This window comes from Photobacterium sp. 2_MG-2023, assembly GCF_030547675.1.
Taxonomy (GTDB): Bacteria; Pseudomonadota; Gammaproteobacteria; order Enterobacterales; family Vibrionaceae; genus Photobacterium; species Photobacterium arenosum.
The window spans coordinates 1-204243 of sequence record NZ_JAUOQQ010000006.1 but is presented as its reverse complement, the minus strand read 5'-3'; the positions used below and the strand labels follow the sequence as shown (position 1 = coordinate 204243).

At 49.6% G+C, this 204243-nt stretch carries 188 protein-coding genes, 3 tRNA genes, 1 other RNA gene and 1 pseudogene; 63 read left to right on the top strand and 130 right to left on the bottom strand.

The genetic code is table 11. The features are described from left to right. Positions 1–87: 87 nt before the first annotated feature. The 5 genes from Q4491_RS07505 to Q4491_RS07485 all read right to left on the bottom strand — a co-directional run bounded on the left by Q4491_RS07505 (position 88) and on the right by Q4491_RS07485 (position 2420). The gene (locus Q4491_RS07505) at positions 88–900 is read right to left on the bottom strand and encodes a nucleotidyl transferase AbiEii/AbiGii toxin family protein (RefSeq protein WP_303456097.1); all 813 of its coding nucleotides are present in this window, start codon (positions 898–900) and stop codon (positions 88–90) included. Further along, entirely contained in the window at positions 863–1825 is a 963-nt protein-coding gene (locus Q4491_RS07500; RefSeq protein WP_303456095.1) for a type IV toxin-antitoxin system AbiEi family antitoxin, read from the bottom strand. The genes Q4491_RS07505 and Q4491_RS07500 overlap by 38 nt, the downstream gene beginning before the upstream one ends. A gap of 286 nt (positions 1826–2111) precedes the next feature. Further along, positions 2112–2198 (bottom strand) — tRNA-Leu (locus tag Q4491_RS07495). 69 nt (positions 2199–2267) lie between these two features. Beyond that, positions 2268–2343 (bottom strand) — tRNA-Gly (locus tag Q4491_RS07490). A gap of 3 nt (positions 2344–2346) precedes the next feature. Further along, positions 2347–2420, bottom strand: a tRNA-Cys gene (locus Q4491_RS07485). A 375-nt stretch (positions 2421–2795) separates the two neighbouring features. On the opposite strand from Q4491_RS07485, the gene Q4491_RS07480 reads away from it, so the two are divergent. After that, positions 2796–3548: a hypothetical protein gene (locus Q4491_RS07480; RefSeq protein WP_303456093.1), complete on the top strand. Its 753-nt coding sequence runs from the start codon at positions 2796–2798 to the stop codon at positions 3546–3548. 72 nt (positions 3549–3620) lie between these two features. On the opposite strand, the gene Q4491_RS07475 is transcribed toward Q4491_RS07480, so the two are convergent. The 6 genes from Q4491_RS07475 to Q4491_RS07450 all read right to left on the bottom strand — a co-directional run bounded on the left by Q4491_RS07475 (position 3621) and on the right by Q4491_RS07450 (position 9867). Continuing rightward, entirely contained in the window at positions 3621–4253 is a 633-nt protein-coding gene (locus tag Q4491_RS07475) for a bifunctional 4-hydroxy-2-oxoglutarate aldolase/2-dehydro-3-deoxy-phosphogluconate aldolase (RefSeq protein WP_303456092.1), read from the bottom strand. 14 nt (positions 4254–4267) lie between these two features. Beyond that, entirely contained in the window at positions 4268–5188 is a 921-nt protein-coding gene (locus tag Q4491_RS07470; RefSeq protein WP_192014895.1) for a sugar kinase, read from the bottom strand. Between the two features lie 166 nt (positions 5189–5354). Continuing rightward, positions 5355–6845 carry a sodium:solute symporter family protein gene (locus tag Q4491_RS07465; protein WP_192014894.1) on the bottom strand — a complete coding sequence of 497 codons (1491 nt, stop codon included), beginning with the start codon at positions 6843–6845 and terminating at the stop codon, positions 5355–5357. A gap of 221 nt (positions 6846–7066) precedes the next feature. After that, complete coding sequence (locus Q4491_RS07460; protein WP_192014893.1) at positions 7067–7459, bottom strand: RidA family protein; 393 nt, start codon at positions 7457–7459, stop codon at positions 7067–7069. Between the two features lie 43 nt (positions 7460–7502). Next, on the bottom strand, positions 7503–8942 hold the full coding sequence (locus Q4491_RS07455) for an amidohydrolase family protein (RefSeq protein ID WP_303456088.1): 1440 nt from the start codon (positions 8940–8942) through the stop codon (positions 7503–7505). 61 nt (positions 8943–9003) lie between these two features. Beyond that, on the bottom strand, positions 9004–9867 hold the full coding sequence (locus Q4491_RS07450; protein WP_192014891.1) for a MurR/RpiR family transcriptional regulator: 864 nt from the start codon (positions 9865–9867) through the stop codon (positions 9004–9006). Between the two features lie 169 nt (positions 9868–10036). Between Q4491_RS07450 and Q4491_RS07445 the strand changes: the two genes are divergently transcribed. Continuing rightward, positions 10037–11311, top strand: coding sequence for an amino acid deaminase (locus tag Q4491_RS07445; protein ID WP_192014890.1), 1275 nt, complete (start codon positions 10037–10039; stop codon positions 11309–11311). A gap of 139 nt (positions 11312–11450) precedes the next feature. Here Q4491_RS07445 and Q4491_RS07440 read toward each other — a convergent pair whose 3' ends face one another. Continuing rightward, positions 11451–12362 carry a LysR family transcriptional regulator gene (locus Q4491_RS07440; RefSeq protein WP_303456085.1) on the bottom strand — a complete coding sequence of 304 codons (912 nt, stop codon included), beginning with the start codon at positions 12360–12362 and terminating at the stop codon, positions 11451–11453. A 113-nt stretch (positions 12363–12475) separates the two neighbouring features. On the opposite strand from Q4491_RS07440, the gene Q4491_RS07435 reads away from it, so the two are divergent. From Q4491_RS07435 to Q4491_RS07425, 3 genes are all read left to right on the top strand, one after another. Further along, positions 12476–13132 carry an alanine--tRNA ligase-related protein gene (locus Q4491_RS07435; RefSeq protein WP_192014888.1) on the top strand — a complete coding sequence of 219 codons (657 nt, stop codon included), beginning with the start codon at positions 12476–12478 and terminating at the stop codon, positions 13130–13132. 26 nt (positions 13133–13158) lie between these two features. Beyond that, positions 13159–13794, top strand: a complete 636-nt coding sequence (locus tag Q4491_RS07430) for a LysE family translocator (RefSeq protein WP_303456083.1) — start codon at positions 13159–13161, stop codon at positions 13792–13794. Between the two features lie 217 nt (positions 13795–14011). After that, positions 14012–14212, top strand: coding sequence for a hypothetical protein (locus tag Q4491_RS07425; protein WP_027252583.1), 201 nt, complete (start codon positions 14012–14014; stop codon positions 14210–14212). A gap of 72 nt (positions 14213–14284) precedes the next feature. Here Q4491_RS07425 and Q4491_RS07420 read toward each other — a convergent pair whose 3' ends face one another. From Q4491_RS07420 to amrS, 5 genes are all read right to left on the bottom strand, one after another. Beyond that, complete coding sequence (locus Q4491_RS07420; protein ID WP_218384073.1) at positions 14285–14671, bottom strand: VOC family protein; 387 nt, start codon at positions 14669–14671, stop codon at positions 14285–14287. Continuing rightward, positions 14671–15360: an MOSC domain-containing protein gene (locus tag Q4491_RS07415; protein ID WP_303456077.1), complete on the bottom strand. Its 690-nt coding sequence runs from the start codon at positions 15358–15360 to the stop codon at positions 14671–14673. Before Q4491_RS07415 ends, Q4491_RS07420 begins: the two co-directional genes overlap by 1 nt. Continuing rightward, complete coding sequence (locus Q4491_RS07410) at positions 15357–15809, bottom strand: OsmC family protein (RefSeq protein WP_303456075.1); 453 nt, start codon at positions 15807–15809, stop codon at positions 15357–15359. Before Q4491_RS07410 ends, Q4491_RS07415 begins: the two co-directional genes overlap by 4 nt. A gap of 61 nt (positions 15810–15870) precedes the next feature. After that, positions 15871–16170, bottom strand: a complete 300-nt coding sequence (locus Q4491_RS07405) for a glutaredoxin domain-containing protein (protein WP_192014885.1) — start codon at positions 16168–16170, stop codon at positions 15871–15873. A 98-nt stretch (positions 16171–16268) separates the two neighbouring features. After that, positions 16269–17474: an AmmeMemoRadiSam system radical SAM enzyme gene (gene amrS, locus Q4491_RS07400; protein WP_303456072.1), complete on the bottom strand. Its 1206-nt coding sequence runs from the start codon at positions 17472–17474 to the stop codon at positions 16269–16271. A 99-nt stretch (positions 17475–17573) separates the two neighbouring features. Here amrS and amrB point away from each other — a divergent pair, with 99 nt between their 5' ends. Then, a complete protein-coding gene (amrB, locus tag Q4491_RS07395) occupies positions 17574–18377 on the top strand; it encodes an AmmeMemoRadiSam system protein B (RefSeq protein WP_218384075.1) in 804 nt (267 codons plus the stop codon). Next, positions 18331–18945: an AmmeMemoRadiSam system protein A gene (gene amrA, locus Q4491_RS07390; RefSeq protein WP_120510459.1), complete on the top strand. Its 615-nt coding sequence runs from the start codon at positions 18331–18333 to the stop codon at positions 18943–18945. Before amrB ends, amrA begins: the two co-directional genes overlap by 47 nt. Positions 18946–19058: 113 nt before the next feature. Here amrA and Q4491_RS07385 read toward each other — a convergent pair whose 3' ends face one another. The 15 genes from Q4491_RS07385 to Q4491_RS07315 all read right to left on the bottom strand — a co-directional run bounded on the left by Q4491_RS07385 (position 19059) and on the right by Q4491_RS07315 (position 38368). After that, on the bottom strand, positions 19059–27257 hold the full coding sequence (locus Q4491_RS07385) for a tandem-95 repeat protein (RefSeq protein ID WP_303456069.1): 8199 nt from the start codon (positions 27255–27257) through the stop codon (positions 19059–19061). A 205-nt stretch (positions 27258–27462) separates the two neighbouring features. Then, complete coding sequence (locus Q4491_RS07380; protein WP_303456067.1) at positions 27463–28539, bottom strand: TIGR03032 family protein; 1077 nt, start codon at positions 28537–28539, stop codon at positions 27463–27465. A gap of 27 nt (positions 28540–28566) precedes the next feature. After that, the gene (locus Q4491_RS07375) at positions 28567–29100 is read right to left on the bottom strand and encodes an N-acetyltransferase (RefSeq protein WP_303456065.1); all 534 of its coding nucleotides are present in this window, start codon (positions 29098–29100) and stop codon (positions 28567–28569) included. Positions 29101–29130: 30 nt separating this feature from the next. After that, positions 29131–30393 carry a S8 family serine peptidase gene (locus tag Q4491_RS07370; protein ID WP_303456063.1) on the bottom strand — a complete coding sequence of 421 codons (1263 nt, stop codon included), beginning with the start codon at positions 30391–30393 and terminating at the stop codon, positions 29131–29133. Positions 30394–30454: 61 nt separating this feature from the next. Continuing rightward, complete coding sequence (locus Q4491_RS07365) at positions 30455–30985, bottom strand: phage tail protein (RefSeq protein ID WP_192014879.1); 531 nt, start codon at positions 30983–30985, stop codon at positions 30455–30457. Positions 30986–30995: 10 nt separating this feature from the next. Then, a complete protein-coding gene (locus Q4491_RS07360; RefSeq protein WP_192014878.1) occupies positions 30996–31517 on the bottom strand; it encodes a phage tail protein in 522 nt (173 codons plus the stop codon). 10 nt (positions 31518–31527) lie between these two features. Next, positions 31528–32067 carry a phage tail protein gene (locus Q4491_RS07355; protein ID WP_192014877.1) on the bottom strand — a complete coding sequence of 180 codons (540 nt, stop codon included), beginning with the start codon at positions 32065–32067 and terminating at the stop codon, positions 31528–31530. Positions 32068–32082: 15 nt separating this feature from the next. Further along, positions 32083–32379 (bottom strand): hypothetical protein, encoded by a 297-nt coding sequence (locus Q4491_RS07350; RefSeq protein ID WP_218384083.1) that lies wholly within the window; start codon positions 32377–32379, stop codon positions 32083–32085. Between the two features lie 311 nt (positions 32380–32690). After that, the gene (locus tag Q4491_RS07345) at positions 32691–33311 is read right to left on the bottom strand and encodes a DUF2238 domain-containing protein (protein ID WP_303456057.1); all 621 of its coding nucleotides are present in this window, start codon (positions 33309–33311) and stop codon (positions 32691–32693) included. Between the two features lie 55 nt (positions 33312–33366). Further along, a complete protein-coding gene (locus Q4491_RS07340; protein WP_303456055.1) occupies positions 33367–33984 on the bottom strand; it encodes an NUDIX hydrolase in 618 nt (205 codons plus the stop codon). 81 nt (positions 33985–34065) lie between these two features. Next, positions 34066–35118: a DUF3541 domain-containing protein gene (locus Q4491_RS07335; protein WP_225445082.1), complete on the bottom strand. Its 1053-nt coding sequence runs from the start codon at positions 35116–35118 to the stop codon at positions 34066–34068. A gap of 183 nt (positions 35119–35301) precedes the next feature. After that, positions 35302–35913 carry an alpha-ketoglutarate-dependent dioxygenase AlkB gene (locus Q4491_RS07330; RefSeq protein ID WP_192014872.1) on the bottom strand — a complete coding sequence of 204 codons (612 nt, stop codon included), beginning with the start codon at positions 35911–35913 and terminating at the stop codon, positions 35302–35304. Between the two features lie 8 nt (positions 35914–35921). Continuing rightward, positions 35922–37043, bottom strand: a complete 1122-nt coding sequence (locus tag Q4491_RS07325) for an endonuclease/exonuclease/phosphatase family protein (protein WP_303456052.1) — start codon at positions 37041–37043, stop codon at positions 35922–35924. 79 nt (positions 37044–37122) lie between these two features. Continuing rightward, a complete protein-coding gene (locus tag Q4491_RS07320; RefSeq protein WP_192014871.1) occupies positions 37123–37617 on the bottom strand; it encodes a hypothetical protein in 495 nt (164 codons plus the stop codon). Between the two features lie 241 nt (positions 37618–37858). Continuing rightward, a complete protein-coding gene (locus Q4491_RS07315; RefSeq protein WP_192014870.1) occupies positions 37859–38368 on the bottom strand; it encodes an O-acetyl-ADP-ribose deacetylase in 510 nt (169 codons plus the stop codon). Positions 38369–38488: 120 nt separating this feature from the next. On the opposite strand from Q4491_RS07315, the gene mobB reads away from it, so the two are divergent. Beyond that, a complete protein-coding gene (gene mobB / locus Q4491_RS07310) occupies positions 38489–39016 on the top strand; it encodes a molybdopterin-guanine dinucleotide biosynthesis protein B (protein WP_192014869.1) in 528 nt (175 codons plus the stop codon). A 55-nt stretch (positions 39017–39071) separates the two neighbouring features. Here the strand turns inward: mobB and Q4491_RS07305 are convergent, their stop codons facing one another. Then, positions 39072–39536 carry an RNA-binding S4 domain-containing protein gene (locus tag Q4491_RS07305; RefSeq protein ID WP_192014868.1) on the bottom strand — a complete coding sequence of 155 codons (465 nt, stop codon included), beginning with the start codon at positions 39534–39536 and terminating at the stop codon, positions 39072–39074. A gap of 213 nt (positions 39537–39749) precedes the next feature. On the opposite strand from Q4491_RS07305, the gene Q4491_RS07300 reads away from it, so the two are divergent. From Q4491_RS07300 to Q4491_RS07290, 3 genes are all read left to right on the top strand, one after another. Further along, positions 39750–40610 carry a hypothetical protein gene (locus Q4491_RS07300; RefSeq protein ID WP_192014867.1) on the top strand — a complete coding sequence of 287 codons (861 nt, stop codon included), beginning with the start codon at positions 39750–39752 and terminating at the stop codon, positions 40608–40610. Between the two features lie 106 nt (positions 40611–40716). Beyond that, positions 40717–41175, top strand: coding sequence for a methylglyoxal synthase (locus Q4491_RS07295; protein ID WP_192014866.1), 459 nt, complete (start codon positions 40717–40719; stop codon positions 41173–41175). A 215-nt stretch (positions 41176–41390) separates the two neighbouring features. Further along, complete coding sequence (locus Q4491_RS07290) at positions 41391–42371, top strand: zinc-binding dehydrogenase (protein WP_192014865.1); 981 nt, start codon at positions 41391–41393, stop codon at positions 42369–42371. Between the two features lie 20 nt (positions 42372–42391). Here Q4491_RS07290 and helD read toward each other — a convergent pair whose 3' ends face one another. After that, entirely contained in the window at positions 42392–44476 is a 2085-nt protein-coding gene (helD, locus tag Q4491_RS07285; protein ID WP_303456046.1) for a DNA helicase IV, read from the bottom strand. Positions 44477–44633: 157 nt separating this feature from the next. Here helD and yccS point away from each other — a divergent pair, with 157 nt between their 5' ends. Next, positions 44634–46829 (top strand): YccS family putative transporter, encoded by a 2196-nt coding sequence (gene yccS / locus Q4491_RS07280; RefSeq protein WP_303456044.1) that lies wholly within the window; start codon positions 44634–44636, stop codon positions 46827–46829. A 124-nt stretch (positions 46830–46953) separates the two neighbouring features. Beyond that, on the top strand, positions 46954–47592 hold the full coding sequence (locus Q4491_RS07275; protein WP_303456042.1) for a LysE family translocator: 639 nt from the start codon (positions 46954–46956) through the stop codon (positions 47590–47592). Between the two features lie 92 nt (positions 47593–47684). Here Q4491_RS07275 and treC read toward each other — a convergent pair whose 3' ends face one another. From treC to treR, 3 genes are all read right to left on the bottom strand, one after another. After that, positions 47685–49367, bottom strand: coding sequence for an alpha,alpha-phosphotrehalase (treC, locus tag Q4491_RS07270; protein WP_303456040.1), 1683 nt, complete (start codon positions 49365–49367; stop codon positions 47685–47687). 60 nt (positions 49368–49427) lie between these two features. After that, a complete protein-coding gene (treB, locus tag Q4491_RS07265) occupies positions 49428–50858 on the bottom strand; it encodes a PTS trehalose transporter subunit IIBC (RefSeq protein WP_237794323.1) in 1431 nt (476 codons plus the stop codon). 214 nt (positions 50859–51072) lie between these two features. Beyond that, positions 51073–52035, bottom strand: coding sequence for a trehalose operon repressor TreR (gene treR / locus Q4491_RS07260; protein WP_303456037.1), 963 nt, complete (start codon positions 52033–52035; stop codon positions 51073–51075). A gap of 304 nt (positions 52036–52339) precedes the next feature. Between treR and Q4491_RS07255 the strand changes: the two genes are divergently transcribed. Beyond that, positions 52340–53506, top strand: coding sequence for a DUF1887 family CARF protein (locus Q4491_RS07255; RefSeq protein ID WP_218384105.1), 1167 nt, complete (start codon positions 52340–52342; stop codon positions 53504–53506). A 65-nt stretch (positions 53507–53571) separates the two neighbouring features. Here Q4491_RS07255 and udp read toward each other — a convergent pair whose 3' ends face one another. From udp to Q4491_RS07235, 4 genes are all read right to left on the bottom strand, one after another. Beyond that, the gene (gene udp, locus Q4491_RS07250) at positions 53572–54339 is read right to left on the bottom strand and encodes a uridine phosphorylase (RefSeq protein ID WP_218384107.1); all 768 of its coding nucleotides are present in this window, start codon (positions 54337–54339) and stop codon (positions 53572–53574) included. 369 nt (positions 54340–54708) lie between these two features. Continuing rightward, positions 54709–57186 carry a zinc/cadmium/mercury/lead-transporting ATPase gene (locus tag Q4491_RS07245; protein ID WP_303456035.1) on the bottom strand — a complete coding sequence of 826 codons (2478 nt, stop codon included), beginning with the start codon at positions 57184–57186 and terminating at the stop codon, positions 54709–54711. A gap of 159 nt (positions 57187–57345) precedes the next feature. Further along, a complete protein-coding gene (locus tag Q4491_RS07240; protein WP_192014856.1) occupies positions 57346–57762 on the bottom strand; it encodes a CBS domain-containing protein in 417 nt (138 codons plus the stop codon). Positions 57763–57922: 160 nt separating this feature from the next. Continuing rightward, a complete protein-coding gene (locus tag Q4491_RS07235; protein ID WP_303456033.1) occupies positions 57923–59242 on the bottom strand; it encodes a DUF945 family protein in 1320 nt (439 codons plus the stop codon). Between the two features lie 169 nt (positions 59243–59411). On the opposite strand from Q4491_RS07235, the gene Q4491_RS07230 reads away from it, so the two are divergent. After that, complete coding sequence (locus Q4491_RS07230; protein ID WP_218384114.1) at positions 59412–60404, top strand: 2-hydroxyacid dehydrogenase; 993 nt, start codon at positions 59412–59414, stop codon at positions 60402–60404. 191 nt (positions 60405–60595) lie between these two features. Next, the gene (locus Q4491_RS07225; protein WP_192014853.1) at positions 60596–61144 is read left to right on the top strand and encodes a hypothetical protein; all 549 of its coding nucleotides are present in this window, start codon (positions 60596–60598) and stop codon (positions 61142–61144) included. A gap of 180 nt (positions 61145–61324) precedes the next feature. Here Q4491_RS07225 and sucD read toward each other — a convergent pair whose 3' ends face one another. The 8 genes from sucD to sdhC all read right to left on the bottom strand — a co-directional run bounded on the left by sucD (position 61325) and on the right by sdhC (position 70872). Then, on the bottom strand, positions 61325–62197 hold the full coding sequence (sucD, locus tag Q4491_RS07220; RefSeq protein ID WP_218384116.1) for a succinate--CoA ligase subunit alpha: 873 nt from the start codon (positions 62195–62197) through the stop codon (positions 61325–61327). Between the two features lie 2 nt (positions 62198–62199). Further along, positions 62200–63366, bottom strand: a complete 1167-nt coding sequence (gene sucC, locus Q4491_RS07215) for an ADP-forming succinate--CoA ligase subunit beta (protein ID WP_218384119.1) — start codon at positions 63364–63366, stop codon at positions 62200–62202. Between the two features lie 131 nt (positions 63367–63497). Next, positions 63498–64709 (bottom strand): 2-oxoglutarate dehydrogenase complex dihydrolipoyllysine-residue succinyltransferase, encoded by a 1212-nt coding sequence (gene odhB, locus Q4491_RS07210; protein WP_192014850.1) that lies wholly within the window; start codon positions 64707–64709, stop codon positions 63498–63500. Positions 64710–64741: 32 nt separating this feature from the next. Beyond that, complete coding sequence (gene sucA, locus Q4491_RS07205; RefSeq protein WP_303456027.1) at positions 64742–67555, bottom strand: 2-oxoglutarate dehydrogenase E1 component; 2814 nt, start codon at positions 67553–67555, stop codon at positions 64742–64744. Positions 67556–67656: 101 nt separating this feature from the next. Then, entirely contained in the window at positions 67657–68370 is a 714-nt protein-coding gene (locus tag Q4491_RS07200; protein ID WP_027252631.1) for a succinate dehydrogenase iron-sulfur subunit, read from the bottom strand. A gap of 13 nt (positions 68371–68383) precedes the next feature. Beyond that, positions 68384–70150 (bottom strand): succinate dehydrogenase flavoprotein subunit, encoded by a 1767-nt coding sequence (sdhA, locus tag Q4491_RS07195; protein WP_192014848.1) that lies wholly within the window; start codon positions 70148–70150, stop codon positions 68384–68386. After that, a complete protein-coding gene (gene sdhD / locus Q4491_RS07190) occupies positions 70151–70498 on the bottom strand; it encodes a succinate dehydrogenase, hydrophobic membrane anchor protein (RefSeq protein ID WP_046219395.1) in 348 nt (115 codons plus the stop codon). After that, on the bottom strand, positions 70492–70872 hold the full coding sequence (gene sdhC, locus Q4491_RS07185; protein ID WP_027252634.1) for a succinate dehydrogenase cytochrome b556 subunit: 381 nt from the start codon (positions 70870–70872) through the stop codon (positions 70492–70494). Before sdhC ends, sdhD begins: the two co-directional genes overlap by 7 nt. A gap of 417 nt (positions 70873–71289) precedes the next feature. Here sdhC and Q4491_RS07180 point away from each other — a divergent pair, with 417 nt between their 5' ends. Continuing rightward, on the top strand, positions 71290–72579 hold the full coding sequence (locus Q4491_RS07180; RefSeq protein ID WP_192014846.1) for a citrate synthase: 1290 nt from the start codon (positions 71290–71292) through the stop codon (positions 72577–72579). Positions 72580–72660: 81 nt separating this feature from the next. Here Q4491_RS07180 and Q4491_RS07175 read toward each other — a convergent pair whose 3' ends face one another. Both Q4491_RS07175 and Q4491_RS07170 read right to left on the bottom strand, forming a co-directional pair. Next, entirely contained in the window at positions 72661–73419 is a 759-nt protein-coding gene (locus Q4491_RS07175) for a Nif3-like dinuclear metal center hexameric protein (protein WP_303456023.1), read from the bottom strand. 165 nt (positions 73420–73584) lie between these two features. Beyond that, positions 73585–73791: a DUF2517 family protein gene (locus Q4491_RS07170; RefSeq protein WP_218384123.1), complete on the bottom strand. Its 207-nt coding sequence runs from the start codon at positions 73789–73791 to the stop codon at positions 73585–73587. Between the two features lie 124 nt (positions 73792–73915). Here Q4491_RS07170 and Q4491_RS07165 point away from each other — a divergent pair, with 124 nt between their 5' ends. After that, positions 73916–74749, top strand: coding sequence for a DUF1853 family protein (locus tag Q4491_RS07165; protein WP_303456021.1), 834 nt, complete (start codon positions 73916–73918; stop codon positions 74747–74749). 71 nt (positions 74750–74820) lie between these two features. Here the strand turns inward: Q4491_RS07165 and pgm are convergent, their stop codons facing one another. Together pgm and seqA are read right to left on the bottom strand one after the other, a co-directional pair. Next, a complete protein-coding gene (pgm, locus tag Q4491_RS07160; protein ID WP_303456019.1) occupies positions 74821–76467 on the bottom strand; it encodes a phosphoglucomutase (alpha-D-glucose-1,6-bisphosphate-dependent) in 1647 nt (548 codons plus the stop codon). A 41-nt stretch (positions 76468–76508) separates the two neighbouring features. Further along, positions 76509–77051, bottom strand: coding sequence for a replication initiation negative regulator SeqA (gene seqA / locus Q4491_RS07155; RefSeq protein ID WP_192014841.1), 543 nt, complete (start codon positions 77049–77051; stop codon positions 76509–76511). Positions 77052–77152: 101 nt separating this feature from the next. Here seqA and Q4491_RS07150 point away from each other — a divergent pair, with 101 nt between their 5' ends. From Q4491_RS07150 to fldA, 3 genes are all read left to right on the top strand, one after another. Continuing rightward, a complete protein-coding gene (locus Q4491_RS07150) occupies positions 77153–77932 on the top strand; it encodes an alpha/beta fold hydrolase (RefSeq protein ID WP_303456017.1) in 780 nt (259 codons plus the stop codon). A 65-nt stretch (positions 77933–77997) separates the two neighbouring features. Beyond that, complete coding sequence (locus Q4491_RS07145; RefSeq protein ID WP_027252641.1) at positions 77998–78219, top strand: DUF2788 domain-containing protein; 222 nt, start codon at positions 77998–78000, stop codon at positions 78217–78219. A 210-nt stretch (positions 78220–78429) separates the two neighbouring features. Next, a complete protein-coding gene (gene fldA / locus Q4491_RS07140) occupies positions 78430–78957 on the top strand; it encodes a flavodoxin FldA (RefSeq protein ID WP_192014839.1) in 528 nt (175 codons plus the stop codon). A gap of 41 nt (positions 78958–78998) precedes the next feature. Here fldA and Q4491_RS07135 read toward each other — a convergent pair whose 3' ends face one another. Beyond that, a complete protein-coding gene (locus tag Q4491_RS07135; RefSeq protein WP_237794333.1) occupies positions 78999–79517 on the bottom strand; it encodes a DUF4442 domain-containing protein in 519 nt (172 codons plus the stop codon). 202 nt (positions 79518–79719) lie between these two features. Between Q4491_RS07135 and fur the strand changes: the two genes are divergently transcribed. Continuing rightward, the gene (gene fur, locus Q4491_RS07130; RefSeq protein ID WP_192014837.1) at positions 79720–80169 is read left to right on the top strand and encodes a ferric iron uptake transcriptional regulator; all 450 of its coding nucleotides are present in this window, start codon (positions 79720–79722) and stop codon (positions 80167–80169) included. A gap of 81 nt (positions 80170–80250) precedes the next feature. On the opposite strand, the gene glnS is transcribed toward fur, so the two are convergent. Then, complete coding sequence (gene glnS / locus Q4491_RS07125) at positions 80251–81912, bottom strand: glutamine--tRNA ligase (protein WP_192014836.1); 1662 nt, start codon at positions 81910–81912, stop codon at positions 80251–80253. A gap of 168 nt (positions 81913–82080) precedes the next feature. Then, complete coding sequence (nagE, locus tag Q4491_RS07120; RefSeq protein WP_303456011.1) at positions 82081–83571, bottom strand: N-acetylglucosamine-specific PTS transporter subunit IIBC; 1491 nt, start codon at positions 83569–83571, stop codon at positions 82081–82083. A gap of 255 nt (positions 83572–83826) precedes the next feature. On the opposite strand from nagE, the gene nagB reads away from it, so the two are divergent. The 5 genes from nagB to asnB all read left to right on the top strand — a co-directional run bounded on the left by nagB (position 83827) and on the right by asnB (position 90700). Further along, positions 83827–84627 (top strand): glucosamine-6-phosphate deaminase, encoded by an 801-nt coding sequence (gene nagB, locus Q4491_RS07115; RefSeq protein ID WP_303456009.1) that lies wholly within the window; start codon positions 83827–83829, stop codon positions 84625–84627. A gap of 16 nt (positions 84628–84643) precedes the next feature. Further along, positions 84644–85780, top strand: a complete 1137-nt coding sequence (gene nagA, locus Q4491_RS07110; RefSeq protein ID WP_218384126.1) for an N-acetylglucosamine-6-phosphate deacetylase — start codon at positions 84644–84646, stop codon at positions 85778–85780. Positions 85781–85782: 2 nt separating this feature from the next. Next, on the top strand, positions 85783–86997 hold the full coding sequence (locus tag Q4491_RS07105; protein WP_218384128.1) for an ROK family protein: 1215 nt from the start codon (positions 85783–85785) through the stop codon (positions 86995–86997). Between the two features lie 155 nt (positions 86998–87152). Next, entirely contained in the window at positions 87153–88739 is a 1587-nt protein-coding gene (locus tag Q4491_RS07100; protein ID WP_192015054.1) for a cation:proton antiporter family protein, read from the top strand. Positions 88740–89014: 275 nt separating this feature from the next. Beyond that, positions 89015–90700: an asparagine synthase B gene (asnB, locus tag Q4491_RS07095; protein ID WP_192014831.1), complete on the top strand. Its 1686-nt coding sequence runs from the start codon at positions 89015–89017 to the stop codon at positions 90698–90700. Positions 90701–90993: 293 nt separating this feature from the next. Here asnB and gnd read toward each other — a convergent pair whose 3' ends face one another. From gnd to htpG, 7 genes are all read right to left on the bottom strand, one after another. Then, entirely contained in the window at positions 90994–92442 is a 1449-nt protein-coding gene (gene gnd, locus Q4491_RS07090; RefSeq protein ID WP_192014830.1) for a decarboxylating NADP(+)-dependent phosphogluconate dehydrogenase, read from the bottom strand. Between the two features lie 4 nt (positions 92443–92446). Beyond that, entirely contained in the window at positions 92447–93172 is a 726-nt protein-coding gene (pgl, locus tag Q4491_RS07085; protein WP_192014829.1) for a 6-phosphogluconolactonase, read from the bottom strand. A 2-nt stretch (positions 93173–93174) separates the two neighbouring features. Beyond that, positions 93175–94674 carry a glucose-6-phosphate dehydrogenase gene (zwf, locus tag Q4491_RS07080; RefSeq protein WP_192014828.1) on the bottom strand — a complete coding sequence of 500 codons (1500 nt, stop codon included), beginning with the start codon at positions 94672–94674 and terminating at the stop codon, positions 93175–93177. Positions 94675–95327: 653 nt separating this feature from the next. Continuing rightward, positions 95328–96629 carry an inosine/guanosine kinase gene (locus tag Q4491_RS07075; protein WP_192014827.1) on the bottom strand — a complete coding sequence of 434 codons (1302 nt, stop codon included), beginning with the start codon at positions 96627–96629 and terminating at the stop codon, positions 95328–95330. Positions 96630–96750: 121 nt separating this feature from the next. Further along, positions 96751–97719, bottom strand: a complete 969-nt coding sequence (gene hemH / locus Q4491_RS07070; RefSeq protein ID WP_192015053.1) for a ferrochelatase — start codon at positions 97717–97719, stop codon at positions 96751–96753. Positions 97720–97908: 189 nt separating this feature from the next. Further along, entirely contained in the window at positions 97909–98553 is a 645-nt protein-coding gene (gene adk / locus Q4491_RS07065; RefSeq protein ID WP_027252658.1) for an adenylate kinase, read from the bottom strand. A 168-nt stretch (positions 98554–98721) separates the two neighbouring features. After that, positions 98722–100620 carry a molecular chaperone HtpG gene (gene htpG, locus Q4491_RS07060; RefSeq protein ID WP_192014826.1) on the bottom strand — a complete coding sequence of 633 codons (1899 nt, stop codon included), beginning with the start codon at positions 100618–100620 and terminating at the stop codon, positions 98722–98724. A gap of 175 nt (positions 100621–100795) precedes the next feature. Between htpG and Q4491_RS07055 the strand changes: the two genes are divergently transcribed. Both Q4491_RS07055 and Q4491_RS07050 read left to right on the top strand, forming a co-directional pair. After that, positions 100796–101698: a transcriptional regulator gene (locus Q4491_RS07055; RefSeq protein ID WP_192014825.1), complete on the top strand. Its 903-nt coding sequence runs from the start codon at positions 100796–100798 to the stop codon at positions 101696–101698. Beyond that, complete coding sequence (locus tag Q4491_RS07050; RefSeq protein ID WP_218384139.1) at positions 101683–102234, top strand: regulatory protein ToxS; 552 nt, start codon at positions 101683–101685, stop codon at positions 102232–102234. Before Q4491_RS07055 ends, Q4491_RS07050 begins: the two co-directional genes overlap by 16 nt. Before the next feature lie 62 nt (positions 102235–102296). Here the strand turns inward: Q4491_RS07050 and recR are convergent, their stop codons facing one another. The 5 genes from recR to Q4491_RS07025 all read right to left on the bottom strand — a co-directional run bounded on the left by recR (position 102297) and on the right by Q4491_RS07025 (position 106727). Continuing rightward, positions 102297–102899, bottom strand: a complete 603-nt coding sequence (recR, locus tag Q4491_RS07045; RefSeq protein WP_027252661.1) for a recombination mediator RecR — start codon at positions 102897–102899, stop codon at positions 102297–102299. A 3-nt stretch (positions 102900–102902) separates the two neighbouring features. After that, positions 102903–103232, bottom strand: a complete 330-nt coding sequence (locus Q4491_RS07040; protein WP_192014823.1) for a YbaB/EbfC family nucleoid-associated protein — start codon at positions 103230–103232, stop codon at positions 102903–102905. A gap of 28 nt (positions 103233–103260) precedes the next feature. Beyond that, the gene (gene dnaX, locus Q4491_RS07035) at positions 103261–105438 is read right to left on the bottom strand and encodes a DNA polymerase III subunit gamma/tau (protein ID WP_303455997.1); all 2178 of its coding nucleotides are present in this window, start codon (positions 105436–105438) and stop codon (positions 103261–103263) included. Positions 105439–105626: 188 nt separating this feature from the next. Next, positions 105627–106187, bottom strand: coding sequence for an adenine phosphoribosyltransferase (gene apt, locus Q4491_RS07030; protein WP_218384143.1), 561 nt, complete (start codon positions 106185–106187; stop codon positions 105627–105629). A 138-nt stretch (positions 106188–106325) separates the two neighbouring features. After that, positions 106326–106727: a YbaN family protein gene (locus tag Q4491_RS07025; protein WP_303455993.1), complete on the bottom strand. Its 402-nt coding sequence runs from the start codon at positions 106725–106727 to the stop codon at positions 106326–106328. Positions 106728–107103: 376 nt separating this feature from the next. Between Q4491_RS07025 and Q4491_RS07020 the strand changes: the two genes are divergently transcribed. Then, positions 107104–107466 (top strand): conjugal transfer protein TraR, encoded by a 363-nt coding sequence (locus Q4491_RS07020; protein WP_237794345.1) that lies wholly within the window; start codon positions 107104–107106, stop codon positions 107464–107466. Positions 107467–107509: 43 nt separating this feature from the next. Here Q4491_RS07020 and Q4491_RS07015 read toward each other — a convergent pair whose 3' ends face one another. After that, positions 107510–108139, bottom strand: coding sequence for a DUF2057 domain-containing protein (locus Q4491_RS07015; protein WP_303455990.1), 630 nt, complete (start codon positions 108137–108139; stop codon positions 107510–107512). Positions 108140–108231: 92 nt separating this feature from the next. Then, on the bottom strand, positions 108232–109200 hold the full coding sequence (locus Q4491_RS07010) for a porin (RefSeq protein WP_303455988.1): 969 nt from the start codon (positions 109198–109200) through the stop codon (positions 108232–108234). A gap of 549 nt (positions 109201–109749) precedes the next feature. Between Q4491_RS07010 and dinG the strand changes: the two genes are divergently transcribed. From dinG to Q4491_RS06980, 6 genes are all read left to right on the top strand, one after another. Continuing rightward, positions 109750–111840, top strand: a complete 2091-nt coding sequence (gene dinG, locus Q4491_RS07005) for an ATP-dependent DNA helicase DinG (RefSeq protein ID WP_303455987.1) — start codon at positions 109750–109752, stop codon at positions 111838–111840. A 7-nt stretch (positions 111841–111847) separates the two neighbouring features. Continuing rightward, complete coding sequence (locus tag Q4491_RS07000) at positions 111848–112621, top strand: TSUP family transporter (RefSeq protein WP_192014816.1); 774 nt, start codon at positions 111848–111850, stop codon at positions 112619–112621. A 22-nt stretch (positions 112622–112643) separates the two neighbouring features. Then, the gene (locus Q4491_RS06995) at positions 112644–113198 is read left to right on the top strand and encodes a primosomal replication protein (RefSeq protein WP_192014815.1); all 555 of its coding nucleotides are present in this window, start codon (positions 112644–112646) and stop codon (positions 113196–113198) included. 2 nt (positions 113199–113200) lie between these two features. Continuing rightward, a complete protein-coding gene (locus Q4491_RS06990) occupies positions 113201–114166 on the top strand; it encodes a histone deacetylase (RefSeq protein WP_218384149.1) in 966 nt (321 codons plus the stop codon). Continuing rightward, positions 114166–114387 carry a pleiotropic regulatory protein RsmS gene (rsmS, locus tag Q4491_RS06985; protein WP_303455983.1) on the top strand — a complete coding sequence of 74 codons (222 nt, stop codon included), beginning with the start codon at positions 114166–114168 and terminating at the stop codon, positions 114385–114387. The genes Q4491_RS06990 and rsmS overlap by 1 nt, the downstream gene beginning before the upstream one ends. A 205-nt stretch (positions 114388–114592) precedes the next feature. Then, entirely contained in the window at positions 114593–115957 is a 1365-nt protein-coding gene (locus tag Q4491_RS06980) for a hypothetical protein (protein ID WP_303455981.1), read from the top strand. 63 nt (positions 115958–116020) lie between these two features. On the opposite strand, the gene Q4491_RS06975 is transcribed toward Q4491_RS06980, so the two are convergent. The 6 genes from Q4491_RS06975 to Q4491_RS06950 form a co-directional block, all read right to left on the bottom strand. Then, entirely contained in the window at positions 116021–116272 is a 252-nt protein-coding gene (locus Q4491_RS06975; RefSeq protein WP_046219430.1) for a GlsB/YeaQ/YmgE family stress response membrane protein, read from the bottom strand. A gap of 185 nt (positions 116273–116457) precedes the next feature. Then, positions 116458–118644: a carbohydrate-binding protein gene (locus Q4491_RS06970; protein WP_303455976.1), complete on the bottom strand. Its 2187-nt coding sequence runs from the start codon at positions 118642–118644 to the stop codon at positions 116458–116460. 134 nt (positions 118645–118778) lie between these two features. Next, on the bottom strand, positions 118779–120389 hold the full coding sequence (locus tag Q4491_RS06965; RefSeq protein ID WP_303455974.1) for a glycoside hydrolase family 3 N-terminal domain-containing protein: 1611 nt from the start codon (positions 120387–120389) through the stop codon (positions 118779–118781). Between the two features lie 37 nt (positions 120390–120426). Further along, complete coding sequence (locus tag Q4491_RS06960; protein WP_192014809.1) at positions 120427–121404, bottom strand: ABC transporter permease; 978 nt, start codon at positions 121402–121404, stop codon at positions 120427–120429. Between the two features lie 16 nt (positions 121405–121420). Beyond that, a complete protein-coding gene (locus Q4491_RS06955; protein ID WP_303455969.1) occupies positions 121421–122908 on the bottom strand; it encodes a sugar ABC transporter ATP-binding protein in 1488 nt (495 codons plus the stop codon). Positions 122909–122965: 57 nt separating this feature from the next. Further along, a complete protein-coding gene (locus Q4491_RS06950) occupies positions 122966–124048 on the bottom strand; it encodes a substrate-binding domain-containing protein (RefSeq protein WP_218384152.1) in 1083 nt (360 codons plus the stop codon). Positions 124049–124358: 310 nt separating this feature from the next. Between Q4491_RS06950 and Q4491_RS06945 the strand changes: the two genes are divergently transcribed. Next, positions 124359–125159, top strand: a complete 801-nt coding sequence (locus Q4491_RS06945; RefSeq protein WP_192014807.1) for a LuxR C-terminal-related transcriptional regulator — start codon at positions 124359–124361, stop codon at positions 125157–125159. A gap of 38 nt (positions 125160–125197) precedes the next feature. Here Q4491_RS06945 and Q4491_RS06940 read toward each other — a convergent pair whose 3' ends face one another. Further along, entirely contained in the window at positions 125198–125422 is a 225-nt protein-coding gene (locus Q4491_RS06940; protein WP_192014806.1) for a hypothetical protein, read from the bottom strand. A gap of 313 nt (positions 125423–125735) precedes the next feature. Between Q4491_RS06940 and Q4491_RS06935 the strand changes: the two genes are divergently transcribed. From Q4491_RS06935 to Q4491_RS06910, 6 genes are all read left to right on the top strand, one after another. Then, complete coding sequence (locus tag Q4491_RS06935; protein WP_303455963.1) at positions 125736–126002, top strand: hypothetical protein; 267 nt, start codon at positions 125736–125738, stop codon at positions 126000–126002. Between the two features lie 206 nt (positions 126003–126208). Then, the gene (gene proV, locus Q4491_RS06930; protein WP_303455962.1) at positions 126209–127399 is read left to right on the top strand and encodes a glycine betaine/L-proline ABC transporter ATP-binding protein ProV; all 1191 of its coding nucleotides are present in this window, start codon (positions 126209–126211) and stop codon (positions 127397–127399) included. 1 nt (position 127400) lies between these two features. Further along, entirely contained in the window at positions 127401–128543 is a 1143-nt protein-coding gene (proW, locus tag Q4491_RS06925) for a glycine betaine/L-proline ABC transporter permease ProW (RefSeq protein WP_218384162.1), read from the top strand. A 10-nt stretch (positions 128544–128553) separates the two neighbouring features. Continuing rightward, positions 128554–129570 (top strand): glycine betaine/L-proline ABC transporter substrate-binding protein ProX, encoded by a 1017-nt coding sequence (proX, locus tag Q4491_RS06920; RefSeq protein ID WP_192014802.1) that lies wholly within the window; start codon positions 128554–128556, stop codon positions 129568–129570. A 163-nt stretch (positions 129571–129733) separates the two neighbouring features. Beyond that, positions 129734–130114, top strand: a complete 381-nt coding sequence (locus Q4491_RS06915) for a DUF3302 domain-containing protein (protein WP_192014801.1) — start codon at positions 129734–129736, stop codon at positions 130112–130114. Continuing rightward, entirely contained in the window at positions 130114–131244 is a 1131-nt protein-coding gene (locus Q4491_RS06910; protein ID WP_218384164.1) for an HlyD family secretion protein, read from the top strand. Before Q4491_RS06915 ends, Q4491_RS06910 begins: the two co-directional genes overlap by 1 nt. Positions 131245–131280: 36 nt before the next feature. On the opposite strand, the gene rarD is transcribed toward Q4491_RS06910, so the two are convergent. From rarD to Q4491_RS06890, 4 genes are all read right to left on the bottom strand, one after another. After that, positions 131281–132210, bottom strand: a complete 930-nt coding sequence (rarD, locus tag Q4491_RS06905; RefSeq protein ID WP_218384166.1) for an EamA family transporter RarD — start codon at positions 132208–132210, stop codon at positions 131281–131283. Positions 132211–132313: 103 nt separating this feature from the next. Beyond that, positions 132314–133435, bottom strand: coding sequence for an ABC transporter permease (locus Q4491_RS06900; RefSeq protein ID WP_303455955.1), 1122 nt, complete (start codon positions 133433–133435; stop codon positions 132314–132316). After that, complete coding sequence (locus Q4491_RS06895; protein WP_218384170.1) at positions 133435–134355, bottom strand: ABC transporter ATP-binding protein; 921 nt, start codon at positions 134353–134355, stop codon at positions 133435–133437. The genes Q4491_RS06900 and Q4491_RS06895 overlap by 1 nt, the downstream gene beginning before the upstream one ends. Continuing rightward, complete coding sequence (locus Q4491_RS06890) at positions 134348–135277, bottom strand: HlyD family secretion protein (protein ID WP_192015049.1); 930 nt, start codon at positions 135275–135277, stop codon at positions 134348–134350. The genes Q4491_RS06895 and Q4491_RS06890 overlap by 8 nt, the downstream gene beginning before the upstream one ends. A 314-nt stretch (positions 135278–135591) precedes the next feature. Here Q4491_RS06890 and Q4491_RS06885 point away from each other — a divergent pair, with 314 nt between their 5' ends. Beyond that, entirely contained in the window at positions 135592–136557 is a 966-nt protein-coding gene (locus Q4491_RS06885; protein ID WP_192014797.1) for a Fe(3+) dicitrate ABC transporter substrate-binding protein, read from the top strand. Here Q4491_RS06885 and Q4491_RS06880 read toward each other — a convergent pair. From Q4491_RS06880 to ycaC, 6 genes are all read right to left on the bottom strand, one after another. Continuing rightward, entirely contained in the window at positions 136519–137301 is a 783-nt protein-coding gene (locus tag Q4491_RS06880; protein WP_303455951.1) for a hypothetical protein, read from the bottom strand. The two genes, Q4491_RS06885 and Q4491_RS06880, sit on opposite strands and share 39 nt — an antisense overlap. Positions 137302–137606: 305 nt before the next feature. Next, on the bottom strand, positions 137607–139016 hold the full coding sequence (locus tag Q4491_RS06875; protein ID WP_303455949.1) for a DUF1254 domain-containing protein: 1410 nt from the start codon (positions 139014–139016) through the stop codon (positions 137607–137609). A gap of 44 nt (positions 139017–139060) precedes the next feature. Next, the gene (locus Q4491_RS06870) at positions 139061–140524 is read right to left on the bottom strand and encodes a DUF1254 domain-containing protein (RefSeq protein WP_303455947.1); all 1464 of its coding nucleotides are present in this window, start codon (positions 140522–140524) and stop codon (positions 139061–139063) included. A gap of 55 nt (positions 140525–140579) precedes the next feature. After that, complete coding sequence (locus Q4491_RS06865; protein ID WP_218384180.1) at positions 140580–141365, bottom strand: hypothetical protein; 786 nt, start codon at positions 141363–141365, stop codon at positions 140580–140582. A gap of 27 nt (positions 141366–141392) precedes the next feature. Further along, the gene (locus Q4491_RS06860) at positions 141393–142355 is read right to left on the bottom strand and encodes a transporter (protein ID WP_303455938.1); all 963 of its coding nucleotides are present in this window, start codon (positions 142353–142355) and stop codon (positions 141393–141395) included. Between the two features lie 698 nt (positions 142356–143053). Further along, positions 143054–143683: an isochorismate family cysteine hydrolase YcaC gene (ycaC, locus tag Q4491_RS06855; RefSeq protein WP_303455936.1), complete on the bottom strand. Its 630-nt coding sequence runs from the start codon at positions 143681–143683 to the stop codon at positions 143054–143056. A 158-nt stretch (positions 143684–143841) separates the two neighbouring features. On the opposite strand from ycaC, the gene Q4491_RS06850 reads away from it, so the two are divergent. From Q4491_RS06850 to Q4491_RS06840, 3 genes are all read left to right on the top strand, one after another. After that, positions 143842–144747 (top strand): LysR family transcriptional regulator, encoded by a 906-nt coding sequence (locus Q4491_RS06850; RefSeq protein WP_303455935.1) that lies wholly within the window; start codon positions 143842–143844, stop codon positions 144745–144747. Positions 144748–145353: 606 nt separating this feature from the next. Next, positions 145354–146220 carry a hypothetical protein gene (locus tag Q4491_RS06845; RefSeq protein WP_303455933.1) on the top strand — a complete coding sequence of 289 codons (867 nt, stop codon included), beginning with the start codon at positions 145354–145356 and terminating at the stop codon, positions 146218–146220. 51 nt (positions 146221–146271) lie between these two features. Beyond that, positions 146272–148272, top strand: coding sequence for a HEAT repeat domain-containing protein (locus Q4491_RS06840; RefSeq protein WP_303455931.1), 2001 nt, complete (start codon positions 146272–146274; stop codon positions 148270–148272). 156 nt (positions 148273–148428) lie between these two features. Here the strand turns inward: Q4491_RS06840 and arsB are convergent, their stop codons facing one another. The 4 genes from arsB to Q4491_RS06820 all read right to left on the bottom strand — a co-directional run bounded on the left by arsB (position 148429) and on the right by Q4491_RS06820 (position 151674). Then, a complete protein-coding gene (arsB, locus tag Q4491_RS06835) occupies positions 148429–149496 on the bottom strand; it encodes an ACR3 family arsenite efflux transporter (protein ID WP_303455929.1) in 1068 nt (355 codons plus the stop codon). A gap of 19 nt (positions 149497–149515) precedes the next feature. Continuing rightward, positions 149516–150235 carry an arsenical resistance protein ArsH gene (gene arsH / locus Q4491_RS06830; RefSeq protein ID WP_303455927.1) on the bottom strand — a complete coding sequence of 240 codons (720 nt, stop codon included), beginning with the start codon at positions 150233–150235 and terminating at the stop codon, positions 149516–149518. Positions 150236–150244: 9 nt separating this feature from the next. Then, complete coding sequence (locus Q4491_RS06825) at positions 150245–150571, bottom strand: metalloregulator ArsR/SmtB family transcription factor (RefSeq protein ID WP_192014789.1); 327 nt, start codon at positions 150569–150571, stop codon at positions 150245–150247. A gap of 185 nt (positions 150572–150756) precedes the next feature. Continuing rightward, entirely contained in the window at positions 150757–151674 is a 918-nt protein-coding gene (locus tag Q4491_RS06820; RefSeq protein ID WP_192014788.1) for a LysR family transcriptional regulator, read from the bottom strand. 95 nt (positions 151675–151769) lie between these two features. Here Q4491_RS06820 and Q4491_RS06815 point away from each other — a divergent pair, with 95 nt between their 5' ends. Then, entirely contained in the window at positions 151770–152636 is an 867-nt protein-coding gene (locus Q4491_RS06815) for a pirin family protein (protein ID WP_218383628.1), read from the top strand. Between the two features lie 26 nt (positions 152637–152662). Beyond that, positions 152663–153340 (top strand): hydrolase, encoded by a 678-nt coding sequence (locus Q4491_RS06810; RefSeq protein WP_192014787.1) that lies wholly within the window; start codon positions 152663–152665, stop codon positions 153338–153340. Positions 153341–153483: 143 nt separating this feature from the next. Here the strand turns inward: Q4491_RS06810 and Q4491_RS06805 are convergent, their stop codons facing one another. Next, on the bottom strand, positions 153484–154167 hold the full coding sequence (locus Q4491_RS06805) for a glutathione S-transferase family protein (RefSeq protein ID WP_192014786.1): 684 nt from the start codon (positions 154165–154167) through the stop codon (positions 153484–153486). Between the two features lie 121 nt (positions 154168–154288). On the opposite strand from Q4491_RS06805, the gene Q4491_RS06800 reads away from it, so the two are divergent. Further along, positions 154289–155263 carry a YafY family protein gene (locus tag Q4491_RS06800; protein ID WP_237794369.1) on the top strand — a complete coding sequence of 325 codons (975 nt, stop codon included), beginning with the start codon at positions 154289–154291 and terminating at the stop codon, positions 155261–155263. Between the two features lie 46 nt (positions 155264–155309). On the opposite strand, the gene Q4491_RS06795 is transcribed toward Q4491_RS06800, so the two are convergent. The 5 genes from Q4491_RS06795 to Q4491_RS06775 all read right to left on the bottom strand — a co-directional run bounded on the left by Q4491_RS06795 (position 155310) and on the right by Q4491_RS06775 (position 159723). Then, entirely contained in the window at positions 155310–155969 is a 660-nt protein-coding gene (locus Q4491_RS06795; protein ID WP_303455919.1) for a potassium channel family protein, read from the bottom strand. Next, positions 155966–157144: a low temperature requirement protein A gene (locus Q4491_RS06790; protein WP_225445043.1), complete on the bottom strand. Its 1179-nt coding sequence runs from the start codon at positions 157142–157144 to the stop codon at positions 155966–155968. Before Q4491_RS06790 ends, Q4491_RS06795 begins: the two co-directional genes overlap by 4 nt. 68 nt (positions 157145–157212) lie before the next feature. Then, positions 157213–157467, bottom strand: a complete 255-nt coding sequence (locus tag Q4491_RS06785) for a hypothetical protein (protein WP_192014783.1) — start codon at positions 157465–157467, stop codon at positions 157213–157215. A 27-nt stretch (positions 157468–157494) separates the two neighbouring features. Then, a complete protein-coding gene (locus tag Q4491_RS06780; RefSeq protein WP_303455915.1) occupies positions 157495–158871 on the bottom strand; it encodes an aldehyde dehydrogenase family protein in 1377 nt (458 codons plus the stop codon). 78 nt (positions 158872–158949) lie between these two features. After that, a complete protein-coding gene (locus Q4491_RS06775) occupies positions 158950–159723 on the bottom strand; it encodes an SDR family oxidoreductase (RefSeq protein WP_192014781.1) in 774 nt (257 codons plus the stop codon). Between the two features lie 122 nt (positions 159724–159845). Between Q4491_RS06775 and Q4491_RS06770 the strand changes: the two genes are divergently transcribed. Continuing rightward, on the top strand, positions 159846–160784 hold the full coding sequence (locus Q4491_RS06770) for a LysR family transcriptional regulator (RefSeq protein ID WP_303455913.1): 939 nt from the start codon (positions 159846–159848) through the stop codon (positions 160782–160784). On the opposite strand, the gene Q4491_RS06765 is transcribed toward Q4491_RS06770, so the two are convergent. Beyond that, complete coding sequence (locus Q4491_RS06765) at positions 160776–161669, bottom strand: LysR family transcriptional regulator (protein WP_303455911.1); 894 nt, start codon at positions 161667–161669, stop codon at positions 160776–160778. The genes Q4491_RS06770 and Q4491_RS06765 overlap by 9 nt on opposite strands. Positions 161670–161820: 151 nt before the next feature. On the opposite strand from Q4491_RS06765, the gene ampC reads away from it, so the two are divergent. Further along, positions 161821–162993, top strand: a complete 1173-nt coding sequence (gene ampC, locus Q4491_RS06760; RefSeq protein WP_303455909.1) for a class C beta-lactamase — start codon at positions 161821–161823, stop codon at positions 162991–162993. Positions 162994–163141: 148 nt separating this feature from the next. Here the strand turns inward: ampC and Q4491_RS06755 are convergent, their stop codons facing one another. Beyond that, a complete protein-coding gene (locus tag Q4491_RS06755) occupies positions 163142–163381 on the bottom strand; it encodes a hypothetical protein (protein WP_192014777.1) in 240 nt (79 codons plus the stop codon). A gap of 78 nt (positions 163382–163459) precedes the next feature. On the opposite strand from Q4491_RS06755, the gene Q4491_RS06750 reads away from it, so the two are divergent. After that, the gene (locus Q4491_RS06750) at positions 163460–164338 is read left to right on the top strand and encodes a LysR family transcriptional regulator (RefSeq protein ID WP_303455907.1); all 879 of its coding nucleotides are present in this window, start codon (positions 163460–163462) and stop codon (positions 164336–164338) included. Between the two features lie 187 nt (positions 164339–164525). Here Q4491_RS06750 and Q4491_RS06745 read toward each other — a convergent pair whose 3' ends face one another. From Q4491_RS06745 to Q4491_RS06735, 3 genes and pseudogenes are all read right to left on the bottom strand, one after another. Continuing rightward, positions 164526–164945, bottom strand: a complete 420-nt coding sequence (locus tag Q4491_RS06745; protein WP_303455904.1) for a hypothetical protein — start codon at positions 164943–164945, stop codon at positions 164526–164528. Between the two features lie 184 nt (positions 164946–165129). Beyond that, positions 165130–165324, bottom strand: a pseudogene (locus Q4491_RS06740) (Ktr system potassium transporter B); the annotation flags it as partial. Next, entirely contained in the window at positions 165315–166262 is a 948-nt protein-coding gene (locus tag Q4491_RS06735; protein ID WP_303455900.1) for a LysR family transcriptional regulator, read from the bottom strand. The pseudogene Q4491_RS06740 and the gene Q4491_RS06735, both read right to left, overlap by 10 nt. A 61-nt stretch (positions 166263–166323) precedes the next feature. On the opposite strand from Q4491_RS06735, the gene Q4491_RS06730 reads away from it, so the two are divergent. Continuing rightward, positions 166324–166527, top strand: coding sequence for a hypothetical protein (locus Q4491_RS06730; protein ID WP_303455898.1), 204 nt, complete (start codon positions 166324–166326; stop codon positions 166525–166527). After that, positions 166524–167711, top strand: coding sequence for an MFS transporter (locus tag Q4491_RS06725; RefSeq protein ID WP_303455896.1), 1188 nt, complete (start codon positions 166524–166526; stop codon positions 167709–167711). Before Q4491_RS06730 ends, Q4491_RS06725 begins: the two co-directional genes overlap by 4 nt. Positions 167712–168024: 313 nt before the next feature. Here Q4491_RS06725 and Q4491_RS06720 read toward each other — a convergent pair whose 3' ends face one another. The 8 genes from Q4491_RS06720 to Q4491_RS06685 all read right to left on the bottom strand — a co-directional run bounded on the left by Q4491_RS06720 (position 168025) and on the right by Q4491_RS06685 (position 179324). Beyond that, on the bottom strand, positions 168025–169155 hold the full coding sequence (locus Q4491_RS06720; protein ID WP_303455894.1) for a hypothetical protein: 1131 nt from the start codon (positions 169153–169155) through the stop codon (positions 168025–168027). Between the two features lie 299 nt (positions 169156–169454). Continuing rightward, positions 169455–169631, bottom strand: coding sequence for a hypothetical protein (locus Q4491_RS06715; protein WP_192014770.1), 177 nt, complete (start codon positions 169629–169631; stop codon positions 169455–169457). Between the two features lie 138 nt (positions 169632–169769). Further along, positions 169770–172916, bottom strand: coding sequence for a lantibiotic dehydratase (locus tag Q4491_RS06710; protein ID WP_303455889.1), 3147 nt, complete (start codon positions 172914–172916; stop codon positions 169770–169772). Between the two features lie 122 nt (positions 172917–173038). Beyond that, complete coding sequence (locus Q4491_RS06705; RefSeq protein WP_303455887.1) at positions 173039–174244, bottom strand: lanthionine synthetase LanC family protein; 1206 nt, start codon at positions 174242–174244, stop codon at positions 173039–173041. 26 nt (positions 174245–174270) lie between these two features. Further along, positions 174271–176382, bottom strand: coding sequence for a peptidase domain-containing ABC transporter (locus tag Q4491_RS06700; RefSeq protein ID WP_303455885.1), 2112 nt, complete (start codon positions 176380–176382; stop codon positions 174271–174273). A 48-nt stretch (positions 176383–176430) separates the two neighbouring features. Beyond that, the gene (locus Q4491_RS06695; protein WP_303455883.1) at positions 176431–177672 is read right to left on the bottom strand and encodes an HlyD family secretion protein; all 1242 of its coding nucleotides are present in this window, start codon (positions 177670–177672) and stop codon (positions 176431–176433) included. Positions 177673–178344: 672 nt separating this feature from the next. Beyond that, an RNA gene (gene ffs / locus Q4491_RS06690) (signal recognition particle sRNA small type) lies at positions 178345–178441 on the bottom strand. 151 nt (positions 178442–178592) lie between these two features. Beyond that, positions 178593–179324, bottom strand: a complete 732-nt coding sequence (locus tag Q4491_RS06685) for a hypothetical protein (RefSeq protein WP_192014765.1) — start codon at positions 179322–179324, stop codon at positions 178593–178595. Positions 179325–179363: 39 nt separating this feature from the next. Between Q4491_RS06685 and Q4491_RS06680 the strand changes: the two genes are divergently transcribed. Next, entirely contained in the window at positions 179364–179690 is a 327-nt protein-coding gene (locus Q4491_RS06680) for an MGMT family protein (protein ID WP_192014764.1), read from the top strand. Positions 179691–179742: 52 nt separating this feature from the next. Here Q4491_RS06680 and Q4491_RS06675 read toward each other — a convergent pair whose 3' ends face one another. Continuing rightward, a complete protein-coding gene (locus Q4491_RS06675; protein ID WP_303455881.1) occupies positions 179743–180165 on the bottom strand; it encodes a YbaY family lipoprotein in 423 nt (140 codons plus the stop codon). Between the two features lie 129 nt (positions 180166–180294). Between Q4491_RS06675 and tesB the strand changes: the two genes are divergently transcribed. Further along, entirely contained in the window at positions 180295–181161 is an 867-nt protein-coding gene (tesB, locus tag Q4491_RS06670) for an acyl-CoA thioesterase II (protein ID WP_192014762.1), read from the top strand. A 162-nt stretch (positions 181162–181323) separates the two neighbouring features. Here the strand turns inward: tesB and Q4491_RS06665 are convergent, their stop codons facing one another. The 3 genes from Q4491_RS06665 to Q4491_RS06655 form a co-directional block, all read right to left on the bottom strand. Continuing rightward, complete coding sequence (locus Q4491_RS06665) at positions 181324–183108, bottom strand: ABC transporter transmembrane domain-containing protein (RefSeq protein WP_303455878.1); 1785 nt, start codon at positions 183106–183108, stop codon at positions 181324–181326. Then, entirely contained in the window at positions 183105–184850 is a 1746-nt protein-coding gene (locus tag Q4491_RS06660; protein ID WP_303455876.1) for an ABC transporter transmembrane domain-containing protein, read from the bottom strand. The genes Q4491_RS06665 and Q4491_RS06660 overlap by 4 nt, the downstream gene beginning before the upstream one ends. A gap of 259 nt (positions 184851–185109) precedes the next feature. After that, positions 185110–185586, bottom strand: a complete 477-nt coding sequence (locus Q4491_RS06655) for an Lrp/AsnC family transcriptional regulator (protein ID WP_303455874.1) — start codon at positions 185584–185586, stop codon at positions 185110–185112. Between the two features lie 135 nt (positions 185587–185721). Between Q4491_RS06655 and Q4491_RS06650 the strand changes: the two genes are divergently transcribed. Both Q4491_RS06650 and queC read left to right on the top strand, forming a co-directional pair. Then, positions 185722–186789, top strand: coding sequence for a PLP-dependent cysteine synthase family protein (locus Q4491_RS06650; protein WP_303455872.1), 1068 nt, complete (start codon positions 185722–185724; stop codon positions 186787–186789). Positions 186790–186894: 105 nt separating this feature from the next. Continuing rightward, positions 186895–187593: a 7-cyano-7-deazaguanine synthase QueC gene (queC, locus tag Q4491_RS06645; protein ID WP_303455868.1), complete on the top strand. Its 699-nt coding sequence runs from the start codon at positions 186895–186897 to the stop codon at positions 187591–187593. Positions 187594–187761: 168 nt separating this feature from the next. Here queC and Q4491_RS06640 read toward each other — a convergent pair whose 3' ends face one another. Then, the gene (locus Q4491_RS06640) at positions 187762–188523 is read right to left on the bottom strand and encodes an isocitrate lyase/phosphoenolpyruvate mutase family protein (protein WP_303455866.1); all 762 of its coding nucleotides are present in this window, start codon (positions 188521–188523) and stop codon (positions 187762–187764) included. Positions 188524–188682: 159 nt separating this feature from the next. Here Q4491_RS06640 and Q4491_RS06635 point away from each other — a divergent pair, with 159 nt between their 5' ends. Then, positions 188683–189579 carry a LysR substrate-binding domain-containing protein gene (locus Q4491_RS06635; RefSeq protein ID WP_303455864.1) on the top strand — a complete coding sequence of 299 codons (897 nt, stop codon included), beginning with the start codon at positions 188683–188685 and terminating at the stop codon, positions 189577–189579. A 66-nt stretch (positions 189580–189645) separates the two neighbouring features. Here the strand turns inward: Q4491_RS06635 and Q4491_RS06630 are convergent, their stop codons facing one another. The 6 genes from Q4491_RS06630 to Q4491_RS06605 form a co-directional block, all read right to left on the bottom strand. Further along, a complete protein-coding gene (locus Q4491_RS06630) occupies positions 189646–190203 on the bottom strand; it encodes a GNAT family N-acetyltransferase (RefSeq protein ID WP_368393435.1) in 558 nt (185 codons plus the stop codon). 249 nt (positions 190204–190452) lie between these two features. Continuing rightward, positions 190453–191598 carry a cysteine desulfurase family protein gene (locus Q4491_RS06625; protein WP_303455862.1) on the bottom strand — a complete coding sequence of 382 codons (1146 nt, stop codon included), beginning with the start codon at positions 191596–191598 and terminating at the stop codon, positions 190453–190455. A 21-nt stretch (positions 191599–191619) separates the two neighbouring features. After that, the gene (locus Q4491_RS06620; protein WP_303455860.1) at positions 191620–192390 is read right to left on the bottom strand and encodes a sulfite exporter TauE/SafE family protein; all 771 of its coding nucleotides are present in this window, start codon (positions 192388–192390) and stop codon (positions 191620–191622) included. Then, positions 192387–193436, bottom strand: a complete 1050-nt coding sequence (gene selD, locus Q4491_RS06615) for a selenide, water dikinase SelD (RefSeq protein ID WP_303455858.1) — start codon at positions 193434–193436, stop codon at positions 192387–192389. Before selD ends, Q4491_RS06620 begins: the two co-directional genes overlap by 4 nt. A 369-nt stretch (positions 193437–193805) precedes the next feature. Continuing rightward, positions 193806–194168 (bottom strand): GFA family protein, encoded by a 363-nt coding sequence (locus tag Q4491_RS06610; RefSeq protein WP_303455856.1) that lies wholly within the window; start codon positions 194166–194168, stop codon positions 193806–193808. A 40-nt stretch (positions 194169–194208) separates the two neighbouring features. Next, positions 194209–195102, bottom strand: a complete 894-nt coding sequence (locus tag Q4491_RS06605) for a LysR family transcriptional regulator (protein ID WP_303455854.1) — start codon at positions 195100–195102, stop codon at positions 194209–194211. A 128-nt stretch (positions 195103–195230) separates the two neighbouring features. On the opposite strand from Q4491_RS06605, the gene Q4491_RS06600 reads away from it, so the two are divergent. Both Q4491_RS06600 and Q4491_RS06595 read left to right on the top strand, forming a co-directional pair. Next, complete coding sequence (locus Q4491_RS06600; RefSeq protein WP_303455852.1) at positions 195231–195959, top strand: SDR family NAD(P)-dependent oxidoreductase; 729 nt, start codon at positions 195231–195233, stop codon at positions 195957–195959. 176 nt (positions 195960–196135) lie between these two features. Continuing rightward, complete coding sequence (locus Q4491_RS06595; protein ID WP_303455850.1) at positions 196136–196468, top strand: PBPRA1643 family SWIM/SEC-C metal-binding motif protein; 333 nt, start codon at positions 196136–196138, stop codon at positions 196466–196468. A 142-nt stretch (positions 196469–196610) separates the two neighbouring features. Here the strand turns inward: Q4491_RS06595 and Q4491_RS06590 are convergent, their stop codons facing one another. Both Q4491_RS06590 and Q4491_RS06585 read right to left on the bottom strand, forming a co-directional pair. Then, a complete protein-coding gene (locus Q4491_RS06590; RefSeq protein WP_303455848.1) occupies positions 196611–197852 on the bottom strand; it encodes a winged helix-turn-helix domain-containing protein in 1242 nt (413 codons plus the stop codon). Between the two features lie 199 nt (positions 197853–198051). After that, positions 198052–199092: an alkene reductase gene (locus Q4491_RS06585; protein ID WP_192014746.1), complete on the bottom strand. Its 1041-nt coding sequence runs from the start codon at positions 199090–199092 to the stop codon at positions 198052–198054. A 133-nt stretch (positions 199093–199225) separates the two neighbouring features. Between Q4491_RS06585 and Q4491_RS06580 the strand changes: the two genes are divergently transcribed. Then, positions 199226–199807, top strand: coding sequence for a TetR/AcrR family transcriptional regulator (locus Q4491_RS06580; protein WP_192015046.1), 582 nt, complete (start codon positions 199226–199228; stop codon positions 199805–199807). A 79-nt stretch (positions 199808–199886) separates the two neighbouring features. Here Q4491_RS06580 and Q4491_RS06575 read toward each other — a convergent pair whose 3' ends face one another. From Q4491_RS06575 to Q4491_RS06545, 7 genes are all read right to left on the bottom strand, one after another. Beyond that, complete coding sequence (locus tag Q4491_RS06575) at positions 199887–200237, bottom strand: putative quinol monooxygenase (protein WP_027253994.1); 351 nt, start codon at positions 200235–200237, stop codon at positions 199887–199889. A 202-nt stretch (positions 200238–200439) separates the two neighbouring features. Beyond that, the gene (locus Q4491_RS06570; RefSeq protein ID WP_303455840.1) at positions 200440–200904 is read right to left on the bottom strand and encodes a DUF1456 family protein; all 465 of its coding nucleotides are present in this window, start codon (positions 200902–200904) and stop codon (positions 200440–200442) included. Between the two features lie 111 nt (positions 200905–201015). After that, on the bottom strand, positions 201016–201642 hold the full coding sequence (locus tag Q4491_RS06565) for a LysE family translocator (RefSeq protein WP_303455838.1): 627 nt from the start codon (positions 201640–201642) through the stop codon (positions 201016–201018). 86 nt (positions 201643–201728) lie between these two features. Continuing rightward, positions 201729–202127 carry a DUF6678 family protein gene (locus Q4491_RS06560; RefSeq protein WP_303455836.1) on the bottom strand — a complete coding sequence of 133 codons (399 nt, stop codon included), beginning with the start codon at positions 202125–202127 and terminating at the stop codon, positions 201729–201731. Between the two features lie 59 nt (positions 202128–202186). After that, complete coding sequence (locus tag Q4491_RS06555; RefSeq protein WP_303455834.1) at positions 202187–202594, bottom strand: GFA family protein; 408 nt, start codon at positions 202592–202594, stop codon at positions 202187–202189. A 106-nt stretch (positions 202595–202700) separates the two neighbouring features. After that, the gene (locus tag Q4491_RS06550) at positions 202701–203213 is read right to left on the bottom strand and encodes a DinB family protein (protein ID WP_303455832.1); all 513 of its coding nucleotides are present in this window, start codon (positions 203211–203213) and stop codon (positions 202701–202703) included. A gap of 102 nt (positions 203214–203315) precedes the next feature. Continuing rightward, complete coding sequence (locus Q4491_RS06545; RefSeq protein ID WP_303455830.1) at positions 203316–203552, bottom strand: hypothetical protein; 237 nt, start codon at positions 203550–203552, stop codon at positions 203316–203318. Between the last annotated feature and the right edge of the window lie 691 nt (positions 203553–204243).

Below are 204243 nucleotides of genomic sequence, written 5' to 3'. Positions count from 1 at the left end.
GCTTTATGATTATGTTCGAGGATAGACTCACTGAATACATGTAACCAAGGCAGTTACACAGAATTATTTACAGGGTCAATAAATTATCTATAACAAACCACGCCAAAAAGCTTTCAGCTCAATTTCTAATCCGTCTATATCGATTCCGTGATTACCTTTACTCATCGCTGTGATCAAGCCATCTTGATGGTTATCACGGATGTCTATAAGAATTTCCTTAGATTTCTCTTTCAAGATATCACGCATATCAAAGCCAAGCAGAAATGCTGTTACGAATTCGACTTTATATCCCAAATCACTTGGGATGTAGTCTTCCCACATCCGATCAATGTGGATAAGCTGATATTTACTGAGTAACAGATAAAAATCACTGGCATCTTTTGGGTTCTCATTACCCCGCTCCCACCAGGCTATCAATTTCATTAGTGCAATTCCTGGTAACGAGGCTACATGAAAAAGAAGATCATCGTATTTTACTTGAATAGAGGATTCATATGCTTCACTGAATCCAACGACCGACATTGTTTCAACATGTTTTGGTGGCCACTGTATGCGCCTTTCAGAATCTTCCAACGTACCAAAAGGCAGAATGTCTACAGGCAATCCTGATTGCGGTTCGGTAAGCCGATGTGCAATATCCGTTGCAATCAGGCCAGATGCAATTAGCTTTCCTCTCATTTCCTCATACTGAGACCAACTATCAACAAATATCGCTGTATCAATATCTCGTGTTGCCCGACCAGGTGTGTGACCAAAAATGCCGTGCAATACAATATCTCTGGCTGTAGCACCAGCAATAAAGTAAGGGACACTCAAAGCATCCGCTGCTTTAACGACAGTGGACAAAGCTTTTAAAAAATCATTATTGAGGGAGTACTTTAATTCGTAAATATCGTTCATTGATTAACTCCGCAACTTCTCGGTTTCTACCATCATGTGAAGCTAGCAAGTCTCCGATGGTTAACAACGCATGACCTTTCTCGCTTATCTCAAGCTCATTTCCCCAAAAAGGTTTAGTCACATACAGCATTGGTGAATCCTTCGTACCTAATGGATACCTTTGCATCGCTTCTGAGCTATATAACAACAACTCTTGAGGATTTAGGTACTCAGTAAGTTGCAAAGCCGCAACTTCTCCTCCCCATAACTGGCTATCTTTCAATGTGATTTCATTCCAACTTGAAGGCGGTGGATATGGAATGGTGACTCTCTTAGGAATAATCGTTTTTCTGTAACTAATTAGCCATTCATACAATAACTGGTCAACATCGAGCAAACGGCGTGACTTTTTGGCCTGTGGCATGTACCGGTTGTTTATTAAATACTGTATTGCCTTGTTGACCATGCCTAAAGAAACCCCTGCCTTTAACGCAATTTCCTGATACGTTGCGTACAAGAGGTTTGGTTCAGAGTACAGCGCAAATACACACTTTACGATTCCAATACTCATGGTATTGCTATGCGTTGATACCTCAGCTTTGTTACCTAGTCTCTCGATCAATACGTATAGATTATCTTGAACGATCCTTACGCTCCCACTGCCATCGATATAGTTAATACCTAACTTATCGCATTCGCCTTTGAGAAATTGAGACAAAGTATTGGTAATCAACATCCCCGTTTGAGCAGACTGTTCGGAGTAGGTATACAGTGACTCTTTACGATGTACCTGCTTGATCTTCACAGGAAAATATCGCGTATTATCACCAAATTTGAGTGTTAACGTGCCGTCTATGTCATCGTAAGAATATGCCGTGTACTGTGGTTCCCAACTTTCAGGAAGTCGCTTTAAAATTTGATCAATGGTGATTTCAACACTTTTCATAAACCTGACCACTTTCACGATTATCAAATATTTCATGATTCATGAAAATAACTATAATCGTGAAAATAAACCATGTAAAGCACTCAACTGCATTGGTGTGAGAATCGCTACCTATCTCAAACGAATTAACTTATTGGATGTTCATCAGCTAGCTTACAGCAGAGGTAAGCATTGCTGATAAGGAGCCCAAGCAGAAAGACTGATTTATATTCGGAAAAGATATTCGGAAAACATTCGGAAAAGAAAAACGGCTTACAAGCGTTAGCCTGTAAGCCGTTGATTTTGATGGTGCCCCGGGCCGGACTTGAACCGGCACAACGCGAACGTCGAGGGATTTTAAATCCCTTGTGTCTACCAATTTCACCACCAGGGCACGCAATTCTGGATTGCGATGGGTTAGACACCATCTTTAGTATCGGCAGCTTGCCGTTACTATAAAATTTGGAGCGACACACGAGGTTCGAACTCGTGACCTCAACCTTGGCAAGGTTGCGCTCTACCAACTGAGCTAGTGTCGCAAATGGAGGCGCGTCCCGGAGTCGAACCGAGGTACACGGATTTGCAATCCGCTGCATAGCCACTCTGCCAACGCGCCTTAAACTGATGAACCGATTCGGTTATCGTTTATTACCATGACCGCTTCGTCGTTAGCCTCCGTTGCGGTACGGGATGCATTCTACGCAATGGAGAGATCGAGTCAACTGCAAAATTCATCATTTTGAACTGAGTGATTATTTTGCGTTCAAAACCTGTCTTTCTTCTCGTTTTTTGCCCGTTACGGTATGAGCGTTTGTTGGGTTTTCAGCGCTATAAGAGGGAGTTAGCCCCCTCTGCTGATGAAAACAGCCACCCGACTTTTTTCAATTTACCGATTTTACTGCCACCCGCTCTTACACCATGTCACCTGGCCTCTTGTCATTTCCTTGCAAAAAGCAGAAAATAGCGACCTAGATCACATTCCGATATTGTTATGCGCCGTTTCATCCTTTGCCTTTTTCTTCTGATGGGTTCCTTGCTGGCAGGCTGCACGCCCAGCCTGCAGGATAGCGCTCATCTGCAGGTTCGCTTTCTGACTCAGTTGCCGCCTTCGCCAAGTCAGGCTGATCTTGATCATGTCACCCTGCCCAGCCGTGATGGCATCACCTTTTATTCTGCGCAAAATCCGAATGTGGAACGTCAGCCGTTTTCCTATATCACAGCCATTACTTCTGAAGTACGGGAATACAAAGATTCGGTGAACCTGCTGCCACAGGCGAATTATCCGGTATTGGCGAGCAACATTGATTTTGGGCTGAAGCAGAGTGAGACAGGTGTTTATGCCTATAACCGCTATAAAGGCCGGGCGGACGCGCTGATTCGCTGGTATGGCAATACGCAGGTGGCGTATCTGGCGTTAATCAATCCGTATCATGATCAAACTGACAGCTTGCAGGAACAGGATCTTGAGTTACTGCGCAACAGTGTCGACCGTCTGCAAATCAAAGGCATACATAATATCGTACTATTGAGCCAGTATCCGGCCAGTGCTTCACCGGCCTTGCTGCAAGCCATTCAGGGCGTGGATGTGGTCATCAGTACTGGCGAAAAGAGTCAGACACAATTGGCCAAAAACACTTGTATGGCCCAGTTCTCCCAGAGCCAGACAGATAACTTAGCCCTGGTGTTTGATACCAAAGGGCATCTGACACAGTGCCGCTTCGATTCATCAGGATCGGCAACATAACAAAAAATGCCACCCCGTTCACGGAGTGGCACACAGCTCAAACAAGAGTGAAAGTCGCAACTTAGTCGCAACTTAGTCGCAAACCAGCTCGACGGCTTCGCGCACCAGACGACCGATCTCATCCCAGTCGCCATTGTCGATCAGTGCCGGTGACACCATCCAGGTCCCGCCGCAACAAAGCACACGATCAACAGCCAGATAATCACGAACGTTCGCTTTGCTGATGCCGCCGGTTGGCATCAGGCTGACATCAACATAAGGTGCCAGCAGGGATTTCACCATGTTGATACCACCAGACGCTTCTGCCGGGAAGAATTTCAGAAAGTTCAGACCCAGCTCCAGCGCCTGTTCAATCTGGCTTGGGTTATTCACGCCCGGCACCACAGCAATGCCTTTTTCCTGACAATAGCGAACCGTGTTCGGGTTCAGGCCCGGTGCAACAATAAACTCTGCACCGGCAGCTTGTGCGCGATCAACCTGCTCGGCATTCAACACAGTGCCGGCACCAATACACAGCGACGGATACGCTTCATGCATCAGACGGATCGCTTCCGCCGCAGCGTCGGTACGGAAAGTCACTTCGGCGACAGGCAGGCCATTTTCAACCAGGGTTTTCGCCAGAGGAACGGCCTGTTCAACACTGTTGATCTGAATAACAGGAATGACTTTAAATTGTTTCAGTTTTTCAATCAGGGATTGAGACATTAACTTCTAGCTCCTTACATAATGTCTGTCATAGCTTCAGACGGAATAATCGCGCCTGGGTGTTGAATAACGATTGCGGCCAGTTGATGGCCCAGCTCAGCGGCAACACTGGCGGTTTGCCCGCTTAAGCGTCCCGCCAGGTATCCGGCAGCGAATGAGTCGCCGGCAGCACAGGTATCCACCACATTGCCGACCGGATTGGCCGCTACTTCGCAGGCTTCGGATTGATGGTTTTGCAAACCGGTCACCACCACGCAGGGTGCAGCGCCGCGTTTGATAACCACCTCATGGCAGCCCAGATCGCGGCACCGTTCGATCACGTCACTCTGGCCCCACACTTTGTGATCGTCGTCTTCTGTGATCAGAGCAATATCAACAAATGGCAGCACCTGTTTGTACCAGTATTGTGCCTGTTTCGCCGTCCACAGTTGCGGACGGAAGTTATTATCGAAGACGACTTTGCCACCGTTGGCTTTGTGCTTTTCCAGTAAGGTGATCAGAATGGCTTTGGCTTCTTCAGCCAGAATGGCCAGACTGATACCACTGATATAAAACACATCAAACTCTTTGTTTACAATTGACTTTTCCAATGGCGTCACGTCTGAGGCGAAATAAAACTTCGCCGCACTGTCATTGCGCCAGTAATGAAAATGACGCTCGCCATTAGGTTCGGTTTCAACCAGATACAAACCGGGTAACTTGTCTTCCAGACGTCGCACCAGCCGCGTATCTATATATTCTTCCTGCCAGGCAGACAACATATCCTGACTGATATTGTCTTTTCCGAGCGCTGTCGCATAGCTGACATCCAGTCGGCGGGAACGCCCTAAACGCGACAGATACAGCGCCGTATTTAAGGTGTCTCCCCCAAACGTACGACGCAGTGGCTGGCCGCTTAACTCGACCATACATTCACCAAAAAATGCGATTTTCACACTGGTACCCTTCAATGAGATTGAACACTAGAGCCAGCAAACCTTCTGCGTTGAGGACTGCTTACCGACACCAACAGCACAGGTTAACCGCTTCTAATTAAAGCCTAATTCATGATGCAGGCCTTGGTTCATCACAAAGACCTGCATTTTTACAAGTTTCAGCTAATTATTTCGCACAAGCTGCTTGAGTACCGATGTCCTTCTGAACAGTGTTTTCCATCGCTTCACGTTCTGCATCCAGAATGGCTTTCGCCTGAGCTGGCGTTACCTTGTTGGCAGGTGTGACCAGGCTGACGACAACACCGGCAGCCAGCGCGGTGATCACAGAAGGGATACAGGGGTTGCCCCAGTAAGCGCCCCACTCGGCATTCAGTATGATGGCAAAGGAGGCTGCCGATGCACCAGCCAGCGTCGCCAGCGCGCCCTGCCAGGTGTAACGTTGCCAGAAGCGTCCCAGCATGCCGCAGACAAACATGCCTGACATCACGGTGGAAATCATTTTGGTGATATAGCCGATAATGTCATTGGAGGTCAGGGCAAACAGCAGCGCCATGCCAATCACGATCACCAGCGACAGGCGTGAGTACAGCACCATTTTGTCTTTGGAAGGCACTTTGCCGGTGAACAGGATGAAGACATCGCGCAGCAAGATAGACACCCCGGCGATGGCATCCGAGCTGGCGCTGGACATAGTGGCTGACAGACCGGCAATCAGCACGACCATGCCAATACCGACTGGCAATACCGTTGCTGCAATGTACGGGAAGGCATAATTGGCGTTATTCAGCTCGGGATTGATCGCATGGGCTGACATACCAATGATGGCCGGAATGATAGAGAAAAACAGATACAGCACACCGGACATCACGAAAGAGCGCCGGATGGTAGACACATTCTTGCCGGAATAAATACGCTGGCGGAAGGACGGCGTGGCTAAGATACCCACACCCACCACAGTGGCCAGAGACAGTGCAGGCAGACCGCCCAGTTTATCAATACCCAACAGGCTGACAGCGGCAGGGTCCATGGCTGCGTACAGATTTTCCAACCCACCAATTTGATTGACTGACAGCACCGCCATCAGGATAAAACCGGCAAACAGAATGACGGCCTGAATGGTATCTGTCCACACCACAGCGGTATACCCACCTATCACCACATAAATTGTAAAGGCGGCAGCGATAATGATTTTGGCGGTGTTCAGGTCGATATCGGCTATCCAGGCCAGATACAGACCACCACCCAGAATATGGGCGCCGAGCCAGCCGATACAAGCGATGAAGATCAGCAATCCGACCACGTTTTTGACCGCTTTGTTAGCGCCCACGTAGTAAGCCAGTTCTTCGCTCATGGTCATGAAGTTCAGCTTACGCACCGGCGCAAACCACCAGGCGAGCAGCAGGATACCCAACGCACCGCCAATACCGTAAAGCGCACCGGCCCAGCCATTGTTATAGCCGAAACCCACAGCCCCCATACTGGAACCGGTACCGACCATAGTCGCCACTGTTGTCCCTAACATCAGGAATAAAGGGAGACCGCGTCCGCCCAGCAGGAAATCTTCACCCGATTTCTGCGAGCGGGACACAAACCATCCCAACCAGATCATAAACACCACATATGCACCGAATCCGGTGAGAAAGAGTGTACTGTTCATTCCATACCTCTTATAATCCGTCATTGCTTTTATTTGCTTGGGGATGAACCTGCTTGGTTATCCCATGTATTACTGAATTGAGCTTTCATTTCAGTAATTTGCTTTTTATGGGCTGGTGCATTGCCAGCCCTTTTTCTTTGTCTCTGTCTGATATATTCCAGCTCAGAGTGATTGTTTTTGCGATATTTCAGGCTTCAGCGTTTCCGATAAAGCTCAGCCAATTAACGGCGATCTTCACGGTAGCAAGTCACATCCACTTCGACTTTCACATCGACAACCAGATCGCACACCATGCAGATACGCGCCGGCGGATGCTCACCAAAAAACTCTTTGAAGACTTTATTGAAAGACTGGAAATAGCGTGAATCGGTCAGCACCACTTTCACATGCACCACATCTTCCAGGCCGTAACCGGCTTCAGCCATGATATCGACACAGTTCTGAATCGCCAGACGCGACTGATCAACAATGCCGCCTTCAACCACTTCGCCGTCTGTCATCGGCGTCTGCCCGGACACATACAAAAATCCGCCCGCCTGAGTTGCACGTGCAAAAGGCAAATGCTGACCGCCGGTTCCTGTTCCGCCTTCTACGCCATAACGAATAATCGCCATATTTCTTCTCCGATAATGTTCACTGCTAAAAATTCGGTGTGAGTCAGGATTGTTGTCTGGTCAGAAAACGACCATGACGTTGCGGGCTGACCCGGCCCTGCCGGTAACTTATCTGTCCGTTCACCATCACCAGCTCAATGCCTTCTGCGGCGGCAATCGGGTTTTCGAAACTGGCTGCATCCTTAATGGTGTCCGGGTTAAACAGCACCAGATCAGCATGCGCGCCTTGCGCAATCACGCCACGGTCTTGCAGGCCGAAACGCTTTGCCGACATGCCCGTCATTTTGTGTACCGCCTGCTCAAGAGAGAACAGCTTGCGCTCTCTGCTGTAATAACCCAGCACGCGGGGGAATGCGCCCCACAACCGCGGATGCGGGTGCGGATCATTGGGCAGACCGTCTGAACCCACCATGGTCAGGCGATACTTCAGTACACGCTCAACATCGGCTTCATCCATGCAGTGATACACGGCACCGGCAGGTTGCAGAGCTTTGGCCGCCTCCATCAGCGGCAGGCCCATGTCATTGGCAATGTCTTTAAGCATGGTGCCAGCGTATTGCGGGTGCTTTTCAGTCCAGGTGATAAAGATGTCGATGTCGTCTGTGACCTGATTCAGATCCAGAGTTGATGAACTGGCGGAATACGGATAGCAATCGCAGGCAACATCCTGGCGCTGAGCGGCCGATTCCATTCGCTCCAGCACTTCGACCGTCCGTCCCCAGTTGCCGGCACCGGCACATTTAAGATGAGAAATCACCACAGGCACTTTGGCGTGCTGGCCGGTACGAAACGCTTCATCCATGGCATCAAGGATCTGTTCAAACTCAGTACGCATGTGGGTGGTATAAATACCACCGAATGCCGCCAGTTCTTCCGCCAGCGCCATCACTTCCTGCGTTGGCGCCTGTTTAGCCGAAGCATAAGCCAGACCGGAGCTTAACCCTAACGCACCGTCTGCCATCGCCTGCTTTAACTGCGCTTTCATTGCAGAGATTTCCTGCTCGCTGGCAGCACGGTACAAGTCATCCATCACGTTATTACGCAAAGTGGTATGGCCGACCAGCGCCGCGACATTGACCGCCGGCTGCGCCTGACGAACGGCGTCTGCGTAAGCGGCAAATGTCGGGTACTTGAAGTCCTGTTGTTTGCCCAACAGGTTCATGGGATCGGGCGGATCCCCGGCCAGAGTCGCAGGAGAAGCACTGATACCACAGTTACCGACAATCACAGTGGTAACACCCTGGCTGATCTTCGGCTGGCAGTCGGGAAAACGAATGACATTAGTGTCGTCATGGGTATGGACATCAATGAAACCCGGAGACAGGGCCAGATGCTGACCATCAATGATCTGAGTTGCCTCACACCCAGCCAGATCACCAATGGCGGCAATGCGGCCATCCTTGATGGCCAGATCAGCCTGATACGCCTCAGCACCTGTGCCATCAACAATGGTGACATGGCGGAATACGGTCTCAAAATGCATGCGTTTTCCTTCTCTTTGTATGCTTGGATACCACCATGCCGGGATACATCAGGCTGGCGGGTTAATCTCCCAACGGCTGGCGATCATCGCCGCCCCTGTGGCTGTCTAACGCCAGTTTCAGCCGGCGCAACCTGTCGCGGGAGCGACGCTTCTGGCTCAGTGCCAGTTCAGTCGACAGCACATCAATCAGTGCCATCATGGCGTACCGCGAGGCCGAGGGCTTATAAATGAAGTCGGTTTCATCCGTGACCAGCGGCAGCACCACATCACTGACCTTTGCCAGCGGCGAATCCGGTGCAGTTATGGCGATCACCTTCAGCCCGTACTGCTTGGCAATAGACGCCGGTTCAACCACTTCAGCCGTATAACCTGTGACTGACAGCGCAACCATCACATCTTTGCTGTCGGCCGTTGAGGCCACCATCCTGGCTAACAGACCATCGTTGTAAGCACTGACGGCAAAGCCAATGCGGAACAAGCGAAACTGCAGCTCCTGAGACAGGATGGTAGAGCCGCCCCCCATCCCGATTGACAACACCTGACGGGCATTAAGCAGCATTTCAACGGCTCGGGCGACATCCGCCTCGTTCACTATTTTGCGGTTGATGTTGATGACGTTCTTAATCGACTCATACACCCCCTGGATCCCCGATTCATCCGGGCTCTCATGGATGAATCTCTGTCCTACCGCCAGTGACTGGGCCAACTTCATTTTCAGGTCGCGCACATTTTTACAGCCCACCGCTTTGGCAAAGCGGGTGATAGTGGCTTCACTGACGCCGGCTTCTTCAGCCAGCTCTGTGATGCTGGCAGACGCTGCACCACTTAAATCGTCCATCACCAGGCGGGCGACTTTTTTTTCTGCTTCTCTTAATTGAGGGAAGCACTCTGTAATTCTGGACACTATGTCCACTTCAATGGTCACGGCTGCCTTTCCTCTATGGGGTGAATACTAGTAAGACGGGCGGTAACAAACAGTGAGAAACCGCACAATTCATCTCGCATTGTTTGATAGTTTCTAACATAAGGCATACTATCAACACGCCACAAGTCATACGTGGCAAGGCCTAAAGGCTATGTTAGGAGAATAACCAATGCCTCAAGCAAACAAAAAGCATGTTAGTAAATACCAAGAATTCGATCACAAAAACTTTCCTGCAGGCACCAAAGGTGTGTGGGTAGATGAAAAAAGTGACGGTCAATACAGCCTGATTAACGAGGAAATCTGCCTTCCTGCTGCCGTGATCCGGAAATCGGCTATCCACAATAACCTGAACTGGATGCAGCAGTTCGCCAATCATCATCAGGTGAAATTGTCGCCGCACGGTAAAACCACAATGACACCGGCGCTGTTTTCAGAGCAGCTGGAAGCCGGTGCCTGGGGAATTACTGTAGCCACTCCCGCTCAGGCCGAGACAGCGGCAATGGCGGGCGCCAGACATATTCTGATGGCCAATCAGTTAGTCGGCAAAGCCAACATGGCACTGATTGCCCGGCTGATGCGCCAGCACGGCGCACAATTCTATTGCTGTGTCGACTCCTGTGAAAACGCCGCTCAGCTGAGCCACTTCTTTTCAGATGCGTCTCTCACGCTGAATGTGCTGATTGAATACGGTGTTCCTGGCGGGCGGTGCGGGTGCCGTAATCACGAAGAAGTGGAGACACTGGCTGGCTTCATTCAAGCCGCCAAAGGTCTGACTTTGCACGGGCTGGAGGTTTACGAAGGTGTAATCCACGGCGCGGATGCTGAAGATAAGATCCGGTTATTTCTGCGCGATGCCGTGATGCTGGTCGAGCAACTGGCCGAGAAAAAACTGATCACAGTCGACAGCCCGATTGTCACAGGGGCAGGTTCTGCCTGGTACGACATTGTGGCAGATGAGTTTTCATGCCATCCGCACTTAAATGCCATCATACGTCCGGGTTGTTATCTGATCCACGACACAGGCATTTATCAGGATGCTCAGCAGCAGGTCATGTCCCGGGCGAAACACAATCAGGGCTACGCCTGTGAACTGGGCGGCGATCTGGAGTCTGCCCTTGAACTGTGGGCCTATGTATTGTCTGTGCCTGAAGCCTGCAAAGCCGTGATCGGCATGGGTAAACGGGATGTGGCTTTTGATGCCGGGCTGCCCCTTGTCGAGCGCGGATTCCGCGACGGCCAGCCGCTGAATGTGCAGGGACTGGAAGCCACCGCGATCATGGATCAGCATACCTTTGTTAATGTGCCGGCCGATTGCGATCTGAAAGTCGGAGATATTCTGGTGTTCTCGACCTCACACCCCTGCCTGACCTTCGACAAATGGCGTTATATCTGTGTGGCTGACGACACAGATTGCGTCACTCACTTAGTCGATACCCGCTTCTGATTTCTGTTTCTTATGCCTGCCTCAGGTTATAACGCCGCAGCCATCCTCAGGATGGCTGTTTTTACGTCACACCTGCGCCGATGCCATGCTGTGTCGATGCCATGTCTGTATCGAAAATAGAAGACGCGTCAGCAAGCACTCACCTGCCTAGCTTACCCACAATATAGTCGGCAAACAGGCTGACTTTGGCCGGAATATGGCGCGTTGCCGGGTACAGCATCCACAAATCGCCTGTGTAAGCGGTTTCAAATTCCCAGTCCGGCAAGACCTGTATGATGCTGCCATTGGCGATACCAGCTTCTGCCACAAACACCGGCAGACTGGCTATGCCTATACCCTGCTCCGCCGCTTCCAGCCGCACACGGGAATGGTTAGCCCGGTAGCGGCCGGTAACAGGCACGGTCAAGCGGCTTTCGCCCTGCCTGAAGCGCCATTTTGAGTCTGCATCGTTTTCGCCCAGCGAAATACAGCTGTGCTGCGCCAGCGTTTTGGGGTGGGTCGGCGTCCCTCTGCGACTGAGATATTCCGGAGACGCGCAAAGCACATGATCAATCGGCATCAGGCTGCGCCCTATCAGTCCCTGTGGCGGCTGGCGGGTTATTCTGAACAGGATATCAATCTCCTGCTCAATCAGATCCAGCGCCTGATCATCCAGCACCAGATGCACATCTATGTCCGGATACAGACTGAGAAATTCCGCGACATAAGGATGAATCAGCGAATGCGCAACGGCTTTGGGCGCGGCCACTTTCACCACACCGCGGGCAGAGCTGTCCTGGCTTTCGCAAAGTGCTAACACCTCTCTTGCGGTGTCATCCAGTTGCAAACAACGCTCGTACACTGTCCGGCCGGTTTCACTCAACCGCAGTTTGCGTGTGGTGCGCTGCAACAAGCACACCCCCAGTTGCTGCTCCAGCTGCTTGATGGAGCGACTGACCGCAGAAGGCGACACGCCCAGCAACCTGGCGGACTCGGAAAAGCTGCCGGTTTTCACCACAGACACAAAAATCGCCATATCCTGCATTAAGCCAATGTGTTTGTTACCGCTCATGCCGCCTCTGATTAATGCGCTCTGCGCAAAAGTTATTTGAATTGATGATGGATTATCATGTAGTACAGCCACTATTACAATGGATGACAGACAAGCGGACAGGGAAGCACAACATGACAACACAAGCCTTATACCTGGATTCACATGCCCTTCACTGTGAGGCCGAGTTACTCGCCTGCTATCAGGAAGGCGAACACTGGATTGCCGTACTGGACAAAACCGTCTTTCATCCGCAAGGCGGTGGCCAGCCCGGCGACACAGGCCGCATTACCACCCATTGCGGTGAACGGGCGCAGGTACTGCACACCAAAAAAGCAGATGACATTATCCAGCATGTGATCAGCCAGCCGCTGCCAACCGGCACAGTCACTATTGCTATGGATAAAGAACCCAGAAATACCCACAGCATACTGCACAGTCTGGGTCACCTGATTGGCAATATCGGGCAGCAAAATGGCTGGCAGCCCGAAAAAGCACACCACTGGCCTAACGAGTGCCGGGTCGAATTCTCGCCCCGTGATCATGTGGTCGAGCTGGACGAACACACCCTATTACAGCACCTGACCCGCCTGATTGCGGCCGATCTGCCCATGCGCTCGCACACAAAACCGGATGGTACACGTTGGGTTGCCTTCGGTGATCTGATGGCATGGCCCTGCGGCGGCACCCATGTCGCGACCACCAGCGAGATCCCGGCGAATATCCAGGTTTCAACCAAGCTGAAAAAAGGTAAGCTTCAGGTTCGCTATCAGATTGCTGATAGGGGCTGAGTCTAACAAGCATAAGGATATTGCTGATGTTAAGTGAATACTGGCCTGAATTTATTTCTCTGGCGCTGATCCATTTTATGGCCGTTGTCGCCCCCGGTCCCGATTTTGTCATGACAGTACGCCAGAGCCTCAGGTTTGGCCGCCGACACGGTATAGTGACCGCCTTCGGCATTGGCGCGGGGCTTTCCGTTCACGTGCTCTATACCTTGCTTGGCGTCAGCGCCATTATGCACACCTCAGAGTGGCTATTGATCGCCGCCAAACTGCTGGGCGCCGCGTACCTTGTGTATCTCGGTGTGCAATTATGCCGCAGCAAACCGGCCACCAGTGACGCCCCGGCAGTCGATGCAACACCAGAATCCGGCCATCAGACCCTGCGTCGCGCGTTTGGCATAGGTTTTCTGACCAATGCCACCAACCCGAAAGCCACGCTGTTTTTTCTGGCCATTATCACCAATGTGGTCAGCCTGGATACGCCACTGACTATTCAGATTTTCTATGGTGTCTGGATGTGTGCCATTACCGCCTTGTGGTTTGTTCTGGTCAGCCTGTTGTTTTCCGCCGAAAAAGCCCGGCTGTGGTTTCACCGCCAGATGCACATCATTGAGCGCACTTTAGGCGTGGTCCTGATTGCCTTCGCGGCAAGACTGGCCTTCGTGTGAAAAGCGGCAGACAAACAATCCCTTAGTATTTAACCCCTGATTACATCCTCCGGGATTACACTCGCGGTCAGAAGGTGTATCATTCGCCCCGAAATAACGACCAATCCGGCTAATATGCCGGTTGGTATTAGACGTGCAGTTCGTCCGTTACTGGCTGTCAGCCGGGAAGGCCAACAACAAGCATGCATACACCTTGGGCTCATAAAAGAGGATTGATATGGCGTTTATTGATTTCGTCCAGGCAGGTCTGTTCAGTCTGGGCGTGCTGGCCGTTGCTCTGGCGGGAGGCTGTTTATTCAGCATGCTGACCGTTCAAAAAGAAGAAGTAGATTGTATCGTTGAAAAGCGCGTCGAATACGGCGTTTTTGGCGGGGCTTGTATTATTTTTGCCAGCCTGATTGGCTACGCCCTGTCGTAATCATCTGCAAACTGCGTGACAAGACAACGGGCTACCTGCGTAGCCCGTGCTTAATGACTGAAAAACGCCCCTTCATTCGCCTTGATACAGCTCTAGCGGCAAACCATCCGGATCACTGAAAAACGTAAAGGCTTTTCCTGTCAGTTCGTCAATACGAACCGGTTCAGTCGCAATGCCCTGCTCATTGAGCCATAGTGCCACAGCCTCTACCGATTCAACGGCAAACGCAAGGTGCCTGAGCCCCTGAGCTTCAGGATAACTCGGCCTGGGCGGAGCGTCGGGAAAAGAGAACAGCTCAATCTGACTGCCGTCCGGCAGGGCTAAGTCGAGCTTCCAGGACTGACGGGCTTCACGGTAATGTTCAGAGACGATATCCAGCCCGAGCAGATCAACGTAAAACGCTTTCGATCTGGCATAGTCAGAACAGATGATCGCTGTATGATGGATCCCTTTCAACATCAGCCCGCTCCGTTGAGGCGGAAATGCCAGTTTTCAAGCTCACCGGTATTCAGGCGTTTCTCAACCGTGTTGCGCCAGCTGACCGACAACGCCTCACACTCTAGCAGCATGCGCAGTTTGTCCAGATTCATCGGGTCATTAAAATACCAATCCAGCACGCGTTTCACCGTGAACCTGTCTTCTCCTTGCTTGATCAGCACCAAAGGTTCATCGCTGCTGACATATCCCGGTGTGATCACCCGGTACAGCCAGCCGCAACGTCCTGTCTGCTGCATAACTTCAGAGAACTCCGGCAATTCCCAGCGACGGCTAAGCTTAAAGCAAGGAGAGCGGGGCTGGCTGATTTCTATCACCGCCTCGCCCCACTGATAGCGATCACCCAGCCGCACATTCTCTTCCGTCATTCCCTGGGTGCTGATGTTCTCTCCCACCCCGGGCGCCGGCCAGTCACGGTCCGGGAACTGCTGCTGCCAGAACGCATAATGTTCCAGCGGATACTGATGCAGCGCTCTTTCTGTGCCGCCATGAAATTTGGGCTCTGCGCATTCATCCCCGTCCAGTCCGGTTGCTGAGAGGTACAGTTTGCCGCTGACCGCCTGCTTGGCCATTGCGGTCCTGATGCCGTATCTCTGCGCCACTTTACCGCTGTACAGGCCTGCCAGTGATATGGCCGTATCGAGCTGAATCAATGACTGAACTCCTTTCCATTCAGCCGGATTGTGGTATTCAGGCTGTTAGCAATAAAACAGTTGTCGTGCGCTTTCTGGTGCATTTTTTTCAGCACCTCAGGTGATACCTCTGCGCCATCCACAAATGTGATGACAGGATTGAGATCGATAGCGGCCACTTTGGTTTTTCCGGCGTCGTTCTTACCCAGTTCAGCCGTGACATTATCCTGATAGCTGGCAACCGGCAATCGTTTGAGGTGAGCAATGGCCAGGAAAGTCAGCATGTGGCAGGAAGACAAAGCCGCCATCAGGCCTTCTTCCGGGTTAACTTTATCGGCACTGCCTTTGAAATCCGGCGCCGACGAAGCATTGAGAGATTGCCCGCTGCCAAACTGGATCTGATGATCCCGGCTGAATTCTTCACCCGGCTGACTGTTACCCTGCCAGGCGACTTTGACGTTAAAACTCATACCGACCTCCTACTGAATGGTTAATCAATAAAGAAAAGGCCCCCAACGGGAGCCTTACCTATCACAATTCGAAATCACCAAGCGCATCGGCTTCAACCTGCCGCTCTAAAAAAGCGACCAGATCATCGTGACCCCCGATATATTTACCGTCCAGGATGATTTGCGGCACAGTGCGTACTGTGGTATTCGCCACTTGCTCGATAAAAGCAATCATCTCGGTTTTTTCCAAATTCTGCCCCAGTACCAGGGTTGTGTAGTCAGTACCGCGATCATCCAGGATAGCTTTTGCTCTCACACAGTAAGGACAGTTTGGTTGGGTAATGACCAGATTCTGAAACTGGTGTAATTCTTCAATAGTCATGCGGACGTTCTCTGTTTGGTACCGGGAAAAACGGTAAGATAATGCAAAGCGGCACAGGAGTAAAATCTCACTGCCCGGCTTGCTGGTTTTATCCGCTTTCAGGCACGAATTTGGATTGGAATCCTTCTGCGACCAAAGCTGCCATGGTAAGCCGTAAACCGTCCTGCCAGATGAAAACCGCAATGCTGGCAGCAGCCGTTCTCGGTCAGGGAGTAATCGCCCAGAGCATACCAGTTGCGTGAAATCACCCGCTGTCCGCAACCCGGGCAATAGGTGCTGTCACCAGCCTGATCGAAAATATTACCGACATAGACATAATGAAGACCAGCCTCCAGCGCAATCCGTCTGGCCTGCAGGACAGTGGCAGGCGGTGTCGGCGGCGTATCCATCATTTTAAAATCAGGATGAAAGGCGCTGAAGTGTAAAGGCACATCCGGGCCAAGGTTGTCCATCAGCCAGCGGGACATCGCTGCAATTTCGGCCGGGCTGTCATTCTCGCCCGGAATCAGCAAAGTGGTGATTTCAAACCACACACGGGTTTCGTGGCGAAGGTATAACAGAGTATCGAGCACAGGGGCCAGATGGCCGCTACAGATTTTATGATAAAAGTGCTCAGTGAAGGCTTTCAGATCGATATTCGCGGCATCCATCTGGCGGTAGAACGCCTGCCGGGGGGCATCGCAAATATAGCCCGCACTCACCGCCACGCTGTGGATACCATGAGCATGGCAGGCTTGCGCGCAATCCATGGCGTACTCCATGAAAATAACAGGATCGTTGTAGGTGAAGGCTATAGAATCACAGCCGTACGCCTTGGCCGCCCGGGCAATCTGCTCCGGCATGGCCGTTGCGCCTAAAGTATCGATTTCACGCGATTTGCTGATGCTCCAGTTCTGACAAAATTTACAGCCCAGATTGCAGCCCGCCGTACCGAACGACAACACTGAGCTGCCGGGATAGAAATGATTCAGCGGCTTTTTCTCAATAGGATCGATACAAAAACCGCTCGAACGCCCATAACTGGTCAGCACTATCTGACCATGTTCCGCCATGCGTACAAAGCAGGCGCCGCGCTTACCCTCGCGCAACCGGCAGTGCCGCGGGCAAACGTCACACACCACACGGCCATCATCCAGCTGATGCCAGAATTCGGTTGGCCAGCTTTCAGCTGAGCCGTTTCCTTTTACAATCTGCACTGTCGGTACCGGGGTTCGTTGTGCCATGGCGGTGATTTCTGTCCGGTTGGGTTGCTGACAATGGTCCGGTAGCTGTTCTGGTAACAGTTCTGGTAACAGTCCGGTCATTATTCCTTCCTATACTTAACTATAGTTGGTGGCGCTCTGTTCTTGCCTGCAAGCAGTGCGTCGCCTTGTTGCAGTAATTACCAAGACAAAGGCCAGACAATGACCATTCGCGCTCCCGCCGTGGCTGGACGGTTTTATCAGGCTTCACCGCTCGGGCTAAGAAAACAGATTCAGCAATGGTTTGCTGAACCCTGTGACGCTGAGCTGATGCCAAGGGCGCTGATCGTACCGCACGCGGGCTATATGTTCTCCGGAAAAGTGGCGGCCAGTGCTTTTCGCTGGCTGAAAAAAACGCACAGCCCGTATCGCAAAGTCATTTTGATTGGCCCCAGTCATCATTATGCGTTTGACGGTTGTGCCCTGCCTGCTGACCAGTATTTCGCCACACCGTTAGGTGAAGTCAAAATCGACTTACAAGGTGTTGAAAAGCTGTCGCATTTGAATGATATTGAGTTATCAGATCACATACACGAACTGGAGCATTGCCTGGAAGTACAGCTACCCTTCCTGCAAAGCTGCCTTTCTGCGTTTACCCTGCTGCCTATTCTGACCAGCCGCATTGCACCATCCCGGCTGGCACAGATTATCGATCCCCTGTGGCAGGACGACACCCTGCTGGTGATCAGCAGTGATCTGAGCCATTACCACCCCTATGCAGATGCACAGGATATCGATCATCGCACACTGAAAGTGATCGAAACGTTCGATCCCAGTCTGACACCGCAACAAGCCTGCGGCTCGACCGGGATCAACACCTTGTTATTACTGGCGAAGCAAAGAGGCTATTTCTTAACACAAATAGAATACAAAAACTCCGGCGATACAGAAGCCGGAGATAAGGAGAGAGTCGTTGGATATGTCAGTTACCTCGTGTCCGCCACCACCAAAACCGGCCCTGAATAAAGGGGAAATGACCCAACTGCTGGATATTGCCAGAGAGGCCATTCGCAGCCATTTCTCTGAAGCACTGCCGCGACCACCACAACTGGATTTATACAACCGCAAATTGCTCGCCAATGGCGCATGTTTTGTCACCCTGGAAGTCGACGGCGAACTGCAGGGCTGCCTGGGGACAGTGACCGCCAATGAGCCTCTGGTACTTGAAGTGCATAATAAAGCCAGAGACAGCGCCTATCAGGACAGACGCTTCATGCCGCTGACCGAAGAGCAGCTCAGCAGCCTGACCATAGAGATTTCTGTGCTTTCCGATCCTAAACTGCTGCAGGTCGATTCCGAAGAAGCGCTCATCGCCTATCTTGAAGAGCACAAAGTGGGGGTGATCCTGACCGAGCACCATTCGCAGGCGGTCTTTTTACCCCAGGTATGGGATAAACTGGCCTCACCGGCTGCCTTTATCAAAGCACTGAAGCAAAAAGCAGGCTGGCCGATCAACCACTGGTCACCCAATGTCAGAGTGAAAACCTTCACCACGACACAAATCAAAGGGAAGTATTTTTCCCAGTTCGTATAAACGGCCCTTGCCAAACGGATACCACGCCCGATGCTGACACATACCAGCATCGGGTTTATCTGGAACTGATTTACCTGGCAATATTTTACCTGACTATAATTTCTGGCTACGGGCTACTGACCAAACTGGTAACTCAGTGTCAATGTGACCTGGCTGACATCGTTAATATCAATGAAATAACGATTGAATTTCCCTCCGACCCGCCATGCCGGAGTGATGCGATAATCCAACCCGGCGGTCAGATACGGATCGACCCCCCAGTCAGATGAGCTGATTGTCTGCCCCTGAAACGTACTGCTGTAATCTGCTTCCCAGCGGTAAACACCGCCACCGATTAAAAACCGAAAATCATTATCAGACACCACAGGATAACGTATGTCCAGCGCCACCCCCGAGGTCAGCACAGGCGTAGCCTTAACCACACTCTGATGATAGCCATCAGACACAGCACTAGCTGGTTTGAGTGTGGCCTTGCCGTTCCCCTGATCCAAATAACGGGCCGTCAGTAACCAGTGATGACGGGTTTCATAGCCCACACCCAGTGACACAGCCGTATCACTGTCATCTTGTGAAACAAGGGTATCCGCAGGCTGAGTATGTCGCTCGCTGGCTTCACTCACGCCCAACTCAGCATCGACAAACCAGGCTGCCTGGCTGTTAAAGCTGATCAGCGCCAATACCAGCGCAAGCAGCCGTCCGCCCCAGCGCCGCATGACTCCCAGACCGCCGAGTAATACCAGCATCAGGGCAGTGACAGTCCCTCCTGCCCGGTTTTTCACCACCATGCCTTCACTGAGTGTTGTGGTAACGCGTGCCTGAGCGCTGGCCTCCAGGCCGGTCGCATCCTGAATGTGATAGGTAATGATACTCTCTCCTTCATAACCTGCTTCGGGCGTAAATGTCAGGCTCTGATCTGTGTTTATCGTCACCGATCCTCGGTTTGCCACTGCAGCCACCACTGTCAGACTATCACCGTCTGCATCTGTGTCATTATCCAGCACAGCAATGACCACGGCCGTTTTATCATCAGTCTGAACAATATCGTTCACCGCAACCGGGTAATCGCTGTTCAGCACTGTCACTTTAGCTTGCGCAATAGCTGTACCGCCTGTCCCGTCTGAAATGCTGTAACTGATGGTCGCGACACCGTAAAAACCATCGGGGGCGGCATAGTGGATCTGATTAGACGTCAGATTCACAACGCCAAAATCCACCGACGCTGCCATCACAGACAAGGGATCATTGTTGGCATCTGTATCATTGGCCAGCACATCTATCATTGTGTTCCCGTTCCGATTAAGCAATACAGCGTCATCCACCGCCGATGGCGACAGATTAGCACTCAGCGGTACGCCAACACCGCCCGGATCCATGACACTGCCATTGGCCAGGCCGTCATCATCATTCGGGCCACCGTCTTGTATAGTTAGCTGCACGCACCAGTGCCCTTCCTGTAATCCTGCCAGCCACTGGCTATCACCCGGAGGCGGACAGTAACCCGCTTCCCCCTGAGCAGATGACACAAAGTTTTGCGCATCTGTGACAAAATTTTTCCAGCCCTGACTCTCTGTGAATTTACGATAAACCGCGTTTGCCGGTATGGGTAAGCGTTGCGGCAGTACCACCTGATAACTCTGACCAACTATCGGTAAACCATGAGCAATAAAGTCAAACACACCGCCAGTATTTTTGACCTCGGCATCTGGCGGGATTTCACTGTCCAACAGCTGTACGCCTCCCATCTGATTAGCTGCAACCGTCGCGCCTTTGCGCAAACACACACCTGGGTCGCCTTCCAGCAGATAGCGGCCAGATACCAAGGCCTGCTCTTGTATGACGTTACAGTCTGCCGCCATATCCAGATAATCCGGGATGCCGTCGTTATCAGAGTCAATGTAGCCTTCCAGGTCGTCAGGCAGCAGATCGCCATCGCTGTCCTCACCACCTAACTGCGGCAACTGAGCAACGGCCTCCAGATAAATATGTTTAATCACAGACTGAACAGGGGTACCGTTATCCGTAACAGTCAGTTTAAGGCTGTACACACCCTGCGACAGCACACCCGGCACAAAGATAAAGTGTTCATCATCTGTGCTGATATTGGCTATCGCACTGTCACTGGCTTCCCACAAATAGTTATGGTTGTCTGCACTGTTCACATCTGTGACTTGTGCACTCACTGTAACCTGACCGCCAGAGATAGACACAATGTGCCGGGAGTCACCATCCTGAGTAATCTCAGTGCTCACCCTCGGTGCTAAATTCTCTTCAGAGATAGTCAGTGTGTAATCTGACTTACTGCCAAGATTCAGCGTGGGTGATAAAGTGACTTCCAGTGTCTCCGGCCCTTCGGGCATACCATCGTTCAGCACATCGAACTCAATCGTAGCACTAGTGCCTTGCTCAATCTCAATCACACCGTCAAGCAAGGTGTGATCACCCGCATCACTGCTGCCTGACACGGTATAAGGAATAGTTACCGGGTAATCAGGCGCAGGGCCGTTGAGGTGAACGCTGATACTATGCGTCGTCCCTTCTGTGGTGTGGTCATCTTTAGAGAGTGTGATCAATGGATGCAGAACAACCTGCTGGCTGGCCTGGGTCTCATTGCCTTGCGCATCCACCGCCCGCCAGTAAACTGTATGTCTTCCCGGCTTAAAGACAGGTGCCTGATCAACCAGAGAGACAGCCAGTGGCCGGCCTTGGCTGTCTTTGGCTTTGGCTACACCCAAGTTCACTCTGGTAAACAGACCGGTTGCGTTCAGCTCAATATCAACTGGCGGTTGAATCGTCGGAGGCTGGCTGACCGCCGACTCAATAACCACTGTCACCTGACCAATGTGCTGGCCCCCTCCACCATCACTGGCTCCATATTTCAGAGAAAACGTGCCCTGCTGTGTGGTGGTCAGAACTGCCTGACCATTTTGTATGGTGGCTGTCCCTTTCACCGCCGTCACCCAGAGCAGGTTCAGCAGATCCTGATCGATATCCGTGTCGTTACTCAGCACATCCAGTACATAACGGCCCGACGCGCTGGCTTTAAAGTGATACGAATCAGAAACAATCACTGGCTGATCATTCACCGGTGTCACAGCAAGCGAAACAGTATAAATACCGGATAGCGCTTCGCCGTCTGTAACCTGATAACTGAAGCTGTCGACACCGTTAAAGTCGGCATGTGGTGTATACAACCAGCTGCTGCCCTGCGCACTCAGGTTACCGTGCTGCGGCGGATTACCCACCAGCAGACCCAGTGCTGTGCTGTCGACATCTGTCATGGCCGGGGCAATACTCAGGCTGGTATCTTCGGCCAGAGTAAGCGTCAGGTTTTCCCCTTGCGGCGCATCGTTGACATTAATCACGCTGATACTGAATGCTGCCAGAGAGGCCGATTCACTACCGTCGCTGACGCTGATAACAATGCCGCTGCTGCTGCCGACATGGCTGTTATCCGGTATGCCGGACAGCTCACCTGTCTGCGTATTAAAGCTGGCCCAAACCGGCTTGTTCTCAATGCTGAAGGTCAGCGTATCCGCATCCATATCGGAAGCTTGAGGAGTAAAGCTGTACTGAGTGTCTTCAGACACCTGATCCTGAGGCTGCCCGCTGATAACTGGCGCATCGTTAACGTTGTTGACTGTCAGGGTGAACGGCGGCAGCGCTGCGGTTTTATCGCCATCAGTAACGCTGATCACTATGTTGCTGACACTACCGACGGCGCCATTATCTGGTACGCCATACAAACGTCCGGTCTGGGTATCGAAACTCGCCCAGTCAGGCAGATTAGTAATACTGAAGATCAGACCATCGCTTTCTACGTCCGCAGCCACCGGCTGGAACTCGTAGTTCTGGTCCTGATCGACGTTAAGCACTGGCGTACCGCTGATGGTCGGCGCATCATTGACCGTCTCGATCGTCACCGACACAGTGGCTGTATTGGAAACGTCAGCCTCGTTATCAGAAATGGTGTAGCTGAAACTGTCAGTGCCGGATTGATCCGTATCCGGGGTATAGCGCAAGCTACCGTTCCCCAGATCCAGCACCTGACCCAGCTGAGGCGGCGTCAGCACCTGAATGGAGCTCAGATCCAGCGTCCCGTCCAGATCGCTGTCATTACCGCTGACCGCGATATCAACCGGGGTGTCCTCCTGCGTCGTCGCCTGATCGGCATTGGCCACCGGCGCATCATTCACGGCCTGTACCGTCATGGTCACAGTCGCAATATTGGATTCAGCACCCAGATCGTCGCTCACTTTATAAGTGAACTGATCCTCACCGCTGAAATTCGCTGCCGGGGTATAGACCACCGCACCATTGCTTTCAACGGTCACGCTGCCCTCGCCAGGTTGGGTGTCAATCGTCAGTGTTCCGGCCTGAATCGTGCCGTCAATATCCTGATCATTCCCCAGCACATTCACCGTATGAGGCGTATCTTCCAGCAGCGTCGCGGTATCATCCGCGACCACAGGCGCATCGTTGACGCTGGACACCGTGACAGACACCGTTGCTGGCTGGGAGGTCGCCCCCAGGTCGTCCTGCACCACATAGGTGAAGCTGTCGCTGCCGAAGTAATTCGCGTTAGGGGTATAGGTCACCCGTCCATTCGCATCAATGCTGGTCTGCCCGTGCTGGGGCTGAGTGATCACCTGGAGCGTACTGGCATTGAGTGAACCGTCGATATCACTGTCATTGGCCAGCACATCAATCACACCACTTTCATCCTCATTCGTTGCCAGACCATCCGCCACCGTGATCGGGGCATCATTCACCCCTGCCACGTTCACCGTCACCTGAGCGGTATTGGACACCAGCCCAGTGCTGTCCTGTACGGTGTAACTCAGGGTATCCGTACCCACATAATTCGCGCCCGGCTGATAGTGAATCTTACCGTTCTCAACCGTCGTGGCACCATGGGTTGGCTGAATCACCACAGTCAGAGAAGCTGCGTTCAGCGTATCCCCTGTATCCACATCGCTGTCGTTCGCCAGCACATCCAGCACCACCAATGTATCTTCATCTGTGCTGCCGACATCAGCCGTTGCCACCGGCGCATCAGCGACAGGTGTCACTGTCACGGTGACTGTCGCCGGAGAAGAGACAGCGCCGTAGATATCCTGAACCTGATAGGTCAAGGTGTCTGTCCCGGCGAAATTCGCATCCGGCGTATACGTTATGGTGCCTGTCCCGGTATTGATGCTGGTGGCACCATGCAAAGGTGCTGTCACGACGGTGACACTGGCTGCATTCAGGCTACTGTCTGCATCGCTGTCGTTCGATAGCACATCAATCGCAATCAGGTTATCTTCCGAAACAGAGACCACATCGTCTGCTGCAACCGGTGCGGCGTTGGCAATGGTGAAGTTATAGACCGAATCACCGCTGATACCGGCAAAGGCATTGCCCGCCATATCGGTTAACGCATCGTTCGTCATGGTGACGTAGTAAGCATGTGTCGGTGTGAAAGTGGTACTCGGATCCACCACCAGCTGATTGCCAGAAATGCTCACCTCGGAGTCAGACATCGCGTATGTCACCAGCGTTGTTGCATCCGTGGCATCAATAAGACTCAGTGTGCCTGAGGAATGTCCTATCTGTATGTCTTCGCTGAACGTCAGTGTCAGACTGGTATTTCGGCTGACATCTGTGGCATCATCAGCCGGGCTGAGTGCGCTGATATACGGCGCAGTGCCGTCATAACTCACCACCAACTGAGTCGCAGTCAGATTTTCGTTGCCATTCGGATCGGTAAATTGGCCACTGGCGATATCCAGCGTGATATTCCCGTCGGTGACCGGCGTCAGAGTCGCGCTAAAGCTGCTCCCACTTCCGTTAAAACCCGACAAGGTCCCGCCACTGACCGCAATATCCGTCGCTTCAAAATCTGTACTCTCTTCGGTCAATGTAAAGGTGATGTTCGCAGTTTCACCCTGCTTCAGCACGGATTTGTCCGAGTTGATGGTCACACTTGGCAGAACAGTATCCACACTGATTGCCAACTGAGAAGCGGCTGTGTTCGCGTTCCCTGCGGCGTCGGTAAAGACACCTGCGGCCACATTCACCGTCGCGCCAGCCGTACTGTTCGCGTCAGGTGTAAAGGTCGCACTGTAGCTGGTACCACTGCCGGTGAAATTCGTCAGCGCCCCCCCGGAAACAATCACATCTCCGGCAGCAAAATCGCTGCTGCTTTCGCTCAGCGTAAAGGTCAGAGTCGCGGTTTCGCCCTGCTTCAAAGCTGTTTTATCGCTGGAGATATTCACCGTCGGCTGAACCGTATCCACTGCAATACTGAGTTGCGTTGCCGCCGCATTACCGTTCCCTGCGGCGTCGGTAAACTGACTGGCTGACACGTTGACTGTTCCGCTGGTGGCATTCACGGCGGGTGTGTAAGTCGCGGTATAGACCATGCCGCTGCCGCTAAAGTTCGACAGGGTGCCTCCGGCAGTTGTGACATCAGCGGCAGCAAAATCAGTACTGCTTTCACTCAGTGTGAAAGTCAGCGTTGCGCTTTCTCCGGCTTTCAGGGCTGGCTTATCGCTGCTAATCGCCACGGTTGGCCGGGCAGTATCCACGGCGATCGACACTTGCGTGGCCGCTGTATTGGCGTTCCCTGCGGCATCGGTAAAGATACCGGCAGGTAAATTCAGGGTTGCTGTGGTTTCTGTGTCCGGATCGGGTGTAAAGATCGCAGAATAATTCAGTCCAACGCCTGTGAAATTAGATAAGGATCCACCGGAAACAACAACATCAGACACAATAAAATTAGAACTGATCTCACTGAGCGTGACTGATATCAGTGACGTTTCTCCGGATTTCAATGTGTTTTTGCTGCTGGTAAAACCTGAGATGCCGGGCTGAAGCGTATCCAGCGTTGCAGTATTCGTCACGGCTGAAGCCGTATTCCCTGCGCTATCCGTGAGCGTGGCAGATAACGTCAGCAAACCGTCGGACAAACCGCTCAGATTCAGTCCCGTGACAGACTGGGATGCATTGCTGATCGCCCCCGATCCGGTCACGTTCGATCCGCCACCACTGGAACTGATGGTATAAGCGAAATCGGTGCCTACCTCCGCAGAGGCAAAGGTAAAAGATGCCGCAGCCACATCGGCACTGGTGTAAAACAGCTGACCAAAGGCGACGCTTTGCCCGGTCGGCGCCACCTGATCAATGGTGACATTCAGGGCGGAAGATGCCGGGCTGTCATTGATCCCATCCGTCGCCGTGGCCGTGAATGCATGCGTGACATTCGATGCCAGAGCGCTGGTGGTGATGCTCCAAGTCCCCCCTATGGCAGTCGCGGAACCGATCTCTGTTCCCCCTGACTGGTTACTGAAAAGCTTGACTGTACTACCGGCTTCCGCGGTGCCGGTAAAGGTCAGCGTGGTGAGATTCGTGAGGTTATCACTGTCGGAGATACCGCTGTCAGATCCCGAGGACAAATCCGGTGTGGAAGGTGCCGGAGGTGCAACATCATCTGCCACGGTAACCGAGAAGGTTTTTTGAAAGGTCGTCGTGCCATCGTGAGTCTGTATACAAACGTTGTAGTTCCCTGCCGACAAAGCACTCCCGGTTTCCAGTGTCGCACTATTGATTTGAAACTGGCTGTTCGCTGCATCTGAGGTACAACTGCCGGACGCACTGGTGCCTTGCGAAACCAGCGAATAACTGTGTGTGTCCCCGCTGTCTGCATCTGTTGTCGACAAGGTGCCCACATCGGCGCCGGATGCGGTCGCAGACTGATTGATGCTGGTTGACGTCAGGCTGATATTGGTCGGGGCGCTGTTCGTGGGGACGGGATTACAATCCGCATCCGTTGAACAAGACTGGCCGTTTGAAATCGGACCATCGTAACAATACCCATAATAGCATTCCCAGGCGGCCGTCATGGCTTCACCGCTGCGGCCATCCGCTCGGCTTCCCGGCCCGGCAGGCAAGGGGGAGAGTTCTCCAACCACCCGTTTCGCAGTCTGAACGCCGCTCTTGAGGTGATGGGTTTGTGCCAGAAAGCTGTCCAGATCAAAATTCTGTTCGTCTGAATGCTCAGGCTCAGACTTTGCTTTATCGGGGATCGGATTTGAAATTTCGCTGGATGAAGTCTGAATCTGCCATGGTATTCCGGAAACATCGGTTTCGGCATAGGCAGGCATGAAAATCAATGGGGTGACTGCCAACCCGATCGCCAGAGAAGCCACCCAGCGGGTGGGATCGCTTTTTACCGAATCAATGGAATGACTGAATGGGAACACTTCATCCGTCCGTGTGAAGTGCTGATGCGTCGCACGGGCTAAACGCGACAAGCTCAGGTCGTTCGTCATACTCTGCCTGCAAGTTTGTGATGCAAAAAGTGCGGTTCACCCGGCGACTTCACAACACCGGACAAAACCCTCACACAACAAAAAATAAAAAAATCAATGCAACTCGTAGCAATTGAAACAGAGCTTTGACAATGTGCAAGCAGATGCTCTCAAAAACATGACATATGAGAATATTTTCTATGCAATAAACTGCTATTGCTTTCATTCAGAGTATAAAAAGATCCGATAATTCCACTGATTCTGCATCCACAATCCATGGTGTCATGCTGCCTTTCAGCACTTCGACATCATAAATCTGATTTAAATCACCGGAAAACGTCAGGTTTGCAATTACTTCACCATTTCGCAGATCCAGCGCCACCACCCCCGAAGACAAGGGTTCCCGTCGCTGATGTAAGGGCATGTCTGCATGCCGTGCTGAGCCATCTTTCGGGCGACGGACCACAGATAAGCCGACGAAGGCGACCTCCCCCATCAATGATAATCCCCGCGTGAATCCATTCAGTTCTGCCACCAGCTCCAGATCCGTCCGGGAAGCCGGAAGCCGATCTTCCCGGCATCGCCACAAGCGTCCGGTCCCGGATTCACAAAAGTACAGATAACCTTCATGAATACGAGGAGAATGCGGCAGACACAAGCCTGTCACCACAGGCTGATGTGTGGTTACAGACATAATTTCCCCGCTAAAACTGCTCACTTGGCGCCAGCGATAAGGGCTGTTTTCTTGCGAGAAATACGACACATATGCCGGGCGTCCATCTTTCATGGCCAGTCCATTCAAATGACACCGATCTTCTGGAACCAGTTCAGAAATAAAAGGAGGCATCCAGACCACCTCAAAACTTTTTCCGTGGGCCGGTCTGGCAATGCAATTAAAACGGGTATTCACCATGTACAGACCATCCGTGCCCCAGGCCATATCATGCGTGTTCAGATGCCCGGTCACGGTCGAGCCACAAGGCGAATAGACAGCATCTTTTCCGGCAGTGAGCTGTGTTGACTCACCTGCAAGAATCGCGGGATCAACCCGGCGGTAATCCCAGATTTGCTGATACGACGCCAGCGATAAACGCTGCTGATCGTCACTCAGTGCAATTCCCAGTAATCTGGGCTGGCGAACATGTTCAACAACCAGCGACTCTCCGTCCCCCCGGATGACAAACAGACAGTCAAGATTATGCGCACTCACCAGCAGGCTGCAGCGCATTGCATTGAGCAGCAGTGGAAAACGTGCACAGCTGCTCATCACATAATTCAAGGTATTCTCGTCATTCGCGTTCATGGATCACTTCCACAGAGACAAACAGGATCACATCGGCAGACCGGCATCCAGCGGCTGGACACTGGGCGGATACCAGATCATCCGCTCATACGGCGGTTCAATCTGGGTGACATGAAATCCCAGCCGGAGGTAAAGCTGCCGGGCCTGCGAATTGATTTGCTGAACCGATAGCGTCATCGGCGCTTTCAACTGGTTTGCGGAATACATAAAGGAACGGATCACCGCTTCTCCCAACCCATGCCCTCTGGCCTGTCGGGTGAACACAATATCGATCAGGTGAACCTGATCCTGAGAAAAATCCAGCACGGCACGGCCAACCGGTGACTGATGGTATTCAATGATAAAGTACATCGCGTTGGGGAATTGTTCCCCATAGCCCTGATTCATCGCCTGAAACTGCATGTCGATTAAAGATTCGATAAAATCTTGCTCGCCCTCGATCAGTCGCAAGTCATCCCGGCGCTCTCGATGAAGCTTTTCGAGAAAGATCCGATCCGCCGCCGATGAATTGGATGGGCGAACATGCAACCCGCCCGGTAATTTCAAATCCTGTTTGTCCATCTTGTTCACATCCTTGTTATCGAGACCGGATCAATGCTGTGCTGCTCGCTGAAAGTGCTGCATCAGGCCTTGCGCATCAAACACAGGCTGACTGTATTGACGCACCAGCCGGTGTAAGTCCGCTGCGGTCAGCGCAGGCTGCTCACCCAGTACCGCGGCCAGAACACCGGCGACGGCAGTGGCCGCCGCCGATGTGTTCGAAAATGTCAGACTGTACCGGCCTGTCTCCTGTGAAAAAGTCAGATAAGGCACGGGAACCTGAGTCGCGATCGGTTCGCCGATCACAGGCCAGACGGTGCCCTGACTTTCGGCATTGACTGTCAGAACCTGTGGCTGAGCTGCCAGTGAGAAGCTCTGATTCAGGTTCTCTCTGAAATTTCCTGCCGCAGCAATCAGAAGCGTTCCTTTCCCTTGTCGGCCATTTTCAGCCACAAACGTCAGTGCATCAGACAAGGCCTGCTGGGTCAGAGGTAAAGTCCACGCGGCCAATATCAAGTCAGCCTGGCTGAGATAGGCCAATTGCAAAGCAACCAGAATATCTGACGTCCAGTTAGTATCCCGGCGCAGCAGCACTGCATCAGCCGCAAAGGCCAGTCCTTGAGTGTCCGGGTGCCTTGACCAAAGGGTCGCCAGTGTTGCATCACCATGGAACGAATCATAGCCATTCACTGCAATTTCACTGGGTTCCAGCGGCAAAGGGCGACGTTGATCAATATCGTAATGCAGTTTTGGTAAAAAAGGCTGCAAAGCCGGATCAGCCAGGCCGAATGCACTGTCGATCACAGCGAGAGTCACCTCTGCACCCGGTGTTGCGGGCCATTGTTCAATGCTCAGCTGCTGACGGACAGGTTTCGGAGGGGGCATGGGTAACCGCCCTGTTTCACCGCCCTGCGTCCCCAGACGAATTTGCAGCAGATCCGGTTCAGCCATCACAATCCCTGGTAAGCTTTGTAATTGCTGCACCAGCGCAAGCGATGCCAGTGGACTTTGTGTCTCCATCACAGACCAATAATACGCCTCCAACTCGAACACAACCGCCGAACTGACAATCAGATGGTGACGTAAGTTGGCCAACTTCAGCGCTTTTTCATGCTTTACTAACACCCGCGTCCCGACTTGCAGGGCTTTGGTTCCCAACCATGGATGAATGTATACCGGAGCACCGGTCGCTTGTGGAAGGAAGCGGAATTGGACGTTTTTCTCCTGCACCCGAAGGGTTAAAGATTCCGGCCAAACCTGGGTCTGCGCCAACGCAGTAAAGGTCAGCGCAATGACATAGAACATCAGCTTCATGAACAACCTGAATCACTGAAATTGCTGTTCAGGCACCGACAACCCAACAGTGCCTGATACATTACGACCTTGACGGAAAAATACCGTCCATACAAATACAAAAGTTCACGCCCAGATAAGGCTGCATATTCTCATGGGATTGCGATCCGCCAGAAACTGCCATTGCCTGAGCACTTAGCAGATTATCCGGGTCGCCTGTGTAATACCGAGCCTCGGCAACACCGCTTGCATTCAGAATCCCCACCCCTGCGTTCTGACCACTTTCAGCATCCGCACTGTTATTCACCGCTTGCATCGCATGGTTGTGTAACGGAATTTCCGTGACGTCCAGTGTAATCATATCTTCGCCAGACCTTTCTGCCAGGACTCTGGGCGTCAGTCCTGGCCCATTGCCCGTCCCCATAGGTGCGCGGGCACGCAGGTCAGGTAATTGAAATGTACTCGGGCTGGAGCGACCAAAGCTATATTCAATCACAGCAAACAGCACTTGGTTTTGCTGAATGTTGAGTGTTTGTCCGTTACAAAATGCCCAAAATCGTGGTGCAAACGTATAAGGCATCATCATAATTTCGCCGTAAAAAGCTTCACTCATCTGATTTTCCTCAGCTTCTTTGCGGGTAAATACCTGCGGTGCAAATAATAAAGTTCAATGCCAGTGAAGGCGCGACATTCAAATGACGCTCTCCACCTCCGGTGGTATTCACTGCATCTTGCTGTAACGCAACCCAATCAGTTGCAACAGGGGAAGCAACGAACTGACTGGCCTTACCCACCACCAGGTTTGATGCAGGCTCAGAAGACGTCGCCGGGGTATCGGCAGCCATCAGTGAATGCCGGTGTTCAGGCAATTGATTCAGCGTCAGGGTAACGTATTCCTGCCCCATTCTTTGACCGAGATTGCGGGGTGTCAGTCCATTACCGCCCCCTCGCCCCACCGGTACACGGCCTCTCAGATCCGGTAAACTAAATGTTGTTCTGCCGTCACCGCCATACAGGGTCCCAAGCAGTGAATACAAAGCTTCATTGGATGAAACCGGTAATAAAGAGCCCGCACAGTAAGCCCAACGTTGCGGTGCATAACTCCCTGCGAAGAGGGTAATTTCAGATAAATAACGTTCAGACATTCCTGATCTCCTAATCTCTTTCCGGGAAGATACCGGTCAGGGCTATACAAAAATTGATAACAGCTGAAGGCTGCATATTTTCATGCCCGGCCCCATGACCTGCTGCGCCCACCGCTTCAGGATTCATCGCTTCAAGATTCTGCGGCACAGCGTAAACCGGTGTATCTCCGGCGGCGGCAGCAAGGACTGTCGCTTTTTGCTGCCTGAGCAAATAAGGACGGAATGAGTCGCCAGATTGGGATGAAACTGCGATGCCATGGGTGTGTGCTGGCATTTCGGCTTCCGTCAACGCGACTTGCTCCAAGCCACCCGTTTTCGCCTGCGTGATGGGCCGTTGAGAAGGGAAAGCAACACCTGGCTGAACCGGCATTCTGCCGCGAAAATCTGGCAACTTGAAATCCGTCTGACCATTACCGCCAAACTGATTTCCAACTAATGCAAACAAAGCCCCGTTCTGGCTGACCGGCAGCACCTGCCCGTCACAAAAGGCATAACCTCTCGGTGCAAAGTTTGCACCGAACATTTGAATATTACCGATATAAGGTTCCATGCTGACCTCTGATGGTTATGAGTGAGTAACCTTGCGGGAAAAAATCACTTCCAGCTCTTTGGCAGAATTAGGTGAAACAAACAAAGGAGCTTCACCTAAGCTTTCGTGACCGAAAAGATAAGTGCCTTGTTCAACTGCGCCATTCAGACCACTGCAATCGAGGTACAATGCAAAAGACTCCCATGTGTTACTGTGAGTGCCAGTTCGTTTTACCCCGGTAATTTCCACTTCGCAGGATGCCCCTTTATCAAGAGTCATCGACATTTTATCGCCAACTAATTTTTCCAACTTTTCAAATGTAAACTGCTCCATACCTGCTTCCTTAAATAGGGGTAATTCCCTTTATCCATCTATTTCCCACTCGTAAGGTTTATAGCATTGGGCTGACACGAACAAATAACAGACTGAAAACTTGATGATTGATCATAAAAATAATTTAAATTTATTTTCACGACATTGCGAAGGCAAAACAAACACACAACAATACTGACATATTTGTTATTAGTGTATTTTTAGCTACGCCCGAGACAGCTAGATCACTTTACAGGGATAGCCGTTGTTACGGGCATATTCTTCAAATTCGCTGACTTTATAAGGGTCAATAATGTAGCGTAAAAAACAAGTCACCATGATTCATTCCTTTGTTGTGGTTCATTCGTTTGATACAGAGAAACCAGCTGGCTGTTATGCCAGCGAGACAGCATGAGCGTCGCGCACAGCGCTCCGACTAATGCGAATGCCATATCTGACTGGGTATCCCAGACATAACCCTGTGTACCCAAAAAAGCCTCTGCGTTTTCACCTGTCGCCAGCGCCACCCACCATTCAATCAGTTCATAAAAGGCGCTGAAGGCTAAACACATAGACACAGCAACAGCACTTACCCAAAACCGGCCATTGACTATTTGCTTTCTGATGAGTATTTCCCGAGCCAAAATAGCCGGAACAAATCCCTGAAAAAAATGGCCGACTTTATCGTAGTTATTTCTTTGCGCCCCGAACAGATTGTCGAATAAAGGGACTTCTGCATAGGTGTAATGGCCCCCCACCATTAACACAATACAATGCAGTAAAATCAGTCCATACAGTAGCGGGGTGAGCCTGAAAGTATTGTAAGTAAGCGCAATCAGCACTAGGCCAATCAGCGCAGGCAACACTTCAAGAAACCAGGTAAAAGTATCTTTCGGCTCAATGCCAGACCAGAGAAGAACCGCCGTAAAAACAGATAGCCAGATATATTTCAAATGCTTGTCCTTTTATACATCTTATTCGTTACGTTGCCTTTCCCGCCCGAGCTCATTAATCAACTTGTACGGGCAAGTTCGGGTTTTCAAAATGCTCGAACATCATGACGATATCTTCGGAAAGTACCCGGCTTTGTGACAAAGGCGGAATAGTGTCTCGAGCAAAAAAATCAATCGCTGAAATTTCGATATTCTCTTTTGGCTCACCGGACACAAAGTGGCAGAGAAAGAAGAGTTTATAAATGTGGTAGGGATAGTCGGGCTGGTAGGGGTGAACCGCTCGGTCTTTTATCGCAATCAGTTTGGGCTGACTGACGACCAAACCGGACTCTTCCAACACTTCGCGGACAATACCCTCAGAAGGGGTTTCACAGACATCGGCCCACCCTCCGGGCAATGTCCAGCCGCCATCCTCACGTTCTTTGACCAGCAGAATTTTATTATCGCGAATCACTCCGGCTCGCAGATCAACTTTCGGTGTGGGATAACCCTCTTCGGGTATAAACAGATGCTGCACTTTACTGAGTGGCTGACCACTGAGCTGCGCAAACATTTGATACGAAATGTCGGTAATCTGATCAAAACGTTCAAGATCGTATGGATCGTGACTATAAGCTTTACCGGCTTGTGCAATAGCCTGAAGTTGCCTGGCCCATGTTAATCCGTCTTTCATCGTAGTGCAGTTCTCATTCAGGGAATCATATTCACTCACCCTATATAAACCAATACACATAATCAATCAGGTTTCATTGGCCTAATGCCGTGGCACCAAACCATAAGGCAAGCTCTCAAACATGGCCGGTTGGTTGATGACTGTCGGGGCGGCATGTACGCCACGCCAGTCCAGTAACATGATAGCCAGCGTGTTGCGATGCTCACCGTCATACAGCTCGCTTTCACCTTTTACCGACGGCACCATACCCGCTTGCCGGTCGATCGATGTCTGGATGAACTGGCGCGTTTTTTCTACCACAGGGTCATCCGATAAGCCGGCCAGCAGGAAGCTGATACCGACTTCGGCCACCACATCTTCCTTGGTATGCAGCAGAATGTCGTCGATATGGCGGCGAAAGTGATCATAAATCCACTGAAAATCGCTTTCCTTGAGCTGATACTGATAATACGAGGATGCCGCAAAGATAATATGGGTCATGCCGTATATCTTATTCATGTACTGCTGCTCGCTGAGCTGCTTATCCTGGCTGTCAGGATAAGTTGCCCGGAAAGCGGCAATAAAAGGCTCAACCACATCCTGCTCGCCGAGCTGACGCAGCCAGTAAACCTGATTGGCAAGCTGTGCTGCCCAGGCGCGAATCATTTCAGGGTCGGTGGCATAACGGGCAAAGTCATAGCGGCGGATGATGTCGCGCAATTTGTGATCTTCCCTGTGTTTAAGACCGTACTCATTGGCGCGCGCCATAGAGCCAAGCAAATCGACGCCCAAAAAGTAATACTCAGGGTAATCACGGGTGGCCAGATAACGTAAATCGCTGCGGGCATCATCTTTGCGCTGATATCTGGCTTCACGGGCAGCCGAATAGGCTTTTATCTGTGCCGGTGTGTAAATCTCTGTCGTCACGGCATTGAGCCGGCTGGCCACACGTGCCAAATCTGACCACACGGCCGCCCGGTATTTGGGATCCATCGTCTGGCGATACATCCTCAGGCCATAATGGCCCATTTTAAATGCCGGTAATGTAAACAGCTGGGTTTCAAAGGTTTGCCGAATCAACGCGGCATCATCCGCATAGGATGGCAATACCTGTTGCTGTACAGTCGGTTCCGCAGGTCTGGGCGAAATTTGCATCGCCGCCCAGCCAGGCAGTGAAAGAAGAGTAATCAGAAGATAAACAACAAAACGACGAATGTTCATAGCAACCCCGCAACCATTTAACAACACAATCATAGCAAAGGCGTCGCTGTACACGTCAGCCTGTTGTCATTTAAGCCAGTGGAATATCAGCATTTTTAATTCTGCGGTGCTAAGCAGTTACGTATTAATCCACCGATAAGTCAGATTAATACGTTCATTAAGAGGCTGAGATGTCTTTGGCACGCTGTGCACCCAGTGCGACTGGGTCTGCCCTGCCATGATGAGCAGAGAGCCGTGGCTGAGCTGAAAATCAATTTTCTGCCCCGTGCGGCGATGTTTCAGCAAAAAACGCCGGGTATCGCCCAATGTCACCGATGCAATCACCGGCTCCGGGCCGAGTTCGGGCTCGTTATCCTGATGCCAGCCCATACTGTCCTGCCCGTTACGGTACAGGTTGGCCAGCACCGAATTAAAACGCGTATTAGCCACTTGCTCGCAGGCGGCCTTGATCTGCTGTAAGGCTGACGTCCACGGGTCCGGCTGCATGGTCAGCCCTGAGTAGGTATAGGATGCCTCACCGCACCATGCCTGCAAACGCGGTTGCATAACCCGACGGCCATACAGTGTGATGGCTTCCTGCTGCCAGTCGAGCGTCTGACGCAGCTCACTGAAATAACGGTCTGAGTCGGAAACGGTAAAGAAAGCCGGCGCCCAGAACAGCAAACCGTCATCAATAGCGAGCCACTCGCCCGGCCCGCTCGCTTCACCGAATAAGTCGAAATTGTGCATAACTTTGACTAGTCCTTCACCGCTGGCAAACGTATATCGACCCATACTAGCCGGTGATCAGAGCTGATATCGGCCCGCTCTTTGCCGTCTTCGCCAGTAACCAGTCTGCGCAGTGGATCTTTTTTATCCGGCCAGAACACGCCGCTGTTGAGGACATCAAAATCAGCAGAGGGCAGCACGTAATCCAGTCGCAGTCCGCTCAGGTGTGTCCATTCCGAACTTCTGCCCCGGCGCAATTTCCAGGGCCGGAAAAAACGCCCGCCAAGGCTTTTCGGGGTCTGTTTGCCTTCACTGACAGCCCGGTGAACACGAGGGTGATACAGCAGGTGCCGCAGTGCCAGTACCATGCCTTCGCCGTCATGCAAATCGGCATTGAGATCCCCCAGCAACACAAAAGGCGCGTTTTTAGCCAGACCGCCCGAATTGCCCTGATCATCCATCAGATACGCTTCGTCATTGATGATATCCGTCAAAAGGCGCAGCTCATCATGGTTACGGCGGGCATTACGCCGTTCAGGTCCGTCAAACACAGGCGGCGTCGGGTGGGCGCAAAGCAGCTGAAATCGCTGATGACCGACCTGTACCGGCAGTAAAAGATGATTTTTCGAAGAGACCCTGAGCTGTGCCATCGCTTCCGGGCTGTAATAGCCTTCAGGCATATGGTTATCCGGCATCTGCTGCCACAACAGGGTCTGCCAGCTGCGGATATCCTCTTCAATCAGCGGATAACGCGACAGCACCACGAAGCTGAAATGACCATGATGAAACCCATAGCCCTGGCCATCCTGCGGCAGGGTTCGTTCGCCGTCCCCGTCCAGATCTGCCTCGCACAGCAAGCCGGTATTCGTGGGGGGACAATAACGGTAAGGATAATCAATCGCGACCTGGCCATGTTGCGGCTCGGCCAGATAATAGCGGCAAAAGTCAGTCAGGCCGCCGTCATCGCCTCCCTCGCCGGGGTGATCAAATTCGCACAGTAGCAGGACATCAGGCTGCACATGCTGAATCATGGCTGCCAGCCGGGCAATTCTGGCGTGGCCCGGCTCCGACAGCTTCTGCCGTATCCGGCCGGGAACAGGATCGGACAAGGCGATATTAAATACCGCAACTCTTAAGGTAGGTGTTGGCACAACGCACTCCCAACAGACTGAAATTCAATAGCCTGTATTGATTGTACGCTGTGTTGTTCAGTTGCTCCAGCGCCTGTCGTCAGCCTGGAATATTCACCAGACTGCTGATGGCCTGATAAATCTGCCTGGCGTCATGCATGGCTCTGTGCCTTGCCGGGCCGAGCTCTTCCAGCGCACGCTGAAACCGGGCTCTTTCTATGCCGTTCTCCTGCTGCAGCCAATGGCCGATTTCTGTCAGTGTAAAGGATGGCCGCATATGGGCAGCATGATAAAGCCGCCCCAGCCAGAACAAGTCCCACTGGCTGTCACAAAACACATAATCCAGCTGCCCCAGCACGCTGTTCAAATGCTGGCAGACTTCCAGCACCTGCATACCATGCTGTTCCAGTTCAGAGCGGGGGATCCGGTGAATACGTTGCTCGGCGTAGCTGTCCCAAAACTGCCAGACATCGCCGGCGGTCAGCGGATTGATCAGGATACTTTGCCCACTGCCGTCAGGAAGTACATAACCCACTTCTATGGGGTAGGATTGATCCGATAAACCTGACGCTTCAAAATCTAATGTTGCCCACATTGCACTCTCCCTGATGCTTATGTCGTCCACGGCTCAGCCATTCTGGTTCCTTCCTTACCGGCAAATCCAGACTGCCGGTAAGCTGAGCCGGACATCTCTCAGTGCGCACAGCATAGCTGCAGACAACTCTCATACCCTGAGAACACATCTGCTCTGTGTCACTGGTTACCTTCTCATTAACTGTAGACCCGGGATAATACTTTACCCGCTATTTCATCTGCTTGACGCAGGATTGATACACTTAATCAGACCGCAGCAGACTGTGATAAATGTCGGCATCTTCCTGACTGAAGCAGACAAAGTACACTTTGTCCGGCGAGCTTTGTCCTTCCAGAGACTGGCGGACTGTCTGCACGGCAATACCGGCCGCCTGCTGTGCCGGGAAACCAAATACCCCGGTGCTGATGCAGGGAAAAGCAATCGTTCTGGCGCCTACTTCATCCGCCAGCGCCAGACAGTGCCGGTAACAACCCGCGAGCAATTCGGCCTCATTACGCGCACCGTCCTGCCACACCGGCCCCACAGTGTGAATCACCCAGCGGGCCGGCAGTCGGTATCCGGGAGTGATTTTTGCTTCCCCTGTCGGGCAGCCCTGCAAGCGCCGGCACTCTTCCAGCAACTGCGGGCCCGCCGCTTTGTGAATGGCACCATCCACTCCGCCGCCGCCCAATAAGCTGTTGTTCGCGGCGTTGACTATCGCATCCACATTCAAGGTTGTTATGTCACCCTGCCATACTAATAAATCTGCCATCTCGCTCTCCGGTTTGATCTGACACAGCAAAACGCCAGGGTCCCGGCCAAGGTACTGTGTCGGCACTGACTATCATGTTATTTTAGTGCCAATCTTCCATTAACAGACCAAAGACTGACTATGGCACCCGTTATCGGTTTCGCTGGTTTCAGCGGCTCAGGAAAAACCACATTAATTGAGCAGGTTATCCCGTATTTAAAGCAACACGGGTTACGTGTTGGCCTGCTGAAACACAGTCATCATGATGTTGAGCCGGATACACCGGGAAAAGACAGCTATCGTCTGCGCCATGCCGGCAGCGATCAGCTCTTGCTGGCAACGCCGCATCGGCACATTCTGTTTTTTGAATACCCGGACGATGAAGATCGTGAACCGGCGCTGGAAGATTGCCTGAAGCAGTTGGATCACAGCCGTCTGGACATAGTGCTGGTAGAAGGGTTTCGCGACCAGCCAATCACCAAAATTGAGATTCACAGGCCGGATTACGGCAAACCTTTGCTGTATCGCAAAGATACCAGCATAGTGGCGATAGCCACCAGCGAACCGGGCGACACTCACCCGATTCCTGTGCTGGATTTAAACCAGGCTGCCAGTGTGGCGGCGTTTATTTTGACGTGGCTTGAAAGCGCCGAACCGGCGCGGAACTGACAGCAACTATCGGTTTTGACCACAAAGAGATAACAGTCACTGCAGTCGGCATTATTCAGAACATCAGGCGTTTGCGGCCGGTCTGTTGATCGGCATCTTTGCCAATCGTTGCAGACTTACCTGTATTGGCCTTCTTCTTAGCAGCTTTGCTCGCCGACTGATTTTTAGCTGACGGCTTTTTACCCGACTTAGCCGGGCTATGGCTCGCCTGCTGTTCTTTTTTCGGTTTCGCGACTGTAGGTTTGGCAACAGGCTCACTGACCGCTTCTGTCACTGGCTGATCACAGAGCACAACATAAAACTCACTGTTAAACTCTATGACGTCGCCGTCATAAATCTTACAGCGTTTACGCAGTTCAATTTCACCATTCACGGCGACATAGCCTTCAGAGATCGCCATTTTGGCCTCGCCACCACCTCCGACGGCATTGGCAATTTTCAGCACTTTATATAACTCGATGGGTTGAACAGAAACTTCTATCCCAAGTGCTTCAACTTCTATTTCCTGATCCTGACTCACGGTGCTCGACCTGTTATTACTGAGAATGCTGTGAGTATACCACTTTGCCTTCCCTCTCTGCGCATCATTCCTGCTTTCAATTGAGCCAGCTCTCTGAAGACACCTGCAAGTGTACCGACCACAAGGTTTTGGCCCGTTACATAGAGATAGTGAACTCAATCGGTTATGCTTGTTACAACTTTCACGTACATTCCCATTAACAAGGAAAACATTATGCTGAAACTGCTGTATGCCGCTGTCTTCTGCCTGCTCTTCGCCATACCCGCCGTGGCGCAGGGCACAGAAGAAGCGCCCCCCTACTCGGAGCAGCCAGTGTTAGATAAGCCTCTAATGGAAAGGTATATTCTTGATGAAATGAAATCGCTTCGCCAGGATCAGCAAGATCTGGAACGTCGCTTAACCCTCTCTTTTACCGATCGCGAACTGGCCGTGGCCGACAAGTCGCTCAATTATGCCAATGTGACAGTCACCTATTTTTTCTATCTGATCGCCGGTGCTGCCTCGCTCATCGCGCTGGTGGGCTGGCAATCGCTGAAAGAAATCAAGGTCAATACCAAGAAAATGGCCGAACAGCAGTTAAAAGAAATCACGGATCAGTACGAGAAGAAATTCCAGATGCTGGAGCGGGATTTAAAACGTAAAACCCGGATCATCGCGCAGAACAACAAAGAGATTGAGATTATCAATGAAGTGCATAATCTCTGGCTCAGAGCACAAAGCTCGCAAACCGCCGAGCAGCAAATGGAAGTGTACGATGAGATCCTCAAACTGCGACCGGGCGATCTGGAAGCGCTAACTCACAAAGCGGATGCGGCGATGGAAATCCGTGAGTTCCACTGGGCACTGAGTATCTGTAACCGGGTGCTGGAAGTGGATAATACCAATGCCAATGCTCTATACCAGCGAGCCTGTGCGTACGCTTGCCTGGGGGCAGAAGATCAGGCCGTGTCTGATCTTGAACGGGCCATTCAGGGCAGTGCTTTCTTACGTGAACTGGCGAAAGAAGAGAATGATTTTGAAACACTGCACGGTCACGAGCGATTTGAACAACTGATCACTCACCATAACGAGTAACTTTCTCTGCGTATTATTCTTACATGGGATATTCACTGGACAAGCGAATAACAGCAAGCTTAGTATCTGGTTATACGGAGATTATGCCGACTTAACGGAGTAACACATGCACGCCACTACCCGACAGATGCAAGCCCAGAAACACATTGCCCTGGTGGCTCACGATAACTGTAAAAGCCACTTACAGCGCTGGGTCAATGAGCATAAAAGTAAACTGGAAAATCATACCCTGTATGCCACAGGTACTACCGGGCATCTGCTTTCCAAACAAACCGGCCTGCCGATCAATTGTTTACTGAGCGGCCCTATGGGGGGCGATCAGCAGTTGGGTGCGTTGATTTGCGAAGGCAAAATCGACATGATGATTTTCTTCTGGGATCCGCTGAATGCCGTGCCCCATGACCCGGACGTAAAAGCCCTGCTCCGGATAGCCGCGGTCTGGAATATCCCGGTTGCCACCAACCGTGCCAGTGCCAATTTCATGATAGCGTCCACTATGATGGAAGAAGCGGTGTCGATAGAAATTCCGGACTATGAAGCTTACCTGGCCGAGCGCCTGTCTTAAGAAGCCCGGTATCAGCTCTCGAACTGTCGTAAAGACAACACTCAGGCAGCTCACACCCCGCTTCAACCTATCGTCCCCGCACAGACGGGGACCTCCTGCCGAACTGCGACTCAGATTTCCACATTCTTTCCCGCTTTTCCCGCCAGCAAAGCCATGCGTTTAGGTATATGCTTTAAATCAATACCAAAAACAACCTGTTACCCTCATGGTGGCTTATGAAAGCATGGACTCTGACTGAACCCAACGGACTGGACAGCCTGCAGCTGACACGTACCACCCGCCCCAAACCCGGAGCGGAAGAAATCTGTATCAAAGTGGCCGCGATGGGCCTTAACCCGATTGATTACAAGCTGGCCGACTGGGGATACGCCACCTGGCATTACCCGCAAATTGTAGGTATGGACATAGCAGGCACCGTTGAATCTGTCGGGGGGAAAGTGCGGCAGTTTAAGCCGGGGGACAGAGTATTTACCTTTCTCGACCCGCGTCATTGCGGAGGCTTTGCTGAGTATGTCTGCTGTAAAACGGGCGCCGTCAGCAGGCTGCCTGAAAGAGTCAGTGTTGAACAGGCGGCGGCTTTACCTTCTGCCGGTTACAGTGCCTGGCTGGCTGTGTACGATAAACTCAGGCTGAAGCCGGGGCAGCGAGTTGCGATTACAGGCGCTGGCGGGGGTGTAGGCGGTTTTGCAGCCCAGTTAGCCAAACTGGCCGGGGCCACTGTGTATGCCATTGCCGCTGAAAGGCATCACGCCAGATTACTCAGCTATGGCGTCGATGCCGTCATTGATTCGGATAATGACAATGTCGCCATGAAAATCATTGAATTCACCGAAGATAAGCTGCTGCATGCTGTCATTGACTGCGTTTCTGCCCGTTCAGGCAGCATCATGAGTGCGCTGATCCGCTTCAACGGCCAGATAGTGATGGTGGCTGATCAATTCAATCAGGTCCCCTTACTGGCGACGACAAAAGCACTCAGCATGCATGAAGTGGCGCTGCATGGCACCTATGCTCACGGTGCACCCGAGGATATCCACCATCTGTCTGATATGGGGAACAGTATGAGCAACCTGATTGCCGAAGGAAAACTGGATCCCATGATAGATAAGCTGTTCTCTTTTGAGCAATTGAAGGAAGGGCTGGTGCTGCTGCACAGGCAGCAGCACAGCGGTAAACTGGTGGTGGTACTGGATTAAAATACGAGTGAAGAGCCGTATCAGCTTTTCATTTTTTTTATCTTATTGTTGACCTGATACCTGTCTTCAATCAGTTCATTCACAAATGGTGAGAGGGTTTCCGGGTTGGCGCAGATCCAGACATGCTTTTTCGCCCTTGTCATCGCGACATAAAACAAACGGCGTTCTTCTGCATCGGCAATGCCTTCATTACCACCTGACTGCAGACAAGCCAGCAGCCCCCTGTCCCGATCCTGAGCCGGAAACACACCGCGGTTCACATTGAGCACAAAGACGAAATCAGCTTCGCGTCCTTTACTGGCATGGCAGGTCATGAACTGCAGGTTAAGCTGAGGCCACCGGCTCTGCCAGTCGGCCAGCTTTTCAGGTCGCTGATCATGATTGCGTCCCAGCAGTAACACGCTGGCTTCTTTTTTCACTTTAGAAGCCAGCTGTACCAGCTCCTGTTCCAGCAGATCCTGCGCCAGTAATGTCACCGCTTTTCGCTTCTGCTTTTTCACACTGGTCAGCGACTTTTTCAGTTGCTGCGGATTTTGCTGAATAAACATATTAGCCACTTCACCAATCATGTTGTTGAAACGATAGGTGGTGTCGAGTTCCATGACATGACTGGCGCCAAAACGCTGCTCAAACCCAGTGGTCAGATTGACATCGGCACCGGCAAAGCGGTATATCGCCTGCCAGTCATCCCCAACGGCATACAAACTTGGCGCTAAGTTATCTGTCACCGGTGTCTGGCAGATGGCATCGATCAGTGCCAGCCGGTGAGGCGAAATATCCTGATACTCATCCACCATGACAAAACGCCACTGCGGAATGAATTTGCCTTGTCTGACATACTCAGTGGCCGTCTGAATCATGGTGTTAAAATCAATCTGGCGATTGGCTTTCAGGTACTGGCTGTACACTTTGTAACACGGCCACAGCAAGGCCAGCTCGCTTTTCATCTGAGCTTTATCACCCGTGCCCATGGCACTGTCGACCAAGGCTGACAATACGGCTTTGTTACCGCCCTGCTGGCCCATCAGTTCAATATGACGCCACACCCAGTTCAGCAAAGGTTCACTGCGTGCCTGCTCTTCAATGGAATTGTCGCCACGAAAACCCGGTATACGCCACTGTGTCAGGTGCTTCTGCCAGCGCTTTGCCGCTGTGTCGTTCTGCCACTGATCTTTGAGCAGGGCAGACAGCCACTCATTGCGGGCATGCTCATCCTGCACTAACGGCGACACACCCGGTAATTCACCTTCAACTGCCTGAATAATCTGGCAGCCCAGGCTGTGGAAAGTCGCAACCCGGATCTCCCTGCCGACTTTGTCTTTCAGGCGCTCGCTCATTTCATCCGCTGCTTTGCGGCCAAAGGCTAACATCAGAATATCGTCCGGCTGGGCTTGCTGGCTCGCCAGCAGATAACCGGCCCGGGCTACCAGCACACTGGTTTTGCCTGATCCGGCCCCGGCCAGTATCAGGTTGTGGTCCTGATTCAGCAGCACGGCCTGCCGCTGAGAGTCATTAAGCGGTGACGATTCAATCCGGTCGAACCAAGACGACCACTTCTCGGTTTCTTCCTGCATCCAGGCGGCATTGGTGTCTGTCACCCATTGCGCATTATCGTCGAGCCAGGGGGATATCTGCTCAAAAGCCATGGGACGAAAAGAAGCGGCCAGCTCATCCGTCAAACCGGCCTCTGACAGCGCGTTATGCAGGGAAGATTGCAGATTCAGGTGAGCCGAGCGGCGTTTATAGCCAGGCTGGGTAATAAAGGCGTCGATGCGTGACAGCATCTGCGGCAGATGGGCATCGAGCTTTTCCACCCGCCCTTTCGCCCATTGGCGGTAAGTGTCCACCAGATGGCTGGCGAAAGCTTTACACTCCGCCCAGGGCAAGCCATGCACAGTCCAGCTTGCCGTCTGATCTGCCGAGGTCAGTTCCATCGCGCCCCACAACACCCCGCGGTGCAGCGTCACTGAACCGTCCCAGTCATCAAATGACAGGACTTCACTGTTTTGCAGGCTTTCCAGAACAACCTGTTCTTCATCCAGCTCAATACTGCAATAATCGCCCTGCACTAACCATTGTGCGAGCCAATTGGCCGTTAATCGCATTGTGTTACCTGACACCTTGATTCACTCAGCGAGAAGATTATCAAGAACTGCGCACAGACCATAGCGGTAAGCGCTTTATTTACGTAAAATTTGAGACAAAAATGCCCGCTGCTTCAATGAACAACCCTGTTTATGATCAGCTCCGACCGGATACCCGATGACAAAATTTTCTCTGCAGACCACTTTTCGACGTTACTGGGCAAAAGACCGCCTTCACCTCAGTGCCCGCGTCGCATTAGCTTTGATAGGCGCTGTCGTACCCTGCTGGTATCTGAATGCAACCACGGCTGTCACACCACTGGTGCTGGGGATCATTGCAGCCGCACTGGCGGAAACCGATGACAACCTGACAGGCAGGCTGAAAGCCCTGGCAATGACCTTGCTGTGTTTCCTGATAGCCTCGCTATCGGTTGAGCTACTGTTCGATTACCCGGCGCTTTTTGCCATCGGGCTGTTCTCATCCAGCTTTGGCTTCATAATGCTGGGCGCAATGGGCACCCGGTATGCCAGCATCGCCTTTGCTTCTCTGCTGCTGGCTATCTACACCATGCTGGGTGCCGAGAGCAGCCAGAATTTATGGTTTCAGCCCGCCTTGTTGCTGAGCGGTGCCATTGGCTATGGCTTGCTATCGCTATTGTGGCAGATGCTTTGGCCGAATCAGGCAGTACAACACAGCCTGGCCAGTGTCTTTACTGCCCTGGCCGATTATCTGGATGATAAAAGCCGCTGGTTCCGCCCGGTCGACAGCCTTGATCCGCAGCAACTGCGTATTCAGGCTGCAGCCAGCAATGCCAGAGTGGTGTCGGCACTCAATCAGGCCAAACAGACGCTGCTGAACCGGGTTAAACGGGTACAACACAACCAGCGAGGCCATCGCTTTCTCAGCCTGTATTTCCATGCGCAGGATATTCACGAACGTATCAGCTCCTCTCACCAGCGCTATCAGGATCTGGCAGCGACATTTCGCCGCAGTGACATATTGTTTCGTTTTCAGGATCTGATGCAGCAGCAGGCAACGGCATGCCGCAATATCAGCAGCAGCCTGGCAATGGGCAATTACTACCGGCACAGCCTGAATAACAGTCTGGCGCTGGACGAGCTGAAAGAGTCCCTCAGCTTTCTTAAATCACAGAATAATCCCGAATGGCGCGCCTTCCTGACACAACTGGACTATCTGTTCAACAACCTTGCGACTATTGAACGTCAGCTCGCCAACCTGAATAATCCTGACGTGGCTGAAGCGCAGGAAGATACTGAACTGGCTGATTCTGAAGCCCATACTGTCTCCGGTTTATGGCAACGGGTGAAAAGCCAGCTGCACACCGACAGCCAGCTGTTTCGCCATGCGGTACGTATCGCCACGGCTTTGACGATAGGCTACGGCGTGATTCATGTGCTGGACTTACAGCACGGATACTGGATTCTGCTCACCACACTGTTTGTCTGTCAGCCCAATTTCAGCGCCACACGCCAGAAACTGACGCAGAGGATCATCGGCACGCTTGGTGGCCTGCTCGTCGGTCTGCCGCTGCTGTACCTGTTTCCCGGTCAGGAAGGCCAGCTGGTCTTAATGGTACTGGCGGGGGTGGCCTTTTTCGTGCTCCGTAACCACAAATACACCCTGGCGACAGGGTTTATCACGCTGCTGGTGCTGTTTTGTTTTAATCAGCTAGGGGCCGGTTTTGCAGTGGTGCTGCCCCGTTTGGGGGATACCTTACTGGGCTGTCTGCTGGCCGTACTGGCTGTGGTCTTTATTCTGCCGGACTGGCAGTCGCGCCGTTTACATAAAATCATGGCGGCCGCGGTCACCACCAACCGCGATTATCTGGCACAGATCATCGGGCAATACAGGATCGGCAAAAAGGACAGCCTGAGCTACCGTGTTGCCCGCCGCGAAGCCCACAATACCGACGCTCAGCTCAGTACCGCCATCAGCAATATGCTGGCAGAGCCGGGCCGTTACCGGCTGGCTATTGAAGAGTGCTTTCGTTTTCTTACCTTAAATCATGCGATGCTGAACTACATCTCGACCTTAGGTGCCCACCGCACGCAGATCGATGAGCACAAAACGCACAAGTTAATTGCGCAGGCTCACAGTCAGATCCATATTCAGCTCGATACGCTGGCCCAGCAACTGGCCGACAAACAATGTGCGCCGCCGCCGGAATCAGACAGCAGCCTAGAGCAAGCACTGACAACCTGGCGGGAAGGGGATGATCAGTCAGTACGCCTGATCCTGCAGCAGTTGTTTCTTATTCAGCGCATGATGCCGGAGCTGTATTCACTGGCCAATAAACTGGCCGCCAGAACGCAGCAGGTCAGCGACATTGCGGTAGCACAGAAAACCAGATAATCAGCCCTTTTCACTGATAAAAAATCAGTCAATCACACCATCTCAGGCGTATATTTTCTTCATTTACGTCTGAGATGGTATAGAATCCCGTCCCTCTTACTTTCCTGATTCACATTCACAGACAATGATTGATTTCACTACACTGCCCTTATACCTCACCGCGGTGGTTGCCCTGTTGCTGGTACCCGGTCCGGATATGCTGCTTATCGCCAGCTCCAGCCTGAGTTATGGCAAACGCGTCGGCCTGTTTGCCAGCCTGGGCAATGCCACGTCCGGACTGGTACTGACCGTACTGGCTGCGATGGGGGTCTCTGCGCTCATCGCCATGAATCCCCTGGCACTGGAGGCACTGCGTTTTCTGGGCGGTGCGTACCTGTTAAAGATGGGCTGGGACTGTCTGCGCAGCACACCGGCTGACTCCCCCACCGTTGGCAGGCAAAATGGACTGGCCCGGGCGCTGTATCGCCGCGCTGTCGTCAGCAATCTGCTTAACCCGAAGGCCTTGATTTTCTTTGTGCTGTTTCTGCCTCAGTTTGTCTCCGGCCAGATTGAAGCCAGCTCAGGTGAGCAGATGCTGGTGCTGGGTTTACTGCTGAACATTATGGGGCTGACGTTTAATCTGCTGCTGGTCGTGCTGGCGGGCACCCTTGGACGGCCATTACTGAATAACCCGGCCTTCCGGGCTAACCAGAATAAGTTCATGGGTTGTATCTTCATCGTGCTGGCCATCTGGCTGCTGCTTTCTCAGTTGCCGCAGGTGTAACAAGCACCACCGCCTGAGGCGCTGGTTTAGCAATACAATGAAAAATGGCCTCCTGATCCCAGTGAGGCCATTCCTTTATGGTGACTGCGGATTCAGGTAAATAGCCAGATCCGGCTTTCAAAAGGCCGCAGCCTTCCGGTCAGGCTGATCTCACCGGCTTGCTCATCGTTATAGTTCGCCAGCAAGGTTTCCCCCCGGCTGACAGGCAGATCAGACAAACAGCTCAAATCAAACGCTACTCTGTCTGCACTGTAGTTATTCAGGCAGATCAGTACCTGACCATCGCACTGCCTGCGATACACATGCAGAGCCTGATCGTCCGGTAATAAATCCGTGTAATCGCCGTCTGCTATCACAGCGATTTTCTTACGCAATGCAATCAGCTGCCGGTAATAGTGGAACACGGAATCCGGATCGGCTACCGCCTGCTCCGCATTGATAGCCGGGAAGTTCGCAGCAACGTCAATCCAGGGGGGCCCTTGGGTAAAACCGGCATGAGGATGGCTGTCCCACTGCATCGGGGTGCGGGAATTGTCCCGCGAGCGCTCGGCCAGAATCGCCAGCGCATCCCGCTCGCTGATCCCCTGCTCCTGAGTCAGAATCCGGTACATATTGATGCTTTCCACATCACGATACTGAGCGATATCCGAGAACCCGGGATTGGTCATACCCAGCTCCTCGCCCTGATACACATAAGGGGTGCCCTGCATCATATGCAGTGACGTGGCGAGCATTTTGGCTGACAGTTCACGGTATACACCATCATCGCCGAACCGGCTCACCACCCTTGGCTGATCATGGTTACACCAGAACAAGGCGCCCCAGCCTTTGTCATGCAAACCCTGCTGCCAGTGGCTGAACAGCTGTTTCAGTGCCAGAAAATCCATCGGCGCCAGTTTCCATTTTTCGCCATTCGGATAGTCGACTTTCAGGTGATGAAAGTTAAACACCATCGACAGCTCTTTGCCGTCCTTGGCTGAATACTGTTGGCAATGTTCCAGTGTGGTCGAGGACATTTCCCCCACAGTGACCGAACCATACTGCTGAAACACATCCGCACTGATCTCCTGAAGGTATTGGTGCACTTTCGGCCCGTCGGTATAAAAACGCCGGCCGTCGCCTGAGTCGTCGTTCGGGAAGTCCTGCTGTTTGGAAATCAGATTGATGACATCCAGACGGAAACCGTCCACCCCTTTCCCGGCCCAGAAACGGATAACCTGTTTCACTTCCTCACGCACTTGCGGGTTTTCCCAGTTCAGGTCGGCCTGCTCTTTGGCAAACAGGTGCAGGTAATACTGCTGTGTCGGTTCGTGCCACTGCCAGGCATTGCCGCCAAATTTTGACTGCCAGTTATTCGGTTCGCCGCCATCCACGGCATCGTGCCAGATATAGTAATCACGATACGGGCTGTGCTTATCCGCCAGTGCCTGCTGAAACCAGATATGCTCAGTCGAGGTATGGTTCACCACTATGTCCATAATGATGCGGATTCCCCGCTGGCGGGCGGCATCCAGCAGACGGTCGAAATCTTCCATGGTGCCGAAATCCGGATTGATACTGTAGTAGTCGGAAATATCGTAACCATTATCAATCATGGGCGAGGCGTAGACAGGGGTCAGCCAGATTGCATCCACTCCCAGCGTCTGAAGGTAACCCAGACGTTGCGTAATACCTTTAATATCGCCCGTGCCTTTGTTGCCGCTGTCGGCAAAGCTCTTGGGGTAAATTTGATAAACCGTCGCTGTTCGCCACCAGGGCTGAGCTGTCTTAGTCATGTTGCTTAACCTGTACAGAAAAAACGGCAGCCGGAACACTGCCGTTGAAAGTGATTGCCGTTACGCGGCTTGTGGTTGCTGATCGAGCTTGCCTTTCGCAGCGGCACGCTTGTACATCACAATGGTCAGCACCAGCGGCACCACAATTGCCACCAGCATCGCCAGCAGATAGATCAGCCAGTACTGGGGCTGAATAGACAGAATACCCGGCAAACCACCGACCCCAATGCCGTTGGCCATCACACCGGCGGCACCGCAAATTGCTGCAGCCAGTGCTGAACCTGTCATGGCACTCAGCATAGGGAATTTATATTTGAGGTTAATCCCGTACATGGCCGGCTCTGTCACCCCCAGGTAAGCTGAAATCGCGGCGGGTACGGAAATCTCACGCTCATTTTCTTTCTTGCTGATGATGATAATGCCGACCACGGCAGATGCCTGAGCAATATTAGACAGCGCAATCAAAGGCCAGATAGGCGTTCCGCCCATGTCCTGCATCAGCTGCAAATCCACGGCGTTGGTAGTGTGGTGAATACCGGTAATTACCAGCGGGGCGTACAGGAAGCCAAATAACACGGCCCCGAGAATCGCAAAATCCCCTGTCATGGCCGCTTTCGCGACATACGCCACACCATCGCCCAGCATACGTCCGAACGGACCTATCAGGGCATGAGCCAGGACAACCGCCGTTACCAGCGAAATGAAAGGAACGATAACCAGGTACAAATAATCCGGGATAATGCGTCTGAGATTGGTTTCAATAAAGGCTAACGCAATACCGGCCAGCATGGCGGGGATCACCTGAGCCTGATAGCCCACTTTCTCAATCACAAACCAGCCGAAATCCCACACTTCCGGCACTTGCTTACCGATCAGATAAGCATTCATCAATTGTGGTGAGACCAGGGTTATCCCCAGTACTATGCCCAATATAGGTGTGCCGCCCAGTTTTTTCACGGTTGACCAGCACACACCTACAGGCAGGAAGAAGAAAATTGCTTCACCAATCAGCCATAAAAAGGCATGCACCTGCGCCCAGAACGGGCTGATCTGGGTGAGAGTTTGGCCATCAAACATCGCAATATCGCCGATGACATTTCTGAAACCGAGGATCAGACCGCCGGTGATAATGGCAGGTAACAGGGGAACAAAGATTTCGGCCAGGTGAGAGATACCGCGCTCAAGCAAGCTCATATTCTGGCGGGCGGCGACTTTTGCCTCATCTTTACTGACCGCTTTGTCACCTAACATTGCATTGAGCTGCTTATACACCTGGTCAACTTCGGTGCCAATCACCACCTGAAATTGCCCGGCGTTAGTAAAACAACCTTTCACCATAGCAATGGCTTCCAGATCAGGCACACTCGCCGCTTTCGGGTCTTTCAATACAAAACGCAACCGGGTCAGGCAGTGGCTGACACTGACGATGTTTGCCTCGCCGCCTATTCTGGCGACCAGCTGCTCTATCTGCTGCTTATCTATTTTACTCATGCCAATATCCGTCTAAGTCGTAAGGTACACAGGGTATTGTTATTGTTTTTACATTTTTGGGAATGTTCCCAACCAATAACCCCAATGATGAACCCGATAGAAAACATTGCAAATGGGAATGTTCCCATTTTGTGTTTCAGCTCACGAAGCGTGTCATTTTATTCAGAATAGACGGTAAACGGAGGAGTATGTGCCTGAACGCTCAGGCACACAATCAGAATGGCAGACAGGAACGCTGCACCAGATGGGTGACATCCGCACTCTGGCGAAGGTGCTGTAACAGCAGATCGGCGGCGCGCTGACCCGCGTCAAAATATCCGGGATCGACACTGAAGGTGTTGGGAAACATAAACTGCAGCAAATCTGTCGCCCCGACACCAGACACCAGAACGTCGGTCCGGTTTAACTCCTGCAGTCTTTTTGCCACCCCCATCGCCAGAGTATCACTGGCACAGACAATGGCCTGGGTCTGCGTGGAAAGCACAGCGTCTGTTAATGTGTAAGCACTGTCATAACTGAGCTCGCCGGTTTGATAACAAGGCTCAATGTGCTGTTGCGCACAGGCTTCCAGATAAGCGTCCAGACGCAATTGCCCTGTTGTCCGGTCAGCAGGATCAACCCCCATATAGCTGATATGTTTGAGGCCCTTGCCGGTGAACTGAGCCATCGCCAGGAAAATCATGCCCTTGTTGTCGTAACTGACAGATGAGACAGAATCGGTATCAACAGCAATCACAACGGCACGTTGTGTAAAGCTGTCTAAAATAGCGCAATCAAACCCGGAGAAACCAAATACGATGACCCCGTCGACATTACGCTTTTCCAGCACCGCGATGTGCTCGCGGGTTTTATCGGTACAGAACTGGCTTTCCATGATAACGGCGTCATAATCAGCCGCGTAGATGACTTCCAGAATACCGCGCACCGCTTTATTTTCTGACGGCGAATCCAGCCGCGAAACAAGAATACCAATGACCCTGCTGTTACCACCACGCATTGATTGGGCTGACTTAGACGGCACATAGCCGGATTCCCGGATCACCTGCTCCACTTTTTCTCGTGTCGCCGGTTTCACTCGCGGATCGTGTGTCAGCACTCTGGAGACGGTTGATTTACCCACCCCGGCCAGTTTAGCGATATCAAGAATAGTCAGTTTTTGTGCCTGTTTTGGTGTCATAGCGCCCTCAGTTCAATACGTCCCCGGGGAAGGGCTTCAGGTTCACAGCCTGCATAAATGCTGTATTGTCACAGTCTTAGAGACAAATGCAATGCCTTTATACCGCAACATCCCCTCACACAAAAAATGCACCAAATTGACAATCCCCCAACAAAAACGGCGGAGATATCCGATACTTTCTTTAAGTGCTTGAAATAAGTTTTCCATGCACCCATATAAAATAAATACTTACTCACTTTCTGGTGTCGGCCGTTTCTGGCTTTCTGTTCTTTGCCGGTATCAGCCGAAGTACAAAAGGATAATTATGATTACTCATGTTGGCATTATCGATCAGGACCCGGTCAGGCTGATCACTTCCCTTTTAGACCACGGTGTCCCAGCCGGAAAGATGATTTTTATCGGTACAGAAGCGCAGCAAGAAACTTATGGCCGCCTGAGTTCGATACTGATACCCCGCGATATTGAGACTGAATTTTTCACCATTCCCGACTCCATCAATATTACAACCCTTCGCCAGCGACTGAATGAACTGGCAACCCGTTTGAAAGAGTCAAACAGTGAAGTTTGGTTCAATGCCAGTTGCGGCCTTCGCCACCGCCTGCTGTCTGCCTATGAGGTGTTCAGGAGCTACCAATGGCCGATTTATGTCATTGAGCCCTACAGTGATGAGATGTGCTGGCTGTATCCCGCCGGCCGGGAGCAACAGCAGGTTGAAGACCGCATCCAGCTCACCGATTACCTGACTATCTTCGGCGCGCGTGCCGAGTTGCCCGAAACAAGTGTACCGGAAGCCCTCAATCAGCAGCTCTGGGATCTGGGGCAACGCTGGGCAAGCTCAGCGCTGGAACTTGGCCCCGGGCTGGCCACTCTGAATTATCTGGCGACAACGTGCCGCAAAGAACAGAAGCTGGATGTCGAGTTGAGTGACAAACAGCAGGGATACAAAGAACTGGCTCTACTGATCAACGATCTGCAGGAAACTGGCTTGGCACACTATGACAATGGCATTCTGACGTTCAAACACGAAGAAGCCCGACGCTTTGCCAACGGTGAATGGCTGGAGAACCTGGTTCACAGTACCGTAAGAGCTATTCAAAGCAAGCTGCCTACCATACAGGATCATTCACTGGGCGTTCAGGTGTATCGTCAGATTGGCGATCGGGAAGTACGCAATGAGCTTGATGTGGCGACTGTCGTTAATAACAAGCTGCATATCATTGAGTGTAAAACCAAAGGCATGCGGGATGATGGTGACGATACCCTGTACAAACTGGAATCCCTGCGAGATTTGTTAGGTGGCCTGCAGGCACGTGCCATGCTGGTGAGTTTCCGCCCTCTTCGTCACCATGATCTGATACGGGCTGAAGATTTAGGGCTGGCGATTATCGGCCCTGAACAGCTGGGTGAGCTGGAGCAACACCTGCATACCTGGTTCAAAGCTGCCGGCGGCCAGGCCAACCGACTGCTGTGACCACTTTGGTGCGGCGAAAAAAAACCGATGCATCTGGCATCGGTTTTTTTATGTCCGGTAACTGATTACTTGTTCAGCATACGACGAGCTGCGTCAACAACAACACGGATAGCACGTGCTTCTGTTTCTTTCAGCGTCGTGTGATCAGGCGTCTCTTTCTGAGTACGGTTGATAATCACACCCGCCACACAGCCGGCACGCAGACCCGAGCTAGCACACATGGTCAGTAAGGTGGCCGATTCCATTTCAAAATTCAGCACACCCATGTCCTGCCATTCTTTCATCGAACCCTGGAAACGACGGACAACGCGGCCAGAGAACGTGTCGTAGCGCTCCTGTCCCGGATAGAAAGTATCACTGGAAGCCGTCACACCTGTGTGCACTCCTGTGTCTTCCGCATCGCACGCTTCTTTCATCGCAGTCGCCACGTCGAAATCAGCCACTGCCGGGAATTCCATTGGCGCAAAGTGCAGGCTGGCACCGTCCAGGCGCACAGAGCCAGTGGTCACTATCATGTCACCCACGTTGATATGCGGCTGAATTGCACCTGTCGTACCAACACGCAGGAAAGTACGTACACCCAGTTGAGCCAGCTCTTCAACAGCAATTGAGGTGGATGGGCCACCGATACCGGTCGAACATACTACAACGGATTTACCATCCAGCTTTGCACGATACAGCGTGTACTCACGGGCACTGTTTAAAAACTCAGGCTCATCCATCAGGTTGGCAATTTTTTCAACGCGTGCCGGGTCACCGGGAATAATAGCAATTTCAGCGCCCTGAAGATCAGCTTTAGTAACACCCAGATGGAATACCGCGGTCTCAGACATAATTCTATCCTTCATTGTGTGGCCTGCTTTGTGGCGGCCTATTATGGGATCTTATTCAACAACTTGAACTCTCGAATACCCGCTAACCATAGCTCATCACTGCCAGCATATTGGTGATTAACATCACATTAAAAGCACATGTAAATGCAACGGATTCACTAAAATAGATCATATGTCACACTATTATGCAATCTGGTTTCTTTTCCTGAAGCCATGCACTTTCACCAGACAGAAGGCATCCGTTTTGGTTTTAGCTTGAGCAATCAATGTTATATGTTGCCTTATTAAGGCTCTGCATAAAGAAAAGGCTCGAGCCAGTGCTCAAGCCTTCTGATTGTAGCTCAGCCTGAGCGCTGAACCAGCATCACATTACTTGCCTGGCTTAAACCGCAGCAATCTCAGCGCATTCACAGTCACCAGCGCTGTGGCACCGCTGTCTGCCAGTACGGCAACCCAAAGCCCTGTCCAGCCCAGCAAAGTGGTGAACAGGAAGATCAACTTGAGGCCCAGGGCCAGACTGATGTTCTGACGGATATTGGCCAGCGTCATTCGCGATAAAGCAATCATGTCCGGTAATTCGTTAAGACGGTTATGGGTCAGTGCCGCATCGGCGGTTTCCAGTGCCACGTCCGTGCCGCTTCCCATTGCGATGCCGACACTGGCCATTTTCATCGCCGGCGCATCATTAATGCCGTCGCCCACCATAGCCACTTTATAGTCACGGCTCCACTGAGCGACTTCAGTGACTTTATCTTCGGGCAACAGGCTGGCCCGAAAATCGACACCGACCTCAGAAGCGATTGCCTTAGCAGCCCGCAAGTTATCACCGGTTAACATCACACTGCGAATGCCTAACGTTTTGAGCCTGTCGACCGCCACCAGGGCATCTTCACGCAGATTATCCCGCCAGGCGATCAGTCCGACCGGCACGTTATCGCGTAGCACCACTACCAGGGTTTTTCCTTCATCGCTCAGGTTGTCGATGTCAGCCTGCTGGGATTGGGTTATCCGGCCGGGATCATCAAGACGATCTGTGGCGAGAAGGTGGATGACAGTACCAGCAACCACACCCTGTATCCCGCGGCCAGGCAGCGCTTTGCGGTTTTCAGCATGCGGCACCGCCAACCCCTGCTGGCGGGCTTTTTCGATCACAGCCTGCGCCAGCGGATGCAGCGATCCAGTTTCTATTGCGGCGGCTTCGCTAAGCAGCTTTGTTTCATCGCCTTGCCAGACGAGCACATCCGTTACCCGCGGTTTACCCTGGGTTAAGGTGCCTGTCTTATCAAACGCGACCACCTGCGTCTGGCCCAATTGCTCCAGTGCCGCACCGCCTTTAATCAGGGCTCCGCGACGCGCCGCTGCCGCCAGTCCCGAGGTAATAGCCGCCGGGGTTGAGATCACCAGGGCACATGGGCAGGCAATCAGCAGTAATGTCAGTCCTTTATACAGCCATTCATCCCAGGACAGGCCAAACAACACAGTCGGAACCAACACAATCAGCGTCGCCAGAGCAATCATCGCAGGGGTGTACCAGCGGCTGAAACGATCAATAAAACGTTCTATCGGTGCTTTACTGGCTTCTGCGTTTTCAATCAGGTGCAGTATACGGTCGATGGCATTTTCACCCTGTTCAGACTCGACTTTGACCCGCACCAGATGATCGGCCGACAGTGAGCCGGCAAGAATTCGCTCTCCCGCAAAGCGCTCTACAGGCACTGATTCACCGGTTAAGGCACTTTCATCAAAGCTGGCTGCCTTATCAAGCAATATGGCATCAGCGGGCAGCCGGGCACCCGGTGCCACTTCAATAACATCGCCGGGACGGAGCTGATCAGCCGCCACTTCGCGTACCTGGCCGTTGGTGTCGACACGCATCGCTGTCTCCGGCACCAGCGCCATAAGAGCTTTTACCCCGCTGCGGGCACGGGCAGACGCATAGCCTTCCAGTTGTTCACCAATGAGAAACAGCAATAACACCATCGCCGCTTCAGCCGTTTCGCCCAGATAGAGCGCGCCAACAGCAGCCACACTCATCAGGGTTTCAATTGAAAACGGCGAACCGTTTTTAGCCAGTTTGATGGCTTTACCAATAATCGGGGTCAAGCCCACCAGCGTGGTGGCTGAAAAAGCAATCAACCCCAACGTGTCAGACTGAGTGGATATTAAATAAGACACTAAAACCAGGGCGGCTGTCAGCGCGAGCATGCCATAAGTCTGCATGAACCCCGGAGCAGGGGCATCCTTACTCTGCTGCGGCCGACGCAATGGGAAGCCCGTTGCTTTGGCGGTGGCCTCCACCTCAGACATCATGCGCGATGACGTTCCGGCGACCACCAACTTCTCTGTGGAAAAGATCACCGATGCCTGCTCGACACCGTCGATAGCCAGAATAGCTTTTTCCAGCTTTGCAGCACAGCTCGGACAATCCATGCCCTGCACTTGCCAGCTAAAACGCGCAACGCCAGTTGGTTCAGTACTTTGCTGAGGGGCTGCGCCCTTTGCCGGCGATGCCTGATGAAAGGTGTTTGGATTATCCGACTCATAGGAATGAGTGGCAGCGGAGCCTGACGGCGTCGTATGGGGGGTAATTTGCCGGATACCGGACAAGGCAGCAGCCTTATCGCCATGGGGCTGTGTTGACAATAAAACTCGCCGCCTGGCGGGGTCGCTCTCTTCACTGCCTCCTGAGTCGCACGATCCTTCACAGCAACCTGCCGTCACAGAAGCGGACACACCACCGGCAGCAGAGACAGCCATTGCGCCCTGTTCGACACATACACTGCTGCCGGTACTGGCAGGCTTGATGGTATGGATGTGCGGTTTTTTATTATGGCATTGATGACACATACTGTTATTCCTTATTCAGTCAAAGTAAGCTTCTGGATAAATATAAACCTTGGAGTTACCTCCAAGGTCAAGCGATAAATACAGATCTCAATCATTGAGTGAATGGATGAATACAGAGCTCAAAAATACAGGCGCTGAGCAGCGCCTGTACAAACAGCATTAAACCGGGTGCTTAAAGCAATCACCAATTTGATCACTGATAGCGGAAAGCACATTGCGGCGGGTAATAATACCAACCAGTCTCCCGCCTTCCACAACCGGATACAGCTTAGGTTTTTGCCCGGACATGGTTTCAGCAAGAGTAATAATGCTGGTCTCCGGGTTGACTGTCAGCACATCCGTACGCATGACATCACCCACTGTGTGGGTATCCTGGCAGTGATAACCGACTTTCAGTAACTTCTGAATAAAATCCTGTTCAGACACAAAGCCCACCACTCTGCGGTACTCATCAACAACAGGCCCGCCAATCTGCTTGGATGACAGCATCTTGTCCAACGCTTTAGACAACGACATACCTGCTTCAAAGGTTACCGGTCGGGTATTCATATAATCTCTGACTTTAATCGACTCCATGTATCCCCCTGAAATTTTTCTTATATAACCGCAGGCAGATTCAGAGTGTGTCAATCTGAGTGCTTATCCCTGCGCCGATACCTTAAGTGTCGTCGATTTCAGCAAAATGTCTAAATTGATAGGTTCTATTTTATTCATTGCCGTTACCTATGATGCGTGCTTAAGAAAGGAGCAACATCATAAACATAGCCAGGGGTAATTGATCGCCATTACCCAGAATTACCTTATCGCCCACCAGTTTCAGAGCAATAAATGCCCTGTCTTCTTTAATCGTCAGCACACCGCTTTTAACCAGCCTGTCGGTCTGAGGTTCCAGCCCTTCAGTCCATGTCAGCAACTCGGACGGGAACTCAAAATACATATCACCATCAAGTTTGCTGGTAATTTGTGCCAGATTCTGCGACGCGCGCGCCAAGCCAGGCTGCACAGTAAGACGAACATTGCCTTTTATTGGCCCTTCCGGTGCTGCCACACTGATATCTTTCAGGTTCACGGTCAGCCCTTTGGCAACCAGCAGATCCAGCGCTAACGCCATATCCTGAACCTGAGCCGGGGATAATTCGCCGTCCAGCTGATCACCCAGCGCACTGAGCCGGGTTACCGCGTCATAATTGAGATCAGACAACAGTAAATCGACATTGAATCTCTGGTATTGCTTACCGTCCAGACTGGTCAGAGACGCGATGCTGAGCTGGTTGCTGTTTGTTAACTGGGCACTGACTGCCGGGCTATCCTCTGTCGCCGCTTTACCTTCTGACAGACTATTGAGTGACGCTACCTTAATGGTATCCAGATCCACAGACTCTTGAGTCTGATGATTGGCAAAGCCCAGCTTGCTTATCTGCAGTTGCTGGTTGCCAATCCAGAAACGTCCGTCCCAGCGGCCATCCCCGCCACCTGTCACACCAGATACCTGCATGCTTTCATCTGCCACAGTCTGTAATAACGCGTCTTTCAGCGCATAACTGAAAGTGCCGTTTCCATCAGCAGAGACAGTGCCGGTAAACGTCAGCGGCTCAGACTTAAAGGCGTTGCCATCCTGATCGTTATACACAAAAGGATTCAGGGTTAAATCAAGATCGGTTTTTCTTGTCAGTGCAGTGCGCGTTGTTAAGGTTAATGGCACCGCATCGCTGCCCCACCAGGCTTCAACCTGAGAGGCGACCTTATCATCAACCACCAGCGTACTGTTGGAAGTAACCCCAAATACACCATGATGAATCTCATGTGCAATATGCCATTCAGTCGGCCAGTCCTGCTCTGCGAAAATCTCTTTCCAACTGGACTTCAGCGCAATTTTCGACACAGCATGAGAGGTCAGATATCCACGGTCATAGCGCTCAGTGGTGACAGAAACATAAGGGCTGTTGTATTCCCCCACAGTGTCCTGATAAATACGTTCGCCAATCTGACCGACTGCCAGAGGCCAGCACAACACCACTGCTACCGCACCTGCAACAGCTCCTATTTTTCCTAACATGTTTCTTTCCAATGATTATTTCGTAATGAATGCAATGAGTGTATTACAAACACCATCTTTGCTCTATGGATCAATGACTTTTATCACTGAGCACGGGTGATTAATCTGCTTGTCAGCCGGTGCGCACTGTGGGAAAGTGATCGCAATTTCAGATTCAAGGAGTGCAGTAATGAAAGTTGCCGTGTTCAGCGCCAAAAAATACGATCAAATTTCTTTCAATAAAAGCAATCAGCTTTTTGGCCACCAACTGAGTTTCTTCGATATTCAACTCAACCTGCAAACCGCGAAACTGGCCCACGGCTATGATGTTGTCTGCGCATTTGTGAACGACGACCTGAGCAAACCCGTGATTGAAGCTTTATCTATTCTGGGAGTGCGTGCCATTGCCATGCGCTGTGCCGGATTTGATAAAGTGGATGTAGATGCCGCCAAAATGTACGGTCTGCAAATTGTTCGGGTTCCCGCTTACTCTCCGCAAGCCATTGCAGAACATACTGTTGGGTTAATGCTGAGTCTTAACCGTAAAATTCACCGTGCATACCAACGCACACGGGATGCCAACTTTTCATTGGATGGCCTGACGGGTTTTAACTTTTATGGCAAAACCGTCGGGGTTATCGGCACCGGCCGGATAGGTATCGCCACCATGCACATCCTGAAAGGCCTGGGCATGACCATTCTGGCCCACGATCCTTATGAAAACCCGGAAGCGATAAATCTGGGGGCGACTTACACCTCGCTGGACGAGATTTACCGCCAATCGGATGTCATTACCCTGCACTGCCCGATGAGCAAAGAGAATTACCACATGTTGGACGCGCGTTCTTTTAGCAAGATGCGCGACGGTGTCATGATCATTAATACCAGCCGTGGTGAGTTGCTTAACTCGAAAGATGCGATTGAAGCACTCAAAAGCCAGAAAATCGGCTCACTCGGAGTGGATGTCTACGAAAATGAAAAAGATTTATTCTTTGAGGATAAGTCCAACGACATTATTCAGGATGACGTTTTTCGTCGTTTATCTTCCTGCCACAATGTGCTGTTCACCGGTCATCAGGCCTTCTTAACGGAAGAAGCGCTGGCCAACATCGCCGACACCACGCTCTCGAATCTCAATCATTTTGCGCAAGGGACAAAATCTGGCAACGAATTAATACAATAAAAATGTTCTATCCATTATTGTGATAAAATAGCTTATTAAAAATTTGTCAATGATCACAATTATGTGATTTTTGCTGCATTTTTACTCTATTGTCCCCGTAATACGGCACTTAATCTAAGGCCAACCTGTTATTGCAGGGACGAGTTGATTAAAATGCTCCAATTCATTTTTTGTTCTTTGGATGAAGATTCATGCGTAAATCGTTTATCGCTGGTGCCCTGCTACTATCATTGGCTTCAGCAGCTCAAGCTAATTCAGCTAATACTATGAGTAACTTCAGCTACGACTATACAGAAGTGCGAATTGGCCTGAGCCCATTAACCTATGGTGCAGGTTTCAGCAAATCTATCCACCCGAATGCACATTTAACCGGTAGCATCGATTCTGAATTCGAAAGCGACTGGGATCTTGCCTTAGGTGTTGGCTTCCATGCACCTATTAACAACTGGGCTGATCTGACGGGTGAGCTTAAAGCGCGCAACATCAAGAACAAAGACGAGTTTAACGACAGCACAGGCAAAACAGGTATGGAAATCAACCTGGGTGTTCGTCAATGGTTAGGCCCGCAACTTGAAGTAGGTGCCAAGCTCGGCCACATTAACGTCCATAAAATCGAAGAAACATTCGGTTCTGTTTATGGCCGTTTCCACGCCACTGAGCTGTTTTCAATCGGCGCTGAAGGTCGTTTTAACGATGTTTACGGCGATCAACTGTTACTAACTACCCGCTTCAAATACTAAGCGGATACGTGTAATGCATTAACAAAAGCCCGGCGCAATCACGCCGGGCTTTTTTGTTTGATGCGCCTCACTCAACAGCCAAGTAAGGCTTTACGCCAGGTAAAACTAATACACGAGCTGAGATCAAAAAAAGCCCGTCAATAACGGGCTTCTTGTTGCAGTCGTAGTCTGACTTGTCTATTACCAGCCAGTAACTTCTCTCAGTGCTTTACCGATCTCTGCCAGGCTTTTAACGGTTTTAACGCCCGCAGATTCCAGTGCTGCGAACTTATCTTCCGCAGTACCTTTACCACCAGAAATAATTGCACCGGCATGGCCCATACGCTTACCTGGAGGAGCAGTCACACCCGCAATATAAGAAACAACCGGTTTAGTGACATTCTCTTTGATAAATGCTGCTGCTTCTTCTTCCGCAGTACCACCGATTTCACCAATCATCACGATTGCTTCAGTCTCAGGGTCTTCCTGGAACAATTTCAGGATATCAATGAAGTTTGACCCTGGAATCGGGTCACCACCAATACCTACACAAGTAGACTGGCCGAAACCTTCATCTGTGGTTTGTTTTACTGCTTCATAAGTCAGGGTTCCTGAACGAGAAACAATACCCACTTTACCTTTCTTGTGAATATGACCAGGCATGATGCCGATCTTACATTCATCAGGTGTGATCACACCCGGGCAGTTAGGACCAATCATGCGAACACCGGTTTCTTCCAGCTTCACTTTCACGTCGATCATATCTGTTGTCGGGATACCCTCAGTGATGGTAACGATCAGTTTGATACCCGCATCAATCGCTTCCAGAATGGCATCTTTACAAAATGGTGCCGGAACGTAGATAACAGAAGCTGTTGCACCTGTTGCTTCTACGGCTTCGCGCACAGTGTTGAACACTGGCAAATCCAGGTGTGTTGTACCGCCTTTACCTGGTGACACACCGCCAACCATTTGCGTACCGTATGCAATTGCCTGCTCAGAGTGGAAAGTACCCTGACCGCCAGTGAAACCCTGGCAGATAACTTTAGTGTCTTTATTAATTAGTACAGACATTCTTATTTGCCCTCCGCAGCAGCAACAACTTTCTGAGCTGCGTCGGTTAGCGACTCAGCTGCAATGATATCCAGACCTGACTTGGCCAGTACTTCGCGACCCAGGTCAGCGTTAGTACCTTCCAGACGAACCACAACCGGTACAGTCACGCCAACTTCTTTAACCGCGCCGATGATACCTTCTGCAATCATGTCGCAACGAACGATACCACCGAAGATGTTAACCAGTACGGCTTTAACATTATCGTCAGACAGGATGATCTTGAATGCTTCTGCAACGCGCTCTTTGGTCGCACCGCCACCAACATCCAGGAAGTTTGCCGGCTTGCCGCCGTGCAGGTTTACAATGTCCATGGTACCCATGGCCAGACCCGCACCGTTCACCATACAGCCAACGTTACCGTCCAGAGCAACATAGTTCAGCTCCCATTGTGCTGCGTGTGCTTCACGTGCATCTTCCTGAGAAGCATCGTGCATATCACGCAGTTTGGGCTGGCGGTACATGGCGTTTGAATCGATGTTGATTTTACCGTCCAGGCACAGCAGGTTACCTTCACCGGTAATCACAAGCGGGTTAATCTCCAGCAGAGCCAGGTCATACTGAGCAAACATCTGGCCCAGCCCCATGAAGATTTTCACAAACTGCTTGATCTGATCGCCTTTCAGGCCCAGTTTAAATGCCAGTTCACGACCCTGATAGGCCTGTGGGCCAACCAGTGGATCGATAGCCGCTTTGTGGATCAGCTCAGGGGTTTCTTCGGCAACTTTCTCAATTTCCACACCACCTTCAGTTGATGCCATGAAAACGATACGGCGAGTACCACGGTCTACAACAGCACCCAGATACAGTTCGTTTGCAATGTTAGAGGCTTCTTCAACCAGGATTTTGGTTACCGGCTGACCGTTTGCATCAGTCTGATAAGTCACCAGGTTTTTACCCAGCCACTTTTGTGCAAATTCTTTAAGGCCTTCTTTGGTGTCATGCAGTTCTACGCCGCCCGCTTTACCGCGGCCACCAGCGTGAACCTGACATTTGATGACCCACTTATCACCGCCGATTTTACCTGCTGCTTCAGCAGCCTCTTGTGGGGTATCACAAGCATAGCCTTCAGGAACTGGCAGGCCATACTCAGCAAAAAGTTGTTTTGCCTGATATTCGTGCAGATTCATTATGTTCTATCCGTTCTCTAATCCCTGTGGGACGTGTTATATCCATTGAAATACTCTTGGGTATTCCTTCGTCAATCAATCTGGCTCAACAACCGCCACCTCAGAACAGTGGCGGGTCGTTATGCGCAGTGTTACACGTCCAGAAGCAGACGTGTTGGGTCTTCAAGTAATTCTTTAACGGTTACCAGGTAGCCTACCGACTCTTTACCGTCAATCAGACGGTGGTCATAAGACAGCGCCAGGTACATCATAGGCAGGATTTCAACCTTACCATCAACGGCCATTGGACGGTCCTGGATCTTATGCATACCCAGAATAGCGCCCTGAGGTGGGTTGATAATTGGCGTAGACATCAGCGAGCCGAATACACCACCGTTGGTGATAGTGAAGTTACCGCCAGTCAGTTCATCAACTGTCAGCTTGCCGTCACGGCCCTTGATTGCCAGTTCACGGATACCTTTTTCGATCTCAGCCAGGCTCAGCTTGTCACAATCACGCAGTACCGGGGTAACCAGACCACGAGGGGTTGATACGGCAATGCTGACATCGAAGAAGTTGTGGTAAACAACATCATCACCGTCAATAGACGCATTCACTTCCGGGAAACGCTTCAGCGCTTCAACAACCGCTTTGACATAGAAAGACATAAAGCCCAGACGAATACCATGACGCTCTTCAAAGATGCCTTGGTACTGCTTACGCAAGTCCATGATTGGCTTCATGTTCACTTCATTGAAGGTCGTCAGCATCGCTGTGCTGTTCTTCGCTTCCAGCAGACGCTCCGCAATACGCTTACGCAGACGGGTCATAGGGACACGCTTTTCACTGCGATGGGCCAGAGGAGCTTCCACTTTCGCTTCAGCAACCGGAGCTGCAGATGCAGACTTGCCATTTTTCACGAAGGCTTCTACGTCTTCACGAGTGATACGGCCACCCACACCACTACCTTTCACAGCCGATGCATCGATACCGTGCTCGCTGATAAGACGGCGTACAGCCGGGCTCAGCGCATCATTGGTCTCTTCAGCCAAAGAAGCAGTAGTACGTTTTGTTGGTGACGCTTCCGCACTGGCAGTCGTATCTTTAGTTGGTTCGCCGGCAACCGCGCCTGCTTTGATTTTACCCAGCAGCTGCTTGGTCAGCACTGTGGTACCTTCTTCCTCGAAAATAGCTTCAAGAATGCCATCTTCAGGTGCAGGTACTTCCAGCACTACTTTATCCGTTTCGATATCTACCAGAACTTCATCACGGCTTACTGCATCACCTGGTTTCTTGTGCCAGGTGGCTACGGTTGCGTCTGCTACTGATTCAGGTAAATCGGGAACCAGAATTTCGATTGTCATCTCAGTTTGTCCTTTTTGTTCCAGCTCTGGGTTTATTGTTCTGTATTCAGTGCGTCATCAATCAACGCTTTCTGTTGTTTCAAGTGTACTGACATATAACCAACGGCAGGTGAAGCTGACGCTGGGCGGCCGGCATAAGCTAGTTGCGAGCCTGCAGGCAGGGCAGCACGGAAATTATGCTGGCTGCTGTACCAGGCACCCTGGTTTTGCGGCTCTTCCTGACACCATGCGAAGTCAGTCACATGCTGATAATCAGCCAGTGCAGCTTCCACATCCTCTTTCGGGAATGGGTACAGCTGTTCAATTCGGATAATGGCGACATCCGTCTGCTCACGCTTGCGACGTTGTTCCAGCAGATCGTAATACACCTTACCTGAACACAGTACAACACGTTTCACTTGTTTCGGATCCAGCGCATCAATCTCACCGATGGCAGGCAGGAAATTACCTTCAGCCAGGTCATCCATAGTTGAAGTACACAGCGGATGACGCAGTAGTGATTTAGGCGACATGACAATCAGAGGACGACGCATCGGGCGCAGCACCTGACGACGAATCATGTGGTAAACCTGAGCCGGCGTTGAAGGAATCACAACCTGCATGTTTTGTTCAGCACACAGCTGCAGGTAACGTTCCAGACGCGCAGAGGAGTGCTCCGGGCCCTGGCCTTCATAGCCATGCGGCAGCAACATAGTCAGACCGCACATACGGCCCCACTTCTGCTCACCCGAACTGATGAACTGATCGATGACAACCTGAGCACCGTTCGCAAAATCACCGAACTGAGCTTCCCAGATTGTCAGGCCACCCGGCTCTGCCGTGGCATAGCCATATTCAAAGGCCAATACAGCTTCTTCTGACAGCACAGAGTCGAAAACCTGGAACGGACCTTGTTTGTCATGAAGGTTCGCCAAAGGCATGTATGTGCTGGCATCACCTTGATTATGCAGCACCGCATGACGATGGAAGAAAGTACCACGTCCGGAATCCTGGCCCGTAATACGGATGCGATGACCATCATCAACCAGAGTTGCATACGCCAGCGTTTCGGCCATACCCCAGTCGACACCTTTCTCACCCGCTACCATAGACTGGCGATCGTTATACAGTTTCTGTACACGGCTTTGCAGTTTGTGGCTTTCAGGATACTGACAAACACGCTGACCCAGTTCATGCAGTCGCTGACGACCAACTTTATGATCCCATTCTTTGGTCCAGTCGTGGCCCAGGTACGGAGCCCAATCCACTGAGTGCAGTTTCATCGGACGCCACTCTTTCACCACGCATTCGCCGCGGTCAAGTGCATCACGGTATTCATTGACAAGTACAGTCGCTGTTTCAGCGTCTATGCTCTTCTCGTCAACCAGAATATCTGCGTAAATCTTGCGTGGAGTTGGGTGTTTTTTGATCTTTTGGTACATCAGTGGCTGAGTCGCGCTCGGCTCATCCGCTTCGTTGTGACCATGGCGGCGGTAACAGACCAGATCAATAACCACATCACGCTTAAATTCGTTGCGGTAATCCAGCGCAAGACGAGTCACAAAAGCAACCGCTTCAGGATCATCAGCATTAACGTGGAATATCGGCGACTGCACCATCTTAGCGATATCAGTACAGTACTGCGTTGAACGGGTATCCATCGGATTAGACGTAGTGAAACCAATCTGGTTGTTCACCACAATGCGTACCGTACCACCAACACGGTAACCCCGGGACTGGGACATGTTGAAGGTTTCAGCCACTACACCCTGACCCGCGATTGCTGAGTCACCGTGAATAGTGATTGGCAGTACCATGGAACCGTCTTTGTCACCCAAGCGGTCCTGACGTGCGCGAACAGAGCCGACAACAACCGGGTTAACGATTTCAAGGTGAGAGGGGTTAAAGGCAAGGGCCAGATGCACATCGCCGCCTGGTGTCGCGAAATCAGCAGAGAAGCCCTGGTGGTATTTCACATCACCGGTTCCCCATGATTCGCCATGCTTACCGGCAAATTCATCGAACAAGTCCTGAGGCTTTTTACCCAGAACGTTCACCAGCATGTTCAGTCGACCACGGTGGGCCATTCCCACCACTACTTCCCGAACACCGCTTTTTCCGGCTGCACGAATCAGCTCTTTCATCATAGGGATAAGCGCATCACCGCCTTCCAGTGAGAAACGTTTTGCCCCTGGGAATTTCGCCCCCAGATAACGCTCCAGACCTTCGGCCGCAGTCAGTTCATCCAAAAATGTCTGCTTTTCTTCCTGAGTAAACGCGCCTTTACCGACGACTGATTCCAGACGCTGCTGAATCCAGCGTTTTTCTTCGGTATCAGTAATGTGCATGTACTCAGCACCAATTGAGCCACAATAGGTGTTTTTCAATGCCTCATAGATCTCAGAAAGCTTCATTGTCTCTTTGCCTACGGCAAATGAACCGACATTGAAGCTTTGGTCAAAATCTTCCGCAGTGAGATTATGAAACGCAGGATCCAGGTCCGGAACACGTTCCTGCTGCCATAATCCCAGCGGATCCAGGTTTGCATGCTGATGACCACGGAAACGGTATGCGTTGATAAGCTGCAGTACCTTAACCTGTTTGACATCAACATCAGGATCGCTGACGTTAGCACTTAAAAAGGTCGTCTCTTTCGCTAAACGCCGGAAGTAATCACGAACACGCGAATGCGGCTGCTCAACGACAACACCATTCACAACAGGCAGTTCACTAAAAACGTGACGCCATTCTTCGTCAACTAATTCTGGGTCGCTTAGATACAACTCGTAGAGGTCTTCTACATAAGTTGCGTTGGCGCCAGCCAGATGTGAAGACTCAAGCCAAGCCTTCATAACGCCGTTCTGCATTTTTTTCCCTTAACCACTTGTTATCGCCACTTGCACCGGTTGTTACGCCGGGCTAAAAAGCCAGCAAATTGCTCTGCTGGCATATCGATAATTCTATAGATTTACACCGAACGTTTAAGCAACATAGATCGGATATTGCCGATTGCTTTCGTCGGGTTGAGCCCTTTTGGACACACGCTGACACAGTTCATGATGCTGTGGCAGCGGAACACGCTAAATGCATCATCAAGATCGGATAAGCGCTCTTCAGTTGCCGTGTCACGACTGTCGATTAACCAACGGTACGCCGCCAGCAAGCCTGCAGGACCGATAAACTTGTCCGGGTTCCACCAGAATGACGGACATGAGGTCGAGCAACAGGCACACATAATGCACTCGTACAGGCCATCAAGATGCGCACGCTCTTCCGGAGACTGCAGGTTTTCCCGCGCAGGCGGGTGCTCGCTGTCATTAATCAGGAACGGCTTCACCTTGGCATAGTTGGTGTAGAACTGCTCCATATCAATGATAAGGTCACGAATGACAGGCAAACCCGGCAACGGACGAATCACGATCGTTTTCTGATTCATCAACGCCGACAGCGGGGTAATACAGGCCAGGCCGTTCTTGCCATTCATGTTGATACCATCAGAACCGCAAACACCCTCACGGCATGAACGACGGAAAGACAGCGATGGATCCTGCTCTTTCAACAGAATCAGTGCATCCAGAACCATCATGTCAGAGCCTTCAGGCACTTCCAGCGTATACCCTTTCATGTGCGGCGCGTTATCTACATCAGGGTTATAACGGTAAATCGAAAAATTCAGTTTCATGTTGTTACCTCCCTTAGTAAGTCCGCGCTTTAGGCGGGAATGCGTCACGATGTACTGGTGTCATATTTACATCACGCTTGGACATCTGCTCTGTCTCTGGGTTGTAAATAGAGTGACACAGCCAGTTAGCATCATCACGCTCTGGGAAGTCAAAACGGGCGTGAGCACCACGGCTTTCTGTACGGTAGTTAGCCGCTACTGCCGTCGCATAGGCGGTTTCCATCAGGTTATCCAGTTCCAGACACTCGATACGCTGTGTGTTGAATTCGCTGGATGTGTCATCCAGACGTGCTTCTTTCAAACGCTCGCGGATTTCTTTCAGCTGACTCAGGCCTTCAGCCATGGCTTCGCCTTCACGGAATACTGAGAAGTTGTTTTGCATGCAAGATTGCAGATCTTTACGGATTTGTACCGGATCTTCGCCTTTTTGCGTGCTGTTCCAACGGTTCAGACGAGTCAGAGAGGCTTCAATGTCTGATTCTGTGGCCGGACGTGCTTCTGCCTGAGCCGCTAGGGTCTCACCCAGATGCAAGCCAGTCGCGCGACCAAATACAACAAGGTCAAGCAGGGAGTTACCGCCCAGGCGGTTTGCACCATGTACAGACACAGAGGCAATTTCACCACAGGCAAACAGACCCTGAACTTCTTCGTCCTGACCATTTGCGTTTTGCTTAATGGCTTGTCCGGAAACCTGAGTCGGTACACCACCCATCATATAGTGACAGGTTGGAATCACCGGAATGGGCTCTTTCACTGGATCGACGTGCGCAAAGGTACGCGACAGTTCAAGAATGCCTGGCAAACGAGATTCCAGAACATCTTTACCCAGATGATCCAGTTTCAGTTTGATGTGCGGTCCCCATGGGCCATCGCAACCGCGGCCTTCACGGATTTCCACCATCATTGAACGGGCAACAACGTCGCGGCCCGCCAGATCTTTCGCGTTGGGTGCATAGCGTTCCATGAAACGCTCACCGTCTTTGTTCAGCAGGTAGCCACCTTCACCACGACAACCTTCAGTTACCAGTACACCTGCGCCGGCAATACCGGTTGGGTGGAACTGCCACATTTCGATATCCTGCATGGGTACACCCGCACGCAATGCCATACCGACACCGTCACCGGTATTAATGTGTGCGTTAGTGGTTGACTGATAGATACGGCCTGCACCACCTGTTGCCAGGATTGTGGCCTTGGATTTGAAGTAACAGACTTCACCGGTTTCCATACACAGCGCGGTACAGCCCAAAATGGCACCGTCCTGGTTTTTCACCAGATCCAGCGCATACCACTCAGAGAAAATCGTGGTCTTATGCTTAACATTTTGCTGATACAGCGTGTGCAGTAAAGCGTGACCGGTACGGTCTGCTGCTGCGGCTGTACGCGCGGCCTGCTCGCCACCGAACTCTTTTGACTGGCCACCAAACGGGCGCTGATAAATACGACCATTATCAAAACGGGAGAAAGGCAGACCCATTTTTTCTAGTTCAATGACTGACTGCGGGCCATTTTTACACATGTATTCGATGGCATTCTGATCGCCAATATAGTCCGACCCTTTTACCGTGTCGTACATGTGCCATTCCCAGTTATCCGGATGCGAGTTACCTAACGCAACTGTGATACCGCCCTGCGCAGATACGGTGTGAGAACGGGTAGGAAACACTTTAGACAGCAAGGCACATTTCAGGCCCTGCTCAGAAATTTGTAGTGCAGCACGCATACCTGCACCACCAGCGCCGATTACTACGGCATCAAACTCTCGAACTGCAATGCTCACTTACGCACCCCACACAATAAAGAAACCAGATAACAGATAAACAAAAAGCACAGCGACAATTGCAAACATCAGACCAGCGCGTAAAAAGGCAGGTTTAATGTAGTCAGTCAGTACTTGCCACATTCCAATCCAACCGTGAATCAGAACGGAGGCCAACGCCAGCATAGTAAAGACTTTTGTGCTTAGTTTTGAAAAGAACGCTGTCCAGGTTTCAAAATTCAGCTCAGGGCCAAAAGCGAAAAAGCACACCATATAAATGGTATAAAGAGTGAGGATAATTGCGGTTGCACGAATCAGAATAAAGTCGTGAACACCATTACGTCCAATAGTTGAAACGTTGCTTACCATACCAGGCCTCCTGCAAACACAGACAGAACCGCCACAATTGCAAAACTGATTTTCGCACTTGTGGTGCCAGATTCCAGCTCTTCAAAATATCCCATATCCATGATCAGGTGACGGATACCCAAAACAATGTGATAGAAGAGTGCTGTCAGCACACCCCAGAGGATAAATTTGACAAAGAAGCTGTCAACGATGTCAGCGGCTTCAGCAAATCCTTGGGGAGAGGAAAGAGACAGGTTCAGTAGCCACAGCAGGATGGCAAGGGAAACAAATGTGATCACGCCCGATACACGGTGCAGGATTGACGAAATCGCAGTCAGCGGAAAGCGTATCGTCTGTAGGTCGAGGTTGACAGGTCTTGGCTTGTTAACTTTCACGGTCTTTGCCCACTCAGCTCCATAGAAGCGTTTTATTTTTATAAAACCTCCGGTATGCGTACGCCAAAACAAGCGCAACAAAGGCACAACAACTGCGCTACATTTACTTAGCACAAGCATATGTACAGCAAAGCAAAAGTCGTTTCAGCTAAGTAGCTAATATTACTAATAACTTTATCATTGTTTCTGGCGATGGCAGAACCAGAGACCTGCGGCCGAGTATACGCCTCGCAACAATCAATTACAAACCCCGTTACATGACCTCTAACACGGTTTGAGATATTGACCCGCTTTTACTTAAAGTTATTAACAAGCGCACACTCCCGAGAAGAGGAATTGACAACAACATGACCGAGCTGTACAAAGACGGCACATCCGATTTCGGATTAGGATTATAAAATAACAAAGGAGATTGTTATGGCAGACAAGAAAGCTACTCTTCATATTGAAGGGAAAGCACCGGTCGAACTGCCGATTCTCGGGGGCTCACTAGGTCCAGAAGTACTGGATGTTCGTAAACTCGGCGCATCTGGCTATTTCACTTTCGACCCAGGTTTCTTAGCTACTGCATCATGTGAATCTCAAATTACTTTCATTGATGGTGCGAAAGGTGTGCTGCTTCACCGTGGCTATCCAATCGACCAATTAGCTAATAACGCTGATTATTTAGAAGTCTGTTACATTCTGCTATACGGCGAAGTTCCTACCCGCGCCCAGTATGAGCAATTCCGCAAAACTGTAACCCGCCATACTATGGTGCATGAGCAAATCGCAAGCTTTTTCCACGGTTTCCGTCGCGATGCTCACCCAATGGCAGTAATGTGTGGTGTTGTCGGTGCGCTGGCAGCCTTCTACCATGATTCACTGGACATCAATAACGACGAGCACCGCGAAATCACTGCATTCCGCCTGCTGTCAAAAATGCCGACTCTGGCTTCAATGTGCTACAAGTACTCTATTGGTCAGCCGTTTATCTACCCTCGTAACGATCTGGATTACGCTGAAAACTTCCTGCACATGATGTTTGCAACACCATGTGAAGAATATGAAGTCAGCCCGGTAGTTGCTCGCGCTATGGATAAAATCTTTACCCTGCACGCCGATCATGAGCAGAATGCGTCTACCTCTACCGTACGTCTGGCAGGTTCTTCAGGTGCTAACCCGTTTGCGTGTATTGCAGCTGGTATCGCTTCGCTTTGGGGCCCAGCTCACGGTGGTGCCAATGAAGCCTGTCTGCGTATGCTTGAAGAGATTGGCAGCGTGGAGAATATCCCAGAGTTCATCGAACGCGCCAAAGACAAAGATGATCCGTTCCGTCTGATGGGCTTCGGTCACCGTGTGTATAAGAACTATGACCCACGTGCAACCGTAATGCGTGAAGCTTGTCACGAAGTGCTGCAAGAGCTGAAAATCCAGGATCCACTGCTGGATGTCGCGATGGAGCTGGAACGTATTGCCCTGTCTGATGAGTACTTTGTTGAGAAGAAACTGTACCCGAACGTGGACTTCTACTCAGGTATCATTCTGAAAGCTATCGGTATCCCAATTTCTATGTTTACCGTTATCTTTGCAATGTCTCGTACTATCGGCTGGATCGCACACTGGAATGAAATGCACAGTGATCCAAACAACCGTATCGGTCGTCCGCGTCAGCTGTATACCGGTCATCAGCAACGCGATTTCCAACCGCTTCACGAGCGTGAGTGATTGATTAATAGCTTGCTAACATAAAACAAAAAGGTTGAGCTGATGCTCAACCTTTTTTAATTGTTTCATCCGTTTGTTAGGTCACACCGGATTATCAATATCCACAAAGGTGACATCAAAATGATGCTCATCAGCCAGCCATTCACCCAAAGCTTCAACACCGTACCTCTCGGTCGCATGATGTCCCGCACTGAAGAAATGAATTCCCTGCTCCCGCGCCGTATGTACCGTCCGCTCTGACACCTCACCCGTAATATAAGCATCCAGACCCTGTGCAACAGCGAGATCGATAAAATCCTGACCACCGCCGGTACACCAACCCACAGTTTTGATCAGATCAGGACCACTTTCGCCAATATGTAAGGGTTTGCGATTAAGCACCTTCTCAATACGCGCAGCGAGTTGTTCACCAGTAAGCACCGTTGGAAATTCTCCGTAAACTGCAACAGGATGCGGATTGCCAGACTCCAAGCCCCCCAGATGCTTTATGCCTAGTTGATCGGCGAGCTGAGCATTATTTCCCAGTTCCGGATGGACATCCAAAGGCAGATGATAAGCATAAAGATTAATGCCATTCTCGATCAATGCTTTAATTCGTCGGTATTTCATCCCGCGAATTTCCGAAGGTTCATTTTTCCAAAAGTAACCATGATGAACCAGCAAAGCATCGGCTTTCATTTCAATGGCTTGATCGATTAATGCCTGACAAGCAGTCACACCGGTTACAATTTTTTGTACCTCGCAGCGGCCTTCGACTTGCAGTCCATTCGGACAGTAATCTCTGATTAAGTGCGGACTCAGTAATGTATTTAACAATGATTCGAGTTTGAGGTTGTTCATGCTTGCTTCCTTTTGAGCTGTTACTGGTATTTTAACCAACTCGGGAGCAACAGAACCAGCAGGAACGAAAAAGCGGGGGCATAAAGCGAGTAAATAGCGACAAAAAATGCTGCCAAAGGCAGCATTTCATCTGTGATACCAGTAAGCTAGTCATTGACGACAGATTCAATATAGCTCTTGTGCACCTTGTTCAGAGTGCTGCAGCCAAACCGGCTTGGTACTGGTTTTCAACCAGACTTTATGCAGATAACTATAAGCACGTGATTTTACAGACGCAGGCATAAATACCATAACCGGAAAACTCAGCACGCCTGCCATCACAACGCAGGTACGGCGCACAATGATTTGTTGAGTAGATAAAGGGGTGAACATGATAGCCTCCTGAGTAACCAACTGGTCATACCTCTACACTTTAGCGTATTTTTGAAATTTTACTACTTTTTATTTTGTATTTTGTTGTTAAAAGCAAGTTAAATCCAGATTAAGACTTAATTTAATGAATAATATCAACGAAAATGTAACAAAAGAACACAGAGATAACATCAGGCATTTTCGCAATGTGCTGAACATGCCGGTGTTGACACAAGGCGTAGACTACCAGGTCAATGATGCGTGGCTGGGCAGGTTCAGAGACAGAGCAATCATCCCGGCGAAAGCGCAGTACGAAGGTAACCAAAGACTCGGTTTTTATTACCAGTGGCTGTGGCAGCAACTCATCAGTCACCACCCCGATTTTGACCTTGTAGGAGAAGAGATACAGCTGCACGAAGCAAAGCGCACGCTGGGGGCCATTGATTTTCTGGTGTTTAATAAACAATCTAAGCAATTAGAACACTGGGAAGTGGCCATTAAGTTTTATCTGGCTTATCAACAGCAATGGCTGGGGCCAAACTCAGCGGATAACCTGGATAATAAAATCAATAAAATGGTTCAGCACCAATTAGCAATGACTCAGCATCAGGCTTACAAAGATCAGTATGCCAAATCGCTGGGTCAGCCTTCCTGTCAGCGACTGATTGTACAGGGGAGACTTTTCGATCACTTCCGGAATGAAGAGTCAGGTTCCGCCTTGCCCATCAATCCTGATGTTAATAAAGGGCTTTGGTGTTTCCAGAGTCAGGCAGAAGAATTATCGTTAAAAATCCTCACCAAGAGAGACTGGCTAACCCCCCCCTGCTATTCATCAATGTCAGCTCTGATGGCATCTTCGGCTATCACAGTTCCGACTCAGGGTATTGCTGATGACAATCAGGTCTGGTTCATTGTTCCTGACCACTGGCCACTACACAACCGAGACAAGCACAAGCATTATCGGCAGCCGGTTTCGTGACCGTTCAGAAGCCAATCAATGGGCAATAAAAAACCCGCAGCAAAGGCTACGGGTTGTCAAACGGAGATGGCTTACAGACCCGCGTTCGAAAAGACATTACTGACAATCTTCTGCGCTTCATCTTCTATCTGGCGAAGATGCGCTTCGCCTTTGAAGCTTTCACAGTAGATCTTGTAAATCTCTTCAGTACCTGAGGGCCGCGCCGTGAACCAGCCATTCTCAGTGGTAATTTTCAACCCACCGATTGCAGCACCATTACCTGGCGCATGGGTCAGACGGGCCGTAATGGTATCACCAGCCAATGTGTCAGCCTTCACCATTTCAGGAGACAGTTTGGTCAACACGGCTTTTTGCGCGCTGTTTGCTACGGCCTGCAATCGGCTGTAACAGCACTCACCATGCTTTTCGGTTAAGGTCTGATAATACTGTTGCGGGTTCATACCTGTCACCGCAGTGATTTCTGCCGCTAACAGGCAGAGTAAAATACCGTCTTTATCGGTTGACCAGGGTGTACCATCCTTGCGCAAAAAGGATGCACCCGCACTTTCTTCACCGCCAAAGCCAAGCTCACCACTGTACAGGCCATCAACAAACCATTTGAAACCCACTGGTACTTCACACAGTTCACGTCCCAGATCAGCCACAACGCGGTCAATGATCGCACTGGAAACCAGTGTTTTGCCCACGGCCACCTTGTCATTCCAGTCAGGACGATGACGGTACAAATAGTCGATGCAGACCGCAAGGAAATGGTTAGGATTCATCAGACCGTCCGGCGTCACAATCCCGTGACGGTCAAAATCAGGGTCATTACCAAAGGCCAGATCATAACTGTCTTTATGCGCCAGCAAGCCAGCCATCGCATAAGGTGACGAGCAATCCATCCGCACCACGCCATCTTTATCCAGGCTCATAAAGCGGAACGTCGGATCCACAGACTCATCAACCAGTGTTAGATCCAGGTTATAGTGACGCCCTATCTCGCGCCAGTATTCGATCCCGGATCCGCCCAGAGGGTCGACCGCCAGCTTCAGCTTAGCTTTTTGAATCGCGGCTATGTCGATGACATTAACAAGATCAGCCACATATGGCTTAACTAAATCCTGCTCCGTCACACATTGGCTGGACAAAGCCTCAGAAACGCTCACCCGCTTCACTGACGCTAAGCCTTCGGCAATCAACTGGTTAGCCCGGTTTTCAATAGCTGTAGTAATTGCCCCTTCAGCCGGCCCACCATGAGGCGGGTTATATTTAATGCCGCCATCCTGCGGAGGATTATGTGAAGGCGTGATCACAATGCCGTCGGCCTTCTCAGCATGACAGAGGTTAAATGTCAGAATGGCATGAGAAATACCCGGCGTGGGTGTGTAACCCTGCTCCGCCTGCAGTACCACATTTACGCCATTGGCCACCAACACTTGCAGGGCAGAAAGCAGCGCCGGTTCAGATAAGGCGTGCGTATCCTTCCCTAAAAACAGCGGTCCGGTAACACCTTGCTCGCGGCGAACATCGGCAACAGCCTGAGCGATTGCCCAGATATGATGTTGATTGAAGGTTCCCTTATCGGCACAGCCACGATGGCCTGAGGTACCGAACGCTACACGCTGGGCAACATTGGAATGATCGGGTTCAATCAAAAAATAATTGGCCACAAGAGCCGGAATGTTATGCATGTCTTCTTGCCGGGCTTGCAGCCCGGCACGAGGATGGATCGCCATCAACATATCCTTGTACGTCAATAAAGCCGCATCAGCGACAATTAAATTTCACCGCAAACTTTTTCTACAATATCTTGTGTGAACTGCATTTTTTGCATCAGCTGTTCAATCATCTGACGTTTACGGTCGGTATTTGTATTGGTGATCACCCAAAAAGGCGTTTCAGGAATGGCTTTCGGTTTAGTCGTCTTGCCGCTGTTCAACAGTTTTTCTTCACTGTCAGCGAAATAAATGCGGGTTCGACCTTTAATCGCCGTCGCATCGGTGAAAGCCTGAGGATCGATACGATAGAGCGTAGACAGCACCAGCATAAAACGGCCAATGGCCCTTTCCTGACCAGCAAACTCATCAGAAATCAGCAGCGAGCGCATGGCTTTGACCCTGTCTTCCGACTGTGGCAAGTTGCCTGCATCTTTGCTAACCACAATGCCTTGCGCAGCTTTAGGGCGTGCTGGCATGACAGGTTGACTATTGGAGTCCTCCAGCAATAAACGACGCAGAATATCTGACGCGCTTTCACCAATGTGCCGGGTCTGGCTGGCAATATAACGATATAGCTCTTCGTCTACCTCAATAGTTTTCATCGTAGTGTTCATTATCGTTCCGTTAAAAAATCACCGTGAGATTATAACGTGAAGCGAAGGTATACTCTACGGCAAAGCGTTAACAACAAGAGAAATAGTCTGTGAATCTTCATTATCAAATACAGGGTCAAGGCCAGACGGTCGTTCTTATTCATGGCTTATTTGGCAGTGCGGACAACCTCGGCCTGCTCGCCAGAGTGCTCAAAGAACAGTATCAAGTCATTAGTCTTGATCTGCGCAACCATGGCCGTTCTCCGCATAGTGATCACTTCACTTATTCAGAAATGGCACAAGATGTGGTTGATGTGATCAATCAACTCGAGATCGAAGATTTCAGTGTGATTGGTCATTCCATGGGCGGCAAAGTGGCAATGGCAATGACCGAACTGGCTGGAGAGCGGATCGAAAATCTGATTGTGCTTGACATGGCACCAGTGGCTTATCAGGTCCACCGCCACCAAAATGTGTTCGCCGGTCTTAAAGCTGTCAACCAACAAACAGTCACCAGCCGGAAAGAGGCTGAGCAGCTTTTATCGCAGCATGTTATGGAGCCCGGTGTACGCCAGTTCCTGCTCAAGTCTCTGTATAAAGAGCAAGAATCTTTTCAGTGGCGGTTCAATGTCAATGCTCTCATCAATAACTACAGCACCATCATGGGCTGGTCAGCTGTATCGCCCTTCTCTGGCCGAACATTATTCATTAAAGGTCAGGATTCAGAATACATTCTGGCAGAGCACCGCGAACACATTGCCAGCCAGTTCCCGCACGCCAAGGCCCATATGGTAGCGAATACCGGCCACTGGCTTCATGCCGAGAAACCTGACACGGTAAACCGTATCATTCTCAGTTTTTTAGAGAAGGATACACAGCCTAACAATTAACACGCACTGCTCACTGTGCTATAGTGCGCGCCGGATGCAAGTCTGCTCTTGCGAAGGAGAAACAGATGTTATACGAGCACATGGACCTGCTGGAGTCAGTCGGACTTGATTTATTGTTCGCGGCCATCTTCTTTTTCATTGGTATGGCGATCAAAGATGTCCTCAAGCAAGGCAATGTGCCTCCATTTGGTCGAAAAATCGTCTGGCTGGTCTTGTTTTTAGGGTGCTTTGGATTCATATCGAAAGGTGTGATTCAGATGACAATGGAAGGCGTAGGGATAGGATAATATCCGCTAACGCCTGCTAGCTGGCTCAGAAAGCGTAATGAGAAGACTAATTATAAAGGTTTTTCTCCCTTAACTGACGCCAGAGTCATCGACAAATGTTATTATCAGGCATTCAGTCAGCGCTAGAATTAACTGGCAGCCTGTTCAATTTATGTAAATCGCCAGCCTGTCTGTTGGCGGTCAACAACTAAAACACGGGTAATCTCTACTATGGCGAGTGTAGGACTCTTCTTTGGTAGCGACACTGGTAACACAGAAGCCGTCGCTAAAATGATCCAAAAGCAACTGGGTAAAAATCTGGTTGAAGTCAAAGACATTGCTAAAAGCAGCAAAGAAGACATTGAAAATTTCGACCTGTTACTACTGGGTATCCCGACCTGGTATTACGGCGAAGCGCAGTGCGATTGGGACGATTTCTTCCCTGAACTGGAAGGCATTGATTTCGAAAACAAGCTGGTCGCTATTTTTGGCTGTGGTGATCAGGAAGATTACGCTGAGTATTTCTGCGACGCCATGGGCACAGTGCGTGACATCGTTGAAGGCCGCGGCGCCATCATCGTCGGCCACTTTCCAACAGAAAGCTATGAGTTTGAAGCATCAAAAGCATTGGTAGACGACGGACATTTTGTTGGGCTGTGTATCGATGAAGACCGTCAGCCTGAGCTGACTGACGAGCGCGTCGAGAAATGGGTTAAGCAAATTTACGAAGAAATGTGTCTGGCCGAGCTGGCTGACTAATCTTACCGCTAGGTTGTTAAAAACGCGCCGAGGCGCGTTTTTTATTGCTCACTGACACACTCACTCGAACAGTTTTCACCTTCTTCAAGCTCTGCATTCCGGTACTGTGGTTTCTTACGTACATAAAGCACGCGCTTCACTTGGGCAACTACCTCACCTTTGCTATCAGCAACATTGACGACAAATTCAGGAAAATATTTATCTCCGCCGGCAGTGGATCGCTTTATATCCTCAATACACTGATCTGAGATAGTGAACACCGCTTTCAAATCTGTCTGGCCAGGCTTAAGAAAGTTCACTTCGGCCTGTTTATCCCAGACAAAATACTCTTTCCCGAGGATACCCATCAGCATCAAGGCATAAACAGGGTCGGTCAGTGAAAAAATACTGCCACCATACTGGGTCCTGTTGGCATTCTTATTCCACCATCTCAACTTCAGGCAAATTTCCACATGCCGGAAATCTTCACTGATGTGCAGGATTCGAATGCCAGCCCCCCAGAAAGGTGGCCAGATATTGAGCGCAAATTTTACGATACCGGGCTTATAGAACTTATTCACACCAACGCGTCCTTATGATCTGGTACGATGAGTATAGTATGCCTTTTTAACATTTATATCAGGCGAATAAAAGTCACAACTTTCCTAGACCCATTAAGCATTAAGGTTTATTGTTGTGCTGTCGTCACTTATAATGAACAGATATGAGAAAGACTACCGTAACCTTCCATTTTCCTGTTACGGCTAGCCAAAGGAAACTCGAATGTCAGATAACAACCAAGCACTTAAACAAGCAGGATTAAAAGTCACACTTCCGCGTCTGAAAATTTTGGAAGTACTTCAGAATCCTGAGTGCCAACATATCAGTGCCGAAGATTTATACAAAAAGTTGATCGATATTGGTGAAGAGATTGGCCTGGCCACTGTTTACCGAGTGCTGAACCAATTTGATGATGCAGGAATTGTCACCCGTCACCATTTTGAAGGTGGCAAGTCGGTATTCGAACTGTCTACCCAGCACCACCACGATCATCTGGTTTGCCTGGACTGTGGTAAAGTCATTGAATTCTCTGACGATATCATTGAAGATCGTCAGAAGCAGGTCGCCGAACGCTATAACATACGTCTGACCAACCACAGCCTTTATCTGTATGGTCACTGCACTGCCGGTGATTGTAATAAAGATGAAAGCCTGCACAACGAAAATAAATAATCACGCTTACATCGATAAAAAAACCAGCCATATGGCTGGTTTTTTTAGATCAGGCAACAATCAAATCACAATCTGAGTCCATCAGTCTGCAATTTTTGCCCATGAATCACGCAGACCCACAGTTCGGTTGAACACTAAGTGCTCAGCCGATGAATCTTTGTTATCCGCACAGAAATAGCCCATACGTTCAAACTGGAATGCATGCTCAGGCGCAGCTGCTGCCAGGCTCGGCTCGACAAAACCATTCATCACGATCAGTGAATCCGGGTTAATCGTCGAAGCAAAGTCCTCTGCTGCACCCGGGTTAGGTACAGTGAACAAACGATCATACAGGCGAATTTCAGCAGGCAGTGCCTTTTCTGCTGACACCCAGTGAATCACGCCTTTCACTTTGCGGCCATCTTCAGGATTTTTACCCAGCGTATCAGCATCATAGGTACAGAAAATAGTGGTAATCTTACCGTCGGCATCTTTCTCAACCCGCTCAGCTTTAATGACATACGCACCACGTAAGCGTACTTCTTTACCCAAGACTAAACGCTTGTACTTCTTATTGCCTTCTTCACGGAAATCTTCACGTTCAATGTACAGATCACGGCTGAATGGCACTTCACGCTCACCCATTTCGGGTTTATTAGGATGATTACCCACGGTGAGAATTTCTGTATCACCAAAGTTTTCGATCACTAACTTCACCGGATCCAACACGGCCATGGCCCGAGGTGCGTTCTCGTTCAAATCGTCACGGATACACGATTCAAGAGAGCTCATCTCAATGGTATTGTCCTGCTTGGTGACACCAATACGCTGACAAAACTCACGAATAGAAGCAGCCGTAAAGCCACGTCGACGTAAGCCCGAAATTGTCGGCATGCGAGGATCATCCCAGCCTGAAACCAGCTGTTCAGTCACCAGCTGGTTCAGCTTGCGCTTGGACATGACTGTATATTCCAGGTTCAGGCGGCTGAATTCATACTGACGAGGTTGAGACTCAATAGTAATGTTATCCAGCACCCAATCGTACAGACGACGGTTGTCCTGGAATTCCAGGGTACACAGCGAGTGCGTAATACCTTCCAGCGCATCAGAGATACAGTGGGTGAAATCGTACATCGGATAGATGCACCACTTATCACCTGTCTGATGGTGAGTTGCGAAGCGTACGCGGTACAGCACAGGATCACGCATAACCATAAACGGCGATGCCATATCAATCTTGGCCCGAAGCGACATTTTGCCTTCTTCGACTTCGCCATTTTTCATTTTCTCGAACTGCGCCAGATTCTCGGCCACAGGACGGTCACGATAGGGGCTTGGTTTACCCGGCTCAGTCAACGTGCCGCGATACTCACGCATTTCTTCTGGTGTGAGTTCATCAACATACGCCAGGCCTTTGTTGATCAGTTCCAAAGCGTAGCCATACAGCTGATCGAAGTAGTTAGATGAGTAGCAAATCTCACCGCTCCACTCAAAGCCCAGCCAGTTTACGTCTTTCTTAATCGACTCTACGTATTCGATGTCTTCTTTTTCTGGGTTTGTGTCATCAAAACGCAGATTACATTGTCCCTGGTAATCCTGAGCAATACCAAAGTTCAGGCAGATAGACTTCGCATGGCCGATATGCAGGTAACCATTCGGCTCAGGCGGAAAACGTGTGTGGACGCTGGTGTGCTTACCACTGGCTAAATCCGCATCAATAATCTGGCGGATAAAATTGCTTGGACGAGCTTCAGATTCACTCATCAATTACACCTCGTGCGCTAAAAGGATCTTCGAACCTGTTATGATCCACAAATACAGGTCATGACTCAACAATTAGTGTGCATTGAATCATGATTAGGGCAAAAAAAAGCCGACCCTGACGGGCCGGCCTCACTTTCAGTTATCTTTCGCTATCAGATTAACTGTCTATTATGGCAGTTTGACTGCAGACAGGTCTTCTGACGCCGGGATTTTCTTCATCTCACCGGCAACGATCTCAGCCAGTGGGCCAAGAATAACTTGCAGGTTATTTGAACCTAATTTCACAACACCCATAGCACCCAGTGCTTTCAGTGTTTTCTCGTCAGCCAGACTGCTGTCTTTCAGTGTCAGGCGCAGACGAGTGATACAGGCATCAATATTTTCCAGGTTGCCGTGACCACCCAGGGCTTTCAGATATTGTTTTGCCAGCTCACCAGTTTCCTGAGAACCAGAAGCCAGCACTTCATCTGAATCAGCATCTTCACGACCCGGTGTTTTAAGATTGAACTTCACGATAGCGAAACGGAAGATCGCATAGTAAATCGCGAAGAATACCAGGCCCTGAACAATCAGCATGTACCATTGAGTTGCCAGCGGGTTTTTCGATTGCAGTACCATATCAACCATACCGGCAGAGAAACCGAAGCCGGAAATCCACTGCATGCTGGCTGCGATATATACAGAGATACCGGTCAGAACGGCGTGAACCACATACAGTGCTGGCGCCAGGAACATGAAGGCAAATTCCAGAGGCTCAGTAACACCTGTGAAGAATGAAGCGAAGGCAGCGGCAATCATGATAGACGCGACTTTCTCTTTGTTCTCAGGTTTAGCTGTGTGATACATAGCCAGTGCCGCACCAGGCAGACCGAACATCATGATTGGGAAGAAGCCACCCATGTAGATACCTGTCTGACCAGGTACAGCTACACCGTCAGCAATAGACTTAGCGCCACCAAGGAAGTTCGGCAAGTCATTAATACCCGCAACATCGAACCAGAATACTGAGTTCAGTGCATGGTGCAGACCAACAGGGATCAGCAGGCGGTTGAAGAAGGCATACAGACCCGCACCTACATCACCCAGGCCCTGGATACCTTCACCGAAGTGAACCAGACCGCCGTAGACGTGAGGCCATACGTACATCAGGACAAATGCCAGGAAGATACCGGCAATGGATGTCAGGATAGGCACCAGACGTTTGCCACTGAAAAAAGCCAGTGCCTTGTGCAGTTCAACCGTTGAGTAACGGTTATACAACTCAGCCGAGACGATACCTACCAGAATACCGACGAACTGGTTTTCAATTTTACCGAATGCCGCAGGAACAGCACTTGGGTCGATACCCTGAATTTGAGCAACGGCCGCTGGAGAACAAAGAGTGGTGACAACAAGATAGCCAACGAAACCGGAAAGTGCTGCTGCACCATCTTTATCTTTTGACATACCGTATGCGACACCGACAGCAAACAGTACAGACATGTTGTCGATAATCGCGCCACCGGCTTTGATCAGGAAAGCTGCCAGTGCGCTGTTGGCACCCCAGCCGTTCGGATCAATCCAGTAACCTATACCCATGAGTATTGCGGCGGCAGGCAGCGTGGCGACCGGCACCATCAAAGCCTTACCTACTTTTTGAAAATATCCAAGAATATTCACCCTTAGTTCCCCCTATGGTTATCTTAGATGCGGTTGAGATAACTTATTTTAGCTACCCGATTAAGTAAGTTGCAGTGTATGCCTTTAATTTCGCCCCGCAAATTAAAACCTTATCATTTGTGATCCCAATCACCAGCATTTGGCGGGTTTGAGCGATTTTGCTAGCCCGGTCATAAAACTTATTTTATTATTCGAAAGAAAGGCGATATACCGCTAAAATTCTCAAGTATTCTTTTCTAGCAACGAGGTGTTACCGTGAGACTTATCCCACTGAACAACGCGAACGAAGTTGGTTTGTGGTCAGCACACTATATTGTTGATCGTATTAACAAATTCAAACCAACTGCAGACCGTCCATTCGTACTAGGTCTGCCTACCGGCGGTACCCCTCTGACCACCTACAAACGTCTGATTGAGCTTTATAATGCAGGCGAAGTAAGTTTCAGACATGTGGTGACATTCAACATGGATGAGTACGTTGGCCTATCCTCAGACCATCCGGAGTCCTACCGCAGCTTCATGTTTAACAACTTCTTTAACCACATTGATATTCAGGAAGAAAATATCAATCTGCTGAACGGTAACACGGACGATCACCAGGCAGAATGTAAGCGTTATGAAGATAAGATTAAATCATTCGGCAAGATCCATCTATTCATGGGTGGTGTTGGCAACGACGGGCACATTGCGTTTAATGAGCCGGCTTCTTCACTGGCCTCCCGTACACGTATCAAAACCCTGACCGAAGATACCCGCATCGCCAATTCCCGATTCTTTGATGGTGATATCACACAAGTGCCTAAATACGCACTGACTATCGGGGTTGGCACACTGCTGGACGCGGAAGAAGTGATGATACTGGTGACAGGCCATAACAAAGCCCAGGCACTTGAAGCTGCTGTAGAGGGTTGTGTGAACCATTTGTGGACTGTCTCTGCGCTGCAATTGCATCCGAAATCACTGATTGTGTGCGATGCCCCTGCCACACAGGAACTGAAAGTGAAAACCGTTCGCTATTTCCAGGAACTGGAAGCAGAAAACATCAAACACCTTTAACTGATAGGAAGTGTTCATGTACGCGCTGACCAACTGCCGCATTTTTACAGGTAGCGATGTGCTGGATAACCACGCTGTTATTATTGACGGAGTGAACATTCACGCTGTATGTCCTGAGGCAGAGCTACCTGCCGATATGCCCACTCAGGATCTTGACGGAGCAAACCTGTCTCCAGGCTTCATCGACCTTCAGCTTAATGGCTGTGGTGGAGTGATGTTTAATGACGAAATCACTGCAGACACCATACAGACCATGCATCTGGCAAACCTGAAATCAGGTTGTACGAGTTTTTTGCCCACGCTCATCACCTCTTCTGATGAGGATATGAAAGCTGCGATCGCTGCAGCGCGTGATTACGAAAAGCACTACCAACACCAGTCTCTGGGTTTGCATCTGGAAGGCCCCTATCTCAATGTCATGAAGAAAGGCATCCACAGTGTCGAGCATATCCGGCGCTCAGATGAGGCCATGATCGCTACACTTTGCGAGAACGCTGACATCATCACCAAGGTGACACTGGCACCGGAGCAAACCCCGGCAGAGCACATTGAGCGACTCGCAGAGGCTGGCATTGTCGTGTCCGCAGGACACACCAATGCGACCTATGCAGAGGCACGAAAAGGGTTTGCCGCCGGCGTTACTTTTGCCACCCATCTGTTCAATGCCATGACACCCATTGCTGGCCGCGAGCCTGGTATGGTGGGTGCCATCTATGATACGCCCGAGGTATACACAGGTATCATCGCCGATGGCTTTCATGTCGACTACGCCAATATTCGCATAGCCCACAGAATTAAAAAGGAAAAATTAATTCTGGTTACAGATGCAACAGCACCGGCAGGAGCAGACATAGATCACTTTATTTTTGTCGGTAAGAAAGTATATTACCGCGATGGCAAGTGTGTTGATGAAAACGGCACACTCGGCGGTTCAGCCCTGACAATGATTGAAGCTGTTCAAAACAGTGTTGAACATGTAGGTATTGCCCTGGACGAAGCGATTCGCATGGCCACCCTTTACCCTGCCCGTGCCATAGGTATGGATAAGACACTGGGGGCTATCAAAAAAGGCATGGTGGCTAACCTGGCAGTTTTTGATCGTGATTTCCGTGTCCGGGCGACAGTGGTTAACGGAAAATACGAGCAAACATAACTATGAATGGCGGACAAATCGGTAATGTCGACCTGGTAAAACAGCTGAATAGTGCAGCGGTTTACCGACTCATTGACTTGCAAGGCCCAATTTCTCGCATACAAGTGGCAGACGTAAGTCAATTAGCCCCGGCCAGCGTGACCAAAATAACCCGCCAATTGCTGGAACGCGGCCTCATTAAAGAGGTCGCACAGCAGGCTTCAACCGGTGGCCGACGAGCCATCTCGCTGACAACAGAAGCAGCTCCCTTTCACTCTGTCGCTGTCCGTCTGGGCCGCGATTATATCGAACTGACCCTGTACGATTTAGGTGGTAAGAGTCTGGCTGGCACAGCTCATCACTTTCCCTACTCAAATCAACAAGAACTGGTTGATGGCTTACTTGAGCATATCAGGCAGTTTATCGGTGCCAATCAGACCATTCTGAGAGAGCTGATTGCTTTTGGCATTACCCTTCCAGGCCTGATTGACCCGGAAAAAGGCATTGTCGAGTACATGCCCAACATCTCGGTCGACTCTCTGGCTCTGGCAGATATCATTACTGATAAATATGGCGTTTCCTGCTTTGTCGGTAACGATATCCGCGGGCTGGCATTAGCTGAGCATTATTTTGGCGCCAGCCAGGACTGCCGCGACTCCATTCTGGTCAGTGTCCACCGTGGGACAGGAGCAGGCATTATCGTCAATGGCCAGGTATTTCTTGGTTATAACCGCAACGTCGGTGAAATCGGCCATATTCAGATTGACCCACTCGGTGATAAATGCCAGTGCGGTAACTTTGGCTGTCTGGAAACTGTTGCCGCCGATCCGGCGATTATTCGCCATGTTAAAGCGCTCCTGGCACAAGGTTACCCAAGCAGCCTACAAAAACTCGAAGATGTCACTATGCCTGCTATCTGCGAGGCAGCCAATCAGGGTGATGAGCTGGCAACCCAGGCCTTAGTCAAAGTGGGTTACCAGCTAGGTAAAGCCCTGGCGATGACAATTAACCTGTTCAACCCACAGAAAATCGTTGTGGCAGGGAATATCACCTTAGCCAAGGACATTATCTTTCCCGCAATCCGCCGATGTGTTGAAACCCAATCGCTGTCAACCTTCCACCAGTCGTTGCCTATCGTTGAGTCTCAGCTCTATACGCAGCCGACTATTGGTGCATTTTCCATGATCAAACGTGCCATGCTAAATGGCGTTCTGCTGCAGCGCCTGCTGGAAGATTAATTCTACGCCGGGAACCCCTTCCCGGCTGACCTCTCAAAAACCCTGTTTTTTGTAGGGCATGTATCGCCACAGACATGCCCTGTGCTATATTCCCCCATCAATGCAACTAATTGAAATACCAACGCTTATCAATAGTCTGGAAATCACATTTCATGATGGATCTGATTTACATTATCGCCGCGTTTCTCGCCGGCTATCTGGCACTGCGTGCCAAGCTCCCGCCACTAGTTGGATTTTTATTGGCAGGATTTACTTTAAATTCATTCGGTTACGCCTCCACACCTGTTATTGATACACTTGCTGATCTGGGCGTAACCCTTCTGCTTTTTTGCATCGGGCTAAAGCTTGATGTCAGAACCCTGCTACAAAAAGAGGTGTGGGCCGGCGCCACAATACATAACCTGCTCACTACCCTTATCTTTACGCTGGCACTGTTCGGTTTAAAGCAGCTCGGTTTAGGTATCTTTAGCGAGCTAGAGCTAACACAGCTCGCTTTGCTGGGCTTTGCCCTCTCTTTTTCCAGCACAGTATTTGCCATCAAGGCGCTGCAGGAAAAAGGGGAGCTGAACGCAACCTACGGCACTATCGCCATAGGTATTCTCGTCATGCAGGATATTTTCGCGGTTATATTTCTTACGGCATCAACCGGAAAGCTACCAGAGATCACCGCACTGGCCTTATTCGCATTGCCCCTGCTGCGTCCCTCATTGTTTAAGATTATGGATAAAGCCGGTCATGGTGAAATGCTGGTACTGTACGGCATTTTCCTGGCGCTTGTCGCCGGTGCCGGTTTGTTCACTTTTGTTGGCATGAAAGCCGATCTCGGCGCACTGATAATGGGAATGATGCTGGCGGCCCATCCTAAATCCTCTGAGCTGTCCAAATCACTGTTTAACCTCAAAGAGCTTCTGCTGGTTTTCTTCTTCCTCAACATTGGCCTGGCCGAGCCTGCAACGTGGACAGGCTTCTGGCTCGCGATATTGCTGCTGGCCTTATTGCCGTTAAAAGGTTTACTTTACTACCTGGTTTTCCATTGCTTCCATTTTCGGGTACGTACTTCGCTTCTCGGCACTTTAACACTCTTTAACTACAGCGAATTTGGACTGATTGTCGCAGGGCTCGCCTACAGCCTGGGCTGGTTACCGGGAGATTTTCTTGTCGCTATAGCTATCGCCGTGTCGCTCTCTTTCCTGTTATCAGCGCCGCTGAACAGTTTCAGCCATCGTATCTATATGGAAAGTACCCGCTGGCTTAAAGAATTTGAGCCGGACAAGCTCAACAGCAATGACAGGCTGATTGACTTAGGCAATAAACAGATTCTTATTCTGGGCATGGGTCGTATTGGTACCGGAGCTTATGAAGAAATGATCCGCCGCTTTGGTCCGCAAGTCGTCGGTATTGAAAACCGGGAAGAATCTGTGGAAGAACATGCCAAAGAAGGCCGCCACGTCATTCTCGGTGATGCGACCGACCCAGACTTCTGGGCCCGGGTGGTCTCTCGCCATCAGACGCGGTTAATACTACTGGCCATGCCGCACAGCCAGGCAAATGCGTTCGCTCTCGAGCAAATCAGGCAACTTGGCTATAAAGGGAAGATTGCCGCTATCGCCCGCTACGAAGATGAAGAAGCGACCTTAAGAGAGCTGGGCGTCGATGCCGCTTTTAATATCTATCGTGAAGCTGGCAACGGTTTTGCTCGCCATGTCTGCGAGTCGGTGACTACCGACATCAAATCCTTTTAATTGACCCCAAGATTACTGCACGGCAGCGAAAGTTGCCGTTCAGTATTTGGTCCAAAAACCTCCTGATTTAAGATTTCATTCGGTTAAACTCAATTTAATTAAATAATATTCACCAAAGGTGAGTTTATTACATTGATATGGGATTTTTAGTTGCTTTTGTTTGTTGAATACGCAATTTTAACAATCAGAACGAAACAAAAGCTCAGGGATAAAATAATAAACCCTTTTTTAATCGCTTTGTTTCCCAAGTTTAACTTTATGTTGGAGTAGTCAGTATGTGCTCAGTATTCGGGATTTTAGATATAAAAAGTGACCCATCTGCCCTGCGTGAAACCGCGTTGGCAATGTCAAAGAAAATGCGTCACCGTGGTCCAGACTGGTCAGGCATCTATTCGTCAGACAAGGCCATTCTTGTTCATGAGCGTCTGGCCATTGTGGACCTGAACAGCGGCGAGCAGCCACTGTACAACACAGACAAAACCCATGTACTGGCCGTCAATGGCGAAATCTACAACCACAAAGACCTACGTGCTGAACTGGCTGCCGACTACCCGTTTCAGACTGAATCTGACTGCGAAATTATTCTGGCGCTTTACAAAGAGAAAGGCCCTGAATTACTCGACTACCTGAACGGTATCTTCGGATTTATTCTGTATGACGAAGAACAGGATGCTTACCTGATTGGTCGTGACCACATTGGCATCATCCCTCTCTATCATGGTCATGATGAGCACGGCAACTACTATGTAGCGTCAGAAATGAAAGCTTTGGTGCCGGTGTGTAAAACCATCAGCGAATTCCCTCCGGGTCATTACCTGTGGAGCAAGAAAGGCGAACCGGCTCAGGCACCTGTCCGCTATTACAAACGCGACTGGATGGAGTATGACGCGGTTCGTGATGCGAAAACAGACAAAGACAAACTGAAAAAAGCGCTGGAAAACGCAGTGAAGCGCCAGCTGATGACAGACGTGCCTTACGGTGTTCTGCTGTCGGGTGGTCTGGATTCCTCGGTGATTTCAGCAATTACCAAGCAGTTTGCCTCCCGCCGTATTGAAGATGACGAAAAATCTGATGCCTGGTGGCCAACACTGCACTCTTTTGCCGTTGGTCTGGAAGGCGCACCGGATCTGAAAGCCGCGAAAAAAGTGGCCGATCATATCGGCACGGTACACCACGAGCTGACTTATACGGTTCAGGAAGGCCTCGACGCGATTCGTGATGTGATTTATCACATTGAGACCTACGATGTCACAACGATTCGCGCCTCCACACCTATGTATCTGATGTCACGTAAAATCCGCGCCATGGGTATCAAAATGGTACTGTCTGGCGAAGGGGCTGATGAAGTCTTCGGTGGTTACCTGTATTTCCACAAAGCGCCTAACACGCAGGAATTCCATGAAGAGACAGTGCGTAAGCTGCTGGCTCTGAACATGTTCGACTGTGCACGTGCCAACAAATCCATGGCGGCCTGGGGGATTGAAGCGCGTGTGCCATTCCTGGATAAAGAGTTCCTGGAAGTCGCTATGAGCATCAACCCGCAGGATAAGATGTGCGGCAACGGCAAAATGGAAAAGCACATTATCCGTGAGTGCTTTGGTGACATGCTGCCTGAATCTGTGGCATGGCGTCAGAAAGAGCAGTTCTCTGACGGTGTTGGTTACAACTGGATCGACACGCTGAAAGAAGTCGCCGCAGAGAAAGTGACGGATCAGCAGCTGGAAACTGCCCGTTTCCGCTTCCCTTACAACACACCAACCTCCAAAGAAGCCTACGTCTATCGTGAAATCTTTGAAGAGTTGTTCCCGCTGGAAGATGCCGCTAAATGTGTGCCGGGTGGCCCGTCTATCGCCTGCTCCAGTGCCAAAGCCATTGAATGGGATGAGAGCTTTAAAAACAGTGCTGACCCATCTGGTCGTGCGGTTGCTGCCGTCCACAACGAAGCCTATCAGAAGGCTTAATTACCGAGCGTTACTCCATCCAAGAGCGCGTCCGCCTTTGCCTGCCTTATCTCCGCACGCAAAGGCAACAAAAAGGGGCCAGGAAGGCCCCTTTCCCCTTTTTATCACCCGCACGCCCCCGTCAGATCATGTCTGTCCACACTGTATCTGTTACAACGGTGCCCACAAGCTAACAGCGGCATGACGGCCTGATGCGCAGGCAGCAAAGCGCTGAAAGCTGGATAGCACAAATAAAAAAGGAGCCAAAGGCTCCTTTTTTATTTGTCGATTAACCGCAGAACAGCGTGCTGCGATTATACGTCGTAGGTTGTGGAGGCAGTATCGCCACCAGTGCCCGTCCAGTTAGTATGGAAATACTGACCGCGTGGCTGGTCGATACGCTCATAGGTGTGCGCACCAAAGTAGTCACGCTGTGCCTGAATCATATTTGCCGGCAGACGCGCAGTGGTGTAGCCATCCAGGAAGGTCAGTGCAGATGTCAGACACGGCATTGGCAGACCAATTTCCAGTGACTTAGCTGCCACTTTACGCCATGCTTTCATGCCGTTTTCCAGGATTGCTTTGAAGTATGGATCCGAGCCCAGGAACGCCAGTGAAGGATCCGCTTCAAATGCATCACGAATGTTGCCCAGGAAAGCTGAACGAATGATACAGCCACCGCGCCACATCAGAGCAACGTTACCGTAGTTCAGATTCCAGCCGTTGTCGTCAGACGCCTGACGCATCAGCATAAAGCCTTGTGCATAAGAGATAATCTTAGAGGCCAGCAGTGCGTGACGTACTGCGTCCAGCCACTCTGCTTTGTCGCCTTCAACAGCTTCGACTGTTTTGCCAAACAGCTTCTCTGCCTCTTCACGCTGACCTTTCAGCGAAGACAGGCAGCGGGCAAACACAGATTCAGTGATCAGTGTCAGCGGAATGCCCATGTCCAGCGCATTGATGCCTGTCCATTTACCCGTGCCTTTCTGGCCGGCCGAGTCCATGATTTTCTCAACCAGTGGCTCACCATCTTCATCACGGTAAGCCAGAATATCAGCAGTGATTTCGATCAGGTAGCTGTTCAGCTCAGTCTCATTCCAGTCACGGAACGTCTGTTCCATTTCTTCGTGGGTCATACCCAGACCGGTTTTCATGAAGTGATACGCTTCGCTGATCAGCTGCATATCACCGTATTCGATACCGTTGTGAACCATTTTTACAAAGTGACCGGCACCTGACTCGCCAACCCAGTCGCAGCAAGGCTCGCCCTGCTCAGTTTTAGCCGCAATCGCCTGGAAAATCGGCTTCACGAATGGCCATGCTTCCGCATCGCCACCAGGCATGATAGAAGGTCCGAAACGTGCGCCTTCTTCACCACCGGAGACACCCGCACCGATGAAACGCAGACCTTTGTCTTTCAGGTAATCCACACGGCGGATGCTGTCTGGGTAGTTAGAGTTACCGCCATCAATAATGATGTCGCCTTTGTCCAGCAGCGGGATCAGTTGCTCGATAAAACTGTCGACCACATCACCGGCACGTACCATCAGCATGATTTTGCGAGGAGCTTCCAGCTTGTCTACCAGCTCCTGCAGGCTGTAAGCGCCCTGAATCTTAGTGCCTTTAGCCGGGCCATTCAGAAATTCGTCGACTTTGGCAGCTGTACGGTTATGCGCAACGACCTTAAAACCGTGGTCATCCATGTTCAGGATCAGGTTCTGGCCCATAACGGCAAGGCCGATTACACCAATATCACCTTTCATTTATTTATTCTCCAATCGCTAACTTACTGGCTGCTAGTGCATCCAAATACCATTCGGTCTTACCCTGGCGAGCCTGAATTTTGGCGGCCGGGTAAGGCAGGCTATCGGCTGGCTGAGAGTGGATTTCTGCCACAATCTCGGTTTTACCCGCACCGATAACCAGATAAGAAATTCGTTTTGCCGCTTCCAGCAGACGGGCTGATTTGCTGACACGCAACTGACCGCTTTGCGGATGAGGCGCAACCAGGCTTAAACCGGGTTCATCATAGTCAGTCTGTCCCGGGAAAAGAGACGCAGTATGACCATCGTCGCCGACACCCAGTAAAATCCAGTCAAAAACAGGTAATCCGTTTTCAGCCGGAATCACCGCTGCCATTTCTTCAGCGAAACGCTTGGCTTCGGCCTGAGGCTGATCTTCACCACGGATGCGGTGGATATTGGCTACCGGGATTGCAACGTGATCAAACAACAGTGCCTGGGCACAACCATAGTTACTTTCTGCATCATCCGGTGCAACGCAACGCTCGTCGCCCCACCAGAAATGCAGATTCTGCCAGTTAACACCTTCGGCATACGGTGCCTGGGCCAAAGCGGCAAACAACTGTTTAGGTGTGCTACCACCTGACAGCGAAATATGCACAGGCTTATCTTGCTGGCTGATAGCCATCATGTCGTCAGCCAGGCTCTTAACCACGGCTTGCGCATCAGCATGAATTTTAAGATCAGTCATAATTATAACTCGCAGTATTCGGTATCAGTCAGGTTTGAACACGGGAAGCGCCACTGGCGATTATCTCTGGCCAGCAGTTCATCGGCTTCTTTCGGCCCCCAGGTACCACAAGCATAACCAAACAGGGCATGCGGATCCTGATTGAATGACAGAATCGGCTGAACATAACGCCAGCAAGCCTCAACCGCATCGCTGCGTGCAAACAAGGTTGAGTCACCGGCCATGGCATCCAGCAGCAAACGCTCGTAGGCTGTCAGCACATTGCTGTCAACCAGTTCGTCATAACGGAAATCCATCGCCACTTCCTGGGTTTTGAATCCTGCGCCCGGACGTTTCAGAGCAAAGTTCATCAAAATGCCTTCGTCAGGCTGGATACGCAGAACCAGCTTGTTATCGGGCGCATCTTTACCAAATACAGGGTGCGGCGTTTTCTTGAAGTGAATAACCACTTCGGTGACACGCGTTGGCAGACGTTTACCGGTTCGGATGTAAAACGGTACACCGTTCCAGCGCCAGTTATTGATAAAGGCTTTCAGGCCGACATAAGTTTCAGTACGGGAATCTTCAGCAACACCCGGCTCTTCACGATAACCGGCAAGCTCTTTCCCGCGCAATTCAGAAGCTGTGTACTGCCCCAGAACCAGGTTTTTCCGCAAATCTTCTTCAGACAGCGGCTGCAGGCTATTGAGCACTTTGGCCACTTCATCACGCATGACGTTGCCATTAATCGCCGATGGCGGCTCCATAGCAACCATGGCCAAAACCTGCAGCAGATGGTTCTGTAGCATGTCGCGAACCGCACCTGCGTTTTCGTAATAGCCACCGCGTTCTTCCACACCCAGGAATTCCGCAGCGGTAATCTCAACGTAGTCTATAAAGTTACGGTTCCACAATGGCTCAAACATACCGTTAGCAAAGCGAAATACCAGCAGGTTCTGAACCGTTTCTTTGCCCAGGTAATGGTCAATACGGAAAATCTGGCTTTCTTTGAAGTGCTTGTGCAGTTTCTTATCCAGTTCCTGAGCGGTTTCCAAATCGTAGCCAAACGGCTTCTCGATGATCAGTCGTTTCCAGCCGGTGCTTTCATCATTCAGACCATGGGCAGCCAGACTGGCCGGGATCACATCATATAAGCTGGGGGGAGTGGCGAGATAGAATAGAGTGTTACGAGGAGCAACAGACTGAGTGGCTTTTTCTTCCAGTCGCTGTTGCAACTTACCATAGTCATCACAATCTAACGTGTTGATGGCCTGATATCCAACATGCTGACAAAATGCAGCCAACTTCTCGGGATCCGTCTTCTCGGTTTTGACCAGAGAAGCCCGGACTTTTTCTCTGTATTCCTCATCACTGTTTGCAGTACGGCTTACGCCAAGGATAGAGAAATCAGAAGGTAGCATCTGATTAACATACAGATGATACAGCGCTGGGATAAGCTTACGATACGTTAAATCGCCTGAGGCACCAAAAATAACAATATCGCTGTTTTCAGGTATGACCATGTTCTTTATCTTTCCCTAACAGGTATACAAGTTTGACGGGTCTAATTCCGGCAAAGCATAACATTCAGAACGACAATGTGCTGATGTCCTGGCCTCTCAATTTGATAGGTTATACCTATCAGAAAGTGGGGTTCCCCAAGATGGAGCACACTATATCTGCATTTGTCACAAAGTTACATCCCGCTAATTCTATCAACTGACATAAAAACTGAAACATGAAGGCCGGATAAAATATCTCACTGCCCGCCCATTTTCAGGTAGCCACCTTAGCTTTGTCGAATGACTTGAGCTGAAATTACATGAAAAGCATAAAAAAACGCCGCGAAGTTGAGCAAAAATCAAAATCTAAATATTTTACCTTCTGAAAAAAAATCATGGCAAGCAGGCCAATACTGCACACTTTTCGCGTCGCGTCTTTAGTGCAAAATCATCCTCACCGGCCAGTTTTCATCACGACATGCTGAGCGCCTTATTTGGTAGGCTTTCTGAAAGTAATTAACAAAACCTATCAAACGAAATCGTTTGCCTGAATATAACCGTGACTCTAAACCCAGAATCATGCCGATCTTACCAAGGCTGAAAAACAAAAAACCGCCAAAATGGCGGTTTTTTACAAACATGAAAGCCTGTGCTTTTCATCGGAATCGGGGATATCAACGTTCCCAATACGCCTCTTCCAGACTGTCTTCCCGCTCGGGTAATCCTCGTGACAAACGCGGAGAGTGCTGAGCCAGCACTTCGTAACTGACGCGATTCGAATACAGGCAGATTTGAGAAAACGATGAATAGGCCAGGAAATCGTAGCTGTGCTTACTGGATTTCGGCACGTTTTCTTTATGGTAACGGTTCGCTGCCATATCGTGCAGTAGCGCGGACAGTGCGCCGTCCCCGGCACCATTGGTATTTTTAATGCGCTCCGGCCCACCCATATAAGGAGCAATGTGCGAATAAACCCGAAGAGGCGTTTCGCAATCGGCTTTGGTCATCGGACGACTAAACTCGTAGCGGTTAAACTCAGGAATTTCACCAGGCAGCAGCGGCAGACTGGTCGTTCGCTTAGTGCTCTCTTCCGTATAACCTGCTGTGTACAAACCTACAGGACCCGCGGTACACAACACAAAATCAACCCAATCCAGGGCTTTATCAGAAGCCAGTAATGGATCGGAAAATCCTGTCAGTGCTTCGGCTTCGTCTTCATTCATAGCAACAACCGTGACATGCTCACGCAGGAAATCGCGCCACCATTGCGGATCATCCGCAATCACAAACTTGGTACCCAATGTCAGTACAACCGGCACATCGTATTTCTTGGCATACTGAATGGCACGCATGGTGGCTTCCGGCATTGGATCGCCCTCTTTGCAACGCACCAGGTATGCCGTCAGCACCAGCGCAGAAGCACGCTCAAAGATCGATTCCGGAATGCTGTCTGGTTCCAGCTGGTTCATCCGGCCTTCGTTAATGGCAAACGTCCGCTCACCATCAGGCGTGATCAAGGCGAAGCAGCGGCCAATCGGCCCGTTCACCGGCTGAAGGTTATTCAGATCCATACGGCTGGATGTATTGACCAGGTACCGGTATGCATAACTGCCAATCTGGATATCCTGGCTCATCACGCCCAGAAGCACGGATTTATCATCCGCCAGTACCGAATAGTTGTGCAGCGTATTTCCTATCGTTCCACCCGCGAACTCATGACGAATCAAGTCTTTTTCTTTCAATTCACGATAAAGTGCTTCTGCTGCCTCTTCGGCGATAACCAAAGAGTGTCCTTTGCTCAGCGCATAGCGACTCAGAAACTCATCATCGACACACGCTTCAATATCCACCAGCGTTTGGTCTATGCCAACGACATGCGTACGCGCAAGCGGTTTGCTGCTGGCCTGAGTCAGAAGCGGATCTCGGGCATGGACGGGAAAATAGTGTTTTGATTTACGTTGACCAGGAAATTTCATGATATCGCGCTGCCGGGTAGAAAAAACTTGCGGATGATATCACAAAATATAGTTCAGTGAAGAAATGGCCCAAACAATAAGTGCGAGCCAGATCATGATATATGTAGAAGTTAAGAAAAGGTTACCAGCCCTGGGTATGCTGCCGGATCAGGGTTTCCATCATAGCAATATGGGTGCTGTTATCATTGAGGCAGGGGATCAGGTTGAAGGTTTCACCTCCGGCATTGATAAAGGCATCTTTACAGCCCTCTGCGATTTCTTCGATGGTTTCCAGACAATCGACTGAAAACGCAGGACAAATCACATCCAGCCGTTTAACCCCTTTTTTTGCCAGTTCAATAATCGTTGGCTCGGTATAGGGCTTCAACCATTCTTCACGACCAAAAATTGACTGATAGCTCATGCTCATCTTTTCTCTTGGCATCGCCAGCGCTTCCGCCAGAAGTGCCGTTGTCTGGTTACAGTGCTCGGGATAAGGATCGCCCAGATCAGCGTAACGTTTTGGAATTCCATGGTACGAGCACAACAAGTAGTCAGGCTCTCCATGCTCGGCCCAGACATTAGTGACCGATTCAGCAAGCGCCGAAATATAGCCAGGGTGGTCCTGGTACTGATTGATAAACCTGAGCTCTGGCAGATAATCTGTCTGTTGAAGGCTGCGCGCCACTTTATCAAACACAGCAGCGGTAGTCGTGCGCGAATACTGTGGATAGAGCGGTAAGACAATCACCTTTCGGCAACCCTGATCATTGAGCATCGACAAGGCTGACTGAATACTGGGGTTACCGTACGTCATACCGAGTGCAACCGGTATGTTCAGCCTTTCTTCCAGCGCGTCGCGTTGTCGCTGCGAATAGACCATCAGCGGCGAGCCTTCCTCAAGCCAAATCGACTGATACAGTTTCGCAACCTTAGGAGAACGGATAGGAAGAATTGCCCCGTACAACGCCGGTCGCCATAGCCATTTAGACAGATCGACGACACGGGGGTCACTCAAAAATTCACCCAGAAAACGTTTTACCGCCGCTGGGGTTGCTTCATCCGGTGTACCCAGATTGACCAAGAGTACGCCAATGCCTTTATTCTCCATCATCACCTGCAGTTCATCTTGTTATTCAATGACAGTGATAGTGTACCATTAAGCGGTTGATTTGCCCTGGGTATCGCAGTCTTCAGCATAAAAAAAGCGGAAGGCTGTTAACCTCCCGCTTTTTGACCATACAGTCTGTTAACCCGATCCGGTTAATCGCATTGACTGTGGAACATCACTGATATTCGATTAAGCTAAAGCTTTTGCCAGCTCTGCACTGACATCAGCCACTGGCTGTGTACCATCAATTTTGATGTAGGTAGTGTTGCCAGCATCGGCTTCTTTGCTGTAATAGCTGATCAGCGGAGCCGTTTGATTATGGTATACACCCAGACGTGCACGAACTGTTTCTTCTTTGTCATCTTCACGGATAACCAGTTCTTCGCCAGTGACGTCATCTTTACCTTCCACTTTCGGCGGATTGTAAACGGCATGATAAGTACGGCCTGACGCCAAATGTACACGGCGGCCCGCCATACGTTCGACAATTACGCTGTCTGGAACGTCAAATTCAATGACGTAATCCACTGCCACGCCAACTTCTTTCAGGCCATCAGCCTGAGGAATAGTGCGTGGGAAACCGTCCAGCAGGAAGCCTTTTGCACAGTCGTCTTCAGCAATACGCTCTTTGACCAGACCCAGAATAATATCGTCAGACACCAACTGACCTGCGTCAATCACGGCTTTCGCTTGTTTACCCAGCTCAGTACCCGCTTTGATTGCCGCACGCAGCATATCACCCGTCGAAATCTGAGGAATACCAAATTTCTCCATGATGAATTGTGCCTGTGTGCCTTTACCTGCACCTGGAGCGCCCAGAAGAATGATGCGCATCTTGATCCCCTTTTCTAGTAATTAGCCGGAGTTTTTGGAAAGTCAGAAAAATACACTGATTAGACCATACTCGCAAGTCCGCGTCCCTGGAAGCTAAACGATTACATTCTTTATCAGCATACTCTTTGAAGCAAAACGGGCGCAGATTGCCTCTGCGCCCGTGGTTTATTATGGCTGCGCCAACAGTTTATTGACTGCCGCCAGGAACTGGGATGGATCTTCCATCGAACCCCGTTCAGCAAGCATCGCCTGCCCCAGTAACATCTCAACCCAGCGGCCAAATGCGTCTTCGTCTGCTTCATCGGCCATACGATTCACTACCGGGTGTTTCGGATTCAGCTCAAAAATGTACTTCACTTCCGGCGCTTCGTGACCAGCCGCAGCCAGCAGTTTCGCCATCTGTGTTCCCATTTCATTTTCATCCGTCACCACCACAGCCGGTGTATCCTGCAGCTTGAACGTTGCCCGGACATCTTGCACACGATCACCCAAATAGGCTTTGGTGCGCTCGATAACCGAAGCAAATTCTTCTTTTGTCTGCTGCTGCGCTTCTTTCTCTTCTTCGTTTTCAAACTTAGAAAGATCCAGACCAGCCTTGGTAATTGACTGGAACGGCTTACCGTCAAATTCCGGCAGATGACCCATCAGCCATTCATCAATGCGGTCGTGCATAAGCACCACTTCCAGGCCTTTGGCACGGAACTGCTCCAGGTGCGGGCTGTTTTTCGCCGCCTTGAAACTGTCTGCGGTAATATAATAAATCTTTTCCTGACCTTCTTTCATCCGGCTGACGTAATCTGCCAGAGAAACGCTTTGTTCAGACGTATCGTTATGGGTTGAACTGAAACGCAGCAACCCGGCAATTTTCTCGCGGTTGGCAAAATCTTCCGCCACACCTTCTTTCAGCACTTGGCCGAACTCTTGCCAGAACGATGCATACTCATCTTTCTTCGCCAGTTTTTCCAGCATGGACAAGGCACGCTTGGTACAGGCTTTGCGCAGCGCCTGAGTCACCTTGTTGTCCTGCAGAATTTCACGGGACACATTTAACGGCAGATCATTCGAGTCAATCAGACCGCGCATAAAGCGCAGGTACATCGGCATGAACTGCTCGGCATCGTCCATGATAAACACACGCTGAACATACAGTTTCAGGCCGTGCTTGCTGTCGCGGTTATACAGGTCAAACGGCGCTTTGGACGGAATATACAGCAGACTGGTGTAGTCTTGCTGGCCTTCCACACGGTTATGGCTCCAGCTCAGTGGCTCAGCAAAGTCATGGGAGACGTGTTTGTAGAATTCTTTGTACTCATCATCTGATATATCAGATTTACTGCGGGTCCATAACGCCTGTGCTTTATTGACCTGCTCCCACTTTTTACCGGTCTCCTTGCCTTCCTCATCGTGCTCAGCCGTTTCCATCAGCACAGGAATGCCAATGTGGTCTGAATATTTACTGATGATATTGCGCAGGCGGTACTCGCTGAGGAATTCTTTTTCTTCTTCACGCAAATGAAGAATGATCTCGGTACCACGGCCTGTTTTCTCGATGTCCTCAACCGTATAGTCGCCTTCACCGGTTGAGTGCCAGCTTACCGCCTGCTCGACGGCCGCACCGGCGGCACGGGTCTTGACAGTCACTGCATCGGCAACAATAAACGAAGAATAGAAGCCGACGCCAAACTGACCAATCAACTGAGAATCTTTGCTCTGATCTTCACTCAGCTTCGAGAAAAAGTCTTTAGTACCGGACTTGGCAATAGTCCCCAGGTGCTCGATCACCTCATCGCGGGTCATACCAATACCATTGTCACTGATAGTGACAGTGCCCGCTTTTTCATCAAACGACAAACGCACTGCCAGCTCGCCATCGTTTTCATACAGCTCAGGAGATGAAAGGGCACGAAACCTCAGTTTGTCAGCCGCATCAGAAGCATTGGAAATCAGCTCCCGTAAAAATATCTCTTTATTTGAGTACAATGAGTGGATCATTAAGTGAAGCAATTGCTTCACTTCTGACTGAAAACCACGTGTTTCTTTATTTTTCTCTAAAGTTTGCTCGCTCATTTGAACTCCGTAATCCAGGTTTACCTCATTACTGATACCTAGATATGGTCAGTTCAACTTAAATCAAGCCTTAGCGTGAAAAAATCTAAGATTGCCCTCAAGTCAGCATCTTAGCTATTCAATGAACGATCGGACGACTATGATATACGAGTCACAAGTCACCAAAAGGCTGGTAATGGATCATACGCATTGTAAATTTCTGATTGGCAACAGATTTACTTTCTCCCCCCAACACAATAGCCTGGCTGACAATCTTCAGCCGGAAGAAACCATTTATTTAGGTATCAATGAAAGCCGGGCATTGCATTTGCTGCTGGATGAACCGGGCACCATAATCTCCCGTCAGCGTATGCATGATTTTATCTGGCGCGAGCAAGGGTTTGAGGTGGATGACTCGAGCCTGACCCAATCGATTTCAACCTTGCGTAAGTACCTGCAGGACTCAACTCGCTCGCCAGCCTTTATCAAGACGATACCCAAGCGCGGTTATCAGATGATAGCCAGTGTCGATCGTATTGACGCAGCCCCTGCCCCTCCAGCCGATATCCCCAATGGTGTACAGACTGATAACAATGATGGCTTCATTGATTCGCCCAAACCATTTCCGGTATCTGCAAGCCTGGCTGAGGATACACCTGACACAACGTGTATACAGCCAGCGACACAGATAACGCACGCCCCGTCAACACACCGGTTTTTCCAGCCCAGGTACATGATCAGCGCCCTGGCAACCTTCATACTGTGTATTGTATTACCGCTCTGGGCATACCTGGCACCGCCACCTTCATCGAGCGCCTTCTATAAAGCCTTTATGATCAATGATATTCCCGTGCTGATTCCCAGTGAGGTTGAGGTTACCGGGAAATGGCGTCCACTCATCAGGCAATGTGTCTCCGCCCAGATGCTGAACAATGACAACAAGCCGTCAGCAGCACCGGCCAAAATCATTGTCACAGGCGGGGCGCATAATCAGCTGTGGATTAATCTGATTTATACGCCGGCTGATTACCGGAAAAATATGACACTGACGATAGTGACACTTGACAGAGAAAGGGATCTGCCATGTTCAGTACACTAACCCAGCCGGGCAAAACGCACAGATATTACTTGTTCATCATCATTGCATTAACAAGCCTGGTGACCCTGGGCAGCCTTTACTATTTCTTCAGCAGTGACCATAAGATTTCCCGTTTTCTTACTTCGCATAACTGGCAGTCTTACGCGGTCACAGATGTGGCTTCAACAGAGGTGCCCGGGCTCGAAATTCTTAAAAAGGTCATTGAAACCAGCCATATTGTCTATATGCCTAACCAGTCATATTCCCGGGTAACCCGGGTGACTCTGATTAATGAGGAGCAGGGCCAGCTTCACCTGACGATTACTGAATATGGCCGGTGGGAAGTCAGTGGTGGTTATCTGCAGATTCGGCCGACGCACTTTAATGAGCTGAAAACAGGTAATGAAAGCGCATTCAGCAACAAGCAGATTACCGCTATCAACCAGTATTTTCAGCTCAATGCGGAACAAAGTAACCGGATTGATATCATGAGTGAAAAAGCCGTGCTGTTAACCGGACTGAATACCCGCTCTCAAGTGCTGAACGCCAACCTTTAACGAAAAAAACCGACGGTAATCGTCGGTTATTCATAACAGGTCAAGAATATGGCAAAGCGGCTTTAATACAGTTTCTGCCGGCCTGCCAGAGAATGCGACAGTGTTGTCCCATCCACCAGCTCCAGCTCACCACCCACCGGTACACCATGTGCAATCCGGGTCGCAGGTACCTGATAAGCCTGACAAAGCTCGGCAATGAAATGCGCAGTAGCCTCACCTTCAACCGTGGGATTGGTGGCCAGGATCAGCTCGGCAATGTGTTCATTTTGCAAACGGTATTCCAGCACATCTAACCCGATATCGCTCGGGCCGATGCCATCTAATGGCGACAGGTGTCCCATCAGCACAAAATATCGGCCTGAAAACTGACCTGTCGCTTCAACGGCCATAATATCTGCCGGACTTTCCACCACACAAATCTGGCCATTTTCCAGACGACGGGGATTTTCGCAGATAGCACACACGTCTTCTTCAGTGAAGGTACGGCAATCGCGGCAATGGCCGATTTCGGTCATGGCTTTCCCCAGCACATCAGCCAACTGCAACCCACCCTGACGGTTGCGTTGCAACAGGCTGAAAGCCATACGCTGCGCTGATTTTGGCCCAACACCGGGCAGGCAGCGCAGCGCGTCCATCAACTGCTCAAGTAACGGACTGGTACGCATTGATTAGAATGGCATCTTGAAGCCAGCAGGCAAGTTCATGCCGCCGGTAACACTGGCCATTTTTTCTTTCTGCGCTTCTTCAATACGACGTGCCGCATCGTTAAAAGCAGCCGCAATCAGATCTTCCAGCATTTCTTTATCGTCTTCCATCAAGCTGTCATCCAGCTCAACACGACGAACGCTGTGACCGCCGGTCAGGGTCACTTTTACCATGCCGGCACCCGCTTCACCTGTCACTTCCATGTTGGCGATTTCTTCCTGCATTTGCTGCATACGCTCTTGCATCTGCTGCGCCTGCTTCATCATGTTCGCCATACCACCTTTACCAAACATATCTTCTCTCTCTATCGGTCTGGTTAATTTATAAGGGTCTTACGCTCTCTTCATCAAGTACAGCACTGAATCGCTGACAGATGAAAGTCACGTGAGGATCCTGCTGCAGACTTGTCTTAGCCTGATCCAGTTTCTGTTGATAAATGTATTCCCGCCATTCCAGGGGAGTACGTCCATTATCACCAGGCTTGATGTGTAATTCTATCTCTTGTCCCAGTATCTCAGCCAGTGCTGTGCTTAACTGAGCCCTGGCTTTTTGTGTATCCAGATGCTGCTGAGACGGACGCAGATACAAAGTCAGGTCACTACCCTGCTGCTCCATCGCAGAATTTAATGCTAATTGCTGTACCAAACGATCGGTATTTAACCGGGTCACCAGTTCTGACCAACTATCCTGCTTTGCCGCTTCACTGACAAGCAGTTCCGCCATTTCAGGTGTTTTTTCGTGCTCCAGCGCTTGCTTCAGATCGGTGGGCGCGATCACCTCCGGCAATTGCGTGTCAGGCTCGGGCTGACTCGTCGGCTGCCACTGATAATCCTCAGCTTTGGCTGGCTCAACTGGCTGTTGCTGAGCGACCGGCGACACGTGATTTGCGCCTGCTGGCTGAGAACGGCGACCAGCATGCTGGCTCGTGATCCGTTCCAGCACACTGGAAGCAGGTTTCTTCACCGACGCCGGCTCAGTCTTTTTTGGCTCGGCAGCTTCCTGGCCTCGCCGGCTCTGGCTGCGCAAGCGATTTCTTGCCGCCAGCAGCCCGGACGCCGGTGATGCAGCCTGTGTCATTGCCGCTGACTGCGGCGGGTTGTGCTCAGCCGGCTGCGCTTGCATTACAGGCTGAGGTGCCGTTTGCGGCTCAGGGGCATGATCAGGCGCCATTGCTCGCTCGCGAACTGACGAAAGCTCACGAACTGATGCAGGATCGTGAACTGTTGCTGTCTCGGAAGCCGCTACAGGCTGCGAAGGTGAGTCACCTTCAGATACAGGCCTTACCGCTTCTGACTGCACTGCCGGTCGAACCGCTGAAGTGTCCGGAGGTGCAGTTCTTGGCTGAGATGCAGCCGGACGACCAGCTGGTACTGATGCCGGTACAGGAACCGCCTGAGGAGTTAATGCGCCCGCCGCGACAGGACGGAATGCCAGCATACGCAACAGCACCATTTCCAGTCCTGTACGGCCATCCGGTGCCAAAGGTAAATCCTGCCGGCCCTGCAATGCGATCTGGTAGTGCAGCTGCACATCTTGCGGCGACATTGATTTGGCCAGCAGAACGATTCTGTCGGCATCAGGTGCGGACAGATCCAGCGCGGCAGGTAACACCTGATACATAGCCACACGATGAAGCTGCGCGGCTAATTCACTCAGCAGGCTATCCCACTCCACACCAACAGTGGCCAGCTCTGCCAGGCAAGCCATTGCAGGCTCGACCTGGCCCTGAGCCATTGCTTCCAGCAGATACAGCGCCTGCTCTGTATTGAGCGTACCGAGCATAGCCGCAACTGAGTCTGACTGTACCTGGCCGTTACCCAGAGCAATCGCCTGATCGGTGAGGCTGAGTGCATCTCGCATGCTGCCTTCTGCAGCACGTGCCAGCAGACTCAGCGCTTTGCTGTCGAAGGTGACACTTTCTTCGGTCAGGACATGGCTCAGCTGTTGCTGTATCTGGGCATTATCCAGATGCTTGAGATGAAACTGCAGGCAACGGGAAAGAATCGTGGCAGGCAGTTTTTGAGGATCTGTGGTCGCCAGAATGAATTTTACGTGCTCTGGCGGCTCTTCCAGCGTTTTCAGCAAGGCGTTAAAACTGTGACGAGACAGCATATGCACTTCATCGATCAAATAGATCTTGAAGCGCCCTCGCGCCGGTTTGTACTGTACGTTATCCAGCAGTTCCCGGGTATCTTCGACCTTTGTTCTGGAGGCGGCATCTATTTCCAGCAGATCAACAAAACGTCCCTGCTCAATTTCCAGACAAGTATGGCACTTGCCACAGGGGGATGCTGTGATGCCCTGTTCACAGTTGAGCCCTTTGGCAAACAGGCGGGCAATGGTTGTTTTCCCCACGCCACGGGTACCACTGAACAGGTAAGCATGATGAAGTCGGTTATGTGTCAGCGCATTGGTCAGGGCTGTCAGGACATGGGATTGGCCTACCACATCATCAAAACGATGCGGCCGCCATTTCCGAGCCAGAACCTGGTAACTCATGGTGATAAATCCTACAGAATCCGATCAATCAGTGACGGTGATCCGCCAGACTGAATCCAGTCGACCATGCTAGCACAGGGAGTGAAAAGGCGCGAGAGAACTCAAGGGGATGTTTCCTTTCCAGATTGTTACTGACAACATTTTAACCTGAAAATCCACATCCCCCAGATTTAAACAGAACGGGTCAATCAATGACCGTCAAAATCGCAGATACTAAAGACATTGAGGCCAATATTACGCAACCGCTGCTGACCACCAATCTCAGGCAGGTTAATGACAAAAGCCGCATCTTCCACAATACCGCCCAAACGGCGAACCAGTTTCGTGGTAGCTTCAATGGTGCCGCCGGTTGCCAGCAGATCATCGACCAGCAATACTTTATCGCCTTCAACAATGGCATCTACATGGATTTCCAGCGTGTCCTGGCCATATTCAAGCTCATAACTTTCGCTGATCACATTGCGCGGTAATTTACCCGGCTTGCGTACCGGTACAAAACCGACACCCAGCGCCAGCGCCAGCGGGGCACCAAACAGAAAACCCCGAGCCTCGGTCCCAACGACCTTTGTTATCCCTTTGTCACTGAACTGCTGAAGCAAAACTTGCATCGTTGCACCGTACGCGGCCGGGTCTTCCATCAGGCTGGTAACATCGCGAAACAGTATGCCTGGCTTAGGATAATCCGGAATCGTTTTGATGCTGTTTTTGATCAAACTGAAATCGTCTTGGACAAGGGTATCTTGGCTCATAGTCTTTTCCACCGGCTGCATAACTACAGCAGTTTGTTTAGGTATTTGACGCCTGTTATCAGGCAGTTTAGGCGCAAATAGTAGTGATTTTTACGGTAAGGGGCAACTTTCACTCTGAAATGTAAGAGCTCACCGGGGTTAACGGCTTTCACCACGTCCGGAACATTGCGTTTCCCTGACAGGTAAACGGTTAAACCAAATCAGCAGAACGATAGCAATTACAAACAGTAAAACTTTGACCCAATAGACAGGCACGATGAAGATAGATAAAGCAAAACTGAGGGTTATGGTCAGATTGGCACGCCGTTTGACTGCCCGGCTGATGGCATGATGCTGATGCCAGTTATCCAGTACGGGACCCAGCTTAGGATGACTGTGTAACCAGGCGTGTATTCTGGGGGAGCCACGCATGAAACAGGCGCTGGCTAACAATAAAAAGACAGTGGTAGGTAAAAGAGGAAGGAAAATGCCCAACACGCCTAAGATTACGAAACACCAGCCGGAAACCAGCAACAGGGTTCGCCAGATCAGTTGTTTCACATTCCCTCTCTTTTACTTTCAGCCTGTTTCAGGCTTTCCGCTACTGACGGATTAATTGCTCAGAATACCCAGCCAGGTCAGGCTTGCAGGTAATGTCGGCAGCAGCATAGCAATCAGAAAACCGATAAAGTAATTAAGATTATACGGTTCTTTGAAATCATGTTCCATTGTATCTTCCTTTTCCAAAATTTAACGTACTGAAAAATAGAAAAAAGTGGCAAAGTGGCCACATAAAAACAGCAAGGAACTATAAAGCATTCTATTGACAACAAAAACCGACAAAAAGAAGGGTTATTCTGCTGTTGCTTTGACATAAGTCAGTATTGGCGTGACGTTTAGGCATACACTGTGACTCAGTTTACCTAGGAGTCTCTCTATGAATAGTGATTACCTGCAACAGCAGTCCACTCGACTGGAGCAAGAATATGAGGCACTTTCAGTGGAACTCTATTCAGCGCTGAATGCTATTCGTGCTGATAGCACAGAAAAAAAACAGCCCGAAAAAACCATCAATGAATTGCTGACGCTGGCAACGCATAGCACCGAACCGGCACTGGGACGAAAAGCACGGCGCCTGGAAGCCATTGATGCCGCATTATGTGCAATACGGTTAGATTTGTACGGCATTTGTACCGACTGCGAAGAACCGATTGATACAACCACCCTTGAGCAGGACCCTGCGCAGCCTCGCTGCCATCAGTGTCAGTCACACAGTAAATACCACCATCAGCGCTCATAACCTGCCCTCACCTGATAGTGGTATTGTCCCTAGCGTTTCGCCTTTATGGCTGGTTAGCCATCCATGCCTTGAAGGCGGCTTTCTCTTCGGGTTTCGCTTTGCTGTACCACAACTTAAGCTGCGCCAGCGAGTCACCGGTAATTTCCACTTTGCCGTCTTGCCCGACTGCCACAGCCGCTTGCTGCAAATCAACGGCATAACCCTGCTCAAAGGTGATAGCGTGCTGCCGGTTGTACTCAGACACCAAGGCTTCCATATCACTGAATGCCGCGACGCCATCGCCCTGCAATTCAACAAAAGGTAAAACACGCTTGCTGCCATCGGCCAGCACCAGCGTCCATTCCGGGCCACGCTGGAAATAAGCCTGAGCCTGACTGAGAGCAACCATGGCAGGCAGTTCAATACGGGCATCCTGCGCCGGCATAGTTAACTCAAATAAATAAGGCCGGGTAGTATAAATGGTGTTCTTGCTGCCGTTTTTCAGTTCGGCATCGTAGCGCAAGACTACCTGATGCTTACCCGCAGGCAGCTCTACCTCTGTCGCACGTGACCACAGCGATGTGCTCACTTCTTTACCATCTACCACCAACAGCTCAATGCCATTGCTTACCGACAAAGTTGCCGCCTGTACATGCGTCGCCAGCAGCGATGCAAATAAAAGAATTTTTTTCATAGCCAATCAGTCTTGTTGTGTTGTCAACCAAAACAAAAAGCCGCCCAAACGGCGGCTTTTGCAATATCTGTTGTATCAGGTAAGAACCGTTCTTAGAACAGTACTTCGATACCCGCTACGTAGCCCAGATCGTACTCTTTAACGTCGCCGTCAGCCCAGCCCAGCTCACCGTACAGCTTCACGTTGCTGTGCAGTTGGTGAGTCACGTTAGCATAAACGTTGTTGGTTTCGTCAGCATCAGCATAGACATAACCCAGAGCAAAAGTGTTTTTACCCATGGTGTATGAACCAGCAGCTTCGATTACGTCTGAATCACCAGCATTTTCAATGTCAACGTTACCGAAAGAAGCTGCCAAAGCAACGGCGCCAAACACGTACTCAGCTTCGATGTTGTAGCCATCTACATCGCCATCGACGTTTACATCTTCAGAGGTGTAGTAGTAGCCACGAACGTCCAGACCGCCAAAACGGGCACCCAGACGCGCATCCCAGATACCGCCGTTCTTCGGATAAGAAACAACATCTACACCATTTACTTTTGCTTCAACTTTTTCACTAGCATTGATGTCGTAAGACGTACCGAAGTAGAACTGACCGTTGTCGTAAACGTACTTGATTACTTCGCTGCCCTGAGTTGGACCCAGACCCAGTTGCTCTTTACCCAGTTCGTAGTCTTTACCGATACCTGCGTCATCAGAGATCAGGTACTGACGACCAAAAGTCAGCGTACCGAAATCAGCGCCCTGGAAACCAGCGTACAGTTCGTCAACAAAGAAGTCACCGGTTGCGCCAGACTTATCAGTTGCAGCCAGGTCAAAGCTCAGACCAGCAACCACGTTCAGGTTATTGTTAACCGGGATAGTGGTGTTCAGAGTGATGTCACCGTCGTCCAGACGAACAGTTGGATCTACGTCTGCGCTTTTAGCCTCGATGCCTTGATACAGTTGAACTTCAGCAGAACCAGACAAGTCGACGATAACGCCGTCTTGGTCCAGCAGGTTTACAGAAGCGTTTGCAGAGCCTGCAGCCAGTACAGATAGTGCAATTAGCGTTTTTTTCATGATATCCACTGCCTTTTCTTATGGATGGAATTCCTATTTCCAGAATCCCTATTGTTTTTTTATATCCCTTCCCGGCAGCCTGTGTTCGGTTCAGAAAACCTGACCATGCAAAACCATGCCGGGATGGCGTAACTTGCGGAACTCATCCTGACAGAGAAATTATTACCATGTCAAATTCTCACTGTGTAACAACAAATTTTTCATACACCCTTAATTTTCAATTACTTAAGATATTTATTTAGCAGAAATTTAACAAAGATACACTTAGCACACGCAATTTAATGGTTACTTAATAGAATCAAATAAAAGAATTTATAGCCACAAAAGTATTTAAATACACATGAATGCAGAATATTACACCTTAAAATACACAACTTTAAGGTAATTGAATTAATCAAGTAGTTAACAGCACACCATTCAACTGGGGTTCAATCTTATTTCGTGAGGAGAATCCCATTTCAAGTTAAAAATGCGCGAGGATCAGCGAGAAGCTCCACGGCCAGAGCTTCGTGTTATAATGACGGCCCCAATCCAGATTAAGTTTCAATCATGCTTCACAACCAGATAAAAAGTGATATTAAACAGTGCTATACCAACCTGAGTGCACAACTTGAGCATTTTATACCCCGTCGTGCGCAAAACTATCTGGTTGCTGAAATCGCTAAAACGCTATCGGGCGAATACCATGATAAACAGCGAATGCTGGTTGCAGAGGCGGGCACGGGAATCGGCAAGTCCCTGTCGTATCTGATTGGCTGTATCCCGTTTGCACTGTTCAATAACAAAAAAGTACTGATCGCGACGGCAACCGTTGCCTTGCAAGAGCAGCTGGTTCATAAGGATTTACCGCTTTTCAGGCAAATTTTTCCGAAAGAATTTAGTTTTATTCTGGCAAAGGGCCGTCAGCGTTACTGTTGCAGTCATCGTCTTGAAGCCAGCTGTGCCGGTCAGGACGACAGTCAGCTGGCGCTCTGGCAGGAGAAACCGAAAAAGTCTGACCTCAGTATGCTTAAACGCATGCTTGCCGCCTGGCAACAGGGAAAGTGGGATGGCGAAAGAGACAGCTGGCCGACTGTGGTGCCGGATCGCGTCTGGCAGCAAATCGTATCGGATAAGCACAGTTGTAATTCCGGCATGGCCAAACACCGCAGCTGCCCTTTTGCGAAAGCCAGAGAGCACATGGATAAAGCCGATGTGATTATTGCCAACCATGCGCTGCTGATGGCTGATCTGGAATTAGGCGGCGGCATTATATTGTCAGAGCCTGAACACACCATTTATGCGATTGACGAAGCGCACCACCTGCCACAAGTGGCAAGGGACTTCTCTGCCGCGGCAGCCAGCCTGAAAGGTGCCAGTAACTGGCTGGAAAAGCTCAATCAGTCGGTCAGTAAGCTGGCTGATCTGGCTGATGTTCAAAAGGCCGGCCGTTTTCAAAATACGCTGCAGGAATCTATCCAGCACTTAGTGCCGACGTTACGCCAGCTGGCCAGTCAGGTCGATCCAGCGGTATTCAGCAAAGACGGCAGTTACCGTTTTCCACACGGCGAACTGCCTTCCTGGCTGACAGAAGAGGCTCAGGGATGCCGGGATGCCAGCAAAAAAGCCAGGCAATCTCTGGCAAAAATGCATGACATGATCACTGAACGTCTGAAAGATGACGAAGTACCGGTGCGTAGCGCAGAACCGGCATTGGCAGAATCTGGCCACTATCTGCAGCGGCTTGAAAATCTGGAGAAAGTCTGGTCGCTCATGGCACAGCCCATCAAAGATCAGGGTGCCCCGTTAGCGCGCTGGCTGGAAAAAAATCCGGAACAGGACGGGGATTTTATCGTTCAGGTGTCACCGCTGGAAATCGGCTATCGACTCGATCAGCTTTTGTGGAGCCGGGCAGCAGGTTCCATTTTAGTGTCGGCGACACTCAGGGCTCTGAATCAATTCAGCTACTTCTGTCGTCAGGCCGGTATCAGCGAAACGGAGGGGACACGCTTTCTTGCCCTCGCCTCGCCGTTTGATTACCAGAATAACGGCCGGTTGGTGATCCCGCAGATGAAATGTGAGCCGCAGGCAGAGCAGTTCACTGACTTACTGATAGAAACCCTGCCTGAGTATTTTGAAGGGGAGACCGCCAGCCTGGTGCTGTTTTCTTCCTACTGGCAAATGAACAAGGTCGCGGAAGCCTTAAAGCCGCTTTGTCAAAAAAACAGCTGGGAACTGCTGGTACAGGGAGAAGAGTCACGTACAATCCTCCTGGATAAACACAAGAGCAATTGCGAACAAGGAAAAGCCAGCATTCTGTTCGGCACCGGCAGCTTTTCCGAAGGCCTCGATTTACCCGGGCATCTTCTGAGAAATCTGGTGATCACAAAAATACCGTTTGCGGTGCCTACCTCGCCGGTTGAAGAAGCGCATGCGGAATACATTGAAAGTCGGGGTGGTAATCCCTTTTTACAGATTGCCGTACCGGAAGCCAGTAAGAAGCTGATCCAGTCTGCAGGCCGACTGCTGCGCAAAGAGCAGGATTTTGGTAGAGTTGTGCTGCTCGACAGACGGATCATCACACGGCGCTACGGCAAAGCACTGCTCGATTCCTTGCCGCCATTTAAGCGCGTAATTGAACACACCATCAAAGAAAAATGAATAATTAATGATTGAAATGATAGATCCGGGCATGTGGCTCATTCTCGGTCTGGTAGCCCTGGCTGCCGGATTTATTGATGCGGTCGCCGGCGGCGGCGGCATGCTGACAGTCCCGGCCTTGTTGTCGTTAGGATTGCCACCGCACATCGCATTAGGGACCAATAAACTGGCGGCGACTTTTGCCTCCTCTACCGCCGCGCTGACCTACTATAAAAAGCAGTTATTTTCCCCGGCTTTCTGGAAAGCCTCATTTGTCGCGACCCTGATTGGCGCCGTGACAGGTACGCTGGTTGTTAACATCATCAGTACTGGCTGGCTGGAGAAAGTGCTCCCGCTGATCATTCTTGCAGCGGCAATTTATACGATCTGGCATCCGCACCCCAAAGCCGACAGTCACAAGCTGCCTGAACCCAACGCCAGTCTGAAACGTAAACAGTGGCTGCAGGGCACGGGGCTGGGCTTTTATGACGGCTTGGCCGGACCGGGAACCGGCGCGTTCTGGACGGTGTCGAGCATGGCGCTCTATAAGCTGGACATTTTGCTGGCATCCGGCCTGGCCAAAGCCATGAACTTCACCAGTAACCTGACCTCACTGATAACTTTTGCCATACTGGGTCATATCAATGTTGCCCTCGGGCTGACCATGGGCGTCTGCCTGATGCTCGGCGCCTATATTGGCGCGCACTCTGCCATTCGCTTTGGCAGTCAGTTCATTCGCCCGGTATTTGTGACCGTGGTGGTTATTCTGGCCATCCGGCTGGCCTGGCAAGCCTGGTTATAAACAGGTAAGAGGAAAAACAGCTATGACAAACGACCTTCATCGCCTTTCTGATCTGGTCGACAAGCTGCTCTCTCCTGCCGAAGCACTGGATCATCAGCGCAGAGAAAGCAGCAAACCCCTTTTTGACAAACAATTATTTCACGGCCAGTCGCGCCTGCTGGTTCCCTGTATTCGCGAGATTCAGCAAGAGATTGCGGCACTGAAAAGCGAGCAGGCATCAGGCCGGTTACACGCCACCAGAGCCAGTTATGTCTGCGAAAAAATTCTGGCTCAGATCCAAGCAGTACAGCGGGAAATGGCCACCAAACAGATTCGTGAGTCCGAGCCGAAATACCAGGTCAAACAACGTAAAAGCCTGCACGAGCTGTACGATGAACTGGCACAGCATCAGGACTGGGAAAGGCGGCTTGCCGCTATGGTGAAAGATAAGGCGTTTGCGCTGGAGCAGGCACCGCAGGCCAGTTCACGCCAGCCTTTGCAACAACAACTGCTCGCGCTGGAAGGCCGGCTTGCCCGCTGCCAGCAGGCAATGACACGCCTTGAAAAGGCGATCCTTCAGCTTGAGCGTAAAGGGTAACTATGCTGCCACTTGTCTATCATCCTGTGTACTCTGAGCTGGTTCTGCCAGCAAAGCACAGATACCCTATTACCAAATATCAGCGCTTGTTCCTGCACCTTACTCAGGAAAAACAGATTGAGACATGGGCCGATGTGGCTTTTTTCCAGCCGGAAGCTGTCACGCCCGACGCCCTCAAAACGCTGCATCAGGCCAACTATATAGACAGCCTGATAAACAACACTTTACCGGCAGCAAAAATGCGCCGTATCGGCTTTCCCTGGAGTCCGCAGCTGATAGAGCGGACCCTGACATCGGCAGGCGGAACCAGAATGACTGTGGATTTGGCCTGTCAGTACGGTATCAGTCTGCATTTAAGTGGCGGTTATCATCATGCACACTATGACTTCGGCAGCGGTTTCTGTCTGGTCAATGATCTGGCGTTTGCGGCCCGGCATGCCCTGACGCTGCCTGGTATTGATAAAGTCATGATCATTGACTGCGATGTCCACCAGGGTGACGGCACCGCCACCTTGCTGGCTGATGACGACAACATCCTGACCTTTTCTGTCCACTGCGACAAAAACTTTCCGGCGCGCAAACCTGACTCTGACATTGATTTAGCCTTACCGCGCGAAACCGGCACCGATGAATATTTATCGGCCTTTAAGGCTGTGCTGACATTGGCGCTGGCACAGCACCGGCCTGATCTGGTGATCTATGATGCAGGGGTGGATATCCACCAGCACGATGCACTCGGCTATTTTAACGTCACCACTGAGGGTATTTTTCAGCGGGATCATTTTGTCATCAGCCAGTGCCACGATAACAACATCCCGCTTGCCGCTGTGGTAGGAGGCGGATACCGTGACGATCACCAGCAATTGGTTAATATCCATGCCCAGCTCTTCTGGGCAGCGCTGGCTGTCCATCAACCCGATAAACAAATCACTGCGCCAGCTGGCACTGTCGACTTTCAGGATGCATGATGAACAAAAAACAACAGCAACAGCAACAGCAACAGCAACAGTCAACCGGACAACACACAGTGAAACATTCGCTCACTGATGCCCCGAAAGAGGTTCAGCTGGCAGTGGATTTGATCTATCTGCTGGAAACCAACAAGGTTGACCCCGAACTGGCACTGGCCGCGCTGGAAATAGTAAAAACCGATCTGCAGGCGAAGTTGCAGCGAAAAAGCGATGAGTAAACTTACCCGTCAAAATAATGACGAAACATTAAATTAAACCCGTCGTTTAATGATCCCGCTTTTTATTTATCCTAAAACGTAATATATCAATTCAGATTCATTGTGTTCTTCTCTAAGATATCTGCTCAGATTGATAAAAATAATGAATCAGCCAGTATCAGAACGGATACCTGATGATGGTTTGCTTTTCCAGGGATAATTAAGAATGACCAAACTATGCAACCTGTCTATTGTTAATGGACTGAAACTCACCAGTATTGCCAGCCTGCTGCTTTTAACCGGCTGCGCCTCAGACTCGGCATCTGTTGCCAGCCCAAAAACTGAAACCAATGCCAGCGCTACCAGCCTTGAGCCATTAAAAGACATACAAGCAAAGATCAAAGCCGCCGAACAAACTTTTGCGCAAAACCAGGCGCTCAGCTGGTTTGCAACTGACAGTATGGATGAAGCCAGACAAGCACTGGATGAGGCCCTGGATTACTTCAGTGAATATGGCTTGGATTCAGATAAAGCGAACGACAGTATCGGGATTTTCACCTCAACAACCTACCTGCAGGCCACACAGGAAGCCTTAACCCAGTTCAATCAGCATATTGAAACCGCCAATCACACGCGTGCTGAAGCCACGAAAATACTAAGTGAAGCGTTCAGTAACCGCACTGAGTTAAACAGCATCAGTGCTGCTGCTTATTTCCCTCAGGCAATGGCACAAGCAGAAAAAGAACTGAAAAAGCTCGTTGATTACATCGCTGATAATAACAATGACAAAGCCATTAACGGTCAGGCGGATTTATTGCGAAAACAACGTGCTTTAGAAGTGGATACCGTGACGACCATTTATCTGGCTGACAGCCAGAAAGAGCTCAAACGCCTCCAGGCCGAACAAGCCGGACAACATACCCCCGAAACACTGAGACATGCCGAGACGACGCTCAAAGCAACAGAAGCTTTCATTACCGCAGAACCTCGCGCGAAAGACGCTATTCAGGAAAAAGCGGACGCAACAGCTTTTGCACTGGCACACGCCAGACATATCGCGCATGTTGTTAAACAGCTCAAAGCCATGAAAACCAGTGATTACGAGCGCCACATTCTGAGCTATGAAAACATTCTGCTGGCGATCAGTCAGGAGCTGGGGGCGGAAGATCTGCGTAATCAGCCCATTTCAGAGCAGGGCAAAACACTGGTGTCCGCTATTCGTGACACGCTGAATGAACAAGGCGATGAAGCCAGACACTTAGCAGAAGCCAAAAACAAACTGGCAGAGCAAACCCAACGCGGTGATGAACTGGCAGTCTCACTGGTGGCAGCAAAACAGCAGGTTGCGGCACTTCAAAGCCAGTATGCAGTAGAAAAAAACCTGTTGATACAACAAATTGCCCAATTGACCGTCAATAACCTGCCGGCAGAAAAAACGACCCAGTCGCCACCATCTCCGGCCACCGCTGTTCAGCCCATTCAGCCGGTAAAACACGCTGAAACCTCGCCACAGCAGCCCAGTGACAACTCTTCCACTACCTCCGGCGAACTTGTTTCGCCTGCGGTACAACAGGATCAGCCCGCCGCATAATCCTTCAGGATTGACGGATAAAGCCGCTCAGTATGAGCGGCTTACCCGCAACGAGATGATCGGCTAAGAGCGAATGAACTTGTTATAAACAAGCAAGACAATAAACGCCCCTAAGGTCGCGGTGATCAGGCTGCCAATATTCACCCCAGTAACCGGCCCCAGGCCAATTAAGCTGCCTACCCAGCCCCCGACAAAAGCACCGACAATCCCCAGAGCCATAGTCACAATCCAGCCCCCGCCGTCTTTACCCGGCATCAGCCATTTGGCCAGTGCACCTGCTATCAGGCCCAGAATAATCCAGGAAAAAATACCCATTTTTCACTCCTCTCGTCGGAATTCACCATGTTCAAAAGAAGCTTAGCTGAGTTTACGAGATATGATGTATTGGAATTAATGCAGATTAAAAAGCGATCCTTTCATAAAATAAAAACCCGATAATCGCTTACCGGGTTTTTTCGTTAGTCTCTCAAGGAATACGTTTATTTGTTATCAATGACCGATCAGTTACAAGGACCAATCAATGCCCAAGGGCCACCCTGATCAGGCTGATTGCCATCCGTCCACCATTTGGCTTCATAAATATTGCCTTCATAGATCGCCTGCTGGCCTGCGGTATAAATCTGTCCATTAACCCAAGGGGCAGGGCAAGATGAACCCGGCTCAAAGCTCACGACCAGAGTCTGATTTGCCGTCACAGCTGTGAAGGTGTAACTGCTGCTCACAGGCTGAGCGACACCATTAACAGTCACTGAACTGACGGTATAACCGCTGTCTGGTACAAAGTTGACAGTAAAGTCATCACCACCTTTAGCAGACAGCACACCGGATGCATCAGGAGCAGGTGAAATTGTACCACCGCTGCCACTGACACTTGCGCTGATATCAAAGTAAACAGGGATATCAATGGTCGCCTCTGTATAACTGCCAGTGAAACCGGCGAAATTGCTGGCAGACAGCGCAGTCACATCCGTATTGTTGAGTACCAAACGCTTCTGATTTCCCTGAGCAAATGGATCCAGTAACGTTATTACAGTGTTTGCGCCTTCCTGAGTCAGCTTCACTGCACTGAACGGAATCGCTTCATTGCTGGGCGTAGTGATGACAGTTTTCGCCACATCAAAACTATTTACAACCAGCTCAACATTCCAGCCCCAGGTAACACTATTGATTGGCACAATGTAGCCCAGACGGTCATAACCTCCTGTCACATTAACAAACATATCCGGGTTTAGATCAGCCAGGGTCAGTCCCACCAGCTCGTAAGAGGCATAAATACCGCCATCTTCGGCCTGAGGCCCGATAACGACAGAGGTTGTTGTCTCAAAAGCTTTCAGGTGCTTAAAGCCGATACCCGCTGTACCTTCAATCTTATCAACCGCCGGATCAAACCCGGTAACCACTTGCTTGCCTGAGTTCCAGGCCAGCGCATAGACATCCGATTTAACAATAACCTGCTCTGTATTGGCCTGGACATCTGAGGCATTAACTCCGGTTAAGATCACTGTCTGTCCGGAAAATTGCAGCTCAGTGCCACCAGCAACCGACGACACGACCAAACCAGCCAATGGATCCGCAGCTTGCCAGCCGCGCAGCACGATAATGTCATCACCAACGGTAAAATCGTTCACTGTAGTGACCGCACCCGTTTGCTCATTCAGCAGAATCTGATCTTTACCGCCACCGGTAATCACAGTGTCATTACCTTCACCGGCAGTCAGCACTTCATCGTAAGGTGAACCCTCGATGACATCGTTCCCCGGGGTATCAAAAATTGTGTTATAGCCGCCGAACTTATGGACATATTTGGTAATACACGTTCCCAGCTCGTCACAGGTAATCTGATCATTGGTCAGTAATGCGGCAGTCCCCCAGGCGCCACGTAAGTGGGCTGCAGCCAGAATACCGGACATTGTTGCCTGAACCTGAATCGGATTGCCTTCATCGTCTGTACCCGGCCAGCTTTTTGCCAGAGCCTGTCCCCAGGTCATGTTCGCGTCATCAAGTAACTTGCTGATCACTTTCACGTTAAAGTGCATTGCATCGCGCATTACCAATTCTTGCTTTTCAGGCAGACGCAAATCAGCCAGAGAGTTCACACCATTTTTACCAACAAATGTGCCTTCCCAGCGGTTATTGTCTGTCACATAAACCTGATTACCCCCTGAACCCTCGATTTCTGCTAAGGCTTCGGTTTTACAGCCAATCCAGGTTGAATCAGGGACAAACATATAGAAACTGTCGTAGTCAGTACCATCAATGTTTACCACATTAGGACTGTAATAACCGGCATCAATCAGAACGGCCTCACCCAGTTGATAACCTATAAAGCCCCACGCATTCATAGAGTTATACTGCATCTGCCGGAACATTTCCGGATCATTCGGTGTGTTCGGGTTATAAATATTATCAATACCCAGTTTGGTAAAGAACTGGCTGATAGTCGTTGGCTCAGAGATCATCACACCTGTAGAGCAATCACGGACCAGACGGCCTGGTTCTGTCACTTGCGCATAGGTATACACAGGATTATCAAGATTCTGAGCATAAAAATCTGCCAGAGCAGGATTAATCCCCGACTCAAAATCACGCAGTGAATCCAGAAACCCCTGAATTCCGCTTGCTTGTGCCTGTCCACTGAGTGCTGACGCCACCAGCAAAGTGACGAGTCCATATTTCGTGTTCAACATATTTTCCCTTTCTACTTTTCCTACGAGGCAAAACCTCTCCCGAATCTCCTAATCGCAAAGCGCTAGGAGGCCACCCCGCTGGCGCACGCCAGCAGGAAACTTAATATGTGTAAATTCGATTAGACAGTGAGCAGTCAGCTCACCCGGCTAACAGCACAGCCGTGTCCGGCTGCGTGATCACCCGCTAATACCCTGGCTGCAGCGGCAGCACTTTCAGGGCGGGAAGAGTGAGCACAGAGGTAGTGAGAGACGGTGGGATAACGCAGCAAGTCATAAGGGCTGCGCAGCGCCACAACGATCAGATTACTGAAGTCCTGACTGAGTTGCTGCACCAGTTGCTGAGCCTGCGTCTGGTCAAAGTCTTCACCGGGTAGCGGATGATTTTCTGTGACCACCACCAGGTAACCATCACTACAGTTGTCAGGGAGCTGTTCGACACTGACTTCCTGCCACACGGCTTCCGTCTGGCGCAGGGTTTGAATGAAAGCCTCATAAGCAGGCTGAGACTGGTTAGGGCCAATCCCTCTGGGATTCATCAGGTTATGATAGCTGGCATCTGGCGTGGCATTGACAACATACAGCTTCTGACCACTGATATCTAAGCCGCCACGCACCCAGGTCACTGCCGATTCTGCGGCCTGCCTGGCCACTATCTGGCCGGCTGGCATAGAGACTTTGTGAAATAACGGCATGGGCAACAGCTTATCCAGTTTAAAGCGCACCACTTTTTGTAATGCCTCATCAATCACTTGTTCTGGAAGTTCGCCAGATTTCACGGCATCTATCACACCATGAATCATCGCCAGTTGCTTATCCAAATACGCCTCTGAGTGATCATAGTGCTCTTCAGAGAGCATGATCATGGTAATCCCTGCCTGCATCGCTCTGACAGCAGCCTCGACCGGCGTATAATGATGCTGGATAGCGCCCATGTTCATGCTGTCGGAAATAATAATGCCGTCAAATCCCATATCCTTGCGCAGCACCTGCTGCAAGATAATTGATGACAATGTCGCCGGGTATGTGTCGTCGAGCTGCGGATAAAGAATGTGGCTGGTCATCACCAGATCCACGCCGGCATTGATCGCCGCCTGAAACGGCGCCAGATCGTTGGCTTTCAGCTCGTCGTAAGATTTACCGACGCGGGGGATATCTCTGTGGGTGTCCCCTTGCGTATCACCATGGCCGGGAAAATGCTTGGCGCAGGCTGTTATTTCGCCTTGGTGTAATCCGCGAACCGCGGCGGCAGAATGCGCGCTGACTTTCTTCGGCTGATCGCCAAACGAACGGGTGTCAATAATCGGCGATTCAGGATTAAAGTTCACATCACAGCAGGGGCCAAGGATGCAGTTAAAGCCGGCATAGCGCATTTCATCACCGATCACTTTATACATACGCTCCGTCCCCGCCACCGCATCCGGTACCCCCAGAGCCAGATTACCCGGCCCTGTTGTCGACTCTCCCACCAGGACACCCCAGGCACCTTCCTGATCCACTCCCAGTAACAAAGGTAAGCGATGATGGTGCTTGACGATGACATCCAGAGACTGATTCAGCTGATGCGCTTCGGTAAAGGTTTCCGCGTTGTCCTGACTTAAGTAACAGCCGCCCAGGTTATACTCTGCCACCATCTGGCGCGCCGCCTCGGCAGATTTGCCGGGAAACGCCAGAATAAACAGCTGGCCAACTTTTTCCTTGAGCGTCCAGCTGGCAATCAGCTCTGCCACTTTTGTGTCTTCAGCCATGTTTCTCTCCCTATCATCCTTAATAAAAATCAAATCATTATTTCTTACGTAACTGACGTATCTGGCCCATAGTGAAAGTCACCGCCACGATCACAATAATGCCGCGCAGGATCAGCTGCTGATCGACATTCAGGCCCATCAGAATCAAGCCGTTGTTCACCATTCCCATAATGAGCGCCCCGATCACAGAGCCGATAACCGTCCCTTTACCACCAAACAAGTTGGTGCCGCCTATGATCACGGCAGCAATCACCAGCATCAGGTCGTTCTCACCTAAGGTGTACCGGGCACTGTAAAGGCGGCCTGAATACAAGATACCGGCCAGTGCCGCCAGAAAGCCGTTCAGCATCAGCACATACAGCTTGATACGGTTGACGTTGATCCCCGAATACATGGCAGAGACTTTATTACCGCCGGTCGCCAGTACATGTTTACCAAAAGTGGTATTACGCAGCACAAAGGCGCCGATAACGGTGACGATAATGGTCCAGATAAACAGGATGGAAAACGGGCCTATGTCGCCGGAGCCAAAGATGAAGGTATAGGTATCATTATCAATCGGAATCGACTGCAACGATGTAGACCAGCGGGCAATACCGGTAATAATGCCTGTAGTACCTAACGTGACCAGGAAAGATGGAATACCCACCTGAGTAACAAAAACCCCGTTCACAAAACCTATCATGGTGCCCACCATCAGAGCGGCAGACATTGCGAGCAAAATACTGTCGGTTTCCTGCAGTGTCAGGGCTGACACTATGGCGGCCAGGGCAACCGTGGCACCAAAGGACAGATCAATCTCGGCGGCACTCAGCACAAAAGTCATCCCCACTGCCATGATCGCGATAGTCGCAGTCTGGCGGGCAATGTTCATCAGGTTCATCGAGGTCAGAAATCCTTTGTCATGCAGCATCACCGAAAAGAAAATGAAGATGCCGATAAAGACAAAGTAAATGATGTAATCGCGCCAGTTAATACGGCTTGTACGTGGCGGCTGAAGTGTTTTCTCGTTCATTCGCAATTCCTTATCCTTACTGCACTGCTGCCAGCAATGCTTCTTCCGTCATACGCTGGCCACTGAAATGGCGAACGATACGCCCCTTATTGACCACATAAATTACATCGCAGAAACTGCCAACTTCGGCATATTCACTGGACACAAAAATCACGCCATTACCCTGAGCGACATACTGATTCACAATTTTCATGATTTCGTATTTCGCATTGATATCAATGCCGAAGGTCGGATCATCAAGCAGCAGCACTTTAGCGTCTGTAGACAGGCATTTGCCAATCACCACTTTCTGCTGATTACCGCCGGACAAAAAACGTACCGGCTGAGACACGCCAGTGGTCTTCACGCCCAGCCTTTTAATGGTCTCTTCCACCATTGACTGGCCTTTGGCTTTATCCAGCACCATAGATCGTGAAATCCGGTCAAACGACGCCATCAATACGTTGTCTTCGACAGAAAAATCCAACACCAGCCCCTGCGAACGGCGCTCTTCCGGCACCATGTTGATCCCGTTTTCTATCGCCTGCCGGGGGGAGTGAATATTCGCTGTCCGGCCGTTCACCCGTACTTCGCCGCTCTGTATCGGTGTTAAGCCATAAATGGCTTCCAGAATTTCCGTTCTGCCGCTACCCAGTAAACCCGCTAGCCCCACTACCTGGCCCGGCATCACCTTGAGCGATACCGCATCAAGATCGCAGGTCGTAACATCGCGCAGCTCTAATAACGGCACTGTCTCTGATGTGGATGTGGCCGGACGGTCCCAGATAAAATCCGTGTCGGTTTTACTGCCCAGCATGGCTTCGACCAAGGCATCAACCGAGGTGTCAGCCGTTTGGGTTTCCAGTACGGTATAGCCATCCCGCAGCACAGTGACCGCATCACAGATACGCATAATGTCACTCATGTAATGCGTAATGTAGATTATTGAAATGCCTCTGCTTTTGAGGTTTCTTATCACAGTGAACAGTGCATTGATTTCATTATTCGACAGTGAAGCCGTTGGCTCGTCCAGCACCAGAATACGGGCATCCATTGCCATGGCTTTGGCAATCTCAATAAACTGCTGCTCGCCGACACTTAAGGTCTCAATTTTTTGTCTGGGATCGATATCCACGCCCAAGGTTGCCAGAATTGGCTCAGCCTGGCGTACCCGCTCACGGTTGGAGATCAGCGCAGAGCGCTGGTTTGAGTGAGTCAGAAAAATATTGTCTGCCACACTCAGGCTGGGGATCAGACTGAGATCCTGATAGACCATAGCGATCCCTTTCGCTTGCGCGTCTTTCGGGGTAGCGAAATGGCTCTCTTTGCCAAAGAGACGGATTTCGCCGCCATCGCGCTGATGAAAACCATTGATCAGTTTGACCAGGGTCGATTTACCCGCCCCGTTCTGACCAACCAGGGCATGTACTTCTCCGGCTTTCAGGGTGAAATTGACCTCTTTCAGCACCGGATTACCATCAAAGCCTTTCTTAAGGCGACGGGCTTCAATTGCATTCACTTCCATTGAATACCTCTTCATAACGGTATGCCGACAGCAAGCTGGCATACCTGCAAACCGAATTTAATTACCCAGTGCTTTTCGCACAGAAGCCGGTGCTTCGCGGCGTAACGCCTGCTGCCAGGCATCAGCCAGATTTTCGCGGGTCACAGCACTGGCACTGACAGTGACAAAAGGTGGCGTGTATTCACCCAGTTTTGCCAGAGCGCCCATACGCGCCAGTGTCTGACCCAGGTCATAGGGCAAATCGGTGACGATACCGGCAACGTTTCGGCCTTTGGCCATATCCAGCGCATTGGCAGCGCCGAGATCCATGGTCACGACTTTGATATCTTTACGTCCCGCGGCGCGCGTTGCCGCGACTACACCTTCGGCAATGCTGTCCCAGGGAGCATAAATGGCGGTCATGTCCGGGTACTGGGTGATCAGTGCCGAGGCCACCACCTCACCGTCATTCGCATTGGCAATACCGCGCTTTGCCACAATCTCAATATCCGGGTAATTTTTCTGCAGATTGGTCAGTACCGCCTGATCACGCTGGTTGGTAACGTAATAATTGGCTTCGTGATAAATAAACCCGACTTTGCCTTTATTACCCACCGCCTTTGCTAGCATATCGGCTGCCAGTTTACCCATCTGGAACAAGTCATCCGTCACGATACCGGCATAATCTTTGCCATGTTCAAAACCACTGGGTAAATTACTGATCAGCACCAGTTTGCTGCCCTGCTGTACTGCAGGTTTAAACGCCGCGGCGCCAGACACAGGGTCGACCACCAGCGCAATCAGAATGTCAGGCTTCATGGCCATAGTGGTTTCGACATCGGTTTTTTGCTTATTGGCATCAAATTCCGCATCGGTCACGGCCACCACATCAATATTGAGTTCAGCAAACATGTCTTTCGCGCCATCAATCAGCGCATTAGACCAGTCTGATGTGCTGTGCATCAGAATCGCTGCAGTGTAATCCTTGGTTTTAATCGCATTTTCCTGTGATGCATTTAAAGTCACATCAGTATAAGACGTTGCTGTTTCTCCGTTTGGTCCTTGTGTTGAAGTCACTTCCGCCATTGAAGGCATGGCCACTGCCAATAGAGCAGTGAAACCTAAGGTTTGGCATGCCTGAGCTATTTTTTTCAATTTCATTCCCTGTTCCACCTGTGCTTTGAGTATTACATGAGTATTAATATAGGTGTTTTTTAGGTATTTAATGCGATCAAGATCTCGACACATTGTTTTTACATAGTGATAACAATCACAATAACAGCTGAAAAACAACGAACTCCTCATTGACCAGACAAATAACACGAGTTAGATACGTAATGACACGAGATAAAACACCTATCAAACACCTACAAACAAAAAAGCAAGGTGATTGATAGGTAAAAGCTGGGTATCATGGCAGGGTAATACTGGCCAAGGCCGCGGTCAGTAGAAAACGAGGTAATCAGGAAACATGAGTCAGCACACCGCCAATCAAAACAGCAGTGCAGCCAAAGTGACTGCCGGCATTTATCAACAGCTTCTGGCGCACCACGACATCTACTTCATTGCATTTGATCAGCATGAGCAGGTGATTGCCAGTAACTACCCGGTTGCGACGCTCACTCTGAAGCAGTTGGATGATCTTGTTTTTCTGGTCGGCCCGGCCAATATTGCGCAGATCAGATCAGTGCTGTTGCAGCAAACCGAACAGTGCCGGTTTTCTGTCGCCAATCTGGCCTTCGAGACGCTGTGCCTGCAAGATGGTAATGCGCCTGCTGTCTATTGCCTGCACATCAAAGCCAAGGACGATAATACAGCTGAGCCTAAACTGTCTGCCATTGAGCAGGATTATAAAATCATCAACGAACTTGCCAGCTCCCTGAGTTTCCTCACTACGGCATCGGAGAATCACCTGCCTGAGCATTTACAGCAGGAAGTACGCAATACCCATTTACCGGAAGTGGAAGCCCGCCTGAAACAGGTGCAGGATCCCGGGCTGAAAATGTGCCTTGAGATTGTGAAATCCAATATGGAAAGCCTGCTGAACGATGTACCGGGGATGAATAGCCGTTTGCTGGAGGTGCTGACCCCGTCAGAACTGCAGGTTGCAGAATTCATCCGAGGCGGGATGTCGAGTAAAGAAATTGCGAGTACCCTGAATGTGGCGCGCAAGACAGTGGAAAACCACAGAAACAGCTTACGCAATAAACTGGGGATTACTAACAGAGGGGTAAATCTCAGGAATTACCTGTTAAGCCTGGAAAAGAAATAAGCATCCTGATATAGCGTTGTCTGTGTCAAACGTCTGACTTAACACCCGTTAGCAGTACGCAGGCGTTTCGGCCACTCAGCCGTACCGGACGACAACATAACAATCTTCCCTTCCCGTGCTTCACCCGAATGATGGGAAAGCACACTACCCAGCAGCGGTTCGACTTTCATAGGACTGCGAGAAGCTGGAATCATATCGATTAAACGGGAGAACTCTTCAAATCCCATCGGTTCCAGATGATTGGCTCGAATTTTCATGTTCATTGCGCTTCTTCACTCCTTTCCTTGGCGGTCATCATCGCAACAAAATATGACAATAATAAATCTCAATGTGACATTTATGTTAAACGTTAATTCCCTGTAAGAAATTGACATATCCCTCAATAAACTGGACGTACCTCTTATATCACCACGAGCAAGGTCACAAATATTGAAGATAAAAAACATAACTAAAATCAATGTATCAACTAATAGCGACTGAAAAGACGTAAAGATGAGATGATGATTTTTATGTCTTAAGTCTGTTTTAAGTTTCCCTTTCTAAGGTGTGCATACATACCTTCAGGGGAACTTTGCGATGAATCGGCATAATTCTAACAAATTAACCTTGGTGCATATTGATAAAGATCATCCTTTACGTGAGAAAACAGAATCTTATGTTGCCTCCCTGTTCCTTCTGGTCTTAAACATAAGCACAATTTGTCATCTGATGGGACTGGGCATGTCCATCATCCGCAACATCGCTGAACTGCATGGCGGCACTATTTCACTGGAGCCACAGTCTTCGACAAGCAAAAACTGCTTTCTGGTTACCCTGCCGATCAAAACCGGCCACATTCAATAGTGGCCTAACCATATAAGCTGACTATCTGGCCGACGACGCTATCGCCACCTATTCATCTGATTAAAAAACAAAAAACTAAACCAACGCACGTCACAATCACACAAACTGAGCCAAATTAAACCCTACCCGCTTAAAATCAGCTGCCATAATTACTTAGATAGCAAAACGTTTTATCTGTAAGGATTGTATAGCGGATACCCTCATTTATGACTGTCAAAATGGAAGTGAAGAATCTCTACAAAGTGTTTGGCAGTGCCCCTGAAAGGGCGTTTCCATTACTGGAACAGGGGTTAGATAAGGATGCCATTTTTGAAAAAACCGGCCTGACTGTCGGCGTCAAAGATGCCACTCTCACCATTAACCAAGGCGAAATTTTCGTGATCATGGGCCTCTCCGGCTCAGGAAAATCGACTCTGGTTCGCCTGCTTAACCGCCTCATTGAGCCCACCAGCGGTCAGGTACTGCTTGATAACAAAGACATCGCCAACATTTCAGAGGATGAGTTGCGTACTGTGCGGCGGAACAATATCAGCATGGTGTTTCAATCATTTGCTCTCATGCCCCATATGACGGTTATTGATAATACTGCCTTCGGCCTGGATCTCGCGGGGGTCGACAAAGACACCCGTTACGATACGGCACTCCAGGCGCTGACACGGGTTGGGCTGGAAGCTTATGCTGCCTCATACCCTGACGAGTTGTCAGGCGGTATGAAGCAAAGGGTCGGTCTGGCAAGAGCGCTGGCCAATGACCCGGACATCCTGTTGATGGATGAGGCTTTTTCTGCCCTTGACCCGCTGATCCGCACCGAAATGCAAGATGAGCTTATCCGCCTGCAAAATGATGACAAACGCACTGTGGTTTTTATTTCTCACGATCTGGATGAAGCCATGCGGATTGGCGATCGGATTGCCATTATGCAGAACGGTGAAGTGATTCAGATTGGCACACCGGATGAAATCCTCCATCACCCGGCCAATGACTATGTGCGCTCTTTCTTTAAGGGCGTAGATGTTACCAATGTCTTTACGGCCAAAGACATCGCTCGCAAACACCAGGTCACTGTGATTAAAAAGGGGGAAACGGACGGCCCGCGTGCCGCATTGCAACTGCTCAATGATAATGACAGAGAGTTCGGCATTGTGGTCGACCGCCGTAACCTGTATGTCGGACTGGTATCAACAGACACACTGCAAACGGCCAGCCAAGCAGGTCAGCCCCTGACTCAGGCTCTGCTGGTCGATACCGTGACTTTCCTGCCTGAAACCCCTGTAGGTGAGCTGATAGGTCGGGTGGCCGACCTGCCCTACGGTGTGCCTGTTGTCGATGAAAACCAGGTTTATCATGGTGTTATTACCAAAGCACGCCTGTTACAGACGCTAGATCGGGAGGCCTGATATGAGCCAGGAAAATCACCCAGAGTCATCCGTACCGGTGACGAACAGTCCCTCATCCGTACCGGCCTCACAAGATCCCTGGTCCAGCACAGATACCAGCAATACCGACCCCTGGGGCAATTCAGCCACTTCGACACCCAATTCCGGTTCCGACTGGCTCAATACCACAGATACAACGCCCGTTGACCCGTCCATCGATTGGATCCATCCGTTCCAGGATGCCCTGATCCCCTTCGACCAATGGGTCGAAGACGGCATCAACTGGCTGGTTGTCAATTTCCGGCCCGCCTTTCAGGCTATCAGTGTGCCGATTGATTACATCCTCACAGCCTTCCAGGCAACACTGCAGAGCACACCGGCACTCCTGATGATTTTTCTGATCATGATCCTGGCCTGGCAGATTGCCGGCCTGCGCATGGGGATTGCCAGTGTGATCTCGATGCTGCTGATAGGGGCTATCGGAGCCTGGGATCAGGCGATGGTCACGCTGGCGCTGGTTCTGACATCCGTTTTCTTTTGTCTGCTGATTGGCTTACCAACCGGTATCTGGCTGGCACGGAGTGAAAAATCGGCCAGAATTGTCAGGCCAATTCTTGATGCGATGCAAACAACGCCCGCTTTCGTCTATCTCGTGCCTATAGTGATGTTATTTGGTATCGGGAATGTCCCTGGTGTCGTCGTAACCATCATCTTTGCCCTGCCTCCGATTATCCGGCTGACGATTCTGGGGATCCGCCAGGTGCCAGAGGAACTGATTGAAGCCGCCCACTCTTTTGGCGCGAACCCGAAACAAATGCTCTATAAGGTTCAGTTGCCGCTGGCCATGCCCACCATTATGGCCGGGGTAAACCAAACCCTGATGCTGGCACTGTCTATGGTGGTGATTGCCTCCATGATAGCCGTTGGCGGACTGGGCCAGATGGTGCTGCGCGGTATCGGCCGTCTGGATATGGGGCTGGCCGCCATTGGCGGGCTAGGTATTGTCATTCTGGCTATCCTGCTCGACCGGCTGACACAGGCAATGGGAGCGTCCGAGCGCGGCCGATCTTACCGTCACTGGTATGAACACGGCCCTATCGGGTTCATTTATCGCCGGTTCAAAAAAGACCAGGCTCCGCATCTGACAACACATTCACAACCCTGAGGAGAAGACAATGACAAGGTCCTGGAAGTCACTTTCCCTGAGCACGGCATTATTTGCCGGCGCCTTTTCTTTCCCTGCCATAGCAGCAGATTTACCCGGTGAAGGCGTTACCGTACAGCCAGTACAAAGTACAGTGGCGGAAGAAACCTTCCAGACACTGATCGTCAATAAAGCACTGGAGGCACTGGGTTACGACGTCCGGCCCACTAAAGAGGTGGACTATAATGTAGGCTACACTTCGATTGCCAATGGCGATGCCACTTTCCTGGCCGTGAACTGGGCACCCCTTCATAAAGACAAATTCATCCAATCAGGCGGAGACAATAAATTCTACCGCAAAGGCTATTACATCACCGGAGCCGCTCAGGGCTATCTGATTGACAAAAAAACCGCCGATAAATACGGCATCACCAATATCAGCCAGCTGAAAGACCCTGAGCTGGCAAAGCTGTTTGATGCCAACGGAAACGGCAAAGCCGATCTGACCGGCTGTAACCCAGGCTGGGGATGTGAAGGGGTGATCGAACACCAACTGGATGCCTACGGGCTGCGTGACACAGTCACCCATAACCAGGGTAATTACGCCGCCATCATAGCCGATACCATCTCCCGCTACCGCAATGGCTCACCCATTCTGTACTACACTTGGACCCCTTACTGGGTCAGCGGTGTGCTGGTTCCGGGTAAAGATGTGGTATGGCTGGAAGTGCCGTTCTCGTCATTACCGGGCGAGCGGGCAAAAGTGGATACCGCCCTGCCTAACGGTAAAAACTACGGCTTTGAAATGAACAGCATGCGCATTGTTGCCAACAAACAGTTTGCTGAAGACAATCCGGCTGCGGCCAAACTGTTTGAAATCATGACACTGAATATCAATGACGTCAGTGCTCAGAATATGCGTATGAGTCAGGGCCAGAATTCCCAGAAAGACATAGAAAACCATGTTAACGGCTGGATTCAGTCGCACCAGCAAGTATTTGACAACTGGATTAGCCAGGCAAAAAAAGCCGCTGATGATGCATCTTAATAGCTGAACTATGCAATTAATCTGATAGTATATTTGTCAGGCCAGCCTCTAGTGCTGGCCTGATGAAATCTGTATTAAACCTGAAAGACAAAAACCTCATAATTGCTAAGTGTATTTATTAGCTATATTCTTAATATCATGGTTAAAATTTGACGGTAAATATATGTTCTTGGATTATTTTGCATTGGGTTTACTTATTTTTGTAGCCCTTGTTTTGTTTTACGGCATCATAGCGATTCACGATATTCCTTATGAGATCGCCAAAGAGCGAGAACACCCTCATCAGGATGCTATTCATTATGCGGGCTGGGTAAGCCTGTTCACATTACATGCTCTGTGGCCATTTTTATGGATATGGGCGACCCTGTGGCGTAAAGAAAGAGGCTGGGGGTTCAAACAGGTTCATGATGAACAAGTATTGCTTCAGACCCAGTTAACCAAAATGGAAATGCAACTCCAGCTACTGCAATCCGAACTTACCGCGTTAAAACAACAACGACAGCCAATGAATAACAGCAATAATAACAGTGAGGGTAATCAATAATGGAAACGTTACTGGTCCTCTCTTACGCGGCCATCTGTATTTTTATCTTCAAAGTTTTCCGGATTCCGTTAAATAAGTGGACAGTGCCGACTGCCGTACTTGGCGGTATCATCCTTGTCGGCGCTCTGGTCCTGTTCATGAACTATAACCACCCCCATACCAGCCTGGGCGGTGAATACTTCGTCTCTACGCCCATATTACCCAATGTACGAGGTAAGGTTATTGAAGTGCCTGTCACCCCGAACTCCCCGCTGGATGAAGGTGATATTCTGTTCAAAATTGATCCCACACCTTTCCAGGCGGAAGTTGACAGGCTGGAAGCCCAGCTTGCAGAAACCCGACAAAATGTACTTGGGCAGGAAGCCAGCTACAAAGCGGCAATGGCAACCCGCATCAAAGCGCAGGCAGAACGCGATCGCACCTATCAGCAGTACCAACGCTATGCGACAGGGTATAAACGCGGCGCTTTCACCAAAGCCGATGTTGATAACCGTGAGCAATTCTACCGCAGCGCCGAAGCGGCACTGGAAGCCGCACAAGCTGATGAGCGCCGGGCAAAGCTGGCTTATGAGTCTAACATTAATGGCCAGAATACGGCTGTTGCTCAGATTCAAGCGCAACTGTCTACAGCCCAGTTTAATCTGGACTCAACAATTGTACGTGCGCCGTCGGATGGCTTTGTGACTCAGGTGTTGTTACGCCCAGGCATGATGGCTGTGCCATTGCCACTGCGCCCAGTGATGACCTTTATCAATACTAATGATGACTTCATTGTTGGTGCGTTTCGCCAGAACTCGCTGTTGCGCCTCAAACCCGGCTTTGAAGCCGATATCATTTTCCGTGCCATTCCGGGGAAAACGTTTAAAGCCGAAGTCATTGATGTATTACCGGCCATTGGTGAAGGTCAGGCGCAAGCACAAGGGACTCTGATTGGCACTGAGCTTTTCTTAAAGCAAGGCAGGCCAGTGGTCAGGCTCAAGATGATTGACGATCTCAGTGAGTACCAACTGCCTTTAGGGGCCAATATGGAAATTGCCGTGTATTCAGATCACGCACACCACCTGGCAGTTATGCGTAAGATATTAATTCGCATGAAGAGCTGGCAGAACTACCTGTATCTGGATCATTAATCTTCCCCCGGCATGCCTGCTATGCGCAGGCATGCTTCACTCTTCTGCCATTACTGCCGACTGAATCTGCTTCTGGGTCACTATCTGACGCACACAATCCAAGATCAGAAAGAGTACTGCCACCCAGATAAAGAGGTAGGTCGGCCACTCTCCGTCGGCAATGCTTTCCCCGAGTACCAAAGACACCACCACCAGCAATACCGGTTCCACATAGCTCAATAACCCGAACAGGCTGAAACTCAGCAGTTTGCTCGCCACAATGTAGCTGCCAACCGCAAAAGCACTGATGACACCCAGCCCCATAATGAGCCAGCTAAGATGAGGGTGCTGGGCAAAAACGCTCAGGCTTTCGTGCTCGAAAAACAACCACCAGATGGCCGGCGGGATCATGATGGCCATATCAAACCACAGGCCGCCCAGACTGTCTGTACCGAGTTTACGCCGCAGCATAAAATAGCCGGGATAACCTATCGCCACCACCAGCGTTTCCCAATACAAACCTCCCGAAAGCCAAAGCTTATGGGCAACGCCGACTGCAGCAAAGAGAACCGCAATTTTTTGCAGCCCGCTCAGTCTGTCCTGATAAACGAAACGGCCCAGCACCACCATCACCAGCGGCATCATGAAATAGCCCAGAGAAACCGGCAGAGCACGGCCATTGATCGGCGCCCACATGAACAGCCAGAACTGCAAACCCAGCAGAAAAGCCGACAGTGGCAAGCCCAGCCATAAGCCAGGTCGCTGGCGGATTTCAGTCACAATAGCCATCACCTGTGGCCATTCTTTGCTAAACAGCAGAAAAGCGGTGAGAAATGGTAAGGTCAGTAACAGCCGCCAGCTAAAGATAGCTTCGCCATTCAGAGGATGCAGCAGGGTCGAGTAGTAATACAGCGCCCCGAACAGACACGACGACATCACTGACAGAAAAACGCCTTTACCCACATTACCCCCTGACATCCGATCCATTTGGCGACAACCTTAAACGCACAGGATGATATCAGCCCGTTGTCGCCAATGGCGATATAAATTTCCGTCAGGGGTTCAGGACGTTGAGAGGATGGGAGCCGGGTCAGTCCAGCGTTTTCTTAAATCGCCAGGAAGCCAGCAGCAACCCGAGCAAGGTAAAACCCAGCAGCCAAAGTGCATCTTTCCACAGCACAGCCACATCGGCGCCGCGCAGCACTATACCCCGTATCATGCGCATAAAATGGGTAGCAGGCAGAATTTCTGCAATCCATTGGGCAGCCACGGGCATACCTTCATACGGGAACATAAAGCCGGATAACAAAATAGAAGGCAGCAGAATGAACACTGTCATCTGCATGGCTTGCAGTTGAGTCTGGGCAATTGTCGAGATCACCAGCCCCAGAGTCAGGCTGGCAGCAATAAACAGCAAGGTGCCCAACAGAATCTGGCTGAGCGGGCCATTAATAGGCACCGCAAAAATGTAATGACCCAGCCCAAGAATAATCACCACCTGAATCAGACCAATAACGATATAAGGAGCAATTTTTGCCAACATAAGTTCAAGGGAATGCACAGGTGTGGTGATCAGCAACTCCAGATTCCCCCTTTCCCGTTCACGGACTATCGCCGCAGAGGTGAACAGTATCATGGTCATGGTGAGTATTACGCCGAGTAAACCCGGCACAATATTCACCGCCGTTCGCCGCTCCGGGTTGAAGTACAGCGCGACTTCAAAGGTTGGTGTCATCACACTCGACTGCTGCGCTTTGTAATCCGAGACCAGATGATCAACCGGCATATTCTGTAATTGCAGCAAGGCAGAACTGACCATAGTATCTGAGCCATCCACCAGCCATTGCCCGGCTTTTCTGTGCTGTGCCAATCGTTGATCCAGATCCCTCGGCAGAACAAGCACACCGCGTACCGTCCCGGTAGTAATGGCTTGTTCACCTTCTCTGGGCGTGGCGTAAGTAGCAACCACAGTGACCACCTGAGTGGCTTTAACCGCTTCGGTGATCACCCTGCCATACTGAGACTGGCTTTGATCCACAATCGCCACGGGAATATTGCGCACATCCGTATTGATGGCAAAGCCAAACAGCAATAGCTGTATCAGAGGGATCATCACTACCATGCCAAAGGTAATTCTGTCGCGGGACAACTGGCGAAATTCTTTCACCAGAATTGCTTTCATTCTGATAAGACTGGAGGTGATAACATTCATTACCTGCTCCCTGTGCTGGTCACAAAAACGTCTTCCAGACTGGGGCGAACCACATCCAGCTCAGCCTGAGCCAGTGCCGGCACCTGACGTTTCAGCCAGGCCACAGGGTCAGATTCTTCTGCGCGCACCAAGACCCGCAGACGAATACCTAACTGCGCTGCAGACACCACGGCCGGAATGGCCAGCAAACTGTCTTTAATCTGCCTGAGTCCCGGTGCCTGAATTTCAACCACACTGACCCCCATCTGCTTCATCAGGGTATCAGGCGGGCCGTCTGCCTTTATTTCACCGGCTTCCATAATCGCCAGCCCGTGACAGCGCTCAGCTTCGTCCATGTAATGAGTAGTCACCAGAATGGTGGTGCCAGCGTCAGACAAGTCAAAAAGCTGCTCCCAGAAATCACGCCGCGACTGGGGATCCACCGCGGAGGTCGGTTCGTCCAGAAACAGTAAATCGGGCTTGTGCATCACAGCCGCCGCAAGGGCGAGCCGCTGTTTCTGCCCGCCGCTCATGCTGCCAACCCGTTGTTTCATCAATTCATTGAGGTTATAAATGCTGCCGAGCTCTGCCACCCTGGGTTTCAGCTCTCTGCCTGGTAAACCATAAATCTGACCAACAAACTGCAGGTTTTCTTTGACTGACAGATCCTCATACAAAGAAAATTTCTGCGTCATGTAGCCAATTTTCATCCGTAGCGCTTCCGCCTGTTCGGGAATACGCAGGCCAAGCACTTCAATCGCTCCCTCACTGGGGCTCAGCAGTCCGGTTAACATACGCAGCGTTGTGGATTTGCCACAGCCATTCGGCCCCAGAAAGCCGTAGATGTTGCCCTTGGGTACTTGCAGGTTCAGCTTGTTCACTGCGGTAAAATCGCCGAACCGCCGCGTCAACCCTGTTGCCTTGATAGCAAGATCACTCAAGGGGCATCTCCACTTGGACAGGTACGCCGGCTGGCAAGGTCTCGGCATCCGACAAATCGAACTCAGCCAGATAAACCAACCGCGCCCTGTCGTCTTCATTCAGCGCGTAGTAAGGAGTAAAGGCCGGCTCTGTCGCAATCCAGCGCAAAGTGCCTTCATAAGGCTCTGAAACGCCATCGACATACACCTTTGCCACGCTGCCGGGCTGCAATGCAACTCGGTATGGTTCAGGGACATACACTCTGGCGTAAGGCTGGCTGTCAGCCAGAATGACGGCAACAACGGCGCTCATGGGCACTCGCTCGCCCAGATTATACGGCAGGCTGTCCAAAATACCGTTGCGAGTCGCCACGACAGTGAGGTCATTGAAAATCCGCTGCTGCAGCGCCACATTGGCTGTTGCCGCTTCCAGTTCCGCCTGCGCCTGCTGAATGTCTTCAATTCTTTCGCCCCGGGTCAGCTTGGTAAAATTCTCCCGCGCCTCAGCCACTTGCGCCCGAGCACTGTCTCGCTCAGCTTTTGCGGTATCCCGCTCGGCCACACTGATCAGTTTCTGCCGCACCAGGCTCTCTCTGCGCAGATAGGTTTTTTCAGCATCGGTCAAACGGGCATTCGCCTGTTCAAGCTGCGCCTTAGCCGCCGCAATATCTTCCACCCGCTCACCGTTAGTGAGCCGAAGCAGATAAGCCGCCGCTCTGGCCTGCTCGGCTTTAACCTGCGCCAGAGTAGCGGCCTGGCGGGTCGTGTCCAGCCTGACCAGCACCATTCCGGCTTTCACTGACTGACCTTCGGCTACCGGCATGTCGCGGATGATTTCATTTGCCGTCGCCGTCAACGTAATACGATCGCGCTCCAGAGTGCCCAGTGCCAGAGAAGACGGACGATTGTCGCACCCAGCCAGTAACAAGAGTGTCAGCACCATAAATTGCAATGACCCAACAGATTTCATTTAGCGCCACTCCAAGACAGGCTGTAAGGTAAACCTAGTTAAGATAAGGTGAAATTCAATGTGTTAGCACAAGCATGCCGTATTTTCATACTCATTACTGCTGCATATTTCTCACTTCGCGACAGATGAGGAATATGCCCAACAGGTATTGATCATGGTCCAATACTGACGGCCAGCTCATCACTCCCCCTTGTACTGCCAACAAAAGCCATTAGAATGTCGCGCAATGAAATGCACTTCATTATCAAGTAAAAGTAAAATTTTTCTCTGACTTTTAAGGGAGTACCATGTCACTGTTGGGATATTTACGCTGGATAACCTTTTCTCTTTTCCTTTTCACCAGCCCCACAGCTTTTTCCACTACCATCACCGACAGTCTTGGGAACCCGTTTACCCTGGACGCACCACCCCAACGCATTATCACACTGGAGTATGCCTTCGCTGATGCACTGGCAGCTATTGATATCAGCCCCGTGGGGATTGCCGATGATAATGATCCGCTCAATCTGCATCCTGCGGTATTGGCGAAGCTGGAGGGATGGGTATCCGTCGGTGGCAGAGCGACGCCCGATCTTGAACAGATCGCGGCGCTGAAACCGGATTTGATTATCGCCGATGTTAACCGGCATCAGGCGATTTATGCCACGCTCAGCCAGATTGCCCCGACGGTACTGCTGGCATCCCGCGGTGAAACCTACCAGGAGAACCTTGACGTTGCCCTGAAGATTGGCGACATCGCAGGCCATCCTGATGTCATGCAGGCACGGCTTCTGCAACACAAAGATACTATGCAGGGTGCGGCGAACGCACTCAGCCGCTTTCACGGTAAGAGCGTGCTTTTCGCTGTGGCGTCCGAAAATGGCTTATACGCTTATTCCGGGGCCGCCTACCCTGGCGGCGTATTGAAAGCCCTCAAGCTGACGGTGCCCGAGAAAGTCGGCGAAGAAGACAGAGCACTGAGACAGCTGACTTTTGACGATATCGCAAGCATGGATCCCGACATTCTGCTATCCGGCAACATGGAACCTGGCAGTATTCTAGAACAGTGGCAGCAACGGCCTGCCTGGCAATCGCTGAAGGCCGTTTCCAGCGGGCAGCTCATCGGTGTCGACGGTAATCACTGGGCCAGCTGCCGGGGTATGCTGGCATCTGAAGCCATGGCAGACAACCTGCAGCAAGCCTTAACTATGACTCCAGAGCCACAATCCAACGTTTTACCAGTTGAGTGGGATCTCAGTATAGAGCCGGAATAATACATTCTCGTCCCAAGGCAGGATCGGCGCTTTACCCTGGACACGGTAAGGCGTCAGGTTATAGCGGGTGTATGACACCGAGACATTCAGGCTATTCATAACGGGATGGAGAATCGGGTAATGGATCGCCAGAAAGAGTTGGTTTTCCAGCCAGTTATCCTGATCTCGCCACTGCTGCCAGTAGCCTTCCCAGCTAAATGTATTCTTTAAAGAGCGCCGAAAAAACAGCTTCCAGGCTAATGCGTCACTGCTGCGTTTCAGTGCTTCCCGGCTATAGCCTCTGGTTTCTGGGACATCATCATCGAACTCCAGCCCGTAGTAGCCGGCGCCAAGTGCCAGCCCGACAGCGTCAGCCTGGCGCTGATAATTCACTACAATTCCCAATTGTGCCTGCAGAGCTTCTTCCACGCCGAACACCGTATTCTGAAGCCAGCTGACACCCGTCTGCCAGCCAAGTGTTATGCCAGAATCATCCAGGTTAACCAGAGGTTGGGATAGCGAGCCGCCTGCCATGGTCCAGAAAGGGTCATGATCAGGATCCAGATGATCACTATCGTTATCATAATAAGCAATAATACTGGCTTGGCCAGCCAGACTGTCGGCATTGGAATAGAACAGGCCGAGGCCAAGATTCCCCCCTGGGGTATCCGAGTCAGCCTCGGGTACCCAGGTATCATGCCCCCCTATCGAGGTGGTTGTATACCAAGCCGCATGAGTCGCAGGCGAAACAAAGCATACCGACACCAAGACCAATCCAGCCAACTTAACACTGACACGACACCCGATACCTGTCATTACAAGACTACACTCAACTCAGCTCATTACTGACAGCTTAGTTTGCTCTTGTTGACTGGGTAGTAATAAATGCACTATGTCCAACAGCCTGGACAATTATTAGACTAATGCTCTGATTTCGTGTTCCGTAGCATTATCGAAGATCTGAGAAATTGTAACAACCAAGCAGATAAAATCATTGAATCACATTTCATCACTGAGCGAACCCACACCCCAACATTATTCTAAACATTGAGGTGCGGATACTCAGTCAATTATTGTTTAACCGCTGTCATCAGTGGTCGTTTCCACGAGCCATTGAGTACAACTTCCTCAGGTATATATAATCGTAAAACACCATAAAATGAATGATCTGGCGCGGGAAGCCAATTACTTTCCAAATTTTTACCGGGTGAATCCTTCTGAATGTAAAGTGTAACACTGCCATCTTCACCTTTAGTCAGATTTTCTAACATTGGAGAGTTAATCAAATAACGATTCAACTTATTTTCAACTAAAAACTTGTTTTCACCATCATACATAGTTAAAGACCAGAATGCCTTAGCTGGTGGTAAACTCCCTTTTTCAAATCGCAACTGATAGTTATTCTTACTCGCATCCAATGGCTTATTTTCTGAGTCAATAAAGTACCCTAAATACATGGCTTCATCTGCAGAATTACCAAATATTCCTAAAGCAGCACCAGAATATCGATATAAATACTGATTTTTTAATTGTTCTCGCGTACCAAAGAAATCTCCACTCGTTACTTTGTGATTATCGATATAATCTTTCTTAAAAGTAGCGAATTTTTTACGCCCATCATTCATACCATCCTGCAGAGCACTTAGCTGGTCTTGGCTGAGTTCACTTAATGAAAAGTCTTCATCTGTCCCAATACCAATTTTAGATAGTCTTTCTTTGATGTCTTTTTCACTCGATACTGTAGGAGCAAAATCCAGCATAAAATCTAAATAACTGAAGAATGCTGGTGTCGTAGACATATCACTTGTGAGTTTTGGCCACGCTATTCTAGGTTCTTTTTTAGGTTGAGCTTCGTTAAGGTAGTCACTTAACATTTCAACCTTATATTTTGATTGTATTTTTCGAACATTATCAATATCACTGTCATCGATTAACTGAGTTCGATAAAGAGCATAGACAATTTCAGATTCACTGCGAATGACTTTACTGACATTGCTCGGCTTTTCACCCTGCCAGTTTGGACCAGTGACCATATATACACCACCGTCATTACCTGTCGTACGAGTACCAAGGTAGGCAAAGTTTTGTGTGTAAATATCAATTAACTGCACAGAATAGTAACGTTCTGACTCCACTTTAGGCAGCGTTAAAACTATAGGCTCAGCGCGTAAATCCATCCAGACAAACGAGTAAGGGGTATCCGAATTCGGGGTAATAAAGGACGTATCCTTGGGAGTATAAACATCCGAGGTATTACCTATCTGGTTAAAGTCTGCTTTGAAGTTAGAATCGTTCTTATCTACAGCCTGAACATAAAGTGTCTTATACATTTCTACAACGGGATAGCCATAAATATACGCTTCCTCTGCAATTGCCCTGGCTTCTTTTAAATCTTTCGTAAACTCTGCATAGGCAGGTAAACTTGCTGTAAATATCGGTAGAGCCGCAATCAGAGAAAAACACTTTCGACTTAAAATCATCTTAATTCCTTCCTATAAAATATATTCATCATCACGGAATAATGTTAATTCACTACTTCAATATCATTTAACTTCCAGCTCTTGTCGAAATATGCCTCAGTCGGCGCATAAAGACGGAAATATGAAAACCAGTGACGACCTTTTATCGTCTGTATCCAGTTACTTTCAAACCCAGCGGGAGCTGCAGGACCGAAATACAGATCAATAGAACCATCCTGGTTTTCCTTCAACTCATTACGTGAAGATACATCCGATTTCTTTTGTTTATTATCAATCAGGGTTCTGGTATCGATATCATATAACGTCATAGACCAGAACTGTTTTGCTGGTGGGTTTGCTGGTACCGTCAGCTTATAATTCTTACCACCATCTAGCCACTGGCCTTTATCATCTGTATATGCACCAAGATATGTTTGTCCCAACCCAGGGGTGCTCGACATCATACCTTTTGTATTCGTAACGGCTTCATAGAACCAAGCACTTCTCTCCCACAGCTGATCGTAATTCTCAACTCTTTGTGATGGATCATCAATCTGTAAAACTTTATCCCATTGTCTGTCTGACCAATAACGTGCTTTGGGAAAACGCTTCGCAAAAGTATTTGCTTTTGCTATTAACTCACCAATCTCCGCACCACTTTTGAGTGCTTTCAATTGAGATTCAGTCGGATTAAATGGCTTGTTTTTTTCAATGCCTAAGCTCGCTAACATTGCCATATAAAAACGGTCTCTCTCATTCACGGGTTCTTCCTGAATGATTTGATGAAGCCTTTCCCAGTAATGCATTCCTTTCGGTTGTGTTCCAGACCAGGCTTTACCCTTTGGCGTTAACAACTTAATTTCACTAGGGTTAGATTTCTTTGAATACGGGTAAATATTAAACGAAGATATTAATTTCTTTCCTTGTTCAGGATCCGGATCTAAGACTCTAAATCCGATTAGGTTATTCATTGTCTCAGACTGAACAACATAATAATCACTGCCGTCATCCGTAAACTCGTAACCCGGAGGCAGTAACAAATATTTCCCTCCATTCCCTTTATCTGGCCCTGTTTGCCCCATATCAACAACAGCACGTTGCCAGAAATCACCAATTCCACCAGCAGTCGGGCCTTTAGGCATATCAACTATCACTGGCCCCGTTTTATTGAGGTCAACGAAACTCAATAAATACGGAGTCGTCGCATTCGCTGTCAGTACACCGAGCTTATCTTCATAGCTATCGAGTAGCATTAAGTCGCCATTTTTGGCACCGAGATTTTGTTGAAATTCATTTTTCCACTGAGCATAAGATACCAAAGGTAACGCCCATAAATAGGTTTGCGTTGCCTGCTGATAGTCTAACTCTTCGAATAGCTGATTGATTGACGATTTACTGGGTAAATCGCTGTTCATTTCAATTTTTCCAAATCGCGTTTCTAAACTTTGAACTGCTTCACTGCTATTTGCAGAAAACGACACTGAGAAAGTTAAAAGTAGCAGTAAGCATTTATCATTAAACATTTTCATGATTAAATCCTTTAAAAAACATGAACGTCTATAAATTCAGTATTTACAATAACAATTAAAACGTTAAGTTAAACCCGCCTAATGTTGTGAACTTTGGCTCACCGGCGCCACTGTGTGATACGGTCCATTGTGGTTCAATGTAAAAGTTCAATATCGTACTGTCCATTTTCCATACTTTCCCGGCACCTAAACCCACTGGGATATAATAATTTCCATTTTCAATATTAAAGCTCCAGATACCGGTAGATCGAACATACCAACCTTCAGGTAAGTTAAAAATACCGAAGGGTTGAAATGTTACCGAGCCTACATCTTCCCGATCATCATCGCCTGCAAACGATTGTTGCCATTGCAAAAGAGCACCAAGTAGCCGCTTCGGGGCTGGGTCAACAATGACTGCGGCCAAACCAGCTTGCCACTTACCAGTACCCAGCTCATCATCGCTTGCGGTCGGGGCTGTTATTAATGGCCCGGCGCCAATTTGCATTGAACCTGCTTTAAATAAGAAAATGTCAAATAAGTTAATATCACCCAGCCCCGTTGTGTAGTCGTCACTTGCATCAGGACGAGTACTCACAGGCACAGTCAGTCGAAATAACTGTGGCACAGCAACAAAATCATTAGGTAAAACTGGCAGTGTACCCCGCAACAAGAAATCATTCGTATATTTATCAGTGCCATAAATATCTGACGTGTAATAGTTTTGCGCATTGAGCCCTGGCGACGGGTTTAGAGGGTTGTTACTTTTATTTGCAACTTCAGCGTTATTGGAAAATGCCGAAAATGATGAAAAGATGAAGCCAAATAATCCGATTTTTTTTGTCACACTCAGCTTACTCATAAGTCGATCCTATTAAAACGATATACACTAAAAAATCAATGTTGCTGTACCCATAAAAGTATTATCACTTTCTAATCTATTCTTACTGCTAATTGAAGGAACCCAACGAAAACTCAAGGATAGCGGCAGCTCCCCTTTTATTTTTGTATCATAAGTGGCTGTTGGTCCAACAACCCAATCGTAACCTTGAAAACCATTTAAACGATCAGCAATGGGGCCTGTATCATCACCCAATTGCTGAACCGTAGCCAAAACCAGTCCAAATCCGAAATTTTTATTCCATCGTTTTACAGCCAGCATATCTAGAGTAAGTAAAGGTGCATTTTGGTAGTCTGTGTCTTTATTTCGTGTATAAAACTGAATGCCCGCTACTGCATCCAACTCAATGCTATACATTGGAATAATTTTGGTATAAGCGATTTGAGGAATAAAAGTCCAGGTGTTAAGGCTTGGATTGGCTATTCGTGAAACATCATATTCACCGGTTGGAGCCCATACATTAAAGCTAAGAGAAAGATGTTCAAACTCAGAAAAATGATAGCCTGCAATTATTGGCGAAAAGTATAAATCATATAAGTCTGATGCCTGCTGTTCTTCTTTACCTGATATCGTTCCCACTTCGTGGTAATTATTAACATCTGTCCATATATAAGGTAGGGTAAAACTTGAAGCAAAGTTCCATCCATCCACACTGCCATCCCACACTTTCATTGCGGTCACTGTGGTAAAAGATAATTCAGCCTCTATCCCCGCAGACACAGTACCGGCAACAGGCACTTGTTTAGAGTTTTCAATACTGCCATCAAAATAGATCTGGTTAATGTTAATAGCCCAGATTGGTGTTGGTGAAACAATACCTGCACTTGTCTGCACATTCGTACCAGGAATGGGGCGACCCAATGCACCTTCGGTGGCAGAGATTTCTGATAGTGGATTTAACACAAACAACAACAATACTAATTTAAAAAATGAATTCAAGTTGATATCCATATTCAAAAAACCCATCAATCCAAACATAATCGATAAAATAACACTATGATATAATGTATATCCCTATTTATTTAAAATCGTATGACTTATTTAAAATCGTATGACAACTTTTAATTAGGGTTAAAACCTTTGGTAGCTTCAACATTAAAACCCCAGTGTTCAATCTAATAAACACTAGTACCATCTCATATAAAATGCAATTCATAACCAACGAAAAATACTTATTGAAACAATAGGATGATTATGATAATGCCCGTGAAATTTACTCAGACACACTGCCCCACTTACAACCCACAAGAAGCAAGAAAGTGCCTTTAATATTGCTGGATATCACATCTCAAAAAATCATGCTTTTAATTACAGAACAAAACATTAAGCAAATACGTTCACTCTACTTATACACTCATATTCACGCATAGATTGACATATTTAATCTTGTTAAAAACAACTACTCAGCATCATAATTAAAAATTAAAGACCATTTGAGATGAAAGAACTATTACCGAGAAATCATTTTTCACTTCACCACACAGACCTCACCCCAACATTCTTAGAGGTGGAAACATTATTCCTTTAGTAACAATATCTTTATTTCAACATGGATACGCCACATATCGTCTATGTGGCGTGCTTTGACGTTACATCAACCTAAAAGCATGGCTAACCAACCGATACCATGCGATTTAGTGTGAACGCACTCACTTTTTACCCTCAGTCAGGGTATTAAAGCTCGTGATCAGATTGCGGTAATCCGGGATATGATTTGAAAATAATGCGCCGAGTCCTTCAATGTCATTTCGCCAGTCACGGTGAAGCTCGCAGGCTAACCCGAACCAGGTCATTAACTGCGCGCCCGACTGAGACATACGATCCCAGGCAGAATGGCGGGTCACTTCGTTGAAAGTTCCGGAAGCATCGGTGACGACGAAGACATCGAAACCTTCTTCAATCGCTGACAATGCCGGGAATGCAACACAGACTTCAGTCACTACACCAGCAATAATAAGCTGTTTTTTACCGGTCGATTTAACCGCTTTCACAAAGTCTTCATTATCCCAGGCATTGATTTGCCCCGGCCGGGCGATATACGGCGCATCCGGAAATTGCGCTTTCAGTTCAGGAACGAGAGGACCATTAGGACCCGTTTCAAAACTGGTTGTCAGAATCGTTGGCAGCCCGAAATATTTTGCTAAATCACCGACTGCCAACACATTATTTTTGAATTTATCAGGGTCTATATCCCGAACCAGTGACAAAAGGCCGGTCTGGTGATCCACCAGCAACACTGCTGCATTATTTTTATCAAGCCGAACATATTGTTTACTCATGGTTTTCTCCTTCCCCGTTCTGTGAGTGCCATACACTTTTCACGAACTGCCATGAACGGTGGCCGATGACAGCATCGTATAAAAGTAGATACTGCTCGCAGGGAAGAGTAGGGTGCTAAAATGAGTATCAGTGTCCTATTTTCAGAACAATGTATACGATGCACGATCTGAACGATCTCTACTATTTTGTTCAAGCCGTAGATCATGGAGGATTTACTCACGCCGGTAAGGCGTTGGGTATCCCAAAATCCAAGCTCAGCCGCCGCATTGCTAACTTAGAAGACAAGCTCGGTGTCCGGCTCATTCAACGTACCACACGCCAGTTTATAATGACGGAAATCGGCCGTGCTTATTATGAACATTGTAAAGCCATGCTGGTAGAAGCGGAGGCGGCGCAAGAGGTCATTGAGACAACCCGGGCTGAGCCGCGAGGTGTTATTCGTATAACTTGCCCGGTTGCATTGTTACATCAGCACATCGGACTGATGCTGGCTGATTTCATGACCATGTATCCGCAGATTACCATCCATCTGGAAGCCACTAACCGCCGGGTTGATGTGGTCAAAGAAGCCATCGATATCGCCATCCGTGTCCGGCCACCCCCAATCCAGGACAGTGAGCTTGTTATGCGTATCTTAGCGGTGCGAGGTCAGTGTCTGGTGGCGAGCCCGGATCTGATTCGACAACTCAACCCGCCTGTCACCCCGCATGATCTGACTGCCCTCCCCAGTCTCGGACTGAGTAGTCAGCAGAAGGTTTTCACCTGGAAGCTGTTTAGTTCGGATCAATCTGAAATCACAGTGCAGCATACTCCCCGCTTTATCACGACCGATATGATTGCCTTACGTACTGCAGCATTAGCTGGTGTGGGTATCGTTCAGCTCCCATTACTTATGGTGCAAAAGCAACTTAAACAGGGCCTGCTCGTCAGAGTGGTGCCTGATTGGTCTCCTCACCAGGAAATTATTCATGCCATATTCCCAACCCGGCGCGGATTATTACCTTCTGTTCGCACGCTCATTAACTATCTTGCACAAAGGTTCAATACCATCGATGAAGAATAATGGTTGCTTTGCTCTCACGGTAAAATGCCGTTAGCATCCATGATATCAGTTAAGGACTATTATCAACCCTTCGTGTCTGACTTATACACGTCAGCTTACCCCCTTCATATAACACCGAATTAAATCTTTCACCTTTTCTCCGCCAAAGCATTAGGTATTACTAAAGTATAATAAAAGAATTAATAAAATTATTGTTAACCGAAAGCTTATAAAAACCCAACACCAACCGCCTTTCGTAGCATTCATTACAAATAATTAACGGCAACCCGTTTTGCTCACATTAACAACGTCCAGATAAAGACGGCGCTCGAACGAAAATTAGATGGACTTTATTTTTTCATTTTGATAATTTCAATAAAAGAATAAAAAACAGTGAACAATACACCACAAGGAACAGCAAAACAGAAAACTCTTTATTAGCTTCCAGCCCATATACAAACATGAAAAATGTTCCTTTTATTTTCACAAAAAAGATTAATTAGAAAACCACAACATTAGATAATAATAAATTAGCAAAAACGTACTTTTAAAAGGTATCCATCACGTTCGTGTATTCCAGAAAAACCTCAAGACGCGTTAACACTCCTATTATATAAGGAAACCTTTATGGCCAAATTTAAGCAATTAGCGCTCATCGCTTTACCCTTATTCAGCCTGACTCCAGTTGCTCACGCCTCACTGTACGCCGACTGTATTGCCTCCGGTGAGGCACTTGTCGACGCCAGGTTCGGAGGCTCCTATACCAAAGATGTGGATGATTCTTCTCAGGATCTGGCCTCTTCTACCATTAAAGGTTATCTGAACGTGCAAGGCCGCAGCAACTGCCTGCGTGTTGAAGGTATTGCCGGTATTGATGGCAAATTACTGAATAATGATATTCAGGTGGCGTCTGTCACCGCAGGTGCCACAGCAACCAATGCAGCGCAATTCGGCGTTGATGGACGCGTCAATGTGATGGGTACCGATATCCTTTCTCAGGAATACACCATGTCCGCAGAAGAAGGGCCATCGCTGAAGAAAAACCTGCCGATTCTGCCCATTCCGGATCTTGGCCTGTATGCGGGTATCCCGCTGGGACCTGTCATTCTGGATGTTGGTGTCGGCGTAAGAACCAAGCTCAACGTGGCACTGGAAGCAGGCTACGACAATCTGGCACTGACCGCCAAAGCCGTGCCCAGCGCCGATGTGACAGGATTCACTGAAGCCTCCGCCCGCATTTTGCTGAATAAAATCTCTCTCGGTGGTGAAGTGTCTATTATCTCGGATGATCTGGCCTTTGAAGCCTATGGTCGCTGGGATGCGCCGCAAAATGGTTTTGCGTTTGGTTACGGCATTACCAATACCGCCAACCTGGCCGGTGGCAATATTTACGGTTCGGTGAACGATAAGTACAAATTGACCATCTATGAATGGCCTGGCTACACCTTTGAGAAAACATTAGCGCAAGGAAGCACTTTCCTGCCCGTTCAGTAATCTCAGCGCCCTTCCTCCCCGCATCCACAGTGCGGGGAGCATCTCTGTGTCATGAGTCAATATTCTATGAAGAACAAATTACTTTTTATCCTGCTGCTGGTCAGCTGCGTAGCCGCAGGTGCCGCGCTGTTTCGTCTCTCAGAATCGCCCGCTTCCGCCCTACCTGACCATGAATCCGATTCTGCCTTACAGCCACCCGCCACACAAACAAGCACGAACAGCAATACGTCGGCTTTTCAGCACACTGGCGTGCCGTCTTCACACAGTGACAACACCGCCTCTGAGGCATTTGCTAAACAAGTCTTTGCGCTGCAATACAGTGCCGATATCGCTTTTTCAGCCCCTGGCACCACAGTTGAGCAAACGATCCGTTTTGATATTACCGGTGAAATGTTCCAGTACCGGCAATTCCAGGATGATCTCATCTACAAGCTGATAAGAATTCCGTCGCCGGACATCACTGCCGTCGTCAATCAGCAGGCCAATCCCGAGATAGTGGCGGCAATTCGTCAGCAGGTGCAGCAAGGGATAGAGTTCATCAGCTCCGCTGAAGGTGAGATCCTGGAAGTCTATCTGACACAGCCTCATCCGTCGCTGAAATCCATGGAGACGATCGCCTTCATGATGCAACACATTATTCCGGAAACGCTCAGCGGCAACGCGCAATGGCAACGCTCAGAAAAAGATTACAGCGGCGAGTTCACCGCATTCTACAGCCTGCAGCCGGACACCACGCCGACGCCGGCAACCGACAGCTACGCCTTATTCAAACGCCGTGAACTGAACAAAGCCGTCTATGACCAAGCCCGTGGATTGGCTCAGGCCCGCGGACTGGCAAACACACTCAAGCCTGTCTACTCCTTCAGCCATCAGGCTCGCTGGGATCAGCAACACAGAATGCTGCAATCGTTGTCTGTGGATGAAAGCGTCCAGCATCTGCTCAACGACCAGCCGCTGGCAAGCAATAACAACCGCTTGGTGCTTAACCTGACGTCATGGTCTCAGAGCATCAGTCAGGCTGAACTTGCCCTGATCCAACAGGTTCAATCGCAGCGTCAGATCGAGTTAACCGCCGCTGAGGTGTTTCTCTCCACCGGGGGCAAAGCCAGTCAGGGGGCCGGCGCTCAGAAAGCAGCGAGTGCTGAGCAACAAAAGTCAGATCAGACAACTCAGGGTATCAACACCTCAGCGGAAGAGGCTTATCAGGAAATTAAAGACCTTTATGATGCCATGCTGTCGCTGGATGGTCTGGAAAGGGTTAAAGCCGAAAGCCAGCTGAGCGCCCTGCTGCAGAACTTTGCCCGCGCCTATCCCGGCGATCTGGATCTGCTGACCGATGATCTGGCGAAATTTGGTACTCATGAACCGGGGTTCAGCCTGTATCTGAGTGCACTGAGTACAGTGGCCAGCCGCGCTTCGCAGGAAGCAATGCTAACCACGCTGAATGCCAGGATGAATGAGAATCAGGCGGCAGCCTCAATCATGGCGTCGCTGGCGCTGTCGCCGCAGGGCAATACGCAAACCTTTGAACGCTTCTCCAATATGGTCGGCAACAGCCCGTTGGCGGCGTCGATGCCAGCCAATGTCGATCTGGCCAAAAGCGCCATGGTTCAGCGTATGGGTGTGGAAGACAGCACCACAGCCAACGCTTATGTCTCTGATCAATTGCGGGAACTCAGATCTGCGCCCGATACCTCGGCGACCCTTCATCATCTAACAGTGCTGGGAAATATGGGGCAATACCTGAGCTTCGGAGATTTGCACACTTATACCGAGCAATCCAATACCGACATTCGCCAGCGGGCTACCCATGCCCTGCGGTTTGTCCCCGGCTCGGATGCCACCGACTATTTGTTGCAGACGCTCAAAGATGACACGAATGTCACCACCCGCGAAGTGGCCGCCAATTCTCTCAGTTATCGCGCGCTGGACAACACGACTCTGGAGCAACTCCGACAGCAGATTGAGACTGAATCCAGCCAGCAGATCAAAGACAGATTGCAGGACATAGTCGATAAAAATGCACAAGAAACGAGTGAATTAGCTCAGTAGATCCCAGTATCAGCAGCCCTCGATTTCAGTCGCTCTCGGTATCAACCAGAGAGCAACTGAACCGTACCTTTTGCGTGTAGTGGCAAAAAAACACTCTTTTCTGCACCACTACACGCAGCAAGCTGGACGGGATTTCATGGCGTGCTAGATACGCAACTAAGCCGGATAATACTTACGCTTCATTTTCAGCGCGACATTCACCAAGGCAATCAAAACCGGTACTTCCACCAATGGGCCAATTACACCGACAAAAGCCTGATCGGAATTCAGGCCAAAAACCGCAATCGACACCGCAATAGCCAGCTCAAAATTATTGCCTGATGAGGTAAAAGCAATCGAGGTATTCTGATCGTAAGGCAAGCCCATTTTGTTGCCGATAAAGAAACTGGCAAAAAACATGATCAAGAAATAAATCACCAGCGGTATCGCTACCTGTACGACATCCATTGGCAGCTCAATGATCATTTCGCCTTTCAGGCTGAACATCAGCACTATGGTCGCCAGCAAAGCAATTAAGGTGATCGGCGAAATGCGCGGGATAAAGACCTGGTTGTACCAATCCTCGCCCTTGGCAGCGACCAGCCATTTGCGGCTCAGAAAGCCCGCAAGGAAAGGTATGCCAAGATAAATCAATACACTCTCAGCGATGTCGATAATGGTAATATCAACCGCAAATCCCTGCAGCCCGAACATGGGTGGCAGTACCGTAATAAACAGCCAGGCCATCAAGCTATAAGTGAAAATCTGGAACACGCTGTTCAGGGCAACCAGGGTCGCCCCGTACTCTTTGTTGCCGCCACTGATATCATTCCATACCAGCACCATTGCAATGCAACGTGCCAGACCAATCAAAATCAGCCCGACCATGTATCCCGGCTGATCACGCAAGAAAATCACCGCGAGTGAAAACATCAGAATCGGGCCGATAATCCAGTTCATGATCAGCGACAGGGTGATGGCACGCTTATCCCGGGTCACCTCACCCAGCAAGCTGTAGTTCACCTTCGCCAGCGGCGGGTACATCATCAGAATCAAGCCAATCGCCAGCGGAATATTGGTGCTTCCCACTGACATCGATTCATTCCATTGCGCCACCTCAGGAAAAGCCACCCCCAGGCCGACACCTGCCGCCATGGCTAAAAAAATCCAGACGGTTAAATACCTGTCCAGAAAACGCATTTTATGGGATACAGCCACATCCGCGCAGGCTTGTATATTTGTCATGTTAGATTCTCTATCTCAATTAGATGCTTCGCTGATTAACACGTTCAGATAACTTTTCAGCACTCTCTACACGCTCAGAATAGCGGTCAACAAGCCAATCCTTATTGTCGCGGAGCAATAAGGTAAACTTAAATAATTCTTCCACCACATCGACGATGCGCCGATAGTAAGCGGACGGTTTCATTCTGCCATCCTCTTCAAACTCCATGTATGCCTTCGCCACCGAAGACTGGTTGGGAATCGTAAACATCCGCATCCATCGGCCCAAAATGCGCATCTGGTTTACCGCGTTAAACGACTGGGAGCCTCCTGAAACCTGCATCACTGCAAGCGTTTTACCTTGTGTTGGCCTGACGGAGCCAATACTCAGCGGTATCCAGTCGATTTGGCTTTTCATAATGCTTGTCATCGCACCGTGCCGCTCCGGTGAGCACCATACCTGGCCTTCCGACCACATCATTAACTCCCGCAGTTCTGCCACCTTAGGATGAGACGCCTCGCAGGTATCAGGCTGAGGCAGGCCAGCAGGATTAAAAATGCACACTTCCGCGCCCATGGCGGTGAGCAACCGGGCAGCTTCCTCTATCACTAAGCGGCTATAGGATCGCTCGCGGAGTGAGCCGTACAGCAGCAGAATTCGCGGCGGGTGCGTGGCATACTGACGGCAAAGCATATCGGTCTCCGGAATGTGAAATTCATCCGTTTCTATATTTGGCAACAGTTCTGGCACCTCAGGCATAATAACCTCCTAAAAATCACATAGGTTTGCAGAAAGCGAATGCAGTTCTGCCGTAATCAGCGCTTGATTGTTTTTCAGTGTGTGGTTCAAAACCTCCTGCATCCATACAGGGAGTTCGTCATTCAGCCGGTAATACACCCACTTGCCACGACGTTGATCGCTGACCAGACCATTCTTCCGGAGTTCAGCCAGATGGCGAGACACTTTAGGCTGGCTCAGATCCAGCGAAGACATCAGGTCGCACACACATAACTCGCCCTTGGACATCAGCAACAACAATGATTTAAGCCGAGTTTCCTCGGCCAGTGATTTGTAAAACGTTAATGCGTCACACATGGCTCTATCATATATGAAATTTCGAATATGATGAGGTTATTGGGTTACGGCCCGCAAGTCAATACTGTTTGAGGTGCTAGCAAGGAGCAGTACTTTCCTCTGCTTGCATTAGGTAAGAAAGCCGATGGGCGGCAACTCTCATGTCTGTAGCCGGGTAAGCTCGGTGTCCGCCATCAATGCAAATATTACCCTTCAGCCATCGATGACCGACTGATACCACCGAGCCTTTTCTCCAACAGCTCTGAAGCTAAATCAATGAAATACCTCAGCTTTGGTGGCATAAATTGTTGTCGGGGATAAACAATATGAATCGGATCAGCCTTTGCGTGCCATTCAGGTAGAATACGCACTAACTTGCCTGCATGACCCGTATTTTCATACAAATACGTCGGTAATAACGCAATGCCCTCGCCGGCAATCGCCATGGCATGCATGAGCCCGACATCATTCACCACGACGGTACCGGGCATAGGGACAGTGACGCTGTTGCTTTGGTTGTACAGTGTCCAGGATGCTTTACCTAATGCGCTGAATTGCAGGCACGAATAATGACGAAGATCCTGAGGGTTTTCGGGGGGGTCTATTGTTTCTAAAAATGCCGGACTCGCAAAGGGTGCCCAGCATGCCGTTCCGACTTTTTTTGCTACTAAGGTTGAGTCTGCCAGCGATCCCGTCCTGATCGCAACGTCAATACCTTCTGCAATCAGATCGACATACCGGTTCATTAAGACCAACTCCAGGGTGACTTTCGGGCAGTGCTGCCTCATTGTCGAAATGATCTCAGACAGAATATGATCACCGAGATCGGCCGGTGCCGTAATACACAAGCGGCCCGCCGGTTCCGCCACCGACTCCACGACTGCCGATTCTGCATCAAGGATATGATGCAGCCCTTTCGCGGCATGCTTAAAGTAAATTTCCCCCGCCTCGGTTAATTGCAATTTTCGGGTTGTGCGTTGCAACAGTGTCACGCCGAGCCGTTTTTCAAGCCGCGCAACACGCGTACTGATGGTTGATGTCGGCGAGCCAATCAGCCTTGCTGCTGCACTAAAGCTTCCGGATTCAACAACCTTCACGAAGACTGCGGTTTCATTAAAGTCCATTGTTCATCTCATTGAAAAGTGTTTTTGAATTTTACTACCTAATAAAAGAGCTGAGTATCAACTACATTAAGATTCATGCAATCTTGAGGAGTTGAATGATGAAAAAGCTTTCGTTTATTAAAAAAAGTAACGGTAATCATTGGGTCGGAGATGGTTTTCCGGTACGGGGTATTTTTTCTTATGCCGATATTGCACAAGAAATGTCGCCATTTTTATTAATGGACTACGCCGGACCCGCTTATTTTCCACCCACAACAAACAAACTGGGTGTGGGCCAGCATCCGCATCGCGGTTTTGAGACCGTCACCATCGTTTATGACGGCGGCGTATCACACCGTGACTCTTCCGGTGCCGGTGGCACGATCGAGCCTGGTGATGTTCAGTGGATGACTGCCGCTTCAGGGATCATCCATGAGGAATATCATAGCCCGGCGTTTGCTCAGTCTGGCGGGGCCTTCGAAATGGTCCAGCTGTGGGTGAACTTACCGGCAAAAGATAAGATGACATCGCCTTCCTATCAGGGAATTACCAACGCGGAGATACCTGAAGCCTCTCTGCCAGACGATGCCGGTATCGCTCGCATCATTGCCGGTTCCTATGAACACACTACCGGGCCAGCCAGCACATTTACCCCAATGAATGTTTGGGATTTGCGTTTAAAAGCCAATCATCACGTTTCCTTTCAACTGCCGGAAGGACATACCACTGCGCTTTTCATTCTGAAAGGTAAGGTCAAGATTGAGGACAAACATCTTGTTCATGAAGCTGAACTCGCAGTCATGGAACGTGAAGGAGACGTTTTTAGCTTCAGTGTAGAAGAAGAGACAACTGCGCTGTTACTGAATGGCGCGCCATTAAACGAGCCTGTTGTCGGTCACGGCCCTTTTGTAATGAACACCCGTGAAGAAATTTCACAGGCAATCTTTGATTACAACAACGGCCAATTTGGAAAAATCAGCTAAATAAAGCACTTACTGAGGAATTAATAATGAGCTCTCCAGCTAATTTCGGAAATACAAAACCAACAATCGATCCCGCCGATAGCGTAATGCTACTGATTGATCACCAAAGTGGTCTGTTCCAAACCGTCGGTGACATGCCTATGCCAGAACTACGCCAACGGGCTGCTGCCTTAGCGAAAATGGCTACTTTGTCAGAGCTTCCTGTTATTACAACAGCGTCCGTACCTCAGGGGCCAAATGGTCCGTTGATTCCAGAGATACATGAAAACGCTCCGCATGCTCAATATGTGGCTAGAAAAGGTGAAATTAATGCGTGGGACAACCCTGACTTTGTCAATGCTGTAAAAGCTACAGGGCGAAAAACACTCATTATTGCCGGCACGATTACCAGTGTATGTATGGCATTTCCCGCTATCAGTGCTGTCTACGATGGCTATAAGGTTTTTGCGGTTGTGGATGCCTCGGGCACCTACTCGAAAATGGCCCAAGAGATCACACTTGCCAGAGTGGTACAAGCTGGTGTGGTTCCTATGGATACCGCCGCTGTTGCATCTGAACTTCAAGGCACCTGGAATCGTGAAGATGCGATGGAATGGGCGGCAATTTATACCAAGATTTTCCCGGCCTACCAACTCCTGATTGAGAGCTATGGTAAAGCGCAAGATGTTGTGAAAAATAATGAAACGTTAGACTCACAACGATAACGTCTCCTTTCAAGGTGATGATTCTGTACAAGACATCGCGTTGAAAAAGAGGGGCATTCATGCCCCTGCGGTGTATGGCTGGCTCTGATGAATGCCATCTGAGCCAGCCATTTTTTGGTGTCCGCACTATGGGCAGAAAACCGCTACCTGCGTGCGAATTCCCCTGCTTCCAGTATTTTTAAACGCCCGGCTTCATGATCAGCCGCCAGTTTGGTATCCAGATCTTTGGCATATGTAAAGCAAGGCCGTGCAGTGACCCGCGCCAGGTACTGAGTAATCACAGGATCTGGCTCAACCGATCCAAATGCCGTGCAATATTTCAGTGCTGTTGCCCATAACAGATCAGCCGCCGTAAAACGCTCTCCCAGCAAATAAGGGCCTGCCCTGAGTTGCTCAATGAGTATCCCGAGCACAGTGTCGTAGTCTCCGTACGGGCTGACCTTTTGCTCATTGGGCACCCACCCCATGGCTTTGTCGCAAACAGCGGGTTCAAAGCAGGCGGAGTAATAGAGCATCCAACGTAAATAGGGACCACGCAGCGGATCGCTCAGGCCGGGAGCCAGGCCGCCGGAGGAAAATAAGTCAGCCAGATACAAATAGATTGCCACCTGATCAGTAATCAAGGCACCGTCATCAAGTAAAGCCGGTACCTTCCCCAGCGGGTTAATCGCCAGATAGGCCGGTTGTCTGTTCTCCTCCACCAGCATATTCAGCACATTCAGTTTAAAAGGCACATTCAGCTCGTTAAGCAGGATCAGAACGCTGGACGAGCGCGTATGCGGTGAATGGAAGAATACCAGTTCGTTACCAAGTGCTTTATCGGACATTGTTATTTCCTGTTGTTGTTATCAGTCCGGGTCATTATATTGGCCATACCTGTCAGATTTTGTCAGGTTTATAAACGATCCTGACTCTTTCTGATTTCTTTCTTTAACGGTGGAAAAGCTGATGCGCGCCAGTCGACTCCTGACCATTCTGATGACCCTGCAATCCCGCGAGCAAGTCAGTGCAGCAGAGCTCGCCCGCGACTGTCAGGTTTCTGTCCGCAGTATCTACCGCGACATCGACAGCCTGAGTGCGCTGGGTATCCCTGTATACAGCGAGCAGGGCGTCAATGGGGGTTACCGGTTGCTGGAAGGCTACCGAACACAGCTCAATGGTTTCTCTAAACAGGAAATCGAAACACTTTTCATGCTCGGTTTGTCCGGCCCGATGCAGGAACTGGGACTCGCGCCCGCCATGTCGGAAGCCAGACTGAAGTTACTGGCTGCCATTCCGGTCAGTCTCCGCACTCACGCCGAACGATTTCAGTCCAGTTTTCTACTGGATACCCCAGGCTGGTTTACAGAAAAGGAAACCGTTGGCGACCTGCCGCAGCTGTTCAACGCAATCTGGCAGAAAAACCAGATCAAGTTTGATTATCAAAGCTGGCGTGGCAGCAGCCAGCGGGTCGTGAATCCGCTGGGTATGGTGTTAAAGGCTGGCACCTGGTATTTGGTGGCTCAGTCTCAGATGCAGGTCAAAACTTACCGGGTTGCCCGCATTCAGGATCTGAGTATCCTGAATCACTCTTTTGAATCACCGGTGCCCTTTGACTTATCCGCATACTGGCAGCAAAGCACCCGCCAGATGGAAACTGAACTCTACCCCTACACAGCAGAGATCAAACTCACCGCCAAAGGGCTCAAGATGTTACATAGCCTGAGCCCCCCTTATGTCCGGCAACACACACAAATTACTCACACAGATAATACGGGCTGGACAAGCGTCACCTTACCCTCAGGCAAAACCGAACAGGCGGTGGTGGAAATGCTGAGATTCGGACCGGAAGTTCAGGTTATCCAGCCTGAAGCGTTGCGCCAGGCAATGAAAGACGTCATAGAAGTGATGGGGCAATATTATGACGAGTCACGCACTGAATGACTGGAATCACCCGTAATTTGCCTCACCAGATAGCGCATCACTGACCTTATCTTCTGCCTGACGCGTACAGCCCGACCAGTCTGGACAGCAAGATCACGGTATAAAGCACACCGATGACGGCTTCGAGCGATGCAACAGCCTGAGCATAAAATCCCACTGGCGTTATATCACCATACCCCAGGGTAGTCAGCGTGATATAACTGTAATACACCATCTGCTGCCAGTTGATTATTGCGCCAGAGCTCACGATAAACGAACCGGGAGCAACCCATTCAATCAGTGCAAAAATGGCGGCAAACCCTGAGCCAATCACAAGATATAAAGAGGTCGCTGAAAGTACCACATCGGCCATCACGGTACGGGCGCGAAATGTATACAATGCCAGTACCACGACCATCGCGAGATGATAGACAATTGAAGTGAGAAAAACAGCCAGCGCCGCTGACTGGCTCGGAAGGTAAGAATTGTTCAAACCCACCATCAGAACGGCCAGACCACTTACAGCGACAAAGCCCCGCAACCAGACATCGCCGGTTAGCGCCCATGTCGCAGCAACGAAAATAACAGCGTAAAAACAATAAAACACGGCAGGCCATATCCCGCTTGCCACCGACAGCGGATAGGTCAGGTTGTGCAAAAGGATGGCGCATAGCAGGGTCAGGTTGACGGCCACACCCCGAGTTGCAGCCAGCGGTTGCCCCGTCATGCCCGATTGCCCTCCCCCCCGAATCGGGCAAGTGATAAGAGAATGCCCAACACACCAGTGCCGAGCCAGAGCCCCAGCCAATGGAAAGAAAAGGCCAGCCAGCTCCAGAGGACAAGCGCTACAACAGCAATCAGGTAAGCAAACGGCATTTTCTTCGCTATGGTCCGGCGAAACATAGCGCTGCCGAACAGAAAAATCGACGGGCCGGCAGCAGCCGCCGTCACAACCGGCAGATGGACCGGCTCCAGGGGGTGATCGACAATGAGTTCAATCGCAACCGCTGTCACTATTGCACCACCCACCATAATGCCATGCGCATAAGCCAGACTGGCTCTGGCTAGCTTAGTATGATCAGCTTCCTGCAGAAAACGATGCTCCCCCGCTTCCGTCAGGTGCACAAAATATATCCACCACAGCGTGACAATCAGAAAAAAGCCCACAGTAGCCGCAGCCAGCGTGTCAGCATGCAGCGCATTTCCCACTAACAACCCACCCAACAACAGGATGGATTCACCCAATGCAATAATGAACACCTGCTGATTCCGCTCCAGCAGATGTAATCCGCGCAACGGCCAGCTTTCCATTGGCGTCGCCCCTTTACCGGGCAACCAGAACCCCACGTATGGAGCGGCGTAGTCAATCACCACAGCCAGCATCCAGCACCCTAATCGGAGTTCAGGCAGCCAAACGCCTGCCATCCAGAAAAGGCCGGATATTCCACTCCAGGCACCAAGCTGAGCGTAGTTCTGCCCCATCCTTTCGCCCCGGAAAACAAGCGCCATATATCCGGCACGGGTCAAGGCCATCACCACGTAAGCACCGGCAAAGAGCCCAGCCCTTGAAGAAAACGCCAGAGGCATAGCAATCGCCATCAGCAATGCACAGGCCATCAGCACAACCATCAGCATCCGGCCGCGGGCGTGATCCGGATCCAGCCAGTTAGTGGCCCATGCGGTATAGTTCCAGGACCACCATACCGCGGCAAACAGCGTTAAAGCCTCCAGTGCCCCCAGCCAGGAACTGTGTGCCAGCAAGAAGTGCGAGAGCTGAATAATCGTGAACACATACACCAAATCGAAAAACAACTCGATATTGGTCACATGGGGATGCTCGTCTGTCGCCAGCTGGCGCAACGCGGCTTTTGGAGCAAGCTTAAGAATCATGGACTGTATCATCTGCCTTCCCGGAAAATACCTCATCTCAGTGCCTTTCACCTGAGCCAGTGAACGGCACAGGCAATCACTTATCCGCGATGCTTTGCCAGCAGCCAGGCAATGACGGCCGGTATGGCAAATACCACAGCAAAAATAGGCAATTCCTCTGCCAGGCTGTATCCCGCATCAACAACCCCCACCCAGAGATTCACAGCGGCACAAATCAGCCAGGCCAGCAGAAACGGTTTCAGAAATCGTGCAAAAGGCTGCCCGGTGAACCAGGACACCACAAAGAACAGTCCGAGTAGCAGCAAGCCCCCGCCAATGACATAGATCGTATGCATTCAATGCTCCTGTTTCTGGCTCTTCTTTCAGGAAAAGGGGTCCAGCATCGCATCAATGTCTTTACCCTGATACGGCGGATAAACGTCGACACTGATGTCTGCTGGTGACAGCAACAAAGATTTAGCATTGCTCAGTGCATCAAATCCCGCCTTGCCGTAGTATTTTCCCATCCCAGACGAACCCACACCGCCAAAGGGTAAAGCGCCAATCCAACAGTGCAGGTTGACCAGATTCACACAACCGCCACCAAACGAGAGTGAGTGCAGAAATCGCTCAATGGTGGCCTCATCACGGCTGAAAATATAAGCGGCAAGCGGTTTTTCAAAGGTTTTCAACCGAGTGATTACGTCTTGTATGTCACTATAGCGGAGTATGGGCAGCACAGGTCCGAAGACCTCCTGCTGCATAGCAGGATCTGTCCAGTCAGACGGGTACAGTAAGGTCGGTTCGACATAGCAGGCAGAGACATCAGCACGCCCCCCCAATACGGTCTTCTCCGGCACTATGTATGAAGCCACCCTGGCCGTATCCTTTTCACTGATCATTCTTGCAAAGTCGGGACTTTGTGACGGATCGGCACCATACATTCGGGTCACCGAAGCGGACAGTTTTTCAACAAAAGCATCCGCAACAGACGTATGCACACAAACAAAACCGGGAGCAATACACCATTGCCCCGATATCGCATTGTGCCCCCATGCAATGGCATTGGCTGCACGGTCAAGATCCGCTGTTTCATCAACCACTGTCGGATTTTGTCCTCCCAGCTCCAGAATAACTGGCGTCAAATGTTCTGCGGCAGCTCGCATCACGACTTTGCCCACCGACGCGCTGCCGGTAAAGAAAATGAAATCAAAAGGTAATTCAAGCAGATCTGAAATTTCCTGACGGCCACCAGTGACAACAGCAACATCTTCAGGTGCAAAGTACTGCGGGATCAACTCGGCAAATAATGCCGCAGTTGCGGGGGTGGTATTTGCTGGTTTCAGAATAACAGGATTCCCAGCAGCCAATGCAGCAACAGCTGGATCAAGCAGCAAGAGTATCGGTGCATTGAACGGGCCAACCACCAAGGTGACACCGTAAGGCTCCTTCCGTACCTCACCACGCAAGCCACGTTTTGCTAGTCCGTCGGGTATCATCACCGCTTCCGGCGCCATCAGCAGATCGAGATTGTCACGGTAAAATGCAATGTTGCCCATAGGCACAGTGATCTCGAATAACTGTTCAAAAGGCGGTTTTCCGAAGTCTTGATGAAGCGCAGCACACCACCGTTTCTGGTGATCAAGCAACATGCGCTCCATTCGGGCCAACTGATCTAGCCTCCAGTCCCGCGATTTCGTCCGGTCTGTCATAAATGCCGCTTTCTGGCGATCAAAAACGGCTTGAAATGCGTGGCTCATATGACGCCTCCTCACCGGTGTCCCGGCCAGATAAACAGCGGGCTTGATTTTCCGAGCTTGCCCGCTGCCGGTCATGGTTTATTTCGTGGTGTAGCCACCATTGACCAAAATCGTCTGACCTGTCATCCACCACCCGTCTGAGACCATGAATACGATCCAGGGAGCAATATCTTCGATATCAGTCAGACCGGTTTTTGAGAATGGCGAAAGTGCCGCAGCCGTTTTATGGTATTCAACCGCTTCTTTCTCTTCTGCCGGATAAAAGAAAGGCGTATCCATCGGGCCAGGACCGATTGCCGTTACTGAAATTCCTCTCGCCCCAAACTCTTTCGACGCCGAGCGGGTAAAGTGCTCGACAGGAGCTTTCAAACCTTCATAAGCCGCATAGAAAGGCGTATAAGCACCAAGCAGTGACGTGACAATCGTGCAGATCTTGCCGTTATCGTTCACATGATTTCCTGCTTCTTTAAGGAAGAAAAAGGCCGTTTTCACATTGACTGCGCAAGATTGATCAAAGACAGCTTCAGTTACCTCCATGATCGGTTGTTTCACAACCATACCTACAGTATTAATTGCAATGTCAGGTCGCCCCACAGAAGCAACAACATCGTTGAACAGTTTCTCCATTGCCGCCGCCTTGGTTAAATCGGCCTGAAACGCGACAGCTTCGGCGCCGGTAGCCCGGACGGCCGCAACGGTTTCCTCGGCAGCAGCTTGGGTCGCATCGCTGTTATAGTGAATAGCCACAGCTTTCGCGCCTTGCCGGGCAAATTCGCGAGCCAGTAATCCTCCCAGGTTTTTCGCCCCGCCCGCAATCAGCACAACTTTACCTTCAATACTATTTCTAGACATGCTCTCTCTCCCTATATCCATTTTCATAACAGCACTGAATGACTATAGTGAGTGTTCTACACTAGATAAATCCGAATTCCTGACAGAACCTGTCAGCGTTTACGAACAATGGCAGAGACAAGATGGACAGAATCCAGCAAATAGAAGTTTTTATTCAGGTCTTGGAAAGTGGCAGTTTCACCAAAGCTGCGGAAGCGTTAAATATGCCAAGATCGACGGTTTCGACTGTGATACAAACATTAGAAAACCGGCTGGGTGTTCAGTTATTACACCGTACCACACGCAAACTGACGCCAACTCAGGACGGGCTTCGCTATCTGGACACAGCCAGCCATGTTGTGCAGACATTTAACGCTTCGGAGCGAATGTTTCATACTGCCCCCCATCAGGTACAAGGACGACTGCGTATCGACATGCCCAGCCGGATTGCCCGCCGTATCGTGATCCCTGCTCTCCCTGATTTTTTATCCCGGTATCCCAAGATTAATATCGAACTCAGCATGAAAGACCGGCTGGTGGATCTGGTGGCTGAAGGGGTTGATTGTGTTATCCGGGTCGGTGAATTATCCGACTCAGAGCTGATCTGTAAAAAACTTGGCGATCTGGCAATCATTTACTGCGCCAGTCCGGCGTACTTAGCTAAATTTGGCATTCCGGCCAACATTGAAGCCTTAAGTCAGCACCATCTCATCCATTACGCCATCCAGATGCCAGCCCAGCAGGCATGTCTTGAATACCATTCAGATGGGGAAACCGTCTCGGTGCCCATGCAAAGCCGGGTCACGGTCGACAATGCAGAAGCCTATATCGCCAGCGCTTTAGCTGGCATAGGCATTATTGAAATCCCAAAATATGATGTACTGCATTTATTAGAAAACAATACATTGCAGGAAGTCTTGCCCGACTACCAACCCAGCCCCATCCCGCTTTCGTTCCTGTATCCGAGCCGGAAAAACCTCTCTTTACGGGTAAACGTGTTTCAGGAATGGATCAGCCAGTTGCTGGCGGAAGCCTGTCTGATCAGCGAAAAAACTCAAGCCCGGCATCGCTGCTCATACTGAGGTGCTGCTCGCTTCATTGGCACAGGCGAGCAACCACTGTTTAAAATTAATCTGCGCCTGACTCTCTTTCTGCGCATGCAGCTTGGTAAGCCAGTAAGACCCCTTATGCAGATAAATATCAAACGGCTGCACCAACTTTTCTTCCATCAACAGCCTTTCAAACATGACAGGTGGAGCCAGTGCCACACCATAGCCCTGAATAGCCGTTTCGATCATGGCGATTGAAGAATCAAACACTATGGCACTCAGTTTTGCTTTCGGCACTGCCACTTTGGCTTCGTTCAGCCACAGTTGCCATTCATCGGGTTGATAGGATCGCAACAAGGTGTAGTTCAACACATCTCTCGGTGAGGACAATGCCTGGCCGATTCCCGGCGGACACAGAACAGTAAACGGCGCGGGAAAAAGCTCAGTCGCCTCCGTGGCATGCCAGCTGCCTTTCCCGAAACGGATCAGATAATCCAGACCTTCAGCGACCGGATCGGCCGTGTTGTTATTGGTTGAGATGCGCAGGTCAATCAGGGGATACCGTGCCTGAAAATCAGCAATTCGGGGAAGCAGCCAGTTCACCGCGAATGTACCGACCACACCCACAGAGACCACTTCCCGGTGGATACCCTGCGCCAGCATGTCCAGAGCTTCAGACAGATTGTCGAACGCCCCTTGCACCACAGGCAGCAGCATCATGCCTTCTTCTGATAAATTTAACCCCCGGGACTGACGTATAAATAAAGACACGCCCAGCTGGGACTCCAGCATTTTCACCTGCTGACTGACTGCAGCCTGAGTCACGCACAATTCAACCGCTGCCTTGGTAAAATTCAGATGTTTTGCCGACACTAAGAAAGCACGAATCGCGTTCAGCGGCAGGTGGGTAATATTCATTCCTGTGACCTCAGACTTTCTGACCCTAGATTTTCTTATTGCTCTTATTAGATTTCGCACATTGTGCATCAAATTGACTCACTTTAATATCCGCCCTGTCTCCATGGGGGCCGATAATTAACATTCACCTTATACTCATTAAGAAGTCACAATGAAAAGCACCATCTGCAATACTCGATCATTGATACTCTTTGCTGCATTTCTGGCCTCAGCCGTATCACCTGCCTACAGTCAGACAACTGGGAAGGAAGCAACGCTCCGAAAGGCCGTGGATCAGCAAGCTGAACGATTAATGGACACCTACCAGATTCCGGGTATAACCTTTGGCATCACTATCAAAGGCAAAACCTATTACTATAACTATGGGCTGGCAGATGTTCAGCAACAGCAGCCCGTGTCGGAGAACACTATTTTTGAACTGGGTTCGGTCAGTAAAACCTTTGCCGCGACGCTGGCCAGCTATGCCCAGCAGCAAGGAAAACTATCGTTCGACGATCAGGTGTCGAAGTATTTACCGGCGCTAAAAGGCAGTACGATTGGAAACACGCCGTTAATTCAGTTAGCCACTTACTCGGCTGGAGGGTTGCCGCTTCAGTTCCCTGACAGCGTCACGAACCACACGAGCATGCTGAACTATTATCGCCATTGGCAGCCTGCCTTTCCGGCAGGTACTCACAGGCTGTACTCTAATCCGAGCATTGGCCTCTTTGGCTATCTCGCCGCTCAGAGTATGGGGGATGCCTACCCGGCGCTGATGGAAAATCTCATCCTGCCGGAACTCGGGATGTCCAGCACCTTTGTCAATGTGCCGGAAGCCAAAATGCACGAATACGCCTTTGGCTACAACGCTGCTGGCGACGCTGTCAGAGTCAATCCCGGTGTTCTGGATGCTGAAGCCTACGGTGTTAAATCGACCAGTGCGGATATGGTGCGCTATATCGAAGCCAATATCGGGACAGTTTCTGTCCAGCCTCTGATGAAGCAAGCGCTGGCAAATACCAAGACAGGTTATTATCGGTCCAGCACCCTGACGCAAGGGCTGGCCTGGGAAATGTATGATTATCCGGCATCACTGAACACCTTGCTGGCGGGAAATTCGACTGAGACCATTCTCAACCCGATGCCTATTGATGCAATCGCGTCACCCAAACCTCTGTCAGAGCATATCTGGGTGAACAAAACGGGTTCAACCGGCGGATTCGGCGCTTATGTCGCCTATATACCTGCCGAACAAACCGGCATCGTGATTCTGGCCAACAAGAATTATCCCAACGGCGAACGCATCAAAGCCGCCTATGCGATTTTGGAAACTGCCCTGAAATAATCCGTCAACGCTTTCACGTCGATTTCCGTGTGCTCCGCTGTCAGTCAATCCGACAGTGAACACACGGATTTCTTCTTAACTGTTGGCGCAGCGATTAACCGCAACGTCTGACACCTTTTGATGAATTCTGGTATTCATCCAATAAAAACTAACAGACCAATACCTTTTTCTGCTGAAATGCAGTGGAAACATCCTTCCATTCATAACGATGCTGATAACACGCTCTAGCGTTCTCTGCGTTGTTTGCCTCAATTAATACAGGTGCTAATACAAACCCCTGCCTGAATAAGCTAAAGATGATATCCGATGCGTTTTCTGCATGGATCTCTTCAAAAACCAGCACTTCTTCTTTCACCAGCACACAATATTGCATATAAAACCCATTCATCAGTGTTCGATATCAGAATTATCTACGTTTATGCTATAGTGCATAGTGATTTTATTTTAATGGCGATAACTTAAAGTTATGAAGGTTAATCCAAAACATTTACGCTCTATTGAAATCCTTGCAAAAGTGAAGAGCTTCAGGGTTGCATCACAGATACTTTGTATTTCTCAACCTACACTGTCAAAACAGATTAAAAATTTTGAAGATGCCTATGAGATTGAAATGTTTGTCAGAGATAGCCAGGGCGTGGTCCTGTCAGATACAGGTAAACTCGTCATTAATGAAATCACAGCGTTAAATCGGCATATTAAGAAAACAGATGAATTGATATCCAGCATCTCACAGAATAACCTGACACCTTTATCTATTGGTTTTGGTAAATCAAGTAATGATTTCCTGCCGGTTTTTATTCGTGACTTCCAGAAGAAACACAGTAACATTTCTATTTCCCTGTCAGATATATGCTCACAAGATCAAGAAGATCAATTACTTTCAGGTTCCTTAGATATTGGCTTCATGAGAAAACCAGCCTCGCAGTCACTCGGCAGTATTCGTGTTTCAAGTGATGAATTTGTTCTAGCTGTTTCAAAAGGCCAGTATGACAGTGATCATATTGACTTCTATTTACAGAAATATAATTTGCTGATGATGAGTAATCACAGTAAATCTCAGATCAATTTGAATACTATGTCTCTGTTAAAAAACAGAACATACAAGATCACCAATATTTCAGCAGATTTGCAAACCATTATTACATTGATCTTATCCAATACAGGTGTTGCTATTTTACCAAAAAAATCAATTCTCGGAATTTATGACGCCATTCAATTAATCCCGTTTCCAAAAGAAACAAGCTGGGATATTCATATGGTATGGAATCCAAACAGGCTATCCCGATCGGTCGAACTTTTCATTGAGCACGTCAAAGACCAAATATCAACACCTGCTTCTGCATAACGCCAGAAATGTATGATGTATTGCCCTACCTTGTTGAAACTCGCGCCATGCATAGTGAACCCTGGCAGTCAGATGAGTAGCAATACTTAAAGCATCAGCCGTGAGCGCTGGTGTTGATATTCAGGATCACTACCCATCGACAGTAAGATACCTTTAGCAATATACCTTTGATAATACTGCCATCAATCTAAGAGGAGGTCTTCTTTGGTACCTCAGCAAGCATAAAGGTTAACTCATCCACTGAGCCGACCGGATAGGACAACATTTCTTCAGCATGGATAACCTGACCAGTTTGCTCTGAAACAAGCCTGGCGAGCTGTTCTGGCTGAATCTGCCCATCGACTGTCCTTAGCCTGTTCAGTTCTTCTTCATTTAAAGTTTTGGCTGTTCCCGGCAAGTAAATCGTGCCGTAATACAAATCCACCCCGAAAGCGATCAACCCGGGCACAACAAACAGGAGCAAGCCCGCCGCATCCAAAACGGCAATAGCCGGATCCACCTGACCTCCCCGCTGACCTTTTCGTTCAGGGTGTAGCAACACACCGCACCCCGAAAGCTGAATCGTTAATATCACCGTCAAACTTAACCCCAACAACTGATGCTTCATTTGGTCTCCTTACCCCAGTCGGCTCGAAAAATGTGTTGTCACTTTTTTATGATGACTACGTCTAATTATGGCGATAAATGAGCAAGTTGCAGAAAATGTTGGGGATATTTGCCCATCAACGCCTGACTAATGTACTGGCTGGAATGCACTGAGTGCTTTCCGAGCAACGCAGGTCACATTAGCTAACCGCCAGGGTATTGAAACCCGCTGTACAAGGCGTCACCGCCTGAAACCAAGATGCCAGCCACTTGCCGGATTCCCTCAAAGGGGCCAGCGTATTGGGGTTGTCATACTCAATCAGATAAATGGCGATTAATGCCGCCAGATTAATGATGACTGTGCCTGATATCATCATCCGGCTGTATACCATCATGCGTGCCCGCTCACCAACAGCCCTTTATTCTGAAGAACAAGATCACTCAGAAAATCGGCAACAAGCCGTACTCTTCTGGAGTGTGCCAGATCGGAATGAATCGCCAGCCAAATCGGCTGACTACACCCTATATCACTCTGGACACAAGTCAGTCCCTGCTTTTGAGCAATAAAATGAGGGAGAACGGCTATCCCCGCTCCAGCTTGAACCGCTGTTACCTGAGATGACATGCTAGTGGTGGTCAGGCGACAAGGCTTTCCACGCAACCTTTTTTCTAACCACTGTGCCGCCGGAAGGTGCTGCTGGCTCTCAGACCAGCCAATAAACTCATTATCTTCAAACGACTCACCGCCTTTCGGTGTGACTCTCTGCAGCAAATACTCTTGTGATGCATACAGGCCAAAACCGAGCTCACCTAACCGCCGGATACTCACATTGCCACGCTCCGGCCTGACCATACGTATTGCCATGTCAGCATCATATCGATGCAAGTTAACCGTTGAGACACCGGTGACAATCTCGATGGTCAGATTGGTGTGTGATGACATTAACTGAGGAAGTGCAGGAATAATAAGATGATCCGCCAGGCCTTGCGCTGTTGCCAGGCGAACATGCCCCGCCACTTCATCATTGCTGCCCTGAGCAGCCGCACCAAACGCATGGCCAGCTTGCTCTAGTGCCTCTGCCTGAGCAATCAGCATCACTCCTTCATCTGTCAGCCTGTAGCCGATTTGATCACGAATGAACAGGCTCAGCCCCAGCGCTGCCTCCAGCCGTTCTATACGACGGGATGTTGTTGCTAACCCAATTCCCAGCGCTTTTGAGGCGCCACTTAAGGTGCCTGACCGGGCAATAGCCAGAAAAATCCTGGCATCATCCCAGTTCAACGTGTTATGCCTCCCCCTTTTTCCTATATCGGAAATCGGATTACCAGATTTCGCCATACAAACCTCCAGTTTCGGAAAGTATATTGAGAATCATAAAACGAACCAAGGAAAAATAATCATGCGAAAGCGTTTTCTGAGCCAAGAGCTGGAAGTGTCTGCGATAGGACTGAGCTATACGGGTATGAGCGAATTCTATTTGCCGCAAAGAGCCAGTATCACTCTGACCTCTGATGATCTGAATCCACAACAACAAGCCACAGGGGATTTTCAGCCGACAGGTGACCGTTATAGCTTCGAGGGACCAAAAGGAGTCAACTCATGAATACATCCAACGCTACGGGTTGGCGCAACTGGGCAGCCGTTTCCATGCTCGGCGTTGCTGCATTTACTGTGGTCACCACTGAATTAGCCCCCATTGGTATGCTGTCAGCCATTGCTGCCGATCTGGATCAGAATACCAGTGTGACTGGATTAGTTGTCACCCTGTATGCGTGGCTGGGCGCTGCAGCCGCATTATTGTCTGTGATGACTATCAGCCATTTGCCCCGCCGGCCACTGTTAGTCGGACTGATGCTCTTACTGGGAGTCTCTAACGCCGTGTCGGCAGCGAGCCATAGCTTCACTGTACTTCTCATCGCCCGATTAGCGGGCGCACTCGCGCATGGTGCCTTCTGGGCGATGATTGGCACAATGGGAGCACAACTGGTCGCTTCGAACCGCGTTGGCCGGGCAACTGCAATTATCTTTGGCGGCGTCTCCACTGCCAGTGTTCTCGGAGTTCCGCTCATCAACTGGATAAGTCATGACGCCGGCTGGCGATTGTCCTTTGGTTTGCTGGGGTTACTCTCTGTCGCCACCGCGCTTACTCTGGCATTCAGTCTTCCCCGTGTAGCCAGCACTGCCTCTCTGAGCCGAAACCAATTTGTTTCGGTGCTGCGCAATACAGATTTAAGACGGATATATCTGATTGCAGCATGCGGTATCGTTGCACACTTTGCTGCCTTTACCTTCATCGAAGTCCTGCTTTCCTCAGAAGTGGCCATTCCTCAAAACTGGGTCGTCATCTGCCTGCTTGCCTTCGGCATTGCGGGAATACTCGGTAATTTACTGTGCGGAGTCTTCATCGATAAACACCTGAAAGCTGTGCTTAGCATCGGCCTGCTATTGGTATCCCTCTGTCTGCTGTTGATCAGCACAGTCACAGTGAAAGATGGGATTATCGCACTGTTGCTGCTCTCCGGCTGGGGCCTTGGCATCGCTATACTCTTTGTCGGAATTCAGGCCTGGATCATACGATTAGCAGGAGCTGATGCATTACCAGCTTCCGCAATTTATGCTGCTATCTTCAACGGAGCCATCGGAGCAGGTGCCATGGCAGGGGCCGGGCTATTAGATCATTGGGGGATCAGGCCACTTTATTTAACGGCTGCCATCACCACGCTGCTCAGCTTCATTCTGGTAATCATGATTCGGACCAAACCTGTGAGGCATGCAGTCACGGAGTAATCGGGGCACTTGGCAGAATTGATGGAGCTGAGGGTTTCTACAAATATATGGATGAGTGGCCAGTTCGACGAGGAGTGGTTGCTCTGATTATTACGCGTATAGTGGCAAGAGTAGAAATCCCAACACTTGAGAAAGTAGCAAGTATCAATAATTTCGCAGGTGCAGAAAAAACCACTGAATATGGCGACAGAGTACGTACTATATATGATCCGATCCACTAACCCTGGACACTGACAAAAGGTGAACCTAAGATACCTTTTGCTATTGTCAGAATCAGTTAACTCCCATTATATTTATTAAAATATTTAAAAATCTACTCGCGTATATGAATCACACCAAATGAATAAAATAATGCAATTAAAAAAGTTATCGTATCCATATTAACCTCGCCATTAAAATACTCATATAATTTTCTAATTGTAAAAATATCTTTTTGGGAAGTAAGACACTGAAGGAAACCTATAAACTGATTTTCAGAAGACAACTTTATTTTATTCCCTCTACAAAAAACCCTTATTTTTTCCCCGTTATCCGAAAACTCTATGGAGAAATCAGGATCAAGCAGAAATACGGTGTTATTTTCAAATTCTGGAACCTCGCGTTCGATAAAAGAATATCTTAGCCCTTTTTGACTTTTATTTCTCAGACAGTGATCTTCAAGTCTTTCTGACATCCACTCAGCCAGTGTGATCTGACTGATTTCTAAACGTTCTATCACTTCGTGAACATCACCTGCAAAGCGATTGTCATTAACTGCATCATAGAGCAGGAATTGTGTTATAGCACTCTCTGGATTCTTGGAAATTGATAATGCCAGCCCAATAGAAAATGACTGAGTATTACCCACGTGATAGTAATTAGCAGGCAGAAGAAACATAGACCCTGCACTTATTTCGTATGTATCCCCGTAGGAGATCAGGTCTTCAGGTTGATAACAATTTTTTTCTGGCCCGTTTAGTTGATGGAATAATTCCGGTTCAAAGAGTGTCATCGATTTAGCCGCCGGACCAAGATGAAAGTGAACAACATGCGTATAGGGATCATCAACATGAATACCAAATGGAGTATATCCGTAATTTCCCATAAACAATGTTGCTTCAACAGAGGCGCATGAATAGCCATATCTTTCAACTAAAGGCTTGAATACTTTTGCAGCGAACCGGGAAATATCATCTGACCACTGTTGAACACCGTTAATGACGATACCGAATTTCTTCCCTTCAGAAACCCGCATAAAAAATTGTTCAATGCTTTCTGACGCTTCTCTTTCTTCTCCTATAAACCTCTTTTCCTCCGCTTGGTTTTCCTTTCCTTCAATATAAAGACGAAATTTGGAAGAGCCATTCTGACGGCTGTCTTCCTTTAAACTTGTAAGCAATGTAAAAATAACGTCTTCAGAGAGAGATTCAACATCGAATGCCTCTTTAAGCAGCAATGGTTCCATTAAGGATCCATACACCTCACCTCCATTGCTACTACCGAGACTATCAAAGCGCTCTACATGCTGAATTAAATCATTAATGAAGCCGGGGTAAACATGCAATAGCGATGAAGTATTGATCATGGTTATTGTCTCAGAAGAAGATAGATGTGAAAAAAATCAGGCACTCTATTATTTTGAGTGCCTGACAGTAAGACATTTTAACTTTGTATACATCTGCCATAAACACAATTACAAAGCAGGAAACAGACTAATTGCATAATTTAGATCAATAGCAACTATGTCATATTCCTTTTTGGTATTTATTCACTTTCACTTGATGCTTGAACAGGCTTTGTTTTCATGCAAGAAAGGCCAACTGATAAAGTTGGCCAGCCACCTGCAACTTGCTCTGCTGCTTCACGTTCAATTTCAACAGGCATGTTGTCTGCATCTTTCGATAATTTTGCGACTACAGTTTTTTTTACATTAAGTTTCATTACTTTCTCCTATTTTTTAATGCCAGCATTCAAGACTGACTTGATAGAACGTAACATATCAAGAACAGTCAAGTAGCAACAATAATATAAATTTATGCTCTATTATGCGGCTAGTCACGCAATTATGAAAATGATAAATTAGTTATTAGTCGTAAGTGTTTGTGTACTCAAGTAGTATCTTCGAAGAAAATCGTAGACTACAAACTCGTGCTGCCTATTGTAAGCCCTAAAAATTCTATTAAGTTGCATATGAAGAAGAGAAGCCAACAACTCGTCTTTCGATATTATTGTTTCATCACCACTTAAACTAAGTAACTTACTGCTGAATACTGAAACACTTTTTTCATGAGACTGGACAATTGAAAAGAGCTCAGAAGGGGGATAATTCACAGGGAAAGAGTTATCTCTAGATAAATCGGAATGAAGGAAACCAGACAATTCTCTGTACTTACGCCCCAATATTTTACGAAGCGCTGACGTTTCAGAGAATTCTTTCCCAAACGCCCTACGTAACCGACTAATTAACGAAAGTTTATCAGTTAACTCGTAACCAAATGATGAAAGTACGCTGTCTGAAATCATAATAGCAGCTCTCCAGCGTAGACTTTCTCCATGCATATCAATTTGACTTAAAACCTTAAGTGTGGTTTCTGAGCAAACCTCAAACAAGGACTCAGCAATAGCAATAGTAGCATCCCCCCCATACCTTTCTATTTCTCTCTCATAAGGTGCGACTGTGAAATGAGCAAGCTTATCAACCTCTGTTAATGAGCAAAGCACCTCTGAAACCGCGGGGAGTACTCGACTTAGCAAGGTTTTCGGTTCGCCTCTAAATCGAAGACGGAGGTGCCAATCAGGATCGCTATATCGTATGAAAAACCAATTGCTGAAAAGATTCTCTTTCTGCATTGTTTTAATAAGAGGAGATAAATGTTTAGTAAGAAGGTTCTCAACATCTGAGTTTCCTCCATAAATATGCAAAGAAAGCCATTCATTTCCTGGCATAAAACGCCTTTTCTCTTGGCTCGGCTCACTAAATGTTGCTGTCGATTCCGGCACTGAACCGACTCCCTTCTTTTCCTGATTCATGCACAAAAAATGAACTTCGTTTGCATATCTTTTAACGCTATCACTCTGCTCTTTCACGAGTGGTGAATAAATATGATTTAGAGACTCCTGAAGCTTTACGGTATCCAAACCTTGCGTTTCGCTCAAAAGAACCTGAAGACACTTAGCGCTTCTTAAGTTCAATGTCAATGCATTGTCATGTAGTGAAAATACAACATTTTCTGGCAGGTCATACTTAGAAAGAAAACGGTTAACTTGCTCAGTAAACTGAGATTTCGTCATCTTTTCTAATTCAATGAATAGTTTCCTTTGAAGGTTCCACGTTCTGGGAGATAAGATAATATTACCAAGCTTCACCCTTGGTAATACTTCCGCCACGCTCAGTGCTTTAGGCCAAATAAATTGGGGGAGTTGTATATTTTGCTGTTGGATCTGGCAGAGAAACTTATATATTCCCAAACTGTTTGCATTGAAGTTATGGGCACAAGACATTCGGGGAATCACTTCTTTACCCAACCGTTTTGACCACAGACGTACCCGATTGTTTTCAACATAAACAAAAAGCTCTTTAGGCTGGATTTGAAAATTTTCATCGAGATCCGAATCCGCCAAAAATACAATTTCATGATTCCTCAGCTTAGGGCGTGAAATAACGTTTCCAGGTCTACCATCCGGTAAATGGATCACTTCCGCAAAGATAGCTTCAGGTCGCGAATTTTCTTCTCTTTGAAGGTGCTCTCTTACTTTTTTTGTGAGATCCTTATCCAGATGACAAAAACGACCTAAAAAATTCGCTGCTGATGGACCATAGCAACCCTGAAAATGAACCAAGGTTTCCTTTTCATCTCCTGTTTCGAATAAGGAGGCCTGAACTCCAAACGAAACCGGCAACTCCGTCTTACCCGGCCTTGCACACTTTTCTAGCTCTTTCCGATCCAGGTAAATTTCTTCCTCAGCAAAGGCCCCCCTACGACATAATTTTTTCAAGAGCAGGTCATCCAACGGTGTGCTTTCTAGAGCTTTACCATTAGCTGAACTCACACTCAGGGGAATACCTGCCAATAGAGGTGATTCATAGCCTTTCTCAGATCCAAAGGTAATCCCTGATTCATCATCTAGCACTTTATTGAGAGGGACAAAACGCCCCTCGTATCGACGCTGAAATTGAGTGATAAAATTTTTGAGTGGATTCGCTGCTTCGTGCGTGACCCCTGCTAGTAATGAACATGCTGTTTCAATGGAATCAGCAATATCCCTGCTGAGGAGCTTTGATGAAAAATTACGCTCCGTATCTACCTGAATCAACTTTGTAGGATTAAGCGGAAAAGGTAATGCTTTTAGCTTATCTACCACCTCTGAATAACTTTCAGTGCTGACATGCGTTTTGGTGTCGAAATCTTGGAGGGTGTCAACTACCGAATGTAATACCGACGAGTACTTCATTAGCCCTGACATAGAGAGAGATTTCACCAAATGCGAAGATGGCTCTTCTGCTGTGAGAGGCAAAGGCATATCCAATATTAAGATCTTCTCACTAAGAAGATCTTCTACGTATTGCCTTATATCGTCCCTTGCAATTAACGGATAAGCATCTGAAAATTTATCTACTAACACATTTAAAGTTATGCCTTTATTTGTGAGCTCTAGTATGGAGTCAAGGTACTCATCTGTTTCAGCCTCACTAAGTTGGTAATTCAATGCATTACCAGATTGATAAGACTCGATATACCTCAATGTGCGGTGGCCTGAGTGATAAAGGGTAGTGTTCGATTTCACTACAGTGTGTTTTGTAATATTTTCTTCCAGGGAAAGATAATCACGTATCCCTGAAAGATATAACATATCGAGCCTGGTTTTTCGTTTATCTTCTTCCCACGGTAAGCAACACAAATCTGTTGTATGGCTAAATTCCCCTTTGCTGATACCAGCAAACAAGCCAAATGGCGTAGGGCGACAATGCATCCGTATATAGTATTTGAGCAATGCACACCCAATTTTTTTCCCTTGTTTGCTGTTGGGATCTTTTTTCCATATCGGGATTCTTGACAATAATGATGGACTAGATAGATACAGTGCTTCCCTGACTTTCGGATATTCGAGCCAGTTCTCCAAAGTGTTGGTAAGTTGCTCGTCGTCACCTTCCCATGAAAAATAATCAGTCACAGGCAGACTTGGTGTTCTCATAACAAAGAAATTGTCACACTTTATTTTTTTCATATCATTGTCCATGTCTTAAATCGTCATTCCCCCCTAAGTAAACTAAGGCTAGATTGACGGTAAATTGAATGAAGAAAAGCAGCGGTGCTTAATGTGATTGATTATTGTAAAGGAAGTTCTGATTAACTGAGGAGCAAACAATCATCCCAACTGTCATCAACGCCAACTGCAGTTAATAGACAGAGACCAATACCAGAATAGCCTTCCAAAAGTCCTGCATTTTCGATAGAAATATCCTGTTCTGATACATACTGATTGAGTCCGGATAATCCTTTTTCCCGATAAAGAGACAATGTATAGTCAAGCCAGTAATCAGCGGCGTCATAGAACTCAGATAAACCAAATTTTTTGTACAGCTTACGATAAATATGAAACAAACCTGAACTGCCGTGGCATAATCCACCGTCATCCACACCCGATTCCTGCAATGTGCGATGAGTCGAAGCCAATGCAATTTCCTTTGCACGACTCAACATTGCTTCGTCTTTCAATGCTGAAGCGGCGTTTGACAGTACCCAGGCAGCACTAAGATCACCATAACACCAACCAAGGCGTGTCTCGCATGTCTGTCCAGCATAATAACCAAAAAATGTACTGGCTTCGGGCGAGTTGTGATTAGCCAATAAACACTGGCAAGAGCGCACTAAGATCCCTTTGATTTGCTGCCATTCGTCCCCAATTAGCGGAAGAGCAAAACTGAGTGTTGCAATAGCAGAGCCTACGCCATGCGCTACACCAAGATTAAATTCATTATCAGAGGAACAATTAAAACGTAGTGCTGATGAGACAGGTGTACTCCAGCTCAATCCGTCTTTTGTATTCACTGCACTTCTGGTTAATGTTTCAAGTATTGAACGATACGCCTTTTCGTGGGGATTATTAATAAAACGCCTGCGACAAAAAGCCGCATAGCCAGCCAGACCAAATACGAGTTCATAATCACCACTCCATTGATGATCGCTAAACGTTTCAGCCAGATACAATTCGAAATCTCGATTAATCTCCTGATCATACTCTGCTTCATCAGCTTCAGCAGACAACAACTCAAGGAGCCAGCAGCACCCACTCAATCCTTTACCAAACGAGATATCCTTCAGATCACTCATTTGAGATTGAAACATATCGAACTTTTTTTCAAAGCGCGTTAGGTCGACTAAGGATTCGTTATACTTTCTCAAATTCCATTGAAAGAGCAATTGACCTGCCAATCCACGATAGAGCGATGGATCAATGTCCGTCGCTTTTTCATTTAAGTAAGAACAAATATCATGAAGTAAGCTGTTAATAATGTTTATACGATCAGGTTCCTTCGCCCAAATTGAACTCATAGCTTGTTCTCTGGTTGTTATGTTAGTCACTGGGAGTATTCAGTAATCTTGCTGATACTTTTGTACTGAGCGGTTACTTCAAACAACTGCCCATCCCTAAGCTCCAATACTCGATCAGCCATTTGTATTGTTTCCTTGCGGTGAGCGATAAGAATGCGAGTAATGTTAAGTTCAGAAAGAGAACGATTAACGGCACTTTCTGAAGCAATATCCAAATGAGAAGTCGCTTCATCTAAGAACAGAATTTTAGGGCTGCGATATAACGCCCTCGCAAGAAGCACTCGCTGCTTTTGTCCACCCGAAAGGCTTGAGCCCAAGTCACCAACAAGCGAGTTGTACTGCATTGTCATCGCCATAATATCTTGATCAATGGCTGCCATTTTTGCGCATACCTTAACACTATCTATATCGAGATTTGGATCAAATTGACCGATATTTTCGGCAACAGATCCCGACAACAATTCATCCGACTGCATAACGGTCGCTATTTGACGTCGATACTGAAGGTGTCCCAGTTCATCCAGGCTTTTCCCATCGACAGTTACTTCACCAGATTCAGGTTGATACAGCCCAAGCATGACTTTCATCAATGTCGTTTTTCCACCTCCTGAAGCCCCAACGATTGCCACACACTCTCCGGGCTCAAACGTTGCTCTCAGATTCTGGAATAAATAAGGCTCTCCCGAGGAGTGGCGAAAAGATATATTATTGATGCTCAGCTGACCTGACATATCGTGATTTTGCTTGGAGTGTAAGTGGGATTCCTGTTTAGCTTGTGCCAAATCAGAAAGGCGTTCTAAATGTAAACCCAGCATTTTGAACTCAATGAGCTTATCGACTAGTGAAGAGAAGCGCTGTATAAGTTGCATTTTATAGGCCATGAACGCCATGAACATGCCGATAGTAAAAATTTCATCTCCACCTGAAGCCATAACAAGCTGTGAGCCAAGAAAAATAACCAGAACATTTTCAACACCAAAAAGAAAATTCTTGGAAAGGTTATAGGCCAGATTTAACCGCTCTACTCGTACATTGAGGTTCAACGCCTTTGTATAATGGTTCTGCCAAAGAGCCTGTCGTTTTGCTTCAATACCAAAAAGCTTTATGGTCTGCATTGCACGCACATTTTCCATAAAGTTGGTGTTTTCAGTTGCATCAGCCACAATAGCTTCTTCGGAAATTTCATGAAGTGGTCGGTACCACAAACAACGCAATAAGAGGTATAGCAGCATAGCCGCTGATACTACCCACGCAAGTTGCGGACTATAGAGATAAATCATGACTAACGTCATCACTGCCATGATGCCATCAATAACGGCTTCCACCATAGCTGTTGTTAGCATTTGCTTTATTTGTTCCAACGACCCAAATCTGGATACGATGTCGCCCATATGGCGCTTTGAAAAAAAGCTCAAGGGTAAACGCATTAAGTGCTGGAAAAGATTGAAGGCCAGTTGCTGGTTAAGGGTCGCACCAAGGTGGATAACAACAAAGCCACGCAATGCACTGGTAGCTACATTAAGTAAAACCACTAAGCCAAAGCCCAGTGCGAGCATTGAGAGCAGGCTTTGATCAAAACTCACGATCACTTCGTCTATCGCGAGTTGCATATAATACGGGCTCGCCAAAGCAAACACCTGCAATATGCACGACAGCGCAAAAAGCTGAAAAAGAACAGGTTTTAGGCCATTTACCGAGTGAATAAACTGAGAAAGTCTCATCTTCACCCTGACATCTTGTTTTTTGAAGGCTTTTGTCGGCGTTAACTCTAGCGCTATTCCGGTAAAATGATCACTTATACTCTCCAGAGACAGAGTCCGTTTACCTATAGCAGGGTCAACAATCGTCACAGACTTATTAGATACCGATAGAAGCACCACAAAATGATTCATGTCCCAGTGAATGATACAGGGTAATTTTAAATGGCCCAGCTGTTCGAGAGTCAGTTTTAACGCTCGACCAGCTAAATTCAACTCGTCAGCAATATTAATAAGCTGTTGTAAATTAACGCCTTTTAGGGTCTGCGTATACTTATTTCTAAGAGAATTCAAATCTGATTTATAACCATAACTGTCCGCAATCATAGCTAAACACGACAAGCCACATTCTGCAGCTTCTGACTGGAGTATTGTTTTCAATGCTTAATATTCCCTTATTAACCTTACCATGCAGATAGACCTAAAACCCTAAAACTCCACAACTCCTCTCAAACTAAACAACGGTTCCATTAACCACTCAGCTAATGACCGTGTATCAGTAATAATGTCAGCTTCAAGTTGCATTCCTGCTTGTAAAGGCACTTCTTTTCCGTATGCCTGAACTGTTTGTTTGGCAAGCTTTGCTTTAATTCGATACATAGGTTCAGTATTCGCAATAGGAAGAGTGAATTCTCCTGGAAGAATAATATTTCCTGTCATTTCATATATTTCAGAATCCAACATGCCAAATTTTTGAAACGGAAATGCATCGAGTTTTATTCTTGCGACCTGACCTTTAGAAACAAAGCCGAAAGCACTCGTGGGAACCATCAGCTCTGCATATAAAACCGATCCTTCAGGCAAAATACTCGACATATACTGCTGTGGCCGAAGTAATTGACCTACTTTTATATCTAAACCCGTCACTCGGCCAGTTGATGAACTACGTAAAAGGATTTCACTTTTTCCGGATAATTCAGTCAAACGATTCTTTTTCTGAGACTCAGATAATAACAGGTCTTGTATTTCTTTTTCTTCTTCGAGGGGTAACTGTTCGAGTTCTATATTGAGGTTACGTATCTCCTGCTCTTGAAGTGCAACTTTTGCTTTTAGGGTGACAATATCTTGTTGTAGTGTTAGCAAAAGGTCTCTTTGACTCTCTTCATCAATGTCTGACAAAAAGCCTTTCTCTGACATCTTTTCATAATTAAAAAGTCGATTTTCAGCCATTAATTTACGCGATTCGGCCTGAATAATTTTCATATTAATCAATTCGATCTGAGTCTGTTTCGAGTTAATCTCTTCATTGAATGCTCGTTTCCTGTTTTCGAAAAGCTTATGTGTTCGAATCTTCTGATCATTAATTATTGAAAGCTGCTTATTAATTTCTTCTGAAAGAATATCATTCAGGTCTATCCCTAAATCTGTACTGTGCTTGTATTTAAGCCTAAACAAAGGCATTCCATATTCTATGTACTGCCCTTCCTGAATAAAAACCTCTGTCACATAAACACTGCCAGGCGAGTAAGTTTTAATAACACCCTTATTCGGCAGTAAATAACCACTTACTGTTTGTTTTTTCTTATACTCTGCATTAAAAATAAAAAACATACCACTGAGGAATATTGAAACCAAAAGAAAGAAAAAAGCCCGGTGGCTTAATGGTTGAGAAAGAGTTACATCTCCCCAAAGTTTATTATATTGATGATTTACCGCTTCCCGGCGAAACATGGGCAAGATCTCTTAATTTTTAACATTCCCAATTTTTGTATTGTCACAGAAAATAACTTATCTTTCAAAGTGCTCCCAATAAAAACAAACAGCCTAGTTACATACCATATTCATAAAAATCAGAAGATTAGGCTAGGATAAACATTTAGAGTAGAATCATTAACCGATTGACTGGAATTGCAAGAACTAAATTGTTTACCTATTCTTTTGTGCCTCTGGTCTCATATTAGATAAAAGTTAAGGTTCCTAAATAGCTAGTTCTCAGAATAGTACCGTTTCATTCATATTTTAGGAGTGACTGGCTTTAGAAATTGAGTACCTCTGGTTAAGCACCAAACATGCAGCTTCAAGTTTGATCTTTGCAGAAAATGGACGACGTTATCTTATAATGATACAGCTCTTTCTTTAGTGCTGTCTTGACCACCTAAAATGCTGTTCGGGGTCATTACCACTGCACTTGGTACTTACAAATTTAAATAGTTTTTTACGCGGGAATATTCGAGCTGACGACGATACATAATGCCTAGCCCGTTTTGTTGTTAAACTACAACAAAAATAGCTTATGCACGCTTATGCACGCTTATGCACGCTTATGGTGCCATTTATGTACGCTTTTAGGGAAATTATGCAGGCTTATGGTGCAAGCAACACAAACGCCAGATGGGTGGAGACCCCCACCAGCCACATCCCGGCACACACGTCGCTCGCTGCGGCTGCTCCCTTCCAGGCCTGACCGGGTTCACGAGTTAGTGTTGCGGGAGGACCAATGGGGGCCTCCATAGATTCTATGTCTCACTGGTAACCCTTTCAGGTAATTGCGAGAACGGGACGGATTATCCACTAACCCCAAAGACAATGCAAGGCATTGGCAAGCCGCGTGCTGCTGACTGCTGGATTATTACCCATCTGCCGGGTTCCCTTTATGTACTTTCGAATTCGTTGAGTAAATATTCGGCCAGCGAGGCGCTGCCCAGCACCAGCAGCCAGGCGACTAAAACGGGATTAGGCACTTCAAATTCGGGGATCACCACCAGGGTGGCAAAGGCAATCGCCGGTAATACCCAGTTGAGCCTTGTTACCCAGACAAGCTGATTCTGCTGGTACAGTGTCTGAAGTGCGACGATGACACCTATGATGCACAGTACAACCAAGGCGGCCGGTGTCAGCCCACCGAGCCATAAAGGCACTGCCAGCAGTAATGGCCAGCCATAATTCGCTTTAACCGGGCGCCAGTAGCGAGCGGCAAGCCAGATGAAACAGACCGCCAGCACCTGCAGCAAGGTATACGCGGCCTGGCCTGCCAGTTTTTCTTCGCCCTGCAAGGCCAGTAAGCCGGCATCCATGGCGATCACCACAGCAAAGAGTAACGCTGCAACCTGCCAGTTGCCCCGGGGCGAGAAAGAGACAGTCAGGACAGGGAGCATCATCAGCAGGCTCACCGAGAGGGCGAGCGGCTGAAAAGGCAATACGGCGCCAAACATGCCGATACCCATTAACAGCAACACAGCGGACACGCCGCCTTGCGGCAACAGCCACAGTGCGGGGATGGCCACCGCAAGCACGGTTAAATGATGCTGTGCGAGCCCAAGGGCGCTGACCCCGACAATGGTCAGTAACATGCTCATGACAGCCAGGATTGTGGTATATAACATTTGCACCTCCCTGCACAAATTGTTACCCAGGATCCCAATATGGACGACTTTAAGAATCAAATCTACAGCCAGATCGCGCAGATCCCCGACGGCAAAGTGTCGACTTACGGTGATATTGCCCGCTTTGCGGGCTTTCCCGGTTATGCCCGTCACGTGGGAAAATTGTTAGGCCAGTTGCCGGAAGGCTCTACACTGCCCTGGTTCCGGGTGATCAACAGTCAGGGGAAAATTTCACAGCAGGGTGATGACTTCCTGCGCCAGCGGCAATGTCTGATTGCTGATGGCATTGAGGTTTCTGTTACGGGCAGGATTGCTTTGAAGCGTTACCGTTGGGATGGATACCCAGAAGAGAGATCTCCTGAATAAGAAAAACCCGGCATAAAAGCCGGGTTTTAAGTATAAGGGTGCGGTTATGCAGTTATTGTGCTGCGCGTACCAGCATCAGATCCAACTGAGTGGTTTTGGACGGATCGGTAATCACATGATTGGCAGTATCTGTGATGAACAGCAGCTTACCGTTCACTTCGATTCGCGCGCTCACGGCATAGGTATGAGATGGCTTAATCTCTTCTTCCATATACTGGAGGCTGAATGAAAAAGGCACCTGCTTGCCTGCAGCCAGGTACGACTGGCGGCTGATCACTGTCGCGGGCGCATCCATCAGAGAAACATCAGACAAGGTCACCGTAATCAGCGCATCATCCGGAAGCGCCATACGCTCACGATACGTCAGATTACCTTCAACTTTTTCGACACCTGCTTCTTTATTGATCATATTTGTACATGCTGAGATAACCATAGCCGTGACCAATAAGGTTAGTAACGCAAACATCTTTTTCATCGTTGTACCCTGCCCTTGATATTCCTCCCACAAACTGATGGTTCTAACACTTCAGAACCTTTCGCCTTGAGTTTATGGATAACTAACTGTAAAAATTTGGCTAATAATAGCATTATAACTGGAGCTCCGATGAGCAAAGAACTGAACGAACTTCTCAATCTGTTGCACTTAGAACAACTGGAACAAGGTTTGTTCCGCGGCCAGAGTGAACATCTTGGTTTACCCCAGGTTTATGGTGGCCAGGTCATCGGACAGTCCTTATCAGCAGCGAAAGAAACTGTGCCTGAGAACCGGTTTGTCCATTCCTTCCACAGCTACTTCCTGCTGCCGGGTGATCCGCAAAAACCGATTATCTACGATGTCGAAAACCTGCGTGACGGTAAAAGCTTCAGCACCCGCCGGGTAAAAGCAATTCAGAACGGTCGCCCTATCTTTTACCTGACAGCGTCTTATCAGGCGCTGGAAGACGGCTTTAACCACCAGTTCCCAATGCCTGAAGATGCCCCACCACCCGAGTCTCTGAAGCCTGAACAGGACCATGTCAAAGCCATCGCAGACCAGCTGCCCCGCAAATTTGTCGAGACCTTTGGCTGCGAGCGACCGATTGAAGTTCGTCCGGTCACTGTGGTCAATCCGCTCCATCCTCAATCAGAGGCGGCCAAACAATACCTATGGATAAGAGCCAATGGTGAAATGTTGAACGATCCTCGCATTCACCAGTACCTGCTGGCCTATGCCTCAGACTGGGGTTTCCTGGTCACCGCCCTTCAACCACATGCCGTCACGTTACTGACCCCGAAAATGCAGGTGGCCACCATAGATCACTCCATGTGGTTCCACCGCCCGTTCCGTATGGACGACTGGCTGCTTTATGTCATTGACAGTCCATCAGCCAGCGGCTCACGCGGTCTGGTTCGGGGTGAGATTTATAACCGTGACGGCGAGCTGGTTGCTTCCGCCGTACAGGAAGGTTTGATGCGTAAACGTGAAGACTGATTTATCTGGAAAACGATCATCTAAAAGACGTTCATCTTGCAGACATTCACCTTACAGACCTTAAGCACTCACTAACGGCAAAGCTCCCGGAATAGCAATATGCCACCATTATCCCGGGAGCCATTTATAGTGAATGACTTGTACATTTTTGTCAGGCTGATGTCAATTTTCTGCTGTCTCGGCAGAAGCTTCTTCCAAATGGTGGAGATGATCACTGACCTGCTGCAACTGGTACATTTGCCAGTACTGTTTGCGCTCAGAAAGCAAGCTGAAATGCGTGCCTCTTTCAATCACTTCCCCATGATGCAATACCACAATCTCATCGGCATCCATGATGGTTGAAAGCCGGTGCGCAATTACCACAATACTCATGTTCTGACGCAGCACCGAGAGCGTATGCTGAATTTTTTGCTCTGTTCCTGAATCTATATTGGCAGTCGCTTCGTCCAGTATCAGCACTTTCGGCTGCTCCACCAGTACACGGGCCAGTGCCAGTAACTGCTTCTGTCCGGCAGACAGGTTCACTTCCCCGCCTCCCAGCACAGTGTCTAAACCAAACTCGTACTGTTTTATCTGTCCGGCCAGGCCGACCGTCTCTAATGCGTGCCAGATCTGATCATCAGTCATCTCCCGCCCCAGGCTGACATTTTCCCTGACGGTATCACTCAGTACGTGCGGATCCTGCTGGACCATGGCGATGCCCTGACGAAGCACAGGTCGGCTCAGGCTTTCCAGCGGACGGCCATCTAACTCGACGCCGCCTTCGGAGCTTGGATAAAAGCCCATCATGAGCGAAGCCAGGGTACTTTTGCCGCTGCCCGTATGCCCGACCAGTGCCAGAAACCCCTGATGCGGTAGTTCGAGATCAATGTTGTCCAGCACTTTCTGCTTGCCGTCATAGCTGAAGCTCAGCTTACGGCATGCCAGATGCCCGCTGGTCAGCGCCCTTTCATCCTCACCGTATGCTTGCTGACGCGAGTCGATCAGCGCAAAGATCCGCTCGCTGGCCACCAGTGCCTGCTGAAGCAATGATAATTGCTGTGTCATTTCAATCAGCGGTTCGGTGACCCGGCCCAGATAGCTCAGAAACGCATACAGCACCCCGACCCCGATCAGCTCTGTGCCACCAACACCAAACAGCGCCACCAGCGTCAGCAAGGCTATCCCGGACAGCAGATCAATCAGGGGCCGCAATAACACGCTGTTCAGTTTGGTCACCCCGATTTGCGCCTTGAGGTGCTGATCGGTCAGCCCGGCAAAATAGGCACTGAAGGCTTTTTCCTGCCGCATGAGCTGGATCAGACTCATCCCCTGGATGGACTCGCTCATCGAGGAGTTAATGTCCGCCAGCAAATCGCGCATGCGTCGATAGGCACTGGCACTTTTGTGCTGGTACACCACCATCACACCCACCACAATCGGCAACAACGCCATTACCACCAGGGTCAGACGCCAGCTCATGATAAACATCACAGTGAGCATCACCACAATCAAAGTGACGTTCTTTAAAAAGGTCGCAATCACAAAGACATAAAAATCTTTAATCGATTCAGTGTCATTGGTCAGCCGGGAGATCAGCTTGCCGCTGGGCATGTAATCAAAGGCCGACAGAGGCTGGTTCATCACCCGGGTAAACAATTGCTTGCGGACTTTCTGCACCACGCCGATGGCAATCTGATTAAAACGCAGTGACTGGGCGTATTTAAACGCCCCCGCCAGCATCATCAGCGCAATATACGCCGCCACTAACGCCGCGACATCGGCCGCCGGAAACTGATCAACAGCGATATAGTTATCAATAAAGCGCTGCAATAACCAGGGACCGGACACATCCGCCAGTGAGGCCACGAACAATAACGCGATAGCAATGAACAGGTTGCGCTTATCGTCCAGTGCGTACCTGAGCAGCCGTTGTAATACCGCCCGGTTAACTGCCTGTCTTTTCATTGCCCCTCCTCAATGGCTTGTTCCAGTTTCTGGTAGCGGTGCATCTCGGCGTACCAGTCATCATTGATCAGCAAGTCCGCGTGCGTTCCACGCTCGCTCACCTGACCGTGCTGCAGCACGACGATTTCATCGGCCTGCTCCAGCGCGGTCAGGCGATGGGCAATGACAATCACGGTTTGCCGCTGAGGCTGACTGCGCAGATTACGCAGGATCCTGTGTTCTGTTTTGCCGTCGACGGCCGACAGCGCATCATCCAGTACCAGAATTTCAGCATTGAGCAGCAGCGCTCTGGCAATCGCAATGCGCTGTTTCTGGCCGCCGGACAGCGTGATGCCCTTTTCTCCGACCAGAGTGTTATACCCCTCAGGAAACAGCATGATATCTTCATCAATACAAGCTAATCCGGCAGCGTAACGGATGGCATCTATACTGGCATCCGGCCTGCCCAGCGCAATGTTATCGGCAATCGAGCGGGAAAACAGGAAGGGACTCTGGCTAACCACCGCAAAACGGCTGCGCCATTGCTCCAGGAGTGCATCGCGGATACACACGCCGCCATACGCAATGCGCCCATGGCTCAGCTCTTGCTGGCGTAATAGCAGCGCCAGCAAGGTAGATTTACCGCAACCTACCGGCCCGGCCAGCCCCAGCATCTGACCTGCCGACAAGTGGATCGCCAGCTCCTGCAGGGCAGGCTGGCGCTGCTGCGGCCAGGAAAATGCCTCAATCCGGATATCCAGCGCCTGACGGGTGTCCGGCAGTGCTTTGGTGCCGCTGACGATAGTCGGGGCCTGATCCAAAATTTCCTGCAGGCGTTTCCATGCCGCTGAGCCGCGCTCAAGAATATTGAACAGCCAGGCAATGGCCAGCATCGGCCAGATCATCAACCCCTGATACAGAGTAAAAGCGGTCAGATCGCCCAGAGTCAGTTCCCCCTGATGAATTAAATAGGCCCCGCCACCGACACTGAGGAAAAAGGACATCCCGATTGTCAGCTGGATCACAGGGTCAAACTTGGCATCCACTTGCACCACCCCGAAATTCTTTTCACCGGCATGGTCAACGACTTTCTCAAACGCGGCCTGCTGCCTTTGCTCCAGACCAAAAGCACGGATCATCCTGACGCCGTTCAGCGATTCCTGCGTGGTGTCCGTCAGGGCGGAAAAAGCGGCCTGCGATTCGCTGAATCTGTTATGCAGCTGGCTGCCAAAGCGCGAGACCAGCAAGGCCATAACAGGCATAGGCAGAAGCGCTAAAATCGTCAGTTGCCAGCTGAGCTGGGTCGTCATGATCAGCAAAACCGCCAATCCGGTGATCAGCGAATCCGCCGCAGTCAGTACGCCTTCTCCGGCTGTCATCACCAGCGCATTGACATCATTGGTTGAACGGGCCATCAGATCACCGGTTTTGTGGCGCTCAAAAAAATTCGGCGCATGCCGGGTAAAATGGCGATAGAGTTTGTCTCTGAGCACAGTGCCCAGTTTCGCGGCACTGCCGAACAACCACAGGCGCCAGACTATCCGCAACACATACACCAGCACCCACATCGCGGCCAGTCCGCCCAGCCACATCAGCATGGTGTTGATGGTCATTTTGCCTTCAACCACACCGTCGACTATCCAGCCTATGGCCCGGGGTGGAATCAGTTCAAAAAAAGCAATAATGACAAAAATAGCGATCGCGCCGCCATATCGCCGCCACTCTTGCCGAAAGTACCACCTGAGTTGCCAAAAAACCTGCATGTTTCCTCCAGCAAAGCACGGTCTGCTCACGAGAAGTAAGCCGAAGAACAGAAAAATATTATAAAGTCGGGTGGATCGAGAGGATAAAATCACTCGTCACACTGAGGTGACAATCTAGCAACATATTGGCAAAAAGGCAGGCTGGTTATCAACCCAAATGTAAGGAATGGCAGCAAAACAGCAGGTGATGCTGCCTATTTTCACAGCGTTAACGGAATATTTGTTTTTATACAGTACTTTTTCAATACAAATCAGAGATTTATAAAGGAAGCGCTGTGGTGTATTTCAGGGGTTCCATGGCAAACGTTGAGGTCACATTGGTTAATCCGCTGATACTGTTAACCAGTTTTTTATAAAAGCTGTCAAACGCAGACATATCTGCCATCTGAACTTTCATCATGTAGTCGTATTCTCCGGCCATCCGGTAGAACTCCATCACTTCCGGAAACTCACTCACTGTCGCGACAAAACGGTGATACCAGTCCTGAGAATGATCGCTGGTTTTTATCTGGACAAAGGCAATGAATGACAGCCCTAGTTTGACCGGATCCAGCAAGGCCACCCGCCGCTTCAGTATCCCCGCTTCTTCCAGCCGTTTTAAACGTTTCCAGCAAGGAGTAGTAGTCAGATTGACCGCTTCTGCTAAATCATTAAGCGACAGACTGGCATCCATTTGCAGCAAGTCCAGCAGCAATCGGTCCGTGGTATCTATTTCCGTTGCATTCTTTTCTGCCATACTTTTCCCTGAAATGTTTATTTTGAAGAAAAAATTTCTATAATTAATCAAAGCAACAATAATAATAGCAAAGAAATTTCCTCCCGTTAGCGTAAACTTTCATTGAGTTAATCAGCCAATTTTCAAGGATGTTTCATGCGTCACGATCCACTCTGGGTGAACCAGGCCATCAGAAAAATCGAAGCCGACTTTCAGCGCTCAGCCGATACCCATCTCATCAAGCTGGACATTCCGGCCATTGAAGGGATCGACCTGTATCTGAAGGATGAAAGTACTCACCCGACCGGCAGCCTGAAGCACCGTCTGGCCCGTTCTCTGTTCCTCTACAGCCTGTGCAATGGCTGGATTGGCGAGCACACGACTATCATCGAATCCTCGTCTGGCAGCACCGCGGTTTCTGAAGCGTATTTTGCCCGCTTGCTGGGCTTGCCGTTTATTGCCGTGGTCCCCCGCCGGACTGCTCGTAAAAAAATTGAACAAATTGAATTCTACGGCGGCCAGGCACATTTTGTAGACGACCCTTGCCAGATTTATGACGAATCTCGTCGTTTGGCTGAAAAACTGAACGGTCATTACATGGATCAGTTCACCTATGCGGAACGTGCCACCGACTGGCGCGGCAATAACAATATTGCCAAGAGCATTTTTGAACAGATGCAGTTGGAAGCGCACCCGATACCAACCTGGATCGTCATGAGCGCCGGCACAGGCGGCACCTCCGCCACCATAGGCCGCTATATTCGTTATCAGATGCACGACACCCAGCTATGTGTGGTGGATCCTGAGCATTCGGTGTTTCACGATTACTACCTCACCCGGAATCCCACCCTGAAAGGTGAGCGCGGCAGCCGTATTGAAGGAATTGGCCGCCCGCGTGTCGAGCCAAGCTTCATCCCGGACGTGGTCGATGACATGCGCACCATTCCGGATGCAGCCAGTATCGCAACCGTTCACTGGCTGGAAAAGCTGCTGGGCCGAAAAGCCGGGGCTTCTACCGGCACCAACCTGTACGGCGTGCTGCAGCTCGCCAGTGATATGAAAGCACGCGGCGAACAAGGCTCCATCGTGACCTTGCTGTGCGACAGCGGCGAGCGCTACCTGGATACCTATTTCGACACCGATTGGGTGGCCAGTAACATAGGTGATATTCAGCCTTACCTTGAGCAACTGGCGGTCTTCGAACAGACAGGGCAACTCAGTTGATCCTACTCTCCCGGTAAGTGCTTGTAACAAGGCAGGTGGCTTGGCATATCCTGACTCTCAGGGTAGGATGTGCCTTCTTTTTTGAACCAGATTCGGAGCAACACCATGCGCAAAGCCGTTGTCGTTTTCAGTGGCGGACAGGACTCTACCACCTGTTTAATTCAGGCTATGGCCAATTATGATGAAGTCCATTGCATCACTTTTGACTATGGTCAACGCCATAAACTGGAAATCGAAATTGCAGAGGCCATTGGCAAAGACTTAGGTGTTGCCGCGCACAAGGTGATGGATGTCGGCCTGCTCAATGAACTGGCCATCAGCTCACTGACCCGTGACAATATTCCTGTGTCCCATGAGCTGCAAGATAACGGCTTACCCAATTCCTTTGTGCCGGGTCGTAACATACTGTTCCTGACGCTGGCAGGCATTTACGCTTACCAGATAGGCGCAGAAGCCGTTATTACCGGCGTGTGTGAAACCGACTTCTCCGGCTACCCGGATTGCCGTGATGAATTTGTGAAGTCACTGAATCAGTCACTGGTACTGGGCATGGATCGTCCGCTGCGCATTGAAACGCCGCTGATGTGGCTCAACAAAGCCGAAACCTGGGCGCTGGCCGATCAGCACGGTAAGCTGGATTACATCCGCAATCAGACCCTGACCTGTTACAACGGCATTATTGGCGACGGCTGCGGCAACTGCCCGTCTTGCGATCTGCGCCGTGAAGGCATGGAGTCCTACCAGAGCAACAAAGACATAGTGATGAAAGCGCTGACCGACAAGCAGGCTGCAAACCAGGCTTAAATGAAAGCCAGGGTCATCACAGCCAAAGCCGGCCGCATCATGCGGTCGGCAGCCACAAACCTCAATGCTGTTTCACACAGACTCAACCTCCTCACTGGAGAACGCTTTCTCCGCTCCCATTCTGAACTTGAAAAAGAAGAGCAGCGAATCAGCTCATCCGACTGTGCTCTAATCAAACAGCGATTTACACGATCCGGATTGTTTCATCTCAACCAATTGATTGAGATGATGCCAGTGCATCGCATCATGAGCAAAGTTACCTGAACTGATCCGTTTCACTCCCAAGCCAGCCAACACTTCAAAGCAAGGGAGATCAGGCATTGCCATTACATTCACCGGCAGCGAACTTGCTGCAACAACGGCTTTGATATCGTCATCCTGTGTGAGACAGGGCACAAATAAGCCATCAGCACCTGCCATCTGATAGATTTGGGCGCGCTTCACCGTTTCGGCGCAAGCATTATCTAAACCCAGTAAAAATGCATCGCAGCGGACATTGATAAACACCTCAACCTGACGTTGCCGCAATATATTGCGCACTGCCGATAATTTCGCTGCAAATTGATCGACATCCACTAACATTCGGGATTCATCAACACGGCTATCTTCAATATTGATTCCGACCACACCCAACCCGGTCAATTGCTGTATATGATCGGCAATATGCTGCGGCTCACGACTATACCCGGCTTCAATATCCACACTAACGGGAAGCTGGCTGACTGCGGCAATGCGCCGAACCATAAAAACTAACTCAGCAAACGGCATTTGTTCGCCATCCTCATAGCCCAGCAGGCTGGCGATGGCTGCACTGGAAGTCCCTAACGCCTGATAACCGGCCTGCTGGGCGCAACGGGCACTGGCAGCATCCCAAACATTTCCGATGATGAAAGGCGTCGATTGCTGATGTAATTGTTTAAATTCTTGCATGATGTCTGTCTCCTGACTGGAAAACCACTAATAGGCAGGGCTGATCCCTGGAATGCCTATTTTGTTTCCAGGCGAGGTTTAACACCAACGATACGAATCGACTTTAAATATAAGAAAAACTTATAATATTGCCCCCGAATACAGACAGACGCCCCTATTTTGCTGAAAAACATCAATCTACTGGTCACCTTTGAATGCGCTGCCAGACACAACAGCTATAGTCTGGCGGCCGCTGAACTCTGTATTTCCCAGGCCGCCGTCAGCCAACAAATGCGACAGCTGGAACAGAGTTTAGGATGTCGCTTATTTGTCCGGAAAGGCAAAAGAATGCTGCTGAGCCAACAAGGCCAAAGCCTGCTCAAGTGCGCGCAACAAGCTTTGGCCATCATTCATCAGGGGGTGAACCAACTTCATCAGGAAGAGATTGCTGGTGAGCTCACCATCAGCTCAACACAGGCTTTTACCACGCTCTGGTTGATGCCAAGGATGCAACGCTTTTCCGAACTGCATCCGGACATCCAGATTCGTGTGATCTCGTCCGCGGGGTTTGATGATCTCAGACAAGCACATATTGATCTGGCAATTCGTTTCGGTACTGAGGTGGAAAAATACACACAGGACAGCCTGTCCTGTGAGTACTTTGGTCAATCCGCTGTCTATCCGGTTTGTTCTGCGCAACTTGCCCGCGATCTGCCACTCAGTTCCCCCGACGATCTTCTGTCCACCTGGCTAGTCACTCTGGAAAACCCCGGCGCCTACGATTGGCAAAGCTGGTTTGAAAATGCAGGTGTGCAGGCCAGCAACCAACACGCCAAGTGGACTCGGGTCAACAGCACAGATATGGCACTGACTGCGGTGTTAAACGGCCATGGCGTCACGCTGGCTGTGCCCTATTTATATCAGAGCCCGCTTGAAGCCGGGCAACTGGTGATCCCTTTTCAATTGCCTCACCCTAATCCGGTCAGGCGCTATATGGTCTATGACCCGAACTCAGCCAGACTGGCTCGGCTAAAGGTGTTCATGGCGTGGCTGAAAGCTGAAATGGCCGATGCTTGAACCTACCGGACCGACTTGAACAGCCCAACCCAACGGCTCTATCGGGCCCTTCCCTAGTCTCTGAGCTTACTGAGCAGATTCGCTTTCACCGCCGGCCACTCTCCGGCAATGATCGAATACACCACAGTATCCCTGATTGAGCCATCTTTCATGATCTGATGGTTGCGCAAAATCCCGTCCTGTTTCGCGCCAAGGCGTTCGATCGCAGCCCGGGAGATCTGATTTTCTGAACTCGACTGCAATTGCATCGGAATCTTCAAAAAAACGCTTAAGTAGCAAATACTTACACTCGGTATTCACCGGAGTTCTCTTCACCGAATCCGAATACCAGGTGTAACCGATCATCGCTCTGCGGTTCGTTTCATCCACATTGTAATAACGAGTGGTTCCGACAATCTCACCGGAAGACTTCAGTCGCACCGCGTATGCAATATTACCGGCCCGGGCATCAAGCATGGCGCGATTAACATAGTCCGACATTGCTTTCGAGGTTGGAACACTGGCAAACCACAGCTTCCAGGAGTCACCATCTGAAACTGCTTTTTTTAAGGGCCCGATATGCACTTCTTCCAAAGGCTCTAAAATAACCCATTGACCTTCAAGCTTTTCGTTTCTGATCCACATTTATAGCAACCTCCTCCATGGTTCAGCATGACCGATTCAGCGCCTGCAAGCGGCGCATGGCAGAGCATCATAAACCAATATGAAATAAGTTTCATTAATTCTGATGGCGAACGTTTTCTCGTGGTGACTCTGAGATCACCAGAGAACATCAGCACTGGTTTAACGATGACCGCTGTCGTACTGAAACGGTGAAAATAAAAAAGAGCCAGCTAAATAGCGGGCTCTTTACACAAAGACTGTCCCTGAACATCAGGCGACCAGCGCTTTGGGCGCAACACGCCGGAGCGTATCTGCCAGGCTGGCGTAGACGGCTTCTGTCCCGGAGTACCCCAAACTGAAACGCAGGGTATTTTTTGCCACATCATCGCTATACCCCAGCCCGGTTGCCACTTTCGACAAGGCTGATTTCCGGTCTGAGCAGGCCGAGCCGGACGACACCATGATGCGGGCATCATCCAGAACCGTCTGCAAAACTTCCCGGCTGACGCCGCCAATAGCACAGAAAGTCAGTCCCGGTACTCGCGGTGCCGTTTCGCCGATAATGACGGTTCCGGGAAAGTGGTGCTTCAGCGCTTGTTCAAAGCGTCGCTGCACCGCGGTAACTTCCGCCTGATTCACCATCTGTTGTTGTGCAAGCGGCAAAGCAATGGCCATAGAAGCAATGCCCAGATAATTCTGGGTACCTGCCCGCAGGCTGGATTCCTGTCCGCCGCCCAGCAAAAGCGGGCTGAAATGCCAGGAATTTTTCACCAGCAGAAAACCGGTGCCGGGTAAAGCGCCAAACTTATGACCAGAAGCGACGGCATAATCCACTTCGCTTCGCTCGAAATCAAACGACTGCTTGCCAATCAGTTGCGTGGTATCGCACAGATATTCCGCATCATATGCATGGCACAATTCAGCAATCTGCTGATAATCCTGAATCACCCCCGTTTCATTATGCGCAGCCATCACCGCCACCAGAACCGCTTTCCCCTGACAGGCTTTCAGTGCGACCTGTAACCCGGCCAAATCCAGCAGCCCGTTTTGTTCATGCGCAAGGACAATAGAATCAGCACCTTTCGCACGACAGTAACGAATGTTTTCCAGCGTCGCAGAATGTTCATAGGGCGAATGCAGGATCACTGCATCCTGATAACTGTGGTGCTCAAAGAAACTGAAAAACACATTTCTGATCCCTTCGGTTGCACCACCATTGAAGATCAGCTGGTGGCTGTCACAGGACAATACCCCGCACAATGTCCCCCTCGCCATCTCAATCTCCTGAAACAATCTGTTTCCGATGAAATGATTCGAGTTCGGGTTGCCAAAACGTTGTTCTGAAAACTGCTTTTTCAGGTAATCAAAAACCTCGGGCTTAATCCAGTCAGACCCGCTTACATCCGCATTAATCATTTTTCCACCAATCGGTTTGGATCAGCCGATAGCCATCGACATGATTTTGATAGAACTCAGCAGCACGAAAATATTCACGCAACGCGCAAGCATCTTTTCGTTCAACCGAAAATACAGGTAGCTACCGAGCTTTGCGCCGACGAATATGCCCGCCACCAGATAACCACAGAGCGTCCAGTCCAGAGTGTCTGAGGCCGCACGTCCGAAAAACAATGAAAAAGAAGAGATAATCCCGATCACAGGCGCTGTCGCAATAGCCAGTTTGGGCAGGCAGCCGAAGAGAGCAATCATCACCGGCAGATAAATAAAGCCGCCACCCTGGCCGACAATCCCGCAAGTAAACCCCAGCAACAGACCCATGATCGGCAATACCACAGAATCTAACCGGATTTCGCCCAGCCACTTTCGCCAGAGTTCCGGGCCTAAGGTCGTGATCACCACGGAACTGATCGCCAGCACAGAGAACGTGATTAAAATCACCTGGTCGGATAAATGAAACGTGAATAAAGAAACCGCCAGGCTGGCGACGCCCATAGGGACGCCGAAACGGTAAATCAGATTTTTATCCCGTTGCTGATATTTTGAGTGATGAAACAGGGCACTGATTGAACCAAAGAAGCTCTGGGCGACCGTCAATCCGGTAATGGTCACCATCGGCAGTGCTATTCCGTTTAGCCAGGGCATGCAAATAATCAGTAAAGGTGCCAGCAAAATGCCGCCACCGATACCCAGTAAACCCGACAAACTGCCTGTGATGATCCCTAACAGGCCAACGATAATTTCCTGACTCATTTGATGATGATCTGCCCTTGCCCTGCGCTGATTGTCCCGATCACATAATGGTCAGACTGTTCCGCTTCAAACAGCGGCAGAATATGATCCCGATAGGTTTCCTCGTCGACGGTAAACAATAATCCGCCGTTCGTCTGCGGATCGTGCAGAATCAGACGAAGCGCATCGCTGATGTCGGCTTCATATTTCACAAACCGGGCATAACGGCTGATATTGTTGTAAGTACCGCTCGGATTCTTAGTCACCGCCAGACTCAGAGCTTCCACACCTTCAATGACAGGCACCGCATCCCCATCAATGCTGACGTTAAACCCAGTGTTGTCCACCAGCTCACTCAAATGTCCGGCAAGACCAAAACCGGTAATATCTGTCATCGCACTGACACCAGGATGCTGAGCCAAAGTGTAACCAATCCGATTCACGCGACTCATGATTTCGAGCGTTGACTCGGGTAACTCTGCTTCGCTCAATCTCCCCACTTTCAGGGCATTTGAAATAATGCCAATCCCCAGCGGTTTGGTGATAATCACCAGATCATGATTTCGGGGGGTATTATTTTGCCGGATATGCGCATCCTCAACTTCACCAATCACCGCAAAGCCATACAAGGGCTGCGCATTTTTAATGGTATGGCCACCGACCACAGTTGCCCCGCATTCCGCCATCACTTCCTGGACACCCTCAATCATTTTTTCAATGTACGGCATGGGGATATCATCGGGTGGAAAAGCCAGGATGGAATTGACAATTAAAGGACGGCCGCCGGTCGCATAAATATCACTCAGTGCATTGGCTGCAGCTATTTTCCCGAACAGATAGGGAGAACTGACGGTTGAACTAAAAAAGTCAGTCGAAAATAATAGCTTTTTACCACCAAAATTATAAATGGCGCAGTCATCAGAGGTTTCAAAGCCCAATAAAATATCGTTATTTTTAACGGTGTTTTTCTGCTGTGTTGTTTTCAGAATATTCGTCAGCATCTGAGGCGGGATTTTACATCCACAGCCACCAGACTCTGAAAATTCCAATAAATTGCAAACTGACATATCAGACACTCCATGTTTTTATTGTTTCACGTTACAAATTATTTTCAGAATCATGACAGATTTGAGTCAGGCAATTTACACCGGTCTGATGACAGTTTTATTTCAAAAACACGTCACAGAAATGACAACAAATAACAATAAAAACAACAAGTTAAAACAACTCTATCAATAGCGTTCGGTTGAGCCGCACTCCGGCTCACTTTTCAGTACCATCCTTTGACACAACCGGAAAAGAACAAAAGGAAAGTAACAGTAAAGTCACTTTCCTTTTTATTGCGGTCTGTCACATCAGCCAGTCATTACATACTGAAGCCGACGAAACGCCGCTGGCAATTGTTACATTGGCTGGGTTGCTGAGTTATTTCCCACTCACCCGTCAATAAACTGCCAGGTATCCGCTCCATCAAATAAACGGATGCGAACCGACCTGATCTCCCGGGCTGAAAACATGCTGTAATTCACCGCGAGCCGATCACTGCCGGAAGCAGGCGCAGAAGAATAATGTGTCACGCAGCCGCAGCGTTTGCAGCGATGAAAATGAATGCATTTATCACCGTGCTCATAATACTCGGAGCCAAACTCCCCCACCTGAATATCCACCTCTGATTCGGTCAGATACCCCCACAGTGCCCCGTAACGGTGGCAGAGCGAACAATTACAGCGGGTGGCGGTTTCGGTAAGTCGTGCAATGGTTAACCGGACATTGCCGCAATGGCACTGGCCTTGATACATACCTGACTCTCCTTTTCTTGATTGAATGCCGATGATGATTTTACCCCGGCCAATGCGTCAGCAGAAATTGCCAGACCGCCTGCGATGCTTTGGTCCGTTCGCCGACACAGACAAGCTGTATCGGGCTGCGCTCTGGATGGCGCCAATCTGTCAGCACAGGCACTAACAGGTTCTGCTGGCATTCCTGCTGCACAAAAGCAGGGTCAACCATAATAATCCCCAGCCCTTCACACGCCATGTCCACCAAAGCCCGGCTGTTGTCGGTTTTGATTGCCGCGGCCACTTCAACCGTTTCTGTGTCGCCGCTCGCGTCCTGAAAAGGCCAGAAATTAAAGCGACTGGTCGTATTTTCAAACACCAAGCAATCGTGCTGCGCCAGCTCATGCGGCGCTTGAGGGCGGCCCCGCTCAGCAAGGTAACGCGGCGAGGCAAACCATCCCCAGTGCTTGTCCCCGATTTTTCGGGCAATCAGGGAAGAGTCCGGTAGCTGACCGATACGAATGGCAATATCAATTTTCGCATCCAGCAAATCGACCGTCTGATCATCCAGACTCAGATCAATCACAATATCCGGATACGTCTGGCGCAGTTGTTTCAGCACCGGCACCACAAAGCGCTGCCCCATCAAAATACTGGCACTGATTTTCACCCGCCCTTTCGGTGTCTGTTGCGTTTCGTCAATGATGCCATGCAGGTTCGATAATACCGCCCTGAGATCGCCTGTGCCCAGCAACAGGTTGCGGCCAACATCCGTCAGTTGCAGTTGCCTGGTCGAACGGTGCAGCAAAGGCTGACCAATAAACTGTTCGAGCTGGCGAATTTTCTTGCTGACCGAAGATCGCGGTAAATGCAGTTCAGTCGCTGCTGCCTGAAAGCTGCCGCGCTCTGCCACCAGATGAAAGACGTGCAGCAGCGGCAAATTAAGGTATGACATATCCATCCCTGTGTGTTTATTTCTCTTTCGGAACCAGTCTGTAGCCATATTGGTGCCTTATTGGCAACAGATCAAGCTGATACGCTGTCCACACAGTTAGAGACAAGCTCACAGGCAGGAGAAATACCATGAAAGGAAAGACATTTTTAATCACTGGCGGTACAGCCGGTATCGGACGGGCACTGGCGGAACATCTGGTTCAGTCCGGCCATCAGGTCATCATCACTGGCCGTGATCAAGCCAGAGTTGATACGGCAGCACAGGCCATTGGCTGCGCCGGGTATGTGGCAGACAGTGCCAGTTCAGCACACATTAAACAGCTTGCAGCCACGCTGAAACGCGACAATATCCAGCTCGATGGCCTGGTGCTGAACGCCGGTGTTTTCTATCCCGAATCCATGCTGACGACCACAGAAGAAGCCTTTGATCTGACCATGGACATCAACACCAAAGGGCCGTGGCTGACGCTGCAGCAGCTCCATCCGATCCTCAGCAATCCTTCGAGTGTGGTGTTTGTTTCCAGCATTGTCGTCAACAAGGCGTTTGCCAACAGTGCAGTGTATTCTGCCAGTAAAGCCGCATTTGAAGCGATTGCCCGTGTTGCTAATCTCGAATTCGCGCCGCAGGGTATTCGGATTAACTCGGTTCGCCCCGGTGTCACCGCGACAGAGATTCAGTCGAAAGCCGGGATGACCACTGAGCAGCAACAGGCGTTGTTTACCTCACTGGATAGCACGCCATTGGGCCGTGTGCTATCGCCCGGCGATCAAATCGGTGCCATTGAGTTCTTGCTTTCCAATCAATCGCTGGCCATGCGTAATGCCGTGCTGGAAGTCAATGACGGGTACGGACTGTAAATAAGCCGGCCCGCTGGAAAAACAGCCATCCGTTTTGCGTGATCTGTGTACTGCCCTTCAGCCATAGCCTGAAGGGCGTTTTCTTGGTGAGTTTGCTTCATCACTGCTTTATCAATGACCATTTATGCGTATAATCGCCGCTCTGTTACGTCATACCAACGAGTGATGAATCTCCAATGTCAAAATTTTTTTTCAAAGGCCGCAGGGATGTAATGCAAAACCATGCGCAGTCGGGTTATAACGTAAACCGTGGCGTCAAGGCAGGTACTGAAGAAGCGCCCGTTTCTGTCGTGGTGAACACAGAAGCACGTAAAGCGGAGATTGAAGCGCTGGTTGCTGAACACGCGCTCGTGGCCGATATTGTCGTCGATGCCACTCAGGAAGAAAACACGGTTGAGCTGGATACGCTGCTGAACAAGCCCGCCACCATCACCTTTGAAAAGACACCCAACCGCAACGATCCTTGCTCTTGCGGCAGCGGTAAGAAATACAAAAAGTGCTGTGGCTAATTATGCCTGAGTACTTTTGCCTGAGTATCTTTACCTAAGTGCCTTTGCCTGAATCTCTTTCAGCGACCTGCCTATGAACGACATAAAGCCTGATGTTCATACGCAGGCGGCTCCGCTTCTTTTCCAGCCGCCTGTTGCCTTTTCAGCGATCTGTTGCGAATTCCTGCTTGTCTTCCAGCGCCTTCAGTGCACTTTGTAATGGCAGCGCAAGCTGTTTGGGATGAGCCTGAGTCAGAGACACAGTGCTGCACGCCTGAAAATGACAAAACTGCGCAACAGCCGCAGCAAACGCCGCAATCAGCAGTTCCTCATCAAAGCTATGATTTTCAATGTGCAGGGATTTGATTTCCAGATGGCTGATTTTTCGGTGCGCCTTGCAATCCATCCGTCCGATAAATTCACCGCGATACAGTAGCGGCAGACAGAAATAGCCATACTTTCGTTTGGCGGCGGGCACATAGCATTCAATCTGATAGTCATAGTCAAACAGCGATTTGAGCCGATCCCGCTGAATCACGGCATTGTCGAACGGAGACAGGATCAGCATCCGCTGATTCAGCCGGGGAACCGGGCGATCCAGTGCCCCGGCGTCCATCACAAAGACTTCTCCGCTGCTGACTTTCACTTGTTCCAGCTCGCCCATCGCCAGCTTTTCCTGCACTAAATCTTTCACCGCTTTGCGCAGGTCGGTGCTGCGGCGCAGATAAGTCAGCCCCTTCATCGACATCAACCCATGACCACGCAGTTGACGGTCCAGCAAATGCGCTGCGAATTCCGCCATATCCGGCATTTGAGTGTTCACATGCGAAGGCAATACCCGCTCGGTTAAATCATAGGTTTTCTGAAAGCCTTCGCGACTGCTGACCATCAGGTCGCCTTCCATATACAGCTGTTCAAGCGCTTTTTTAGCGGGTTTCCAGTCCCACCAGCCTGCCCGCTTGCTGGAATTGGTGTCCACATCACGCGAACGTATCGGGCCTTCGGCGCGAATGCGTGCCAGCAGTTCTGTCATGAGTTTGCTGTCGCGCTCTTTGTACCAATGCGTCTGGCCGCATTTGATCGCGTGTTTGTAGGGTAAGGAGAAACGAAAATCTTCGATGGGGATAAATGCCGCCGCATGGGTCCAGTACTCAAAAATGTCGCCATCGAGCAACAGCTGATGAGTCATGTCCGGCCTGAAATTCGGTACCCGGGCGTGAAAAACATGATGGTGCGCGCGCTCCACCACAGAGATGGTGTCTATCTGCACATAACCTAAGTGGTTAATCGCTTTGCGTGCTCCGGCCAGGCCGCGTCCATAAGGCTGAGCCTGGAGTAACCCCTGTGCAGCCAACGCCAGACGCCGTAAACGCGCCAGATCCTGCGGCCGTTTTATTTCTATCACTGTCATCCTTCCCTAGCGTGTAATTTCACTGCCCTATCGTATCAGGATCAGCACCTGATATTGAGAGCGATGAAGCGTAATCGGCAATGATGGCTTTGATCTGATTCTGCGTCCCACTCCGGTTACAACCTTCGGCCCTTCACATAAATACGGAAGGCAGAGCCTTCCGTTCGATTTATGTAACAAGGTAAAACTTTGCTTATACCAGCTCGGCCAGCATGGTATCTGAGTATTCGGTCAGTGCTTCACCAGCCCGGACTTTGGCAACATAATCCGGATTGGCAATCAAAGGACGACCAATCGCCAGCAAATCGAACTTGCCGCTGGCAATCGCCTGACTGCCGCTTTCCGGCGTAAAACCGCCCACGCCGACCAGCGTCTTGCTGTAACGCGAGCGCATATACTCAGAAGCCGTGCCGCCCAGATAATCAAATTCCATCTGGTCGTCAAACACGCCCACATGCAGGAAGGCCAGGTTACGGGTTTCCAACTCACCCAGCAGGTAGTCAAATACTTCGCGATCGCGGGCATCGGCATCAATATTGAAGTAAGCCCCCGGCGACAGGCGCAGCGCAGTGCGGTCTTCACCAATGGCTTTCACGACAGCATCGACCACAGCCAACGGGAAACGCGCCATGTTTTCTGGGTTTCCGCCGAATTCATCTTCACGTACGTTGCTGCTGTAATGCAGGAACTGATCGATCAGATAACCGTTCGCGCCATGGATCTCGACCCCATCAAAACCCGCTTCCAGTGCATTGATGGCGGCCTGAGCGTAATCGGCAATCAGCTCTTCGATCTCTTCCTTGCTCGCCGGTTTCGGTTCGAGATACGTCAGCTCACGCATCCGCGGCACTGTGCCTTCCACACCCAGCGCGGAAGGAGCCAGCACAAAATCGCCGCCAAAGAAATGGGGATGTGCCACACGGCCGGTGTGCCATAACTGAGCAAAAATTTTACCGCCGTTGTCATGCACTTTATCGGTAACGTTACGCCAGCCTGCAATTTGTGCCGGTGTGTACAGCCCTGGTGTGTTCGGATAGCCCTGCCCGTCCGGACGGATGATGGTGGCTTCACTGATGATCAGACCAATCTCCGCACGACGGGCGTAGTAATCGGCCATCGCCTGAGTCGGCACCAGCTCATCATCCGCCATACAGCGGGTTAGCGGCGCCATCAGAATACGGTTTTTCAATGTGATTGAGCTATTCAGTGCGAGAGGTTGAAACAAATTTTCCATTAGGGACACCCTGTGATCATTTCTTGAACGCCCATTCAAATTAGTCGATCTTGAATGCGCGTTCAAGTATTTTTTGAATGCACATTCAAGATCGGATAAAATCCCTGCAAGCCACATGGATAAGAGAAAATTAATGCGCAGCGCCGAATTTGACCGCGAAACGGTATTACATTCCGCTATGGATGCCTTTATCGCCAAGGGTTACAGCAAAACCAGCATGCAGGATCTCAAACAGGCCACAGGGCTGCATCCGGGGTCCATCTATTGTGCGTTTACCAATAAACGCGGCTTGCTGGTGGCAGCTCTGGAGCACTATCAGGCTGAACGGGACAAAGTTTTTGTGCAGTTATTTGACAGCCAACCCACAATCATGGCTGGTATTGCGGCCTATCTGGAGCAAATGGTGATCGAATGCGAGCAGGAAGAGATTAAAGATTGTCTGTTGCAAAAAGCCCTGAGTGAACTGGCGCGGGACGATAAAGAGATTGAGCGCCTGATCAGCCATAAACTGAAAGACTGGGAGCAGCTGTTTGTCTGTAAATTTGAACTTGCCCAACGGAACGGCGAATTGTCAAATCAGCGCAATGCAAAAACACTTGCCCGTTACCTGGTCATGGGAATTTACGGCATCCGCGCCTATTCCCACACCTGCCCCGCACCTGGTGTGTTGCGCGAGCTGAGTGAAGAGTTGTTGAGAAATATTCAGGGGAGATGATGCTTCGGGAAACAAAGCGGCCCAAGTCTCTGAGCCGCTTGCGATAAACAGAAGGCAAGATGAACACTACAAGCGGAGGTTAGTCGTAAACAGGTGCGTCAAAGTTGTACCCTTCATCGGAATAGGCGGTCACAATCGCATCGTCAACCAGGCCTGATTCCGCTTTAACCTGAGTTTCGAAAAAGTGTTGAATTTGTTGCCGGCGACCATGCGCAGACCAGTCTTCTGCACTTGCCCAGATTTCGTTAAACACGATGGGATAGTCGTTTCTTGTCGCACTCGGGTGGTCGATCTGGCGGGTCAGTGTGTACTGAACGCAGCCTTGCTCGCGAAGCGAATCCGGCTCCAGTGCTTTCAGTACGTCAAACAGTTCGGCTTCTTTGCCTGCTTTGGGTTTAAATTGTGCCAACACATAAACGCGACTTGTCATTCGATTTCCTTTCTATTTCTGAACGTTAAGATGATGTCGTTTGCAAACGATAGCATAGAAGTGAGAAAGTTGAAGGCCGCCAGGTGCAATGTGGTGAAATGACGTCAATCGCGAATAAAGCTGAGGCATACGCCTTCACTTCATTGATTAACGCCATCTTCAGTCTGTCCTGAACAGAACAGAGTAAGCTATTGATTTATCATTACGCGCCGGATTCTGACTGGCGCTGAACAGCGGATAAAAATTGACGAAGGACTTCGTCTTTACATTCCCGGAAGTGCTTGTTGTCTGGCTTGCGGAAAAAGGCGCTCAGTTCATGCTTGCTTAAGCTCACACCGACAGTCTGCAGCATCTCAAGAATATCTTCCGCTTTTAAATTCAACGCAATACGTAATTTCTGGAACACCATATTGTTGTTCAGATGATCTTCCGGTTTGGGTTGCTCGCCATCACGCTTACCACGTTTGAAATTAATCAGCCCATTCAGAAACACGGCTAACTCAGTGTCAGTCAGCTTGATAAAGGTCTCGGCAGCGTCTTTTTCTAACCAACCCGCAACCTGTTCTTCGGTTGCGCTGAAATCCGCCATCGCGAAGATTTCAATCATAGTATTGTTTTTAAAATCAAAGGTATCACGTACACGACGCAAGATATCATTATTGGTCAAAATAGATCCTAGTCTTAGGTATGCCATGGCAATCAACACGATTGCTGGAGAGCGGTGATCTTACCAGACTTGCGAGCCAAGCCCTATCAATTGCTCATGTCACAGTAAAGCTTATTTTCCACTCGCACTGAGCAGCAACTTCAAACTGGCGGCTCCGAAAAACAGTGCAAACAGACTTTCAAATCCCCTTTTGGACCTGAGGTAAAGCTGCCGAATCCCTGTGCGGGAAAAAAGCGCTCCGTAGCCCAGAAAAACGGATGCACTGACCAATCCAACCACAAGAAAGACAGAGATCAGATCTGTCGGTCTGGCCCCAGCCGGAACCCCCATGGAATACAGAGCGCCAAAAAACAACACAGCTTTTGGATTGGTCAGGTGAATCAGCAAACCTTTGAAGTAATTGCCCTTAACTGTGGATATTTGATTGTCTGGCAGTGTGGACGAAGCCGATTGAAAAGCAGACCGCAACGACTTCCATGCTAAATACAGCAAATACAACGCCCCGCAGTACCTCATCGTTTCAAAAAACCACACATTCGTATGCATTAAGGCTGCCAGACCAAACGCAGCAAAAGCAGACCACAACAATGAACCGGTAAGCACGCCAGCAGCCAGTGATAAACCCAAATAGCGCCCATGCTTCATGGAAGCACCGGCTATCGCCAGCGTCGCAGGTCCGGGACTGGCAATCGCTGCGAAAGCAGACACAATAATGAGCAGATAATTAATCTCTTCCATTGTTTTCTGACTCCCTGTTTGGGCTGATGAAGACTGATTTTATTGTTTATCCCTCATTGAGATATTTGACCAACAACATGTGCTAATTACGCCTTGTACCCGTAGATTGTGACACCTTCGGAATCGATATCAATTTCAAAGCTCCCTATCGTACAGAGCTGTTCGATAATGATAGAAAGATCTTGCGTTTTATACTGTGTCGGTGCATTTTCATAAGGCTTGTATCCAACGCGATTTGGCAGTTTAAGCCACTCAATTCGCTTGAATTCAAACGGCCCATTCAAAGCCCCACAATCACCAACATAGTTTTCACCAAGTTGTTCGTAATCAGGAACAAAACCATGTTTTGGTTCGTCTTCCCCAACGAGTTTCCAAATACAATTTTCCAGCACTAAATGAGAGTCATTTATGACGCGAAATAGTTTCCTCCATTTCGCATTGGACATACACGAATACGAAAATTTAGCGCTCTCTCTATCCAACACAATGCTCTCCAGATATTCATTTAGCCCGCAAGAAAATAACCTGCATCAGACAACCACACCTAACCTTCACGCCCTTCGGAAAACGTCTGTAAATTGGAATGTAATTGACACCAGTTTGGCTTATATGCGGTGTAAATTTGAGCATCGACTTTAACGGGGATATCGTCGTCAAACGTCGAGATAGCGAGCTCAATGTCATTCGGCGTCGCATTTTTTATGCGAAAGCCCAAACTGGAGCCGCAATGGGAACAAAAGGTTCGAATCGTGCCATTGGGTGCAACGAACTCTTTCAGCAAGTGCTCTCCTGAAAGCCAGTTTAAGCCCTGCACCCCAACCAGAGTTCCAAAAGCAGCACCATGAAATTTACGACACATTGTGCAATAACAGTTCGCAGCCTTTTCACTGAAACCGCTAACAGAAAACTGAACGCTCCGGCACAAACAAGACCCTTTGTATGTGTTGCTCATCTTACGTTTCTCTCCATGTTGTATAACGAGTGGTATCGCCCTCTCTTCAAACTTGACTGCACTGGAAATGTCATGCGTTAACAGCCCCTTTTGTCTTCGATAAATCTCATATGTATTCGGTGCCAGCACGCGCTCTTCTTGTGGGCTCTGTTTCATGCAGATAACGCGTAAATGTATCTTTTGGACGCTCAAGACCATTTTCAGCTAACACTCTTGAAGCCATGCCTCGGTGGTTACTGCCATGGGTCAGTAAATGCAGCAAGATTTCTTCAACGGTGAGCTGTCCGAAGGCACCATCTATAAACTTAAACGAAACAATGCGCTTGAGTTCTTCCGGCGTGGCTGACTGCGTATAATTTACAAGCCATGAGTCATGCTCATTCATTGTCTGACGCAGTTCGGATAAGGAAGGAGTTTCTACTGTATTATCGCCACTGTATTTTTCAGATTCACCGATGATTCGACTGATGAACAGACTATCGACAACTGTTGTATGATTTAGAATCCGAACGAAAAATGTGGCATCAATTTCCGGTAATTTTGAAAACTGCTGTTCCCCTAATTGAAGCAGCTCCGCATTGGCCCATTGTTTATATTGAAACGCTTTAGAAAACTGCATTTTTTCTCCGAAATATCTCAGATCATGGCATTGTTACTGACAAAGACAGCGCAAACCCGTGATTACATCTAAATCGCTTACTCTGTATTATTGCTGCCCTGATTACACACTTTCTTTAGCACATAAAATGGCAGCCGCAATAGCAGCTTTGGCTTGGGGGCTGTTTTTCCAGCAGGTGGTTCGTAACATGGAAGCCACCATTTCAGCGATATCATCGACCTGATAAGTCGCCAAATCAGACAATGTGTTGATACCAATTTCCTCAAACCTTTTGATGACAGTCGGGCCGACGCCTTTCACAGCCAAGAGCACTTCTCTTTCACGATCAGAAAATGCCATAAGATCTCCTTATTAACACAAAACGAATGACATGGAATTCACTTCATCAGGCTTTTCCACACTGGGCATGTCTGATTCCAGACTAAACGGAGGCCAACCTATCCACATCTATCCATGTCATTTATTTAGCCAAATATAGTTTCGTACCCACGGTGAGGTTCACCAAGGCAAGGTGTTGTTCTACAAAACAATAACATGGTCAAGAGTCCTGAATACGTTTGCTACGATCCTACCCGCGATTATCGGAATGGAAGCCTGTGGTGATTCTCATTATTGGGCCAAAGAGCTGGATTAGCTCAACCTTACACCAAATAGTTGGCGTCGTTACTGAAAAGGACGAGGGTAGAATCCAGTAATTGATATCATAGTCGTTTATTATGCAGACAATTTGCACGATGCTTCATCTAACCAGTCACGAACGATTTGCTGAATATTCGATTTAAGCCATATAGGACCATAATCAGTCATGTCATTATGTCGAGCATTAGGAATCTTTATAATGCAACTACCGTATTGCACTTGTTCAGCATTGGTAAGCAAAACACCATCATCAGCTTCAAAGTCGCTAGATCGGACGGACAACACTTTGATGTCTTTGGTTCTAGGAAGAGGAATGATCTGATCCACTAACTCTGGACACTTAGCTAAGCACTGTTCTTCAATTCAAAATTCTCAGGGCTGAGATAGCCAA

Excerpts from the sequence above, each read along its gene's own strand:
- mobB (WP_192014869.1), top strand. The coding sequence starts at position 38,489 with ATGGCACCCGTTATCGGTTTCGCTGGTTTCAGCGGCTCAGGAAAAACC.
- Q4491_RS06865 (WP_218384180.1), bottom strand. The coding sequence starts at position 141,365 with ATGAGTAAGCTGAGTGTGACAAAAAAAATCGGATTATTTGGCTTCATC.
- Q4491_RS06720 (WP_303455894.1), bottom strand. The coding sequence starts at position 169,155 with ATGGAACCATTGCTGCTTAAAGAGGCATTCGATGTTGAATCTCTCTCT.
- Q4491_RS06755 (WP_192014777.1), bottom strand. The coding sequence starts at position 163,381 with ATGAATGGGTTTTATATGCAATATTGTGTGCTGGTGAAAGAAGAAGTG.
- gnd (WP_192014830.1), bottom strand. The coding sequence starts at position 92,442 with ATGAAAGGTGATATTGGTGTAATCGGCCTTGCCGTTATGGGCCAGAAC.
- Q4491_RS07475 (WP_303456092.1), bottom strand. The coding sequence starts at position 4,253 with ATGTCTCAATCCCTGATTGAAAAACTGAAACAATTTAAAGTCATTCCT.
- Q4491_RS06735 (WP_303455900.1), bottom strand. The coding sequence starts at position 166,262 with ATGGCGAAATCTGGTAATCCGATTTCCGATATAGGAAAAAGGGGGAGG.
- Q4491_RS06970 (WP_303455976.1), bottom strand. The coding sequence starts at position 118,644 with ATGTTGAACACGAAATATGGACTCGTCACTTTGCTGGTGGCGTCAGCA.
- nagA (WP_218384126.1), top strand. The coding sequence starts at position 84,644 with ATGTACGCGCTGACCAACTGCCGCATTTTTACAGGTAGCGATGTGCTG.
- Q4491_RS06820 (WP_192014788.1), bottom strand. The coding sequence starts at position 151,674 with ATGGACTTTAATGAAACCGCAGTCTTCGTGAAGGTTGTTGAATCCGGA.
- Q4491_RS07420 (WP_218384073.1), bottom strand. The coding sequence starts at position 14,671 with ATGTTGAAAGGGATCCATCATACAGCGATCATCTGTTCTGACTATGCC.
- glnS (WP_192014836.1), bottom strand. The coding sequence starts at position 81,912 with ATGAGTGAATCTGAAGCTCGTCCAAGCAATTTTATCCGCCAGATTATT.
- Q4491_RS06585 (WP_192014746.1), bottom strand. The coding sequence starts at position 199,092 with ATGGAAAATTTGTTTCAACCTCTCGCACTGAATAGCTCAATCACATTG.
- Q4491_RS06660 (WP_303455876.1), bottom strand. The coding sequence starts at position 184,850 with ATGCAGGTTTTTTGGCAACTCAGGTGGTACTTTCGGCAAGAGTGGCGG.
- Q4491_RS07365 (WP_192014879.1), bottom strand. The coding sequence starts at position 30,985 with ATGAGTGAAGCTTTTTACGGCGAAATTATGATGATGCCTTATACGTTT.
- Q4491_RS07015 (WP_303455990.1), bottom strand. The coding sequence starts at position 108,139 with ATGAAAAAAATTCTTTTATTTGCATCGCTGCTGGCGACGCATGTACAG.
- Q4491_RS07380 (WP_303456067.1), bottom strand. The coding sequence starts at position 28,539 with ATGAACGCGAATGACGAGAATACCTTGAATTATGTGATGAGCAGCTGT.
- Q4491_RS07430 (WP_303456083.1), top strand. The coding sequence starts at position 13,159 with ATGTTAAGTGAATACTGGCCTGAATTTATTTCTCTGGCGCTGATCCAT.
- Q4491_RS07465 (WP_192014894.1), bottom strand. The coding sequence starts at position 6,845 with ATGAACAGTACACTCTTTCTCACCGGATTCGGTGCATATGTGGTGTTT.
- Q4491_RS07440 (WP_303456085.1), bottom strand. The coding sequence starts at position 12,362 with ATGAGCGGTAACAAACACATTGGCTTAATGCAGGATATGGCGATTTTT.
- Q4491_RS06885 (WP_192014797.1), top strand. The coding sequence starts at position 135,592 with ATGTCACTGTTGGGATATTTACGCTGGATAACCTTTTCTCTTTTCCTT.
- Q4491_RS06770 (WP_303455913.1), top strand. The coding sequence starts at position 159,846 with ATGGACAGAATCCAGCAAATAGAAGTTTTTATTCAGGTCTTGGAAAGT.
- Q4491_RS06595 (WP_303455850.1), top strand. The coding sequence starts at position 196,136 with ATGTCAAAATTTTTTTTCAAAGGCCGCAGGGATGTAATGCAAAACCAT.
- Q4491_RS06710 (WP_303455889.1), bottom strand. The coding sequence starts at position 172,916 with ATGAAAAAAATAAAGTGTGACAATTTCTTTGTTATGAGAACACCAAGT.
- Q4491_RS07435 (WP_192014888.1), top strand. The coding sequence starts at position 12,476 with ATGACAACACAAGCCTTATACCTGGATTCACATGCCCTTCACTGTGAG.
- Q4491_RS07350 (WP_218384083.1), bottom strand. The coding sequence starts at position 32,379 with ATGGAGCAGTTTACATTTGAAAAGTTGGAAAAATTAGTTGGCGATAAA.
- Q4491_RS07375 (WP_303456065.1), bottom strand. The coding sequence starts at position 29,100 with ATGGACAAACAGGATTTGAAATTACCGGGCGGGTTGCATGTTCGCCCA.
- Q4491_RS06550 (WP_303455832.1), bottom strand. The coding sequence starts at position 203,213 with ATGCAGTTTTCTAAAGCGTTTCAATATAAACAATGGGCCAATGCGGAG.
- yccS (WP_303456044.1), top strand. The coding sequence starts at position 44,634 with ATGACAAAATTTTCTCTGCAGACCACTTTTCGACGTTACTGGGCAAAA.
- recR (WP_027252661.1), bottom strand. The coding sequence starts at position 102,899 with ATGCGTACCAGTCCGTTACTTGAGCAGTTGATGGACGCGCTGCGCTGC.
- Q4491_RS06845 (WP_303455933.1), top strand. The coding sequence starts at position 145,354 with ATGGCCAAATTTAAGCAATTAGCGCTCATCGCTTTACCCTTATTCAGC.
- amrA (WP_120510459.1), top strand. The coding sequence starts at position 18,331 with ATGTCAGTTACCTCGTGTCCGCCACCACCAAAACCGGCCCTGAATAAA.
- Q4491_RS06620 (WP_303455860.1), bottom strand. The coding sequence starts at position 192,390 with ATGAGTCAGGAAATTATCGTTGGCCTGTTAGGGATCATCACAGGCAGT.
- fldA (WP_192014839.1), top strand. The coding sequence starts at position 78,430 with ATGGCGAGTGTAGGACTCTTCTTTGGTAGCGACACTGGTAACACAGAA.
- Q4491_RS06800 (WP_237794369.1), top strand. The coding sequence starts at position 154,289 with ATGCGCGCCAGTCGACTCCTGACCATTCTGATGACCCTGCAATCCCGC.
- pgm (WP_303456019.1), bottom strand. The coding sequence starts at position 76,467 with ATGGCGATCCATCCTCGTGCCGGGCTGCAAGCCCGGCAAGAAGACATG.
- Q4491_RS07340 (WP_303456055.1), bottom strand. The coding sequence starts at position 33,984 with ATGAAAGACGGATTAACATGGGCCAGGCAACTTCAGGCTATTGCACAA.
- Q4491_RS06860 (WP_303455938.1), bottom strand. The coding sequence starts at position 142,355 with ATGGATATCAACTTGAATTCATTTTTTAAATTAGTATTGTTGTTGTTT.
- Q4491_RS06785 (WP_192014783.1), bottom strand. The coding sequence starts at position 157,467 with ATGCATACGATCTATGTCATTGGCGGGGGCTTGCTGCTACTCGGACTG.
- Q4491_RS07320 (WP_192014871.1), bottom strand. The coding sequence starts at position 37,617 with ATGTGGGCAACATTAGATTTTGAAGCGTCAGGTTTATCGGATCAATCC.
- Q4491_RS06900 (WP_303455955.1), bottom strand. The coding sequence starts at position 133,435 with ATGAATGTTATCACCTCCAGTCTTATCAGAATGAAAGCAATTCTGGTG.
- Q4491_RS07275 (WP_303456042.1), top strand. The coding sequence starts at position 46,954 with ATGATTGATTTCACTACACTGCCCTTATACCTCACCGCGGTGGTTGCC.
- Q4491_RS06980 (WP_303455981.1), top strand. The coding sequence starts at position 114,593 with ATGACCAAACTATGCAACCTGTCTATTGTTAATGGACTGAAACTCACC.
- Q4491_RS07165 (WP_303456021.1), top strand. The coding sequence starts at position 73,916 with ATGAATAATATCAACGAAAATGTAACAAAAGAACACAGAGATAACATC.
- Q4491_RS06655 (WP_303455874.1), bottom strand. The coding sequence starts at position 185,586 with ATGGCAGAAAAGAATGCAACGGAAATAGATACCACGGACCGATTGCTG.
- Q4491_RS06945 (WP_192014807.1), top strand. The coding sequence starts at position 124,359 with ATGAGTCAGCACACCGCCAATCAAAACAGCAGTGCAGCCAAAGTGACT.
- proV (WP_303455962.1), top strand. The coding sequence starts at position 126,209 with ATGACTGTCAAAATGGAAGTGAAGAATCTCTACAAAGTGTTTGGCAGT.
- fur (WP_192014837.1), top strand. The coding sequence starts at position 79,720 with ATGTCAGATAACAACCAAGCACTTAAACAAGCAGGATTAAAAGTCACA.
- Q4491_RS07050 (WP_218384139.1), top strand. The coding sequence starts at position 101,683 with ATGTTCAGTACACTAACCCAGCCGGGCAAAACGCACAGATATTACTTG.
- ampC (WP_303455909.1), top strand. The coding sequence starts at position 161,821 with ATGAAAAGCACCATCTGCAATACTCGATCATTGATACTCTTTGCTGCA.
- Q4491_RS07355 (WP_192014877.1), bottom strand. The coding sequence starts at position 32,067 with ATGGAACCTTATATCGGTAATATTCAAATGTTCGGTGCAAACTTTGCA.
- Q4491_RS06780 (WP_303455915.1), bottom strand. The coding sequence starts at position 158,871 with ATGAGCCACGCATTTCAAGCCGTTTTTGATCGCCAGAAAGCGGCATTT.
- Q4491_RS06580 (WP_192015046.1), top strand. The coding sequence starts at position 199,226 with ATGCGCAGCGCCGAATTTGACCGCGAAACGGTATTACATTCCGCTATG.
- Q4491_RS06685 (WP_192014765.1), bottom strand. The coding sequence starts at position 179,324 with ATGTTATATACCACAATCCTGGCTGTCATGAGCATGTTACTGACCATT.
- Q4491_RS06680 (WP_192014764.1), top strand. The coding sequence starts at position 179,364 with ATGGACGACTTTAAGAATCAAATCTACAGCCAGATCGCGCAGATCCCC.
- Q4491_RS06630 (WP_368393435.1), bottom strand. The coding sequence starts at position 190,203 with ATGTGGATCAGAAACGAAAAGCTTGAAGGTCAATGGGTTATTTTAGAG.
- Q4491_RS06790 (WP_225445043.1), bottom strand. The coding sequence starts at position 157,144 with ATGATACAGTCCATGATTCTTAAGCTTGCTCCAAAAGCCGCGTTGCGC.
- Q4491_RS06745 (WP_303455904.1), bottom strand. The coding sequence starts at position 164,945 with ATGAAGCATCAGTTGTTGGGGTTAAGTTTGACGGTGATATTAACGATT.
- treC (WP_303456040.1), bottom strand. The coding sequence starts at position 49,367 with ATGACTAAGACAGCTCAGCCCTGGTGGCGAACAGCGACGGTTTATCAA.
- Q4491_RS06935 (WP_303455963.1), top strand. The coding sequence starts at position 125,736 with ATGAATCGGCATAATTCTAACAAATTAACCTTGGTGCATATTGATAAA.
- Q4491_RS06910 (WP_218384164.1), top strand. The coding sequence starts at position 130,114 with ATGGAAACGTTACTGGTCCTCTCTTACGCGGCCATCTGTATTTTTATC.
- Q4491_RS07300 (WP_192014867.1), top strand. The coding sequence starts at position 39,750 with ATGCTGAAACTGCTGTATGCCGCTGTCTTCTGCCTGCTCTTCGCCATA.
- Q4491_RS07170 (WP_218384123.1), bottom strand. The coding sequence starts at position 73,791 with ATGTTCACCCCTTTATCTACTCAACAAATCATTGTGCGCCGTACCTGC.
- udp (WP_218384107.1), bottom strand. The coding sequence starts at position 54,339 with ATGTCTGAGACCGCGGTATTCCATCTGGGTGTTACTAAAGCTGATCTT.
- Q4491_RS07410 (WP_303456075.1), bottom strand. The coding sequence starts at position 15,809 with ATGAGTTTTAACGTCAAAGTCGCCTGGCAGGGTAACAGTCAGCCGGGT.
- Q4491_RS06775 (WP_192014781.1), bottom strand. The coding sequence starts at position 159,723 with ATGTCTAGAAATAGTATTGAAGGTAAAGTTGTGCTGATTGCGGGCGGG.
- Q4491_RS06545 (WP_303455830.1), bottom strand. The coding sequence starts at position 203,552 with ATGGCATTTTCTGATCGTGAAAGAGAAGTGCTCTTGGCTGTGAAAGGC.
- Q4491_RS07105 (WP_218384128.1), top strand. The coding sequence starts at position 85,783 with ATGAATGGCGGACAAATCGGTAATGTCGACCTGGTAAAACAGCTGAAT.
- Q4491_RS06975 (WP_046219430.1), bottom strand. The coding sequence starts at position 116,272 with ATGGGTATTTTTTCCTGGATTATTCTGGGCCTGATAGCAGGTGCACTG.
- dinG (WP_303455987.1), top strand. The coding sequence starts at position 109,750 with ATGCTTCACAACCAGATAAAAAGTGATATTAAACAGTGCTATACCAAC.
- Q4491_RS06950 (WP_218384152.1), bottom strand. The coding sequence starts at position 124,048 with ATGAAATTGAAAAAAATAGCTCAGGCATGCCAAACCTTAGGTTTCACT.
- Q4491_RS06605 (WP_303455854.1), bottom strand. The coding sequence starts at position 195,102 with ATGTCATACCTTAATTTGCCGCTGCTGCACGTCTTTCATCTGGTGGCA.
- Q4491_RS07360 (WP_192014878.1), bottom strand. The coding sequence starts at position 31,517 with ATGTCTGAACGTTATTTATCTGAAATTACCCTCTTCGCAGGGAGTTAT.
- proX (WP_192014802.1), top strand. The coding sequence starts at position 128,554 with ATGACAAGGTCCTGGAAGTCACTTTCCCTGAGCACGGCATTATTTGCC.
- Q4491_RS07200 (WP_027252631.1), bottom strand. The coding sequence starts at position 68,370 with ATGAAACTGAATTTTTCGATTTACCGTTATAACCCTGATGTAGATAAC.
- Q4491_RS06960 (WP_192014809.1), bottom strand. The coding sequence starts at position 121,404 with ATGAACGAGAAAACACTTCAGCCGCCACGTACAAGCCGTATTAACTGG.
- arsB (WP_303455929.1), bottom strand. The coding sequence starts at position 149,496 with ATGACAAATATACAAGCCTGCGCGGATGTGGCTGTATCCCATAAAATG.
- Q4491_RS06555 (WP_303455834.1), bottom strand. The coding sequence starts at position 202,594 with ATGAGCAACACATACAAAGGGTCTTGTTTGTGCCGGAGCGTTCAGTTT.
- sdhD (WP_046219395.1), bottom strand. The coding sequence starts at position 70,498 with ATGGTAAGCAACGTTTCAACTATTGGACGTAATGGTGTTCACGACTTT.
- Q4491_RS07315 (WP_192014870.1), bottom strand. The coding sequence starts at position 38,368 with ATGGCAGATTTATTAGTATGGCAGGGTGACATAACAACCTTGAATGTG.
- ycaC (WP_303455936.1), bottom strand. The coding sequence starts at position 143,683 with ATGAGTAAACAATATGTTCGGCTTGATAAAAATAATGCAGCAGTGTTG.
- Q4491_RS07020 (WP_237794345.1), top strand. The coding sequence starts at position 107,104 with ATGAATAGTGATTACCTGCAACAGCAGTCCACTCGACTGGAGCAAGAA.
- Q4491_RS06795 (WP_303455919.1), bottom strand. The coding sequence starts at position 155,969 with ATGACGGGGCAACCGCTGGCTGCAACTCGGGGTGTGGCCGTCAACCTG.
- selD (WP_303455858.1), bottom strand. The coding sequence starts at position 193,436 with ATGTCAGTTTGCAATTTATTGGAATTTTCAGAGTCTGGTGGCTGTGGA.
- Q4491_RS06725 (WP_303455896.1), top strand. The coding sequence starts at position 166,524 with ATGAATACATCCAACGCTACGGGTTGGCGCAACTGGGCAGCCGTTTCC.
- Q4491_RS06625 (WP_303455862.1), bottom strand. The coding sequence starts at position 191,598 with ATGATTAATGCGGATGTAAGCGGGTCTGACTGGATTAAGCCCGAGGTT.
- asnB (WP_192014831.1), top strand. The coding sequence starts at position 89,015 with ATGTGCTCAGTATTCGGGATTTTAGATATAAAAAGTGACCCATCTGCC.
- Q4491_RS06705 (WP_303455887.1), bottom strand. The coding sequence starts at position 174,244 with ATGAGTTCAATTTGGGCGAAGGAACCTGATCGTATAAACATTATTAAC.
- Q4491_RS07335 (WP_225445082.1), bottom strand. The coding sequence starts at position 35,118 with ATGCAAATTTCGCCCAGACCTGCGGAACCGACTGTACAGCAACAGGTA.
- Q4491_RS06990 (WP_218384149.1), top strand. The coding sequence starts at position 113,201 with ATGCTGCCACTTGTCTATCATCCTGTGTACTCTGAGCTGGTTCTGCCA.
- treB (WP_237794323.1), bottom strand. The coding sequence starts at position 50,858 with ATGAGTAAAATAGATAAGCAGCAGATAGAGCAGCTGGTCGCCAGAATA.
- Q4491_RS06955 (WP_303455969.1), bottom strand. The coding sequence starts at position 122,908 with ATGGAAGTGAATGCAATTGAAGCCCGTCGCCTTAAGAAAGGCTTTGAT.
- Q4491_RS06750 (WP_303455907.1), top strand. The coding sequence starts at position 163,460 with ATGAAGGTTAATCCAAAACATTTACGCTCTATTGAAATCCTTGCAAAA.
- queC (WP_303455868.1), top strand. The coding sequence starts at position 186,895 with ATGCGCAAAGCCGTTGTCGTTTTCAGTGGCGGACAGGACTCTACCACC.
- Q4491_RS06915 (WP_192014801.1), top strand. The coding sequence starts at position 129,734 with ATGTTCTTGGATTATTTTGCATTGGGTTTACTTATTTTTGTAGCCCTT.
- htpG (WP_192014826.1), bottom strand. The coding sequence starts at position 100,620 with ATGAGCGAGCAAACTTTAGAGAAAAATAAAGAAACACGTGGTTTTCAG.
- treR (WP_303456037.1), bottom strand. The coding sequence starts at position 52,035 with ATGACACCAAAACAGGCACAAAAACTGACTATTCTTGATATCGCTAAA.
- odhB (WP_192014850.1), bottom strand. The coding sequence starts at position 64,709 with ATGACAATCGAAATTCTGGTTCCCGATTTACCTGAATCAGTAGCAGAC.
- Q4491_RS06565 (WP_303455838.1), bottom strand. The coding sequence starts at position 201,642 with ATGGAAGAGATTAATTATCTGCTCATTATTGTGTCTGCTTTCGCAGCG.
- apt (WP_218384143.1), bottom strand. The coding sequence starts at position 106,187 with ATGAGCCAAGATACCCTTGTCCAAGACGATTTCAGTTTGATCAAAAAC.
- Q4491_RS06825 (WP_192014789.1), bottom strand. The coding sequence starts at position 150,571 with ATGTGTGACGCATTAACGTTTTACAAATCACTGGCCGAGGAAACTCGG.
- arsH (WP_303455927.1), bottom strand. The coding sequence starts at position 150,235 with ATGCCTGAGGTGCCAGAACTGTTGCCAAATATAGAAACGGATGAATTT.
- Q4491_RS07505 (WP_303456097.1), bottom strand. The coding sequence starts at position 900 with ATGAACGATATTTACGAATTAAAGTACTCCCTCAATAATGATTTTTTA.
- Q4491_RS06665 (WP_303455878.1), bottom strand. The coding sequence starts at position 183,108 with ATGAAAAGACAGGCAGTTAACCGGGCGGTATTACAACGGCTGCTCAGG.
- sucD (WP_218384116.1), bottom strand. The coding sequence starts at position 62,197 with ATGTCTGTACTAATTAATAAAGACACTAAAGTTATCTGCCAGGGTTTC.
- Q4491_RS06600 (WP_303455852.1), top strand. The coding sequence starts at position 195,231 with ATGAAAGGAAAGACATTTTTAATCACTGGCGGTACAGCCGGTATCGGA.
- Q4491_RS07235 (WP_303456033.1), bottom strand. The coding sequence starts at position 59,242 with ATGTTAGGAAAAATAGGAGCTGTTGCAGGTGCGGTAGCAGTGGTGTTG.
- Q4491_RS06695 (WP_303455883.1), bottom strand. The coding sequence starts at position 177,672 with ATGTTTCGCCGGGAAGCGGTAAATCATCAATATAATAAACTTTGGGGA.
- Q4491_RS07075 (WP_192014827.1), bottom strand. The coding sequence starts at position 96,629 with ATGAAATTTCCTGGTCAACGTAAATCAAAACACTATTTTCCCGTCCAT.
- Q4491_RS07100 (WP_192015054.1), top strand. The coding sequence starts at position 87,153 with ATGGATCTGATTTACATTATCGCCGCGTTTCTCGCCGGCTATCTGGCA.
- Q4491_RS07055 (WP_192014825.1), top strand. The coding sequence starts at position 100,796 with ATGGATCATACGCATTGTAAATTTCTGATTGGCAACAGATTTACTTTC.
- Q4491_RS07500 (WP_303456095.1), bottom strand. The coding sequence starts at position 1,825 with ATGAAAAGTGTTGAAATCACCATTGATCAAATTTTAAAGCGACTTCCT.
- Q4491_RS07290 (WP_192014865.1), top strand. The coding sequence starts at position 41,391 with ATGAAAGCATGGACTCTGACTGAACCCAACGGACTGGACAGCCTGCAG.
- Q4491_RS06870 (WP_303455947.1), bottom strand. The coding sequence starts at position 140,524 with ATGAAAATGTTTAATGATAAATGCTTACTGCTACTTTTAACTTTCTCA.
- tesB (WP_192014762.1), top strand. The coding sequence starts at position 180,295 with ATGAGCAAAGAACTGAACGAACTTCTCAATCTGTTGCACTTAGAACAA.
- Q4491_RS07180 (WP_192014846.1), top strand. The coding sequence starts at position 71,290 with ATGGCAGACAAGAAAGCTACTCTTCATATTGAAGGGAAAGCACCGGTC.
- Q4491_RS06940 (WP_192014806.1), bottom strand. The coding sequence starts at position 125,422 with ATGAACATGAAAATTCGAGCCAATCATCTGGAACCGATGGGATTTGAA.
- Q4491_RS07385 (WP_303456069.1), bottom strand. The coding sequence starts at position 27,257 with ATGACGAACGACCTGAGCTTGTCGCGTTTAGCCCGTGCGACGCATCAG.
- Q4491_RS07245 (WP_303456035.1), bottom strand. The coding sequence starts at position 57,186 with ATGTGTCATCAATGCCATAATAAAAAACCGCACATCCATACCATCAAG.
- Q4491_RS07240 (WP_192014856.1), bottom strand. The coding sequence starts at position 57,762 with ATGGAGTCGATTAAAGTCAGAGATTATATGAATACCCGACCGGTAACC.
- Q4491_RS07230 (WP_218384114.1), top strand. The coding sequence starts at position 59,412 with ATGAAAGTTGCCGTGTTCAGCGCCAAAAAATACGATCAAATTTCTTTC.
- Q4491_RS07445 (WP_192014890.1), top strand. The coding sequence starts at position 10,037 with ATGCCTCAAGCAAACAAAAAGCATGTTAGTAAATACCAAGAATTCGAT.
- pgl (WP_192014829.1), bottom strand. The coding sequence starts at position 93,172 with ATGACTGATCTTAAAATTCATGCTGATGCGCAAGCCGTGGTTAAGAGC.
- helD (WP_303456046.1), bottom strand. The coding sequence starts at position 44,476 with ATGCGATTAACGGCCAATTGGCTCGCACAATGGTTAGTGCAGGGCGAT.
- Q4491_RS06715 (WP_192014770.1), bottom strand. The coding sequence starts at position 169,631 with ATGAAACTTAATGTAAAAAAAACTGTAGTCGCAAAATTATCGAAAGAT.
- zwf (WP_192014828.1), bottom strand. The coding sequence starts at position 94,674 with ATGGTCATACCTGAAAACAGCGATATTGTTATTTTTGGTGCCTCAGGC.
- proW (WP_218384162.1), top strand. The coding sequence starts at position 127,401 with ATGAGCCAGGAAAATCACCCAGAGTCATCCGTACCGGTGACGAACAGT.
- dnaX (WP_303455997.1), bottom strand. The coding sequence starts at position 105,438 with ATGAGTTACCAGGTTCTGGCTCGGAAATGGCGGCCGCATCGTTTTGAT.
- Q4491_RS07040 (WP_192014823.1), bottom strand. The coding sequence starts at position 103,232 with ATGTTTGGTAAAGGTGGTATGGCGAACATGATGAAGCAGGCGCAGCAG.
- Q4491_RS06815 (WP_218383628.1), top strand. The coding sequence starts at position 151,770 with ATGATGAAAAAGCTTTCGTTTATTAAAAAAAGTAACGGTAATCATTGG.
- Q4491_RS06890 (WP_192015049.1), bottom strand. The coding sequence starts at position 135,277 with ATGGTGCTGACACTCTTGTTACTGGCTGGGTGCGACAATCGTCCGTCT.
- Q4491_RS07000 (WP_192014816.1), top strand. The coding sequence starts at position 111,848 with ATGATTGAAATGATAGATCCGGGCATGTGGCTCATTCTCGGTCTGGTA.
- Q4491_RS06650 (WP_303455872.1), top strand. The coding sequence starts at position 185,722 with ATGCGTCACGATCCACTCTGGGTGAACCAGGCCATCAGAAAAATCGAA.
- Q4491_RS06640 (WP_303455866.1), bottom strand. The coding sequence starts at position 188,523 with ATGCAAGAATTTAAACAATTACATCAGCAATCGACGCCTTTCATCATC.
- seqA (WP_192014841.1), bottom strand. The coding sequence starts at position 77,051 with ATGAAAACTATTGAGGTAGACGAAGAGCTATATCGTTATATTGCCAGC.
- Q4491_RS07175 (WP_303456023.1), bottom strand. The coding sequence starts at position 73,419 with ATGAACAACCTCAAACTCGAATCATTGTTAAATACATTACTGAGTCCG.
- amrB (WP_218384075.1), top strand. The coding sequence starts at position 17,574 with ATGACCATTCGCGCTCCCGCCGTGGCTGGACGGTTTTATCAGGCTTCA.
- Q4491_RS06995 (WP_192014815.1), top strand. The coding sequence starts at position 112,644 with ATGACAAACGACCTTCATCGCCTTTCTGATCTGGTCGACAAGCTGCTC.
- Q4491_RS07405 (WP_192014885.1), bottom strand. The coding sequence starts at position 16,170 with ATGACTATTGAAGAATTACACCAGTTTCAGAATCTGGTCATTACCCAA.
- hemH (WP_192015053.1), bottom strand. The coding sequence starts at position 97,719 with ATGGAGAATAAAGGCATTGGCGTACTCTTGGTCAATCTGGGTACACCG.
- Q4491_RS06575 (WP_027253994.1), bottom strand. The coding sequence starts at position 200,237 with ATGACAAGTCGCGTTTATGTGTTGGCACAATTTAAACCCAAAGCAGGC.
- Q4491_RS06765 (WP_303455911.1), bottom strand. The coding sequence starts at position 161,669 with ATGAATATTACCCACCTGCCGCTGAACGCGATTCGTGCTTTCTTAGTG.
- Q4491_RS06875 (WP_303455949.1), bottom strand. The coding sequence starts at position 139,016 with ATGATTTTAAGTCGAAAGTGTTTTTCTCTGATTGCGGCTCTACCGATA.
- Q4491_RS06730 (WP_303455898.1), top strand. The coding sequence starts at position 166,324 with ATGCGAAAGCGTTTTCTGAGCCAAGAGCTGGAAGTGTCTGCGATAGGA.
- rsmS (WP_303455983.1), top strand. The coding sequence starts at position 114,166 with ATGAACAAAAAACAACAGCAACAGCAACAGCAACAGCAACAGTCAACC.
- Q4491_RS07255 (WP_218384105.1), top strand. The coding sequence starts at position 52,340 with ATGATTACTCATGTTGGCATTATCGATCAGGACCCGGTCAGGCTGATC.
- amrS (WP_303456072.1), bottom strand. The coding sequence starts at position 17,474 with ATGACCGGACTGTTACCAGAACTGTTACCAGAACAGCTACCGGACCAT.
- Q4491_RS06840 (WP_303455931.1), top strand. The coding sequence starts at position 146,272 with ATGAGTCAATATTCTATGAAGAACAAATTACTTTTTATCCTGCTGCTG.
- sucC (WP_218384119.1), bottom strand. The coding sequence starts at position 63,366 with ATGAATCTGCACGAATATCAGGCAAAACAACTTTTTGCTGAGTATGGC.
- Q4491_RS06850 (WP_303455935.1), top strand. The coding sequence starts at position 143,842 with ATGCACGATCTGAACGATCTCTACTATTTTGTTCAAGCCGTAGATCAT.
- Q4491_RS07295 (WP_192014866.1), top strand. The coding sequence starts at position 40,717 with ATGCACGCCACTACCCGACAGATGCAAGCCCAGAAACACATTGCCCTG.
- Q4491_RS07330 (WP_192014872.1), bottom strand. The coding sequence starts at position 35,913 with ATGCACAATTTCGACTTATTCGGTGAAGCGAGCGGGCCGGGCGAGTGG.
- Q4491_RS07425 (WP_027252583.1), top strand. The coding sequence starts at position 14,012 with ATGGCGTTTATTGATTTCGTCCAGGCAGGTCTGTTCAGTCTGGGCGTG.
- Q4491_RS07480 (WP_303456093.1), top strand. The coding sequence starts at position 2,796 with ATGCGCCGTTTCATCCTTTGCCTTTTTCTTCTGATGGGTTCCTTGCTG.
- Q4491_RS06810 (WP_192014787.1), top strand. The coding sequence starts at position 152,663 with ATGAGCTCTCCAGCTAATTTCGGAAATACAAAACCAACAATCGATCCC.
- adk (WP_027252658.1), bottom strand. The coding sequence starts at position 98,553 with ATGCGCATCATTCTTCTGGGCGCTCCAGGTGCAGGTAAAGGCACACAG.
- Q4491_RS07460 (WP_192014893.1), bottom strand. The coding sequence starts at position 7,459 with ATGGCGATTATTCGTTATGGCGTAGAAGGCGGAACAGGAACCGGCGGT.
- rarD (WP_218384166.1), bottom strand. The coding sequence starts at position 132,210 with ATGGATCGGATGTCAGGGGGTAATGTGGGTAAAGGCGTTTTTCTGTCA.
- Q4491_RS07145 (WP_027252641.1), top strand. The coding sequence starts at position 77,998 with ATGTTATACGAGCACATGGACCTGCTGGAGTCAGTCGGACTTGATTTA.
- Q4491_RS06675 (WP_303455881.1), bottom strand. The coding sequence starts at position 180,165 with ATGAAAAAGATGTTTGCGTTACTAACCTTATTGGTCACGGCTATGGTT.
- Q4491_RS06965 (WP_303455974.1), bottom strand. The coding sequence starts at position 120,389 with ATGGCTGAAGACACAAAAGTGGCAGAGCTGATTGCCAGCTGGACGCTC.
- Q4491_RS07010 (WP_303455988.1), bottom strand. The coding sequence starts at position 109,200 with ATGAAAAAAACGCTAATTGCACTATCTGTACTGGCTGCAGGCTCTGCA.
- Q4491_RS06610 (WP_303455856.1), bottom strand. The coding sequence starts at position 194,168 with ATGTATCAAGGCCAGTGCCATTGCGGCAATGTCCGGTTAACCATTGCA.
- Q4491_RS07370 (WP_303456063.1), bottom strand. The coding sequence starts at position 30,393 with ATGAAGCTGATGTTCTATGTCATTGCGCTGACCTTTACTGCGTTGGCG.
- sucA (WP_303456027.1), bottom strand. The coding sequence starts at position 67,555 with ATGCAGAACGGCGTTATGAAGGCTTGGCTTGAGTCTTCACATCTGGCT.
- Q4491_RS06805 (WP_192014786.1), bottom strand. The coding sequence starts at position 154,167 with ATGTCCGATAAAGCACTTGGTAACGAACTGGTATTCTTCCATTCACCG.
- Q4491_RS07455 (WP_303456088.1), bottom strand. The coding sequence starts at position 8,942 with ATGCATTTTGAGACCGTATTCCGCCATGTCACCATTGTTGATGGCACA.
- Q4491_RS07225 (WP_192014853.1), top strand. The coding sequence starts at position 60,596 with ATGCGTAAATCGTTTATCGCTGGTGCCCTGCTACTATCATTGGCTTCA.